This is a genomic window from Streptomyces sp. NPDC088746, from assembly GCF_044751065.1.
In the GTDB taxonomy this organism is placed as follows: domain Bacteria; phylum Actinomycetota; class Actinomycetes; order Streptomycetales; family Streptomycetaceae; genus Streptomyces.
Window position 1 is genome coordinate 1 of record NZ_JBIVLA010000008.1, and the last position, 227,929, is coordinate 227,929.

Annotated in this window: 196 protein-coding genes, 2 tRNA genes, 2 pseudogenes and 1 riboswitch (1 of these 201 cut by a window edge); of the genes and pseudogenes, 73 read left to right on the forward strand and 127 right to left on the reverse strand. The window is 71.3% G+C overall.

The genetic code is table 11. The features are described 5' to 3' along the window. Positions 1-205: hypothetical protein (locus ACIP63_RS29645; protein ID WP_401521664.1), on the forward strand; the 205-nt coding region annotated here is incomplete at its 5' end. 135 nt (positions 206-340) lie between these two features. On the opposite strand, the gene ACIP63_RS29650 is transcribed toward ACIP63_RS29645, so the two are convergent. Continuing rightward, positions 341-1,348, reverse strand: coding sequence for a stage II sporulation protein M (locus ACIP63_RS29650; protein ID WP_401521665.1), 1,008 nt, complete (start codon positions 1,346-1,348; stop codon positions 341-343). Between the two features lie 120 nt (positions 1,349-1,468). On the opposite strand from ACIP63_RS29650, the gene ACIP63_RS29655 reads away from it, so the two are divergent. Continuing rightward, positions 1,469-2,413 carry an RDD family protein gene (locus ACIP63_RS29655; protein ID WP_401521668.1) on the forward strand — a complete coding sequence of 315 codons (945 nt, stop codon included), beginning with the start codon at positions 1,469-1,471 and terminating at the stop codon, positions 2,411-2,413. A gap of 100 nt (positions 2,414-2,513) precedes the next feature. On the opposite strand, the gene ACIP63_RS29660 is transcribed toward ACIP63_RS29655, so the two are convergent. From ACIP63_RS29660 to ACIP63_RS29700, 9 genes are all read right to left on the reverse strand, one after another. Continuing rightward, on the reverse strand, positions 2,514-3,146 hold the full coding sequence (locus ACIP63_RS29660; RefSeq protein ID WP_401521670.1) for a hypothetical protein: 633 nt from the start codon (positions 3,144-3,146) through the stop codon (positions 2,514-2,516). Positions 3,147-3,270: 124 nt separating this feature from the next. Next, positions 3,271-4,728 carry an adenosylhomocysteinase gene (gene ahcY / locus ACIP63_RS29665; protein WP_362934890.1) on the reverse strand — a complete coding sequence of 486 codons (1,458 nt, stop codon included), beginning with the start codon at positions 4,726-4,728 and terminating at the stop codon, positions 3,271-3,273. 264 nt (positions 4,729-4,992) lie between these two features. Beyond that, complete coding sequence (locus ACIP63_RS29670) at positions 4,993-5,988, reverse strand: cation diffusion facilitator family transporter (RefSeq protein ID WP_401521673.1); 996 nt, start codon at positions 5,986-5,988, stop codon at positions 4,993-4,995. A gap of 87 nt (positions 5,989-6,075) precedes the next feature. Next, on the reverse strand, positions 6,076-7,278 hold the full coding sequence (manA, locus tag ACIP63_RS29675; protein WP_401521675.1) for a mannose-6-phosphate isomerase, class I: 1,203 nt from the start codon (positions 7,276-7,278) through the stop codon (positions 6,076-6,078). A 54-nt stretch (positions 7,279-7,332) separates the two neighbouring features. Beyond that, positions 7,333-8,469, reverse strand: coding sequence for an SIS domain-containing protein (locus ACIP63_RS29680; RefSeq protein ID WP_401521677.1), 1,137 nt, complete (start codon positions 8,467-8,469; stop codon positions 7,333-7,335). Positions 8,470-8,509: 40 nt separating this feature from the next. Next, positions 8,510-8,692 (reverse strand): Trm112 family protein, encoded by a 183-nt coding sequence (locus tag ACIP63_RS29685; RefSeq protein ID WP_073752985.1) that lies wholly within the window; start codon positions 8,690-8,692, stop codon positions 8,510-8,512. A gap of 279 nt (positions 8,693-8,971) precedes the next feature. After that, on the reverse strand, positions 8,972-10,339 hold the full coding sequence (locus ACIP63_RS29690; RefSeq protein WP_401521680.1) for a phosphomannomutase/phosphoglucomutase: 1,368 nt from the start codon (positions 10,337-10,339) through the stop codon (positions 8,972-8,974). A gap of 61 nt (positions 10,340-10,400) precedes the next feature. Beyond that, complete coding sequence (locus tag ACIP63_RS29695) at positions 10,401-12,017, reverse strand: L-lactate permease (protein ID WP_401521682.1); 1,617 nt, start codon at positions 12,015-12,017, stop codon at positions 10,401-10,403. A gap of 151 nt (positions 12,018-12,168) precedes the next feature. Next, entirely contained in the window at positions 12,169-12,540 is a 372-nt protein-coding gene (locus ACIP63_RS29700; RefSeq protein WP_053929176.1) for a DUF3499 domain-containing protein, read from the reverse strand. Positions 12,541-12,852: 312 nt separating this feature from the next. Here ACIP63_RS29700 and ACIP63_RS29705 point away from each other — a divergent pair, with 312 nt between their 5' ends. Further along, entirely contained in the window at positions 12,853-13,281 is a 429-nt protein-coding gene (locus tag ACIP63_RS29705; protein ID WP_393766678.1) for a metallopeptidase family protein, read from the forward strand. Positions 13,282-13,299: 18 nt separating this feature from the next. On the opposite strand, the gene ACIP63_RS29710 is transcribed toward ACIP63_RS29705, so the two are convergent. From ACIP63_RS29710 to ACIP63_RS29720, 3 genes are all read right to left on the reverse strand, one after another. Further along, on the reverse strand, positions 13,300-14,838 hold the full coding sequence (locus ACIP63_RS29710) for a DUF5719 family protein (protein WP_401521685.1): 1,539 nt from the start codon (positions 14,836-14,838) through the stop codon (positions 13,300-13,302). Further along, positions 14,835-18,668, reverse strand: a complete 3,834-nt coding sequence (locus ACIP63_RS29715; RefSeq protein WP_401521688.1) for a glycosyltransferase — start codon at positions 18,666-18,668, stop codon at positions 14,835-14,837. Before ACIP63_RS29715 ends, ACIP63_RS29710 begins: the two co-directional genes overlap by 4 nt. Positions 18,669-18,944: 276 nt before the next feature. Beyond that, positions 18,945-19,208, reverse strand: a complete 264-nt coding sequence (locus ACIP63_RS29720) for a WhiB family transcriptional regulator (RefSeq protein WP_031093859.1) — start codon at positions 19,206-19,208, stop codon at positions 18,945-18,947. A gap of 650 nt (positions 19,209-19,858) precedes the next feature. Here ACIP63_RS29720 and ACIP63_RS29725 point away from each other — a divergent pair. The 3 genes from ACIP63_RS29725 (at position 19,859) to ACIP63_RS29735 (ending at position 22,747) form a co-directional block, all read left to right on the forward strand. Continuing rightward, on the forward strand, positions 19,859-20,359 hold the full coding sequence (locus tag ACIP63_RS29725; RefSeq protein WP_401521690.1) for a cysteine dioxygenase: 501 nt from the start codon (positions 19,859-19,861) through the stop codon (positions 20,357-20,359). Positions 20,360-20,465: 106 nt separating this feature from the next. Continuing rightward, complete coding sequence (gene cofD, locus ACIP63_RS29730; protein ID WP_401521693.1) at positions 20,466-21,422, forward strand: 2-phospho-L-lactate transferase; 957 nt, start codon at positions 20,466-20,468, stop codon at positions 21,420-21,422. Next, positions 21,419-22,747, forward strand: a complete 1,329-nt coding sequence (locus ACIP63_RS29735) for a coenzyme F420-0:L-glutamate ligase (RefSeq protein WP_401521694.1) — start codon at positions 21,419-21,421, stop codon at positions 22,745-22,747. The genes cofD and ACIP63_RS29735 overlap by 4 nt, the downstream gene beginning before the upstream one ends. 21 nt (positions 22,748-22,768) lie before the next feature. Here ACIP63_RS29735 and ACIP63_RS29740 read toward each other — a convergent pair whose 3' ends face one another. From ACIP63_RS29740 to ACIP63_RS29750, 3 genes are all read right to left on the reverse strand, one after another. Further along, positions 22,769-23,773, reverse strand: a complete 1,005-nt coding sequence (locus ACIP63_RS29740) for a DNA-3-methyladenine glycosylase family protein (protein ID WP_401521697.1) — start codon at positions 23,771-23,773, stop codon at positions 22,769-22,771. Positions 23,774-23,909: 136 nt separating this feature from the next. After that, a complete protein-coding gene (locus ACIP63_RS29745; protein ID WP_401521700.1) occupies positions 23,910-25,001 on the reverse strand; it encodes a sugar phosphate nucleotidyltransferase in 1,092 nt (363 codons plus the stop codon). Positions 25,002-25,079: 78 nt separating this feature from the next. Continuing rightward, positions 25,080-26,552, reverse strand: coding sequence for a peptidoglycan recognition protein (locus tag ACIP63_RS29750; RefSeq protein WP_401521701.1), 1,473 nt, complete (start codon positions 26,550-26,552; stop codon positions 25,080-25,082). Positions 26,553-26,692: 140 nt separating this feature from the next. Between ACIP63_RS29750 and ACIP63_RS29755 the strand changes: the two genes are divergently transcribed. The 4 genes from ACIP63_RS29755 (at position 26,693) to ACIP63_RS29770 (ending at position 32,582) form a co-directional block, all read left to right on the forward strand. After that, positions 26,693-27,445, forward strand: coding sequence for a TIGR03089 family protein (locus ACIP63_RS29755; protein ID WP_401521702.1), 753 nt, complete (start codon positions 26,693-26,695; stop codon positions 27,443-27,445). A 186-nt stretch (positions 27,446-27,631) separates the two neighbouring features. After that, positions 27,632-28,924, forward strand: coding sequence for an LCP family protein (locus ACIP63_RS29760; RefSeq protein ID WP_401521703.1), 1,293 nt, complete (start codon positions 27,632-27,634; stop codon positions 28,922-28,924). 234 nt (positions 28,925-29,158) lie between these two features. Continuing rightward, positions 29,159-30,850: an LCP family protein gene (locus tag ACIP63_RS29765; RefSeq protein WP_401521705.1), complete on the forward strand. Its 1,692-nt coding sequence runs from the start codon at positions 29,159-29,161 to the stop codon at positions 30,848-30,850. Positions 30,851-30,899: 49 nt separating this feature from the next. Next, the gene (locus ACIP63_RS29770) at positions 30,900-32,582 is read left to right on the forward strand and encodes an LCP family protein (RefSeq protein ID WP_401521708.1); all 1,683 of its coding nucleotides are present in this window, start codon (positions 30,900-30,902) and stop codon (positions 32,580-32,582) included. A gap of 70 nt (positions 32,583-32,652) precedes the next feature. On the opposite strand, the gene ACIP63_RS29775 is transcribed toward ACIP63_RS29770, so the two are convergent. Beyond that, entirely contained in the window at positions 32,653-33,675 is a 1,023-nt protein-coding gene (locus tag ACIP63_RS29775) for a glycosyltransferase family 2 protein (protein ID WP_401521709.1), read from the reverse strand. Between the two features lie 330 nt (positions 33,676-34,005). Here ACIP63_RS29775 and ACIP63_RS29780 point away from each other — a divergent pair, with 330 nt between their 5' ends. Further along, on the forward strand, positions 34,006-35,370 hold the full coding sequence (locus tag ACIP63_RS29780) for an LCP family protein (protein ID WP_401521711.1): 1,365 nt from the start codon (positions 34,006-34,008) through the stop codon (positions 35,368-35,370). A gap of 44 nt (positions 35,371-35,414) precedes the next feature. Here ACIP63_RS29780 and ACIP63_RS29785 read toward each other — a convergent pair whose 3' ends face one another. Beyond that, on the reverse strand, positions 35,415-36,839 hold the full coding sequence (locus ACIP63_RS29785) for an MFS transporter (protein WP_401521714.1): 1,425 nt from the start codon (positions 36,837-36,839) through the stop codon (positions 35,415-35,417). A 4-nt stretch (positions 36,840-36,843) separates the two neighbouring features. Further along, a complete protein-coding gene (locus tag ACIP63_RS29790) occupies positions 36,844-38,097 on the reverse strand; it encodes a M20 family metallopeptidase (RefSeq protein WP_401521716.1) in 1,254 nt (417 codons plus the stop codon). Between the two features lie 59 nt (positions 38,098-38,156). Between ACIP63_RS29790 and ACIP63_RS29795 the strand changes: the two genes are divergently transcribed. Continuing rightward, positions 38,157-39,302 (forward strand): Lrp/AsnC family transcriptional regulator, encoded by a 1,146-nt coding sequence (locus tag ACIP63_RS29795; protein WP_401521719.1) that lies wholly within the window; start codon positions 38,157-38,159, stop codon positions 39,300-39,302. Here ACIP63_RS29795 and ACIP63_RS29800 read toward each other — a convergent pair. Further along, positions 39,299-39,847, reverse strand: coding sequence for an acyl-CoA thioesterase (locus ACIP63_RS29800; RefSeq protein WP_393766663.1), 549 nt, complete (start codon positions 39,845-39,847; stop codon positions 39,299-39,301). The genes ACIP63_RS29795 and ACIP63_RS29800 overlap by 4 nt on opposite strands. Before the next feature lie 119 nt (positions 39,848-39,966). Between ACIP63_RS29800 and ACIP63_RS29805 the strand changes: the two genes are divergently transcribed. Beyond that, a complete protein-coding gene (locus ACIP63_RS29805) occupies positions 39,967-41,229 on the forward strand; it encodes an LCP family protein (protein WP_401521722.1) in 1,263 nt (420 codons plus the stop codon). Between the two features lie 256 nt (positions 41,230-41,485). Further along, complete coding sequence (locus ACIP63_RS29810) at positions 41,486-42,232, forward strand: SAM-dependent methyltransferase (protein ID WP_401521724.1); 747 nt, start codon at positions 41,486-41,488, stop codon at positions 42,230-42,232. 63 nt (positions 42,233-42,295) lie between these two features. Here ACIP63_RS29810 and ACIP63_RS29815 read toward each other — a convergent pair whose 3' ends face one another. Next, on the reverse strand, positions 42,296-43,453 hold the full coding sequence (locus tag ACIP63_RS29815) for an acyl-CoA dehydrogenase family protein (RefSeq protein WP_401522444.1): 1,158 nt from the start codon (positions 43,451-43,453) through the stop codon (positions 42,296-42,298). Between the two features lie 196 nt (positions 43,454-43,649). On the opposite strand from ACIP63_RS29815, the gene ACIP63_RS29820 reads away from it, so the two are divergent. After that, a complete protein-coding gene (locus ACIP63_RS29820; protein ID WP_401521726.1) occupies positions 43,650-44,993 on the forward strand; it encodes a UDP-glucose dehydrogenase family protein in 1,344 nt (447 codons plus the stop codon). A gap of 55 nt (positions 44,994-45,048) precedes the next feature. On the opposite strand, the gene ACIP63_RS29825 is transcribed toward ACIP63_RS29820, so the two are convergent. The 3 genes from ACIP63_RS29825 to ACIP63_RS29835 are packed head-to-tail and all read right to left on the reverse strand — an operon-like array spanning position 45,049 to position 47,922. Next, positions 45,049-46,242 carry a dipeptidase gene (locus ACIP63_RS29825; RefSeq protein ID WP_401521729.1) on the reverse strand — a complete coding sequence of 398 codons (1,194 nt, stop codon included), beginning with the start codon at positions 46,240-46,242 and terminating at the stop codon, positions 45,049-45,051. Positions 46,243-46,249: 7 nt separating this feature from the next. Beyond that, positions 46,250-46,786: a 5-(carboxyamino)imidazole ribonucleotide mutase gene (purE, locus tag ACIP63_RS29830; RefSeq protein ID WP_124277288.1), complete on the reverse strand. Its 537-nt coding sequence runs from the start codon at positions 46,784-46,786 to the stop codon at positions 46,250-46,252. Beyond that, positions 46,783-47,922: a 5-(carboxyamino)imidazole ribonucleotide synthase gene (locus ACIP63_RS29835; protein WP_401521732.1), complete on the reverse strand. Its 1,140-nt coding sequence runs from the start codon at positions 47,920-47,922 to the stop codon at positions 46,783-46,785. The genes purE and ACIP63_RS29835 overlap by 4 nt, the downstream gene beginning before the upstream one ends. 175 nt (positions 47,923-48,097) lie before the next feature. Here ACIP63_RS29835 and ACIP63_RS29840 point away from each other — a divergent pair, with 175 nt between their 5' ends. After that, positions 48,098-48,616, forward strand: a complete 519-nt coding sequence (locus ACIP63_RS29840; RefSeq protein ID WP_401521734.1) for a GtrA family protein — start codon at positions 48,098-48,100, stop codon at positions 48,614-48,616. 3 nt (positions 48,617-48,619) lie between these two features. Here ACIP63_RS29840 and ACIP63_RS29845 read toward each other — a convergent pair whose 3' ends face one another. Then, the gene (locus ACIP63_RS29845; protein ID WP_401521737.1) at positions 48,620-49,888 is read right to left on the reverse strand and encodes an ATP-binding protein; all 1,269 of its coding nucleotides are present in this window, start codon (positions 49,886-49,888) and stop codon (positions 48,620-48,622) included. 14 nt (positions 49,889-49,902) lie between these two features. Further along, complete coding sequence (locus ACIP63_RS29850) at positions 49,903-50,580, reverse strand: response regulator transcription factor (RefSeq protein ID WP_031098784.1); 678 nt, start codon at positions 50,578-50,580, stop codon at positions 49,903-49,905. A gap of 489 nt (positions 50,581-51,069) precedes the next feature. On the opposite strand from ACIP63_RS29850, the gene ACIP63_RS29855 reads away from it, so the two are divergent. After that, positions 51,070-52,560 (forward strand): oligopeptide:H+ symporter, encoded by a 1,491-nt coding sequence (locus tag ACIP63_RS29855; RefSeq protein ID WP_401521740.1) that lies wholly within the window; start codon positions 51,070-51,072, stop codon positions 52,558-52,560. A gap of 76 nt (positions 52,561-52,636) precedes the next feature. Here the strand turns inward: ACIP63_RS29855 and ACIP63_RS29860 are convergent, their stop codons facing one another. Beyond that, a complete protein-coding gene (locus tag ACIP63_RS29860) occupies positions 52,637-53,128 on the reverse strand; it encodes an ATP-binding protein (protein WP_401521742.1) in 492 nt (163 codons plus the stop codon). A gap of 199 nt (positions 53,129-53,327) precedes the next feature. Next, positions 53,328-53,696: an STAS domain-containing protein gene (locus ACIP63_RS29865; RefSeq protein ID WP_401521745.1), complete on the reverse strand. Its 369-nt coding sequence runs from the start codon at positions 53,694-53,696 to the stop codon at positions 53,328-53,330. A 293-nt stretch (positions 53,697-53,989) separates the two neighbouring features. Here ACIP63_RS29865 and ACIP63_RS29870 point away from each other — a divergent pair, with 293 nt between their 5' ends. The 3 genes from ACIP63_RS29870 (at position 53,990) to ACIP63_RS29880 (ending at position 58,331) form a co-directional block, all read left to right on the forward strand. Then, positions 53,990-54,973: an RNA polymerase sigma factor SigF gene (locus ACIP63_RS29870; protein ID WP_401521748.1), complete on the forward strand. Its 984-nt coding sequence runs from the start codon at positions 53,990-53,992 to the stop codon at positions 54,971-54,973. Positions 54,974-55,162: 189 nt separating this feature from the next. After that, on the forward strand, positions 55,163-56,311 hold the full coding sequence (locus tag ACIP63_RS29875) for a DegT/DnrJ/EryC1/StrS family aminotransferase (protein WP_401522447.1): 1,149 nt from the start codon (positions 55,163-55,165) through the stop codon (positions 56,309-56,311). Continuing rightward, entirely contained in the window at positions 56,304-58,331 is a 2,028-nt protein-coding gene (locus tag ACIP63_RS29880) for a lipopolysaccharide biosynthesis protein (RefSeq protein ID WP_401521750.1), read from the forward strand. Before ACIP63_RS29875 ends, ACIP63_RS29880 begins: the two co-directional genes overlap by 8 nt. On the opposite strand, the gene ACIP63_RS29885 is transcribed toward ACIP63_RS29880, so the two are convergent. From ACIP63_RS29885 to hutU, 10 genes are all read right to left on the reverse strand, one after another. Further along, complete coding sequence (locus tag ACIP63_RS29885) at positions 58,306-59,439, reverse strand: glycoside hydrolase family 26 protein (protein ID WP_401521753.1); 1,134 nt, start codon at positions 59,437-59,439, stop codon at positions 58,306-58,308. The genes ACIP63_RS29880 and ACIP63_RS29885 overlap by 26 nt on opposite strands. After that, on the reverse strand, positions 59,436-59,858 hold the full coding sequence (locus ACIP63_RS29890) for a hypothetical protein (RefSeq protein ID WP_401521755.1): 423 nt from the start codon (positions 59,856-59,858) through the stop codon (positions 59,436-59,438). Before ACIP63_RS29890 ends, ACIP63_RS29885 begins: the two co-directional genes overlap by 4 nt. A 29-nt stretch (positions 59,859-59,887) precedes the next feature. Then, positions 59,888-61,789 carry a hypothetical protein gene (locus ACIP63_RS29895; RefSeq protein WP_401521758.1) on the reverse strand — a complete coding sequence of 634 codons (1,902 nt, stop codon included), beginning with the start codon at positions 61,787-61,789 and terminating at the stop codon, positions 59,888-59,890. A gap of 117 nt (positions 61,790-61,906) precedes the next feature. Beyond that, complete coding sequence (locus ACIP63_RS29900) at positions 61,907-62,731, reverse strand: polysaccharide deacetylase family protein (RefSeq protein WP_401521760.1); 825 nt, start codon at positions 62,729-62,731, stop codon at positions 61,907-61,909. Then, entirely contained in the window at positions 62,728-63,996 is a 1,269-nt protein-coding gene (locus ACIP63_RS29905) for a glycosyltransferase (RefSeq protein WP_401522450.1), read from the reverse strand. The genes ACIP63_RS29900 and ACIP63_RS29905 overlap by 4 nt, the downstream gene beginning before the upstream one ends. 88 nt (positions 63,997-64,084) lie before the next feature. Next, entirely contained in the window at positions 64,085-65,167 is a 1,083-nt protein-coding gene (locus tag ACIP63_RS29910) for a GNAT family N-acetyltransferase (protein ID WP_401522453.1), read from the reverse strand. A gap of 144 nt (positions 65,168-65,311) precedes the next feature. Further along, positions 65,312-66,484: an imidazolonepropionase gene (gene hutI, locus ACIP63_RS29915; protein ID WP_401521763.1), complete on the reverse strand. Its 1,173-nt coding sequence runs from the start codon at positions 66,482-66,484 to the stop codon at positions 65,312-65,314. A 71-nt stretch (positions 66,485-66,555) separates the two neighbouring features. After that, the gene (locus ACIP63_RS29920; RefSeq protein ID WP_401521765.1) at positions 66,556-67,926 is read right to left on the reverse strand and encodes a formimidoylglutamate deiminase; all 1,371 of its coding nucleotides are present in this window, start codon (positions 67,924-67,926) and stop codon (positions 66,556-66,558) included. After that, complete coding sequence (locus ACIP63_RS29925) at positions 67,917-69,131, reverse strand: allantoate amidohydrolase (RefSeq protein ID WP_401522456.1); 1,215 nt, start codon at positions 69,129-69,131, stop codon at positions 67,917-67,919. Before ACIP63_RS29925 ends, ACIP63_RS29920 begins: the two co-directional genes overlap by 10 nt. A gap of 17 nt (positions 69,132-69,148) precedes the next feature. Beyond that, on the reverse strand, positions 69,149-70,813 hold the full coding sequence (gene hutU, locus ACIP63_RS29930; protein ID WP_401521768.1) for a urocanate hydratase: 1,665 nt from the start codon (positions 70,811-70,813) through the stop codon (positions 69,149-69,151). Between the two features lie 338 nt (positions 70,814-71,151). Here hutU and ACIP63_RS29935 point away from each other — a divergent pair, with 338 nt between their 5' ends. From ACIP63_RS29935 to ACIP63_RS29950, 4 genes are all read left to right on the forward strand, one after another. Further along, positions 71,152-71,556 carry a hypothetical protein gene (locus ACIP63_RS29935; protein WP_401521771.1) on the forward strand — a complete coding sequence of 135 codons (405 nt, stop codon included), beginning with the start codon at positions 71,152-71,154 and terminating at the stop codon, positions 71,554-71,556. Beyond that, complete coding sequence (locus tag ACIP63_RS29940; protein ID WP_401521774.1) at positions 71,553-72,359, forward strand: winged helix-turn-helix domain-containing protein; 807 nt, start codon at positions 71,553-71,555, stop codon at positions 72,357-72,359. The genes ACIP63_RS29935 and ACIP63_RS29940 overlap by 4 nt, the downstream gene beginning before the upstream one ends. A 38-nt stretch (positions 72,360-72,397) precedes the next feature. Continuing rightward, positions 72,398-72,865 (forward strand): roadblock/LC7 domain-containing protein, encoded by a 468-nt coding sequence (locus tag ACIP63_RS29945; RefSeq protein WP_401521776.1) that lies wholly within the window; start codon positions 72,398-72,400, stop codon positions 72,863-72,865. 98 nt (positions 72,866-72,963) lie between these two features. Continuing rightward, positions 72,964-73,338, forward strand: a complete 375-nt coding sequence (locus tag ACIP63_RS29950; protein ID WP_104786472.1) for a hypothetical protein — start codon at positions 72,964-72,966, stop codon at positions 73,336-73,338. Between the two features lie 10 nt (positions 73,339-73,348). Here the strand turns inward: ACIP63_RS29950 and ACIP63_RS29955 are convergent, their stop codons facing one another. Together ACIP63_RS29955 and ACIP63_RS29960 are read right to left on the reverse strand one after the other, a co-directional pair. Next, positions 73,349-73,888 (reverse strand): hypothetical protein, encoded by a 540-nt coding sequence (locus tag ACIP63_RS29955; protein WP_401521778.1) that lies wholly within the window; start codon positions 73,886-73,888, stop codon positions 73,349-73,351. A gap of 139 nt (positions 73,889-74,027) precedes the next feature. Next, positions 74,028-74,876 carry a MurR/RpiR family transcriptional regulator gene (locus ACIP63_RS29960; RefSeq protein WP_401521779.1) on the reverse strand — a complete coding sequence of 283 codons (849 nt, stop codon included), beginning with the start codon at positions 74,874-74,876 and terminating at the stop codon, positions 74,028-74,030. A 139-nt stretch (positions 74,877-75,015) separates the two neighbouring features. On the opposite strand from ACIP63_RS29960, the gene ACIP63_RS29965 reads away from it, so the two are divergent. Further along, positions 75,016-75,597 (forward strand): DsbA family protein, encoded by a 582-nt coding sequence (locus ACIP63_RS29965; RefSeq protein ID WP_401521782.1) that lies wholly within the window; start codon positions 75,016-75,018, stop codon positions 75,595-75,597. A gap of 28 nt (positions 75,598-75,625) precedes the next feature. Here ACIP63_RS29965 and ACIP63_RS29970 read toward each other — a convergent pair whose 3' ends face one another. Continuing rightward, entirely contained in the window at positions 75,626-76,429 is an 804-nt protein-coding gene (locus tag ACIP63_RS29970) for a maleylpyruvate isomerase family mycothiol-dependent enzyme (protein ID WP_401521784.1), read from the reverse strand. 135 nt (positions 76,430-76,564) lie between these two features. Between ACIP63_RS29970 and ACIP63_RS29975 the strand changes: the two genes are divergently transcribed. Further along, the gene (locus ACIP63_RS29975) at positions 76,565-76,984 is read left to right on the forward strand and encodes a hypothetical protein (protein WP_401521787.1); all 420 of its coding nucleotides are present in this window, start codon (positions 76,565-76,567) and stop codon (positions 76,982-76,984) included. Between the two features lie 327 nt (positions 76,985-77,311). Here the strand turns inward: ACIP63_RS29975 and ACIP63_RS29980 are convergent, their stop codons facing one another. Next, on the reverse strand, positions 77,312-78,715 hold the full coding sequence (locus tag ACIP63_RS29980) for a cystathionine beta-synthase (protein ID WP_401521790.1): 1,404 nt from the start codon (positions 78,713-78,715) through the stop codon (positions 77,312-77,314). Positions 78,716-78,870: 155 nt separating this feature from the next. Here ACIP63_RS29980 and ACIP63_RS29985 point away from each other — a divergent pair, with 155 nt between their 5' ends. The 3 genes from ACIP63_RS29985 (at position 78,871) to ACIP63_RS29995 (ending at position 82,614) form a co-directional block, all read left to right on the forward strand. Beyond that, a complete protein-coding gene (locus ACIP63_RS29985; protein WP_401522459.1) occupies positions 78,871-79,914 on the forward strand; it encodes an SGNH/GDSL hydrolase family protein in 1,044 nt (347 codons plus the stop codon). 160 nt (positions 79,915-80,074) lie between these two features. Beyond that, positions 80,075-81,295, forward strand: coding sequence for an acetyl-CoA C-acetyltransferase (locus tag ACIP63_RS29990; RefSeq protein WP_401521792.1), 1,221 nt, complete (start codon positions 80,075-80,077; stop codon positions 81,293-81,295). Positions 81,296-81,774: 479 nt separating this feature from the next. After that, positions 81,775-82,614 carry a hypothetical protein gene (locus ACIP63_RS29995; RefSeq protein WP_401521794.1) on the forward strand — a complete coding sequence of 280 codons (840 nt, stop codon included), beginning with the start codon at positions 81,775-81,777 and terminating at the stop codon, positions 82,612-82,614. Here ACIP63_RS29995 and ACIP63_RS30000 read toward each other — a convergent pair. Further along, positions 82,611-82,940, reverse strand: a complete 330-nt coding sequence (locus tag ACIP63_RS30000; protein ID WP_401521797.1) for a hypothetical protein — start codon at positions 82,938-82,940, stop codon at positions 82,611-82,613. The two genes, ACIP63_RS29995 and ACIP63_RS30000, sit on opposite strands and share 4 nt — an antisense overlap. A 100-nt stretch (positions 82,941-83,040) precedes the next feature. Here ACIP63_RS30000 and ACIP63_RS30005 point away from each other — a divergent pair, with 100 nt between their 5' ends. After that, entirely contained in the window at positions 83,041-83,271 is a 231-nt protein-coding gene (locus ACIP63_RS30005) for a DUF4287 domain-containing protein (protein WP_393758952.1), read from the forward strand. Between the two features lie 85 nt (positions 83,272-83,356). Here ACIP63_RS30005 and ACIP63_RS30010 read toward each other — a convergent pair whose 3' ends face one another. The 8 genes from ACIP63_RS30010 to ACIP63_RS30045 form a co-directional block, all read right to left on the reverse strand. Next, a complete protein-coding gene (locus tag ACIP63_RS30010; RefSeq protein ID WP_104786490.1) occupies positions 83,357-84,244 on the reverse strand; it encodes a Bax inhibitor-1/YccA family protein in 888 nt (295 codons plus the stop codon). 300 nt (positions 84,245-84,544) lie between these two features. After that, positions 84,545-84,631: transfer RNA gene (locus ACIP63_RS30015), tRNA-Leu, on the reverse strand. A 249-nt stretch (positions 84,632-84,880) separates the two neighbouring features. Further along, complete coding sequence (locus tag ACIP63_RS30020; RefSeq protein ID WP_401521801.1) at positions 84,881-87,289, reverse strand: glycosyl hydrolase 2 galactose-binding domain-containing protein; 2,409 nt, start codon at positions 87,287-87,289, stop codon at positions 84,881-84,883. Beyond that, positions 87,286-88,179 (reverse strand): ATP-binding cassette domain-containing protein, encoded by an 894-nt coding sequence (locus tag ACIP63_RS30025; RefSeq protein ID WP_401521804.1) that lies wholly within the window; start codon positions 88,177-88,179, stop codon positions 87,286-87,288. The genes ACIP63_RS30020 and ACIP63_RS30025 overlap by 4 nt, the downstream gene beginning before the upstream one ends. Next, the gene (locus tag ACIP63_RS30030) at positions 88,179-89,123 is read right to left on the reverse strand and encodes an ABC transporter ATP-binding protein (protein ID WP_401521805.1); all 945 of its coding nucleotides are present in this window, start codon (positions 89,121-89,123) and stop codon (positions 88,179-88,181) included. Before ACIP63_RS30030 ends, ACIP63_RS30025 begins: the two co-directional genes overlap by 1 nt. Before the next feature lie 4 nt (positions 89,124-89,127). Next, positions 89,128-90,033, reverse strand: coding sequence for an ABC transporter permease (locus ACIP63_RS30035; protein WP_401521808.1), 906 nt, complete (start codon positions 90,031-90,033; stop codon positions 89,128-89,130). Beyond that, positions 90,030-91,025: an ABC transporter permease gene (locus ACIP63_RS30040; protein WP_401521811.1), complete on the reverse strand. Its 996-nt coding sequence runs from the start codon at positions 91,023-91,025 to the stop codon at positions 90,030-90,032. Before ACIP63_RS30040 ends, ACIP63_RS30035 begins: the two co-directional genes overlap by 4 nt. Before the next feature lie 83 nt (positions 91,026-91,108). Beyond that, positions 91,109-92,842 (reverse strand): ABC transporter substrate-binding protein, encoded by a 1,734-nt coding sequence (locus tag ACIP63_RS30045; RefSeq protein ID WP_401521812.1) that lies wholly within the window; start codon positions 92,840-92,842, stop codon positions 91,109-91,111. A gap of 224 nt (positions 92,843-93,066) precedes the next feature. Between ACIP63_RS30045 and ACIP63_RS30050 the strand changes: the two genes are divergently transcribed. The 3 genes from ACIP63_RS30050 (at position 93,067) to ACIP63_RS30060 (ending at position 97,613) form a co-directional block, all read left to right on the forward strand. After that, positions 93,067-94,086: a LacI family DNA-binding transcriptional regulator gene (locus ACIP63_RS30050; protein ID WP_401521814.1), complete on the forward strand. Its 1,020-nt coding sequence runs from the start codon at positions 93,067-93,069 to the stop codon at positions 94,084-94,086. Positions 94,087-94,256: 170 nt separating this feature from the next. Beyond that, positions 94,257-95,024 carry an ABC transporter ATP-binding protein gene (locus tag ACIP63_RS30055; protein WP_401521816.1) on the forward strand — a complete coding sequence of 256 codons (768 nt, stop codon included), beginning with the start codon at positions 94,257-94,259 and terminating at the stop codon, positions 95,022-95,024. 60 nt (positions 95,025-95,084) lie between these two features. Further along, positions 95,085-97,613 carry an ABC transporter permease gene (locus tag ACIP63_RS30060; RefSeq protein WP_401521818.1) on the forward strand — a complete coding sequence of 843 codons (2,529 nt, stop codon included), beginning with the start codon at positions 95,085-95,087 and terminating at the stop codon, positions 97,611-97,613. 59 nt (positions 97,614-97,672) lie between these two features. Here ACIP63_RS30060 and ACIP63_RS30065 read toward each other — a convergent pair whose 3' ends face one another. From ACIP63_RS30065 to ACIP63_RS30115, 11 genes and pseudogenes are all read right to left on the reverse strand, one after another. Then, entirely contained in the window at positions 97,673-98,977 is a 1,305-nt protein-coding gene (locus tag ACIP63_RS30065) for a class I SAM-dependent methyltransferase (protein ID WP_401521821.1), read from the reverse strand. A gap of 252 nt (positions 98,978-99,229) precedes the next feature. After that, positions 99,230-100,633, reverse strand: a complete 1,404-nt coding sequence (locus ACIP63_RS30070) for an NAD(P)/FAD-dependent oxidoreductase (protein WP_401521823.1) — start codon at positions 100,631-100,633, stop codon at positions 99,230-99,232. Positions 100,634-101,081: 448 nt separating this feature from the next. Next, a complete protein-coding gene (locus ACIP63_RS30075) occupies positions 101,082-102,023 on the reverse strand; it encodes an exopolyphosphatase (RefSeq protein WP_401521825.1) in 942 nt (313 codons plus the stop codon). A 34-nt stretch (positions 102,024-102,057) separates the two neighbouring features. Next, entirely contained in the window at positions 102,058-102,603 is a 546-nt protein-coding gene (locus ACIP63_RS30080) for a DUF501 domain-containing protein (protein ID WP_401522461.1), read from the reverse strand. Positions 102,604-102,673: 70 nt separating this feature from the next. Further along, entirely contained in the window at positions 102,674-103,144 is a 471-nt protein-coding gene (locus ACIP63_RS30085; RefSeq protein WP_362942444.1) for a septum formation initiator family protein, read from the reverse strand. 94 nt (positions 103,145-103,238) lie between these two features. Then, positions 103,239-104,525, reverse strand: coding sequence for a phosphopyruvate hydratase (gene eno, locus ACIP63_RS30090; RefSeq protein ID WP_014155837.1), 1,287 nt, complete (start codon positions 104,523-104,525; stop codon positions 103,239-103,241). A gap of 332 nt (positions 104,526-104,857) precedes the next feature. Beyond that, complete coding sequence (locus ACIP63_RS30095) at positions 104,858-105,550, reverse strand: transglycosylase family protein (protein WP_401521829.1); 693 nt, start codon at positions 105,548-105,550, stop codon at positions 104,858-104,860. Beyond that, positions 105,551-105,722: riboswitch (cyclic di-AMP (ydaO/yuaA leader) on the reverse strand. A gap of 290 nt (positions 105,723-106,012) precedes the next feature. Beyond that, positions 106,013-107,017 (reverse strand): transglycosylase family protein, encoded by a 1,005-nt coding sequence (locus tag ACIP63_RS30100; protein ID WP_401521830.1) that lies wholly within the window; start codon positions 107,015-107,017, stop codon positions 106,013-106,015. Positions 107,018-107,122: 105 nt separating this feature from the next. Beyond that, positions 107,123-107,422: pseudogene (locus ACIP63_RS30105) on the reverse strand (cytochrome P450); the annotation flags it as partial. Between the two features lie 44 nt (positions 107,423-107,466). Next, positions 107,467-107,871: pseudogene (locus tag ACIP63_RS30110) on the reverse strand (hypothetical protein); the annotation flags it as partial. Between the two features lie 42 nt (positions 107,872-107,913). Continuing rightward, positions 107,914-109,500 carry a recombinase family protein gene (locus ACIP63_RS30115; protein WP_401521833.1) on the reverse strand — a complete coding sequence of 529 codons (1,587 nt, stop codon included), beginning with the start codon at positions 109,498-109,500 and terminating at the stop codon, positions 107,914-107,916. A 402-nt stretch (positions 109,501-109,902) separates the two neighbouring features. Here ACIP63_RS30115 and ACIP63_RS30120 point away from each other — a divergent pair, with 402 nt between their 5' ends. After that, entirely contained in the window at positions 109,903-111,138 is a 1,236-nt protein-coding gene (locus ACIP63_RS30120) for a cytochrome P450 (protein WP_401521834.1), read from the forward strand. A gap of 107 nt (positions 111,139-111,245) precedes the next feature. Here ACIP63_RS30120 and ACIP63_RS30125 read toward each other — a convergent pair whose 3' ends face one another. The 5 genes from ACIP63_RS30125 to ACIP63_RS30145 form a co-directional block, all read right to left on the reverse strand. Then, on the reverse strand, positions 111,246-112,241 hold the full coding sequence (locus ACIP63_RS30125; RefSeq protein WP_401521837.1) for a nucleoside triphosphate pyrophosphohydrolase: 996 nt from the start codon (positions 112,239-112,241) through the stop codon (positions 111,246-111,248). 30 nt (positions 112,242-112,271) lie between these two features. Then, positions 112,272-112,928: a SurA N-terminal domain-containing protein gene (locus ACIP63_RS30130; RefSeq protein ID WP_401521839.1), complete on the reverse strand. Its 657-nt coding sequence runs from the start codon at positions 112,926-112,928 to the stop codon at positions 112,272-112,274. A gap of 169 nt (positions 112,929-113,097) precedes the next feature. Then, complete coding sequence (locus ACIP63_RS30135; RefSeq protein ID WP_401521840.1) at positions 113,098-114,648, reverse strand: protein kinase; 1,551 nt, start codon at positions 114,646-114,648, stop codon at positions 113,098-113,100. Beyond that, the gene (locus ACIP63_RS30140; protein WP_401521843.1) at positions 114,645-115,316 is read right to left on the reverse strand and encodes a hypothetical protein; all 672 of its coding nucleotides are present in this window, start codon (positions 115,314-115,316) and stop codon (positions 114,645-114,647) included. Before ACIP63_RS30140 ends, ACIP63_RS30135 begins: the two co-directional genes overlap by 4 nt. 99 nt (positions 115,317-115,415) lie before the next feature. Then, positions 115,416-117,518 (reverse strand): N-6 DNA methylase, encoded by a 2,103-nt coding sequence (locus ACIP63_RS30145; protein WP_401521846.1) that lies wholly within the window; start codon positions 117,516-117,518, stop codon positions 115,416-115,418. 195 nt (positions 117,519-117,713) lie between these two features. Here ACIP63_RS30145 and ACIP63_RS30150 point away from each other — a divergent pair, with 195 nt between their 5' ends. After that, positions 117,714-118,541, forward strand: coding sequence for a DUF4190 domain-containing protein (locus ACIP63_RS30150; RefSeq protein ID WP_401521848.1), 828 nt, complete (start codon positions 117,714-117,716; stop codon positions 118,539-118,541). Between the two features lie 70 nt (positions 118,542-118,611). Here the strand turns inward: ACIP63_RS30150 and ACIP63_RS30155 are convergent, their stop codons facing one another. From ACIP63_RS30155 to mfd, 4 genes are all read right to left on the reverse strand, one after another. After that, the gene (locus ACIP63_RS30155; RefSeq protein WP_401521851.1) at positions 118,612-119,361 is read right to left on the reverse strand and encodes an N-acetyltransferase; all 750 of its coding nucleotides are present in this window, start codon (positions 119,359-119,361) and stop codon (positions 118,612-118,614) included. 48 nt (positions 119,362-119,409) lie between these two features. Next, positions 119,410-119,736: a hypothetical protein gene (locus ACIP63_RS30160; protein WP_401521854.1), complete on the reverse strand. Its 327-nt coding sequence runs from the start codon at positions 119,734-119,736 to the stop codon at positions 119,410-119,412. 34 nt (positions 119,737-119,770) lie between these two features. Continuing rightward, positions 119,771-120,508 (reverse strand): HNH endonuclease family protein, encoded by a 738-nt coding sequence (locus ACIP63_RS30165; protein WP_401521856.1) that lies wholly within the window; start codon positions 120,506-120,508, stop codon positions 119,771-119,773. Positions 120,509-120,637: 129 nt separating this feature from the next. Beyond that, positions 120,638-124,168, reverse strand: coding sequence for a transcription-repair coupling factor (gene mfd / locus ACIP63_RS30170; RefSeq protein ID WP_401521859.1), 3,531 nt, complete (start codon positions 124,166-124,168; stop codon positions 120,638-120,640). A 182-nt stretch (positions 124,169-124,350) separates the two neighbouring features. Here mfd and ACIP63_RS30175 point away from each other — a divergent pair, with 182 nt between their 5' ends. Both ACIP63_RS30175 and ACIP63_RS30180 read left to right on the forward strand, forming a co-directional pair. Then, positions 124,351-124,593: a type II toxin-antitoxin system Phd/YefM family antitoxin gene (locus ACIP63_RS30175; protein ID WP_401521862.1), complete on the forward strand. Its 243-nt coding sequence runs from the start codon at positions 124,351-124,353 to the stop codon at positions 124,591-124,593. Continuing rightward, positions 124,593-124,967: a type II toxin-antitoxin system VapC family toxin gene (locus ACIP63_RS30180; RefSeq protein ID WP_401521865.1), complete on the forward strand. Its 375-nt coding sequence runs from the start codon at positions 124,593-124,595 to the stop codon at positions 124,965-124,967. Before ACIP63_RS30175 ends, ACIP63_RS30180 begins: the two co-directional genes overlap by 1 nt. A gap of 83 nt (positions 124,968-125,050) precedes the next feature. Here ACIP63_RS30180 and ACIP63_RS30185 read toward each other — a convergent pair whose 3' ends face one another. Both ACIP63_RS30185 and ACIP63_RS30190 read right to left on the reverse strand, forming a co-directional pair. After that, positions 125,051-127,630 (reverse strand): ABC transporter permease, encoded by a 2,580-nt coding sequence (locus tag ACIP63_RS30185; protein ID WP_401521867.1) that lies wholly within the window; start codon positions 127,628-127,630, stop codon positions 125,051-125,053. Further along, the gene (locus tag ACIP63_RS30190) at positions 127,627-128,415 is read right to left on the reverse strand and encodes an ABC transporter ATP-binding protein (RefSeq protein ID WP_401521870.1); all 789 of its coding nucleotides are present in this window, start codon (positions 128,413-128,415) and stop codon (positions 127,627-127,629) included. The genes ACIP63_RS30185 and ACIP63_RS30190 overlap by 4 nt, the downstream gene beginning before the upstream one ends. Before the next feature lie 371 nt (positions 128,416-128,786). Between ACIP63_RS30190 and ACIP63_RS30195 the strand changes: the two genes are divergently transcribed. The 6 genes from ACIP63_RS30195 (at position 128,787) to ACIP63_RS30220 (ending at position 135,111) form a co-directional block, all read left to right on the forward strand. After that, positions 128,787-130,400 carry an MFS transporter gene (locus ACIP63_RS30195; protein WP_401521873.1) on the forward strand — a complete coding sequence of 538 codons (1,614 nt, stop codon included), beginning with the start codon at positions 128,787-128,789 and terminating at the stop codon, positions 130,398-130,400. Positions 130,401-130,544: 144 nt separating this feature from the next. Then, positions 130,545-131,030 carry a DUF485 domain-containing protein gene (locus tag ACIP63_RS30200; RefSeq protein WP_401521876.1) on the forward strand — a complete coding sequence of 162 codons (486 nt, stop codon included), beginning with the start codon at positions 130,545-130,547 and terminating at the stop codon, positions 131,028-131,030. A 26-nt stretch (positions 131,031-131,056) separates the two neighbouring features. Beyond that, positions 131,057-132,634, forward strand: coding sequence for a cation acetate symporter (locus tag ACIP63_RS30205; protein WP_401522463.1), 1,578 nt, complete (start codon positions 131,057-131,059; stop codon positions 132,632-132,634). A 43-nt stretch (positions 132,635-132,677) separates the two neighbouring features. After that, positions 132,678-133,481 (forward strand): alpha/beta fold hydrolase, encoded by an 804-nt coding sequence (locus ACIP63_RS30210; RefSeq protein ID WP_401521879.1) that lies wholly within the window; start codon positions 132,678-132,680, stop codon positions 133,479-133,481. After that, positions 133,481-134,764 carry a PP2C family protein-serine/threonine phosphatase gene (locus tag ACIP63_RS30215; RefSeq protein ID WP_401521882.1) on the forward strand — a complete coding sequence of 428 codons (1,284 nt, stop codon included), beginning with the start codon at positions 133,481-133,483 and terminating at the stop codon, positions 134,762-134,764. Before ACIP63_RS30210 ends, ACIP63_RS30215 begins: the two co-directional genes overlap by 1 nt. Beyond that, entirely contained in the window at positions 134,761-135,111 is a 351-nt protein-coding gene (locus ACIP63_RS30220) for an STAS domain-containing protein (RefSeq protein ID WP_401521885.1), read from the forward strand. The genes ACIP63_RS30215 and ACIP63_RS30220 overlap by 4 nt, the downstream gene beginning before the upstream one ends. A gap of 45 nt (positions 135,112-135,156) precedes the next feature. Here the strand turns inward: ACIP63_RS30220 and ACIP63_RS30225 are convergent, their stop codons facing one another. From ACIP63_RS30225 to ACIP63_RS30235, 3 genes are all read right to left on the reverse strand, one after another. Next, positions 135,157-136,053: a cellulose-binding protein gene (locus ACIP63_RS30225; RefSeq protein WP_401521888.1), complete on the reverse strand. Its 897-nt coding sequence runs from the start codon at positions 136,051-136,053 to the stop codon at positions 135,157-135,159. A 204-nt stretch (positions 136,054-136,257) separates the two neighbouring features. Beyond that, positions 136,258-138,804: an SUKH-4 family immunity protein gene (locus ACIP63_RS30230; RefSeq protein ID WP_401521891.1), complete on the reverse strand. Its 2,547-nt coding sequence runs from the start codon at positions 138,802-138,804 to the stop codon at positions 136,258-136,260. Beyond that, positions 138,801-139,778: an SMI1/KNR4 family protein gene (locus ACIP63_RS30235; RefSeq protein ID WP_401521894.1), complete on the reverse strand. Its 978-nt coding sequence runs from the start codon at positions 139,776-139,778 to the stop codon at positions 138,801-138,803. The genes ACIP63_RS30230 and ACIP63_RS30235 overlap by 4 nt, the downstream gene beginning before the upstream one ends. Positions 139,779-140,015: 237 nt before the next feature. On the opposite strand from ACIP63_RS30235, the gene ACIP63_RS30240 reads away from it, so the two are divergent. Both ACIP63_RS30240 and ACIP63_RS30245 read left to right on the forward strand, forming a co-directional pair. Further along, complete coding sequence (locus ACIP63_RS30240) at positions 140,016-140,537, forward strand: YwqJ-related putative deaminase (protein WP_401521897.1); 522 nt, start codon at positions 140,016-140,018, stop codon at positions 140,535-140,537. A gap of 8 nt (positions 140,538-140,545) precedes the next feature. Continuing rightward, entirely contained in the window at positions 140,546-141,055 is a 510-nt protein-coding gene (locus ACIP63_RS30245) for an SUKH-3 domain-containing protein (RefSeq protein WP_401521900.1), read from the forward strand. Positions 141,056-141,062: 7 nt separating this feature from the next. On the opposite strand, the gene ACIP63_RS30250 is transcribed toward ACIP63_RS30245, so the two are convergent. Then, positions 141,063-142,376 carry a sensor histidine kinase gene (locus ACIP63_RS30250; RefSeq protein ID WP_401521903.1) on the reverse strand — a complete coding sequence of 438 codons (1,314 nt, stop codon included), beginning with the start codon at positions 142,374-142,376 and terminating at the stop codon, positions 141,063-141,065. A gap of 155 nt (positions 142,377-142,531) precedes the next feature. Between ACIP63_RS30250 and ACIP63_RS30255 the strand changes: the two genes are divergently transcribed. The 6 genes from ACIP63_RS30255 (at position 142,532) to ACIP63_RS30280 (ending at position 148,181) form a co-directional block, all read left to right on the forward strand. Beyond that, positions 142,532-143,416: a hypothetical protein gene (locus ACIP63_RS30255; protein WP_401521906.1), complete on the forward strand. Its 885-nt coding sequence runs from the start codon at positions 142,532-142,534 to the stop codon at positions 143,414-143,416. Positions 143,417-143,597: 181 nt separating this feature from the next. Beyond that, positions 143,598-145,046 (forward strand): bifunctional UDP-N-acetylglucosamine diphosphorylase/glucosamine-1-phosphate N-acetyltransferase GlmU, encoded by a 1,449-nt coding sequence (gene glmU, locus ACIP63_RS30260; protein ID WP_401521909.1) that lies wholly within the window; start codon positions 143,598-143,600, stop codon positions 145,044-145,046. A gap of 120 nt (positions 145,047-145,166) precedes the next feature. Beyond that, the gene (locus tag ACIP63_RS30265) at positions 145,167-146,147 is read left to right on the forward strand and encodes a ribose-phosphate diphosphokinase (protein ID WP_385487443.1); all 981 of its coding nucleotides are present in this window, start codon (positions 145,167-145,169) and stop codon (positions 146,145-146,147) included. A 199-nt stretch (positions 146,148-146,346) separates the two neighbouring features. Further along, positions 146,347-146,928 (forward strand): 50S ribosomal protein L25/general stress protein Ctc, encoded by a 582-nt coding sequence (locus ACIP63_RS30270; RefSeq protein WP_401521912.1) that lies wholly within the window; start codon positions 146,347-146,349, stop codon positions 146,926-146,928. 113 nt (positions 146,929-147,041) lie between these two features. After that, the gene (pth, locus tag ACIP63_RS30275) at positions 147,042-147,635 is read left to right on the forward strand and encodes an aminoacyl-tRNA hydrolase (protein ID WP_401521915.1); all 594 of its coding nucleotides are present in this window, start codon (positions 147,042-147,044) and stop codon (positions 147,633-147,635) included. A 75-nt stretch (positions 147,636-147,710) separates the two neighbouring features. After that, entirely contained in the window at positions 147,711-148,181 is a 471-nt protein-coding gene (locus ACIP63_RS30280) for a hypothetical protein (RefSeq protein ID WP_401521918.1), read from the forward strand. A 23-nt stretch (positions 148,182-148,204) separates the two neighbouring features. Here the strand turns inward: ACIP63_RS30280 and ppc are convergent, their stop codons facing one another. After that, positions 148,205-150,934, reverse strand: coding sequence for a phosphoenolpyruvate carboxylase (gene ppc, locus ACIP63_RS30285; protein WP_401521920.1), 2,730 nt, complete (start codon positions 150,932-150,934; stop codon positions 148,205-148,207). A 327-nt stretch (positions 150,935-151,261) separates the two neighbouring features. Between ppc and ACIP63_RS30290 the strand changes: the two genes are divergently transcribed. The 3 genes from ACIP63_RS30290 to ACIP63_RS30300 all read left to right on the forward strand — a co-directional run bounded on the left by ACIP63_RS30290 (position 151,262) and on the right by ACIP63_RS30300 (position 153,625). Beyond that, positions 151,262-152,248: a fatty acid desaturase gene (locus ACIP63_RS30290; protein ID WP_362927833.1), complete on the forward strand. Its 987-nt coding sequence runs from the start codon at positions 151,262-151,264 to the stop codon at positions 152,246-152,248. Further along, positions 152,245-152,931 carry a TetR/AcrR family transcriptional regulator gene (locus ACIP63_RS30295; RefSeq protein ID WP_099177320.1) on the forward strand — a complete coding sequence of 229 codons (687 nt, stop codon included), beginning with the start codon at positions 152,245-152,247 and terminating at the stop codon, positions 152,929-152,931. The genes ACIP63_RS30290 and ACIP63_RS30295 overlap by 4 nt, the downstream gene beginning before the upstream one ends. Positions 152,932-153,022: 91 nt before the next feature. Beyond that, complete coding sequence (locus ACIP63_RS30300; protein ID WP_401522466.1) at positions 153,023-153,625, forward strand: Uma2 family endonuclease; 603 nt, start codon at positions 153,023-153,025, stop codon at positions 153,623-153,625. Positions 153,626-153,641: 16 nt separating this feature from the next. Here ACIP63_RS30300 and ACIP63_RS30305 read toward each other — a convergent pair whose 3' ends face one another. Further along, positions 153,642-154,439: a trans-aconitate 2-methyltransferase gene (locus ACIP63_RS30305; RefSeq protein WP_401521925.1), complete on the reverse strand. Its 798-nt coding sequence runs from the start codon at positions 154,437-154,439 to the stop codon at positions 153,642-153,644. Positions 154,440-154,527: 88 nt separating this feature from the next. Here ACIP63_RS30305 and ACIP63_RS30310 point away from each other — a divergent pair, with 88 nt between their 5' ends. Continuing rightward, a complete protein-coding gene (locus ACIP63_RS30310; RefSeq protein ID WP_376374095.1) occupies positions 154,528-155,025 on the forward strand; it encodes a MarR family winged helix-turn-helix transcriptional regulator in 498 nt (165 codons plus the stop codon). Here the strand turns inward: ACIP63_RS30310 and ACIP63_RS30315 are convergent. The 4 genes from ACIP63_RS30315 to galT form a co-directional block, all read right to left on the reverse strand. Continuing rightward, positions 154,984-155,790: a LuxR C-terminal-related transcriptional regulator gene (locus ACIP63_RS30315; RefSeq protein WP_401521928.1), complete on the reverse strand. Its 807-nt coding sequence runs from the start codon at positions 155,788-155,790 to the stop codon at positions 154,984-154,986. The genes ACIP63_RS30310 and ACIP63_RS30315 overlap by 42 nt on opposite strands. Before the next feature lie 388 nt (positions 155,791-156,178). Further along, positions 156,179-157,354 (reverse strand): galactokinase, encoded by a 1,176-nt coding sequence (galK, locus tag ACIP63_RS30320; RefSeq protein ID WP_401521931.1) that lies wholly within the window; start codon positions 157,352-157,354, stop codon positions 156,179-156,181. Continuing rightward, positions 157,351-158,331 carry a UDP-glucose 4-epimerase GalE gene (galE, locus tag ACIP63_RS30325; protein ID WP_401521934.1) on the reverse strand — a complete coding sequence of 327 codons (981 nt, stop codon included), beginning with the start codon at positions 158,329-158,331 and terminating at the stop codon, positions 157,351-157,353. Before galE ends, galK begins: the two co-directional genes overlap by 4 nt. Further along, positions 158,328-159,371, reverse strand: coding sequence for a galactose-1-phosphate uridylyltransferase (gene galT / locus ACIP63_RS30330; RefSeq protein ID WP_401521936.1), 1,044 nt, complete (start codon positions 159,369-159,371; stop codon positions 158,328-158,330). The genes galE and galT overlap by 4 nt, the downstream gene beginning before the upstream one ends. Before the next feature lie 238 nt (positions 159,372-159,609). Between galT and ACIP63_RS30335 the strand changes: the two genes are divergently transcribed. Both ACIP63_RS30335 and ACIP63_RS30340 read left to right on the forward strand, forming a co-directional pair. Continuing rightward, entirely contained in the window at positions 159,610-161,280 is a 1,671-nt protein-coding gene (locus tag ACIP63_RS30335) for a sodium:solute symporter family protein (protein ID WP_401521938.1), read from the forward strand. 15 nt (positions 161,281-161,295) lie between these two features. Then, a complete protein-coding gene (locus ACIP63_RS30340) occupies positions 161,296-161,583 on the forward strand; it encodes a hypothetical protein (RefSeq protein ID WP_401521941.1) in 288 nt (95 codons plus the stop codon). Between the two features lie 36 nt (positions 161,584-161,619). Here the strand turns inward: ACIP63_RS30340 and ACIP63_RS30345 are convergent, their stop codons facing one another. The 4 genes from ACIP63_RS30345 to ACIP63_RS30360 form a co-directional block, all read right to left on the reverse strand. Further along, positions 161,620-162,315 (reverse strand): LuxR C-terminal-related transcriptional regulator, encoded by a 696-nt coding sequence (locus tag ACIP63_RS30345; RefSeq protein WP_401522468.1) that lies wholly within the window; start codon positions 162,313-162,315, stop codon positions 161,620-161,622. Between the two features lie 249 nt (positions 162,316-162,564). Continuing rightward, on the reverse strand, positions 162,565-164,466 hold the full coding sequence (locus tag ACIP63_RS30350; protein ID WP_401521943.1) for a PQQ-binding-like beta-propeller repeat protein: 1,902 nt from the start codon (positions 164,464-164,466) through the stop codon (positions 162,565-162,567). Between the two features lie 58 nt (positions 164,467-164,524). Then, on the reverse strand, positions 164,525-166,357 hold the full coding sequence (locus tag ACIP63_RS30355) for a PQQ-binding-like beta-propeller repeat protein (RefSeq protein WP_401521946.1): 1,833 nt from the start codon (positions 166,355-166,357) through the stop codon (positions 164,525-164,527). Positions 166,358-166,803: 446 nt separating this feature from the next. Continuing rightward, positions 166,804-168,621 (reverse strand): ABC-F family ATP-binding cassette domain-containing protein, encoded by a 1,818-nt coding sequence (locus tag ACIP63_RS30360; RefSeq protein WP_401521948.1) that lies wholly within the window; start codon positions 168,619-168,621, stop codon positions 166,804-166,806. A 147-nt stretch (positions 168,622-168,768) separates the two neighbouring features. Between ACIP63_RS30360 and ACIP63_RS30365 the strand changes: the two genes are divergently transcribed. Continuing rightward, positions 168,769-169,419, forward strand: coding sequence for a lipoprotein (locus ACIP63_RS30365; RefSeq protein ID WP_401521950.1), 651 nt, complete (start codon positions 168,769-168,771; stop codon positions 169,417-169,419). A 13-nt stretch (positions 169,420-169,432) separates the two neighbouring features. Here the strand turns inward: ACIP63_RS30365 and ACIP63_RS30370 are convergent, their stop codons facing one another. The 7 genes from ACIP63_RS30370 to rsmI all read right to left on the reverse strand — a co-directional run bounded on the left by ACIP63_RS30370 (position 169,433) and on the right by rsmI (position 175,656). Next, positions 169,433-170,746: an acyltransferase family protein gene (locus ACIP63_RS30370; protein WP_401521953.1), complete on the reverse strand. Its 1,314-nt coding sequence runs from the start codon at positions 170,744-170,746 to the stop codon at positions 169,433-169,435. A 48-nt stretch (positions 170,747-170,794) separates the two neighbouring features. Then, complete coding sequence (locus tag ACIP63_RS30375; protein ID WP_401521956.1) at positions 170,795-171,718, reverse strand: 4-(cytidine 5'-diphospho)-2-C-methyl-D-erythritol kinase; 924 nt, start codon at positions 171,716-171,718, stop codon at positions 170,795-170,797. Then, the gene (gene rsmA, locus ACIP63_RS30380; RefSeq protein ID WP_104786588.1) at positions 171,715-172,587 is read right to left on the reverse strand and encodes a 16S rRNA (adenine(1518)-N(6)/adenine(1519)-N(6))-dimethyltransferase RsmA; all 873 of its coding nucleotides are present in this window, start codon (positions 172,585-172,587) and stop codon (positions 171,715-171,717) included. Before rsmA ends, ACIP63_RS30375 begins: the two co-directional genes overlap by 4 nt. A 9-nt stretch (positions 172,588-172,596) precedes the next feature. Then, the gene (locus ACIP63_RS30385) at positions 172,597-173,178 is read right to left on the reverse strand and encodes a ubiquitin-like domain-containing protein (RefSeq protein WP_401521958.1); all 582 of its coding nucleotides are present in this window, start codon (positions 173,176-173,178) and stop codon (positions 172,597-172,599) included. Positions 173,179-173,293: 115 nt separating this feature from the next. Further along, positions 173,294-174,160, reverse strand: a complete 867-nt coding sequence (locus ACIP63_RS30390; RefSeq protein WP_401521961.1) for a TatD family hydrolase — start codon at positions 174,158-174,160, stop codon at positions 173,294-173,296. A gap of 31 nt (positions 174,161-174,191) precedes the next feature. Further along, positions 174,192-174,587 (reverse strand): hypothetical protein, encoded by a 396-nt coding sequence (locus tag ACIP63_RS30395; RefSeq protein ID WP_401521964.1) that lies wholly within the window; start codon positions 174,585-174,587, stop codon positions 174,192-174,194. A gap of 172 nt (positions 174,588-174,759) precedes the next feature. After that, a complete protein-coding gene (gene rsmI, locus ACIP63_RS30400; RefSeq protein WP_401521967.1) occupies positions 174,760-175,656 on the reverse strand; it encodes a 16S rRNA (cytidine(1402)-2'-O)-methyltransferase in 897 nt (298 codons plus the stop codon). A gap of 53 nt (positions 175,657-175,709) precedes the next feature. On the opposite strand from rsmI, the gene ACIP63_RS30405 reads away from it, so the two are divergent. Both ACIP63_RS30405 and ACIP63_RS30410 read left to right on the forward strand, forming a co-directional pair. Beyond that, positions 175,710-177,476 carry a dolichyl-phosphate-mannose--protein mannosyltransferase gene (locus ACIP63_RS30405; RefSeq protein WP_401521970.1) on the forward strand — a complete coding sequence of 589 codons (1,767 nt, stop codon included), beginning with the start codon at positions 175,710-175,712 and terminating at the stop codon, positions 177,474-177,476. Between the two features lie 62 nt (positions 177,477-177,538). Beyond that, entirely contained in the window at positions 177,539-178,747 is a 1,209-nt protein-coding gene (locus ACIP63_RS30410; protein WP_401521973.1) for a TetR/AcrR family transcriptional regulator, read from the forward strand. A gap of 84 nt (positions 178,748-178,831) precedes the next feature. On the opposite strand, the gene ACIP63_RS30415 is transcribed toward ACIP63_RS30410, so the two are convergent. Continuing rightward, positions 178,832-180,037, reverse strand: a complete 1,206-nt coding sequence (locus ACIP63_RS30415; RefSeq protein WP_401521975.1) for an oxygenase MpaB family protein — start codon at positions 180,035-180,037, stop codon at positions 178,832-178,834. 336 nt (positions 180,038-180,373) lie between these two features. Here ACIP63_RS30415 and ACIP63_RS30420 point away from each other — a divergent pair, with 336 nt between their 5' ends. The 3 genes from ACIP63_RS30420 to ACIP63_RS30430 are packed head-to-tail and all read left to right on the forward strand — an operon-like array spanning position 180,374 to position 183,424. Continuing rightward, positions 180,374-182,008, forward strand: a complete 1,635-nt coding sequence (locus ACIP63_RS30420) for a penicillin-binding transpeptidase domain-containing protein (RefSeq protein ID WP_401521978.1) — start codon at positions 180,374-180,376, stop codon at positions 182,006-182,008. Positions 182,009-182,066: 58 nt separating this feature from the next. Continuing rightward, the gene (locus ACIP63_RS30425) at positions 182,067-182,576 is read left to right on the forward strand and encodes a YbaK/EbsC family protein (RefSeq protein ID WP_401521981.1); all 510 of its coding nucleotides are present in this window, start codon (positions 182,067-182,069) and stop codon (positions 182,574-182,576) included. After that, positions 182,573-183,424, forward strand: a complete 852-nt coding sequence (locus tag ACIP63_RS30430; protein ID WP_401521983.1) for an EamA family transporter — start codon at positions 182,573-182,575, stop codon at positions 183,422-183,424. The genes ACIP63_RS30425 and ACIP63_RS30430 overlap by 4 nt, the downstream gene beginning before the upstream one ends. 21 nt (positions 183,425-183,445) lie before the next feature. On the opposite strand, the gene ACIP63_RS30435 is transcribed toward ACIP63_RS30430, so the two are convergent. The 6 genes from ACIP63_RS30435 to ACIP63_RS30460 form a co-directional block, all read right to left on the reverse strand. Then, complete coding sequence (locus ACIP63_RS30435) at positions 183,446-183,928, reverse strand: GNAT family N-acetyltransferase (protein WP_401521985.1); 483 nt, start codon at positions 183,926-183,928, stop codon at positions 183,446-183,448. A gap of 33 nt (positions 183,929-183,961) precedes the next feature. Then, complete coding sequence (locus tag ACIP63_RS30440) at positions 183,962-184,756, reverse strand: SDR family NAD(P)-dependent oxidoreductase (protein WP_401521987.1); 795 nt, start codon at positions 184,754-184,756, stop codon at positions 183,962-183,964. Further along, positions 184,753-185,913 (reverse strand): serine hydrolase domain-containing protein, encoded by a 1,161-nt coding sequence (locus tag ACIP63_RS30445; RefSeq protein WP_401522472.1) that lies wholly within the window; start codon positions 185,911-185,913, stop codon positions 184,753-184,755. Before ACIP63_RS30445 ends, ACIP63_RS30440 begins: the two co-directional genes overlap by 4 nt. A gap of 77 nt (positions 185,914-185,990) precedes the next feature. Then, complete coding sequence (locus tag ACIP63_RS30450) at positions 185,991-186,761, reverse strand: energy-coupling factor ABC transporter ATP-binding protein (RefSeq protein WP_401521991.1); 771 nt, start codon at positions 186,759-186,761, stop codon at positions 185,991-185,993. Then, complete coding sequence (gene cbiQ, locus ACIP63_RS30455) at positions 186,758-187,519, reverse strand: cobalt ECF transporter T component CbiQ (RefSeq protein WP_401521994.1); 762 nt, start codon at positions 187,517-187,519, stop codon at positions 186,758-186,760. Before cbiQ ends, ACIP63_RS30450 begins: the two co-directional genes overlap by 4 nt. Position 187,520: 1 nt before the next feature. Then, positions 187,521-188,579 carry an energy-coupling factor ABC transporter permease gene (locus ACIP63_RS30460; RefSeq protein ID WP_401521996.1) on the reverse strand — a complete coding sequence of 353 codons (1,059 nt, stop codon included), beginning with the start codon at positions 188,577-188,579 and terminating at the stop codon, positions 187,521-187,523. A 177-nt stretch (positions 188,580-188,756) separates the two neighbouring features. Here ACIP63_RS30460 and ACIP63_RS30465 point away from each other — a divergent pair, with 177 nt between their 5' ends. Next, on the forward strand, positions 188,757-189,116 hold the full coding sequence (locus ACIP63_RS30465) for an SsgA family sporulation/cell division regulator (RefSeq protein ID WP_401521998.1): 360 nt from the start codon (positions 188,757-188,759) through the stop codon (positions 189,114-189,116). A gap of 125 nt (positions 189,117-189,241) precedes the next feature. Here the strand turns inward: ACIP63_RS30465 and ACIP63_RS30470 are convergent, their stop codons facing one another. Together ACIP63_RS30470 and ACIP63_RS30475 are read right to left on the reverse strand one after the other, a co-directional pair. After that, a complete protein-coding gene (locus tag ACIP63_RS30470; RefSeq protein ID WP_401522000.1) occupies positions 189,242-191,458 on the reverse strand; it encodes an MMPL family transporter in 2,217 nt (738 codons plus the stop codon). 119 nt (positions 191,459-191,577) lie between these two features. Next, entirely contained in the window at positions 191,578-192,150 is a 573-nt protein-coding gene (locus tag ACIP63_RS30475; protein WP_401522003.1) for a TetR/AcrR family transcriptional regulator, read from the reverse strand. 178 nt (positions 192,151-192,328) lie between these two features. On the opposite strand from ACIP63_RS30475, the gene ACIP63_RS30480 reads away from it, so the two are divergent. Further along, the gene (locus tag ACIP63_RS30480) at positions 192,329-195,721 is read left to right on the forward strand and encodes a S41 family peptidase (RefSeq protein WP_401522005.1); all 3,393 of its coding nucleotides are present in this window, start codon (positions 192,329-192,331) and stop codon (positions 195,719-195,721) included. A 210-nt stretch (positions 195,722-195,931) separates the two neighbouring features. Here ACIP63_RS30480 and ACIP63_RS30485 read toward each other — a convergent pair whose 3' ends face one another. From ACIP63_RS30485 to ACIP63_RS30500, 4 genes are all read right to left on the reverse strand, one after another. Beyond that, positions 195,932-196,153, reverse strand: coding sequence for a hypothetical protein (locus ACIP63_RS30485; RefSeq protein WP_401522008.1), 222 nt, complete (start codon positions 196,151-196,153; stop codon positions 195,932-195,934). A gap of 86 nt (positions 196,154-196,239) precedes the next feature. Next, the gene (locus tag ACIP63_RS30490; RefSeq protein WP_401522011.1) at positions 196,240-197,124 is read right to left on the reverse strand and encodes an SDR family oxidoreductase; all 885 of its coding nucleotides are present in this window, start codon (positions 197,122-197,124) and stop codon (positions 196,240-196,242) included. Then, positions 197,121-198,077 carry an alpha/beta fold hydrolase gene (locus ACIP63_RS30495; protein WP_401522014.1) on the reverse strand — a complete coding sequence of 319 codons (957 nt, stop codon included), beginning with the start codon at positions 198,075-198,077 and terminating at the stop codon, positions 197,121-197,123. Before ACIP63_RS30495 ends, ACIP63_RS30490 begins: the two co-directional genes overlap by 4 nt. Then, positions 198,074-199,594, reverse strand: coding sequence for a flavin-containing monooxygenase (locus ACIP63_RS30500; RefSeq protein WP_401522017.1), 1,521 nt, complete (start codon positions 199,592-199,594; stop codon positions 198,074-198,076). The genes ACIP63_RS30495 and ACIP63_RS30500 overlap by 4 nt, the downstream gene beginning before the upstream one ends. 169 nt (positions 199,595-199,763) lie before the next feature. Between ACIP63_RS30500 and ACIP63_RS30505 the strand changes: the two genes are divergently transcribed. After that, positions 199,764-200,396 (forward strand): MerR family transcriptional regulator, encoded by a 633-nt coding sequence (locus ACIP63_RS30505; RefSeq protein ID WP_401522475.1) that lies wholly within the window; start codon positions 199,764-199,766, stop codon positions 200,394-200,396. Positions 200,397-200,452: 56 nt separating this feature from the next. Here ACIP63_RS30505 and ACIP63_RS30510 read toward each other — a convergent pair whose 3' ends face one another. Continuing rightward, the gene (locus ACIP63_RS30510) at positions 200,453-201,268 is read right to left on the reverse strand and encodes an exodeoxyribonuclease III (protein ID WP_401522020.1); all 816 of its coding nucleotides are present in this window, start codon (positions 201,266-201,268) and stop codon (positions 200,453-200,455) included. A 50-nt stretch (positions 201,269-201,318) separates the two neighbouring features. Here ACIP63_RS30510 and ACIP63_RS30515 point away from each other — a divergent pair, with 50 nt between their 5' ends. Then, a complete protein-coding gene (locus ACIP63_RS30515) occupies positions 201,319-201,807 on the forward strand; it encodes a GNAT family N-acetyltransferase (protein WP_401522023.1) in 489 nt (162 codons plus the stop codon). Here ACIP63_RS30515 and ACIP63_RS30520 read toward each other — a convergent pair. The 8 genes from ACIP63_RS30520 to galU all read right to left on the reverse strand — a co-directional run bounded on the left by ACIP63_RS30520 (position 201,804) and on the right by galU (position 208,287). Beyond that, a complete protein-coding gene (locus ACIP63_RS30520; RefSeq protein WP_401522026.1) occupies positions 201,804-202,589 on the reverse strand; it encodes an SAM-dependent methyltransferase in 786 nt (261 codons plus the stop codon). The two genes, ACIP63_RS30515 and ACIP63_RS30520, sit on opposite strands and share 4 nt — an antisense overlap. Before the next feature lie 248 nt (positions 202,590-202,837). Further along, positions 202,838-202,911, reverse strand: a tRNA-Ala gene (locus tag ACIP63_RS30525). A gap of 87 nt (positions 202,912-202,998) precedes the next feature. Beyond that, positions 202,999-204,150 (reverse strand): gephyrin-like molybdotransferase receptor GlpR, encoded by a 1,152-nt coding sequence (gene glpR / locus ACIP63_RS30530; RefSeq protein ID WP_401522029.1) that lies wholly within the window; start codon positions 204,148-204,150, stop codon positions 202,999-203,001. A gap of 124 nt (positions 204,151-204,274) precedes the next feature. After that, a complete protein-coding gene (locus ACIP63_RS30535) occupies positions 204,275-204,904 on the reverse strand; it encodes a GNAT family N-acetyltransferase (RefSeq protein WP_393758628.1) in 630 nt (209 codons plus the stop codon). A 17-nt stretch (positions 204,905-204,921) separates the two neighbouring features. Continuing rightward, a complete protein-coding gene (locus ACIP63_RS30540; protein ID WP_401522033.1) occupies positions 204,922-205,446 on the reverse strand; it encodes a molybdenum cofactor biosynthesis protein B in 525 nt (174 codons plus the stop codon). Next, positions 205,443-205,943: a cyclic pyranopterin monophosphate synthase MoaC gene (gene moaC / locus ACIP63_RS30545; protein WP_401522035.1), complete on the reverse strand. Its 501-nt coding sequence runs from the start codon at positions 205,941-205,943 to the stop codon at positions 205,443-205,445. The genes ACIP63_RS30540 and moaC overlap by 4 nt, the downstream gene beginning before the upstream one ends. Before the next feature lie 126 nt (positions 205,944-206,069). Then, positions 206,070-207,380 carry a gephyrin-like molybdotransferase Glp gene (gene glp, locus ACIP63_RS30550; protein ID WP_401522037.1) on the reverse strand — a complete coding sequence of 437 codons (1,311 nt, stop codon included), beginning with the start codon at positions 207,378-207,380 and terminating at the stop codon, positions 206,070-206,072. Between the two features lie 4 nt (positions 207,381-207,384). Further along, on the reverse strand, positions 207,385-208,287 hold the full coding sequence (galU, locus tag ACIP63_RS30555) for a UTP--glucose-1-phosphate uridylyltransferase GalU (RefSeq protein ID WP_401522039.1): 903 nt from the start codon (positions 208,285-208,287) through the stop codon (positions 207,385-207,387). 106 nt (positions 208,288-208,393) lie between these two features. On the opposite strand from galU, the gene ACIP63_RS30560 reads away from it, so the two are divergent. Then, positions 208,394-208,987, forward strand: coding sequence for a 5-formyltetrahydrofolate cyclo-ligase (locus ACIP63_RS30560; protein WP_401522041.1), 594 nt, complete (start codon positions 208,394-208,396; stop codon positions 208,985-208,987). Here the strand turns inward: ACIP63_RS30560 and ACIP63_RS30565 are convergent. Beyond that, entirely contained in the window at positions 208,984-211,728 is a 2,745-nt protein-coding gene (locus ACIP63_RS30565) for a penicillin acylase family protein (RefSeq protein WP_401522044.1), read from the reverse strand. The genes ACIP63_RS30560 and ACIP63_RS30565 overlap by 4 nt on opposite strands. Positions 211,729-212,026: 298 nt before the next feature. Between ACIP63_RS30565 and ACIP63_RS30570 the strand changes: the two genes are divergently transcribed. The 5 genes from ACIP63_RS30570 to ACIP63_RS30590 all read left to right on the forward strand — a co-directional run bounded on the left by ACIP63_RS30570 (position 212,027) and on the right by ACIP63_RS30590 (position 217,303). After that, positions 212,027-213,610 (forward strand): potassium/proton antiporter, encoded by a 1,584-nt coding sequence (locus ACIP63_RS30570; RefSeq protein ID WP_401522476.1) that lies wholly within the window; start codon positions 212,027-212,029, stop codon positions 213,608-213,610. 319 nt (positions 213,611-213,929) lie between these two features. After that, the gene (locus ACIP63_RS30575; protein WP_401522046.1) at positions 213,930-215,210 is read left to right on the forward strand and encodes an MFS transporter; all 1,281 of its coding nucleotides are present in this window, start codon (positions 213,930-213,932) and stop codon (positions 215,208-215,210) included. Positions 215,211-215,276: 66 nt separating this feature from the next. Continuing rightward, positions 215,277-215,627, forward strand: coding sequence for an FmdB family zinc ribbon protein (locus ACIP63_RS30580; protein WP_362927888.1), 351 nt, complete (start codon positions 215,277-215,279; stop codon positions 215,625-215,627). An 86-nt stretch (positions 215,628-215,713) separates the two neighbouring features. Continuing rightward, positions 215,714-216,562 carry an S-methyl-5'-thioadenosine phosphorylase gene (locus tag ACIP63_RS30585; protein WP_401522049.1) on the forward strand — a complete coding sequence of 283 codons (849 nt, stop codon included), beginning with the start codon at positions 215,714-215,716 and terminating at the stop codon, positions 216,560-216,562. A 180-nt stretch (positions 216,563-216,742) separates the two neighbouring features. After that, positions 216,743-217,303: an RcpC/CpaB family pilus assembly protein gene (locus ACIP63_RS30590; protein WP_401522052.1), complete on the forward strand. Its 561-nt coding sequence runs from the start codon at positions 216,743-216,745 to the stop codon at positions 217,301-217,303. Positions 217,304-217,466: 163 nt separating this feature from the next. Here the strand turns inward: ACIP63_RS30590 and ACIP63_RS30595 are convergent, their stop codons facing one another. From ACIP63_RS30595 to ACIP63_RS30640, 10 genes are all read right to left on the reverse strand, one after another. After that, positions 217,467-217,694 carry a hypothetical protein gene (locus ACIP63_RS30595; protein ID WP_356709782.1) on the reverse strand — a complete coding sequence of 76 codons (228 nt, stop codon included), beginning with the start codon at positions 217,692-217,694 and terminating at the stop codon, positions 217,467-217,469. Between the two features lie 21 nt (positions 217,695-217,715). Further along, the gene (locus ACIP63_RS30600; RefSeq protein WP_104786664.1) at positions 217,716-218,120 is read right to left on the reverse strand and encodes a hypothetical protein; all 405 of its coding nucleotides are present in this window, start codon (positions 218,118-218,120) and stop codon (positions 217,716-217,718) included. Next, the gene (locus ACIP63_RS30605) at positions 218,117-218,815 is read right to left on the reverse strand and encodes a ubiquinol-cytochrome c reductase iron-sulfur subunit (protein WP_401522056.1); all 699 of its coding nucleotides are present in this window, start codon (positions 218,813-218,815) and stop codon (positions 218,117-218,119) included. The genes ACIP63_RS30600 and ACIP63_RS30605 overlap by 4 nt, the downstream gene beginning before the upstream one ends. Beyond that, on the reverse strand, positions 218,812-219,414 hold the full coding sequence (locus tag ACIP63_RS30610) for a 4Fe-4S dicluster domain-containing protein (RefSeq protein ID WP_401522059.1): 603 nt from the start codon (positions 219,412-219,414) through the stop codon (positions 218,812-218,814). The genes ACIP63_RS30605 and ACIP63_RS30610 overlap by 4 nt, the downstream gene beginning before the upstream one ends. Positions 219,415-219,421: 7 nt before the next feature. Then, positions 219,422-221,746, reverse strand: coding sequence for a molybdopterin oxidoreductase family protein (locus tag ACIP63_RS30615; RefSeq protein ID WP_401522061.1), 2,325 nt, complete (start codon positions 221,744-221,746; stop codon positions 219,422-219,424). After that, a complete protein-coding gene (locus ACIP63_RS30620) occupies positions 221,743-222,900 on the reverse strand; it encodes an MFS transporter (RefSeq protein WP_401522064.1) in 1,158 nt (385 codons plus the stop codon). Before ACIP63_RS30620 ends, ACIP63_RS30615 begins: the two co-directional genes overlap by 4 nt. Positions 222,901-223,044: 144 nt before the next feature. Continuing rightward, positions 223,045-224,151: a peptidase C39 family protein gene (locus tag ACIP63_RS30625; RefSeq protein ID WP_401522067.1), complete on the reverse strand. Its 1,107-nt coding sequence runs from the start codon at positions 224,149-224,151 to the stop codon at positions 223,045-223,047. 64 nt (positions 224,152-224,215) lie between these two features. After that, positions 224,216-226,318, reverse strand: a complete 2,103-nt coding sequence (locus ACIP63_RS30630; RefSeq protein ID WP_401522069.1) for an iron ABC transporter permease — start codon at positions 226,316-226,318, stop codon at positions 224,216-224,218. Beyond that, positions 226,315-227,379 carry an iron-siderophore ABC transporter substrate-binding protein gene (locus ACIP63_RS30635; RefSeq protein ID WP_401522071.1) on the reverse strand — a complete coding sequence of 355 codons (1,065 nt, stop codon included), beginning with the start codon at positions 227,377-227,379 and terminating at the stop codon, positions 226,315-226,317. Before ACIP63_RS30635 ends, ACIP63_RS30630 begins: the two co-directional genes overlap by 4 nt. 141 nt (positions 227,380-227,520) lie before the next feature. Then, positions 227,521-227,929, reverse strand: partial view of an ABC transporter ATP-binding protein gene (locus tag ACIP63_RS30640; protein WP_401522074.1) — the end only. It continues 455 nt past the right edge of the window; the window shows 409 of its 864 coding nt (coding positions 456-864); its start codon lies beyond the right edge, outside the window; it ends in the stop codon at positions 227,521-227,523.

Sequence of the window (227,929 nt, forward strand, 5' to 3'; positions counted from 1 at the left end):
TTTCCGGCGGTTCCAACTTTACCAGACTCTTTTCCGTTCCGTTTCCGGTCCGAATTTGATTCCGGTGGCCTGTGGAGTGGCCTTTGCCTTTCGGCTGACTCGACTTTATCAGAAGCAATTCGGCCGAAGCGAACCTGGCCATTTGCTTGAAAGAGAAGAATCGATCGGCTCTGCGGGGATCGCGTCCTCCGCACGAGCGAGATGAACTTTAGACGTTCCCGAGCAAGTTGTCCAACTCGTTGGAACCGTTAAAATCTACCTCTCCACGCAGGCTGTGTCAACAGTCTTTGTGGGCGACCAGAAGGCTAGCAGGTCAGAGGCCCCGGACGCACATCGGCCCTCAGGCCGCGGCGGGCAGCTCGGCGCTGCGCTCCCCCGCATCGACGTCCCCGGTGTCCCCGGCTCGGGCAGCCCGCCCTCCGAGGACATAGACGTAGGCCAGAAAGGCCAGCTCAGCCGCGACACCGATGGTGATGCGCGCCCAGGTGGGAAGGCCCGAGGGAGTGACGAACCCTTCGATGACACCGGAGACGAACAGGACCAGCGCCAGCCCGATGGCCATGCCGATCGCGGCACGCCCCTGCTGAGCCAGTGCCGAGCGTCTGGTGCGCGGGCCCGGGTCGATGACCGTCCACCCGAGACGGAGGCCCGTGCCGGCTGCGACGAAGACGGCGGTGAGCTCGAGCAGGCCGTGCGGCAGGACGAGCCCGAGGAAGGTGTCCAGACGGCCCGCCGAGGACATCAGCCCGATGCCGACGGCGAGGTTGAGCACGTTGACGAAGAGGATCCAGATCACCGGTATGCAGAGGAAGGCCCCCAGCACCAGGCACATGGCCGCCGCCTGAGCGTTGTTCGTCCAGACCTGGGCGGCGAAAGAGGCTGCCGGATGGCTGGAGTAGTACGTCTCGTACTCGCCGCCGGGCCGGGTCAGGGCGCGCAGGTCCTCCGGGGCGGCGATCGACGCCTGCACCTCCGGATGTGTGCCGATCCACCAGCCGATGACGGCCGCCAGGAGCGTGGAGAGCACCGCCGTGGGTATCCACCAGTGCCGCGAGCGGTAGACGGCCGCGGGGAAGCCGGCGGTCAGGAAGCGCGCGGCGTCGCGCCATGAGGCGCGGCGGGTCCCCGTCACGGTGGAGCGCGCGCGGGCCACGAGCTGCGTGAGACGCGCGGTCAGCACGGGATCCGGTGCACTGGACCTGATCAAGGACAGATGCGTGGCGGTGCGTTGGTACAGGGCGACGAGCTCGTCCGCCTCGTCACCTGTCAGGCTGCGCCCGCGGTGAAGAAGATGGTCCAGGCGGTCCCACTCGGTGTGGTGGGCGGTCACGAAGACGTCGAGATCCATGGTCGGCTGCTGCTCCAGGCATGGGTGCGTACGGGTCCGTACTACGGCGGTGCGCTGCCGGTCAGCTTGGCAGACTGTGGTTCCCGAGGGGGAGAGAAGGGCGGCGAGGGGTGGGCGGCGATGAATGAACTCGTGACCGGGGACGCGGTCGTACTGGGACTGCAGCCGGCGAGGCTGCCCAGCCGGGCGTTGGCGATCACCATCGATCTCGCGGTGCTCCTGACCGTCTTCGTGCTGCTGTCCATCGGTCTGGCCGTGGCGAGCGTGACACTCGACGAGGCGGCGGCCGCCGCGATCGCCGTCGCCACGTTCCTGCTGGTCCTGGTGGGCGGACCTGTCGCGGTGGAGACCCTCAGCCATGGCCGCTCGCTCGGAAAGCTCGCCTGCGGACTTCGCGTGGTGCGGGACGACGGTGGGCCGATCCGGTTCCGTCACGCACTCGTGCGGGGGGCGATGGGGCTGGTCGAGATCCTCGGGACATTCGGAGTCGTGGGCTGTATCGCCTCTCTGGTGTCCGCCCGCGGCCGCCGGCTCGGTGACGTGTTCGCCGGAACGCTCGTCGTGCGTGAGCGGGTGCCGGCCGGGCGGGCTCAGACGGTGCCCCCTCCCCCGCCCTGGCTGGTAGGCCGTTTCGCGCAGCTGGATCTCTCGGGCGTACCTGACGGGCTCTGGCTCGCCGTACGGCAGTACCTGACTCGGATGAACGAGCTCGATGCCACGGTGCGATGGTCCATGGGGGAACGCCTGGCCGCGGACCTCGTCGCGTGCACGGGTGTCCAGGTGCCGCAGGGGGTACCGGCGGCCGGTTATCTCGCGGCCGTGGTGAACGAGCGGCAGACGCGGGAGGCCCGGCGGATGGCTGCGGCAGCGGGCCGCGGCGGCCCCTTCCAGATGCCCGTCACCGGGCCTGCGCCCGCGCCCTTGAACAAGGAATCCCCCGGCGAACGGCCGACGGAAGTCCGGCCCTCAGGCGCCGGCACGCCCACAGCGGCTCCCGCCGGCGCCGGCAAGGACGGGGCCGGCGCGGAGGGGCAGGCCACGACCGGCTTCGCCCCGCCCGCCTGAACCCTCCCGCCCGGGCCCGCCCGCCCCCGAACCCTGGTCCAGGTCCGCGGCCCCGACGGCGAACCGGCGGCACGCGGCGGTTCGATACCTCCGGCTCGGCTCAAGCCCCGTCCGGCGCACCGGGCTTGGCCGAGGGCGGGGATTCGAGGTGCTCGAGCTCGATGCCCGGCGCCGCCAGCACCACGTCACCCGCGATGTGCACGGCGTGCTGCTCGCCGGTGTCCAGTGCGCTGACCTGGTATTCGTCCACGATCAGGGGCCCGTTGTCAGTGGCGTGCGCTTCACTGTTCAGCAGCGACCAGGACTGGTCGACGGTACGGGGAGCGAGAACCGGGTCCGTGAAGGTGACCAGACGGACGCGGGTCGCGGGGGAAGCGGGGGTGAGGCGCAGGAGCCTGGCGGTGGCGACGAGGAAAGCGGGGGACGTGCCGGAGAAGGTGTGGGCGCGGACATTGCCTTCGGTGGCATGAGTGCCGGTGGGGTCGGTCCGTACCCAGGTGACCCCGTCGAGGGCGGCACCGCGGATCTGCCAGCTCGCGGCGTGCAGTTCGAGGCGGATGGGGCGGCCGAGCTCGTCCAGGGCCAGATCGACGGAACCCAGGTGGGCGCCCGAGGGAGCCGTGGTCTGGGAGACATAGCGCCAGCCGGAGGGGCCGGGCGCGCAGTGGAAGTGTTCTTCGCCGAGGGGGGAGTGGTCGTGGACATCGTGGAGCGAATAACGGCCGCGGGGCATGGGGTCCTTCGGGTTCCTCGGGCTGTGCGGGTGCGGTACGGGGCAGGCCCCCGGCACGGGGGTGCGGGGGCCTGCGCTCGGACCTGCTGCTGAGAGCTGCGCCGGCCGTCGGCCGACGGCCGGCTCAGTAGCGGTAGAGGTCGGACTTGTACGGGCCTTCCACCGGGACGCCGATGTAGTCGGCCTGCTCCTGGCGCAGGGTCGTGAGCTTCACGCCCAGCGCGTCGAGGTGGAGGCGGGCGACCTTCTCGTCCAGGTGCTTCGGCAGCACGTAGACATCGGTCGGGTACGCCTCGGGCTTGGTGAACAGCTCGATCTGGGCCAGGGTCTGGTCCGCGAACGAGTTGGACATGACGAACGAGGGGTGACCGGTGGCGTTGCCGAGGTTCAGCAGGCGGCCCTCGGACAGCACGATCAGGACCTTGCCGTCCGGGAACTTCCAGGTGTGGACCTGCGGCTTGACCTCGTCCTTGACGATGCCGTCGATCTTCGCCAGGCCGGCCATGTCGATCTCGTTGTCGAAGTGGCCGATGTTGCCGACGATCGCCTGGTGCTTCATCCGGGCCATGTCCGAGGCCATGATGATGTCCTTGTTGCCCGTCGTCGTGACGAAGATGTCCGCGGTCTCCACCACGTCGTCCAGCGTCGTGACCTGGTAACCGTCCATCGCGGCCTGCAGGGCGCAGATCGGGTCGATCTCCGTGATGATCACACGGGCGCCCTGGCCGCGGAGGGACTCCGCACAGCCCTTGCCCACGTCGCCGTAGCCGCAGACGACGGCGGTCTTGCCGCCGATCAGGACGTCGGTGGCGCGGTTGATGCCGTCGATCAGCGAGTGGCGGCACCCGTACTTGTTGTCGAACTTCGACTTGGTGACCGCGTCGTTGACGTTGATCGCCGGGAAAAGGAGGGTGCCGTCGCGGTGCATCTCGTACAGCCGGTGCACACCGGTCGTGGTCTCCTCGGTCACGCCGCGGATCTCGGACGCCAGCTGGGTCCACTTCTGCGGGGACTCGCCGAGGGTGCGATTCAGCAGGGTGAGGATGTACGCGTACTCCTCGCTGTCCGCCGTCGACGGGTCCGGGGCCTCGCCGGCCTTCTCGAACTCGACGCCCTTGTGGACGAGGAGGGTGGCGTCACCACCGTCGTCGAGGATCATGTTCGGGCCGCCGGTGGCGGTGTTCGGCCAGGTCAGAGCCTGCTCCGTGCACCACCAGTACTCCTCCAGGGTTTCGCCCTTCCAGGCGAAGACCGGGACGCCGGCGGGGGCGTCCGGGGTCCCGTTCGGACCGACCGCGATCGCTGCGGCGGCGTGGTCCTGGGTCGAGTAGATGTTGCAGGAGGCCCAGCGGACCTCGGCGCCCAGGGCGACGAGGGTCTCGATGAGCACCGCGGTCTGCACGGTCATGTGCAGGGAGCCGGTGATCCGGGCGCCGGCCAGCGGCTGGGCGGCGGTGTACTCCTTGCGGATCGACATCAGGCCGGGCATCTCGTGCTCGGCGAGGGTGATCTCCTTGCGCCCGAAGGCGGCGAGGGAAAGGTCGGCGACCTTGAAGTCCTGGCGATTGGCGGCCGTCGTCATAACGGGCTGCTCCTCGTAGTGGGTCGAGGGTGGTTGGCTGGCTCTGCGGCGGCCACGACGGGCACACGAATGCCCGGGCGATCCGCAGTGCAGTCCGTCGGAGGCCCTCTCTCCCTCGGCCGGTCCACTTGCGCGGACCGATCGACCGCCATCAGCAGCGACGTCTGGTACTCCCCCGAATCTACACCGAACGGCCCAGCGCGCCCCAGTCCGCCTGGGGGGCGGCGTGGGTCACGGGGCCGTTCGGGGCTGATCTTCAGCGGGTCAGTGGCCGGATTCCGTCGGTGTGCCCTCGGGAGACACGGGGCCGCCCGGTGCCTTGCCCGGGTTGGTGCCGGCGGCAGCGGCCTTCTCGTCGTAGATGTCGGGCTCGAGGTAGATGACCCGGGCGATCGGGACCGCATCGCGGATCCGGTTCTCGGCGGCGTTGATCGCTTCCGCGACCTCGGCGGCGGACTCCTCGGCCCGCACCGCGATCTTGGCTGCCACCAGCAGCTCTTCCGGACCGAGGTGGAGCGTGCGCATGTGGATGATGCGGGTGACGGTGTCGCCGTCGACCACGGCGGCCTGGATCTTGTCGACGTCGTCGGTGCCGGCCGCCTCACCGAGCAGCAGCGACTTCGTCTCAGCGGCGAGGACGATCGCGATCACGATCAGCAGGATGCCGATGCACAGGGTGCCGATGCCGTCCCACACGCCGTTTCCGGTGCCCAGGGCCAGGCCGACGCCGGCGAGGGCCAGGATCAGCCCGACCAGCGCGCCGAGGTCCTCGAGGAGGACGACGGGAAGCTCGGGCGCCTTGGCCCGGCGGACGAACTGCGTCCAGGACAGCTTGCCGCGGGTCTGGTTGGACTCCGTGATGGCCGTACGGAAGGAGAAGCTCTCGGCGATGATCGCGAAGACCAGCACGCCGACCGGCCAGTACCAGGCCTCGATCTCGTGCGGGTGCTTGATCTTCTCGTAGCCCTCGTAGATCGCGAACATGCCACCGACCGAGAACAGGACGATGGAGACGAGGAAGGCGTAGATGTAGCGCTCACGGCCGTAACCGAAGGGGTGCTGGGGGGTCGCCTCCCGCTGGGCCTTCTTGCCGCCGAGCAGCAGGAGCCCCTGGTTGCCCGAGTCCGCCAGTGAGTGGACGCTCTCCGCCAGCATCGATGAAGAGCCACTGAAGAGGAACGCCACGAATTTGGCCACCGCGATCGCGAGGTTGGCGGCGAGTGCCGCCACGATCGCCTTGGTTCCGCCTGACGCGCTCATGGGTGCCTGGTGTCCCTTCCTCGGTGCTGCGGCACGGGCGCCGCGTTACGGCCGGACATTGTTGCAGCCGCTGGTACGGACGGTACGTCAGACCACCACGGTCGCACGGAAGAGCGTTCCCGTACCGGCCACTTCTACCGCCTCGTCCGCGGGGACGAACACCGATCGGCCGGGTGCGAGAGCGATCTCGCCTGCCCGTGGGGCGCCCGCCGTGCAGAGCAGGATCTGCGCGGTGGGCGCGGTGAGGTCGACCGGTCCGCCGCCGGAAGGCAGGACGTAGCGCGACAGCCGGAATTCGTCAACCGGCGTCTCGTACACCTCCTCGCCGTCGGCTGCGGCCTCGGGGCGCAGGATGCCGGGCTCGGTGGCTTCGAAGCGGACGATGCGGAGCAGTTCGGGGACGTCGACGTGCTTGGGGGTCAGACCGCAGCGCAGCACGTTGTCGGAGTTGGCCATGATCTCGACACCGAGGCCGCCGAGATAGGCGTGGGGCACGCCCGCTCCGAGGAACATCGCTTCGCCCGGCTGGAGTTGTACGTAGTTCAGCAGCATGGCCGCGATGACGCCGGGGTCGCCGGGGTAGTGGTGGGTGATCTGGGCGTACGGGGCATGGGCGCCGCCGAGCCGCCCGGCGGCCTCGGCCGCCTCGGCGACCGTGTGCGCCATGTCGTCGGGGTCCGCGGTGAGGATCGCCGTGAGGACCTCGCGCAGTGCCCCGTCCTCGGGGTGGGCGCGGAGCAGGTCCACGAAGGGCTTGAGGGAGTCCACGCCGAGGGCGGCTATCAGGTCGGCGGCCTCGGCGGGCCTGCGGAAGCCGCACAGCCCGTCGAAGGGGGTGAGCGCGCAGATCAGCTCGGGCTTGTGGTTGGCGTCCTTGTACGTGCGGTGCGGCGCGTCGATCGGGATGCCCCGGCGTTCCTCGTCCGCGTAGCCCTCCTGTGCCTGCGCGAGGTCGGGGTGGACCTGGAGGGACAGCGGGGCGCCGGCCGCGAGGAGCTTGAGCAGGAAGGGGAGCCGGGGACCGAAGGCGCGGACGGCCGCCGCGCCGAGTTCGCGCTCGGGGTCGGCCGCGATGACGTCCGTGAGGGACCGCTCACCGGCTCCGGGGCCCGCGGCGCCCGCGGTGGTGTCCGTACCGGCGGGCCGGGTGAGGCGTGAAGGGGCTCCCGGGTGGGCTCCCATCCACATCTCGGCCTGCGGTTCGCCGGTCGGGGCTGTGCCGAGCAGCTCGGGGATGGCCGTCGTGGACCCCCAGGCGTAGGGGCGCACGGTGTTGGAGAGCCGGTCCATGGAGATGAGTCCTCGTGGGATGCGCGGGCGTGGGCGCCCAGGGGTGGCAGGCCGTCAGGCCCGGTTGTCGGAGGCCAGGGAGGCGTAGACGGCGGCGAAGTCGGTGACCGCGAGGAGCTCGGCGAGGGATTCGAGCTCGCTTCCCTCTTCGGGTTCGAGTTCGCTGATGGCCGTGTCGTGGCTCAGGGCCAGTTCACGGGCGGCCGGGCTCGCGGTCAGGCCGCCGGCGGGCCGGTCGCGGAGCAGGACGACACGGGCGCGCATGGCCTCGGGTTCGTCCACCCGGTCCCGGAAGAAGTCGTCGGGGTCGGCCCCTGCCGCGAACGCTCCGGCGAGCAGCGCTCCGTGGGAGGGCAGCGCCTCCGGCAGCTCGGCCACGAGCGCCGGACGGCCGGCGAGCTCGGCGAGGACGGCGGCGAAGCGGCGCCCGACGGGGCCCGCGGCCTCACCCTCCGTCCAGACGAGCGGCAGGCTGTCGGCGAGTTCCGCGGCGAGTGTCTTGGCCGGGTTGCTGTACGTGGCGATGGCCGGCCCGCAGCGCTCCGCGGTGCGGTCGAGACGGTCGGCGACCTTCTGCAGGGTCTCCGGGGGTGCTTCGACCAGGCCCACGCGGTCCAGCAGGGCGAGCAGCGGGGTGAGGAGGGCCCAGAGCGTGCCGGGGCCTGCCGCCGAGGTCTCGGCGTCGTACTCACCGTGCGGGGCGGCCGCCATGGGCACGACGAGTCCGTGGACCCCGTCGACGGCCTCGCGCAGCGGGGACCGGACGGGCGCGACGGCGACGACCGTGCAGCCGCGGCGGTAGGCCTGCTCGGCGAGCAGCGCGAGGCCCGGTTCCGAACCGTCGGCCGTGGCGATGAGCAGCAGGTCCACGGATCCGGCCCAGCCGGGCAGCGCCCAGCGCAGCGCGCCGGCGGCGGCCGCGACCCCGGTGGGGCGGATCGCGGTGACGGGCGCGGAGGCGCCGGCGAGGGCGCCGATCAGGTCGGCGACGCCGGTCGCGGCGGTGCCGGGCCCCGCGACGAGGACGGCGCGGGGCCGTCCTTCGGGGGCCAGGGCGCCGATTCCGGCCTCGGCGGCGTGCCGGGCGGCGGTGCGGACGCGGGCTCCGGCTTCGGCGGCGCCGCGCAGCAGGCCTCGCCGGTCGGCTCGGGCCAGTGCTTCCGGTGCGTCGAGCAGCGACTCGTCGAGCATGGTGGTGGGCCTCCGATCACCGTGCTGATCAGGGTGCGGGTTACGCGGGGCGGCGGGCCTCGTCGACGAGGAGCACCGGGATGCCGTCCCGCACCGGGTACGCGAGACCGCAGTCCGCGCCGGTGCAGACCAGCTCGGGGCTCTCGGCGGCGGACCGGTCGTCGAGGCCGGCGTGGCAGGCCGGGCAGGCGAGGATCTCCAGAAGGCCGGCTTCGAGCGGCATGGGGTGGGTCCCTTCGGGCATGCGGTGCGGATCCGGTCCGGACCCGGTTCGGGTCCGCGGAGCTTGGGGCGTGGTCAGCCTACCGCCGGGCCGGGAGGGTCGCGGCCCGGCAGTCCCCGCTCGACGGGGCATGCGTCGGCGGCGTGCGCCCGGGGGGCGGCGGGGCGGTCGCGGACGGCGCGGACATCTCGGGCACGCCGCACGACCGCGAACCGGTCACGCCCGGACACAGAGCGGTCAGGCCCGGACCCGGAGCGGTCACGCCCCCGCCCTGAGCGGTCACGCGCGGACGACGGCGAGGACCTCGTCGCGTACCGCCGCCATGGTCTTCTCGTCCCGCGCCTCGACGTTCAGACGCAGCAGCGGCTCGGTGTTGGAGGCCCGGAGGTTGAACCACCAGTCGCCGCCGGTCACGGTGAGCCCGTCCAGCTCGTCGAACCGTACGTCGTCGCGGTGGCCGTACGCCGCCCTGATCGCCGCCAGCCGGTCCGCCTGGTCGGCCACCGTGGAGTTGATCTCGCCGGATCCCGAGTAGCGGTCGTACCGGTCGAGGAGCCCGGAGAGCGGGCCGTCCTGGCCGCCCAGCGCGGCGAGGACGTGGAGGGCGGCGAGCATGCCCGTGTCGGCGTTCCAGAAGTCGCGGAAGTAGTAGTGCGCGGAGTGCTCGCCGCCGAAGATCGCTCCGTGCTCGGCCATCTCGGCCTTGATGAAGGAGTGGCCGACGCGGGTACGGACGGGGGTGCCGCCGTTCTCGCGTACGACTTCGGGGACCGACCAGGAGGTGATCAGGTTGTGGATGACGGTGCCCTTGCCGCCGTTGCGGGCCAGCTCACGGGCGGCCACCAGGGCCGTGATCGCGGACGGTGACACGCCTTCGCCGCGCTCGTCGACGACGAAGCAGCGGTCGGCGTCGCCGTCGAAGGCGAGGCCGAGATCGGCCCCCTCGGCGAGGACGCGGGCCTGGAGGTCGACGATGTTCTTCGGGTCGAGCGGGTTGGCCTCGTGGTGGGGGAAGGTGCCGTCGAGCTCGAAGTACATGGGTACGAGGTCGAGGGGGAGGCCCGCGAAGACGGTGGGGACGGTGTGGCCGCCCATGCCGTTGCCCGCGTCCACGACGACCTTGAGCGGACGGATCCCGGAGAGGCCGACGAGGCCCAGCAGGTGCGCGGCGTAGTCCATGAGGGTGTCTCGCTCGGTGACCGTGCCCGGGGTGGTGGCGGTCGTGGCGGGGAGGCCGTGCTCCGACCACTGCTCGACCAGGGTGCGGATCTCGGTCAGACCGGTGTCCTGGCCCACGGGCGCGGCCCCGGCGCGGCACAGCTTGATGCCGTTGTACCGCGCCGGGTTGTGCGAGGCCGTGAACATCGCTCCGGGCAGGTCCAGCGCCCCGGACGCGTAGTACAGCTGGTCCGTCGAGCAGAGCCCGATGAGGGTCACGTCGACGCCGCGTGCCGTCGCACCGCGGGCGAAGGCCGCGGCCAGACCGGGCGAGGACGGCCGCATGTCGTGGCCGATCACGATCGCGTCCGCGTCGGTGACCTGGACGAAGGCCGCGCCGAACAGTTCGGCGAGCGGCTCGTCCCACTGGTCGGGCACGACTCCGCGCACGTCGTACGCCTTCACGAGCTGCGACAGGTCAGCAACCACGGCCGGTCCTCCTGGGGTCTTTGCGGACCGCCCAAACTACCCGGCGGCCCCCGACCCCCGGTCAGGGGAGCATCCAGCCCAGCACCGCCGTGCTCTGGGCCATCACGACAAGGCACATCACCAGCAGCAGGCCGAGGCTCCACGGCAGCACCTTCCGCAGCAGATCTCCCTCACGTCCGGCGAGACCGACGGCCGCGCAGGCGATCGTCAGATTCTGCGGGGAGATCATCTTGCCCAGCACTCCCCCGGAGCTGTTGGCGGCGGCGAGGAGCTCCGGCGAGAGGCCGGACTCCCGTGCGGCGGACACCTGGAGGGCGCCGAAGAGGGCGTTGGCCGAGGTGTCGGAGCCGGACACGGCGACGCCGAACCAGCCGAGCACCGGCGAGAGGAAGGCGAGCCCGGCACCGGCCGCGGCGACGGACTGCCCGATGGTGGCGGCCTGGCCGGAGAGGTTCATGACGTAGGCGAGGGCGAGGACGGACGTCACGGTGAGGATCGCGTAGCGCAGTTCGTGCACCGTGGCCGCCCACTCCCGCGCGGCGGTCCCCGCCCGTACGCCGATGACGACGGCGGTGATCAGGCCGGCGATCAGCACGAGCGTGCCGCCGGTGCCGAAGAGCGGCAGGGAGAACTCGTTGGCGCCGACCGGTTCGCCGTCGGGCCCCGCGACATCGAGGAACGGCCAGTCGAAGACGCGCGTCGCCTCGGCCAGCAGCCGCTTGACGGGCGGGATCTGGGCGAGGGAGAACACCGCGACGATCAGCGCGTACGGGGCATAGGCGCGCAGCACCTCACGGCGCGGGTCCTCCTTGTCCAGGTCCTCGCTGCGCGCGCCCGTCAGGACGGCAGCGCGCACCGGCTCGTCGGCGGGCCTGCGGGCGCCGGGGACGGCGATCAGCGCGCCCGCGCCCACCAGAGCGGCCGCGATGTCGGCGAGCTGGGCGGACACGAAGTTGGACGCGGCGAACTGCGCGACGGCGAAGGCCGCCCCGCAGACGAGCGCGGGCACCCAGGTCTCCCGCAGCCCTCGCCTGCCGTCGACCAGGAAGACCAGGATCAGCGGGACGACGAGCGCGAGCAGCGGAGTCTGGCGGCCGACGACCGTGGCGACGTCGTCCAGTGGCAGGCCGGTGACCTGGGCGAGGGTCACCACGGGCGTGCCCATGGCTCCGAAGGCGACGGGCGCGGTGTTGGCGACCAGGGAGACGACCGCGGCCTTGACCGGGTCGAAGCCGAGCGCGACGAGCATGACGGAGCAGATCGCGACGGGTGCGCCGAAGCCGGCCAGGGCCTCCAGGAGCGCGCCGAAGCAGAAGGCGATGACCAGGGCCTGGATGCGGGGGTCGTCGGAGACCCGGCCGAAGGAGCGCCGCAGGATGTCGAAGTGGTGGGTGCGGACGGTCATCCGGTACACCCAGAGGGCGTTGACGACGATCCACATGATGGGGAAGAGCCCGAAGAGGACGCCTTGCGCCCCCGCGGACAGGGTCTGCCCGACGGGCATGCCGAACGCCAGCCGGCCGACGAGCACGGCGACGGCGAGCCCGATGAGGCCGGCGCGGTGGGCCTTCATGCGGACGGCGCCCAGCAGCACCAGGACGGTCACCAGGGGCAGGGAAGCGACAAGAGCGGACAGAGCGAGCGAATCGGCTACGGGTTCGAGTTGCTGGACAAACACACAGACCTCCCCGGATTCCGTGATGCGGAAGCGATCTCTCACGGGTGGGGGAATGGTCGTGTCCGCGACAAGCCAGCGTCAATGCTCCGTACCGGAAAACTTCTTCCGGTACGGAGAGGTGGCGGGTGGGACCCGTGGTGCGGAAGGGGTGTCAGGAGTCCGGGGAGCGCAGCACCCGGAGATGTCCGCGGCGCGCGACCTCCACCGGGTCGGCCGCCCGGGGGCCCCTGCCGCCCTGCTGCCGGTCCTGGGGCCGGGCCGCCTCGCGCACGGCGTTGGCCAGCGCTTCGAGATCGTCACCGCTGGGGCGGGTGGGAGCCGAGGGGTCGGAGAGCCGGACGACTTCCCAGCCGCGCGGCGCGGTGAGCCGTTCACCGTGCTCGGCGCAGAGGTCGTAGCAGTGGGGCTCGGCATAGGTGGCGAGCGGGCCGAGGACCGCGGTCGAGTCGGCATAGACGTACGTCAGTGTCGCGACGGCGGGACGGCCGCACGCGGTTCGCGAACAGCGACGTACAGGGCTCACGATGTTGGACGGTACCGCACTCTTGAGCGGGCTGCGACGACTCTCCCCCGGGTCACCCCGTCGTGTCGTCCACCGCACGGGGCCCGGTGCGGCTCCCGCACAGCCGTTCCGACCTGCGCGGCGGCCCGTGCGCGCGGGCCGGGCCGAGGTCGCCGGGGGGAACACAACCGGTCATTCGACGGAGGGTCCGCGATCGGAGCAAGGACCGGAACCGCACTCAACCCTGGCCGGAATGTTCATCTTGGGACACGGAGCGGGCCGGCGGAGGAGCCGTGATCGCCCCGGGCCGGGGAGCGTTACGCTGCGTCGGTGATGGACAGCCCCGTACCGCCCCACCCGCCCGAGCCACGGCCCCGCCGCCGCGACCGCCACGGCCGCGGCATGCGCGGACCGGTCGCCCCGCCGCAGGTGCCGCTGTCCGTCAGCAGGGCCGAGAGCTTCCGCGATCTCGTCCAGGATTCGGTGGAGCGGCTGGAGCGGCGCTGGCCCCAGCTGACGGATGTCGACTTCCTGGTCCTCGATGTGCCGGGTTCGCTCGAGGAGACCGTGCCGCTGGGGCGCGCGCTGTCCGCCGAGAAGGGACAGCCCGCCCAGATCGTCGTCTACCGGCGCCCCGTCGAGATCCGCACCAAGAGCCGCGACGAACGCGCTCTGCTGGTGCACGAGGTCGTGGTGGAACAGGTCGCGGAGCTGCTCGGCCTCTCGCCCGAGTCGGTCGACCCGCGCTACGGGCAGGACTGAACCGCCCGCGGCGCGGCCTCAGTCGTCCAGGACCGACAGGTCCTGCTCCGCCTCGGGCACCTCGACCATGCCCTCGTCGTCCGGCAGCGTCTGCACGGTGAACATGTCGATGCCGCCCTCCTCGATCGTGAGCGTGCGGGCGGCGTGCACCGGTCCGCCCGACTCGGACTCCACCGTCAGGGCGTAGCCGCCCTTGAGGCCGGCCGGAGCCTCCGGCTCGACCTCCAGTGTCGTGCCGCCCTTGACCGTGTACGTCTTGACGGTCGCCTCGCCGCCCTCGCTGCCCCCCGACGCGGTGACCTTGACCTCGGCCGTTTCGCCCGGGGCGGTCAGGGAGAGCACCGAGCCCTTCGCCCGGTTGTCGGCCACACTCGCCCGCTCGCCCACGGGACCGGTGGCCGGAATGAACGCGACCTCCTGCTCGGCGCCCTTGCCGCGCACCACACGCAGAGCGGCGACCACCGGAGTCCCGCTGCCGTCGGCGGGGGTCAGCCGGAGCGAGCCGGGCTCCCCCCGGGTGACGTCCTTGAGGTCGACGCTCGCGGTCATCTGCGACTTGATGTGCAGGGTGTCGTTCCCGGCCGGTGAGAACGCGCCGTTCTTGCCCAGGAGCTGGACCTTCACATCGGCGTCGTCCTCGCCGGGCGCGAACGCCACGAGGCGTACGGAGGTGGCGTCGGCCGGGATCCCCGGCAGGACCTGGGTGCTCGCCGGGTCGGCGGAGGCGGCCAGCCAGTCGCTGCCCACCTCGTCCTCGGCGGCGCTCACGACCGCGCCGACACGTCCCGACCGGGTGGTGACATGGACGGTGACGTTCTCCGCGGTCTCGCTGGTCAGGGTCGAGATCAGCATCGGGACACTCGACCTCGCCGGGACGGTGATGCCCTCACCGACGTCGGACTTCAGGGGGCCCTCGGCGCCGTACAGCTCGATGTCCGCGACGGCGGCGGTGTCGTCCGGGTTGGTGAGGTGGACGTAGTCCTGCCGGGCCTTCCCGGTGCTCGCCCCCGGGAACCAGAAGTCCGTGTCGGGGGCGGTGCAGCTCACGCCGAGCAGACCGCGGGCACCGCCCGCGGCGGCCATGGTGGTCTGCTGCGCGGTCCAGCCGGGGGCGAACGCGCCGGTGGCGGTGCCGACGAGCGCGGGAGCCCCGGACTTGGAGGTCTCGGCGGTGGACGGCGTGCCGAGGTCCTTGAGCGAGACGACGGGCTTGCTGTCCGCCGCCTCGTCCTTGTCGTCCTTCTTGTCCTTGTCGTCCTTGTCCGCGTCCTCGTTCTCCGCGTCCTCGTCCGCGGGGAGGGCTTCGGCCGCCTTCAGCTCCGCGGCACCGGCCTCCTGGCCGCCCTTCCCCGCCGGGGTGAAGGACGTGTACGTCGTCTCCGCCAGGTCGGACGTGCTCGGCTCCGGGCAGAGCAGGCTGGAGCGCTCGACAGGGAGCCGGGCGGCGGCCTTCGCCTCCGTGGCGCCCTCGTCACCGGGCACGGTGAGCGCGGCGAAGCCGGTGACGGCGGCGAGGGCGACGACGCCCGCGATGAGGGACAGGGGGGTGGACTTCACTCGGACTCGCCTCGCGATGCGTTGCCGTTGCCGTTGCCGTTCGGCCACGGGCCCTGGCCCGGGGCCGCGTTCTCGTCGTGCCCGTCGTGCCCGTCATGCCCGTCGTACGGGGCGGCTTCGCCGGTCCCCGGGGCGTAGGGCTGCTGCTGGGCGTAGCCGTACGGGTCGTAGGCGCCCTGCTGCTGATACGGGTCCTGCTGGTAGGGATCGGGCTGGTAGTACTGGCCGGCGTCCTGGCCGCCCTGGTACTGGCCGTAGTCGGCGCCCTGGTACTGCTGCGCCTCCCACTCCCCGTAATTCTGCTGCGGGACCGCCGCGTAGGTGCCGGTGCCGTCCTGGCCGGCCGCGTACGGGTCCGTGCCGTCCTGGCCGGACGCGTACGGGTCCGTGCCGTCCTGGGCGCCGGGAACCGCCGCGTACGGATCGGCGTTCTGCTGCGCCGGGATGTACTCCCCCGGCGCCTGCTCCGGAACGCCCGGAGCCGCCTCGCCGTACCCGGTCGCCGTGCCGTCCTCCGCGTGCACCACCCCCGCGGCGTCGTCTCCCGGCACCGCGGCTTCCGCCTGGGCCGCCGCGCGCAGCCTGCGGGCCCGGCGTCCCTCACCGGCGACCGGCTCGGCCGCGACGGCCTCGGTCTCCTCCGGCAGGTCGTCGTCGATCTCCCGGCGGCGGCCCGGCAGGGCCAGCACCACCAGGACGACGCCGAGCGCCACCTGCGCCCAGACCCAGGCGGTGTGGGTGACGGGTTCGTCGAAGGTGAGGTCGAGCGTGCCGCCCTCGGCGGGCAGCTCGAAGCCCTGCGCCCAGCCGTCCACGGTCTTCGGGGTCAGCGCCTTGCCGTTCAGCGTGGCCTGCCAGCCCGGATCGGCCGCGTCGGCGATCCGGAGCACCCGGCCGGAGCCGCCCTCCGGGATCTCGCTGTGTGCCTCGACGGCCTGCGATCCGACGGGTACGGGCTCGGCGCCCTCGCCGGAGGGGACGACCGCGAGCCGGGAGACCTGACGGTCGACCCGCCACAGGGCGCTGCCGTCCAGCTGGCTGAGCCTGCTCAGACCCGGGGTCGAGTCCAGCACCCGGCTCATCTGCCGGGGCGCCCCGTCCCGTACGAGTACGTAGCGGATCGCGAAGCCGCTGAGCTGGCTGCCCTGGTCGGCGCCGGAGCCCGCGACCAGGTTGGCGACGACCTTGTCGAGGTGGGTGTTGCTGCCGCCGGCCTCGGTGAGCTCGGCGTCGCCCAGACGGGCGCCCGAGCCGCGGACCAGGCTGTAGGAGACGGCGGCGGGGGACGTGCCCCCGAGCACCAGCGTGCGCGCCTGGTCGCGGGTGTTGCTCTCCTCCGCGACGAAGGCGGGCACCTGCACGGGGTCGCGCCGCTCCACCGGACCGGCCGCGCCGCCGATCATCCAGCCGGCCGCGGCCAGGACCGGGGCGAGCCCGGCGGCCAGGGCGATCAGCGCGGCGACCGGCTGACGCCAGCCGAAGCTCAGCGCGGCGACCCGGACCCGGGCACCGTCCGCGCCGAGCAGTGCGGCGGTGAGCAGTGCGATGCCGTAGACGAGCGTGGCGGGCCCCGCCCAGGTGGAGCCGTTGGAGATCGCCGCGAAGACCAGGGAGACGAGCACGACGACCCACGCGGTGCGGATCGCGAACTGCCGCTCCCCGCGCATCAGGGCGGCCAGCGCCGCCAGCACGATGCCGAGCAGCAGGACGCCGCCGGCGGCCTTGGGGCCACCGGGGCTGATGCCGAGCAGGTCCAGGGCGGACGCCGTGCCCGTACCGATGTCGAGCCCGGCCTCCCGCAGCAAGCTCGACGGGCTCGTCAGCAGGGAGAGCGACCAGGGCGCGAGGACCAGGAGCGGGGTCCCGACCGTGGCCAGGAAGCGCAGTCCGTACGCCGCGATGTCGCCCCGGCGCAGCACGAGCACCCCGATGCCGAGCACCACCGCGAGCGGCCAGACGATCGGCGTGAAGGCCGTGGTGAAGGTGAGCAGCAGGGTGTACGCCCAGGTGGCGCGCCAGCTGCCGCGCGCGGTGGAACCGTCGCCCCGCAGCCCGTGCGCGGCGACGGCCGCTCGGGCGATGAGCGGAAGCAGGACGGCCAGTACCGCCGTGCCGAGCCGCCCGGTGGCCAGCGCTCCGGTGGCGGCGGGCAGGAAGGCGTAGGCGACGCTCGCCCAGGCCCGCAGGAGACGGGACTCGATCAGCGGCCGGGAGGCGAAGTACGCGGTGAGCCCGGCGAGCGGGACCGAGCAGACGAGCAGGAGGGTCAGCGCGAAGCCCGTGGAGCCGAGGAACAGCGCCGACAGGGCGGCGATCACGCCGAGGTAGGGGGGCGCGGACTGCGTTCCTCCGGTACCGACGGGGTGCCAGCCGTCCGCGTAACGCCCCCAGAGGTCGGAGACGTCGGCCGGGGCGGGCAGCAGTGCGCCGCCCGCGAGTGCCCCGCTGCCGAGCAGACCCCGGCAGGCCACCAGCGAGACGAGGAGGAGGAGCGCGAAGAGCACGGGGCCGGGCTTGCGGCCGACCTTCTTGAGCCGTGCGAACTGTTCGATCTCCAGGAAGTCGGCGTCGTCACCGCCGGGCCCGGACTCCACCGCTCCGTGCCGTGAGCCGCCGGAGTCGGAGTCGGTGCGGTTGCCGAAGTTGCCGGCGACCTGCTCGACGGTGGCCCGGACCGTGGCGCCGGGCGGCGGGAAGAGCGACCGCAGCTCGGCCGCGTCCACCGCCCCTCCCTTGCGCGCGCGGCGCGCGGCGAGGATCCGCCCGGGGCGCAGCAGGGTGCCGAAGAGTCCGGCGACCTCGTCGAGCGCCTGCCCGGGCACCTTGCCGACGAGGTAGGCGAGGGTGCGCAGCAGGGTGCCGACGACGAGGCGGACCAGGGCCCACGGCAGCTGTTTGCCGCGGGCGTTGACGAGCATCGTGTAAACGGCGCCGGCCTTGTCGACGCGGTGCGGGCTGGAGACGGAGCGCCCGGCACAGTCGATGGGCCGGCGTTCCCTGGCGGAGGCCTCGGCATGTCGCAGGACGGCGTCGGGGGCGACGAGCACCCGGTGGCCGGCCATGTGCGCGCGCCAGCAGAGGTCGACGTCGTCACGCATCAGCGGGAGCCTGCGGTCGAAGCCGCCCAGCTCCTCCCAGACGTCGCGGCGCACCAGCATGCCGGCGGAGGAGACGGAGAGCACCGTACGGACCTGGTCGTGCTGGCCCTGGTCCTGTTCGCGGCGGTCCAGTCCGGTCCAGCGGCGTCCGCTGTTGGCGATGGAGACGCCGACCTCGAGGAGCTGCTTGCGGTCGTACCAGCCCCGCAGCTTGGGACCGACGATCGCGGCGTGCTGGTCGTTGTCGACCACGCGGAGCATCTCGGCGAGCGCGTCCGGCTCGGGGGCGCTGTCGTCGTGCAGCAGCCAGAGCCACTGGACGGGTTCGCCGTGCGGAAGCTCCGGCAGGTCGTACGCGTCGTCGCGCCAGCTGCGCGTGACGGGGTCCCAGCTGCTGGGGCGCTTCAGATACGGGAGGTCGTCGGGGGTGAGGACGCCGGCCGTGCGGGTCGCCTCGTCGACGGCCGTGCCGAAGCTCGTACGCCGGGCCAGGTGGAGGACGCGCTCGCCGCCCAGCGCCTCGGTCACCAGACGGGCGGAGTCGTCGGCGCTGCCTGTGTCGGCGGCGACGACGTTCTGTACGGGGCGCTCCTGCCCGAGCAGTCCGCCGAGCACATGGGGCAGCCATCGTGCGCCGTCGTGCGAGACGAGCACGGCGGTGACGACGTGCCGGGGGAACTCAGGGGCGGCGGCGGCCGCGTTCGGCGCCGCCGAGTGGCTGTGCACGGACATCGGGGTACGGGCCCTCCGGCCGGGTCCGGAGGGGGTTCCCCCCGGGGGCTGCATCGGTGTACACGCGCGCCCCGGCGGGGCGTTGGCGCGTCTCTCGGACGGGGCCCCACACTAACGGTACGGATGTCCGGCCCGCGCCGAGCGGTTGACCGGCGGAAACCGGAGACGCCCGGAGATGCCGGAGATGGCCGGACATGCCGATGGCCTGGGGGCCGCACCCCGTGCGCAGGGTGCGGCCCCCAGGCCATCGCCGACCCGGTGTCCCGGTGCTCGGCGTCAGATGGCCGCCTTCTTCAGGCGTCGCCGCTCCCGCTCGGAGAGACCGCCCCAGATCCCGAACCGCTCGTCGTTGTTGAGGGCGTACTCAAGGCATTCGGAACGGACTTCGCAGGCGAGACAGACCTTCTTGGCCTCGCGCGTGGAGCCGCCCTTCTCAGGAAAGAAGGACTCGGGGTCGGTCTGGGCGCACAGCGCGCGCTCCTGCCAGCCGAGCTCTTCGTCCGCGTCCTCGACCAGCAGTTGCTGGAACAGCTCGGTCATGTGCGCCCCTCGTCTGTCTCTTGCGTCCCCGTGATGCGGCCGTTATCGATGCGGCCGAACGACACGAGTGAAATTACAAGTGTGTAGCTTCGGGCCAGTCAAGCGAAGATCTGCTATTGGCCTCGGTATTCACTCTGCGGAACCAAGCCTATGCGGTAAGTGTTCAAATCACCAAAAACCTGACATATGCCATCGGCTCCACCCGGTCCCACTTCTCACTCGGTGAGACGAGCGAGGCGGCCCCGATGTTTCGATTTGATCACCGGAGCGACCAAGATCACAGTAGGGTCACGGCCCGTCAGCCGCGTTTGAGGACACAGTTGATGCGCCACCTTGCCCCTGCGAGGGGTGCCAAAACCTTTCGCCATCGACCGCAACCGGATGGGGTGAAACATTGCCGCCAAATCGGGCATTGGGTTGACAGAGGGCAGACCCACCCGGTCTCCTTGACTTCATGCCAGCGACCGCAGTGACGTACACGACCCACACCCGTGGGTTCCGTACGGCTGTCCAGGCCCGCTGTTGCTGTTCCAGCTGTCACAGCTGTTGAAGCCCGTAGCGCTCCAGCTCTGATCCAGCTTCGTTTCATCGCATTCCGCTCTCCGCGACCCCCCGCACGCGCATCCACATGCCGAGGAACCACCGCACCCATGAACAGCGACAGCGACCTTTCGATCGCCGGCGACATCCTTGAGGTCCAGCACCTTCTCCAGCCGGCCAGCCCCCATCCCTCCACCGTGGCCGGGTTCGCAGGACTCGCCCGCTCCATCGCCGCGGACCGCGCGCGGTGGGCTCCGCTCGTCCGGTACGACACCACGACCCGCTGGTACCACCGGCTGCAAACCGGGCCCGGTTACGAGATCTGGCTGCTGAGCTGGGTGCCCGGCCAGGGCAGCGGCCGCCACGACCACGGCCTCTCCTCCGGTGTACTCACCGTCCTGGAGGGCGAGTTGACGGAGCACACGGCGCGCGGCGCGCAGGCCCTGGACGCGGGCGCACAGCGCGTCTTCGCCCCGGGATACGTCCACGAGGTCGTCAACGACTCCCTGGAGCCCGCCGTCAGCCTGCACATCTACTTCCCGGGCCTGACGGACATGCCCATGCACGCGACACAGTGCGCTCCTGCCGCCGAGGACGCCGTACCGGCCTGAGGCTCCCACCACCACCCCGACAACGATCAGGCTTCGCCTGACAGCCCCACCCGTCGCCCACCACCACCCCGACAAGGATCAGGCTCCGCCTGACAGACTGTTGTGCATGCGCATTGTGGTTCTGGCCGGCGGTATCGGTGGTGCTCGTTTCCTGCGTGGCCTCAAACAGGCCGCGCCCGACGCGGACATCACGGTGATCGGCAACACCGGCGACGACATCCATCTGTTCGGGCTGAAGGTCTGCCCCGACCTCGACACCGTGATGTACACCCTCGGCGGTGGCATCAACGAGGAGCAGGGCTGGGGGCGTACCGACGAGAGCTTCCGGGTCAAGGACGAGCTCGCGGCGTACGGCGTGGGGCCCGAGTGGTTCGGCCTCGGCGACCGTGACTTCGCGACCCACATCGTCCGTACGCAGATGCTCGGCGCGGGCTACCCCCTGAGCGCCGTCACCGAGGCCCTCTGCGCGCGCTGGAAGCCGGGGGTCCGGCTGATCCCGATGTCCGACGACCGCATCGAGACGCATGTGGCCGTGGACGTCGACGGCGAGAGCAAGGCCGTCCACTTCCAGGAGTACTGGGTGAAGCTGCGCGCCTCCGTGCCGGCGCAGGCCGTCGTGCCGGTGGGCGCGGAGCAGGCCAAGCCCGCTCCGGGCGTCCTGGAGGCCATCGCCGAGTCGGACGTCATCGTCTTCCCGCCGTCGAACCCCGTCGTGTCGGTGGGGACCATCCTCGCCGTACCCGGCATCCGGGAGGCGATCGCCGAGGCCGGGGTCCCCGTCGTCGGGCTCTCCCCCATCGTCGGCGACGCACCCGTGCGGGGCATGGCCGACAAGGTGCTGGCCGCTGTGGGCGTCGAGTCCACCGCCTCGGCCGTCGCCCAGCACTACGGTTCGGGTCTGCTCGACGGCTGGCTCGTCGACACCGTCGACGCCGGAGTGGTCGACGAGGTCGAGGCGGCGGGGATCCGCTGCCGCGCGGTCCCGCTGATGATGACGGACACCGCCGCCACCGCCGAGATGGCCCGCCAGGCCCTGGCGCTGGCCGAGGAGGTACGGGCATGAGCGGCGGTCCGGCCGACGCGGCGCCCTCGTACCGGGTGTGGGCCCTGCCCGGGATGCCCGAGGTGCGGGAGGGCGACGACCTCGCGAAGCTGATCGCCGCCACGGAGCCCGGCCTGGTCGACGGCGATGTCCTGCTGGTCACCTCGAAGATCGTCTCCAAGGCGGAGGGCCGGATCGTCGAGGCCACGGACCGGGAGGCGGCGATCGACGCCGAGACCGTCCGGGTGGTCGCCCGGCGCGGGACGCTCAGGATCGTGGAGAACCGGCAGGGGCTCGTCATGGCCGCGGCCGGGGTCGACGCCTCGAACACCCCGGCCGGGACGGTCCTTCTGCTGCCCGAGGACCCGGACGCCTCGGCCCGGCTGATCCGGGACGGCCTGCGGGACGCGCTCGGGGTCGAGGTCGGGGTCGTCGTCACGGACACCTTCGGCCGACCCTGGCGGAACGGTCTGACGGACGTGGCGATCGGAGCCGCGGGGGTCAGGGTCCTGGACGACCTCCGGGGCGGCACCGACGGACACGGCAATCCACTGAGCGCCACCGTCGTGGCCACGGCCGACGAGCTGGCCTCCGCCGGTGACCTGGTGAAGGGCAAGGCGTCCGGGCTGCCGGTCGCGGTGGTGCGCGGGCTCCCCCACGTGGTGGCGGACGCGTCCGCGGACGAGGACCCGGGCGCCCGGGCGATGGTGCGGGTCGCGGCCGACGACATGTTCCGGCTGGGCACGTCCGAGGCGGTGCGGGAAGCCCTGAATCTCCGGCGGACGGTCCGGGAGTTCACGGACGAGCCGGTGGACCCCGGCGCCGTACGACGCGCCGTGGAGGCGGCCGTGACGGCTCCGGCGCCCCACCACACGACCCCGTGGCGCTTCGTCCTGCTGGAGTCGGAGCGGTCGCGTCACCGGCTGCTGGACGCGATGCGGGACGCGTGGATCGCGGACCTCCGCCGCGACGGCCGGAGCGAGGAGTCGGTCGCCAAGCGGGTGCGGCGGGGCGACGTCCTGCGCAACGCGCCGTACCTGGCCGTCCCGTGCCTCGTGATGGACGGCTCGCACACCTACGGGGACGAACGCCGGGACACCGCGGAGCGCGAGATGTTCGTGGTCGCCGCCGGCGCGGGCGTGCAGAACTTCCTGGTGGCGCTCGCGGGTGAGCGGCTCGGCTCGGCGTGGGTGTCCTCCACGATGTTCTGCCGGCCCGTGGTGCGCGAGGTGCTGGACCTGCCGGACTCCTGGGACCCGCTGGGCGCGGTGGCCGTGGGGCACCCGAAGGGGACACCGCCGGCGCGGACGGCCCGGGACGCGGGCGCGTTCATCGCGGTGCGCTGAAGCGGGCCCCGGGACCGCCGGTCAGAGTCGGGCGATGTCCCGGGGCGTCATCCGAGGGGCCCGGCGCGCCGGGGTGTGCCCCGAGAGCATGATCAGGCGCGTCGCGCGGTGGCGCTGGCCCTCGTACGGGGCGAGGAGCTCCAGCATCTCCTCGTCGTCGGCGTTCCTGTTGCCCGCGAGCGCGTGACCCACGATGCCCGGCAGGTGGAGATCGCCGACCGTCACCGCGTCCGCCGCGCCGTTCGAACGCTGCAGGGTCTCCGCCGCCGTCCAGGGGCCGATGCCCGGGATCAGCTGCAGCCGGGCCGACGCCTCGGGGAGCTCCATGGCGGCCGCCTCCTCCATGCGCCGGGCCACCCGGACCGCGCGCAGGATCGTGGCGGAGCGCTTGGCGTCCACGCCCGCGCGGTGCCACTCCCAGGACGGGATCAGCGACCAGGTCCTGGCGTCCGGCATGACGTACAGGCCGTACGTGGCGAACGCCGCGTCGGCGGGGCCGGGGGCGGGGGTGCCGTAGGTGCGGAGCAGCAGCCGCCAGGCGCGGTAGGCCTCGTCGGTGGTGACCTTCTGTTCCAGGATCGACGGGATCAGGGACTCCATGACCAGCCCGGTGCGCAGCAGGCGCAGGCCCGGCCGGCGGCGCTGGGTCAGGGCGATCAGCTTGTGGCGGGGGCGGAAGGCGTCCGGGGTGTCACCCGCGCCGAGCAGTGCGGGGAGTCCGTCCAGGAGCCACTGGGCGCCCGGCCCCCAGGCCGTCGCCGCGACGCGGCCGTCGTGGGAAGCGGAGACACGCAGGGTGCCGGGGCCGGCCGGGGTGCGGGTCGCCCTCCAGAAGGACCCGTCGGGCAGGGCGCGGTAGGCGGGGTCCGCCGGGCCCCGCCGCAGGGGGCTCAGGACCAGCCGCAGGTCGAGCGGGTCCGGCGGTGCCCAGGTCCGGGTCCGTGGCGGGGCGGACGCGGAGCCCGCATCGAACCCCGGCTCCTGACGGGGCACGGCGGTGGTGCGGGGTACGAAGCGTCCTGCCACGGGTGAGGTCCTCGGTCGTCGGGGGTTCTTGTCGAGGGTAGACCGGAGGAGACCCCCGACGGGCCGGTGAGACGCCTCACCGGCCGGTGGGACGGGTCACTGATCGGTGGGACGGGTCACCGGCCGGTGGGACGGGTCACTGGTCGGACGAGAAGCGGACCGAGGCGTCCGGGAGGACCGCGCCGCACCAGACCCGGATCCCGTCCCGCAGTTCGTTGTCGGCGCCGACCCGGGCGCCGTCGCCGATCACCGCGCCCGTGAGCACCGAGCGGCTGCCGATCCGGGCCCCGGCCCCGACCAGCGAGTCGGTGACGACCGCGCCCGGTTCGACGACCGCGCCGTCCAGCACGGTGGAGCCCGAGATCCTCGCGCCCTCGCCGATCAGCGCGCCCTCGCCGATGACCGTACCGCCGGTCAGCTTGGCGTCGGCGGCCACGGAGGCGGTGGGCAGGACGAGCCGGTCGCCGCAGCGGCCGGGCACGGCCGGGGACGGGGCGCGGCCGAGGACCAGGTCGGCGGAGCCGCGTACGAACGCCTGCGGGGTGCCCAGGTCCAGCCAGTACGTGGAGTCCACCATGCCCTGGAGATGGGCCCCGGCGGCCAGCAGGCCGGGGAAGGTCTCACGCTCCACGGAGACCGGCCGGCCCGCCGGGATCGTGTCGATGACCGACCGGCGGAAGATGTACGCCCCCGCGTTGATCTGGTCGGTGACTATCTCCTCGGGTGTCTGCGGCTTCTCCAGGAAGGCCGTCACCCGGCCCGTGGCGTCCGTCGGCACGAGACCGAAGGCCCGCGGGTCCTCCACCCTGGTGAGGTGCAGGGAGACGTCCGCCCCGGAGGTGTCGTGCGCCGAGACCAGGGCCCGGATGTCGAGGCCGGTGAGGATGTCCCCGTTGAACACGATGACGGGTTCGTCCGGGCCCGAGGCCAGGCGCGACGCCACGTTCCGGATGGCTCCGCCGGTACCGAGGGGTTCCTCCTCGGTGACGTACTCGATGGAGAGGCCGAGCGACGAACCGTCACCGAAATACGGTTCGAATACCTCCGCCAGGTAGGACGTGGCGAGCACGATGTGCTCCACCCCGGCCGCCCTGGCACGCGCCAGCTGGTGCGTGAGGAACGGCACCCCCGCCGCCGGAACCATCGGCTTGGGGGTGTGCACCGTGAGCGGACGCAGCCGGGTGCCCTTGCCACCGACCAGGAGGATCGCTTCTCTTGCCTCTGTCACAGCACCGTCTCTGCTTCCTGCTGGGGCCGGGCCTCGTTTCGGCTGGCCAGTGTATGCAGACCGTTCGGAGCCTCCCGGTCAGCGGCCCTGCAGCTTCGCCGAACTGGTCCGGGCCGTGCCGAGCTTGTTGTAAAGACGGATTCCGGGGCATTCGGTTGCGAAACCGTCGCGGTGCCCGGAGATGACGTTGAGTTTGGCCTTCGCGCCCTTCTTGTACTTGCCGCTGCCGCCGGAGACGAGCGTGACCTTGCCCTTGGGGTTGCGGCCGAACAGGCCGAGCTTCCAGGCGGTGAGCTTGGCGATGGCGGTGACCGCCGCGGCGGGCGGGGTCTTCGAGCTGTACGTCCCGAGTACGGCGATGCCCATGCTGTTCGTGTTGAAACCGAGGGTGTGGGCTCCGAGAACCGCCTTCGACACGCCCCCGGCGCGTCCTTCGTAGATGTTTCCGCACTTGTCGACGGCGAAGTTGTAGCCGAAGTCACGCCAGCCGCTGCTCTTGACGTGGTAGCGGTAGATACTGCGCAGGACGGAGGGTGCCTGGGCGCAGGTGTAGTTGTTGCCGGTGGCGCTGTGGTGGACGAACGCCGCCTTGACGGTCGAGGTGTAGGCGAAGGTGCGCTCGCGCAGGCTCTCGTCGGCGCCCCAGCCCTTGCGGGTGACGATGCGCGGCCGCGGTCCCACGAACGGCTTGGCGCCCGCTCCGACGACCGCCTGCTCCTCCGACTCGGCCTTGCTCAGGGCGGAGATCTCGGCGGCGCCCAGCGGGGCGAGGTCGGCGTTGACCGCGGAGCTCTCGGCCGCGGCGGTCGTGAGGGCCGCTGCCTCCGGGAGCGCACCGGGCTGGGCGGCGGTGGCGGGCGTCGCGGTGCCCGCCGAAGGGGTGACGGCGGCCGGGGTGCCGGTGGCCGGGGTGGCGGTGGCCGGGGTGGCGGTGGCCGGGGTGGCCTCGGCTCGCGGCTGCTCCGGGTCGTCGCCCGGGTCGACGAGTTCCACCTGGAGGCCGGCGGGGAGGGGCGCGGCGTCGGCGGCGCCGCTCCGCGGTCCGGCGTTCTCGGAACGCACGCGTACCTCGACGCCGTCCGAGTCACCGACCCAGAGCGGGGCGGTGGAGCCGCGGACCGTTCCCGATTCGCGTTCGGGGCTGCCGGAGTCCGCGGCGTGGTCGGTGTTGTGGGTCTCCAGGGACTGCCAGCCGGACCACTTGGTGGTGCCGGTCGCGCGGGTGCGGACCTGGACGGTGCCGTGCAGTTCGGCGTCGGCGTCGTCCCAGACGACGCCGACGAGGGAGAAGCGGTGCGAGTCGCGCCGCAGCAGCCCTTGTACGGCCGCCGGGTGCATGGATTCGGTGGGTGTACCGGTGGCCCTCGGGACCGCGTCGGGGAGCGGGCGCAGGGGCATCGACTGGGTCGATCCCGCGGGTTCGGCGGGGGCTGCCGCGGGCGCCTGCGCGACCGGGGCCTGAGCGGGGGCGGCGGGAGCGGGCGCGGCGAGCGGGAGGGTGAGTGCCGTCGCGCAGGTGACGCCGATCGAGGTTGCAAGAAGTGCACGCATACAGGAAATCCTTGACAGAGTCCGGCATTCCCGGCTACTGGAGTAAACCCGCCTGCAGTTGACGCCCCGTCTGCCGAACCGGTGTACGAGGCACTCGTGACGCCCCGTCGGGCCGGCACCCGCCGCGTACCCTTGCGCGGATGAACGCCAGTGATCGCACCCCCGCCGACCTGCTGCGATCCGCGCTCGCCGCGGACCCCGGCCGTCCCCTCGTCACCTTCTACGACGACGCAACCGGAGAGCGCGTCGAACTGTCGGTGGCCACCTTCGCCAATTGGGTGGCCAAGACCGCCAATCTGCTCCAGGGAGATCTGGCCGCCGAGCCGGGCGACCGGCTCGCCCTGCTGCTCCCCGCCCACTGGCAGTCGGCCGTCTGGCTGCTCGCCTGCTCGTCCGTGGGCGTCGTCGCCGAGGTCCAGGGCGATCCGGCGTCCGCCGATCTGGTCGTCAGCGGACCCGACACGCTCGAACGCGCCCGCGCGTGCCGGGGTGAGCGCGTCGCGCTGGCCCTGCGCCCGCTCGGCGGCCGGTTCCCGCAGCCTCCCGAGGGGTTCGCGGACTACGCGGTGGAGGTACCCGGCCAGGGCGACCGCTTCGCCCCGTTCGCCCCCGTGGACCCGGCGGCCCCCGCACTGACCGTTGGCGGGGTGGGCCTGACGGCGGACCAGCTCGTCGCGCGGGCCCGTGAGGACGCTGCGGAGCTGGGACTCGGCCCGGGGTCCAGGATCCTGACAGGCCGTACGTACGACACCTGGGAAGGACTCTCCGCCGGGCTCTTCGCACCGCTGGCCGCGGGGGGCTCCGTCGTCCTGTGCCGCCATCTGGACCGGCTGGACGAGGACGGGCTGGCCAAGCGCGTCGAAAGCGAGCGGATCACCGGCACCGCGGTATGACAAGCGCCCCTGAGGCCACTCGTCCGGCCCACAGCGGGCCGAGCCCCCGGGAATGCGCACCGGCGGCGGTACATGATCGGGCGGTACGAAGCACCACCGGGAACGCCGCCCGCATGCACAACCAAGCGTGAGGTTCAGCCGTCTACTTCTGCGACCGGCGGCCCCTCGCGCCGCCGAACGTGAAGGATGGACGCAGACGTGAGCGACAGCCCCGGCACCCCCGCCGAACCGGACCGCCCGGACGACTCGGCCGGGGGCGGGCCCGCGGACGGGAGCGACGGCGGGTCCGCGGCCGGCACCTGGACCGAGCGTCCCCGGCCCGGCCCCGGGACCGGCCGGCGGCCCTGGCTCCGCTGGACCGCTCTCGCCGCGTCCTTCCTCGTGCTGGTCGCCGCCGGGGCCGGCTGGTGGCTCTACAAGAAGCTCGACGGCAACATCAGCACCGACACGAGCGCGGCCGCCGAGCTCAAGGCGTACGAGAAGGAGCGCCCGCGGCCGATCGCGAGGGGCGCCCGGAACATCCTGCTCATCGGCTCGGACACCCGCTCCGGCGACAACAGCCGGTACGGCCGTGACGACGGCGGCAGCCAGCGCTCGGACACCACGATCCTGCTGCACCTCGCGGCCGACCGTGAGAGCGCGACGGCGGTGTCGATCCCGCGCGACCTCATGGCCGAGATCCCCAGCTGCCACAAGGACGACGGCAAGGCCACGAAGGAGCAGTTCGCCCAGTTCAACTGGGCCTTCGAGCTCGGCGGCACGGCCTGCACGATCCGTACGGTCGAGAAGATGACGGGCGTCCGCGTCGACCACCACATGGTCATCGACTTCAACGGCTTCAAGGACATGGTCGACGCCGTGGACGGTGTGGAGGTCTGCCTCAAGGAGCCGGTCGACGACGCGGACGCCCGTCTCAAGCTCCCCGCGGGCCGCCAGAAGCTCGACGGCGAGGAGGCCCTGGGATACGTACGGGCCCGTAAGTCGATCGGCGACGGCAGCGACACCGAGCGCATGGACCGTCAGCAGAAGTTCCTGGGGGCGCTCGTCAACAAGATGCAGAGCGACGGCGTGCTGCTGAACCCGACGCGGCTCTACCCGGTGCTGGACGCGGCGACCAAGTCGCTCACCACCGACGAGGGGCTCGACTCCCTGAGGGACCTGTACGACCTGGTGCGCGGCATGCGGAACGTCCCCACGGAGAAGGTGCAGTTCCTGACCGTGCCCCGGAAGGAGTACCACGCCGACCCGAACCGCGACGAGCTCGTGCAGCCGGACGCGGACCGGCTGTTCGCACAGCTGCGCAAGGACGAGGCCGTCACCGTGGTCCCCGCCGAGGAAATCAAATCCGGGGATTCACAGGCAGATCACAGCTCCGGGAAGGACCCGTCCGGCCAAAAGCCAGGCGATTCGGACGCGAGCCCGACCCCGGCGCCTACCTATTCGGGGTCGAATGCCGCAGATGACCCGTGCGGCCCGTAAAACAATGCCCAAAACATCAACAGACATGGACGGCAAAACAGAGCGGAATAGGCAGAATGCCCGGTTGTAAAGAGCGTGGAATGTGTCACGCACGCCCCCTGTGGCCGATTCCGCCGGATAGTGTGACGCGATCCGGTGCTCGCGGCCAACAGGCCGCGCACGGCCGGAGCGGACGACCGAGCGCCCGGCCGGGGGAGGCGCCTCGCGTGGCACCGACGGAGGATTCAGGAAACCGTGGACGCGCATAGCCGTGGGCGGGCGGACGAAATAGATCCCGCCGAGCAGTGGGTGCTCAACCCGCGGACCGGCAATTACGAATTGCGACTGAACCACTCCGGAACAGAGTCGCCCGGCCCTTCCCGTACGGCGAATCGGCCGGCCGGCCGGGGCGAATCCGCCGGGGTGCCCGCTCAGCGGAGCCGCCGCCCGGCGGGTGACGGCGGCGACCGGACTCCCCCGGCCGCCGGCCGGGGACGCAAGCCGCGGGCGTCGAGGCGGAAGAAGGCGCTGCTGTGGACCGGCGGGGTCATGGCCTTCGTGATCGTCGCCGGGTCTGCGGGGGCCTACGCGCTCTACCAGAAGTTCAACGGCAACCTCGACACCGTCGACGTCGGTGACGCGGGCAGCAAGAGCGTCGCCGGCGACGGCCCGCTCAACATCCTGATCATCGGGACGGACAAGCGGACCGGCGAGGGCAACGAGGGCTACGGCGACACGGGCAGTACCGGCCACGCCGACACCAACATCCTGTTCCACGTCTCCGCCGACCGCACCAACGCGACGGCGATGAGCATCCCCCGGGACCTGATCACCGACATCCCCGACTGCACCGCCAAGCAGGCGGACGGTTCGGAGAAGGAGATACCCGGCTCACAGAACGTGCGCTTCAACGTGAGCCTCGGCCAGGAGGGGCGCGACCCCGGCTGCACGATGCGGACGGTCAAGAAGATGACCGGCCTGTCGGTCGACCACTTCATGATGGTCGACTTCAACGCGGTCAAGACCCTCTCCACGGCCGTCGGCGGCGTCAAGGTCTGCCTGGACAAGGCGGTCAAGGACCCGGACTCGCACCTCGACCTGCCGGCCGGCGAGTCCACGATCCAGGGCGAGGACGCGCTGGCCTTCGTCCGCACCCGGCACAGCTTCGGGAACCAGAGCGACCTGGACCGGATCAAGGCCCAGCAGCAGTTCATCGGCTCGATGATCCGTCAGATGAAGTCCGACGACACGCTGACCGACCCGGGCAAACTCTTCAAGCTCGCCGACGCGGCGACCAAGGCGCTCACGGTCGACTCCGGCATCGGGTCGATCAAGAAGCTGACCTCGCTCGCCCAGGAGCTCGGCAGGATCGACACCAAGAACATCACCTTCGTCACCATGCCGGTGAAGGACAACCCGGCCGAGCCGACGCCGGTCACCGTCGTCGTGGACCCGCAGAAGGCCGAGCAGTTGTTCTCCGTCATGCGCTCCGACACCTCCCTCACCGAGGTGAAGAAGAAGGAGCAGGCGGCCGAGGACAAGCAGGAGGCCGTCCTCGAGGGCAGCAGGGCCGAACCCTCCGGCATACGCGTCGACGTCCTCAACGGCGGCGACATCACCGGCGCGGCGGCCGCGACCGTCACCTGGCTGCGGGACGAGCAGGGCGTGACCGGCTCCACGAACAAGGCGAACGCCCCGGCGAAGGCCGACAGCACGACGCTGGCGTACACACCGGGCCAGGCGGACCAGGCCCGCGCGCTCGCGGACATCATGGGCCTGCCCGCCACAGCGCTCAAGCAGGGCGCGGCGGGGGCCGACGTCGACCAGGCGATGGTGCTGACCCTGGGAGCCGACTTCAAGGGCGCGGGCGTACCCGTCACCGGTCCGGCAAAGGCGCCGGAAGACATGCAGAGGGCAAGCGCCGACAAGGCGGAATGCGCGAAGTGACGACCGGTCGTCGCGCCACAGCGGAATTCTGAGGAGCAGGGGGATCCTGGTGGGACGTAGCAGCACGCGCGGGGAGGGGACACGGCCACGCAGCCGGCACGACGGGCCGCCGGGCGGCGAAGGCAGCGGTGACGCACCGGACGGCGCCGGGCGCAGAGGCCACGGCCGACGGGCCCGGACGGCCCCGCCCCAGGCCGGGGGCGGCCCGGGGAGGCCCAACCGCCGCGCCCGGCGGACCGCCGGAAAGGGCGGGAAGCGACGCGTCCTGCGCTGGGTGGCGTGCGTTCTCGCGCTGCTGATACTCGGCACCGGCGGCGCCGGTTACGTCTACTACAAGCATCTCAACGGCAACATCAGGAAAGAGGACCTGACGCTCGGCGACAAGGAGATGGCCGACCACAAGGCCAACTCCGCCGGGCAGACGCCTCTGAACATCCTGCTCATCGGATCCGACGCCCGGGACTCCAAGGCCAACCAGAAGCTGGGCGGCGCGAAGGACACCTTCGGGGGCACGCCGCTCGCCGATGTGCAGATGCTGCTCCACCTCTCCGCGGACCGCAGCAACATCTCGGTCATCAGCATGCCCCGCGACACCATGCTGAAGATGCCCAAGTGCACCGACCCCGACACCGACGAGGTGTACCCGGCCAGCACGGTCGACGTCCAGACCAACGAGAGCCTGGGCCGCGGCGGCCCCGGCTGCACGGTGGCCGCCTGGTACGAGCTCACCGGCATCACCATCGACCACTTCATGATGATCGACTTCGCGGGTGTGGTCTCCATGGCCGACGCGATCGGCGGCGTCCCCGTCTGCGTCGACGCCAACATCTACTCGCACACCGGCGACGGCAAGGGCTCCGGGCTGAAGCTGGAAAAGGGCACCACCTCCGTCAAGGGCAAGCAGGCCCTCCAGTGGCTGCGTACGCGCTACGGCTTCGAGGACAACACGGACCTCGGCCGGACCAAGGCCCAGCACCAGTACCTGAACTCGATGGTCCGCCAGCTGCGCAAGGGCACCAAGCTCACCGACCCCGGAAAGCTGATGAACCTCGCCGAGGCGGCCACCAGCGCGCTCACGGTCGACAAGGGGCTCGACACCGTCAAGAAGCTGTACGACCTGGCCGAGGAGCTCAAGAAGGCCCCGACCGACCGCATCACGATGACGACCATGCCGAACGTCTACGGCACGGGGCAGTTCAGAGGGCGGGTGTACCCGAAGCCCGAGGAGGCCGAGCAGGTGTTCCGGATGATCCGTGAGGACATCCCGCTCGACGGCAAGGCGTCCAAGCGCAAGGCGCCCGTGGCCGAGGACCAGGCCGCCCCCACCGCCGAGATCGCGGTCAGCGTGCGCAACGCGAGCTCCACGGAGACCCTCGGTCCGGTCCAGGGCCGCGCGACCACGGTCCAGGAGCTGCTCACGGAGGCCGGCTTCGCCAAGGCGACCGTCGACCAGCAGAACGTCGAGGCCGCCGCCACGACGGGCATCCTCTATCCCAGTGCGGACCTGGAGGGCGACGCGCAGGCGGTCGCCAAGGCGCTCGGGATCCCGGTGTCCCAGGTGAAGAGGTCGACCGGCGTCTCGGGCATCGTCCTGGCCGTGGGCGCCGACTGGCGCGAGGACGGGGCGTACCCCGCCAAGGCCGCCGAGGAGAAGACACCGGACTCGGCGAACCCGCTCAACGGCGCGGACGAGGAAGCCTGCATGAAGGTCAACCCGGGCTTCACCTGGTGACGTGACGTCGTACGTGTGAGAAGGGCCCCGCCGGCGCCGGCGGGGCCCTTCTCACACGTGGATACGACGGTCAGGCCGTCTGCTCCCGCACGGCCGGGCGGCGGCTGGCGATGACCCGCTTCGCCAGCGAGCGCGGGCTGGTCAGGAAGCCGTACCCCCAGGACATGTGCATGGTGGCCAGCGCCACCGGGATCTGCGCCCGGGCCTTGAGCGGCAGGCCCTTGCCCGCGGGCAGCGACCCGGCCACGATGGCCGCGACGTACCCGGCCGGAACGACGAACGCCCACGGGGTGACGGCGGCGCCCACGACGATGCCGGCCGCGATCGCGCAGACGGCGGTCGGCGGGGCCAGGTAGCGCAGGTTGATGGAACCGGAGTGGTAGCGGGCCACGACGTGGCGCCAGCGGCCGTACTCCTTGTACTGCTTGGAGAGGGCGCGGATGCTGGGCCGCGGGCGGTACTGCACCTTCAGCTCCGGCGAGAACCAGATCAGGCCGCCCGCCTCGCGGATCCGGAAGTTCAGCTCCCAGTCCTGCGCGCGGATGAACTCCACGTTGTAGCCGTCGGCGCGCTCCAGCGCCTCGCGGCGGAAGACCCCCAGATACACGGTCTCGGCCGGGCCCGCCTCCCCTCCGGTGTGGAAGGCCGCGTTGCCGACACCGATCTTCGACGTCATCGCGGCGGCGACGGCGTCCTCCCAGGCGTTCTCACCCTCGGCGTGCATGATGCCGCCGACGTTCTGCGCGCCGGTCTCCTCCAGGAGGCGGACGGCGGTCGCGATGTAGTTCGGCGAGAGCATGCCGTGGCCGTCGACCCGTACCACGATCGGATGACGTGAAGCCTTGATCGCGGCGTTGAGCGCGGCAGGGGTGCGGCCGGTCGGGTTGGGGACGGTGTGGACCCGGGAATCCTCCCGGACCAGCTCGGCAGCGATCTCGTCCGTACGGTCGTTCGAGGGTCCGAGGGCGATCACCACCTCCATCTCTCCGGCGTACTCCTGCTCCAGGATGTGCCGGACCGAGTTCCTGAGATGGCGTTCCTCGTTGAGCACCGGCATGATCACGGAGACGGCGGGGTACTGCGCGGCAGACATGTGGTCCTCGGGGGGTCCTCGGGGGTGCCGGGGTTCCGGGGGATTTCGCACCCCAGGAGGCGGCGTGATTCGGCCGCCACGTTACCGCGAACGGGGGACAGCGGCGCGCGCCGCCGGGTCTCGTCCCGGTCCGCAGATCGTATGGGCCTACCGTGCGAAAGTCCTACTCGCACCGCGGAGGTGTCCCTCGTGCCCACGCCGCACCGATCGCCCCGTCCACCGCACCCCCGCACAGCCGGCCCGCAGCGCAGGCCCTCACGGCAGCCCGGAGCCGGTGGTGCCGGGCGGCGGAACCGGCCCGGCGGGCGGAAGCCGCCACCCCGGTGGGGCATGCGGGTCGTCACCGGGCTGTCCGTGCTGGTGCTCGGCGCCGGCGGCATCGGCCATGCCGTGGTGAGCGGTCTGGAGACGGGGATCGACCGGGTCGACCCGTTCAAGGACATGAAGAACCGTCCCCAGGGCGGCCACGGCATGAACTTCCTGCTCGTCGGCACCGACGGCCGCGACAGGATCAGCGCGGCCGAGAAGAAGAAGTACAGGCTGGGCGGCGACCCCTGCCACTGCACCGACACCCTCATGCTCGTCCATGTCTCGGCCGACAAGCAGCGGGCCAGCGTCATCAGCCTGCCGCGCGACAGCTACGCCGAGCTCCCGGCCCACACCGACGGCACGACCGGCAAGGAGCACTCCGCCCATCCGGTGAAGCTGAACGCCGCCTATGCCGAGGGCGGACCTCACCTCACGGTGCGGACCGTCGAGCAGATGACGGGCGTCAAGATCGACCACTATCTGGAGGTCGACTTCACCAGCTTCATGAAGACGGTCGACACCCTGGGCGGGGTGGAGATCTGCACCGCCAAGCCGCTCAAGGACGCGTACACCGGACTGGACCTGGCCGCCGGCACCCACGAGCTGGACGGTGGACAGGCTCTCCAGTACGTGCGCTCCCGGCACCTCGACGGGGCGGCCGACCTGGGCCGGATGCAGCGCCAGCAGAAGTTCATGGCCGCCCTGATCAAGCGGACGACCAGCAGCGGTGTGCTGATGAACCCGATGAAGTTCCAGCAGGTCGCCTCGTCGATGCTCCAATCGGTCCGGGCCGACAAGGGCTTCGGCACGGAGCAGATGCTGGAGCTCGGCAAGGCGATGCGCGGCTTCACGCCGGCCTCCTCGGAGTTCGCCTCCGTGCCCCTGGAGGAGAAGGGCTACCAGGTCAAGGGCATCGGCTCCACGGTGAAATGGGACGCCGCGAAGGCGAAGCAGATGTTCCAGGCCCTGCGCGAGGACAAGCCGCTCGCCCCGCACCTGCCGAAGCGGCCCAAGGCGACGCCCGTCGAGGTGGCCCCGGAACAGATCCGGGTGCAGGTCTACAACGGGACGCCGAAGGACGGGCTCGGCCAGGACGTCGACGCGGCGCTGCGCTCCACCGGTTTCAACACCACCCGCTCCCCGCTCAACGGCGGGCCTCACGATCTGCGGCGGACGCTGGTCACCTACGACCCCCGCTGGGACCGTTCGGCGAAGTCCCTGGCCACCGCGCTGCCCGGTTGCGAGCTCCGGGCGGTGAAGGGGCAGGGCGGGACCATGAAGGTCACGGCGGGCTCGGACTTCACCAAGGTGAAGCGCGTGAAGGCCGAGGACCCGCAGCGTGGCGCGTTCGGCACGGTGACGGGCGACCAGGTGGTCTGCCCCTGACCGCGCCTTCGGAGGTCACCCCTCGCGGCGCCGGGAGAACGCCGTCACCCCTCGCGGCGCCGGGAGAACGCCGTCGCCGCGAGGGCGACGACCGCGGCGGCGGAGGCGGCCAGCCAGAGAGCCCTGTAGCCGCCCTCGCCCGGTTCGCCGGTCGAGTCCGACAGGAACGCGCCGAGCAGCGCGGCGAAGACCCCGCCCGCCACGGCCCCGCCCAGCGTCTTCACGTTGTTGTACAGCGCGGCGGCGATGCCCGTCGCCGACGGATCTGAAGCCTCGACGATCACCGTCGGCATGGCCCCGAGGGCCAGCCCGATGCCCAGGCCGGTGAACGCGGACCCCGCCGCCATCTGCCAGATCTCCTCGTGCAGGAAGGCGAACTGCAGGAAGGTCACGGCGACCAGCCCGAAGGCCAGCATCAGCGTGGGCCGGTAGCCGAGCCGCCGGGCGACGGCGGCCGTACCCAGCGAACCGATGACGCTGCCGACGGCTCCGGGCAGCAGGACCAGCGAGATGGACAGCGCGCTCAGCCCGAACCCGTACCCGGTGACGTCCGGGTCCGCCGCGTAGAAGGTGGAGTTGGGCGCCTGGCTCCCGAAGTAGAAGACGCCGAACAGGAACGCCGCGCAGTAGAACGGGGCGGTGGTCCGTGCGGCCAGCGCCCGCACGTCGACCAGGGGCTCGGAGCTGCGCAGTTCCACCAGCACCCACACCGCCAGCAGCACGACCCCGAGCCCCACGGGCCCCAGGACCCGTACGGAACCCCAGGAGCCGCTCTCCGCCCCGGAGACCCCGCCGAGCAGGGCGACCATCGCACCGCCGAGCAGCACCACCCCGGCCCAGTCCACCCGGCCGCCGGCCCTGTTGCGCGACTCCGGCACCGCGACGAAGGAGACGGGCACACAGATCACGGCGAGAGCGGCGGGCACCAGCAGGGTCAGCCGCAGGCTGCCGAACACGGAGTCGACGAGCCCCATCACCACCCCGCCGGCCATCGCGCCCAGCGTCAGCGCACCCACCAGGCGGGCGATCGCCCGCCGCGCGTCGGCGACCGGGAGCCGGTCGCGTACGAGGGCGATCTCCAGGGGCAGCAGGGCCGCGATCGGCCCCTGGAGCACCCGGCCGGCGAGGAGCGTCGCGTAGTCCGGGGCCAGCGCGACGACGAGGGTGCCCGCCGCGATCGCCGCCAGGGCGATGCGGAGCATCCGCCGGTGGCCGTAGAGGTCGCCGAGGCGTCCGAACAGGGGGACACAGACGGCCGCGGCCAGCAGCTGTACGGAGACGACCCAGTTCAGGGCGGTGGAACCGATGCCCAGGTGATCGGCCAGATCGGGCAGCAGCGGGGCGAGCCCGACCTGCAGGAACCCGCTGGTCACCTCGAAGAGGATGAGCAGCCCGACGACGGCGGTGACGGACGCGGGCAGCGGCTGCTCGGCAGGAGCGGCCGGCGGCGGGGTGGCGGTGGCGGTCACGGTGCTACTCCTGCGGGGAGAGTGCGGGGGCCGCCGCGGCCGGGACGCGGGCCTCGGGAGGCGCGAGAGGCGCTCCGAGCCTGCGCAGCGCCAGCCCGGCGAGGAGGGCGGCGGCGTGCGGCAGGGCGTCGTCGTCGTAGACGGCCTGTGCGGAGTGGTTCATCGGCGCGGTCGCCGGATCGGTGCCGGGCGGGCAGGCACCGAGGCCGACGAACGCGCCGGGCACCTTCCGGAGCACGAAGGAGAAGTCCTCGGCCCCCGCCATCGGCTTGGGCGCCTCGAAGACGCGCCCTTCGCCCAGGACCTGCCGCGCGGTCTCCAGGGCGAACGCGGCCTCGTCCGCGTCGTTGACGGTCGGCGGATACTGCTCGACGTAGTCGATCTCCGCACTCACCCCGTGGGCGGCGGCCACACCGTGCACGGTCCGCTCGAAGGCGGCGCGTACCCGTGCGTGGGAGGCGTCCGAGAAGGTCCGTACGGTGGCGGAGAACGAGCCGGTCTCCGGGATCACGTTGGCCGCCGTACCCGCCTCGATCCTCCCGACCGTGACGACGGCCGGGTCGAAGACGTCGATCTCGCGGGTCACGGCCGTCTGCAGCGCGGTGACCATGGCGCACAGCGCGGGCACCGGATCGGCGGCCGAGTGCGGTGAGGAACCGTGCCCGCCCCGCCCGCGCACCGTGACCTCCACCGCGTCCGAGGCGGCGAGCATGGGGCCGGGCCGGGTCGCGGCGAACCCGGTGGGCGCGCCGGTGGAGATCACATGCAGGGCGTACGCGGCGACGACGCGTTCCCCCGCGGCGTCCAGGACGCCCTCGTCGATCATGATCTGCGCGCCGCCCTGGCCCTCCTCGCCGGGCTGGAACATGAGGACGACGTCCCCGGCCAGCTCCTCCCGCCGGGCGGCCAGCAGCCGGGCCGCGCCGACGAGGCCGGCGACGTGCAGATCATGCCCGCACGCGTGCATACGGCCGTCGATGACGGAGGCGTACGGAAGCCCCGTGTCCTCCTGGACGGGGAGCGCGTCCATGTCGCCGCGCAGGAGGACGGCGGGGCCGGGCCGGCCGCCGCGCAGCACGGCGGTCACGGAGCTCAGCGCCTTGCCGGTCCGGATCTCCAGACCCAGGCCCTCCAGCGCGGCGAGTATCTTCGCCTGGGTCAGCGGGAGGCCGAGGCCCAGCTCCGGCTCGCGGTGCAGGGCGTGGCGCAGTTCGGTCAGGGCGGGGGCGAGGTCACGGGCCTCGTGGAGCAGGGACATGGGCGTATCGTGCGGAGCGAAACCCCTCAACCATGATCGTCCGCAGGAAAGCGCTCCCCATGAGCCGATCGACGCACGAATCCACCGGGCACCCCGAGCGCCTGCTGCGCACGGAGCAGCCGGAGCCGCTGGACGAGCTGGACTATCTCCTCATCACGGCGCTCCAGACGTCCCCCCGGGCGGAGTGGGCGCAGATCGGGAAGGTCCTCGGCATAGACGCCTCGACGGCGGCCCGCCGCTGGAACAGGCTCACGGAGGCCGGGCACGCCTGGCTCAGCTGCTACACGGTGGCGGTGGGTCCGACGGTGCCGATCATCGCGTTCATCGAGGTGGACTGCGCGGCCGGGGCACCGCACGAGGTCGCGGCGGAGATCGCGGACGATCCGCATCTGATCACCATCGAGCACGTGACCGGCGCCCGGGACCTGATACTCACCGCCGCCTTCCCCGACCTCGCGATGCTGGCCCGTTACGTCGGCTTCCGCCTCGGCCGGCTGCCCGGGGTCTCGGCCACCCGGTCCCAGACGGCCACCGCCGTCCACACCGAGGGAAGCCGCTGGCGGCTGGACCGGCTGGACCCGGACAGCCAGGACCTGCTGGCGAAGGACCGCATGCCGGCCCTGCCACGGCGCGGGCTGCCCGCCCCGGACGCGCTGGACGCCCAGCTCTACCTGCTGCTCAGCGAGGACTTCCGCCAGCCGGCGGCCCGCCTCGCCGAACGCCTCGGGGTCAGCCCCACCACCGTGCGCCGCAGGCTGGACCGCATGCACCGGCAGGACGCGCTCATCTACCGCTGCGAGGTGGCCCGGTACCTGTCCGGCTGGCCGATCTCCGTCACGCTCTGGGGCGTCGCCCCGGCCGGTGAGACCTCACGCATCGCCTCCCAGCTCATCCGCATGCGGGAGACGCGGCTCTGCGCTTCGCTGACCGGCCCGCACAATCTGATGCTCACGGTGTGGCTGCGCTCCGCCGAGGACATCGGCGCGTTCGAGGCCAGGCTGGCGGATCGTTTCCCCGAGCTTGCCGTCGCGGACCGGGCGGTCGCCCTCTGGCAGCTCAAGATCGCCGGCCATGTGCTCGACCCGCTGGGCCGCCACATCAGGGGAGTGCCGGTGACCTTCTGGGAGGAGCCCGGCGCGGAACAGGCCGAGGGCGCGCTGCTGGAACGCCTGCGCGCCCCGCGCCGACCGGACGGAAGACCCTAGTCGTCGATGCCTTCGGCGGCCCGCTGCTCCCGCAGCTCCTTGATCGCACGCCGCCTGGCGAGGCGGTGCGTGCGGCGGATCTGGGCCTCCTGGTAGCGCCGCTTGTCGCGTTCGGTCTCCGGGGTCACCGGCGGTACGCGGCGCGGCTTGCCGTCCTCGTCGACCGCCGCGAACACCAGGTAGGCGCTGCCGACCTGCTGGGCCGGGGTCGACTCGTTCCACCGCTCGGCCATGACGCGGACGCCGACCTCCATCGAGGAGCGGCCCGTCCAGTTCACCTGGGCGCGGACGTGAACAAGGTCACCCACGCGGACGGGCTCCAGGAAGACCATCTCGTCCATCGAGGCCGTCACCGCCGGTCCGCCGGAGTGCCGGCCCGCGACGGCACCCGCCGCGTCGTCGACCAGCTTCATGATCACGCCGCCGTGCACCGTGCCCAGGAGATTGGTGTCGTTGCCGGTCATGATGTGGCTGAGGGTGGTCCGGGAGGCGGAGGTCGGCTTGCCCGGAATTTCGCCCTCCGGCGGCTGGGACTGATCTGTCATGCCGTCCACCTTATGCGGGGGCTTGCACCCGGTTGCATTGCATCAGCTTCGCAACAGCCCTGCCCCGATCCCCCGTACACCCTGTAAGAGCCCCAGGCCGAGACGGCACACTGGTCCGCATGAGCGATTGGCCCGAAGGACGGAACGGCGGACAAGGCGAACGCTACGGACGGGGCAGCGCAAGCCCCCGGCCCGAGAGCGCCCGCGCCATGCCGCACGTCCGGCGGCGCCCCGCGCCGCCGCAGTCCCCGCCCCACATCCCGCCGCAGCAGGGACAGGGCTACGAGGACGGACCCGGTTACGACAGCGGCTACAACACGGGCCAGGTGTACGGCGGCGGCCAGCGCGCCGGCGGCGGCGGCCGCGGGGGTGACAGCGGTTACGTCCAGCCCCGTGCGGCACCCAACTGGGGCCGGCGGATCAAGGTCGGCGTGCTCACCCTCGTCGTCGTGGTGCTCGCCGTCTCCGTCGGCACGTACTTCTGGGCCGACGGCAAGCTCAAGCGCGAGGTCGACCTCTCCAAGGTCATCGAGCGGCCGAGCGAGGGCGACGGCACGAACTACCTGGTCGTCGGCTCCGACAGCCGTGAGGGCATGACCGCCGAGGACAAGAAGAAGCTGCACACCGGCTCCGCCGAGGGCAAGCGGACCGACTCGATGATGATCCTGCACGACGGCTCCAACGGCCCGACGCTGATCTCGCTCCCCCGCGACTCGAACGTCGAGATCCCCAGCTTCGTCGGCTCCGAGTCCGGCAAGAAGTTCGCGGGGACGGGCCGCACGACCAAGCTGAACGCCGCCTACGCCGAGGACGGCCCGGAGCTCCTGGTCCGCACGGTCGAGTTCAACACCGGGCTGCGCATCGACCACTACGTCGAGATCGGCTTCGGCGGCTTCGCCAACATCGTGGACGCCATCGGCGGCGTCGAGATGGACATCCCCAAGGCCTTCAAGGACAAGAACTCCGGCGCCGACTTCCAGGCCGGCAAGCAGACCCTGAACGGCGAGCAGTCCCTCGCCTTCGTCCGTACCCGGTACGCGTTCGCGGGCAGCGACCTGGACCGCACGAAGAACCAGCAGAAGTTCCTCGCGGCCCTGGCCTCCCAGACGGCGACCCCGTCGACGATCCTCAACCCGTTCAAGCTCTACCCGACGATGGGCGCCGGCCTGGACACGCTGGTCGTCGACAAGGACATGTCGCTCTGGTCGCTGGGCAACATGTTCTTCGCGATGAAGGGCGTCACGGGCGGTGAGGGTACGTCGATGAACATCCCGCTCACGGGCGGGAGCGTGAACGGCAACCTCGTCTGGGACAAGGACAAGGTCAAGCAGCTCGTGGAGCAGCTGAAGAACGACGAGAAGGTCACGGTCAAGGGCAGCTGACGCCCCGCCGCCGGACCTGGACGGGCCCTCGCCCCGCTTCCGCGGGGCGGGGGCCTCCGGGGAACCGAACCCGGGAAGCCCGGGAGCGCGAGCCGGAAACCGGTGGAGGTGCCGGGCCGGGAGGCCTACATTTACCGGCTCACGATCCGTGCGTACGAACGAGGTGTATCGATGACGGTCCGAGCAACGGCTGCCGACTCCGGTCGGCCGTCCCCCGCAGACGCCATGACCTCATCGAACCTAAGGAACACCACCCGTGGATCTTCCACGCATCTTCACCGTTCGCGAGAGTAGCCACCGCATCCACAACCCGTTCACCCCCGGCAAGCTCGCCACCCTGGGCCGGGCACTGCACCTGGCGCCCGGGACCCGTGTGCTCGACCTTGCCTGCGGATCGGGCGAGATGCTGTGCACCTGGGCCCGCGACCACGGCGTCACCGGGACCGGGGTGGACATCAGCACGGTGTTCACGGAGAAGGCCCGCTCCCGCGCCGCGGAACTCGGCGTGGCCGACCGGGTCACCTTCGTGCACGGCGACGCCTCCGGCTTCGTGGCGGACGAGCCGGTCGATCTGGCCGCATGTGTCGGCGCCACCTGGATCGGGGGCGGCGTGGCCGGCACCGCCGAACTGCTGGGCCGGAGCCTCCGCCCCGGCGGCCTGATGCTGATCGGCGAGCCGTACTGGCGCAAGGAGGTCCCGGACCAGGAAACCGCCGAGGCCTGCCACGCGGGCGGCAAGGACGACTTCCTGGGACTGCCGGAGCTCGTCGAGCAGTTCGGTGAGCTCGGCTACGACGTCGTGGAGATGGTGCTGGCCGATCAGGACAGCTGGGACCGCTACCAGGCGGCGCAGTGGCTCAACCTCCGCCGCTGGCTAGACGCCCATCCCGATGACGAGCTGGCCGACGAGGTACGGGCCGAGCTCACCACCGGCCCCGCCCGCTACACGAGGTACCAGCGCGCCTACCTCGGCTGGGGAGTCTTCGCACTGATGAGCCGCTGACGGTCCGGACGGCGCGGGCCCGGGCAGCATGTGCTGCCCGGGCCCGCGCGCCCCGCGTTTCCGTTACGGCAGGTTGCGGGCCATGACGATGCGCTGGACCTGGTTCGTGCCCTCGTAGATCTGCGTGATCTTCGCGTCGCGCATCATGCGCTCCACCGGGTAGTCACGGGTGTAGCCGTAGCCGCCGAGGAGCTGGACCGCGTCGGTGGTGACCTCCATGGCGACGTCGGAGGCGAAGCACTTGGCCGCGGCGCCGAAGAAGGTGAGGTCGCCGTCGAGGCGCTCGGACTTGGCGGCCGCCGCGTAGGTGAGCTGGCGGGCGGCCTCCAGCTTCATGGCCATGTCGGCGAGCATGAACTGGATGCCCTGGAAGTCACCGATCGGCTTGCCGAACTGCTTGCGCTCCTGGACGTAGCCCTTGGCGTAGTCCAGGGCGCCCTGGGCGATGCCGAGTGCCTGGGCCGCGATCGTGATGCGGGTGTGGTCCAGGGTCTTCATCGCCGTGGCGAAGCCGGTGCCCTCCTCGCCGATCATGCGGTCTGCGGGGATACGGACGTTGTCGAGGTAGACCTCGCGCGTCGGGGAGCCCTTGATGCCGAGCTTCTTCTCCGGGGCGCCGAAGGAGACGCCCTCGTCGGACTTCTCGACGACGAACGCCGAGATGCCCTTGGAGCGCTTCTCCGGGTCGGTGACGGCCATGACGGTGTAGTACTCGGACTCGCCCGCGTTGGTGATCCAGCGCTTCACACCGTTGAGGACCCAGAAGTCACCGTCACGCACGGCCCTGGTCTTCATGCCCGCCGCGTCCGAGCCGGCGTCCGGCTCGGACAGGGCGTACGAGAACATCGCCTCACCCTTGGCGAGCGGGCCCAGGTACTTCTTCTTCAGGGCCTCGGAGCCGGACAGGATCACCGGCAGCGAGCCCAGCTTGTTCACGGCCGGGATCAGCGAGGACGACCCGCAGACCCGGGCCACCTCCTCGATCACGATGACCGTGGCCAGCGCGTCGGCGCCCGCGCCGCCGTACTCCTCCGGGACGTGGACCGCGTGCAGGTCCGAGGCGACCAGAGCCTTCAGCGCCTCGTGCGGGAAGCGCGCCTCCTCGTCCACCGCGGCCGCGTGCGGGGCGATCTTCGCCTCGGCGAGGAGGCGGATCGTCTCACGGAGCATCTCGTGCTCCTCGGCCGGACGGTACAGGTCGAAATCGGTCGAACCCGCCAAGACGTTCACTCCCCAAGGATGCTAACTACCGTTAAGTAACACGATTTTAGTGGCGCTGCCGCGCGGAGGCATACGGGCGGGGTACGTGAGCTTGCCGACAACCGGGGAGACAGCCCGGGAGGCGGCCGGAAACGGCGTTCCGCACGCCCGGTTATGCTCGGCTCCGCACCTCTGTCCGCATCGTTCAGGAGCACCCATGGCCCTCAGGATCACCGTGATCGGCACCGGCTACCTCGGCGCCACCCATGCCGCGGCCATGGCGGAGCTGGGCTTCGAAGTCCTCGGGCTCGATGTCGTGCCCGAGAAGATCGAGATGCTCTCGGCCGGCAGGGTGCCGATGTACGAGCCGGGGCTCGAGGAGATCCTGCAGAAGCACGTGGCAGGCATCCCCGGGTCCACCGGGCGGCTGCGGTTCACCACCTCCTGGGAGGAGATCGGCGCGTTCGGCGATGTGCACTTCGTCTGCGTGAACACTCCCCAGAAGCACGGCGAGTACGCCTGTGACATGAGCTACGTGGACAGCGCCTTCGAGTCGCTGGCCCCGCAGCTGACCCGCCCCGCGCTGGTCGTGGGCAAGTCCACCGTCCCGGTGGGCTCCGCCGCCCGGCTGTCGGCGCGGCTGGCCGAGCTGGCTCCGGTGGGTACGGACGCGGAGCTGGCATGGAACCCGGAGTTCCTGCGCGAGGGCTTCGCGGTGAAGGACACGCTGCACCCGGACCGTATCGTCGTCGGTGTCGAGAGCGAGCGGGCCGAGAAGCAACTGCGCGAGGTGTACGCCGGGCCGATCGCCGAGGGCTCGCCCTTCGTGGTGACGGACTTCCCGACGGCCGAGCTGGTGAAGACCTCCGCCAACTCCTTCCTCGCGACCAAGATCTCGTTCATCAACGCGATGGCCGAGGTCTGCGAGGCCGCCGACGGCGACGTGGTGAAGCTCGCCGAGGCGATCGGCCACGACGAGCGCATCGGTAAGAAGTTCCTGCGGGCCGGGATCGGCTTCGGCGGGGGCTGCCTCCCCAAGGACATCCGGGCCTTCATGGCGCGCGCCGGGGAGCTGGGCGCCGACCAGGCGCTCACCTTCCTGCGGGAGGTCGACTCCATCAACATGCGCCGGCGCGGTCACATGGTCGAGCTGGCCCGCGAGGCCGTGGGCGGGGGATCGTTCCTGGGCACGCGCGTCGCGGTGCTGGGCGCCACCTTCAAGCCGGACTCCGACGACGTACGCGACTCGCCGGCCCTGAACGTCGCCGGGCAGATACACCTGCAGGGCGGCCAGGTGACCGTCTTCGACCCGAAGGGCATGGAGAACGCCCGGCGGCTCTTCCCGACGCTCGGCTACGCGGACACGGCGCTGGACGCGGTGCGCGGAGCGGACGTGGTGCTGCACCTGACGGAGTGGCGCGAATTCCGGGAGCTGGACGCGGTGGCGCTGGGCGAGGCCGCGGGGCGCCGGATCATCCTGGACGGCCGTAACGCGCTGGACCCCCTGGTGTGGCGCGAGGCCGGCTGGACCTACCGCGCGATGGGCCGGCCGAAGGCCTAGACGCTGAGAGGCGGCGGCCACAGGGCCGCCGCCTCCTCGTCCGCCGGGGACCGGCTCAGCCCGTCGGGCCGTCCAGCTCGTCGATCGTCGCGTGGGACGGGCCCACGCGGGTGATCAGCTCGCGGGACACCGCCTCCGCGTCGCGCAGGACCCGCACAGCGTTCTGCCACGTCAGCTTGGCCACGTCGGTGTCCGACCAGCCGCGCTTCAGCAGCTCGGCGATCAGGTACGGGTAACCCGACACGTCCTCCAGCTCCAGCGGGAGGAACGCCGTGCCGTCGTAGTCGCCGCCGATGCCGATGTGGTCGATGCCCGCGATCTCGCGCATGTGGTCGAGGTGGTCGGCGATGGTCGCCACGGTGGCCATCGGGCGCGGGTTGAGCGCTTCGAAGTCCGCGTGGATCCGCATGGCGGCCGGCGTGGTGTCCAGGTGGTGCAGGCCGTGCTCCCGCATGTTGCGGTCGGCGGCGAGCGTCCACTCGACGGCCGCCGGCAGGACGAACTTCGGTACGAAGGTCGCCATGGCCACGCCGCCGTTGGCCGCGAGCATCCGCAGCACGTCGTCGGGGATGTTGCGCGGGTGGTCGCAGACCGCCCGGGCGGAGGAGTGCGAGAAGATCACCGGCGCGACGGAGGTGGCGAGCGCGTCGCGCATCGTGGTGGCCGCCACATGGGAGAGGTCGACCACCATCCCGACGCGGTTCATCTCGCGTACGACCTCACGGCCGAACTCCGACAGGCCGCCGACGCGCGGGGAGTCGGTCGCCGAGTCCGCCCAGTCGGTGTTGTCGTTGTGCGTGAGCGTCATGTAGCGGACGCCGAGTGTGTGCAGCGCGCGCAGGGTCCCCAGGGAGTTGTTGATGGAGTGGCCGCCCTCGGCGCCCATCAGGGAGGCGATACGGCCCTCGGCGCGGGCCTTCTCCATGTCGTCCGCGGTCAGGGCGCGCCGCAGGTCGTCCGGATAACGGGCCAGCATCTCGCCGACCACGTCGATCTGCTCCAGCGTGGCGCTGACCGCGTCGTCGCCCGCCAGCTCGGGCGGGACGTAGACGGACCAGAACTGCGCGCCGACGCCGCCGGCCCGCAGCCGCGGGATGTCGGTGTGCAGGGTGCCGGTCTGGTTCCGGGAGATGTCGCGGGCGTCGAGGTCGTAGCCGACCTGCTCGCGCAGCGCCCAGGGGAGGTCGTTGTGGCCGTCGACGACGGGGTGGTCGGCGAGGAGCAGCCGGGCGCGGTCCAGGTGGTCCATCGGTGACCTACTTCCCGAAGCCGAAGGAGTCCGCGCCCTGGGTCTTGGCGCGCAGCCGCTTGCCCTTCTCCGTCGCCTGCTCCTTGAGCTCCTGCTGGAAGTCCTTCATCCGCTCCAGCAGCGCGCTGTCGTGGGCGGCGAGGATACGGGCGGCGAGCAGGCCCGCGTTGCGGGCGCCACCGACGGAGACCGTGGCGACGGGGACCCCGGCCGGCATCTGGACGATGGACAGCAGGCTGTCCATGCCGTCGAGGTACTTCAGCGGGACCGGTACGCCGATCACGGGCAGCGGGGTGACGGAGGCGAGCATCCCGGGCAGGTGGGCCGCTCCGCCCGCCCCCGCGATGATGGCCTTGAGACCGCGGTCCGCGGCCCTCTCGCCGTACGCGATCATCTCGTGCGGCATGCGGTGGGCGGAGACGACGTCGACCTCGTAGGGGATCTCGAACTCGCCGAGGGCCTTGGCAGCCGCTTCCATCACGGGCCAGTCGGAGTCCGAGCCCATGACGATGCCGACGACGGGGGCGGAGCCTGGTGCGGTCATTCGGTGATCGTTCCTCGCAGGTAGTCGGCCGCGTGCCGGGCGCGCTCCCGCACGTCCGCCAGATCGTCGCCGTAGGTGTTGACGTGGCCCACCTTGCGGCCGGGCTTCACGTCCTTGCCGTACATGTGGATCTTGAGCTGCGGGTCGCGGGCCATGCAGTGCAGATACGCCTGGTACATGTCCGGGTAGTCGCCGCCGAGGACGTTGCACATGACCGTCCAGGTGGCGCGGGGACGGGGGTCGCCGAGCGGGAGGTCCAGGACGGCCCGCACATGGTTGGCGAACTGCGAGGTGACCGCGCCGTCCTGGGTCCAGTGCCCGGAGTTGTGCGGGCGCATCGCGAGCTCGTTCACGAGGATGTGACCGTCGCGCGTCTCGAAGAGCTCCACCGCGAGGTGGCCCACCACTCCGAGCTCGGCGGCGATCCGCAGGGCGAGCTGCTGGGCCTCCCCCGCGAGGCGCTCGTCCAGGTCGGGCGCCGGGGCGATGACGGTGTCGCAGACCCCGTCGACCTGGACGGACTCGACGACCGGGTAGGCGACGGCCTGGCCGTGCGGCGAGCGGACGATGTTGGCCGCCAGCTCCCGCACGAAGTCGACCTTCTCCTCCGCGAGGACGGGGACACCGGCCCGGAAGGGCTCGGCGGCGTCCGCCTCGGAGCGGACCACCCAGACGCCCTTGCCGTCGTATCCGCCGCGGACCGTCTTGAGGATGACGGGGAAGCCCCCCACCTCCTCGGCGAAGGCGGCGGCGTCCGCCGCGTCCGCGACGATGCGGTGGCGGGGGCAGGGCGCGCCGATCTCGGTGAGCTTCGCGCGCATCACCCCCTTGTCCTGGGCGTGCACCAGAGCGTCGGGGCCTGGGCGTACGGGAATGCCGTCCGCCTCCAGGGCCCGCAGGTGCTCGGTCGGCACGTGCTCGTGGTCGAAGGTGATCACGTCACAGCCGCGCGCGAAGGCGCGCAGCGTCTCCAGGTCGCGGTAGTCGCCGACGACGACCTCTCCCACCACCTGGGCGGCCGAGTCCTGGGGCGTGTCACTGAGGAGCTTGAATTTGAGGCCGAGGGGGATGCCCGCCTCGTGGGTCATACGGGCGAGCTGACCGCCGCCGACCATGCCGACTACAGGGAACGTCACCTGTCCAGGGTATCGGGCCGTGCGAGGGCTCCCCCCACCGTCTCCCGCACCGCCCCCGCGTCCGCGGTGAGGAGGCCTCGTCACGCGGGCGAGGCCGGCTCACGGGCATCACACGGGAGGGCTGGTTAGCATGGCCGGGTTGACGAAACCGACCGGACGGGGCTGAGCGATCACCATGAGCGAACGGGGCGCACTGCGGACCCGGCTTGATCTGCTGGCCCGGGAGGTCGCCAAGTTCGGCGCGGTCGGCGCACTCGGGCTGGTCGTCAATATCGTCGTCTCGAACCTGATCTGGCGCACCACGGACTTCCCGGTGGTGCGGGCCGGGCTGATGGGGACGGTCGTCGCCATCCTCTTCAACTACGTGGGCTTCCGTTACTGGACCTACCGGGACCGCGACAAGACCGGGCGCACCCGGGAGCTGATGCTGTTCCTGCTCTTCAGCGCCGTCGGCGCCGTGATCGAGACGGGCGTGCTCTACCTGGCGACGTACGGCTTCGGCTGGAACAGCCCGGTCCAGAGCAACGTCTTCAAGATCGTCGGCATCGGGGTCGCCACGCTGTTCCGCTTCTGGTCCTACCGCACCTGGGTGTTCCGGGCGCTGCCCGCCAAGGAGGCCGTGCTCAGCGCGGAACGATTTCTGGAACAGCGGAGGCCCTCCGACGAGGTGACACCGGGCCCCGTGCCCCGCTGACGCTCAGCGCACCGGGCGTACGGCTTCCTTGCGGCCCGGCGCGACCCGGCTGAGGAAGAGCGCGAAGACCGGGGGCTGCTGCTGGAGCAGTTCGAGCCGTCCGCCGTCGGCCTCGGCGAGGTCCCGGGCCACGGCCAGACCGATCCCGGTGGAGTTCCGGCCGCTGATGGTGCGCTCGAAGATCCGCGCCCCCAGATCGGCGGGGACGCCGGGGCCCTCGTCCGTGACCTCGACGACGACCTGGTTGCCGGTGACGCGGGTACGCAGCGCGACCGTGCCGCCACCGTGCATCAGCGAGTTCTCGATCAGCGCGGCGAGCACCTGGGCGACGGCGCCGGGAGTGCCGACGGCCTCCAGACCGTGCTTGCCCGAGCAGACGACCGCCCGGCCGGCGCTGCGGTAGGCCGGGCGCCACTCCTCGATCTGCTGCTTGACGACCTCGTCGAGGTCGAAGACGACCGCGGAGCCGGTGCGCGGGTCCCGGGCGTTGGTCAGCAGCCGCTGCACCACGTCGGTGAGCCGCTCGACCTGGGTGAGCGCGATGTTCGCCTCCTCCTTCACCGTGTCCGGGTCGTCGGTGACGGAGATCTCCTCGATCCGCATGGAGAGGGCGGTCAGCGGCGTACGGAGCTGGTGCGAGGCGTCCGCGGCGAGGCGCCGCTCCGCGGTCAGCATCCGGGCGATCCGCTCCGCGGAGGAGTCCAGGACGTCGGCGACCCGGTCCAGCTCCGTGACCCCGTACCGCTTGTGGCGGGGCCGGGGGTCGCCCGATCCGAGGCGTTCGGCCGTCTCGGCGAGGTCGGTGAGCGGGGAGGTGAGCCGGTCGGCCTGGCGTACGGCGAGGAGTACGGCGGAGATGATGGCGAGCAGCGCCACCGCCCCGATGATCAGCAGGGTCCGGCCGACCTCACGGGTCACGGCCGAGCGGTCCTCCTCGACGGTGACCTTCTCGCCCTGCTCCCCCGTCTCCGTGCTGCGGATGGCGTTGCCGTCCGTGGGGCGCTCGCCGACCTCGATGGCGGCGCGCCCGGGGATCTCGACGCGGGCGTAGCGGCTGGGGTCCACCTGCTCGGCGAGGACCTGGGGGGTGATCCGCTCGGCGCCGAGCAGCCGGCTCTCGACGACGCTGATCAGCCGGAACGCCTCGGAGTCGACGCTTTCCTGGGCGCTGTTGCTGATGGTGCGGGTCTCGACGATGACGAGGGAGACGCCGAAGACGGCGATCACGACGAGCACCACGGCGAGCGTGGAGTTGATCAGTCGGCGGCGCATGACTGTTCTGTACGTCAGCTCTTCTCGAACCGGAAGCCGACGCCCCGGACGGTGGCGATGTAGCGCGGATTGGCCGCGTCGTCGCCGAGCTTCTTGCGGAGCCACGAGATGTGCATGTCGAGGGTCTTCGTGGAGGACCACCAGGTGGTGTCCCAGACCTCGCGCATCAGCTGGTCACGGGTGACGACCCGGCCCGCGTCCCGTACGAGGACCCGGAGCAGGTCGAACTCCTTGGCGGTGAGCTGGAGTTCCTCGTCGCCCATCCAGGCCCGGTGGGACTCGACGTCGATCCTGACGCCGTGCGTGGCGGGCTGCGGGGCGGGCTCGGTGGCGCCGCGGCGCAGCAGGGCGCGGACCCGGGCGAGGAGCTCGGCGAGGCGGAAGGGCTTGGTGACGTAGTCGTCGGCGCCGGCGTCCAGGCCGACCACCGTGTCGACCTCGTCGGCCCGGGCGGTCAGCACCAGGATCGGCACGGCGTGCCCGTCGGCCCGCAGCCGCCTGGCGACCTCCAGTCCGTCCATCCCGGGCAGCCCCAGGTCGAGGACGACCAGGTCGACGCCTCCCTGGAGACCGGCGTCGAGTGCGGTCGGACCGTCCTCGCGGACCTCGACCTCGTAACCCTCACGACGCAGGGCGCGGGCCAGTGGCTCCGAGATGGATGCGTCGTCCTCGGCGAGCAGTACACGGGTCATGCAGTGATGGTAGTCCGCGCAGGCCCGCTGGGGTGAGGCACTGGGCAGGCCCTGCGGGTCAGGGCCACTAATCGGGCATCCTCCTTCGAATATGGGACCGTGGTTCCACACAGACCTGTGATCCATCTCTCAAGTCCTTCCATATCCCCGCGTGTCATGTCGTATGGTGGCTCGACGCCTGTTGCACCACCGAAGGACCTTTGGGCAGCGTTTCGCGCCAAGGGTCTCTTTTGTGTACGGGCCGGTTCCCGCCGGCCCCGACCAGTGAATGACCTGTGGGCCGGGCCCGGAGCGCGAGGACGCGCGCCGGGCGTGGATCCCGGAGCGGTCTGTCCCACGATCCCGTCACCCGACTCCCAGCGGAGCGGTGGCCCGGATCGGATCCCCTCGAGGCGTCGGGGGTGGGGCGTGTCCGTCCGGTGCCGGCTACCCCCCACCGGGCGCGTACCGCTCACGAGGCGAGCGCGTCCCGACCAGCAAGGATCGACCATGGCGTCCAGCCTGACGAAGGACTCGGCCAGTACTTCTGGTTCGGAGAAGACCTTCTTCGGCCACCCCCGCGGCCTGGCCACTCTCTTCATGACGGAGATGTGGGAGCGCTTCAGCTACTACGGCATGCGCGCCCTTCTCCCGCTCTACCTGATCGCTCCCAACGGGCTTCACATGAACCCCGCCACGGCCACGGCGATCTACTCGGTCTACCTGTCGCTGGTGTACCTGCTCACCATGCCCGGCGGCTGGATCGGCGACCGTGTCTGGGGTCCCCGCAAGACCGTCGCCATCGCGGGCGGCGTCGTCATGCTCGGCCACCTGGTGCTGGCGCTGCCCGCCGAAGGCACCTTCTTCGCGGGCCTCGGCCTCGTGGCGATCGGCTCCGGTCTGCTGAAGGCGAACATCTCGACGATGGTCGGCCACCTCTACGACGGCCCGGACGACCCGCGCCGTGACGGTGGCTTCACGATCTTCTACATGGGCATCAACGTGGGCGCCTTCGCCGCCCCGCTGGTGATCGGCACGGTCGGCGAGAACGTCAACTGGCACCTGGGCTTCGCCCTGGCCGCCGTCGGCATGGGACTGGGTGTCGCCCAGTTCCTGCTCGGCACCCGCCACCTGGACGAGCGCAGCCACGTCGTACCGAAGCCGCTCTCCGCTGCCGAGCGCGCCTCCACGCTGCGCAAGTCGATGATCTGGCTGGGCATCGCGGCCGTCTTCTACATCGGCACGGTCGTCACCGGCGTCTACACGCTGAACTGGCTGCTGGTCCCGATCACGGTCGCCGGTCTCGTCATCCCCGTGGTGGTCCTGGCGCGCATCAAGCGCGACAAGGAGCTCGACCAGGCCGAACAGGCGAAGATGTCCGGCTACATCTGGTTCTTCGTGGCCGCCGCCATCTTCTGGATGATCTACGACCAGGGCGGTTCGACCCTGGCGATCTTCGCCGACTCCTCGGCGGAGAACTCGGTCCTCGGCTGGGACTTCCCGGTCTCCTGGTACCAGTCGGTCAACCCGGTCCTGATCATGGCGCTGGCTCCGGTCTTCGCCGCCTTCTGGCTGGCGCTGAACCGGCGGGGCAAGGAGCCCAGCACGATCGTGAAGTTCAGCTCCGGTCTGGTGCTGGTCGGTGCGTCGTTCTTCCTCTTCCTGGCGCCCCTGTCCATCGCGGGCGACGGCCACAAGGCCGCCGCGATGTGGCTGGTCGCGATCTACTTCGTGCAGACCGTCGGCGAGCTGACGCTCTCCCCGGTCGGGCTCTCGGTCACCACGAAGATGGCCCCGGCCAAGTACGCCAGCCAGATGATGGGTGTCTGGTTCCTGGCCGTGACCGCCGGTGACTGCACCACGGGCCTGCTCTCCCTCGCGGGGGTCGAGCTCAACGGCAACGGGGTGGTGGCGCTCCAGGCCGCGCTCGCGGTGCTCGCGGGTGTCGCGATCTTCATGTACCGCGGCAAGGTCAAGACGCTCATGGGCAACGTCCGCTGACACGGACCGCTCCTGTACGACTCGGGCCCCGCACCATCCGGTGCGGGGCCCGAGTCGTACAACGGGAGCGGACGGGTCACGCGGGCGCGGCGAGCTCCGCCCAGACGGTCTTGCCCGGCTGCTCCGGCGTGCGCGTCACGCCCCAGTCCATGCAGAGCCGCTGCACGATAAACATGCCGTGCCCGCCGGGCCGGCCTGCCCGGTGCGGGGTGCGCGGCGCTGGCTGCCCGGCCCCGGTGTCGACGACCTCGACCCGGAGCATCTTGGGCGAGCAGGCGATGCGGAGCTCCTCGGGACCGTCCGCGTGCAGGCAGGCGTTCGTGACGAGCTCGGAGACGACCAGGAGGACGTCCTCGGCCGCCGCCCGGCGGTCGGCTCCCGACGCGGGGAGCCAGCCCCAGTCGTGGAGTGCCTGCCGGGCGAAGTCGCGGGCCATCGGCACGATGCCGCTGGCCTCTCTCAGCGAGAGCGTGCGCCACTGCCGGTCAGCGGGTACGGCAGAGGCGGTGCCCGTGCCGTCCGGCTCGCGGCCGAGGCCGCCCGGCGGATGCTGCCGGGTGGTGCTCATCAGCGCTTCACCTCACCGATTCACCGTGTTGCCATCGAACAGAACTGATCAGATACAGAGTGTGCGGGTTCCATGACCCCGACGGGATGTCTCCTGCCCGGCCGAATGGTGACAACACCCTTTTCGCCTACGCCGTGAGCGTGACTCGCGCGACAGACGGGGCTCCCGAGGCCGGGGGCTGACATCGGCGGCGCCGTTGTCAGCTGCTCAGAGCGTCTTCGAGCGAGGCGTGGACGGTGAAGACCGCCTCAGCCCCCGTGATCTCGAAGACGCGAGCCACCACGGGCTGCATTCCGGCAAGGTGGACCCCTCCTCCGGCCGCCTCGGCCTTCAGACGCGCACCGAGCAGCACATTGAGCCCGGTGGAGTCACAGAAGTCGAGCCCGGAACAGTCGACCACCAGGCGCGTACGCCCTTGCGCGACCGCGCCTTCCAGGGGCTCCCGAAGCAGATCGGCGGTGTGGTGATCGAGCTCACCCACCGGCGTCACGACCTCGCTCCGCCCCTCGGTCCGGACCTCGACACTCAGTCGACCCCGGTTCGCACTGCCGACCGTCCCGCGGTCCATTGACTGTCCCTCTTCGCCGTCCGTCACTACCCACGTCCCTGTGTACGCGGCCTCGTCGTGGCTGCCGCCGACGTGCGTAAAACATTACGCGTTTCCCTCGCCACACGGTAGTCGAAGAACTCAACAAACCGGACATACAGGCTGATTTGGCGCTTGTAACTCGTGGCTGGAAACGGGTAAGGGTAGAAGAGACATCTGCACCAGTAATTTCGATCGGCTTCGGAGGCGCCGCTTCACCGCAGGAAGACGTATGGGCATCGGCAGCCATATGCCGAGAACGATGGAGGAGAACCATGTCACCCCGGCTCGACGTATCGCGTACCCACATCGCGACGTCGGCATGTCCTCAGGGACCGACCGATTCCGACTCCGCTGTCGCGAGCGCCGTACCCGGCCCGCGGAACAGCACCAGCACCACCACCGATCCGACCGCCGAGGACCACCTCCCGGGCGAGGAGTTCGAGGGTCTCGAGGGACTTCCCGAGATCCCGCCCTACGCCGAGGTCGGCGCCGTGGACGCCAGGGCTCTCTCCAAGACGCTCTTCGCGCGGCTCGAAGCCCTCGAGGAGGGCACCCACGAGTACGCGTACGTACGCAACACCCTCGTGGAACTCAACTTGGCCCTGGTCAAGTTCGCCGCCGCCCGGTTCCGCACCCGCAGCGAGCCGATGGAAGACATCGTCCAGGTCGGCACCATCGGCCTGATCAAGGCGATCGACCGCTTCGAACTCAGCAGGGGCGTCGAGTTCCCGACGTTCGCGATGCCCACCATCGTGGGCGAGATCAAGCGCTTCTTCCGTGACACCAGCTGGTCCGTGCGCGTCCCGCGCCGGCTGCAGGAGCTGCGGCTGGACCTCGCCAAGGCGGGCGACGAGCTGGCCCAGAAGCTGGACCGCTCGCCCACGGTCGCCGAGCTCGCCGACCGCCTCGGCATCGGCAGGGACGAGGTCGTCGAGGGCATGGCCGCGAGCAACGCGTACACCGCGAGCTCGCTGGACGCCAAGCCCGACGACCAGGCCGACGGCAACGAGGGCGCACTCGCGGACCGCCTCGGCTACGAGGACCACGGCCTGGAGGGCATCGAGTACGTCGAGTCCCTCAAGCCGCTCATCGCCTCGCTCCCGCTGCGCGACCGCACGATCCTCTCCATGCGGTTCGTCTCCAACATGACGCAGTCGGAGATCGGCGAGGAGCTCGGCATCTCTCAGATGCACGTGTCCCGGCTCCTCTCCCGGACCCTGGTCAAGCTCAGGAAGGGCCTGACCGTGGAGGAGTGACCGGACGTCACCCGCACCACCGGTACGTCATCGCGGAAGGACCTGCCCCGGCCGAGGGGCGGGTCCTTCCGCATTGTTGACGAAGTGCCACGGACTGGGCCACATTGGGCGGGGTTCTGGGGGGAACACATGGCTCATGGGGAGAGCGGTCCTGCCGGCCGCGGAGCAGTGGCGGCGGTCGAAACGGCGATGGGCGTCCGGCTGGGGCGGGAATGCCTGTACGTGCCGTCCTGCCGGCTGGGCCTCTATCTGGCGCTCCGTCACTGGTGCGAACCCGGCGGCAGGATCCTGATGTCCCCGGTCAACGACGACGTCATCCTCTTCGTCGTCCTCGCCGCAGGCCTGCGGCCCGTCCAGGCCCCGCTGTCGGCGGCGGACGGCTCGATCGACGCGGACGCCGTGCCCGACGCCGTGTGGGACGGTCTCTCGGCCGTCCTCACCACCAATCCGTACGGGAACCCGGACCCGGCCGGGCGGCTGCGCGAGCGCTGCGACCGTCTCGGTGTCCCCCTGATCGAGGACGCCGCGCACGCCATCGGCAGCGTCACGGACAGGAGACCCGTCGGCTCGTTCGGGGACGCGGCGGCCTTCAGCCTCTCCAAGCACGTCGGCGCGAAGGCCGGAGGCTTCCTCGCCGTCGCCGACCCGGCCCTGCGCGCCCCGCTGGAGCGGGCCCGCGACGCCCTGCTCGACCCGGCCCGTCTCACCGCCGAACTCGCCTACGCCGTACGCCCGTACGCGGAATCGGCCGTACGCGGGCTGCGGCTCGCGCCCGCCGCCTGGTGGGCCCTGCGGCTTCTCGGGCTCCAGGAACGCGACGAGATCCGGATGCCGTTGCGGCCCGCGGAGCTGCGACAGGCCCTGGCCGCCGCGCCCTCGCTGGATGCCTTCCACTCCTGGGTCCGCGTCGACCTGCACGACTACCGCATCGCCCCGGGACGATTACGGCTGCGGCGCGTCGCCCGTCTGCTCGCCGGCCTCGACGAGCGGCTCGCCGCGCACCGGACGGGCACCGAGCGCCTTCTCGCGACCCGCTGGGCCCCTCCGGTCCCCGCCGGTGCCCCCGTACAGCCGCTGTTCCGGGTGCCGTTGCTCGTGGCCGACCGGGACGCGGCCGTCGCCGCGCTCGCCCGCCGGCGCATCACCGTCGGCTATCTCTACGACCCGCCGCTCGACACCTACGCGGGCACACCGTTCACCGACCCGTCGCCCGCCCCCGCCGGGGCGGCCTGGTTCGCCCGTCACGCCCTGCCCGTCGACCCGCTGCGCGCAGGCCCCGTCATCGAGATCCTGGCCGCGGCGGGTGCCCGGCCGGCGGGAGAGCTGCCCGGTGGCTGACACCGCGAGAGCCGGCCGGGCGGAGGCGGGTGCGCCGCTCCCGCCGGCCACGGAGAGCGGCGGCCCGAGCGGCGACTCGATGTTCCGCAACGCCTACGCCCTGATGCTCTCCACCGGGGTCTCCGCCGCTCTCGGCCTGGGTTTCTGGCTGGTCGCCGCCCGCTACTACACCGAGGAGGCCGTCGGCCAGGGCTCCGCCGCCATCGCCGCCATGCGGCTCCTCGCCTCGGTCACCGCGACCACGATGATCGGCGCCGTCGTCCGCTACGTGCCGCGCGCAGGACGCGCCACCGGCTCCCTGGTCGCCCGTACCTACCTGGTCAGCTCCGTCGTCGTCACCCTGGCCTGCGTGGTCTTCCTGCTCACGCTGGACCTGTGGGGCGACTCGTACGCCCCGCTCGGCACCCTGTCCGCCGGGCTCGTCTTCACCGGATCCTGCGTCGCCTGGGCGGTCCTCACCCTCCAGGACGGGGTGCTGACCGGGCTGCGCAAAGCCGTCTGGGTGCCCGTCGGCAACGCCGTGTTCTCCGTCGGGAAGCTGCTGCTCCTCGCCGCGTTCGCGACCGCGCTGCCCGTCCTCGGCGTCTTCGTGTCCTGGGCCGCGGCCATCGCCCTGTCCGTGCTGCCGCTCGGCTGGATGGTCTTCCGCCGGCTGATCCCGCGTCAGGCGGGCGCCGACCGGGACCGCGAGCCGCCCCGGATGCGCGAGATCGGCAGGTTCCTGGCGGGCGACTCCGTCGGTGCTCTCTTCAGCCTGGCCATGATCAACCTGCTGCCGGTGATGGTGGCCGTGCGCTTCGACGCCGCGCACAACGGCTTCTTCTACATCGCCTACACCGTCGGCGGCACCATGGAGTTCATGGCCATCAACATGGCCTCCTCGCTCACCGCGCACGCCTCGCACAGCCCCGGCCACCTGGCCGAGGGCGTGCGCGGGGCGCTGCGCCGCATGGCGGTCCTGCTGGTGCCCGTCGTGGCCGTCCTGATCCTCTTCGCCCCGCAGATCCTCAGCCCCTTCGGCTCCGACTACGCCGCCCACGGCACCCTGGTCCTGAGGCTGCTGGCCGCGGCCGCCCTGCCCCGGGTCGTGGTCGAGCTGTACATCGGGGTACTGCGGGTGCAGGGCCGCACCGGCGCTCTGGCCGTCCTTCAGGGCGCGATGTGCGTCCTCGTCCTCGGCAGTGCGGCCGTGCTGCTCGGCCCGCTGGGGATCGCCGGAGCCGGCTGGGCGATGCTGATCGCCATGACCGCGGTGGCCACCGCCTCCGCCCTGGGACTGCGCTCGGCCCTGACCGGGCGCACGCCACGGGGCTCCCGGCCCGCGGCGCCGGGGGGCGAGGAGTTCGGGACGGGCTGGGCCCGGCTCGCGGCGCAGGAGCGGCGGGGAGCGGATCAGCGGGCGGACGCGGGCCCGGGACGACGCGGGGCGCTGTGGCTCTGGGCGCTGCTGGTGCTCGCGGCCGGCCTGTTCTGGGTGCCGCTCTCCCGCGCGGCGCACTCCGGGCGTACGCGTCTGACCGGTGCGGAGCTGATCGACGCGCTGCCGCCGGTGACGGTGACCGCAGGGGTGCTCATGGTCGTCGCCTACACCGCGGCCGTCACGCTGTACCGCCCCCGGCCCGCGCTGCTGGGCGCCGCGCTGCTGGTGACCGTGGCGGCCCTGCACTCGGCCCCGCTCCTCCTCGGGTTACGGCCGCCCGCCGCCTCCCGGGAGTGGCACGGCACGCTCGCCGGCTTCCTCGCCGGGGCGCCGGGAGCGGCCGCGCCGGACGCGGTGCTGCGGGCCCTGCCGTTCGCCCTCCAGCTGCTGTGCCTGGCGCTGGCCGCGGTCCTGCTGCGGACGGCCGGGGCCCACTGGCGGGTCACGGCCGCCGCGGTGTGGGTGCTCGCGGTGGCCGGGTGGGCCGCCCAGGACGCCTTCGCCACGGCCGGACTGCCCGTGTTCTGGGGGCTGTTCGCGGCGACGGCGGTGGCGTTCGGCGTCCGGGGGTGGGTCAGCGGCCGGGCACCGGCTGCTTGAACCAGTCGTCCTGCCCGGCCGTGCGGTAACCCTCCAGGCCCGGGCCCTCGTTGACCGTGAGGTCACAGCCCTTGCCCGGGACCGCACGGTTCCAGTGCACCAGCGCCTTGGCCTCGGGCATGGTCCTGGCCACCTTCGGGATCTCCTCGTACCACTCGCGTTGGCGGTCCTCGTCCGCCGGATCGGGCACCGTGGCGAACTCGGCGGACATCAGCGGCTTCTCGGCGCTGATGTGGGTGCGCAGCCACTCGTACGTCGGCCGCTGGCTGCGGTCGAAGTCCTTCCAGTCCGTGGTGTCGTGGCAGGTGAAGTAGTTGTACTGGTCCATGCCGATCCAGTCGACGTAGTCGTCGCCCGGGTAGAGCCGCTCGAAGAGCTTTCCCGACGGGAGGTAGCCGGAGACCGTCCACACCCAGACCACGTTGTCCACACCCAGCTCCTCGAACCGGTCGTGGAGGTGGCGGTAGGCGGCGACGTACTCCTCGGGCGTGCCCGCGTCGCCGACCCGGGCGTCGGCCTCCTGGTCGAAGGAGAGGAAGACCCGCTTCCCGTACGCCTCGATGCGGCGCGCCTGCGGGTCGATGATCTCCCGGTCGTGCTTCCCCGACGCGATGTCCGCCCAGCCGAGCTGGTCCTCGGTCCAGTTGGCGTGGTGGGGCTCACGCCACACCGTGGACTCCCAGGCCAGCATGAGCAGCCTGTCCCGGCCGAGGATCTGCTCGTCGGGGGTCAGGAGCTGTCCGTCGAGGTCGGTGTTCGACATGTCGTGGTACGTGTACAGGAGGTCGAGCTTCCGGCCGATCTTCTCCTCGAACGCGTACACCGCGTCCTTGAGCGAACCGTTCTCGGCGTACGGCACATAGGCGCCCCACCAGGCCCCGCACGGCGGGACGAGTGTGGCGGTGGGGGCGCACGTCCCGCCGGGCACCGGGCCGGTGGCGGCGTCGGCCGGGAGGGCGCCGGCGGAGGGCACCCGCTCGTCGTCCTCACCGGAGGAGGACGTGCCGAACCGGGCGAGGAGTCCGGTCAGCAGCGCCACGACGGCGACCAGGGTGAGCACGAGGTACGTACGGGGGCGGCGGCCCTCCGGTGCGCGGCGGCGGGTCACCGGCGCCTCGCGGGGGCCGGCCTGGCCCGCTCGACGGCGCCCCGGGTGGCCGCGGGCAGCGGAAGCCCCGGGAGGGCGGCGGCGAGGGTGGTGAACGCGGCGAGGACCACCAGGAACGCCGTCCCCGAGAACCCTTCCACCAGGAACAGCGCGGTGGCCGCGACGACGGCCACGGAGAGTCCGAGGGGCGCGGCGAGCGCGGCGGCTTCGAGACGGGCGCCCGGCCCGATCGGTCCGGGGTGCGGATACAGCAGGGCGAGGCCGGGGCCGAGGCAGACGAAGAGGAGCACGGGGGCCCAGCGCAGGGGCGATCCCCCCGGCAGCGCGGTCGCGGCGAGCGCCACCCACCCGGAGAGCGCCAGGGCGGCTCTGATCAGGGTCTGCCGGGCGGGGAGTGCCGGTTGCCGGTTCTCGGACACGTGGCTGCCTTCCTGGTCTGGGACGTGTCTCAGGGGCTGTCGTAGCGCAGGACGACGCCGTGTCCGGTCCGCTCGACCACGTGGAAGAGCGGCGAGGCGGCGAGGTCCCGGGTCAGGGCGTCGAAACCGCCGGGCGGCAGCAGCCCCTCACCCGCGGTGTAGATGTCCTGGGTGCGCGTGAGGATGACGTAGGCCGTGGTGCCGGACGGCAGGCGGGTCGAGAGGTAGCCCGCCGGGTTCTTGAGCATCTCGACGTTCTCGGGGAGCTCCTGCTCGGCGAAGAACCAGTGCTCCAGCCGGTCGTAGCGGTGCAGCGCCTGCGGGAAGGAGCCGGTGGCGGCCAGGATCAGCGCGCCTTCGGGGGCCCGGTCGATGGTGCGGGTGACGAGCGCGGTCTCGGCGGGCGGGGTGTAGTTCATCTGCTCCTTGCCGTAGTACGACGGCATGAAGCCGGCGAGCAGCGCGACCAGTGACAGCGGCAGCGCGACGGCGCAGATCTTCCGTACGGCCGGCCGGACCCGGTGCGCCCCGGTGCCCCCGGCGGCCGGGACGAGCGCCGCGGCAGCGAAGAACGCGGCGCCCGGGAGCGCGAACAGATAGACCCGGAAGAGCATTTCGCCGCCGTAGTCGTTGACCACGAACAGAGGGACGGGCGCGGCCGAGGCCAGCAGCAGCGGCAGGGCGCTGTGCACCAGGCGGCGCCGCAGCAGGAGAGCCGCGCCGGCGAGGACGGCGACGGCCAGCACCATCAGGACGTTGGCCCGCCCCGCGAGCTCGGGACCGGCCCCGGTGAGCTGTCCGGCGTATCCGGCACGGGAGTTCCGGGTGAGTTCGCCGAGGGAGTCGCGCAGGGTGCCCAGCGTCTCCATGAAGAGGGGGCGGCCCATGGTGAGGTCCCAGGCCAGCATGAGAAGCCCGGCCACGGCGAGGAGCCCGGGGTTGCGGTAGCGGCGGGTGAGGTTGAGCGCGAGCAGGGTGACGCAGAGCATCACCGGGGTCAGCTGGTGCACCGCGTTGACGGCCACGATCAAGGGCACCAGGACCAGGACGCAGACCGCGCGCTGCCGGGTGCCGGTGGGCGGCGGGACGGCCGCCGCGGCCGGGTCGAGCCAGGCGCGCGAGCGCAGCCGCCCGGCGGACCTGGGGCGCACGAAGTGCCGTACGACGACGGCGAGTACGGCGAGGTGGAGGAGGAAGGCGAGGCCCTGCGGGGCGAGGTAGTCCTGGCCCACCCAGTTGGCGAGCTGGAAGATCCAGACGGCGGTCCACACGAGGCGCCAGTCCTCGCTGAACGTGCGGTAGACCAGGATCAGGACCGGCATCATCAGCAGGCCGAGGACGACGGGCGCCCAGTTCAGGTAGGCGGCGGCGCTGTCGGCCCCGAAGGCGCGGACGAGCCCGCCGTTGAGCGTGAAGAAGCCGGGCCACTGGTCGTACGCGGACATGTTGCCGGACAGGCCCTCGTCCGGGCGCAGTTCGCCGTTGGCCAGCAGGTGGTTGATGACCGCGTCGTGCTTGGACGCCCAGGGGTAGCGCTCCGAGTCGTACAGGACGGCGGGGACGCCCTTGAGGGCCATCAGCAGTCCGGCGCAGTACAGCGCGGGCCACCACGGGGCGGTGCCCGCGCGGCGGAGGCTGACCAGGAAGCCCGCGGTCAGGAGGAGCAGGGAGAGGTAGTAGATGACGGGCAGCCGGTCCAGGAGCCCGTACTCGCCCATCGAGCGGAATCCGATGTGCGGCAGCGAGGCGGTCCAGAGGCCTGCTGCCAGGAGTAACGGCAGCCAGGTGAGGACCGTCCAGGGTCTCAGCGCGTCGGGGAGACCGCGCGACCCCGCCTCGGGGGCGGCGTCGTTCGACCGTCCGGAGGGAGGCCCCGGCTCGGCGATCCCCGCTGTGTCCCCCTCGACCGGCGCGGGCACATGCTGTGGCACGGTGCGACTCCCCCCACGGATGTGGTCGCGGCCGTCACGCCGCTGTCCCCTTGAGCGAAGTATAGGAAGGTGCTTCGCCTTTGTGGCGCTCTCGTCCCTTTCTCCGCAGTCCTCACGTCACCCCGCGAACTCCGGCCCCCGCACGGCGGCCCGCCCCCGCCGGTACCACCGCCAGCCCACCGTCGGCAGCGAGTCCGGGAACGGCGCCACGCGCGCGCCCTCGCCCGCCATCCAGCGCTCGACGTCCCGCACGGTGTGGCTCCGCCGCAGGATCAGCCGTGCGATCCGGTACGGCTCGTCCCGGCCGGAGCTCAGCGCGTGCCGCACGGCCACCGCGCTCTCGTAACCGGCGGCGCGGGCGGCACGGCGCACGCGCACGCTGTTGTAGCCGTGCGGATAGGCGAGATGGGCCACCTCGTGGCCCAGGACGTCCTCCAGCACCTTCCTGGAGTCGACGAGTTCCGAGCGCAGGGCCGCGGCGGGCAGGGTGTCCAGCTGGGCGTGGGTGACGGTGTGCCCGCCCACCTCCATGCCGTACTGCTCCAGCAGGGGCGCCTGGGCCAGGCTCATCATCGGCGCGGGCGGCAGCAGGCTGCCCCCGCCGGACCGCGTCAGCGCGCCCGTCGTGAGGTACGCGGTGGCCGGCATCGACCGTCCGGCGAGCGCCTCCGCGGTCGGCCCCGGCAGGTCGGCGAAACCGTCGTCGAAGGTCAGGACGACCGGCCGGTCCGGCAGCGGCTCACGCCCCGCGAGATGGGCGACGAGCGCACCCACCGGGACCGGTGTGCGGCCGCTGGCACGGATCGCGTCCAGCTGGGCGGCGAACTTCCCCGGTGCGACCGTGAATTCGGCGATCCACCCCGGGGGGTCGTCCATCACCGCGTGGTACAGCAGCACGGGTATCCGGGAGGGGCCGGGCCGTCCGGGTCCGCGCGTCCTCATCTCGTCTCCCGGGGACGCGATCCGCCACGGACGGCGAGCCTCGCGCGTACGTATCCGAAGGGGCCGTACAGCATGCCTCTGCGCTCCAGCCGGGACAGATGTCGGGGCCACGGGTAGGTGTACGCGCCGTGCGCGCCGGGAACGCCGCTTCCCGCAGCGCCGGTGGCACGGGGCGCCGTCATCGCCCGGGCGTGGGCGAGGCCGCGCGGCAGCCGGGCCAGGAGGGACGGCAGCAGGGCGGGCCTGCGGACCAGCAGCGCGGTGAGACAGGCGGTGAGCCCGGCGCCGTAGCCGTACGCCTGCCCGCACAGGTCCTCCCAGCGCTCCCGGTGGTGGTGCCAGACGATCGCGTCGGGCGTGTAGTGCAGCGGGTACCCCTCGGCGAGGAGCCGTACGAACGCGTAGAGGTCGTCGCCGCCCTTGGCCGCGGTGCCGGTCCCGGTGGCGGGGTCGAAACCGCCGACGGCTTTCAGCGCCTCGGTGCGGAAGGCCATGTTGGCGCCCGAGCCGAAGCGCCCGGCCGTGAACGGGAAGAGCGGCTCGTCGGCGGGCGGGTGCGCGGGGTCGTAGCGACGCGCGGTGAATCCCTTGGCGAATCCGCCGTGGCTCTCCAGCAGGATCTGCGCCGGGGTGCTGAGCCGGGCCGGCAGGATGAGGCCCGTGGCGCAGGCCGGCCCGGGGTCCTCGCCGAAGGGCCGGGTGAGGGCACTGAGCCAGTGCGGGTCGGCGATGACGTCGTCGTCGGTGAAGGCGACGACGTCCGCCTTCGCGAGGAGAACCCCTCTGTTGTGCGCGGCTGCCAGGCCGGGGACCGGCTCACAGGCGTAGCCCACCCCCCGGCCGGCGTAAGCGGAGGTGATGAGCTCACGGGTGGCGTCCGTGGCCGGGGCGTTGTCGACGACCACGATCTCGAAGTCCGGATGGTCCTGGGCGAGCAGCGAATCGAGGGCGCGGGCGAGCTGCGCGGGGCGCTCCCGGGTCGCGACGACGACCGTGGCCCTGGGCAGCTCCCCGGCCCCAGGGCGCTCCGGGGAGTCCGGCAGGTCGATCTCGTCCGCCGCCTGCTCGGCGAGGACGGAGGCCGGATCGTCGCCCGCCCGGACGCGCCCGACGACCGTGCCCACGGGGCGGCCGCGCAGCCGTACGAGGGCGAAGATCCGCTGCTCCTCGCCGTCCCGCGGTCCCAGGGGCGGCCCGCCGGGCGCGGGCCCGATCCGGGCGCCCGTGCCGTCGGCCGCGTCCAGCTCCAGCTCGGCGACGGCCATGCCGCCGAGCCGGCCCAGGCCGGGTAACCGCTCCGTGCTCCCCGTCCGTTCGTTCCCGTACGGCATCCGGTCCCCCCGGGTCGTGACGCTATGGACGTTTCGGTTCCCGCAGCCGGCCGGCCCGTTCGAGGCCGCGCTGCGCCAGGCCGGCCAGCCGTGGCCGGTTCCGTACGAAGCCGTGCGCGCGGCGGGAGGGTTCGCGGCCGATCCACTGGAGGGCCGCGCCCACGCCCGGCCTGACCGAGGCGCCCTCGTACACCGTGAGTTCGCCGGTCTTCAGGGCGTCCTTGTACTCGGCCGCGCCGCGCCCCATGTCGAGCATCCCGATGCCGTCGTCCGCAGCCGCCCGCGCCATCCGCAGATGCAGGATCAGGCCCGGCGAGTACTTCGCGAACCCGGGGTCGTACGCCGGGAACCAGCACGAGAGCACCGTGCGCGAGCGCAGCCCGAAGTGGGCGGCGACGGGCCGTTCGCCCGCGTACAGGACGGAGAGCAGGCCGGAACAGCCGGGCGCCCGGGTGTGGAAGAGGAACTCCGCCAGGTCGCGGATCCACCTCTTCGCGAAGCGGTCGCGCCGTCCGGTCCTGCGGTACTGGGCGGACTTCCACTCCATCAGGGTCCGCAGCGCCGCCGGATCCCGCTCGTCGAGGACGAAACGCACCTCCCCGGCGTCGCGGCCGAGCTTGCGCTCCTTGGCCAGGGTGGTCCTGAGGAACTTCGGCGACTGCGCCCGCAGGACCTGCTCGTAGCTCTCGTAACCGTCGCCGACATCGATGACGTACGAGGCGTACGAGCGGGCGGCGTCCGGCTCGAAGAGGCCCTGGCCCTCCCCGAGGTTGTCGAACTCCCACGCGGAGAGCCCGCAGGCCCGCAGCAGCTCCCTCGCGTCCAGCGCAAGACCGGGACGCAGCACGGCGCCCTGGACGTCGGAGACCCCGAAGCCGATGGCCCGGCCGCGGCCGAACCGTCCCCGCTCGAAGGGGAGGAACCCGGCCGGTCCCCCGGATTCCTCGCTGATCATCGCCACCCGCGCGCGCGGCCGGACCCGGCCGACGGCGAGGGCGAACTCCGGTTCCATGAACGGATGGGCCGGGGCGCCGGACTTGGCCCGGAGCTCCCGCCAGCTCTCGATGTCCCCCGCGCCCAGATCTCCGGGCCTGACCACACGTATGCGCCTGCCGCTCACCAAGACCCCCCGGTCCTACCCCCCTGAGCCACGCTGCCCGAAACGGTACCGGGCGCGGTCACTCGGCGGTAGACAGCCGCGACAACCTGTGACCGACCGGTGAAAATCGCCCACGCCGTCCCTGGGACGTCACACGACCCGCTCCCCCCGCCGCCATACGGCGCCCACCAGCGGGACTCCCGGCCGGTAGGCCAGGTGGACGTGGCTCGGCGCGTCCAGCATCACGAGGTCGGCGCGGGCGCCGGGGGTGATGCGGCCGATGTCGGTGCGGCGCAGGGCGGCGGCGCCTCCGGCGGTGGCCGACCAGACCGCTTCGTCGGGGGTCATGCCCATGTCCCGTACGGCGAGGGCGATGCAGAACGGCATGGAGGAGGTGAACGAGGAGCCCGGGTTGCAGTCCGTGGACAGGGCGACCGTGGCGCCCGCCGCGAGGATGCGGCGGGCGTCGGGCCAGGCCGCCCGGGTGGAGAACTCGGCGCCGGGGAGCAGGGTGGCGACGGTGGAGCCCTGGCCGAGCGCGTCGAGGTCGGCGTCGTCGAGGTGGGTGCAGTGGTCGGCGGACGCCGCGTCCAGCTCGACGGCGAGCCGCACCCCGGGGCCGTGGCCGAGCTGGTTGGCGTGGACGCGGGGGTGGAGGCCCCTGGCCTTCCCCGCGGTGAGGATCGTGCGCGCCTGGTCCTCGTCGAAGGCGCCACGCTCGCAGAAGACGTCGATCCAACGGGCGTACGGGGCGCAGGCGTCCAGCATCGGGCCGGTGACGAGGCCGACGTAACCGGCGGGATCGTCGGCGTAGTCGGGGGACACGATGTGGGCCCCGAGGAAGGTGACCTCGTCGGTGTGGCGGGCGGCGACCCGCAGGGCGCGCGCCTCGTCCTCGACGGTGAGGCCGTAGCCGGACTTGGTCTCGAAGGTGGTGGTGCCCTGCCCGAGCGCCTCCGCGAGGTAGCGCGCGACGTTGGCGGAGAGCTCCTCGTCGGAGGCCGCGCGGGTGGCGGCCACGGTCGTGCGGATGCCGCCCGCGGAGTAGGGGCGGCCTGACATGCGGGCGTTGAACTCGGCGGTGCGGTCGCCGGCGAACACCAGGTGGGAGTGGGAGTCGACGAAGCCGGGGATCACGGCACGGCCGCCCGCGTCGACGGCGTTGTCGGTGGCGGGTGCTTTGCTGGACTCACCGGTCCAGACGATGCGGTCGCCGTCGATGACGACGGCCGCGTCCCGGATCATGCCCAGGGGGGTCCCGTCACCGAGGGAGGGGTCGTTGGTGACCAGGTTCGCGATGTGGGTGAGGGCGGTCGTCGTCATCCGTGCACAGCTTTCTTTCGGCTCGGGCCTGCTCGGGGCCGGGGTTCACGGTGCGGGGCTCGTCCGTGCGCTCAGGCGTACAGGGCGGCGATGGCCGAGGCGAGCGCTCCGGGCACGTCGTCGATCCGTGTGTGCCGGCCGTCCCGGACGATGTGCCGGCCCGCCACCACGGTGTGCCGCACATCGGCGGCGGTCGCGGCGAATACGGCTGCTTCGGCTGCCAGCCGGGGCACCGGCCCCGCTGTCCTGACGGAGTCCAGCGCCACGGTGGTGAGGTCGGCGGGCGCGCCCGGTTCGAGCACGCCCGCGTCCGGGCGGCCGAGCGCGGCGTGGCCCTCCGCGGAAGCCGCCCTGAGCAGCGCTGCCGCCGTCCAGTGGCCCCGGACATGGGTGCGCAGACGTTCGTTGAGCTCCATCGCCCGCGCCTCCTCGAAGAGGTCGATCACGGCGTGGCTGTCACTGCCCAGCGAGAGGGGGGAGCCCGCGCCCTGGAGGGCGGTGGCCGGGCCGATGCCGTCGGCGAGGTCGCGTTCGGTCGTGGGGCACATGCAGGTGCCCGTCCGGGAGGAGCCCAGCAGCTCGATGTCCTCGGCCGTGAGGTGCGTGTTGTGGATGCCGGTGGTGTGCGGGCCGAGCACCCCGTGGTCGGCGAGGAGCCGGGTGGGGGTGCGGCGGTGGGCGGCGAGGCAGGCGTCGTTCTCCGCGGTCTGCTCGGAGAGGTGGACATGGAGCGGGACCGCCCGCTCCTGCGCCCACCGCGCGACGGTGGAGAGCTGCCCGGCCGGGACGGCGCGCACGGAGTGGATCGCGGCGCCGATCACCACCAGGTCGTCGTCGCCCTTGAGGAGGGAGGCACGCTCGGCCCAGGCGTCGGCGGTGGTGTCGGAGAAGCGCAGCTGGTGCCGGCTCGGCTTCTCCCCGAAGCCGGCGGCCAGATAGGCGGTGTCGAGCAGGGTGATGCGGATTCCGGCCTCGGCCGCGGCCGCGATGAGCGCCTCGCCCATGGCGTTCGGGTTGTCGTAGGGCGTGCCTCCGGGCGTGTGGTGCACGTAGTGGAACTCACCCACCGCGGTGATCCCGGCCAGCGCCATCTCGGCGTACGTGGCACGGGCCAGGTCGTAGTAGGTGTCGGGGGTGAGGCGGGAGGCGGTCCGGTACATCAGCTCGCGCCAGGTCCAGAAGGTGCCGGACCCCACCTGGACGGTGGAGCGCAGCGCGCGGTGGAAGGCGTGCGAGTGGGTGTTGGCCAGTCCCGGGACGGTCAGCCCGTCGAGCACGACGGCTCCGGGCGGCGGTGCGTCGATGCCCGTCCGGACGCCGGCGATGCGCCCGCCGGCCACGTCCAGGAGGACGCCCGGCTCGACATGGGTTCCGAGCCAGGCGTGCGACATCCAGTACGTCGCGGTGACCGGTGTGCCCGTCGGTTGCGTTGTCAGCTGCACGCGAGACCTTCCAGTACGTCGGCGAGTGCCCTCACCCCGGCCACGCAGTCGTCCTCGGCGGCGTGCTCGGCGGGTGAGTGCGAGATCCCGGTGGGGTTCCGTACGAACAGCATGGCGGTCGGCACGGAAGCGGACAAAATACCCGCGTCGTGTCCCGCCCCCGTACCGAGCACGGGGACGGCGCGCCCGCCGCCGTCCGGGCCGCGCTTCTCCAGCACCCGGCCGATCTCGTCCCGGAGCGCGTGCTGGAAGTCCACCACCGGCGTGAACGACTCGCGTACGACGTCGAGATCGATCCCGGCCCGCTCGGCGTGCTCCCGCGCGGCCCGCTCGACGCCGCTCACGACGGCGTCGAGAGTGGCCTGGTCGGCGGCGCGCGAGTCGAGCCAGCCCCGCACGAGGGAGGGGATCGCGTTGACCCCGTTCGGCTCGACGGCGATCTTGCCGAAGGTCGCGAGACCTCCGGCGAGCTCGGCCTCGCGCCGGGCCGCGAGCACGGTCTCGGCGTACGTGAGCATCGGGTCCCGCCGGTCGGCGAGGCGTGTCGTGCCGGCGTGGTTGGCCTCGCCCCGGAAGTCGAACCGCCAGCGGCCGTGCGGCCAGATGGCCGAGGCGATCCCGACCGGGTCCCCGCTCAGGTCCAGGGCACGCCCCTGCTCCACATGGAGCTCGACGAACGCGCCGATCCGGGCGAGGCGTTCGGGATCGGGCCCGATGGCGTCGGGGTCGTGGCCCGCGGCCTCCATGGCCTGCGGGAGCGAGACGCCGTCACCGTCACGGAGCCGGTGCGCGTGCTCGACGGTCAGCTGTCCGGCGGCGAGCCGGGAGCCGACGCAGGCCAGCCCGAAGCGGGCCCCCTCCTCGTCACCGAAGTTGGTGATGGCGAAGGGCCTGGTGAACACCGCTCCCCTGCGGCGGAGTTCGTCCAGTGCGGCGAAGGAGGACACCACACCGAGGGGGCCGTCGAAGGCGCCCCCGTCGGGCACGGAGTCGAGGTGGGACCCGGTGACGACGGCGTCCCCGGCGAGCGGGTCGCCGAGCCAGGCCCACTGGTTGCCGTTGCGGTCGATCTCGTGGTCGAGGCCGCGCGCCTCGGCCTGCGCCTGGAACCACAGGCGGCACTCGGCGTCGGCGCCGGTCCAGGCGTAGCGGCGGTAGCCGCCGGAGGCGTCGCTGCGGCCGATGGGCCGCAGCGAGCGCCACATGGCGTGGAAGGTGTCGCTCACGCGGTGCCTTCCTCGCGCATCGGGATGCGCACGCCGCGCTCGTCCGCCACCGACTCCGCGATGTCGTAGCCCGCGTCCACGTGCCGGATGACGCCCATGCCCGGGTCGTTGGTGAGGACGCGGCGGATCTTCTCGCCGGCCAGCTTCGTGCCGTCGGCGACCGAGACCTGGCCCGCGTGGAGGGAGCGCCCCATGCCGACGCCGCCGCCGTGGTGGATGGAGACCCAGGAGGCGCCGGAGGCGACGTTCACCATGGCGTTCAGGAGCGGCCAGTCGGCGATCGCGTCGGAGCCGTCGAGCATGGCCTCCGTCTCTCGGTAGGGGGATGCCACCGAACCGCAGTCCAGGTGGTCTCGGCCGATCGCGAGCGGGGCGGCGAGGGTGCCGTCGCCGACCATGTCGTTGAACATGTCGCCCGCCTTGTCGCGCTCGCCCTGGCCGAGCCAGCAGATGCGCGCGGGCAGGCCCTGGAAGTGGACCCGCTCCCCGGCCATCTTGATCCAGCGGTGCAGCGACTCGTTCTCCGGGAAGAGGTCCAGAAGCGCCTTGTCCGTCTTGTGGATGTCCGAGGCCTCGCCCGAGAGCGCGGCCCAGCGGAAGGGGCCCTTGCCCTCGCAGAAGAGCGGCCGGATGTAGGCGGGCACGAAGCCGAGGAAGTCGAACGCGCGCGCGTAACCGGCGAGCTGGGCCTCGCCCCGGATCGAGTTGCCGTAGTCGAAGACCTCCGCGCCGGCGTCCATGAAGCCGACCATGGCCTCGACGTGCCTGGCCATCGAGTCACGCGCGCGGGTGGTGAAGCCCGCCGGGTCCTTCGCCGCGTACGAGGCCATGTCGTCGAGGTCGACGCCGACGGGGAGGTAGGCGAGCGGGTCGTGGGCAGAGGTCTGGTCGGTCACGATGTCGATGGGGGCGCCCTCGGCGAGCATGCGCGGAAGGAGCTCCGCCGCGTTGCCGAGCAGGCCGATGGAGAGGGGACGACGGGCGTCGCGCGCCTCCACCGCCAGCTGGAGCGCGTGCTCCAGGGAGTCGGCCCTCACATCCAGGTACTTGTGCTCGATGCGGCGCTCGATGGCGCGCGGGTCGACGTCGATACAGATCGCGACGCCGTCGTTCATCGTCACCGCGAGGGGCTGGGCTCCGCCCATGCCGCCGAGACCGGCGGTGAGGGTGATCGTGCCGGCCAGGGTGCCGCCGAACTTCTTCGCGGCGACCGCGGCGAACGTCTCGTAGGTGCCCTGGAGGATGCCCTGCGTCCCGATGTAGATCCAGGACCCGGCGGTCATCTGGCCGTACATGGTGAGCCCGAGGGCCTCCAGACGGCGGAACTCCTCCCAGTTGGCCCAGTCGCCGACCAGGTTGGAGTTTGCGATCAGGACGCGCGGCGCCCATTCGTGGGTCTGCATGACACCGACCGGCCGCCCGGACTGGACGAGCATCGTCTCGTCCTGCTTGAGCGTCCGCAGCGTACGGACCATGGCGTCGAAGGACCGCCAGTCGCGGGCCGCCTTGCCCGTGCCGCCGTAGACGACGAGCTTGTCGGGGTGTTCGGCGACCTCGGGGTCGAGGTTGTTCTGCAGCATGCGGAGGGCGGCTTCCTGCTGCCATCCCAGGGCGCTCAGTTCCGTACCGCGCGGTGCCCGTACGGGGCGGGGTCCTGACATGGCGATGCCTCCTCGCGAATGTGACTCTCTTATTCACATCCTGGCCGCCTGAATACTCCTAGTCAACAGGGAGGTCCCGTCTCCCCGGGGCGGGCCTGACGTCAGCACCGCAAGGACCGGGTGGACACCGGCACTTCCGTACGCCGACGGCGCTGCCCGTACCGGGCGCGATCACCTCCCTGATCCTGGCCGGCCGGGCCCGTTCCGGCCGGCTGTCGCGCGTCCCTTACACGGCCCGCCGCATGTACCCGTGGAAAATGCCAGAACTCCCACCAGCCGCACACACGTTGCGTAGCCTCTCCATTACATCCGTACGCCACGTCGGGAGGGAGTCCGCGTTGCCCGGGATCGACGAGTGCCTGATCGAAGTCATGAGGCTGCCCGGTGCCCGGGGCGCCGCGGTGGTCGACTGGACGAGCGGTCTCGCGCTCGGCACCATCGGCGAGTCGCCCAACGGTGACCACGAGGCCACGGCCGCCGAGACGGCCGAGGTGGCGAGGATGGCCGCCGAACAGCCGGTCTTCGCCCAGACGGAGGTGCCCGCCGGCTTACCGGGGCCGCCCGCCCCCGCCGTCGAGGACGTCATCGTCACCACCGCCCCCGGCTACCACATCCTCCGTTTCGTCGAGACGGCCTTCGACAGCAGCGTCTTCCTCCACCTCTGGCTGGACCGCGCGGAGGGCAACCTCGCCCTGGCACGCATGCGGCTCGGCGAGATAGCGGAGCGGCTGGTCCTGGCATGAGACCCACCGCCGCCGTCCGGCCCGGCGCAGCCGAACAGGCCGCGCCCTCCCCGATGCTGCAGCGGCTGGAGGCGGAGCGCGCCACCGGCGCGCTGATGCGCGACCGCGGCACCCTCTACCTCGCCGACGGCCAGGTCGTCCACGCGGAGAGCCCCGCGACCCCCGGGATCGACGTCCTGCTCACCACGGGCGGGGCCCTGCGCTCCGAGGGCTGGTGGGACGCGGTCGCCCAGGCGGGTGCCGGACAGCGGGTGGGCCGCTACCTCGTGGACAGCGGCAAGGTCCCCGGCGGCGCGCTGGAGCTCTGCCATCTGGGCGCCCTGTACGACGCGGCGTTCTTCGCCCTGGCACCCACACACACGCCCGCCCGTTTCCGCTACGGCGTCTCCCACTGGATCGGCCCCGTCCGCCCCGTGCCCGTGCACGCCGTGCAGCGCGAGACGCTCCGGCGCCGGGAACTCCTGGACCGGATCTGGCCGGACGCGCTCACCGACAGCGCACCGCTCTCCCCCACGGCCCATCCCGTGGACGCCCCGGTCCCGCCACGCCAGCGCCGCGTCCTCGCCCTGGTGAACGGCGAGCGCACGGCCACGGACATCGCCCGGGAGCTGGGCCGTTCCGCCTTCCACATCCTGGTCGACCTGCGCCGGCTCGCGGCCGCCGGACTGGTCGAAGCGGTCCGCCCCGCCGCAGAGGGCTCCGCACCGGCGTCCGGGCCCGGACGCATCACGCTGCCCGAGGTCACGAACGACCCCGACGTCGCCCTGTTGCGCCGGCTCAGAGACGCATTGGAGGCCTTGTGATACGCGCGCTCAGACAGCGTGCCGGGAGGAGACAGCTGATGGTGCCCGAGGCAGAGGTGCAGGACGTCCTCGACGAGCTCCAGCGGTTACGCGCCCGGGTGCCCCTCCTGACCGGCGCGCTGGCCGCCAGTGCGGACGGCCTGGTCGTCGCCCAGGACACCCCTGGCATCGAGGCCGAGGGCGTCGCCGCGCTGACCGCCGCCGCGCTCGGCGTCTCGATCCGGATGACCGACGCCACCGGACGCGGCGGCTTCCGCGAACTCCTGATCCGTGGCGAGAGCGGCTACATCGCCACCTACGCGGCGGGCTCCTCCGCCGTCCTCACCCTGCTGGCCGAGGACCGCATCAACGTCGGCCGTCTCCACCTGGAGGGCCGCCGCGCCGGGGCACGCATCGGCGAACTGGTCGACGCCTCCCAGGACCGGCCCGACCGCCCCGTGCCGCCTCCACGTCCGCAGCAGTCGCGGGCCCTGCCCCGCCGCACCGTCGCACCGGATTCCACGTGACACCCGCCGCGGCCCGTCACGCACGCGCCACGGACGGACAGCGCACCACCAAGCAACGGACCGGCCACCGGGCCGGCCAGGGAAAGGAAACGAGCACTATGGCCAACACCGAAGCGTCACTGAAGGATGCGATGGCGTCGATCGAGGGGACCCTCGGTGTCGCCCTCGTCGACTACACCAGCGGCATGGCCCTGGGCACCCTCGGCGGTGGCAAGGACTTCAACCTGGAGGTCGCCGCGGCTGGCAACACCGACGTGGTCCGGGCGAAGCTCCGGACGATGGAGCACCTGGGCATCAAGGACGAGATCGAGGACATCCTGATCACCCTCGGCACCCAGTACCACCTGATCCGGCTGCTCAAGACCCGTGGCAGCAACGGCCTCTTCCTCTACCTCGTGCTGGACGGCGGCCGGGCCAACCTCGCGATGGCGCGCCACCAGCTGCGGAAGATCGAGGCGGAGCTGGAGGTCTGACCCGGCTCTCTCACCGGCGGCGACGCCGCGCCCCACCGGGTGCGGCGTCCCCCGCCACGGACCCGGTCGTCCGGTAGGCCTTCACGCGCCTGCCCGTGGGCCGTCCGCGCTCCACCCAGTCGGTGCGCACCCAGTACAGGACGTCGTCCCGCCGCTCCCGCTGCCCGATCCGTACGGCCTTCAGCCAGAGCCCGGCCCCGGCCCCGGCCATCACGAGCCCGCCCGCACCGGGCAGCACGTACGCGCTCGCGACCGCCACCAGGAACGCACCGGCCACCCACCAGCGGCAGCCGCGCCGCCGGTTCCGCACGGTCACGTCCCGGTCCTGGAGGAAGTCGCCCCGCCCGGCCCGCGTGGCGCCCTTCGCGAGATCCGCGTACCGGCCGGTGCGCGTGAACGCCACGGCGGCCAGGACCACCAGGAACAGCGCGGCCCCCGCCAGCAGCCCGATCCGCCGGCCGGTGAGCCCCGGGACGAACGCCCCGACGGCCGCCGCCAGCAGCCCCGGCCACCACAACGGCGCGGCGCCGGCCCTCACGATCACGGCCACCCTCGCCAACGACTGCGCTCCGCGCCCCACGTCCGTACCCCTCTCCCGCCGTCCCCTGTGGACCTTCCGGTCGCGGAGATTAGTGGGCACAGATGAGCGACGTCTGAGAATCGGCGGAGCCGGCGGTCCCGGGCTCCGGCTACTCCACGAACAGCCCCCGCGCGGCGGCCCGCGCGTCGAACTCCTCCAGCCGGGCCTGAGCCTCGGGCAGCCCGTCGCACATGGCCTCCAGCAGCACCCGCCCCAGCAGCATCGGGGCGCACGCGGTGTCGAAGGCCAGCCCGGTCCCCACGGCCGCCGGAATCAGCAGATCACTGTGGGCGGCGACCGGTGCGAACGCGGAGTCGGCCACGGTGACGACGGCCAGCCCGCGCTCCCGGGCGTACGCCAGCGCGTCCACGACCTCGCGCGGGTGCCGGGGCAGCGCGAAGCACATCAGCGCGCTCGCGCCCGCGCGCGCCGCCGCGTCGACACGGTCGTGCAGCATGCTGCCGCCCTCGTCGAGCACCCGCACGTCCGGGTGCACCTTGGCGGCGAAGTACCCGAAACCCCGGGCCTGCGAGGAGGCGGCCCGCAGCCCGAGCACGAGCAGCGGCCTGGACCCGGCGAGCAGCCGCCCCGCCCGCTCCACGGGGGCCGGATCGGCGAGCAGTTCGGCCAGCTGCCGCAGGTTCTCGATCTCCGCGCGCACCGCCTGCTGGTACTCGTTGAAGCTCTCCTCCACGCCGCCCCCGTCGGCCGCCCCCTCCGGGGTGACCTCCCTGAGGTGCTTGCGCAGCGCGGGGTACCCGTCGAAGCCGAGTGCGACGGCGAAGCGGGTGACGGACGGCTGGCTGACCCCGGCCAGTTCGGCGAGCTCCACGCTCGACAGGAACGGGGCGTCGGCCGCCCGCCGCACCATGGAGTGCGCGATCCGCCGCTGCGTGGGCGTGAGCCGCTGCCCCTCGAAGAGCCGCTGCAACCGCGCAGCCGGGCTGCTCCCGCTCATGCTGTCCCCTCCAGAGTTCCGGCGCACCGGTCCGGCACCGAGGAATCCATTCAGCCAGCAAGCGGTCTGAATGTCCATATACAGTCCCGGCCCGGCCGCTCGCATTGCGGGACCGCCCTCCGCTGCCGACCCTGGGGTCATGATCCCAGCCAATACGAGAGGGCCGGGCGGCGTCATCGTCCGCTACGGCGATGCCGGGGCCGAGCACGTGCTGAGCGTCTACGCCGACCTGCGCTGCCCCTACTGCAAGCGCATGGAACTCGACCTCGGAGCCGTGATGGAGCGGGCCGCGGACGAGGGCGCATTCGCGGTGGACCACCATTTCGGCACGTTCATCGACGACTCCGCGGGCGGCAGCGGCTCCATGGAGGCGCTGGCCGCGCTGGGAGCCGCCGCGGACGAGGGGCAGAAGCCGTTCATGCACTACCTGCGGGCGCTGTACGCCGATCAGCCCAGCGAGGACGTGGACGCCTTCGCCGACCGGGACAACCTGCTGCGGCTGGCCGACGAGGTCGAGGCACTGCACACCGACGCCTTCCGCCAGAAGGTCCGTGAGCGCACCTACCTGCCCTGGGCGGCGCAGGTGTCGGCCGCCTTCGGGACGAGCGGCGTCCGGTCCACCCCGACGGTGCTGATCGACCGCACCCCGGTCCCGGTCATCAACGCCCTGGGGTACGCGGTCACGCCCGAGGCGTTCCTGGCCGAGGTGACCTCCCGCTGAGCGTCCGGGCCGCGCGCACCGCCCGGGGTCAGAACACGACGCGGGCCGCCGTCAGCGCTGCCCGCGCACCGGGATCGCCCTCCAGCTCCAGGCGGCCGCGCACCGGCCGCCCGGACACGTGCCGGGCGAAGTCGACCGCGTCGGCGTGGAGGGTCGCCGCCGGGGTTCCGATGCCCAGCAGGCGGCGTCCGCCCGCGGGCCCGGTCAGGTCGATCTCCACGGCGGGGCCCGTCCAGGCGAGGGCCAGGTCGAGCACCACCTGGTCCACGATCTCCCGGTCGTGTCCGTCGAGGACCGGCTCGGCCCCGATGGCGCCGCAGAGGTCCACCCGGTGCATCCAGGTGTCACGGGCCACGAGGACGTTGCCGAGATAGTCCAGCGAGTCGTCGGGCAGCGCCTTGGCCTCCGGATAGAGGAAGCTCAGTCTCACCCTGCGGCGGAGCGGTGCGGGCATGCGGCGCAGGGCGATGAGGGCCTGGGGCGCGAAGTGGGCGAGGGCCCCGATCAGTTCGCGGCCCGGAACGGCCTTCCTGTCCTCGATCTGGGCCTCGTTGTGCCCGTCCAGCCGGCCGAGGTGCGGATGGGCCCGGGCGGCCCGCCGGATCCGGCGCACGGCGACCCAGGGGCGCGGCACCTCCTCGTACTGGCCGACGGTGTGCGCCAGCATGTCCCGGACGTTCCAGCCGGTACACGCGGTCGGGCGCCGCCAGTCCTCGTCGGAGAGCTCACGGAACGTGGAGAGCGTGGCCCGGAGCTCGGCCTCGTTGACCAGGCGGGCCCGCGTCCCGGACGTCCGGGGGATGGCCCGGGCGGAGGATGTCGTGGTGGCCATGGGCGCGCCTCCCGTCTCCCGTCCTGCGGCACCAACGCTACGCCGACGGGGCACGGCCCGCCCTGTGTGACGGGCCGCCGAAACCGGGGGGCTAGCCCCACTGACCCGGGGGCTCCGGGTTCGTACCGTAAACGCATGGAAGCCCGTGACCCTGAGCTCAGGCGAGAGCTCGACGCCACCTTGCAGGCCCGCGGCGAGCTGGGGCCCGAGTACGAGTCCGCACTCATCGACTCGTTCCTGGAGAAGGTCGAGCAGCGGCTCGCCGGCACGTACGACCAGCGGACGAGGAGGCAGCTCGCCGAGCAGCGGATGGCGGCCGCCCGGGGTACCACGCAGCCCGTCAGGCCGGTCGGCACCTTCGGTGAACGGTTCGGCTTCGGGGTGGTCTCGCTGGTGCTGGCCATCCCCCTGTCCGCGATCGGCGTCGCGAACGCCGGGATCGAGGGGCTCGTCGTGGCGTGGCTGGGGATCTTCGGCGTGAACGCCGTGCACGCCGCCCGCGCGTGGCCGTGGGGCCGGGGCAGGCGGCGGACCTCGCCCGACTGGGACGGCTGAGGGACCGCCGCAGGACCGCTGAGAGGCCGCCGGGGGACCGCCGAGGCGCCGCCGGGGAAAAGATAATCGCGGGGACCGCCGCACCCCCGGTCGCCCGGGGGGCGGGACGACGGCGGTCCCCGCGAGGGACGCGGTCCCGGGTCAGGGCCGGGTGCCGCGTCCTGGCGACGGTGGAGGTCCGGGAGCCGCTCCGTAGTCCGTGTCGCCGTATGTGGTGCCGGCGGGTTTCCCTGCCGACACCCATTACTGTGCCGGAGCCGTGTTAAGCCGGTGCTGCGTCAACGTGTCGCGCTCGTACCGTTTCCGCGAACCCGGGAAACCCCGGTGCTACGGCTTGGGCGCCGCGTCCTTCGCCAGGAAAGCCAGCAGGTCCTGCCTGCTCACGACGCCCGTGGGCTTGCCCTCGACGAGGACGATCGCCGCGTCGGCACCGTCCGCACCGCTGAGCACGGCCATGAGGTCCTCGACGGGCTCCCCCGAGCCGACCTGCGGCAGCGGGGCCGACATGTGCTTCTCCAGGGAGTCGGACAGCGTGGCCCGCTGGGTGAACAGCGCGTCCAGGAGTTCACGCTCCACGACGGAACCGATGACCTCGGCGGCCATCACGTCCGGGTGTCCCGCGCCCGGCTTCACGATCGGCATCTGGGAGACGCCGTACTCCCTGAGGACGTCGATGGCCTCGCCGACCGTCTCCTCCGGGTGCATGTGGACGAGCGAGGGGAGCGGCCCCTCCTTGAAGTCGAGCACCGCGCCGACCCGGGCGGACGGCCCGGCGTCCTCCAGGAAGCCGTAGTCGGCCATCCACTCGTCGTTGAAGATCTTGCTCATGTAGCCACGGCCGCTGTCCGGCAGCAGGACGACGACCACGTCCTCCGGGCCGAGGCGCTTCGCGACCTCCAGGGCCGCGACGACCGCCATGCCGCAGGAGCCGCCGACGAGCAGGCCCTCCTCCTTGGCGAGGCGGCGGGTCATCTGGAAGGAGTCCTTGTCCGAGACCGCGACGATCTCGTCCGTGACCGTACGGTCGTAGGCGCTCGGCCAGAAGTCCTCACCGACGCCCTCCACGAGGTAGGGGCGCCCCGAGCCGCCGGAGTAGACGGAGCCCTCCGGGTCCGCGCCGACGATCCGCACGCGGTTCTCGCTGATCTCCTTGAGGTAGCGGCCCGTACCGGTGATCGTGCCGCCGGTGCCGACGCCCGCGACGAAGTGGGTGATCCGTCCCTCCGTCTGCTCCCAGAGCTCCGGGCCCGTGGTCTCGTAGTGCGAGCGCGGGTTGTTGGGGTTGGAGTACTGGTCGGGCTTCCAGGCCCCCGGCGTCTCCCTGACCAGGCGGTCGGAGACGTTGTAGTACGAGTCCGGGTGCTCGGGATCGACGGCAGTCGGGCAGACGACGACCTCCGCCCCGTAGGCCCGCAGCACGTTGATCTTGTCCGTGGACACCTTGTCCGGGCAGACGAAGACGCACTTGTAGCCCTTCTGCTGGGCGACGATGGCCAGGCCCACGCCCGTGTTGCCGCTGGTCGGCTCCACGATCGTGCCACCGGGCTTCAGCTCTCCGCTCTGCTCGGCGGCCTCGATCATGCGCAGCGCGATGCGGTCCTTCACCGATCCGCCGGGATTGAAGTACTCGACCTTGGCCAGGACCGTCGCCTGAATGCCTGCCGACACATTGCGCAGCCTGACCAGCGGGGTGTTGCCGACAAGACTGATCATCGAATCGTGGAATTGCACCGTGTACTCCGGGATCTCCGTAATGGTCAGGCAAGAGTATGCGTACGGGCAGGAGATTGGGCTGAGCGATTGAGCTACGCCCTCCACGGGGCAGGTAGTGCTGTGTACGGCTGTACGGCACGGAGGAGGTGGACCGGACTGTGTCGAGAGCGAGGGTGGCGCGGCGGATCGCAGCGGGTGCGGCCTATGGGGGCGGCAGCGTAGGGCTGATCGGCGCGGCGACGGTGGGGCTGGTGCTGGCCGAGGTACAGCTGGCGAAGCGGCAGGTCGGCGGGGGTAAGGCCCCGGTCCCGCCCAGTGCGGACGGGCGGTACGGGGTGGCGTTCGCCGGCCCCTCCGATCCGCTGCGCTTCGTCCTGCTGGGCGACTCGACGGCGGCCGGCCAGGGCGTACGGAGAGCCGGCCAGACCCCGGGGGCGCTGCTGGCGTCCGGGCTGGCGGCGGTGGCCGAACGGCCGGTGGATCTGCGGAACGTGGCCCTGCCGGGGGCCCGGTCGGACGATCTGGAGCGGCAGGTCTCCCTGGTGCTGGCCGATCCGTCAGGGGTGCCGGACGTCTGCGCGATCATGATCGGCGCGAACGACGTGACCCACCGGATGCCGGCGACACAGTCGGTGCGCTGTCTCAGCACGGCCGTACGGAGGCTGCGCACGGCGGGTGCGGAGGTCGTCGTGGGCACCTGCCCGGACCTGGGCACGATCGAGCCGGTCTACCAGCCCTTGCGGTGGCTGGCCCGGCGGGTGAGCCGGCAGCTGGCGGCGGCCCAGACGATCGGCGCGGTGGAACAGGGCGGGCGGACCGTCTCGCTGGGCGACCTGCTCGGTCCGGAGTTCGAGGCGAACCCCCGGGAGCTCTTCGGTCCCGACAACTACCACCCCTCGGCCGAGGGGTACGCGACCGCTTCGATGGCGATGCTGCCGACCCTGTGCGCGGCTCTCGGCCTGTGGCCGGAGTCCGACCACCTGGACGGTTCCCGCCGCGAGGGCATGCTGCCGGTCGCCAAGGCCGCCTCCCGTGCCGCGCGTGAGGCGGGCACCGAGGTGACGGGGGCACGCGCGCCCTGGGCCCTGCTCAAGCACCGCAGGCGCCGGCGCCTGCCCGCCCATACGGAACCGGTGCCGCACGACGGCACGGGGACGGGCACGGACGGCGGGCCGATGCCGGGGCACGGGTCGGGGGCGACGTGGCGGCGGGCCTGAGCGCGACACCCCGCCGCCGCGGGAACAATCCGGGAAACTGAGCGGTTGCTTAGAAAAGAGGTCCGCATCACATCGCATGTTGGGTGACCTCAGCTATACGTCCGGGTAACTTCCAAGGCAGTCCAGCCTTCCTGCCTTCCAGCCCTCATGGAGCCGCGTGATGCCCGAAGCCGTGATCGTCTCTGCTGCCCGCTCGCCCATCGGCCGGGCCTTCAAGGGGTCCCTCAAGGACCTGCGCGCGGACGACCTGACCGCGACCATCATCCAGACGGCGCTGGCCAAGGTCCCCGAGCTGGACCCGAAGGACATCGACGACCTGATGCTCGGCTGCGGGCTTCCCGGTGGCGAGCAGGGCAACAACCTGGGCCGCATCATCGCCGTACAGATGGGGATGGACCACCTCCCCGGCTGCACGGTCACCCGCTACTGCTCGTCCTCGCTCCAGACCAGCCGCATGGCGCTGCACGCCATCAAGGCCGGTGAGGGCGACGTCTTCATCTCCGCCGGTGTCGAGATGGTGTCCCGCTTCGCCAAGGGGAACTCCGACAGCCTGCCGGACACGCACAACCCGCTCTTCGCCGACGCCGAGGTGCGCACCGCCGCCCGCGCCGAGCAGGAGGGCACGAGCTGGACCGACCCGCGCGAGGAGGGCCTCGTCCCGGACGCGTACATCGCGATGGGGCAGACCGCCGAGAACCTGGCCCGGATCAAGGGCGTCACCCGTCAGGACATGGACGAGTTCGGCGTCCGGTCGCAGAACCTCGCCGAGGAAGCCATCAAGAACGGCTTCTGGGAGCGCGAGATCACCCCCGTGACCACGCCGGACGGCACGGTCGTCTCGAAGGACGACGGCCCCCGCGCCGGCGTCACCCTGGAGGGCGTGCAGGGCCTTAAGCCGGTGTTCCGCCCCGACGGGCTCGTCACCGCCGCCAACTGCTGCCCGCTGAACGACGGCGCCGCCGCACTGGTGATCATGTCCGACACCAAGGCGCGCGAGCTGGGTCTGACCCCGCTGGCCCGCATCGTCTCGACGGGCGTCTCCGGCCTGTCCCCCGAGATCATGGGTTACGGACCCGTCGAGGCCAGCAAGCAGGCGCTCAAGCGCGCCGGGTTGACCGTCGACGACATCGACCTGGCCGAGATCAACGAGGCGTTCGCCGCCCAGGTCATCCCCTCCTACCGCGACCTCGGCCTGCCGCTGGACAAGGTCAACGTCAACGGTGGCGCCATCGCCGTCGGCCACCCCTTCGGCATGACCGGCGCCCGCATCACCGGCACGCTGATCAACAGCCTGCAGTTCCACGACAAGCAGTTCGGCCTGGAGACGATGTGCGTGGGCGGCGGCCAGGGCATGGCCATGGTCATCGAGCGGCTGAGCTGAGCCGCAGCGGAGGGTAGGGGTCGCCCGAGGAACGAGGGCGGCACCTGCCCGCAGCGCAGGCGAAGCTCAGCGCGACCACAGGCACAGAGCGGCTGAGCTGAGCCGTAGCGGAGGGTAGGGGTCGCCCGAGGAACGAGGGCGGCACCTGCCCGCAGCACAGGCGAAGCTCAGCGCGACCACAGGCACAGAGCGGCTGAGCTGAGCCGCAGCGGAGGGTAGGGGTCGCCCGAGTGACCGCAGCCCAGGGGCGGCGCTGAATCGAGCCGAGCTCCGATCGTGACCGAATCTCCCCCAGGATGTGATCTGCGTCCCGGGGGAGAGTCGTTTCTGCAGGTCACACCAGCCACAGGGCTAAACACCAGGCCCAAAGACCTGTCCAATTCGTGACGTAATGCACTGACAGCAGACATCGGTACAGGACAAGCTGATGTAGGAAGTCGGGGGTGTCGATTGAAACCGGGAGTATGTCAGTGAGCGCCATGCCGTTTGCCCTGTTGCTGACCACCGCCGCTGCCACGGCCGTCGGCGCCGCCGCTCTGCACGCTGCTCACGGGCTGCGTAAGCAGGTCACAGCCCTGCGCACGGAGCTGGCGGAGGGACGCAGCACGCACGCGTCCGTGCCCGAGCAGCAGAACCGGAGCGCCGGCACACCCGCCGAGGAGATACGCGCGGCGGTCGCCGAGGCGCTCGCCGAGGAGCGGGAGCGCGAGCTCGCCGAGGCCCGCGCCTTCTGGGCGGCCCAGGAAGCACGCGACGCCGCCGACGCCCCGTCCCTGCTGGGCGGGCTCGGCGAGGACGTCCCGTTCTTCATGCCCCGCCAGACCGACTTCGCGGGCCTGGAGGCCATGGACCTCGAAGCCGGCGACGCGCTGGACGAGCTCGCCGGACTGGCGGAACTCACCGACATGCCCGAGGTCACCGGGTACGCGGAGTACGCCGAGGACTCCCCCGAGCTGGCCGCGGCCCGTCGCCGCCACCCGTCACACCCGGACTTCGTCCCCGTGCAGACACCGGTCGTCACCGACCATGAGCGTACCGTGAACAGGCTGGAACGGCTCGCCGATACCGGTACGGAGCTCACCGACGTGCGGCCGGGCCCCCTCGGGACGCTCGATGTGTACGTCTTCGCCGACGGCACCACGCTCTGTATGACCCCGGGCCACCGGGAGACCGCCGAGCGGCTCGCCGACTCGCTGCGCTCCGGTGAGCAGCCGGTCCTGCTGGGCGGTTCGGGAGTCTCCGGCGCCTACGCGCTGACGTTCTCGTGCGGCGAGGAGAACGTCTACATCCTCGCCGACCGCGTCATCGCCTCCTTCTAGCGCGGCCCGGGTGCGAACGCCCGCGCCGCCGCCTCCTCGACACACCGCACGGCCTCGTCCAGCTCCTGGGACGGGGCCGTTTCCAGTGCCACGGCCAGGTCCCGCCCGGCCACCGCGAGCTGGTCTCCGACCGCGAATATCCCGGCGTCCGGCATGATCCTGGGCTTCCGGCCCGGGGCTTCGGCGCGCTGGGCCCGGACGGACAGCTCCCTCGCCGTCGCCAGGGCCTCGGCGGCCGCACCGCGCTGCAGCCGGCTCTGCGGGGTACTCCGCAGCCGGTCGGCGAAACGGTCCACGGCGGTGATCAGGGGCGTCGTATCAAGCACGCCGTGACCCTACGCGCCCCCGCAGGATGGTTGCCAACGCGCCGATGCTCGGGCACGGTGTCGGGAAGGACCAGCAACGCGCACTGCGTCGGAGGCGCCGATGTCCCATGTCTTCTCCGAAGAAACCCATCGCAACCTGCTCTCCCGGATCCCCCATTGCACCGGTCGTGACATCTCCGACTGGCTCCGCACCGTCGACGAAGGCCCCTCCCTCTTCCGCTTCGAGGAGAAGGTCAGCTGGCTGCGGAGCGAACACGACCTCACCTACGGCCACGCCAAGGCGATCATCCACGAGTACGACCTGAGGCGGGCCGCGCGGAAGCTCCTGTGAGCCACGCACTCCCCCGCGACGACGAAACGGGACGGCCCGCAGGCGATGAGCCTGCGGGCCGTCCCGTCGTCGTCGTGCCTACGGGTCAGTCGTTCCCGTTGAGGATGGAGAGCAGACGCAGCATCTCCAGGTAGATCCACACCAGGGTCAGGGTGAGGCCGAAGGCCGCCAGCCAGGACTCCTCGCGCGGCGCGCCGTAGTTGATGCCGTCCTCGACCTGCTTGAAGTCCAGGGCCAGGAAGCACGCGCCGAGGATGACGCCGATGACTCCGAAGAGGATGCCCAGACCACCGCTGCGGAAGCCGAGGCCGTCACCGCCGCCGAACACGCTGAAGAGCAGGTTGACCATCATCAGGAGCACGAAGCCCACGGCCGCGGCCATCACGAAGCCGTAGAAACGGCGGGTGACGCGGATCCAGCGCATCTTGTACGCGATGAGGACACCGGCGAAGACACACATGGTGCCCATCACCGCCTGCATCACCGTGCCGGGGCTGATGTAGGTGCTGACCGTGCTGGAGATCACTCCGAGGAAGACACCCTCGAAGGCCGCGTAGGCGAGGATCAGCGCCGGCGCGGGCTTGCGCTTGAAGGACTGGATGATCGCGAAGACGAACGCGATCAGGGCGGCGCCGATGGCGATGCCGTAGGACTTGCCGAGATTGGCCTCGTCGACCGGCAGCAGGGCCCAGGAGAGCGCGGCGGTGAGCACCACCGTGCCCAGCGTCATGGCCGTGCGCGTGACGACGTCGTCGATCGTCATCGCGCCGGAGCGCGCGGGCGCCTGCGGGGCGCCGTACTGGGTGTCCTGCTGGGCGTAGGGGTTCGTGGCGTACGGGTTCGCGGCGGTGCCCTGCGCGTACGGGTTGGCACCCGCTGCGGGGGCCCCGGCCTGCGGCGCCGCGTTGAAGCCCGCGTAGCCGTTGTCGCGGCTGAACCCCCGTCGCGAGAAGACCGGGTTGCTGCTCCTCATTTCACTCCTCCATGGCCACCTCGCGCGGCCTTGCGTCAAGAGTAATGGGTAGGCAAAAGAATCACCCTAGTACCGGAGGAGGATCTTCGTGGAGGCCGACGGCCCCGGCCCCTCCCTCGCGGTACCGAAAACCCTCGTACCCGCCGGACGCATCCGCAAAATACGTGCGGCGACCGGCTGCCCGGCCCCGCACACGCACAGTGATCACCCGATTCGGGGAACGTGACCACCGGCAGGACGGGCCTAAGAGGTTGACAGCTGAAGTACCGTGCGGCCGCCCGGGCTCCACCGACCGTGCGGTGGTGCCCGGAGCCGGACTCGAACCGGCACGCCCCCGAGGAGGCAGCGAGGTTTAAGCTCGCCGTGTCTGCATTCCACCACCCGGGCGTGGGCGCGCGGCTCCGCTTTGGCACAAGACCCTATCCGGGGGCATCCCTCGAACAGCGGAACATGCGACCGATGTTGTCTTATTTTATTGATCGTGTGAGGGACCGTCAGACACCGCCCACCGCATCAGCACACGCCCGGGCCGGTCGAGTGGTACGAACCCTGGCAAACGGGAATGACGGAAAGTCGCCGCACCCGTACGGCCCAATACGCCATGGGCCGCGCCACCGTTCGCCAGGGCCCGCCACCTCAGCCGTCGACGGTGTCGTTGACGCACCGGAGTACCGGCCGTGAGCCCAGCGCCTCCGGGTCCTTCAGCACCGCGCCCGTGACGTGGAACACGGCGCTCTCACCGGGCAGCAGCGTGACGAGCATGTCGTCCACCTCCGCCGCCGGATCCAGCCGGTCGGGGAAGAGCGCGACATCGCGCAGCAGTGTCCGCGCCGTCACCGTGACCCGGTAACCGATGCCCGATTCGTCACCCTGGGTGACCGCTGCGTCATACCGCGCCGGCGGCAGGGCGAGGCGGGTGTCCTCCTCGTAGAACTCCACCACCCGCTGTTCGCCCAGCTCCGCCACCAGCACCTCGCGGGTGCTGTCGTCCGGCTCCGCGACCGAGGACGGCAGGGGCACACGGGTGACGCCACGGGCCGCCGTGCCCACCACGACCGTCTCCTCGGCCAGGACCGCGCCCTCCAGGGAGCGCCGGGTCAGCCGCAGCGTGCCCTCCCACGGGTGGGCGGAGTCGTTGACCAGGTGCAGGGCTCCGTCCCGTACGGCCATCAGCCGGTCCGCGTACACCGCGCGCAGGGCGTACCAGAGCGGCTTGCGGCGGCCGTCCCCGTCGACGGCCGACCAGGACACCACCGGCCAGCAGTCGTTGAGCTGCCACACGATCGCACCCATGCAGTACGGGCTGTGCGAGCGGAAGTGGCGGATCCCGAAGGCGACCGCGCGGGCCTGGTTGAGCTGGGTGAGCCAGTGCCAGTCGTCGAAGCCTGACGGTTGCGGGAGGTGGTCCCCCAGGCCCCGCAGCAGCTTGGCGTCGCCGTCCTCCGCCTTCTGGTGGTGGGCGAGCAGCGGGGCGCCCGGGCCCAGTGGTCCGCTGACGGCCCGGCGCAGGGTGGCGTACGCGGGTGGGCCCTGGAAGCCGAACTCCGCCACGAAACGGTGCGCGGTGTCGGCGTAGTGCCGGTAGTCGACCCGGTTCCACACCTCCCAGAGGTGGACCGTCCCCAGGGCGGGGTCGTTCGGGGGCAGCTCGGGGGACCCGGAGTAGGGCGACCCCGGCCAGTACGGGCGGGTGGGGTCGATCTCGGCACAGAGGGCGGGCAGCAGTGCGTGGTAGTAGCCGTGGCCCCAGGTACGGCCCTCCAGCTTCTCCTGCCACCCCCAGTCGGCGTGGCCCTCCAGGTTCTCGTTGTTGCCGCACCACAGCACCAGCGAGGGGTGCGGGGCGAGCCGGACGAGGTTCTCGCGTACCTCGGCGGTCACCTCGTCGTACAGCGGCTGCTCCTCCGGGTAGGCCGCGCAGGCGAACGGGAAGTCCTGCCAGACCAGCAGCCCCTTCTCGTCGCACAGCTCGTAGAAGTCGTCGCTCTCGTAGAGGCCGCCGCCCCAGACGCGGATCAGGTTGACGCCCGCGGCGACCGCCTGGTCGAGGCGGTCCGAGACCCGCCGCCGGGTGATCCGGGCGGGGAAGCAGTCGTCCGGGATCCAGTTCACCCCGCGTACGAAGACGGGCTCGTCGTTGACGGAGACACGGAACGCGTCGCGCTCCAGGGTGACGCCCCGGAAGCCGGTCCTGCCGCTCCAGGCGTCGCCGCCGAGGCGGACGGTGACGTCGTACAGGGGCTGTTCGCCGTGGCTGTGCGGCCACCAGCGCGCCGCCCCGGGGACGCGGAGGGCGACGGTGGCACGGTGCTGCCCTGCGGGGACACCGAGCACGGCCCGTTCGCCGGCCACCTCGACCGTCGCCTCCAGGGGGCCGTCCCCGGCACCCCGGTCGACATCGAGGGTGACCGCCAGGCGCGGCACCCCGTCCTCGTCGAGGTCCCCAAGCACCTTGACCTCGGCGATGCGCGGGCCGGTCCAGGACTCCAGCGCGACCGGCCGCCAGATGCCCGAGGTGACCAGCGTCGGCCCCCAGTCCCAGCCGAAGTTGCAGGCCATCTTGCGGATGAAGGCGTACGGCTCCGCATACGCGCCCGGCCGGTCGCCGAGCTTGTCGCGCAGCGCCTCGGCGTAGGCGTACGGGGCGGTGAAGCGTACGGCGAGGGTGTTGGCCCCCTCACGCAGCAACGGCCGGACGGGGAAGCGGTAGCCGCGGTGCTGATTGGCGGTGGAGCCGATCTCCGTGCCGTTGAGCAGGACGGTGGCGACGGTGTCGAGGCCGTCGAAGCACAGGTCGGTGAACTCGTGCTCGTCGGCGGACCACTCGAAGTCGGTGCGGTACGTCCAGTCGGTGCGGCCGATCCAGCCGAGCCGGCTCTCGTTGTCGTCCAGGTAGGGGTCGTCGATCAGCCCGGCGGCCAGCAGGTCGGTGTGGACGCAGCCGGGGACGGTCGCGGGGACGCCTTCTGCGGGGAGCCCCACCGGGACGGTGCCGTCGGCGCCGAGCGTCCAGCCGTCGTGCAGGGGAATGTGGCGAGGGGTCACGCGGAGGTCCTTCCGCAGTCGGGGAGTCCGGCGCAGGCGACGAAGTGGTCCGGCTCGGTCTCGTACAGGTCGCTGTTCCCCGCGCCCCCTTCGTGGAAGGCGCAGGCGCCCAGGGGTTCGGCCGACGTCCAGGGCTGGTTCAGCCGGGGCACCGCGGCCAGGAGGGTGCGGGTGTAGGGGTGGAGGGGGTTGCCGAAGACCTTCTGGGTGTCGCCGCGTTCGACGACGCGGCCGTTCCGCAGCACCACCGTCTTCTCGGCGAGGTAGGTGCCGAGCGAGAGGTCGTGGGTGATGTAGAGGACGCCCAGGCCGCGTTCCTTGAGGCCGGCGAGGAGGTTGAGCACGTCGATGCGGGTGGAGGCGTCGAGCATGCTGGTGATCTCGTCGGCGACCAGGAACCGCAGGTCGAGCAGGAGCGCGCGGGCGATGAGCAGACGCTGCAGCTGGCCGCCGCTGAGCTGGTGCGGGTAGCGGCCGAGCACCTGCCCGGGGTCCAGGCGCACGTCCCGTACCGCCTTCTCCACCCGGTCGTCCCACTCCTTGTCGGAGACGCCCGGGTGGTAGGCGCGGCGGACGAGGGCGAAGACGCGGTCGGCCTTGAAGACGGGGTTGTAGCAGCTGAAGGGGTCCTGGAAGACGCCCTGGACCCGGCGGTAGAAGTCCTTGCCCGGCCGGACCTGTTCGCCGTCCAGGGTGAGGCTGCCGGCGCTGACCCGGGTCAGCCCCAGGACCATGCGGCCGATGGTGGACTTCCCGCTGCCGCTCTCGCCGATGAGCGAGACCAGTTCGCCGGGGGCCGCCTCGAAGGACACCCGGTCGACGGCGGTGACGGATCCGCCGCCGAAGGCGCCGGCCCGGAAGGTCTTGGTGACACGGTCGAGGGTCAGCATCAGGCCGCCTTCCAGCATGCGACGGTGTGGCGGGGGGCGACCTCGACGACCGGCGGTTCCTCGGCGCACCCGCTGTCGGCGAGGGGGCAGCGGTCGCGGAAGCGGCAGCCGGCCGGCGGATTCAGCAGGGAGGGCGGAGAGCCCTCGATGCCGCTGAGCGGCTTGTCCTTGAAGCGGGCCCCGACCTGGGGCAGCGAGCCGATGAGCATCTTCGTGTACGGGTGGCGGGGTGCGGTCGTCAGCACCTTCGTGGGCGCCTTCTCCGCGAGCTTGCCCGCGTACATCACCATGATCGAGTCGGCGATGTGCGAGGTCAGCCCGAGGTCGTGGGTCACGAAGATCATGCTGGTGACCAGGCCCTTGTCGCGGAGACCCGTGAGGGCTCCCACGACCGCCTGCTGGTTGGAGACGTCCAGGGCCGAGGTGACCTCGTCGGCGATGAGGACGGACGGGTCGAGCAGCGTGGAGATCACCATGACGGCGCGCTGCTTCATGCCGCCGGACAGCTCGATCGGATAGCGCTCCAGGACCTCGGGCTCCAGGCCGACGAGGGCGAGCCTGCGGTGCAGTTCGCCGGTGTCCACGGTGACCCCGCGTGAGGCGAGGAGTTCGCGGATCATGCGGCCGATGCGGCGGGTCGGGTTGAGCGCGCTCATCGAGTACTGCGGGACGAGCGAGATCTTGTGGAAACGGTAGGCGTTCATCGCGCGGTCGTCGGACAGCGGCAGTTCGTCGCCGTCCAGCGTCACGGTGCCGCCCACGTGCCGCATCCGGCCGTCGAGCCGGATGAGGGACTTGCCCAGGGTGGTCTTGCCGCAGCCGGACTCGCCCGCCAGGCCCAGGATCTCGCCGTCCGCCAGGTCGAACCCGACGCCGTCCAGGGCCCGTACCTCGCCACGCAGCGTGCGGTAGTGGACCCGCAGATCGTTGACGGTCAGGGTCATGAGCTCAGGACTCCCTCAGCTTCGGGTTGAAGACCTCGTCGAGGCCCACGTTGGCGACATAGAGCGCGCCCACGATCGCGGTGATCCCGGCGCCCGGGGGAACGAACCACCACCACATGCCGAGTTGGAGCGCGCTCCACTGCTGGGCGCTCTGCAGCATCAGGCCCAGCGAGACTCCCTCGGTCGGGCCGAGCCCGATGAAGTCCAGCGAGGAGGCGATGAGGATGGACCCGCCGAAGAGGAGGATGAACATCATGAAGAGGTACGAGCTCATGTTGGGCGCGATCTCGCGGAACACGATCCGCCAGGTGCCGCTCCCGCTGAGCCGGGCCAGGTCGACGAACTCCCGGGTGCGCAGCGAGAACGTCTGCGCCCTGATCGCGCGGGCCGCCCAGGGCCACGAGGTCAGGCCGATGAACAGGCCCTGCACGGCGACGCTGCGCACCCCCATGTAGGCGTTGATGATCAGCAGGACGGCGAGGGCGGGGATCACCAGGACGACGTTGGTGAGCATGTTGAGGACCTCGTCGACGACCCCGCCCCGGTAGCCGGCGAGGAAGCCGACGACCATGGCGATGACGGCGGCGATGGCCCCGCCGACGACGCCCACCAGGAAGGTCGCGCGCAGCCCGTGCACGAACTGGGCGTACACGTCCTGCCCGAAGGTGGTGGTGCCCATCCAGTACGTACCGTCCGGCGCGGACGCCTGCGGGCCCACGTACTCGTTGGGGTTGCCGTTGTCGAGCAGCATCGGTCCCACGACGCCGATCGCGAGCAGGATGACGACGAGGGTCACGCCGATGATCAGCTTGGGGTTGCGCACCGCGTAGTGCAGCGACTCGCGGCCCGGCTTGGCCACGGGGGTCCCGGCCGAGGGGGCCTCGGGCGCCGGGTCGGGCAGTGTGCTCATGACGTGCCTCCTGCCATGCCCGTACGGGTGCGGGGGTCGACGACGACGTACACGATGTCGATGAGGAAGTTGGCGATCAGTACGCCGATGACGATGAACAGGAACGCGCCCTGGAGCAGGAAGAAGTCCTGGTTCTGGATCGCCGCGAGGATCAGTGAGCCGAGCCCCGGATAGGCGAAGACGATCTCGGTGACGAGCGCTCCGGCGACCAGCACGCCGAGCTGAAGGGCGAGCCCGGTGACCTGGGGCAGCACGGCGTTGCGGAACGCGTAGCGGCGGATGAGCCGCTGGGGGGCTCCGAGGGCCGACAGGTACGCCGAGTAGTCGGACTCCAGCTCGTAAATGATCATGTTGCGCATGCCGATGGCCCAGCCGCCGAGTGCGACGAGGAAGAGCGAGAGGAACGGCAGCACCCAGTGGTGGAGCGCGTCGATCACGAAGTCGCCGTTCCAGCCGGGCTGGATGTCCAGGCTGTAACCCCCGGATATGGGGAACCAGCCGGCCTTCGCACCCAGCGCCCAGGCGAGGATGACGGCGATCCACATGTACGGCATGGCGGTGAGCAGATAGCCGGCCGGCAGCACGGTGTTGTCGAGGACCTTGCGGCGGGCGGACAGCGCGCCGATCCAGTTGCCCACGAACCAGCTGAGCAGGACGGCCGGGATCATCAGGCCGAGCGTGTACGGCAGTGCGTCGAGCAGGACGTCACCCACGGGCGTGGGGAAGACGAAGATGGAGATGCCGAAGTCCCCCTGGAGCAGCGCCCCCCAGAAGTGGAGGTACTGCTGCCACAGCGGTTCGTCGAAGCCGAACAGGTTGTTGTAATAGGTGCGCATCGCCTCGGCGGCCTCCGGCTGCGAGACGCGGGCGCGGGCGACCATGGCGGAGACCGGGTCACCGGGCATGAAGCGCGGGATCATCCAGTTGACGGTGACGGCGACGACGAACGTCAGTGCGTAGATGAGAAGTTTGCGGGCGAAATAGCGGCGCAAGGGTGCTCCCCTGGTGGAGAGCCCCGCCGTGCGCGCACGGTCAGGTGCACGCGCACGGCGGGGCGGTCATGGAGTCGGCGACGTCACTTGGCGGGCTTCAGCTGCGTGAGCGTCTCGAAGCCGCCCATCTCCAGCCAGTTGCGCCACAGGGCCGGCGCCGTCCTGGGAGCTCCCTCGGCGTCCGACGGCCAGTTCGTCCAGGTGCCGGTGGTGGACTGCGACCAGAGGCCGTTGTACCAGAGCGGGATGATGGGCATCTCGGTCAGCTGGATGTCCTGGATCTTGGAGACGGCGGCCTTCATGCCCGCCGTGTCGTCGGTCTTGACCCCGCCGAGCTCCTGGACCAGCTTCCATGCCTCCTCGTTCTCGTAGCGCCCGAAGTTCACCGTGTTCTGCTGCTTCTGGACCGGCAGCTGGAAGATGTAGTCGTAGTACGTCCACGGGGTGCTGGACAGCTGACGCTCGTTGTTGATGACGAGGTCGAAGTCCCCCTTGCCGCGCTGCTCGTTGAGGGCGTTCTGGTCGGGGAACTCGGTGCTGATCCTGATCCCCGCGTCCTTGGCCCCTGAGGCGATGACCTTGGCCGCCTCCATCCAGTCGGTCCAGCCCGAGGGCACGGCCAGCTTCAGGCTGAGGGCGGAGCCGTCCTTGTTCTCGACGAAACCGTCGCCGTTCTTGTCCTTGTAGCCGGCGTCCGCGAGCTCCTTCTTCGCCGCGGCGGCGTCGTGCGTGAAACCCTTCTCCGCGATGAGGGCCTTGTCCTCGAACTGCTCCCACTGCGGCAGCAGGCCGGTCGGGGAGGCCGGCTTGACCAGGTCGCCGTACACACCCTTGACGATCTTCCCGGTGTCGACGGACGCGGCGAGCGCCCGCCGGAAGGCGGCGTCGTCCATCGGCTTCTTGGTGGTGTTGGGCACCAGCCAGGCGGTGTTGGCGGAGAGCATGTACGGCGCCTCGTCGTAGTACGACACGACCTTCTTGCTCTTGATCAGCGAGGACGCGCCGGGCAGGAAGTTGTTGCTGAGGTCCAGCTGGCCCTGGCCCAGCTGGCCGATCACCACTTCGTTGCTCGGGTTGGAGACGTCGACGATGTAGCGGGGCGCCGGCGTCATGCTCAGCGCCTTCGTGCCCCACCAGTCGTCCCGCCGCTCCCAGACGACCCGGTCCTGGGTCTTGCTCTTCAGCTTGTACGCCCCGGTGCCGACCGGCTTGTCGTTGACGCCGTTGAGGACGTCCTCGTCGGTGCGCGAGCCCCAGACGTGCTCGGGGACGATCGGCTGGCCGTAGAGGGTGTAGTCCCACTCCTGGTAGCGGGCCTCCTTGAAGGTGAAGCGGACCGTGGTGTCGTCCACCGCCTTCGCGTCGGACAGCCAGCTCCACAGCGAGTGGAAGGCGGAGGCCTCGATCTTGCCCAGGCCGTAGGAGTACGCCACGTCCTTGGCCGTCAGCGGCTTGCCGTCGGCCCAGGTGATGCCCTGGCGCAGCTTCACCTCGTACGTCTTGTCGTCGGTCCAGCTGCCGGACTCCGCGAGCCAGGGCGTCAGCTCGCCCTCGTTCGGGTCGAAGTGGAACAGCGTCTCGTAGACCAGGCCCTTGGTGCCGGTCGCGTGGTCCCAGTTGCGCAGCGGGTTGTAGTTGGCCGGAGGCCCCCACTGGGTGCCGGTCGTGTAGAGCGTCTCGTTGCGCGGCAGCGAGCCGCCCTTGCCGACCGCCCCGCCGGTGCCGCCCGCCCCCGAGCCGCCTCCCGTGCAGGCGGTCGCGGCGAGCGTGAACACGGCGAGTGCGGTGGTGACCCGCAGCCGGGTACGCGTACCCATAGCCCCTCCTTTTCCCCCGCCGTCCCTGCCGAGCGGAGTTACTGAACCGGGTAAGTGCCGTGAAGGTATGGGCGCCCCGGGCCGGTGTCAAGGGTGGGGGAGCGCTCCCATCCGAGTCCTTTCGCAGAACCCTCGGAGAGGTCTGGACCGCGAAGGGGAAGGCGGAGGTCAGGGACATGTGGCTAAGATGCGCCTCTGAGAGGGAACCGGTTAAGCGAGGTCGCATGTCGAAGAACCGCCCCACGATCGCCGACATCGCGCGCCGCGCCGGGGTGTCGAAGGTCGCGGTGTCGTACGCCCTGAACGACCGCCCCGGGGTCTCCCCCGCGACCCGCGCGTCCATCAAAGCCATCGCGCAGGAGATCGGCTGGCGCCCCAACAGCGCGGCCCGCGCGCTCACCCGGGCCCGCGCCGACACCGTGGGGCTCGCGCTGTCCCGGCCCGCCAGGATGCTCGGGGTCGAGCCGTTCTTCATGGAGCTGATCAGCGGTATCGAGACCGAGCTGTCCGCCCGCGGCTGCGCCTTGCTCCTCCAGGTGGTCGCCGACCCGGCGCAGGAGCTGGAGGTGTACCGCCGCTGGTGGGGCGAGGGCCGGGTCGACGGGGTGTTCCTCGCCGATGTGCGCTCCCCCGACCCGCGCATCGAGGGTGTCGCCGAGCTGGGCATGCCCGCCGTCGTGATCGGCCATCCCTCGGCGGCCGGCTCCCTCACCCCCGTGTGGTCGGACGACTCGGCGGCCCTGCGGGAGACCCTGGAGTACCTGACCGCGCTCGGCCACCGCTCCGTCGCCCGGGTCGCCGGACTGCCCGAGCTGATCCACACCCAGTTGCGCGACCGCGCCCAGCGCGAGATCAGCGCCGAACTCGGACTGGACGAGCCGGTGGTGGTCCACACCGACTACTCCGGCGACGAGAGCGCACGCGCCACCCGCAGGCTGATCGGCTCGGCCGCCCGGCCGACCGCCGTCATCTACGACAACGACATCATGGCCGTCGCCGGGCTGTCGGTCGCCCAGGAGATGGGGCTGGACGTCCCCGCCGACCTCTCGCTCGTCGCCTGGGACGACTCCCAGCTCTCCCGCGTCGTACGCCCCCCGCTGACCGCGCTGAGCAGGGACATCCCCGCGTACGGAACCCACGCGGCCCGCACCCTGCTGGCGATGGTGGCCGACGGCTCCGCCCCCGGTTTCGAGGACGCGGCGGCCCGCCTGGTGCCCCGCGGCTCCACCGCCCCGCCCCGCTGAGCGGCCTGCGGACTCGGGGCCGCTCTCCTACCTCAGGACTACGCCGCCGCCCGGCGGGTGCGACTCAAGAGGGCCCCGGGAACGGGCACGAGGGCTGACGACCGGGCACGGTACGGCGGCGACGATGGAGGGGTCCCCGCGAGCCTCTCGTCCGAACCAGGAGTACCCCTGTGACCACCACCACCGTTCACCGCACCACCGCGGTCGCCGCCCGCGCGACGGAGCTGTCGAAGGTCTACGGCGCGGGTGAGACCCAGGTGGTCGCCCTCGACCGCGTGACCGTGGACTTCCCGCAGGGGGAATTCACCGCGATCATGGGCCCGTCGGGGTCCGGGAAGTCCACGCTCATGCACTGCGTGGCCGGTCTCGACAGCTTCAGCAGCGGCTCCGTGCGCATCGGCGAGACCGAGCTCGGGGTTCTGAAGGACAAGCAGCTCACGCAGCTGCGCCGGGACAAGATCGGCTTCATCTTCCAGGCCTTCAACCTGCTGCCGACGCTGACCGCCCTGGAGAACATCACCCTGCCGATGGACATCGCCGGCCGTAAGCCCGATGCCGCCTGGCTCCAGAAGGTCATCGACATGGTGGGCCTCTCCGAGCGGCTGAAGCACCGCCCCACGGAGCTCTCCGGCGGCCAGCAGCAGCGCGTCGCGGTCGCCCGTGCCCTGGCCTCGCAGCCGGAGATCATCTTCGGTGACGAGCCGACCGGAAACCTCGACTCCCGCTCCGGCGCCGAGGTCCTCGGCTTCCTGCGCAACTCGGTCCGCGAGCTCGGCCAGACCGTGGTGATGGTGACCCACGACCCGGTGGCCGCCTCCTACGCGGACCGCGTGGTGTTCCTCGCGGACGGCGCGGTCGTCGACCAGATGATGAACCCCACCGCCGACGGGGTCCTCGACCGGATGAAGGCGTTCGACGCGAAGGGCCGCACCAGCTGACGTCCCAGAGGCCGTCGCACCACCCTTCCGCACTCCGAACTCCCCCCAGGAATTGACGACATGTTCCGTACCGCCGTGCGCAATGTCCTCGCGCACAAGGCCAGGCTGCTGATGACCGTGCTCGCCGTGATGCTCGGCGTCGCGTTCGTCTCGGGCACCCTGGTCTTCACCGACACCCTCGGCAACGCCTTCCGCAACCAGTCCGCCAAGAACTACGACAAGGTGGCCGTCGCCGTCACCACCTGGGCCGAGCGCGGCGACGAGGAGACTCCCGGCATCGACGCGGCCACCCTCGGGAAGATCCAGGAGCTCGACGGCGTGGCCGAGGCCACCGGGCGGGTCTCCGGGTTCGCCGGCGTCGCCGACACCGACGGCAAGCTCATCGGCAACGGCTGGTCCAACACCGGCTCCAACTACTCCCCCGGGGCCGACGGCAAGGACGCCCAGTACGCGTTCACCGAGGGCACGGGCCCGGTCGAGGCCGGGCAGATCGCCCTCGACAGGACCTCAGCGGACAAGGGTGACTACCGCGTCGGCGAGAAGGTGCGGGTCGCCACGAACGGGCCGGTGAAGGAGTACACCCTCTCCGGGATCTTCACCACCGAGGACGGCGCCGTGAACGCGGGCGGCAGCCTGGTCCTCTTCGACACCGAGATCGCGCAGCAGCTCTACCTGCGGCCCGGCGAGTTCAAGGACGTCACCGTGACCGCCGCGGCCGGCGCGTCCGACCAGAAGCTGCTGGACGCCGTGAAGCCCCTCCTCCCGAAGGACGCCGAGGCCAAGACGGGCGCGGCCCTCGCGGACGAGGAGGCCGAGATGACCGAGTCCGGCCTCAAGAGCCTCAACTCGATGCTGCTGGCCTTCGCGGCCATCGCCCTCTTCGTCGGTGTGTTCCTGATCGCCAACACGTTCACCATGCTCATCGCCCAGCGCACCAAGGAACTCGCCCTGATGCGCGCCGTCGGTGCCTCCCGCCGGCAGGTCAAGCGGGCCATCCTGCTCGAAGCCGGTGTCGTCGGCCTGATCGCCTCGGTGATCGGCTTCGTCCTCGGCGTCGGCCTCGCGACGGGGCTCCGCTCCGCGATGGGCATGTTCGGCGGGAAGATCCCGGCCGGTCCGCTGGTCGTCTCCCCCACCGCGGTCGGCTCCGCCTTCGCGGTCGGTGTGCTGATCACCGTGTTCGCCGCCTGGCTGCCCGCCCGCCGCGCCGCCAAGATCCCGCCGGTTGCCGCGATGAGCAGCGTGCACGCCGTGGCCACCACCAAGTCACTGGTCGTGCGCAACTCGTTCGGCGCGGTCATCACCCTCGTCGGGTCCGCCCTGATCGTCGCCGGTGCCGCACAGGGCGACGAGAACGGCCGGTGGCTCCTCGGCGGCGGGGCCTTCCTCGCCCTCATCGGTGTCATCGTGCTCATCCCGCTGCTCTCGCGGCCGGTGATCGCCCTGGCGCGCCCGCTCCTGCGGGGTGTGTTCGGGGTCTCCGGCAAGCTGGCCGCGCAGAACGCGGTCCGCAACCCGCGGCGTACCGGAGCCACCGCCTCCGCCCTGGCGATCGGGCTCACCCTGGTCACCGGTATCTCCGTCCTCGGCGTCACGCTCGGCCAGGCCATCGACAAGATGACGACGGACAACATCCGGGCCGACTACATGGTCTCCATGGCCAGCGGGGACCCGCTCGACGAGTCGGCCGTCACCGCCCTGCGCAAGGCGGACGGCGTCGCGGCGGCGTCCCCGCAGCGCTCCCTGTGGCCCTCCGTCGGCGACGACGTCGTCTCGGCCTCCGGAGTCACCCCGGGCGACGTCGAGAAGGTCTTCAACCTGAAGACGGTCTCCGGTTCGCTGTCGTCGCTGAAGGACGGCGAGATCGCCGTCGACCGCAAGACCGCGAAGTCGCGCGGCTGGAAGACCGGCGACAGCCTTCCCGTGACGTTCCAGGACGACAAGAAGGAGACCCTGAAGGTCGGCGCGCTCTACGAGGGCAACGAGTTCCTCTCCCCGATGCTGATCCCCGAGGACGTCGCCGGCCCGCACGAGACCCTCTCGGACATCCGCGAGGTCTGGCTGACCATGGACGGCGGCCAGAGCGAGGCCAACGAGAAGGCCGTGATCGACGCGCTCGGCGACAACCCGGCGATGAGCGTCGTGGACCGCCAGGGCATCCGGGACATGTTCGGCGGATTCATCAACACCGCGCTGAACATCATGTACGCGCTGCTGGCCATGGCCCTGATCATCGCCGTACTCGGAGTCGTCAACACGCTGGCCATGTCGGTCTTCGAACGCCAGCAGGAGATCGGCATGCTGCGGGCGATCGGTCTCGACCGGCGCAAGGTCAAGCGCATGATCCGGCTGGAGGCCGTCGTCATCTCGCTCTTCGGAGCGGTGGTCGGGGTGGGCCTCGGTACGTTCCTCGGCTGGGCGATCGGCAAGAGCCTGTCCGCCTCGATCCCGGGCTACGCCCTGGTCATCCCGTGGGACCGGCTCGCGGTCTTCCTGGTGCTGGCAGGGCTCGTGGGCGTGCTGGCCTCGCTGTGGCCGGCCCGGAGCGGCGCGAAGCTGAACATGCTGACCGCGATCAAGACGGAGTAGGCGTACGCGTGGGGGCCGGTACCCGCAGTCGCGGGTACCGGCCCCCACGCGTTCCCGGGTCAGGCCTTCGCCGACGCCGTCCAGTCGCGGGCGCGCAGCGGCATGGCCGACCCGCCGCCGTCCCGCGGCCGGACCGCGAGGATCTGGTTGACGCCGATCTTGTTGTGCTCGAAGGAGAGCGCCGAGGCGGCCATGTAGAGCCGCCACACCCTGGCCCGGCCGGGCGAGGTGGCCCGTACGGCCTCCTTCCAGTGCTTCTCCAGGTTGGCCACCCACTGACGCAGGGTCAGTGCGTAGTGCTCCCGGATCGCCTCGACGTCCCGGGCCTCGAAGCCGGCCTCCTCCAGGGTGGCGACGGTGCGGCCCACGGGGGCGAGCTCCCCGTCGGGGAAGACGTAGGCGTCGATGAAGTCGTCGACGTGGTAAGCCGACTCGTCCTTCTCGGGGCGGCGGGCGATCTGGTGGTTGAGCAGCCGGCCGCCGGGCCTGAGGAGTGCGTAGAGGTCGTCGGCGTACTCACGGAAGCGGACCGACCCCACGTGTTCGGCCATGCCGATCGAGGAGATGGCGTCGTACGGCCCGTCCCTGACGTCCCGGTAGTCCTGGACCCTGATCTCGATCCGGTCGGTGAGGCCCTCCTCGGCGATGCGCTTCCGGGCGAAGGCGGCCTGTTCGGTGGAGAGGGTCACTCCGGTCACCCGGGCGCCGTACTCACGGGCGGCGTGGATGGCCATGGAGCCCCAGCCGCAGCCGACGTCGAGGAGACGGTCGTCCTCCTTGAGCGCGAGCTTGCGGCAGACGAGGTCGAGCTTGTCGCGCTGGGCGTCCTCCAGGGTGGAGCCCTCCTGCCAGTAGGCGCAGGAGTAGACCATGGAGGGGCCGAGGACCATGGCGTAGAAGTCGTTGCCCACGTCGTAGTGGTGGCTGATGGCTTCCTTGTCCCGGCGCCTGGTGTGCAGCGGCCCGGTGCGGCGGCGGACCTCCTCGGCGGGCGGGGGCGGCGGCGGGTAGGGGCCGGCCAGCTGGACGAGGCCGCGGGCGAACGCCCGCACCCTGGGGTTGCGGACGGGGTGGACGGAGTCCTTCGCGTCGGCACCCCGCTCCCAGAGCAGCGAGGCGAGGGCGTCCAGGGCCGCGTACAGGTCGCCCTCGACGTCGATCTCACCGGCCACCCAGCCGCGGGCGAGGCCCAACTCGCCCGGTTTCCAGAGCAGTCGGCGCAGGGCGCGGCGGTGACGCAGGACCAGGGCGGGGGCACCCGGCGGCCCGGATTCGCTGCCGTCCCAGGCCCGGATCCGGACGGGCAGGGGTTCTCCCAGCAACTCTTCGGCAAGAGCGGTCAGCCGCGATGCGGCGTCGGCCATGGTGCACACCTCCGTGGTGGTGTTTCCGAACGTGCCTAAATTCGCATATACGCACCCGAACCGGGCCGCGACACCTCGGGGCCGCGGCGAGGTACACCAGCGTCAACGTCTTCCCGCGCCCGCGCCATCCCACTCCAAGGCAATGGAACGGCAAAATAGCTGCACTCACCATCTAGTTGGTGGGGTCCAGGAACGCCGAAGGGGCCGCCCGCACCACGGATGGCGGACGACCCCTTCGGTTCCGTACAGGCGCTAGGAGGCCTTGGCCTTTTCGCCGGTCGTGCTCTTGTCGCCGTCGGCCTTGGCCGCGACGGGAGCCGGGCTCGGCTTGGCCGCCTCGTAGAACTCCTCGCGCGGAGTCTCCATGGCGCCGAGCGAGACGACCTCGCGCTTCAGGAACATCGCCAGCGTCCAGTCCGCGAAGATCCGGATCTTACGGTTCCAGGTCGGCATGGCCATGCCGTGGTAGCCGCGGTGCATGTACCAGGCGAGACGGCCCTTGAGCTTGATCTTCACCTTGCCCATGACGATCATCGCGACGCCCTTGTGCAGGCCGAGACCGGCGACCGCACCCTTGTTGGCGTGGCTGTACTCCTTCTGCGGGAAGCCCCGCATGCCGGAGATGACGTTGTCACCGAGGACCTTCGCCTGACGCAGCGCGTGCTGGGCGTTCGGCGGGCACCAGGCGTTCGGGTTGCCGGCGCGGCGGCCGACCATGTCCGGAACCTGGGCGTTGTCGCCCGCGGCCCAGATGTAGTCGGTGCCCTGCACCTGGAGCTTCTCGGAGGTGTCCACGTGACCACGCGGGCCGAGCGGCAGACCGAAGCGGGCCAGCGCCGGGTTCGGCTTCACGCCGGCCGTCCACACGATCGTGCTGGAGTCGACCTCGAGGCCGTTCTTCAGCACCACGTGACCGTCGACGCAGGAGTCCATGGAGGTCGAGAGGTAGACCTCGACACCGCGGCTCTCCAGGTGCTCCTTGCCGTACGCGCCCAGCTTCGGGCCGACCTCGGGAAGGATCTTGTCGGCGGCGTCGACCAGGATGAAGCGCATGTCCTCGCGCTTCACGCTCGTGTAGTACTTCGCCGCGTCGCGCGCCATGTCCTCGACCTCGCCGATGGTCTCCGCGCCGGCGAAGCCGCCGCCCACGAAGACGAACGTCAGCGCCTTGCGGCGGACGTCCTCATCGGTCGTCGAGTCGGCCTTGTCCAGCTGCTCGAGGACGTGGTTGCGCAGACCGATGGACTCCTCGATGCCCTTCATGCCGATGCCCTGCTCGGCGAGGCCGGGGATCGGGAAGGTGCGGGAGACCGCGCCCATCGCGATGACCAGGTAGTCGAAGGGCAGCTCGTAGGCCTCGCCGACGAGCGGCGCGACCGTGGCGACCTTGCGGTCCTGATCGATGGTCGTGACACGGCCGGTGAGAACCTCTGCCTTGGGCAGCACGCGTCGCAGCGGGACGACGACATGCCGAGGCGAGATGCTGCCGGCAGCAGCTTCGGGGAGGAAGGGCTGGTACGTCATGTACGAGCGCGGGTCGACGACCGTGACGGTCGCCTCTCCATACCGCATCTTCTTCAGAATGCGACGAGCTGCGTACAGGCCTACGTACCCACCGCCTACAACGAGGATCCTGGGACGCTCCGTGGTGCTCATGCCATCGAGTATCCACCCCCCTCGGGGGGCATGCTCGTGAGCCCCTTCACAAGGTATGCGCCACCCTCTGCTACACTTCGCCGCCCACGTGACCCAGGTCATGGTGCGGACGGGGAACCACGACGTTCCGGCGAACGTTGTTCACCACTTGTGAGCTGGCCCTTGAGCCCTCCGGCAAGTCGAACCAACCGCCGGGGACACGCCGACGCCACACCCTCGAAACGCTCCCGCAGCACACTCGCGCGGGCCTCCGGGCGGCCCGCACCGCCCTTCAGGAGCAGAACTTCGGCCGGTAGGGCCGAATTCCTTGTGAAGAAGTTCACGAACTTCGTCGGGGCGCCTCACGAAAGCCCCCTCCGAACGGGTCCGGAGGGGGCTCCACAAGCTCAAAGGTGCAGGCCGGGAAGCGTTTGAGCGCCGCCTCACCACCCCCGCGCCCCCGCTGTGATCAGGCCGCCGACCAGGCGATCCCGTCGAGGATGTCGTGCTCGCTGACGACGACCTCCCGCGCACCGGTCCGCTCCATCACCGCGAGCAGGACGAGCGCCCCCGAGGCGATCACATCGACCCGGCCCGGGTGCATCGCGGGGATCGCGGCCCGCTCCTCGTGCGTCGAGGCGAGCAGCCGCGCGGTGATCTCCCGGACCTGCGCGAGGGACACGCGGGAGTGGTGGATCGCCTCGGAGTCGTACTCCTCGAGCCCGAGCGCCATGGCGGCGACGGTCGTGACCGTCCCGGCGAGGCCCACGAGCGTCGCCGCCGAGGAGATCGGCACGCTCTCCTCCGCCAGATCCAAGGCTGCCCCGACGTCCGCGCGGATCGCGGCGATCCGGTCGGGCGTGGGCGGGTCCACCACGGCCCCGTCCAGGACCAGATGACGCTCGGTCATGCGTACGCAGCCGATGTCCACGGACCGGGCCGCACGGACGCGGTCGTCCCCGACCACGAACTCGGTGGAGCCGCCGCCGATGTCCACCACGAGGTAGGGCTTCTCCAGGTGATCGCTGCCCACCAGCTCCTTGGTGGCGCCGTCGAACGAGAGCTGCGCCTCCTCGTCCCCCGTGACGACCTCCGGCTCGACCCCCAGGATGTCCAGGACGCCGCGGACGAACGTGTCGCTGTTCTCCGCGTCGCGGGAGGCGGACGTGGCGACGAACCGGATCCGCTCGGCGCCGAGCTCCTTGACCGCCTCCGCGTACTCGCGGCACGCGTCGAAGGTGCGCTCCAGCGCCTCGGGGGCCAGCCGGCCCGTCCGGTCGACGCCCTGGCCGAGCCGGACGATCCGCATCCGGCGGTCGATCTCGGCGAACGCTCCGGTGGCGGGGTCCACGTCCGCGACGAGCAGGCGGATGGAGTTGGTACCGCAGTCGATGGCGGCAACGCGGGTCATGGGGCTCCTGTGGTTGTACGTGTACGGCGGCGGATCAGGAAGCGCCGGGCCCGGCGTCGTCGGAGCCGCACGGCGTGACGCACGGCCCCTTCGCCCACCACTCCGGCAGCATCGCGATCGCCTCGTCACCCAGCGGGTTGACCCCGGGGCCGGCCGCCAGCGAGTGGCCGACCAGGACGTGCAGGCACTTCACCCGGTCCGGCATGCCGCCCGCGCTCGGGAAGCCCTCCAGGACCTCGATGGCGTCACGGCGCGCGATGTAGTCCTCGTGCGCGGCACGGTAGGCGGCGGCCAGCTCCGGATCCGTGGTGAGCCGCTCGGTCATCTCCTTCATGACCCCGTTGGCCTCCAGCGTGCCGATCGCCGAGGCGGCACGCGGACAGGTCAGGTAATACGTCGTCGGGAACGGCGTGCCGTCCTCCAGACGGGGCTGCGTCTCGACCACGTCCGGGTTGCCGCAGGGGCAGCGGTGCGCGATGGCACGCAGCCCGCGCGGCGGCCGGCCGAGCTGGAGCTCGAACGCGGCGATGTCCGCGGCGGTGGGCGTGGTGGATTCGGTCTGCGGAGGGGGCGTGTCCATGCCTGCCTTGAATGTCATCGGTCGGACTGTATGAAGTGGTGCGGGGAGCCGGCTCGGTGCGTACGCGAGGTCATTCGCGGTCCGCGCTGTCGACGCCGTCCCAGAGGTTCGAGTGCCAGGGCCGCCCCGTCGCCCCCGGCTCCCCCCGGCGCACCTCGGCCGCGTCCGGGTCGACCACCGTATAACCGGTCTCGCCGGGCAGCACGTAGTGGAGGTGCTGGCGCGCGAGACGGCGGATGTACGCGTCGTCCTTGAGCCGCGCCTTCTCGTCACGCAGCTCCTCGGTCCGCTCGTGCGCCTCCCGCGAGAGCCTCTCCTGATCGGCGATCTGGTCGCGCTGGGAGATGTACTGCCGCATGGGATACGCGAGGGCGACCACCAGGGAGCAGACGATCAGCGCCAGGAACGCGGCCCGCCCGGTGAGCCGTGAACGGCGGGCCTGGCGGCGGTTCTGGGACCGGTAGACGCGGGCCGCCGTCTGCTCACCGAGCAGCCGCAGCCTGGTCGCGGTGGAGAACCGGTCGCGGTCCTTCCCGGCCATGTCTCACGCCTCCCCGTTACGCACGTCCGTCCCCGCACACGGTACGGGACCGGATGCGGGGACGGTCGGAGGCTGGTGCTCCGGACTCGGGCTGTCAGCCCTCGAAGCGGAACCGCGGGAACGCCGAACGACCGGCGTACACCGCGGCGTCGTCGAGGATCTCCTCGATGCGCAGCAGCTGGTTGTACTTGGCGACGCGGTCCGAGCGGGCCGGGGCACCGGTCTTGATCTGGCCGCAGTTCACCGCGACGGCGAGGTCGGCGATGGTGACGTCCTCGGTCTCACCGGAGCGGTGGGACATCATGCACTTGAAGCCGTTGCGCTGGGCCAGCTCGACGGCGTCCAGGGTCTCGGTCAGCGAACCGATCTGGTTGACCTTGACGAGCAGGGCGTTGGCCGAGCCCTCCTCGATGCCGCGGGCGAGGCGCTCGGGGTTGGTGACGAACAGGTCGTCGCCCACGATCTGCACCTTCGAGCCGAGCTTGTCGGTGATGACCTTCCAGCCCGCCCAGTCGTCCTCGTACAGCGGGTCCTCGATGGAGACCAGCGGGTACGCGGAGACGAGCTCCTCGTAGTACTCGGTCATCTCGGCGGCCGAGCGGGACTTGCCCTCGAACTCGTAGACGCCGTCCTTGTAGAACTCGGACGCGGCGACGTCGAGCGCGAGCGCGATGTCGCGGCCCGGGACGTAACCGGCCTCCTTGACGGCCTCGAGGATGAGGTCGAGGGCGGCGCGGTTGGACTCCAGGTTGGGGGCGAAGCCGCCCTCGTCACCGAGACCGGTGGACAGGCCCTTGGTCTTCAGGACCTTCTTCAGCGTGTGGTAGATCTCCGCACCCCAGCGGAGGGCCTCGGAGAAGGACTCGGCGCCGATCGGCGCGATCATGAACTCCTGGATGTCCACGTTGGAGTCGGCGTGCGAGCCGCCGTTCAGGATGTTCATCATCGGAACGGGCAGCAGGTGCGCGTTCGGGCCGCCGAGGTAGCGGAACAGCGGGAGGTCGGAGGCCTCGGACGCGGCGTGCGCCACGGCCAGCGAGACACCGAGGATGGCGTTGGCGCCGAGGGAGCCCTTGTTCTCGGTCGCGTCCAGGTCGAACATCGCCTGGTCGATGAGGCGCTGCTCGGTGGCGTCGTAACCGACGAGCTCCGGGCCGATCTGCTCGATCACGGCGAGGACGGCCTTCTCGACGCCCTTGCCCTGGTAGCGGTTGGGGTCACCGTCGCGAAGCTCAATGGCCTCGAACGCACCGGTGGAGGCGCCGGACGGAACAGCAGCACGTCCCGTGCTGCCGTCGTCGAGGCCAACCTCGACCTCGACCGTGGGGTTGCCCCGGGAGTCGAGGATTTCCCTGGCTACGACGACGTCGATGGACGGCACGAGGCATCTCCTTCTGGGATCTGACACTGGTTGTGCAGGGTCACTGTGGCCTTGCGCCACGAGCCTAACCGGCTCGGCGCGCTCCGTCGGCCGTCCGCCCGTCCCCTGGGACGAAAAAGGACCCAAGGGCCTGCATTCCGGGCAAAGCTCCAGAATTCTACTGACGAGTAACCACAACAGTTGAACACTCACGCCTACGGCGAGCCCCCGTCCGCACCCCGCCAGGGGGCCCGGACACGGCCCCGGCCCGGCGCGCGGGGGGTCTGCGCGCCGGGCCGGGCTCCGGGGCAGGAGGAAGACCCCGGGTCACTACCGACTGTTCCGGGTTCCGACTACTTCAGGTGGAGCTGCTGTCCCGGGAAGATCAGGTCGGCCTTGTCGACGATGTCGTCGTTCAGCTTGAACAGCTTCTGCCAGCCGCCCTTGACCTTCTTCGCGTCGGCGATCTTGCTGAGGGTGTCGCCGGACTTCACCTTGTACTCGCCGTCACCCTTCTCGACCTTCTCGCCGGTGGGGGTGGTGACGGTCTTCTCGGGGGCCGCGCGCTTCTCGCTGCGCGTGGTGGGCTGCTCGGCCTTGCGCTCCGGCGCGGCCTGCGGTGCCGTGTCGCCGTTCTTGCCGGAGCCGGTGTCGACACCCGGGTCCACACCGTCGTTCGTCAGACCGCCGGCGCCGGCGCAGGCCCAGGCGCCCGGGCCCTGAAGGTCGAGGAGCTTCTCGGCGGCGGCTATCTGCTGGTCCTTGGTGGCCAGGTCGGCGCGGGAGGCGTACTGGGTGCCGCCGGCGGCCGCCCAGCTGGACTGCGAGAACTGCAGGCCGCCGTAGTAGCCGTTGCCGGTATTGATGGACCAGTTGCCACCCGACTCGCACTGGGCGACAGCGTCCCAGGTCTCGACGGAGGCGGCGGAGGCGCCGGTCGCGCCCATCAGCGGTACGACGACCGCGGCACCGGTGACACCGGCCAGGGTCGCGACACGGACGGCCTTGGACGGGCGGCGGTGCTTGCCCTTGCTGGAAAGCAGCATGGTTCTCCTCACCGACGCCTACGAGGTGAGCTGTCGGGTTCGGGCCTGTGAGTTGCCCGGTCGCCCTCACTCTCGGACGACTTCACCCCTAGCCGTGTCTCCGCCCGTCTTCCGACGGCCGGGTCCGGCGCTTACCTGGGTCCCCCGCTCCTGCCTACGGCGCTTTACGCGTCGGTTCCCTTCGGCCGACGGCAGGATTCGGCGTGACGGTCGAAGGTGCCCGCGGTGCGAGCGGCTCCGACCGTAAACACACGCAACCCCCACATTCAAAGATGGACATAACGGCCAATCAGCCCGTAACGGCTGGATGCGGAGGATCGTTTTCGCAGGTCGGAGCCAATATGGACGGAGCGGACGGACCGGGCGCACCAGTTGACGCAAAGAGACCCATGTCTCACTTACGCATAAGTGGACATAGGCCTCTGAACTGCCCCCGCTTTCGGGGTGTTTTCACGTTTTTGATCAGTTGGCGGCGGTCTCCGCCCGGCTACCCCGCGCGTCCGCCCCGAGGTCCAGGGTCTGGCCGGGAAGGATCAGGTCCGGGTCGGAGCCCAGCTCGTCCTTGTTGGCCGCGTAGAGCGCGGTCCAGCCGCCGGGAAGCTCCTGCGCGTCGGCGATCGCCCAGAGGTTGTCGCCCTCGCGGACGGTGTACGTCCCCTCCGCGCCCTGACGCGCGCCGGACTCACCGCGCGAGGCGTGGCGGCCGGACTCGCGCCCGTCGTCCTGGCCCGGCCGGGCGCTCGCCTCGGGGGCCGGCGTCCCGCGGTGCTTGCCGCCGTTCGCCGTGTCGTCCGTCGCCGTGTCGCCCTTCGGGGCGCCGGACGTCCCGGAGGCCTCGGGGGACGGAGTGGCGGACGGCGTCGAGCCGGCGTCGTCGCCCTCGTCCGTCTTACCGTCGGACGCGCCCTGGCCCGCCTCGCCCGTCGCGTCGGAGTCGTCCGAGCCGGCGGCCTCGTCCGAACTGTCCGCAGGGTCGGTCGCGTCGGAGGAAGGCGTCCCGGACGGCGTCGCCGAATCCGAGGGCTCGGCGGAGGGCTCGGCGGAGGGCTCGGCGGACTCCTCGCTGCCCGGGTCGACGCCGGGCAGGCCCGCGTCCAGGGAGAGCCCGGAGATCACCGAGCAGCTGGCCCACGCCTGCGGCCCCTTGTCGTCCAGGATCTTCTCCGCGACCGCAATCTGCTGCGAGCGGCTGGCGAGGTCGGCGCGCGGCGCGTACGCCGTGCCACCGTAGGCCGACCAGGTGTCCTCCGAGAGCTGCAGGCCGCCGTAGTAGCCGTTGCCGAGGTCGGCACTCCACATGCCACCGCTCTCGCACTCGGCGACCCGGTCCCAGGTCGACGCGTCAGCGGCCTGCGCGCCGCCCGCGCTGAGCAGCGGGATGGCGATGGCCGATCCGGTGACGCCTGCGGCGACGACGATGGCGGGTGCCTGACGAGGGCGACGGTGTCTGCCGGTCGCGGAGCCCATGGGATTGCCTTCCGTGTGACTGACGTGTGACGGGTGAGTCGAACGGTGAACCTAGCCGTACTCGAACGTGTGTCACAAGTCGATGCAGCGGAGATCACGTGAAAGTCACAGAGTTGACAGGCTGTCACTTTTTTCCGCCGAACGCCCGGGGCCGAACTCCACGGGAAGCGTGCGCAGTCCACGCATGATGAGCCCGCCGCGCCAGCGCAAATCGGCAGGTTCTGCGGCAAGCCGCAGGTCGGGAAGGCGCCGCAGCAGCGTCGCCAGCGCCACCTGCCCCTCCAGCCGGGCCAGCGGCGCACCCAGGCAGTAGTGGATGCCGTGCCCGTATCCGAGGTGCTGATTGTCACTGCGCGCGAGATCCAGGGTGTCCGCATCCTGGAACCGCTCCGGGTCCCGGTCGGCGCAGTGCATCGGCCCCTTGATGCCACGACACGACCGGGCCGACATCAGAGAGAAGGAGGTGACGTAGGGGTATCCGCCTCGACCACCTCGGGGGCAGTGCTCATGGCCCGGCCCTCGCCGGTCCGCACCACCGCCAGCACCCCGGGCCGAAGCTGACCGATGACACCGAGCTGAGGCAGCGTCGGCCGCCGATATGCCACCACTCCCCTCTTGTCTGCGCCGAGGGACTCCATGACCTCGGGCCAGGCACCCTTCTGCCACCACTTGAGCTGGCGCGACCTCATGGGGTCGATCGGCCCCCAGGTGAGGGGCATGTCCTTCCAGGACAGGCCGAGCCGGAGACGGTAAAGCATGCCGCAGAATTGGGCACGAATGTCGTGCTTCGTCATGAAGTGCTTTTTGGCTCTGGCGTCGAAGTACGTGTGCAGGATCGCGAGAACCGCCTCCCACTCCTCGTCGGTCGGGTCCGGCGGAACAAGCGTCCCCGTCTCCTAGTGCCACTGGCTCACCGCGCACTTGACACCCGGTTTCGCGATGACCTCCATCGCCCCTGGCACGACTCTGATGTCGAACATCTCGAAGACCTCCCTGCGCTCCTCCAGCGTCATGCTGTCGGGGCCGCGACGAGTACGGTTCGCGATTTCGACCAGGTCGCGCGCCTGACGCTCGTTGGCGGAGCACTCCTCCAGCCAGTGCTCCGCGAAGGCCTTCTGCCTGCGGTATTCCTCCAGCTCCTGTTGCAGCTCTCTCACGGATGCCTTGAGCACGACCGGGTCCACACCGGCCTTGACGTACTCAGGAACCCTTTGGTCGATGAGGTCCTGCTGCGCCGAGATCCTGCCGGCCAACTCGGTAACGCGCCCCTCGTACTTCTCCTTGTCACCAGGCACGCCGCTCACCCGCTCGGCCGCCATCGCCCGTAGACCCGCTCCGTCCTTCATGAGCTTGGACAACTCGGCCCAGACCACATCCTCGATCTCAGCGGCGTTGAAGGACGGTTCACCGCACGGCTCACCCCCGTTGATCATTCCTCTGCACCGATAGGCGCGTGCATCCTCACCGCGGCGGCCGGCGCCGGTGTAAACCTCGCCGCACATACTCTTGATGCGTCCGCTCAAGGGATAGACCTGGTCGCCGATACGACCATTTTGGAAGCCAAGCTTCTTCAGCGCCGCCATAAGGCACCGGGCGCGATCCTCGCTGAAGATGGCCGGCACGCCGATCTTCACCTGGTCGCCATGGACAGGAGTGCCGTCGGGGTAGCGCAGCGTCGTGTTCCTGCCACTGCCTCGGTCAGTCTTGCGGTAGACCACGTATCCGTTGTGGATGGTCTCGCTGTAAAGGCGGTTGCGTAGGTTTCCGACTGTCCAGGGCACTCCGCTACGGGTGAAGAGCTTGCGCTCGTTGAGCTCGTCGCAGGCCTTGGTGAGGCTCGCGCCTTGGTCGGTGATGAGCTCGACAGCGACGGCGAGCACCATGGACTCGTGCTCGTCGGTGACGAGGACGCTGAACTCCTTCCGGCGCTTCCCGACCCAGGAGGCGTCCTTGGCGCTCGTGTAGCCGTAAGGCGCGGGGCCGCCGGGCCAGCCCCCGTAGCTGATCTTCAGTTCACGGCCGGCCGAGGTGCGCTCCGCGATGCGTCGCCACTCCCGCTCGGAGAAGGTGACGTACTGCGTGAACTGGGACCAGCCGGAGTCCGTACCGGTATCGATGCCTTCGTCCACGGAGATGAAGTGGATGCCGAGGTCGGCCATGCTCCACGCCCACTGGTAAGCAGCGCGGGCCGTGCGGCCGATGCGGTCGATCCTGGGGACGAGGATGCGGTTGCAGCACTGCTGGCGGGCATCGCGAACGAGTCGCCCCATCTCCGGGCGGGTCTCCAAGGCACCGGATACCCCTTCGTCAACATACTCGTCGTACACAGTGACGTCCGGGCGGCGATCGAGCCACCCGTTGGAAATTCTGTCCTGGTCTTCGAGGCCAAAGCCGTCAACTTGCTCCGCGGTGGAGACGCGGGTGTACTTCGCGACCACGATCGCAGCGGGTGCATGCGGGTACGGGCGTGCCACAATGGGCATGTTCAGTCCTCCCAGACTGTTCCGTCCCCGGGGTGTTGGGTCACCGCCGGGAAGGTCCCGGCCTCATCGCGCTCAGCCAAGCGCTTTGGGGCCGGTGCTTTTTTATGGGGAGCGTACCTCAGTCGGCGATTCGCAGAGGAGCTGAAAGGATCGCCAGCACCTTTCGCGGGGTTACGAAGACATCAACCTTCGGAACGCATACAAGATAATCATCAAATCCTCCTATTGTTTTGCGATTTCTCGCCTTCTGACAAAGGTCGCGTAAAAGGCCCCCGCACAAGGCAAGGGCCGGTACGGCTGCAGACTGAAGAACGGCGGGGCGCCCCGGGGTGGGCGCCCCTCGTGGTCGGGCACAGCCAGGGCGGGGGTGGCGCCCATGCGCCCGCCGGATACCGTCGTCAGGTGAACCACACCCCGTCGCCGGAACTCTTCACCTGGGAGTTCGCCACCGACCCTTATCCCGCGTACGCCTCGCTCCGCGAGCACAGCCCCGTGCACCGCACCACGCTGCCCAGCGGTGTCGAGGCATGGTTGGTGACCCGCTACGCGGATGCCCGGCAGGCCCTCGCCGACAGCCGCCTTTCGAAGAACCCGGCACACCACGCCGAAGACGCACAGGGGAAGAGCAAAACCGGCATCCCCGGGGAACGCAGCGCCAACCTCATGACGCACCTGCTGAACATCGACCCCCCCGATCACACCCGGCTGCGCCGACTGGTGTCCAAGGCGTTCACCCCACGCCGAGTCGCCGAGTTCGCACCGCGCGTGCAGGAGCTGACAGACCGCCTCATCGACGGCTTCGCCGACCGGGGAGAGGCGGACCTCATCCACGATTTCGCGTTCCCGTTGCCCATCTATGCGATCTGCGATCTGCTCGGAGTCCCTAGCGAGGACCAGGACGAATTCAGGGACTGGGCAGGAATGATGATCCGGCACGGTGGCGGCCCTCGCGGCGGCGTAGCCCGGTCGGTGAAGAAGATCCGCAGCTATCTCGCCGAACTGATCCACCGGAAGAGGAAGAATCCCGGCGACGACCTGATCTCCGACCTGATCCGGGCGAGCGACCACGGCGAGCACCTCACGGAGAACGAGGCCGCTGCCATGTGCTTCGTCATCCTCTTTGCGGGTTTCGAGACAACCATCAACTTGATCGGAAACAGCGCACACGCGTTCTTCCACAACCCCGCCCAGCGCTCCATTTTCCAAGATGCTGTCGTCCGAGGTGACGACGCCCTCCTGGACACCGCAATCGAAGAGCTGCTGCGTTTCGACGGCCCGGTGGAAATTGCCACCTGGCGCTACGCCACCGAGGCACTCGAAATCGGCGGACAGCAGATTCACGAGGGCGATCCGGTCCTGGTCGTACTCGCTGCGGCTGACCGCGATCCCGCCCGCTTCAAGGAGCCCGACACCCTCGACCTCTCCCGTCGCGACAACCAGCACCTCGGGTACGGGCACGGCATCCACTACTGCCTGGGAGCTCCGCTCGCCCGGCTGGAGGGCCGCACCGCGCTGGCGACCCTGTTCCGTCGTCTACCGGACCTTCAGCTGGCCACGAGCCCCGACGACCTGCGATGGCGGGGTGGCCTCATCATGCGCGGCCTACGCACGCTGCCGGTGGAGTTCACTCCTGAGTGACGGCCGGAGGCGAGCCTGCGAGGGCCCCCGCCGCACGGGCCCGGCGAACTCCCAGGTGAAGACTTCGGGCGCCGCGTCGGGCGTGGAGGGCGTCCCGGGGCTGTCGTTCACTCCTCGACGCCTTCCGGAGCCGCGTCGGGCCCTCCGAGGCCCTCCGCCGCGCGGATCGCGTCGCGGTAGGCGCGGGCGGCGGCCCGCAGGGCGGTCTCCGGGTCGGTGCCGTCCCGTTCGGCCTCCACGGCGAGGGCGAGCAGCCGGTAGCCGATCCCGTCGCCCTCCGGGAGCGCGGCGTTGAGGCCCGCGGCCCGGGCCCGGCTGCCGAGCTTGGCGGCCAGCGCCAGGCCGGGCTGGCCGAGCGGCACCCCGTCGGTGACCGACTCGCGCTGCTTCTCGATCGCCTTCGTACGGAGCCAGTGCGCGTGGACGTCCTCCGGGGTCTCGGCGGTCTCGTCGCCGAACACATGCGGATGACGGTGGATCAGCTTCTCGACGATCGTGGCCGCGACGTCGTCGATGCCGAACGGCTCCTCCTGGTCCTCCTGCGCGATCCGGGCGTGGAAGACGACCTGGAGCAGTACGTCGCCGAGCTCCTCGCGCAGCTCCTCGCGGTCACCGTCCTCGATGGCCTCGACCAGTTCGTACGCCTCCTCGATGGCGTACTTCGCGAGGCCCTCGTGCGTCTTCTGCGAGGTCCACGGGCATTCGAGCCGGATCCGGTCCATGACCTGGACCAGGTCCAGGAGCCGCGCGCCGGGCAGGTCGTACGAACCGGGCAGCAGCTCCAGGTCCGGCATCTGCACCCGGCCCGAGCCGCCGAGCCGGGCCAGGCCGTCGGTGAGCGGCTGGTTCCCCTCGCCGCCCACCAGCACCACCACGGTCCGGCCGCCGGCGCAGTCGTCCACGAGCTCCTCTGCCGAGGGCGCGGTGTGTTCCACGGTCACCCCCGCCTCCCGCAGATACGGCAGCTGCGGATGGCCGGACTCGGCGCACAGCACGCGGTCCGCCGCGTGCAGCGTCTGCCAGGCGGGCCAGGACAGCAGCCCGGGGGCGACCCGGTGGCTGGCGGTGAGCAGGACGATACGGCCGGGGTCTTCAGCGTTCACACCCCCGAACCTACCTCCGGTCGGGCGGGGTCAGGCGCCTGCCTCGGGCTCCTGACCCTGGACGGGCGTGACCTGGGTGATCCACGGGGCCTTGTACGTGCTGAGCTGGACCTTCTGGTTGTCCCAGCTGCCGTAGCGCGGATTGACGTCGATGTGCAGCGCCTTCGACGCCTCGGTGAGGCTCTCGCCGACCGCCTGCACCCCGGCGGGGTTCTGCAGGTCGGCGCCGAGCGCCTGGGCCAGCTTCTGGAGCTGGACCTCCTGGCGCAGACTCGCCTCGATCTGGCCGGGCGCCACCCAGCGCTGCTCCAGCATCAGCGTCCGCACGCCCTCGTCCCCGCCGGACTGCTCGGCGGCGGCGCTGCGGATCTGCTGGATCTCCTTGCGGCTGACGCTCACCCCGGCGTCCTTCGCGGCGCGGTCCAGGACCCGCCCGAAGATCAGGCCGGACAGCTTGACCCGGGTCAGCTGGCCCGACTTCGTCACCAGCTCCTCGGACCGTTCGGAGTCCTGCTGCGCGGTGCGCACGTCGGCCGCCTGCGCCTGGACCGTGGCCACGTCGATCCGGTCGCCGCCGACCACGGCCGCGGCACCGGGATGGGCCTCACTGCCACAGGCGGTCAGGAGCGGCGCCGCGACGAGGGTTGCGGCGGTAAGGGCGAGCGCGGTGCGACGTCGGCGGTGCAAAGGAGCCTCCCGGGGAGAGTTTGTGCATCAGTGCACAAAGCCTTGCGGTGATCGATGTTAGGCAGTGGACGTGATTCGGGCCACTGCTTCGACCAACGATTTCCGGACCGGTCAGTGTGGGGTCACGGACGAAATCCCCTCCGGCCGGCCCGTTCCGGCCGCCGCCGCCTCACACCGAGCCGCGTACGTCCTGGTGGTGGGTCAGTTGCCGGCGGAGCTCCGTGGGGAGCGGGTGGTGCGGTCCGTAGGCCCGCTCGGTGTCGTACAGCAGGGCCTGCAACTGGGCGCGGCCCGCCGTGTGGTCGCCCATCCCGAGCAGGAGGTGGCCGATCCGGTGGCGGATGTCGAAGGCGCGGCCGGGGCCGGAGGACGTCGCGTAGCCGTTCTCGTAGTAGGGGAGGACGGCGCGGTACTCGGCGAGTGCGGCGGGCGTCTCCCCGAGCTGCTCCAGGCACTGCGCGGCGTCGTAACGGAACTGCAGGGTCTGGGAGTCGGCGGGGCCCGCCTCGGCCGCACGGTCGTCGGCGAGGCGGCGGAGCTCGGGGAGGGCGCGGCGGTACTGGCCGTCGTCCATCAGCGTCGCCGCGTACTGCTTGCGCAGGATCCGGACGACCGGTGAGTGTTCGCCGTGCTCCAGGGCGGCGGCCGGGAGGATCCCCCCGAGGATGTCGACGGCCTGGGTGATGCGGCCTTCCCCGAGCAGCCGTTTCACGTCGTCGACGGCCTGTGCCACGTCGGGCCTGGCCGGCGGCGTCCGGGGCGGGGCGGGTGCCTCGGGGACGGGTGAGGGCGCGGGGGTGGCCGCCCGGTCCGGCCAGGGGGCGTGGGGGCGGAGGAAGGGGCGGGTCGGGTCGAGGGGCCCGGCCGGTGTGCCGCCGGCGGGCAGCAGGGGCCGCAGGGACTCGTAGACCTCCTGGGCGGAGGCGGGGCGGTCCTGCGGGTCCTTGGAAAGCAGCCGCAGGACGAGTGCTTCGAGCGCCTCGGGGACCTCGGGCCGGATGTGCCTGACCGGGAGCGGGGGTTCGTAGAGGTGGCGGTGCAGGACGCCGAGGGCGGTGGAGCCCGCGAACGGCACGTCACCGCTGAGGAGTTCGTGCAGGAGCACACCGAGTGCGTAGAGGTCGGTGTACGGGCCGACGGCGCCGCCCATCGCCTGCTCGGGGGCCATGTAGGCCGGCGAGCCGATCGGCGACCCCGTGTGCGTCAGCCGGGTGGTGTCGGTGTCCATGACGGAGGCGATGCCCAGGTCGAGCACCGTGAGGGTGCCGTCGGGCTTCACCATGGCGTTACGGGGCTTGAGGTCGCGGTGGACGATCGGCACGGCGTGCACCGCGGAGAGCACCGCGCACAGCTGGGCGGCGATCGCCACGGCCCAGGGCCACGGGTAGGGGTCGTGCTCGGCGAGGTGGTCGGCGAGGTCGGCGCCCTCGACGTACTGCATGACGAGGAAGAGGTCGTCGCCGTCGCTGCCCGCGTCATGGACGGTGACCAGACCGGGGTGGTCGACCTGTGCGGTGACCCGGCACTCCCGGACGAACCTGCGGCGCAGGTCGTCGGCGGCCTCGCTGCCGGTGGGGCCGGCCACCCGGTCGGGGCGCAGGAGCTTCACCGCGACCCTGCGGTCGAGGCGCTGGTCGTACGCCGTCCAGACCTGGCCCATGCCGCCTTGGCCGAGAATGGTCGCCAGCTGGTAACGACCCGCGATGACACGCCCGTTCACCGGCTGTCGCCCTCCTTGCGGAGGTAGTCGCTCAGTTCGTCGAGCTCGGCGCGCACCTGGTCGAGGCGCTGAGGGGCGGGCCTGGGGGCGTCGGACGGTGCGGCGGGCCCCGGGGTGTCGGACGGTGCGGCGGGTGGCGGCGGTGCGGGGCTCTGCCGCGGAGCGGGCGGGTAGCCGTAGGCAGGGGAGGGCGGTGCCTGCCGCGGGCCGAATCCGGCGGAGGGGAACGAGGACGCCCCCGGGTGCGGGGCGCCGTACGGGGCGGCGTACGGACCGGGGTGGGAGGCCCCGTGCGGCCCGGCCGGCGGACCGCCGTACGGACCGAAGTGCCGTATGTCCGCGTACAGGTAATAGGTGACCGTGCCGACGAAGACCACCAGCATCCATGACAGGGTGATGATCGCCTGCTCGTCCGTCATCACCTCTTCCTCCGGCGGCAACGACCCGAGGTACGCGATGAGTCCGGCGTTCAGCGCCAGCACGAGGCCGAACAGCCACCAGTCGCGCTGCTTACGGGTGACGACCGCCAGCCGCAGCATGGCCGCCCAGGCGAGGAGTCCACAGCTCAGCAGTGCGAGTGCCACGAAGACCACGCGCAGCGTGACGAGCGTGGCCGAGGACGGAGAACGCTTCGGCTGCTGCTCCGGCGGATAGCCGTAGCCGTGCATGTGCTGCTCCCGGAGGGCGTGGATCGGAACGTGTGCAGTGAGCGTATACACCGACACGGACAAGCCGTCCCTGGTTGTGCACAACCGTTGTGCTTCACGTCACTCCGGAGCGACGGAGCCGTCCGTGAGCCCGTCGTACATCCCCTGCACCAGCTGCCCGCCGAGCCTGCCCGCCGTGCGCAGCGCGTCCTCGAACGCGGCGAGGGCGCTGAACTGCTCCCCGTACGTACGCTGTTCGGCCAGCGGCAGGCGCGGCACCTGGAGACGGCGGGCGTCGAGCCGGGTGGCGGTGGAGGCGTAGCTGCTGGCCTGCCGGTTGTTGGCGGTACCGCGTAGGAAGCCGGCGAGGAACCAGGGGTCCAGGGCCGCCGGATCGGGCCGCAGGAGCTGGAGGTTGCGGCCGAGCACGGCCCCGGCGGTCGCGTCGTCGACGACCCTGGCGACCGCTCCTCCGCCGAGGACGGGCACGACGACGTCTCCTGGTTCCAGCAGGAGCGGCTCGTCCTCCGGGGACGCGGCCGGTGGGGAGGGCGTGCCGCTGGGGGCCGCCCCGGAGAGGACGTCGTGCTCGGTGAGGACGGGCACCGGGCCGCTGCCGGCACCGGAGCCGGTGCGCAGGTACAGGGCGCCGGCGCGGGCCAGTTCACCGACCGTGGTGAAGGGCCGCCGGGTCGGTTCGCAGGGCACGGGGGGCGGCGGTGTGAGCCGGGCGGTCAGCTTCAGGGTGTCGTCCAGGCGTTCCCGTACGCGCACGAGTTCCGCCGCGCCGCCGCCGGCGGCCGGGGGCGGCAGATGGCGGGCGGGGGCCAGGTCCACGTCGTCGTCGAGGAGTTCGATGACGGGGACGGCCCGGCTGGTCCCGGGGCGCTCCTCGACGGGCTCACGGCGCCCCGGCACGTCGAAGGGGGTCCACGCGTCGAGCACGGCGGCGCGCACCGCGGGCCAGTCCAGCCGGTCACGGCCGGACGGCGCACCGGCGGTCTCGGGCTCCGCCGCGTCGACGACGAGGAGTTCGGGGGCGGGGGGCTGCTCGGTGCCCGGCTTGCGGAGGACCCAGACGTGGAGGGGGATGCCGTACGGGGGTGCGGCGCCGGCCGGGAGCGCGATGACGGCGCGGAGGGCTCCGCGGCGGAGCAGGTCGGCGCGGATGCGGCGCCCCGAACGGCGGGAGGCGGCGGCCGGGGGCATGAGTACCACGGCGGTGCCGCCCTCGCGGAGATGGGCGAGGGCGTGCTGGACCCAGGCGAGTTCGGACTCGGTGCGGGCGGGGAAGCCGTACTCCCAGCGGGGGTCGTAGGCCAGGTCGTCGTGGCCCCAGTCGCGCTCGTTGAACGGCGGGTGGCAGAGCACCGCGTCCACGGCGAGGCCGGGGAACGCGTCGGTGCGCAGGGTGTCGCCGGCCCGTACGGCGAGCGAGGGCCCGGCGGCCCTGTTCTCCGGGTGGAGGGCCAGCCGGAGCGCGGTGAGCGCCGCCAGGCCGGGATCGGCCTCCTGCGCGTAGAGCGCCGTGGGCCGGCCGGCGGCGCACAGCAGGGCGCCGGTTCCGGCCGCGGGGTCGAGGACCGTGCGGGAGCTCTTCCCGCTCCGCCGGGCGGCGTCCCCGGCCGGCTCCGCGAGGTCGGCCATCAGCTCGGCGAGGCCGGGGGGCGTGAGGGTGTACTGGCGCGGGTTGGCGTCCAGCTGGCGGCCGAAGAGGAAGTCGAAGGCCTGCCGGGCGCCGGTCTCCGCCGCCAGTTCGGCCGCGGCGCGCAGCAGGGGGACGGACGGCAGGAGAGCGGACGCCGTGGGTGTGGGGACCGCCCGCTCCTCTCCGAAGCGGTCGGCGAGCACGTGGTCCAGGGCGGTCGGCAGCACGCCTGCCATCCGGGCGTCGGAGACGGCGGTGATCTCCAGCCAGGTGGTGGGCCTGTCCCGGACGAGCAGGAGGGCGCACCCCGTGTGGACGAGCGCGGTCACGGCGCCGTCGGGGTGGCCCGCCAGCTGCTGCCAGACCCGCTCGCGCAGCGGTACCTCGGCGAGCTTGCCCTGGTCGCGCAGCCACTGTTCGACCTCGCTCAGCGCGAAGGAGGGGCTGGCCTCGGTGCCACCGACGGGCTTCGGGAAGCCGGCGTGCCGACGGCGCCAGTTGCTGACGGCCGCGCGGCCCACGCCCGCGAGCCTGGCGATTCCGGCCGCGGTCACCTCGGTCGAGTTATCCGGCACTGGCCTGTCTCCCGTTCCGCGCACGTCGGTGTCCCTGCTGTGTGTGGGTGAGCATACCGATACCGCCGAGCCAACAGTTCACACCCATTATCGTGTTGACTCGGTTCACAGTCGATGGTCTTATTGACCCGCCGCACACCAACGCGGCGCATCGCTCCGCTCACAGTCCCCGTATCTCATCGGAAGGGCACAGCCATGTCCCAGTACACGCAGCCGCAACAGCCCCAGCAGCCGTACGTCCCCGCTCAGGCTCCGGGCACGCGCCCCGCCCGCAACGGCCTGGGTATCGCCGCCCTGGTGCTGGGCATCATCGGGACGGTCTCGGGGCTGATCCCGTTCTTCTTCTGGCTCGCGGGGATCCTCGGCCTGATCGCCCTCGTCCTGGGGCTCGCCGGACGGGGCCGGGCCAAGCGCGGAGAGGCCACCAACAAGGGCGTGACCACGTTCGGCGCGGTCCTCGGCCTCGTCTCGCTGATCCTGTCGGTGGTCGGAGCGGTCCTGACGTTCAAGGCCGTGGACGATGTGGTGACCGACATCAACAAGGCGGTCGAGGACAGTTCGGCGTCCGCGAAGCCGGCCGCCGGCGGAGGGGCGGCCGGCGACGGGACGGCCGGGGGCACCGAGGGCAAGGACGACATCCTGCGGCAGGGGGACTCCGCGGCGTACGACGACGGCCTGGAGATCACCGTGAACGCCCCGGCCCCGTACACCGCCGACGAGTTCGCGATCGGCCACACCAAGGGCAACAGCGCCTACACCGTCTCGGTCGTCATCGAGAACAAGGGCAAGGAGAAGTTCGACGCGACGCTCGTCAGCGTCGACGCCCGCGCCGGCGAGGACGGTGTGAACGCCGAGCAGATCTTCGACGGCAAGATCGGCGAGGGCTTCAGCGGTACCGTCCTGCCGGGCAAGAAGATCACGGCGAAGTACGCCTTCGACGCCCCGGCCGACGCCAAGAACCTGACCGTCGAGGTCGGGCCCGGCTTCGAGTGGGACGCGAGCCAGTGGGAGCTGAAGCTCTGACGGGCGGACGACCCTTCGCGCGGCACCTTCGGGGCCGGCCACCCCTCGCGGGCGGGCCGGCCCTGTGGCCTCAGGCCGTCCGGTGCCGCACCCAGACGTTCGGCTCGACGTACACGGCGTACCCGTGGGCGAGCGAACAGTGCACCGGCACCAGGGCGCCCTCCACCTCCACCGGCCCCTCCGTGTCGAAGGGCAGCCCGGTCCAGGCCCGCCACCGGTCCAGGGACCCGCTCACCGTCATCGACACCGGGGCCACGGCCTCGATGACTCCGCCCGCCCGCACATGCACCCGCAGCCAGGGGTCGTACGGCAGCCCGTCCTCGTCCCGGACGCGCCGGGCGTACTCCTCCATCGGTGCCGTGGCCTCCGCGTGCTTCCCGCTCGGCCTGACCGGGGCGACGAGTTCCCGGAATCCGAGGCGCCGGGCGTTCTCCCGCATCGCGGCCACCATGTGCCCCGAGACGCCCTGCCCGAGCCGCCCCGTCGTCACGGTGATCTCGATCGCGCTGACGGTGTCCGGAGTGCGCCCGTGCCGCAGGTCGGAGAAGGCCCACAGCAGCACCTGGTCCCAGCCGCCTTCCGGCAGCGCCCCCCGGCCCGGCGCACCCAGGGCGAACGGCACGCTGTAGCCCCGGGCCACCACCGCGCCCCCGGGATCGGTGGCGACGAGCACGTACTCGGGGAACTCGGCGGCTATGCGCGGGAAGTTGGCCCAGCCGACCAGGTCCTCCAGCACGAACGCGGGCCAGGTGTCGGGCATCTCCTCGATCGCCCCGGCGAGCTCCGGCCGCTCGGCAAGCGTCGTGATCTTCAGGTCCATGCGGCCAAGGTAGGCAGCGCCCGGCCCCCCGCCAACCCATTTCGTCCCTCAGGCGACCGAACCGACGGCGGCCGCCCACACCGGCCAGAGCGTGAGCAGCACCCCGGCCGTCCAGTACGCGCCCGGCGACAGCGAGGCCCGGCGCCGCAGCCAGTCGTTGGCGAGCCACCAGCTGATCCCGAAGACCGCCACCACGGGCACGACGATCACCAGCCACAGCGTCATTCCGTCGTTCTCGGTCGGCTCACGGGAGGTCCAGCCGGCGTCCGCGAGCGGCCCGTTCGACAGGTAGTACCAGACCAGGAACATCGGGATGACGCCCGGAACCCCGAACAGCAGGTTCATCCCCGCGGCCGTCAGCCGCCACTTCCACATGGGCACAGTATTCACAACGGCGGGACGGGCGTCCTCAACGCGTTGGCGCCTCGGTCGGACTGCCGCCCGTGGGCAGCTTCTCGGCGGGGCAGGAGGACAGGACCTTCCGCATGGCGTCCCGTTCGGCCTCGGTCACCCACAGCCCGTACTTGCTCTTCACCGACACCTGCCCCGCCACATACGTGCAGCGGTACGCCTTGTTGGGCGGCAGCCAGGTCGCGGTGTCCCCGTCCCCCTTGCGGCGGTTGGCGGACGAGTCGGCCGCCACCAGGTTGAGCGGGTCGTTCGCGAAGGCCCGCCGTTTGCCGTCGCTCCACTGCTGGGCGCCCTTCTGCCACGCGTCGGACAGGGCGACGAGGTGGTCTATGTCCACCTTGCTGCGACCGCGTTCGAAAGCGATGCGGCCCCCCGTGTACGGATCGGGGTCGAGGACGCCGCTGAGCACCTTGCAGCCGTCGACGTCCCGCTCGACACCGGAGAGCTGGTGCGCGAGTACGTCGTCCCGGGTGCCGCAGCCGTTCCGGTCGGTGTCCACCCAGGCGGACCCGAACTCGTCACGGTCGTACCCCGTCTTCGGCGCGCGGCCCTTCACGCTCAGCCCGTCGACGGCCCGCAGCGCGGACCCTCCGGGAGCCGGGGAGGTCGCGGCCGGCTCGGGGACGCCGAGGTCGCTCACGGCGTCGCAGCCGGTCAGGGCCAACGCGCTCACCAGCGCCGAGGTGGCGCAGGCGAGGAGTCGGTGGCGGCGGGGCACGGCTCGAAGAGGGGTCACAGCGCACCAGGTTAGGCGCGGCGGGACCCGGCCGTGAAGGCGGCGTCCCCGCCACGGACCCGGCCGCGACCGGCACACCCCCGGGCCCCGCCGTGGCGCGGCACCGTGCGCCCCGGCGGGGCCCGGGAGTTACGACCCCAGGATCGTCGTGAGGAACTCCCCGGTCCACGAGAGGAGTTCGCGCCCGACGACCGGCTTCCCGCCGATCCGGCCCGCCGTCGGCCGCGGCACCAGGATCTGGCGCGTGGCCGGCTTGAAGATCGTCTTCGGGTGCAGCCGCTTCAGCCGCAGCTCCTGCGACTCGCGCAGCTCCACCGGCGCGAAGCGGATGTTCGGCCCCTGGAGCACGATCTCACCCACCCCGCAGGCCCGGGCCAGCATCCGCAGGCCCGCCACCAGCAGGAGGTTCTCCACCGGCTCCGGCAGCTTGCCGTAGCGGTCGGTGAGCTCCTCCCGCACCGCCCTGATGTCCTCCTCCGAATTCGCCGAGGCGATCGAGCGGTACGCCTGCAGGCGCAGCCGCTCACCCGGGGCGTAGTCGTGCGGGACGTGCGCGTCGACCGGCAGCTCGATCTTGACCTCCAGCGGCGGCTCCTCCTCGACCCCGCCGTCCACGGCCGCCCGGTAGTCCGCCACCGCCTCTCCGACCATCCGGATGTACAGGTCGAAGCCGACCCCCGCGATGTGACCGGACTGCTCGCCGCCGAGCAGATTTCCCGCTCCGCGGATCTCCAGGTCCTTCATCGCCACGTACATGCCCGCACCCATCTCCGTGTGCTGGGCGATCGTCGCCAGCCGCTCGTGCGCGGTCTCGGTCAGCGGCTTCTCCGGCGGGTACAGGAAGTAGGAGTAACCCCGGTCCCGGCCACGGCCCACACGGCCGCGCAGCTGGTGCAGCTGGGAGAGACCGAAGTTGTCACCGCGCTCCACGATCAGCGTGTTCGCGTTGGAGATGTCGATGCCGGACTCGACGATCGTCGTGGAGACCAGGACGTCGAACCTCTTCTCCCAGAAGTCGACGACGACCTGCTCCAGCTGGCTCTCCCCCATCTGCCCGTGCGCCGTCGCGATCCGCGCCTCGGGCACGATCTCCCGCAGCCGCGCCGCGGCCCGGTCGATGGACTCGACCCGGTTGTGGATGTAGAACACCTGGCCCTCACGCAGGAGTTCACGCCGCACTGCCGCGCCGATCTGCTTCTCCTCGTACGGCCCGACGAAGGTGAGGACCGGGTGCCGCTCCTCGGGCGGCGTCGTGATCGTCGACATCTCGCGGATGCCCGTCACCGCCATCTCGAGCGTACGGGGGATGGGTGTCGCCGACATCGTGAGCACGTCCACGTTGGCCCGGAGCTTCTTCAGCTGCTCCTTGTGCTCGACGCCGAAGCGCTGCTCCTCGTCGACGATGACCAGGCCGAGGTCCTTGAACTTCGTCTCCGACGAGAACAGCCGGTGCGTCCCGATGACCAGGTCCACCGACCCGTCCTTCAGCCCCTCCAGCGTCGCCTTCGACTCGGTGTCCGACTGGAAGCGGCTCAGCGCCCGCACGTTGACGGGGAACTGGGCGTACCGCTCGGTGAACGTGCCGAAGTGCTGCTGGACCAGGAGCGTCGTGGGCACGAGGACGGCGACCTGCTTGCCGTCCTGGACGGCCTTGAAGGCGGCGCGCACCGCGATCTCCGTCTTGCCGTACCCGACGTCGCCGCAGATCAGCCGGTCCATGGGGACGGACTTCTCCATGTCCTCCTTGACCTCGGCGATCGTGGACAGCTGGTCGGGCGTCTCCGCGTACGGGAAGGCGTCCTCCAGCTCGCGCTGCCACGGGGTGTCCGGGGCGAAGGCGTGGCCGGGGGCCGCCATCCGCGCCGAGTACAGCTTGATGAGGTCGGCGGCGATCTCCTTGACCGCCTTCTTGGCCCGCTGCTTCGTCTTCGTCCAGTCGGCGCCGCCGAGCCGGTGCAGGGTGGGCGCCTCGCCGCCGACGTACTTGGTGACCTGCTCCAGCTGGTCGGTGGGGATGTAGAGGCGGTCCCCGGGCTGGCCGCGCTTGGCGGGGGCGTACTCGACGAGGAGGTACTCGCGGGTCGCGCCCTGCACGGTGCGCTGGACCATCTCGATGTAGCGGCCGACGCCGTGCTGCTCGTGCACGATGTAGTCGTTCGCCTGGAGGGTCAGCGGGTCGATGGACTTGCGGCGGCGGGCCGGCATCCGCCCGAGGTCCTTGCTGGCGGTGCGCTGGCCGGTCAGATCCGTCTCGGTGAGCACGGCCAGCTTCAGGGCCGGGTCGACGAAGCCGTTGTCGATGGCGCCGCAGGAGACGTGGACGAGCGACGGTGTGATCTCGGCCAGGTCCTGGTCGAGGCGGGCCGGGATGCCCTCGCCGCCGAGCACCTCGACCGTGCGGGAGGCGGGGCCCTGCCCCTCGGTGACGTACACCGTGCGCCAGCCGTCGGCGAGCCATCCCTTCGTGTCGGCGAGCGCCCGGGCGGTGTCGCCGCGGTACGTCTCCGGGGCGTGCATCCCGAGCTTCAGGGAGTCCCCGTCGAGCTCCTCGTCGGCGGCGAACGGGGAGGTCGACCACCACATCATGCCCAGCTCACGCGCCCGGTCCCGGACGTCCGCGATGGCCCACAGGGAGGCCGCGCCCACGTCGATCGGGGCCTCGCCGCCGCCGGCCGTGGCCGCCCAGGACGCCTGGAGGAACTCCTGGCTCGTCGCGACGAGGTCGGCCGCCCTGGTCCGCACCCGCTCCGGGTCGCAGACCAGCGCCATGGAGCCCTTCGGCAGGACGTCGAGCAGCAGCTCCATCTCGTCGACGAGGACCGGCGCGAGGGACTCCATCCCCTCGACGGCGATCCCCTCCGCGATCTTCCCCAGCAGCTCGCCCAGCTCCGGGTGCGCCTCGGCGAGCGCCGCCGCCCTGGTGCGTACGTCGTCGGTGAGCAGCAGCTCACGGCAGGGCGGAGCCCACAGGCCGTGCTCGGCGACCTCCAGGGACCGCTGGTCGGCGATCTTGAAGTAGCGGATCTCCTCGACGTCGTCGCCCCAGAACTCCACCCGCAGGGGGTGCTCCTCGGTCGGCGGGAAGACGTCCAGGATGCCGCCGCGCACGGCGAACTCCCCGCGCTTCTCGACCAGCTCGACGCGGGCGTACGCCGCTGCCGCGAGCGCGTCCACGACCTCACCCAGGTCCGCGGTCTGCCCGCTGCTCAGCGCGACGGGCTCCAGGTCGCCGAGCCCCTTGACCTGCGGCTGGAGCACGGAGCGCACCGGTGCGACGACCACGCTGACCGGGCCGGTCTCCGGGTCGTCCTGCCGGGGGTGCGCGAGGCGGCGGAGCACGGCGAGGCGGCGGCCCACGGTGTCCGAGCGGGGCGAGAGCCGCTCGTGGGGCAGGGTCTCCCAGGAGGGGAACTCCGCCACGGTGTCGGGCGGCAGCAGGGTCCGCAGCGCGGCCGCCAGGTCCTCGGCCTCCCGGCCGGTCGCGGTGACGGCGAGCACCGTACGCCCGGCCTCCCGGGCCAGCGCGGCCACGGCGAAGGGGCGCGCGGCGGGCGGGCCGACCAGGTCGACATGGGCCCGGTGGCCGTCGGCGGCGGCCTTCACCGCTTCGGAGAGCGCCGGGTCGGTGACGACGACGTCCAGCAGACCGTGCAGGCTCATGAAGGTTCCGTCCGGTGTGGCGAGTGAGCAACGCGAAGGGCCCGACACGTGGCACGGGCCGGGGGCTCCAGCGTACGACGCCGGTGTGTCACTCGCGCGAGGGAACGCCGTTGTCCGTACGGCGGCAGCGGGGCTAAACTTAGTCCAGTAGCTAGTCCACTTCTGGCCCGAGCGAGGCGGTCATGGAAGCAGCCCGGCAGTACAACGTGCACGAGGCCAAGACGCACTTCTCGCGCATACTGCAACAGGTCGAGACCGGCGAGGAAGTCGTGATCAGCCGGGCGGGGGAGCCAGTCGCCAAGGTCGTGCCCCTGCACCCGAAGGTGCGACGGACCGGTCGCGGCTCGCTCCGCGGACAGATTCACATCCCCGACGACTTCGATGAGCTCCCGGACGATATCGCCGAAGCCTTCGGGATGCGCTGATGCGTCTTCTGCTCGATACCCATATCGCCCTCTGGTGGCTGGAAGACTCCCCCGAGCTTTCCGAGGAGGTGAAGGACCTGATCGACACGGAGCCCGCCGTGTTCCTCAGCGCCGCCACTCCCTGGGAAATCGCCATCAAGCAGTCCGCCGGGAAGCTCGCGGGACCCGATGATCTGGCCGAGCGGGTCCGCGACTGCCAGCTGACGAGCCTCGCGATCACCGCAGGACACGGGGTCAGGGCCGGCCGCCTCCCCCCGCTCCACCGCGACCCCTTCGACCGCGTCCTCGTCGCCCAGGCCCAGACCGAAGGGCTGACGATCGTCACCCGCGACAAGTGGATTCCCCAGTACGACGTGCCGGTCATGCACGCCTGACGGAGGCAGCGGGACGCGAACCGGCCCCGGGGCGTTTGGAGGAACGCCCCGGGGCCGGATCAGTCATCCTACGGCGGCCACCGTCACCCGTCCGTGGCGATCGCGTTCAGGACGTTCATCCGGCCGGCCCGGAAGGCCGGGACCAGGGCGGCGAACAGTCCGACGAAGGCCGAGGCGACGAACACGGTGACGATCGTCGGCCACGGGATCTCCAGGACCCCGAGCCCCTCCAGGGCCAGCAGCTTCTGGGCCGAGGTTCCCCAGCCCATGCCCAGGCCGAGTCCGAGCAGCGCGCCGAACAGGGCGATGACCACGGACTCCAGCCGGATCATGCGCCGCAGCTGGCGGCGGGAGAGGCCGATCGCCCGCATCAGGCCGATCTCGCGGGTCCGCTCGACCACCGACAGGGCCAGAGTGTTCACCACACCGAGCACCGCGACGACGATCGCCAGGGCGAGCAGGCCGTACACGATGTTCAGCAGCTGGCCGATCTGGTCCTTCAGGTCCTCCTTGAAGTCCGCCTGGTTCTGCACCTTGTACTGCGGGTACGCGGCGAGCGAGCTCTTGATGGCCGCGTACGCCTCCTTCTCCTTGCCGTCCTCCGCCGCCGCGAACATGATCATGTTCTCGGGCATCCGGTCGGCGGCGACGTAACGCTCGGCCGTGGAGACGTTGATGTACATCGCGCCCTGGTCGACGCTCGTGTCGTCCGAGGTGATCGCGGCGACCTTCAGCTTCGCGGTGTCGCCGGCTTTGAAGGCGACGGTGAGCTCGTCGCCGACCTCGATCCCGTGCAGGGCGGCGTAGTCCGACCCGACCGACATGGAGTCCGCGCCGTACGCCTTCGCCAGGTCACCGGCGACGGTCTCGCGCCGCAGATCCTGCGGGTACGTCGGGTCGGCGGCGGTGACGTGGTCGTCCGACGTCGAACCGTCGGGGTTGGTGAGCTTCGCGGCGAGCACCTTGTAATTCGTCACGTGCTCGATGCCGGGCACCTTCTCCAGGGCGTCCGCGGCCTGCGGCACGATCAGCTGGCCGGTGTTCGACTGGACGATGAAGTCCGTGCCGACCGACTTGTCCAGCTCGTCGGTGGCCGAGGCGACCATGGACGAGCCGACGACCGACAGGCACGCCACCAGGGCCAGTCCGATCATCAGGGCCGCGCCGGTAGCTCCCGTACGCCGGGGGTTGCGCAGGGCGTTGCGCTCCGCCAGCCGCCCGACCGGGCCGAACAGCCGCAGGACGACGAGTCCGAGCACCCGCACGACCGCGCCGGCGAGCAGCGGGCCGATCACGACGAAGCCGATGAGGGTGAGGACCACGCCCAGACCGAGGTAGAGCGAGCCCTCGCTCGCCTCGTCCACCCGGGTCGTCGCCCACAGCCCGGCGGCACCGGCTCCGGTCAGGACCAGCCCGATTCCGGCACGGATCCAGCCGGACTTGGCGTCCGCCGGGGTTCCGGCGTCCCGCAGGGCCGCCATCGGGGAGACCTTGCCGGCCCGGCGGGCCGGGACGTACGCGGCGAGGACGGTGACGACGATGCCGAGGGCCAGCCCGGTCACCGGTGTCGTCCAGGCGATGGTGAGGTCCTTGGTGGACAGCTCCATGCCGACGGCGCCCATGAGCTTCATCAGCCCGACGGCGAGGCCGATGCCGGCCGCGACCCCCAGGACCGAGCCGACGACGCCCAGGAGGACCGCCTCGACGAGCACGGACCGGTTGACCTGCTTGCGGCTGGAGCCGATGGCCCGCATCAGGCCGATCTCGCGGGTGCGCTGGGCGACCAGCATCGAGAAGGTGTTGACGATCAGGAAGATGCCGACGAGGAAGGCGATCCCGGCGAAGCCGAGCATCGCGTACTTCATGACGTCCAGGAAGGAGCCCATGGAGTCCTTGTTGGCGTCCGCGGCCTCCTTCTGGGTCTGCAGCTTGTACGTGCCCGCGTCACCCAGAGCCGCGGCGACGTCCTTCTTCAACCGGGTGTCGGCGACGCCCGGTTCGGCGGTGACCGAGACGTGGGTGAAGACGTCGGAGGCGCCCAGCAGCTTCTGCTGCGCGGTGGCGGTGTCGAGGTAGACGACGGCCGCGCCGGGGTTGGTCACGGTGAACGAGGCGATACCGGTGATCTTCGCCCTGATGTCGCCGGTGACGGCGATGGTGCGCACCTCGTCGCCGACCTTCAGGTGGTGCTTCTCGGCGGTGTCGGCGTCGATCATGGCCTCGGTCGGCCCGCGCGGGGCGTGGCCGGAGGTGATCTCCATGGAACGCAGGTCGTTGTCGGTCCAGTTGCCCGCGATCGTCGGGGCACCGGTGTCGGACCCGAGGTTCTTGTTGTGGCTGTCGACGAGGGTGACGGCCATGCTGCTGACCGCGCCCTCGGCCTTCTTCACCCCGTCCACCCCGGCGACCTCGGCGACGACGGACGCGGGGAGCGCCTCGGGCTTGCCGTTCTCCGGGACGTCGGCGGTCTCGGCCTCCTTCGGGCTGACCGTCACGTCGGCGGACGTCGCCGCGAAGAGCTTGTCGAAGGTGGTGTTCATCGTGTCGGTGAAGACGAGCGTGCCGCACACGAACGCCACCGACAGCAGGACGGCGACGGCGGAGAGCGCCATCCGCCCCTTGTGCGCGAGGAAGTTGCGCATCGAGGTCTTCCAGACGGTCATGACGTCCGCCCGCGTGCGTCGAAGTCCTTCATCCGGTCCAGGACCTGCTCGGCCGTGGGGTTCTTCATCTCGTCGACGATGGAGCCGTCGGCGAGGTAGAGGACCCGGTCCGCGTAGGAGGCGGCCACCGGGTCGTGGGTGACCATGACGATGGTCTGGCCGAGCTCGTCGACCGACTTGCGCAGGAAGGACAGCACCTCGGCGCCGGCCCGCGAGTCCAGGTTCCCCGTGGGCTCGTCACCGAAGATGATCTCGGGGCGGGCGGCGAGCGCCCTTGCCACCGCGACGCGCTGCTGCTGACCGCCGGAGAGCTGCGTGGGCCGGTGCTTGAGCCGGTCGGAGAGGCCGACGGTCTCCACGACCTGCCGCAGCCAGCCGGCGTCGGGCTTACGGCCCGCGATGTCCATCGGCAGCGTGATGTTCTCGATCGCGTTGAGCGTCGGAAGCAGGTTGAACGCCTGGAAGATGAAGCCGATACGGTCCCGGCGCAGCTGCGTCAGCTTCTTGTCCTTGAGCCCCGTGATCTCGGTGTCGGCGAGGTGGATCTGACCCGAGGTCACCGTGTCCAGACCCGCCAGGCAGTGCATCAGGGTCGACTTGCCCGACCCGGACGGGCCCATGATCGCCGTGAACTGCCCGCGGACGATGTCCACGTCGACATGGTCGAGCGCCACGACCCGGGTCTCCCCCGCGCCGTACGCCTTGACGACCTGCCGCGCTCGCGCAGCGACGGCCGTACGCCCTCCAGTGCCCCCGTGCCTGGGAATGGTTACAGCCGTTGTCACGGTTTTTCTCCTATGTCGGTCGATGCGCGGACGTCTCTGTGTACGTTCCGAGTCTCGGGTGAAGAGGTGCTCCGGCGCGCTGGTGCCCGGCGCAGTCTTCGAGTGGGGTTTTCCCCACCCCGCCCCCTGCGGCCGGCCGCATCCGCGGCGTTGTACCGACCGTCCCCCACGTGCCGGCCGGTATAAGAACACGCTAAGGAACTGGGCACCCGTCTCTCGTCCTCCGGCGGGAGGAACGGCCCCCGGGCACAACTCGGGTGCTCCCCCTAGGGGTCCGGGCGCCAGGTGCGGGACCTGAGTAGGGGTCCCGCTCTCCGGCCTGCGCCTCCCGTACGGCGCCGGGCGGTGAGACAGTGTCCACCGGCAAGTAGATGCATAGGGAAGGGACCCCTGTGGGCGGCACGGACGGCACCGGCGGCACGGACAGCCCGGAAGCGGTACGAGGGGCCGCCCCCGGGACACCACCGGGCACCGACCGGAGCCGCCGCCCGGTCGCGGCGGCCCTCATGCTCGGCATGGGGCTGGCCGCCATCGACGGCACCATCGTCGCGACAGCCGTGCCGCAGATCGTTGGCGACCTCGGCGGGTTCTCCGTCTTCTCCTGGCTCTTCTCCGGTTACCTGCTCGCCGTGACCGTCACCCTGCCGGTGTACGGGAAGCTCTCCGACACCTTCGGCCGCAAGCCCGTCCTGATCGCCGGGATCATCCTCTTCCTGGCCGGCTCCCTGCTCTGCGCCGCCGCCTGGAACATGGCCGCCCTCATCGCCTTCCGCGTCGTCCAGGGTCTCGGCGGCGGCGCCCTCCAGGGCACGGTGCAGACGATCGCCGCCGACCTGTACCCGCTCAAGGAACGGCCGAAGATCCAGGCGAAACTCTCCACCGTCTGGGCCACTTCGGCCGTGGCGGGGCCCGCGGCCGGCGGGCTCCTCGCCGCCTACGCCGACTGGCGCTGGATCTTCCTGATCAACCTGCCGGTCGGTGCCGTCGCCCTCTGGCTGGTGGTCCGTCACCTCCACGAACCCGCCAGGCCGCGCCCCGCCACCCGTCCCCGTATCGACTGGGCGGGCGCCCTCGCGGTCTTCGCCACCGGCGCGCTCCTGCTGACCGCGCTCGTCCAGGGCGGCGTCGCCTGGCCCTGGCTCTCCGCCCCCTCGCTCGGGCTGCTGGGGGCGAGCGCCGCGCTGGCCGCCCTGACCGTCCTCATCGAACGCCGCGCCGCGGAACCGGTCATACCCGGCTGGGTCTGGCGGCGCCGCACCATCGCCTCGGTCAACCTCGCCCTCGGCGCGATGGGGCTGCTCATGGTCGCGCCGACCGTCTTCCTGCCGACCTACGCCCAGTCCGTCCTCGGACTCGGCCCGATCGCCGCCGGGTTCGTCCTCTCCGTGATGACCCTGAGCTGGCCCGTCGCCGCCGCACTCTCCGACCGGGTCTACAACCGCATCGGCTTCCGCCGCACCGCGATCACCGGCATGTCCGGGGCCCTGCTGGTCCTGCTCTGCTTCCCGCTGCTGCCCTACCCCGGCACCGCCTGGCAGCCCGCCCTGCTCATGCTGCTGCTCGGCGCGACGCTCGGCCTCTTCCAGCTCCCCCTGATCGTCGGGGTCCAGTCCACGGTCGGCTGGGCCGAGCGGGGCACGACGACGGCGTCCGTGCTCTTCTGCCGCCAGGTCGGCCAGAGCCTCGGCGCCGCGCTCTTCGGCGCCGTCGCCAACGGCGTGCTCGCCTCCCGGCTGGCCCACTCCCCCGTCCCCGGGCTGCCCGGCGATCTGGACGCGGTGTCGCACGCCCTGGAGGACCCGGCCTCCCTCTCCGCCGCGGCGACGGACCATCTGCGGCGGGCCGTCGACACCGCCGTCGACCACGTGTTCACCGGCGCCGCGATCGCCGCCGCCCTCGCCCTGCTGGTCCTCGTCGTCCTGGTCCCCCGCCGCTTCCCGGTCCTGGACGAGCACGAGAGCGCTCCCCGGACGCCGAAGGACTAGACAAGTGGCGTGTTACCTCGGGTAGTTCGTCCACAGCCCTCCCCCTCCGCGATACCCGCGAGTAACGTACGCGCTCCCGACAGCGCACCCGCGCACCTGCCGTGCAGCCCGTCCCCGGGCCCGAGCCATGCAGGGAGCACCGCCATGCCCCAGCACTCGCAGCCACCCCCACGCCCGCCCCGGCAGCCCCCGCACCGCCCCGCCCAGCCCCCGTACCCCGGCGACTACCTCATGCCCTGGCAGAGCTCGCCGCCACCACCCATCGCCCCGGCACCCGCACCCGGCCGCGCCCCGGCGCCCGGGCACCACAGCGACCTGCGACGGCTCCGCACCGCCTACCGCCTGCTGCGCCGCGTCTCGGCCCTCACCGCCCTCGGCTACTTCACCCTCTTCCTCCTCCTGTCCGGCTACGCCCCCGCCCTGATGACCCGCCCCGTCGGCGACGGCGGACTCACCACCGGCCTCCTCCTCGGCCTGTGCCAGCTCCCCGTCACGCTCGCCGCCATCGCCGTCTACGAGTGGACCGCCCGCCGCACCGTCGATCCGCTCAGCGCCGGACTCCGCGACCGGGCCGGCCACGCGAAGGCCGGCGCACCGGCACCGGACCGCAGGAAGGGGCCGGGCCGGTGAACGGATTCGACGAGTCGGCCCAGACGATGTCCCTCACCGCGTTCATCGCCGTCGCCAGCCTCACCCTGCTGCTCTGCGTCATGACCGGACCCGACCGCGACGACCTCGACGCGTTCTACACCGGCTACCGCGCCCTCTCGCCCCTGCGGGGCGGCCTCGCCATCGCCGGGGACTACCTCTCCGCCGCCACCGTCCTCGGCACCACCGGAGTCATCGCCCTCACCGGCCACGACGGCCTCGTACTCGCGCTCAGCACGGCGCTCTCCCTGGTCCTGCTGATGTTCCTGCTCGCCGAACCGCTGCGTAACGCGGGCAGGTTCACCATGGGTGACATGCTCACCCGCCGGGCCCCAGGCCGGGCGGCCCGCATCGCCTCCTGCACCGTCACCCTCGCCGCCCTGCTGCCCCTGATGGTCGTCCAGCTCGCCGGCAGCGGCGATCTGCTCGCCTTCATCCTCGGCTTCGACAGCTCCGGCTTCCGCACCGGATCCATCATCGCCCTCGGCGTCGTCATGATCGGCTACGCGGCCATCGGCGGCATGAAGGGCACCGCCCTGATCCAGATCATGAAGACCCTCGCACTCCTGGGCGCGGGACTCCTCGTCTCCGTACTCGTCCTCGGCCGCTTCGACTGGGACACCGGTGCCCTGCTCCGCGCCGCCGAGAGCGGGAGCGGGGCGGGCGCCGCCTATCTGCACTCCGGCCTCCAGTTCGGCGGCAGCGACCTCGACATGATCAGCAGCGAACTGACCGTCGTGCTCGGCGCCGCCTGCCTGCCGCACATCACCATGCGGATGACCAGCGTCCGCGACGCCCGGACGGTCCGCCGCTCCCTGTCCTGGGCCGTCTGCGTCGTCACCGGCATCTGCCTCCTCCTCACCGTGATCGGCTTCGGTGCCGCCGCTCTCGTCGGAGGCGAGCGCATCACCGCCGCCGGAGCCCAGGGGAACAGCGCCGTCCTCCAGGTCACCGCCGCCGTCGCGGGCGGCGGCAGGACCGGGGCGCTCGTCGTCACCACCATGACCACGGCGATCTTCCTGACCCTGCTCGCCTCCGTCGCCGGAATGATCCTGGCCTGCGCCAACTCGCTCGCCCACGACCTGTTCGCCCACGGCCGGCGGACCGCGGAGCCGATGAGGCCCCGCACCGAGATGGCCACGGCCCAGGCCGCGGCGGTCGGAGTCGGAGCACTCGCCGTCGCCCTCGCCGTCCTCGCCCGGCACTGGAACGTCCAGGCGCTGGTGACCCTGTCCTTCTGCGTCGGGGCGTCCGCCATCGCCCCGGCACTCGTCTACAGCATGTTCTGGCGCCGCTTCACCCGCACCGGACTGCTCTGCACCCTCCTCGGCGGCACCGCGTGCGTGTTCGTCCTGATCACCGGCACCGACCTCGTCTCCGGCTCCCCCGGATCCGTCTTCCCCCACCGCGACTTCAACTGGTTCCCGCTCACCACGACCGGCCTGGTCTCCATCCCCTTCGGCTTCCTCGCCGGCTGGCTGGGCACCCTGTACGGCCGGGACACGGACCCCGCCGGGCAGCGCCGCCGGTACGAGGCCGTCGAGCCCTGGATCCTCGCGGGAGCCCCGCCCGCCGGGCGGCGGTGATGCCGCGCGGCAGGCCCCGCCCCGGAAATGCGAGGATGCCGCCATGGACATAGTCAGCAGGAACAACATCACCGTGACAGGCCCCGAGGACGCACCTGTCCTCCTCCTGGCACACGGGTTCGGCTGTGACCAGAACATGTGGCGCCTGGTGGCACCCGCGTTGGCCGAGAGCTTCCGCGTCGTCCAGTTCGACTACGTGGGATCGGGCCGCTCGGACCTCTCGGCATGGAGCGAGGCACGCTACGGCGCACTGGGCGGGTACGCCCAGGACGTGGTGGAGATCTGCGAAGCTCTCGACCTGCGCGAGGTCCGGTTCGTCGGACACTCGGTCAGCGCGATGGTCGGCGTACTCGCGGCAGCCGCCGCACCGGACCGGATCGCCTCACTGATCATGATCGGCCCCTCCCCGTGCTACGTCGACACCCCCGGGTACCGGGGCGGATTCAGCGCCGAGGACATCGACGAGCTCCTTGAATCCCTGGAGTCCAACTACCTCGGCTGGTCGGCGGCCATGGCCCCGGTCATCATGGGCAACCCCGACCGCCCCGAACTCGGCGAGGAACTGGCCAACAGCTTCTGCGCCACCGACCCGGCCATCGCCCGCGTCTTCGCCCGCACCACCTTCCTGTCCGACAGCCGCGACGACCTGAAGAGCGTGAGCGTCCCCACGCTGGTCCTGGAGTGCTCTCAGGACGCCATCGCCCCCCGGGAAGTGGGCGCGTACGTCCACGAGGCCATCCCCGGCAGCCGCCTCGTCACCCTTGACGCGACCGGCCACTGCCCGCAGCTGAGCGCCCCCGAAGCGACCGTCACAGCCATCGCCGACTTCGTGGGAATCCAGTCGTGATGTGCCGGACCGGACAGAGTCCCGACCCGCCGGAGCACGAGGATGCCGCGTCCACGGACGCGGCGTTCTCCGCCCTCCTGGAGGACAGCGCCGAGGAGCTCTACGACTCCGCCCCCTGCGGCTACCTGTCCACACTCATGGACGGGACCATCGCGAAGATCAACAGCACGCTGCTGACCTGGCTCGGCCGCTCCCGTGAAGAGGTCGTGGGCCGCATGCGCTTCACCGACCTGCTGACCGTCGGTGGCAGGATCTACCACGACACCCACTTCGCGCCCCTCCTGAGCATGCAGGGCAGCATCAGCGGCATCGCCCTCGACATCAAGAAGGCCGAGGGCGGACGGCTCCCCGTACTCATCAGCTCCCTCACGAAGACCGACAGCGACGGCCGGCCCCTCCTGATCCGTACGACGGTGTTCGACGCCAGCGACCGGCGCTCCTACGAACGGGAGCTGCTCCGCGAGCGCCAGGTCGCCGAAGAGGCCCGCAGACAGGCCGAGGAGGACCGCGAACGTCTACAGGAAGCACTCGCGGTGCTGCAGAGCAGTCTGCTCCCCGCACAGCTCCCCCCGGTGCCGGGCATGGAGGCCGCCTCGCACTACCACACCGCCTCACCGGACCGGCTCGGCGGAGACTTCTACGACCTCTTCCCCCTGGACGGCCGACGCTGGGCCTTCTTCCTCGGCGACGTCTGCGGCAAAGGCCCCCAGGCCGCCGCCGTGACCTCCCTGACCCGCTACACCCTGCGGGCCGCGGCCCTCCACGACGCCGACCCCGTCGCAGCGCTCTCCACCCTCAACACCGTCCTGCACGAGCGGTACACCACAGGTGACCCGCGCTACTGCACCGCCATCTTCGGCGTCCTGGAACCCGACGGCGACACGGTCACGGTCGAGCTCGCCTCCGGCGGCCACCCCCCGGCCCTCGTCCTGCGCAAGGACGGCCGGGCCGACTACCTCCCCACCCCCGGCGGACTCCTCGTCGGCATCATGCCCGCAGCCCCCTTCGCCTCCGCCAGGACCGTGCTGGCGGCAGGGGACACGCTCCTGCTCTACACGGACGGGCTCACGGAGGCCCGGACCGGCGAGAAGCGCGAACTGTTCGGTGACGAAGCCCTGCGCGACTTCGCGACAGGCCTCCCCGACACCGGACCGCAGGAGGTCATCACGGCGATGACCGGCCTGCTCAACAGCTTCGGCGACGGCCTGGACGACGACACCGCCCTCCTCGCCCTCGGCGTGCCCACCGACAGACCCCGTCCCGGGAGCGACACCCTGAAATGAGCCCGATGACGACAACCGTCCGCGTCACCGAGACCGGACCCGTGCTGCACATCACGGGAGAACTCGACTACAGCACCGCCGCCGAACTGCGCCAGGTGGTGACAGGCCTCACCCTCACACCCGGCCAGCGGCTCGTCCTGGACCTCGCACACCTCGACTTCTGCGACTCCAGCGGCATCACCGCCTTCATCGTCGCCCGCAACCACGTGACCGCCGCCCAGGCCGACATCTCCCTGGCCGCCGTACCCGCACCCGTGCTCCGCGTCCTGCGCGTCACCGGGCTCGACCAGGTGTTCACCATCGAACCCGGCGCTGACGCCCGGCAACACCGAGCCGTCGGCGGCTGACCGTACGGCCGCCCGGACACACCGCGCCGGGAACACGGCACGGCGTCACTCCACCGGGCCCGCGGCCGCCCGCCCCGTGAGCGCCGCCAGCGAATGACGCACATGCGCCATGTGCGCCTGCACCTCCTCGCGGCCCTCCTCGTGCTCCCGAAGGATCCGCTCCGTCTCCCGCACCACACGCTCCTCCGCCACCCTCGCCCCCGACAACAGCTCCGCCGCCCGCGCCTCCGCGTCCTCCTGACCGTGCCGGGCCGCCTCCTCCGTCTCCGCGAGCTCCCGCCGCGCCCGCTCGATCAGCGCCTCCCCACGAGCCGCCAGCTCCGCCTCACGCTCCGCCGCGGCCGCCTCCGCACGGGCGATCTCACCCTCCGCCGCCTTGCCCCGCTCGGCATGCTCCTGCTCCTGGTGCGCCAGCACACCCGCCGTACGGCGACGCGTACCGGCCATCTCCGCCTCCGCCGCCCCACGCACCTCACCGGCCTCCTGGCGCGCCTCCTCCACCAGCGCCCCGGCACCCTCCCGCGCCTCGGCCAGCACCTCCTCCGCACGGGCCTCCGCCGCCGCCCGCACAGCCCCCGCCTCCTCACGCGCCGCCTCACGGACCTCCCGGCCCACCGCGTCCGCCGCGTCCCGCAGCGCCTGCGCCTCCTCCGAGGCCGCACCCCGCGCCGCCTCCGCCTCGGCCTCCGCCAGAGCCAGAATCTGCTGGGCACGCTCCCCCAGCGACTGATACGTCTGCGGCGCGAGCGAGGCCACCACCTCACCCAGCCGCGCCGCCTCCGCCGCCAACTCCTCGGCACGCCCCGTCAGCAGGGCAAGCCGCTCCAGGGCCCCGTCCCGCTCCGCCGACAGCGAGGCCACCATGCGGTCCACCTGCTCAGGACGGTAACCACGCCCCCGAACACCGACAAAACCGTGCGCGGACACCGGTCCACCACTCATCCCTGAAGCCCTCTTTCCCGCTCTCCGACTCCACGACCATCAAGCAATACGTCAAGGATGCGGTAATTGGCCCGGAAGTCGGAATCGATCAGCAGCATTCAGGACGGAAGCGACCCGCATCACAGAACTCCACACAAAAGGCGCCCGCCCCATCACGGGACGAACGCCTCTCGTACACAACGGATCAGACCCGACCGGACCGCATCACAGCAACCCGTCCCACATCTGCTCCAGCAACACCGACCACCAGCCCTCCGGCGACGCCAGAGCCGCCGGATCGATCGCCACCAACTGCGCCTGGAAATCGACCGTCCAACGACCCGCCTGCTCAGGATTCAACCCGAACCGCAACCGCCACATCCGGCCCAGCAACGCCATCGACCGCACGAACTCCGGCAGCCCCGTGTTCACGAACTGCGGCGGAACAGGCTGACCACCCGGACCCGCCTCCACCGGAACAGCCACGATGTTCGCCGTCCCGTACTGCACACAGATCGCCCGGCCGAAGTCCGAACCCATCACCAGATACGAACCCGCGTCCGACGCCGGCTGCACCTGCCGCTGCCCCGCCAGCTCCGCCAGCGTCGGCACCACAGGATGACCCGGCTGCGCCCAGAAGAACGGCCCGAAATCAGCGGGCAGCCCCGCCCACACCAGCGTCCGCGCCACCACCTCGGGCACACCCTGACGGGACACCGCCCGCTGGTCGAACCGCAGCACACCAGGACCGAACGCCCCGTGCAGCTCCTCCGCCAGCGCCTCCGGAGGCACAGCCGGCGCAGGCGGCATCTGCGGCAGCGGCGCCCGCACCGGAGCCGGCCGCGCCGGGCCGTCGGCCACCTGATGCAACTCACCCTGATGCGTCAGCAGATGCTGCATACCCTGCTGCCGGCTCGCATGATCCGTACCGTACGGCGCGACACTCGTGATCCGGACCTGCGGCCACGTCTCCCGGATCATCCGCGCACAGTAACCACCCGGGAGCTCACACGACTCCAGCTCCGTATGCAGCTCGATCACCTGCTGCGGCGGCACACCCATCCCCCGCAGCTCATGCAGCATCTGCCACTCCGGATGCGGAGTACCCGGCGCCGAACGCCGGATCAGCTGCTGCTCACTGCCGTCGGCCGCACGGAAACGCAGCACGGCCTGATAGCCCGGACCGACCGTCGGCAGGCCCACCGGCTGCTGCGGATAGCCGTACGCCCCAGGAGGCGGCGGCGGAGTGTGCGGACCCGGCGCCCCGGGAGGGCCAGGAGGCCCCGGAGGACCGGGCGGCTGCGGCGCACCCGGACCGACCTGCCCCGGACCTGCCAGCATCGTCGCGGCATGGTGCACCCCGCCACCCGGAGGCGGCGGAGGAGGAGGACCGGGTGGCGGCGTGGACCCAGGAGGAGGCGGCGGCGGAGGCGGCGTCGCACCCGGAGCACCCGGAGCACCCGGAGGAGCAGGAGGAGCAGGAGGACCCGGCGGGCCCGGCGGACGCGGCGCGTTCGGGCCACCGATGCTCGCGTCGGCGAACATCGTCGCGGCATGATGCAGCCCGCCACCCGGAGGCGGCGTGGAACCAGGAGGCCCGGGCGGACCGGGAGGGCCGGGAGGACCAGGCGGCCGCGCACCCGGAGGCGGCGTCTGCGAGACCAGCTGCGTCGGCACATAACCACCCGCCGGCGCACCCGGCGCACCAGGCCCGGAAGGCGGCGGAGTCGCCCCCGGCCGCGCCCCCGGCACACCGGGCGCCCCCGGCGGCGGCGGAGTCGTCGACCCCGACCCCCGAGCGCCCCGCGGCGGCACGACGGCCTTGCTCGTCGCCGCATCCGCGATGTCCCCAGCCCCGCGCCCAGGACCGGCAGGAGCCGGCGCACCGGGAGCCGGAGCCGAAGGAGCAGGGGCCGCAGGAGCAGCGGGCGCAGGAGGCCCCGGAGGCGGCGCCTGCGGGTCCAGCCCGGCCACCACCGCCGTCGGCGGCAGCTGACTGCCACCCGACATCAACGCCGTGGGCGCCTCCGCCGACACGACCGGCGGCGGAGCCCCGTCATCGTCCGACCCCGAGAGCGGCGGCGCGAACACCGTCGCGGGCAACGGCACACCACCCTCGTCCGCACCCGCGTTCGTGTCCGTACCCGCCCAAGGCGTCGCCCCGGCAGGCACCCCGTCGTTCGCCGTCGGCTCGTGATCCCGCTGCCCACCGGCAGCCGGCCACGCCGGCCCCGAACCGGCACCGGCCGGCGCGGGAACAGAAGGAGAAGGAACACCAGGCGCAGAGGGCGGCGCGGGAGCGGCAGACGGCGCGGGAGCGGCAGACGGCGCGGGAGCGGCAGACGGCGCGGGAGCGGCAGACGGCGCGCCCCCCTCCGCACGCCGATCCGGAATCCCCAGCTTGTCCGCCGCCTCCTGCAACCACTCCGGCGGCGTCAACAAGAACGACGTCTGATTCAGATCAATACGCTGCGGCGGCTCCGGAGCAGCCTCCGCCTCCGCGGAAGCCCCGTAATCCTCCTCGTACCGCCGAATCACCTCACCCACCGGCAACCCCGGCCACAGCGTCGCCTCACCACTGTCCCGGGCGATCACCAGCCGCTGACGGCCCCCGTCCGACACAGGACCCTCCGCACGGTCCTCGGCCCACACCACGAAACCCAGCTCGAACTCACGGACCCGGACCTCACGGTGCTGATACGCGGGCACATCACCGTTGACCCACTCATCCGCCCGCTCCTGCGCCTGCGCGAACGTCACCACCGCGCTCACCCCTCCACCGGGACGGCCCGCGCGAAGCCACCGTCCACCATCAGGTTCGCCACCGTCTCCAACTCCGGCGGATTACCCGCCAGACGCTGGAGGAACGCATCGAAATCCTCACCGCACGGCAACAGCAGCCGGTCCACCCGCTCCTGCACACCCCAGCCGTCCTGATCCCGCGCATCGTCATACGCGCAGAACCACACCGACCCCACGCCCTCACCACGCACCTTCACCGCCAGGATCCCGCCCTGGACGAAACCCACACCCAGGAAATCCTTCGTGAAGTGATCACGCAGACACTTGTTCACATACACCAGGTCATTCACAGCCGCTTCCTCACGCACCGTGAAGAACGGCTGGTCCACCAGCAGACCCAACTCCGCGTCCAACGCCGCACCCACCGGAGCCGAACCACCGGCCGCCTTCAGGAACGACCTGTACGCACCCGGAAGGCGATAGCCCAGATCCTCCTCGACACCCTGGATCTGCTGCTCACCCACCGCCACAGAACCCTTCGGCAGCCGGAAATGAGCAGGCCGCGTCTCCTGCAACGGCCGCGTGCCCCGACGGTTCTGATCCACCGCGGTCGTCGCCAGACCACCGTGATGACGCAACAACGCCTTCACCTCGACCGGCACCAGCTCCATCCGCCGGCCACCCGCCACGTGATGCCACGTCCACCCGTGCGGAGTCGCCACCGCCGGAATCGTGTCCCACAACTCATGACCGCTCGCCGCCAACGCCGCGTTCGCCGACACGTAATCCGTCAGCCGCAACTCGTCGACACCGAACCCCGGAGGCGGATCCGCGATCTCCGCGGCCGCACGCGCGTACGGCGAAAGCACCGGAAAGCCGTTCCCGTCCACACGCACACCCCTGGGGTGGCGGGACGCCCGGACAGGATCCGGGAAATGCACGACCTGCCCGGCATAGGCCGCGTTCGGTGGCGCGGCTTGCTGCCCGAGCCGACCTGTCGTCATGGCGGTTGCCCCCTGCTGCGTCTGGTGTTCCGCACAGCCTATGCGGTGACGCAACAACGCCCCCCGCCCCCGGCACCCCACTCACCGAACGTCACCAAGGCGTGACGGACACGCGACAACCGAGCCACCGACCCACGACACGCAGACACGTTTCCCCGACCCAGCTTCCCCACCACCCTGCATATTTGGCAGGCTGTCCCCCGCAACTCGGGGGATTGCAGGGAGGGACACCAGCACATGCACACAGCACAAACAGTCACATCCGGAGACCCGCGACTCAGCTGGAGCACCACCGAACCCGACAGAGCACCCCACCTCCACCACCGCCGCGACGGCATCCTGCCCGCGGTGGCCGCAGCCCTGTCCGTACGCGGAGAAACACTCACCTGCACCGCGGGCAAAGGCGACCAGCCACCCGTCCTCCACCCCCTCGTACAGGACTTCCTCGACACCCTCACCAGCAACCAGCGCGAACGCTTCACCGGACGCTGCCCCGAAGCCATACTCCTGTCACGACAGCTCACCGCAGCCGACGACAGCCGCTCCAAACGAGCCCAGCGCAAACCCCTCACCAACGGCGAAGCCCGCCGCGCCCTCAAACACGCCCGCCTCACCGCCCGCCGCATCCGCGAGGACGGCGACCCCCTCCACGGCAGCTACGCACCCCCCTGCCGCTCCTGCACCGAGATGCTCGCCCACTTCGGCGTACGCCCCGTCGACCTCACCACCGGTGCGGCGACCACCGCCGAGAAGGGCTGAACCCCACCATGCAAGACCTGCCCGGCCAGCAGAACCGCACCTCCACCACCCGCTTCCCCGTCGCCCTCGACGCCGCACTCCGCGACGCCGGATGGCAACCCGGCCGCTGGGACATCCGCCAGGCCGAGGAATGGGCCGACGCCCTCCGCTCCCACGCCTCCCCCGCCGGCCACCAGCACGCCGTCTTCCCCGCAGCCGTCGAAGCCTGGGCCGAATTCGGCGGACTCCACATCACCTCGACCGCACCCGGCCGCCAGATCGCCACCACCACCGTGCACATCGACCCGCTCAGCGGACTCCACCTCGCACGCACACTCGGCGACCTCGGACGCGCACTCGAAACCGAAGTCGCCCCCCTCGGCCAAGAAGGCGACGCACAAGCAGTCCTCGCCATCGACAGCGAAGGACGCGTCTACTCCATCGACCACACCGGCGACTGGTACCTCGGCTCCGACATCGACCGCGCCCTCGAAACCCTCATCACCGGCGTACAGCCCACCCGCCTCACCTCAAGCTGACAACGCCCTACGCCGCCCCCGCATCCGGCAGCACCGCCGACACCCGGAAACCACCCGCATCCGTCGGCCCCGACACGAACACGCCCCCCAGCCCCAGCACCCGCTCCCGCATCCCGACCAGACCGTTCCCCCCACTCGGCAGCCCCGCATCCGCCGTCACACCGTCCGTCGGACCGTTCTCCACCTGCATCGCCACCTCCACCCCCCGATACGCCAACCGCACCCACGTCTTCGCACCCGCCGCATGCTTGTGCACGTTCGTCAACGCCTCCTGCACCACCCGGTACGCCGTCTGCTCCACCTCCGGCGCATACGGACGCAGCTCCCCCTCCACCGACAACTCCACCGTCATCCCCGCCTCACGCGACTGCGCCACCAGCGCCTCCACCTCACACAACCGCGGCCCGTCCTCAGCCACCACCGCAGCCGCGGCAGCAGCCACCCGCCCCACCGAGGCCAACGGCACCTGCCCCGCCCGCGGAGCCACCAGAGCATCCCCGCTCCGCAACACCCCGAGCATCTCCCGCAACTCCGTCAACGCCTGCCGGCCCATGTCCCCCACCAGCGCCGCGTTACGCACCGCCTTCGCCGGATCCTTCGGAGCCACCGCCTGCAACGCCGCCGCGTGCACCACCATCAGACTCACCCGGTGCGCCACCACGTCATGCATCTCCCGCGCAATCCGGGTCCGCTCCTCCGTACGCGCCCACTCGGCCCGCTCCTCCGCCCGGTCCGCCAGCAGCGACAGCTCCCGCTCCAGCGAGTCCGCACGCTCCCGCAGACTCTCCATCAGCCTGCGCCTCGCCCCGACATAGAGGCCGAAGAGCACCGAGGGCGCCGTCAGCCCCAGCGACATGAAGAGCGACACCACCGGGACGTACCAGAGCGGCCCGAACTCGGCATGATCACTCACGCTCTGCCGCAGCCGCACGTACGACACGATGAACGTGCCGACGAGCGTCATCCCCGTCAGCACCACCGTGATCCTGCGCGGCACATCGGAAGCCGCCAGGGTGTACAACCCGACGATCCCCATCAGGAAGCCCATCTCGGCCGGCGTCGTCGCTATCGACACCAGCACCACGGCGATCGGCCAGCGCCTGCGCAGCACCAGCACCGACCCCGCCACCAGCCCGAACAGCACCCCCAGCGGCACCGGCAACCCGGTGTCCCCGGCGAACGCCACCCCCTCCAGCGCACACTCCAGCGCCGAAACCAGCGCCAGCCCCACGTCCAGGACGACACCGCGCCGCCGCTCCCACCACCAGTAGCCGCGGGTGGTCGGACCCGCCGCTTCCCGGTCTGCCCCCGTTGCGGTCATGGCATCCAGCCTACGGGCGGACGCATCCCATTTTCCGGCGAGTCCGTCAGCACGGAAAGTGACCGCTCGTACCGCAAAGGCGGATAGATCGCACGATCCGGTGAATCGAGCGCCCTTTCGATCCGGACGTCCGCATTCCGGACGACGCTGCTCGTATGACACATGCCAGTGGCAAGTACGCGGACTTCGAGGGACTGCGGAAGCAGGCGATCGCGCTGCGGCGGGAGGGGCTCAGCGTGCGGCAGATCAGGGACCGGCTGAAGGTCTTCAACAACGACATCCTCCATCGCCTCCTGCAAGGCGAGCCCGCCCCGGAGTGGACGAAGCGCCCCAACGCCAAGGACGACCTGCGCGAGAGGGCCCGGGAGCTGCGACTCCAGGGGATGACCTACGACCAGATCCAGGTGGAACTGGGGTGCTCGAAGAGTTCGATCTCCCTGTGGGTGCGGGACCTGCCGAAGCCGGAGCCGCGCTACTCGGAGGAAGAGCGGCTCGCCCGCATGAACGCGGGCTTGGCCAGCCTGCGGGCCAACCAGGACGCGGAACGACTGGAGACAAAACGGATCGCGCGCGAGTCAGTGGGCGAGGTCTCCGATCGGGAGCTGTTCCTGACCGGAGTCGCGCTTTACTGGGCCGAGGGCATGAAGGACAAGCCCTACAGCCGCCGGGAAAGCCTGCTCTTCATCAACAGCGACCCCAACGTGATCAAGGTCTACCTGAGTTGGCTCGACCTGCTCGGCGTCACACGCGAACGCCTACACCTCCGCGTCAGCATCCATGAGACGGCGAACGTGGCAGAGGCGGAAGACTTCTGGGCCGACCTGACCGGAGTCCCACGCACAGACTTCATGCGGGCCACCCTCAAAAAACACTCCCCGAAGACGACTCGAAAGAACACAGGTGAGGCGTATCGCGGCTGCTTGGTCATCTACGTAACCAAGAGTGCAGAGCTCTATCGTCGCGTAGAGGGTGCTTGGTACGGCATAGTGTTGGGTGCCAATCCGGCAGACCGGCGCAATGTCCGGTTTAGCCGGGATTAATCCCCCATGGTGTAATCAGGCAGCACTGCGAGTTTTGGTCTCGTATGTCCAGGTTCAAATCCTGGTGGGGGAGCCCCGGCCATTGGGCCCCGACCTCACGGTCGGGGCCCGCGCCAGTTTCGGGCACATACGCCCCCGGTATCCTGCGGATGTCCACCACCCGAAGCCGAAGGGCACATCCGTGAGCGCCAACCGCCCGGCAGCCGTCGTCATCCTCGCAGCGGGTGAGGGCACCCGCATGAAGTCGAAGACCCCCAAGGTCCTGCACGAGATCTCCGGGCGCTCGCTCGTCGGGCATGTCGTCGCCGCCTCCCGTGAGCTCGACCCCCAGCACCTCGTCGTCGTGGTCGGCCACGCCAACGAGCAGGTCACCGCGCACCTCTCCGCCGGGGACACCCCCGTACGGACGGCCTACCAGGCCGAGCAGAACGGCACCGGCCACGCGGTCCGGATCGGCCTGGAGGAGCTCGGCGGCGTCGTGGACGGCACCGTCGTCGTCGTGTGCGGGGACACCCCGCTGCTCTCCGGCGAGACGCTCTCCGCGCTGGCCGCCACCCACACGGCCGACGCGAACGCCGTCACCGTGCTGACCGCCGAGGTCCCGGACTCCACCGGCTACGGCCGGATCGTCCGCGACGCGGCCACCGGCGCGGTCACCGAGATCGTCGAGCACAAGGACGCCACCGACGCGCAGCGCGCGATCCGGGAGATCAACTCCGGGGTCTTCGCGTTCGACGGCCGGCTGCTCGGCGAGGCGCTCGGCAAGGTGCGTACGGACAACAGTCAGGGCGAGGAGTACCTCACCGACGTGCTGTCGATCCTGCGCGAGGCGGGTCACCGCGTCGGCGCCTCGGTCGCCGGCGACCACCGGGAGATCCTGGGCATCAACAACCGGCTCCAGCTGGCCGAGGCCAGGCGTCTGCTGAACGAGCGGCTCCTGGAGCGCGCCATGCTGGCGGGCGTGACGGTCGTGGACCCGGCGTCGACGCTGATCGACGCGACGGTGACGTACGAGCGTGACGCGGTCGTGCACCCGGGGACGCAGCTGCTGGGCGCGACGCACCTCGCCGAGGACGCCGAGGTCGGCCCGAACTCGCGGCTGAAGGACACGGTCGTGCACGCGGGCGCGCGGGTGGACAACACGGTCTCGGACGGTGCCGAGGTGGGTGCCGGCGCGTCGGTGGGGCCGTTCGCGTATCTGCGGCCGGGGACGCGTCTGGGCGCGAAGGCCAAGGCGGGTACGTACGTCGAGATGAAGAACGCGACGATCGGTGAGGGCACGAAGGTGCCGCACCTGAGTTACGTCGGGGACGCGACGATCGGTGATCACACCAACATCGGTGCGGCGAGCGTGTTCGTGAACTACGACGGGGTGTCCAAGCACCACACGACGATCGGGTCCCACTGTCGGACCGGGTCGGACAATATGTTTGTGGCGCCTGTCACGGTCGGGGACGGCGTTTACACGGCTGCCGGTTCGGTCATCACCAAGGATGTGCCGGCGGGCTCGCTGGCCGTCGCGCGGGGCCAGCAGCGGAATATCGAGGGTTGGGTCGCCCGGAAGCGGCCCGGGAGTGCGGCGGCTCAGGCCGCCCAGGCCGCCTCGCAGGAGTCCGACGGCGAAAGCTGACCGGAAACAGGTGCGCCAAAGGCGGCGTACCGTGATACGTGCTCACCCATTTCGGCTGGCTCGTCGCACATCGGGACACATGCTGCGCGGGGCCAGATACACGTCTGAGGAGACTGTGCTGTGACCGGGATCAAGACGACCGGCGAGAAGAAACTGATGTTCTTCTCCGGCCGCGCCCACCCCGAGCTGGCCGAGGAGGTCGCGCATCAACTGGGTGTCGGCCTCGTGCCGACGAAGGCCTTCGATTTCGCCAACGGTGAGATCTACGTACGTTTCCAGGAGTCCGCCCGTGGCGCCGACTGCTTCCTGATCCAGAGCCACACGGCTCCGATCAACAAGTGGATCATGGAGCAGCTGATCATGCTGGACGCGCTGAAGCGCGCGTCGGCACGGTCGATCACGGTGATCGTGCCGTTCTACGGCTATGCCCGTCAGGACAAGAAGCACCGTGGCCGTGAGCCGATCTCGGCTCGTCTGATCGCGGATCTGATGAAGACGGCGGGTGCGGACCGCATCCTCACCGTGGATCTGCACACGGACCAGATCCAGGGCTTCTTCGACGGTCCGGTGGATCACCTGTTCGCGCTGCCGATCCTGGCGGACTACGTGGGTGCGAAGGTCGACCGTTCGAAGCTGACGATCGTGTCTCCGGACGCCGGCCGGGTGCGTGTCGCCGACCGTTGGTGCGACCGGCTGGACGCTCCGCTGGCGATCGTGCACAAGCGTCGCGACAAGGACGTGCCGAATCAGGTCAGCGTCCACGAGGTCGTGGGTAACGTCGAGGGCCGGGTGTGTGTGCTGGTCGACGACATGATCGACACGGGTGGCACGATCTGTGCCGCTGCGGACGCCTTGTTCGCGCACGGTGCCGAGGACGTCATAGTGACTGCCACGCACGGTGTGCTGTCGGGCCCGGCCGCGGACCGTCTGAAGAACTCGAAGGTGAGTGAGTTCGTCTTCACGGACACGCTGCCGACGCCGGGTGAGCTGGAGATCGACAAGATCACGGTGCTCTCGATCGCGCCGACGATCGCGCGTGCGGTGCGTGAGGTGTTCGAGGACGGTTCGGTGACGAGCCTCTTCGAGGAGCAGGGCGACTGACCACCTGCGGGTGATCGACTTGGGGTGCGGCCTCCCCGCCGGGTAGACTGGACAAGTTGCTCGGCGAGGGAGGCCGTTCTCATGCGCAGGCGTGGGGCCGGTTGTCCGTTATCGACGCGCTCTTCGTAGCAGGCCTGTCGTGGGCCGGGTGACCATCGGTTTTTCGTCACCTTTCGAGTCACCCTACGAGGAGTGCAGCATGGCTGAGATCAAGCTCGACGCAACGGTCCGTACGGAGTTCGGCAAGGGCGCTGCCCGTCGTACGCGTCGCGCCAACCTGGTTCCCGGGGTCGTCTACGGCCACGGTGCTGAGCCGGTTCACATCAACCTTCCGGGCCACGAGCTTCTTCTGGCTCTGCGTACCGCGAACGTCCTGATCGGTCTCGAGATCGACGGCAAGGACGCGCTGGTGATCCCGAAGGCCGTGCAGCGTAACGCCATCAAGGGCAACATCGAGCACGTCGACCTCCTCACGGTGAAGCGTGGCGAGAAGGTCGAGGTCGAGATCGCGGTGCACGTCGAGGGCGAGCTGGCCCCGGGCGCCAACCTTCTCGAGTACGTGCAGAACACGCTGCTCGTCGAGGCCGAGGCGACGCACATCCCCGAGTCGGTCACGGTCTCGATCGCTGGTCTGGATGCCGGTGACTCGATCCTGGCCAAGGACATCCCGCTGCCGAAGGGCTCCGTGCTCGCCGGTGACGAGGAGGCCGTGGTGCTCCAGATCGTCGCCGCGCAGGCCGAGGAGGCTCCCGCCTCCGAGGAGGCTCCGGCCGAGGCCTGATCCTCGCCGCACCTGCTTGACTGACGGGGTGGCGGTTCCCTTCCGGGGGTTCCGCCGCCCCGTTCGCCTGTTTCGACCCTGTTCCGTGCGCACTGCGAGGAGACCGAGCTCTGATGTCCGACGTCACCGACCCCTGGCTGATCGTGGGTCTCGGTAATCCGGGTCCCGACTATGCGGCGAACCGGCACAATGTGGGCTTCATGGTCGCCGATCTGCTGGCGGAGCGGATCGGTGGGAAGTTCAAGCGGGCGCAGAAGGCGCAGGCGCAGGTGCTGGAGGGGCGGGTGGGTCCGCCTGGGCCGCTGAGTCGTCGTGTGGTGCTGGCGAAGCCGATGTCGTACATGAATCTGTCGGGTGGTCCGGTGACGGCGTTGCGGGATTTCTACAAGGTGCCGTTGGATCACGTCGTGGCTGTCCATGATGAGTTGGACATCGATTTCGGGATGTTGCGGCTGAAGTTGGGTGGCGGTGACAACGGGCACAACGGGCTGAAGTCGATGACGAAGGCGATGGGTCCGGATTATCACCGGGTGCGGTTCGGGATCGGCCGGCCGCCGGGGCGGATGCAGGTCGCTGATTTCGTGCTGAAGGATTTTTCGTCGGCGGAGCGCAAGGAGCTCGCCTATCTGGTGGACCGGTCGGCGGATGCGGTGGAGTCGTTGTTGGCGGAGGGGTTGGAGCGGGCTCAGTCCGCGTACAACTCCTGACATTCCTGCTGCTTCTTGGGTGTTTTTCGGCCACAGGTTGACCGTTGGCAGGGCTCTGCCCAAGGATCGGCCCCCATGAAGCGGACTTCCTCCCACCGGCTGGTGGCCCATGGCCGTACGTTCGCGGCGGGCTGTGTCGTCCTGTTGTTGCTGGTGGCGGGTGTGTGGTCGTCGTGGGAGAGCGCGCACCACATCGTTCTGGCGAAGGGCCGTGAGCACGGGACGATGGCGGTGACGTCGTGCGGTGAGGACGCGTGCACGGGGTCGTTCTCGCCGGACGCGGTTTCGCAGGAGCGGGCCGAGGTGACGATCGAGCGGTCCGTGGCGGCGAAGAAGGGGGCTCGTTTCCCTGTGGTGGTGAAGCCTGGCACCGGTGAGGTCGTACGCACCGGGACGCCGGGTTTTCTGCATGCCTGGGTGCCGTTGGGTGGTGCGCTGGTGCTGGCGGCCCTGGTGATCGGCGGCGGTATGCGGCTGACGCGGACGGCGTGGGGTACCGGGGTCGCGGGTGCGGTCCTGTTGCTGGCGACGTTCATCGCTCTCTGACGGGACCGCACCCGCTCACGGGGTCAGCCGGTGTTGCGGAGGCCTGCGGCTACGCCGTTGACGGTGAGCAGCAGGGCTCGGGCGAGCAGCGGGTCGGCTTCCTCGCCGCGTTCGGCGGCCTGGCGCTGGCGGGCGAGGAGGGATACCTGGAGGTAGGAGATCGGGTCCAGGTAGGCGTCGCGGATGGCGAAGGTCTGCTGGAGCACCGGGCTGGTGCCGAGGAGTTCCTTGCTGCCGGTGACCTTGAGGACTTCCTGCACGGTGAGTTCGTGTTCGGCCTCGATGTCGGCGAAGACGTGCTTGAGTTCGTCGGGGACGAGGGTGTCGACGTAGTGCCGGGCGATGCGCAGGTCGGTCTTGGCGAGGGTCATCTCGACGTTGGAGATGAAGTTCCGGAAGAAGTGCCACTGTTCGTGCATTTCTTCGAGGACGTCGCCGAGGCCGGCTTCGCGCAGGGCCTTGAGGCCGGAGCCGACGCCGTACCAGCCGGGGACGATCTGGCGGGACTGGGTCCAGCCGAAGACCCACGGGATGGCGCGCAGGCCGTCGAGCGAGACGCCTGAGCCGGGGCGGCGGGAGGGCCGTGAGCCGAGGTGCAGGTCGGCGAGCTGGTCCACGGGGGTGGAGGCGAGGAAGTACGTCGGCAGGTCGGGGTCCTCGACCAGCTTGCGGTAGGCCGCGTGGGCGGCGTCCGAGACGGTGTCCATGGCCGCGTCCCAGCGGGCCAGCGCTTCGTCGGACTGGCGGGGTGCGGTGTGGAGTGCGGAGGCCTGGAGGGTGGCCGCGACGGTCAGTTCCAGGTTCTCGCGGGCGAGGGCGGGGATGAGGTACTTGTCGGAGATGACCTCGCCCTGTTCGGTCACCTTGATCTCGCCCTCGAGGGTGCCCCAGGGCTGCGCGAGGATCGCGTCGTGGGAGGGGCCGCCGCCGCGGCCGACGGTGCCGCCGCGGCCGTGGAAGAGGCGCAGGCGTACGCCGTAGCGGTGGGCCACGTCGCGGAGGCGGCGCTGGGCGCGGTGGATCTCCCACTGGGAGGTGGTGATGCCGCCGAACTTGGAGGAGTCGGAGTAGCCGAGCATGACCTCCTGGACGTCGCCGCGGAGGGATACGAGGCGGCGGTAGGAGGGGTCGGCGAGCATTTCGTCGAGGATGACGTCGGCGGCCTTGAGCTCGTCGGTGGTCTCCAGGAGGGGGACGATGCCGATCTTGGCCCAGCCGCCGTGGAGGTCGAGGAGTCCGGCTTCGCGGGCGAGGACGGCGGCGGCGAAGACGTCGTCGGCGCCCTGGCACATCGAGATGATGTAGGACTCGATGACTTCGGGGCCGAAGCGCTCGAAGGCCTGCTTGATGGTGTGGAAGACGCCGAGGGTCTTCTCGCCGGCGGCGTCGAGCGGGGCCGGGGTGGGGGCGAGGGGGCGGCGGGAGCGGAGTTCCTTGGCGAGGAGCTTCTGCCGGTAGTCGCGGGGCATGTCGGTGTAGCGCCAGGATTCTTCGCCGAGGCGGTCGAAGAGCTGGCCGAGTGCGTGGTGGTGGGCGTCGGCGTGCTCGCGGACGTCCATCGTGGCGAGCTGCAGGCCGAACGCGGAGAGCGTGCGGATGGTGCGGTCCATCCGGCCGTCGGCGACGATGGCGCCCTTGTGCTCGCGGAGCGAGGTCTGGATGAGGGCCAGGTCGGCGGTGAGTTCGGCGGTGCCGAGGTAGTCGCAGCCGGGGCGGTGCGGGGTGCCGGCGGCGAGGCGCTCACGGGTGTTGACGAGCTTCTGCCGGATGCAGGTGGCCTTGAGCCGGTAGGGCTCTTCGGCGTTGAGCCGCTTGTAGCGGGGGCTGATCTCGGGGAGTCGCTCCAGGTCGGTCTGGAGGGAGGTGAGGAGCTCGTCGGTGGCTCCGGTGTAGCGGATGGAGTTGGAGAGGAGTCCGCGCAGTTCGTCGACGAGTTCGAGGGCGTCGGTGATGCCGTGCTCGTGCTGGAGGATGAGCACGTCCCAGGTGACGGCGGGTGTCACGTTGGGGTTGCCGTCGCGGTCGCCGCCGATCCAGGTGCCGAAGGTGAGGGGGCGGGTGCCGGCGGGCAGTTCGACGCCGACGCGCTCCAGTTCGGCGGCCAGGTCCTCCAGGACGTCGCCCACGGCGTTGGCGTGGAGTTCGTCGAGGTAGTAGATGGCGTTGCGGGCTTCGTCGGCGGGCTCGGGTCGGACGACGCGGAGTTCGTCGGTCTGCCAGATGAGGTCGATGTTCTCGGCGAGCCGGATGTCCTGGCGGCGCCGGTCGGCCTCGATGACGGGGGTTTCGAGGAGTGCGGCGATGCGGCGGAGCTTGTTGAGTACGGAGCGTCGTGCGGCTTCGGTGGGGTGTGCGGTGAAGACGGGCCGGACGTTGAGGTTCTTGACCGTCTGGCGCAGGTGCTCGGGGTCGGCGTCCTTGAGGCGGTCGGCGGTGCGGGCGAGGAGCCCGCCTTCGGCGGCCCGGCGGTCGCGCATCTCGTGGGCGCGGTGGACCTGCTCGGTGACGTTGGCGAGGTGGAAGTAGGTGGAGAAGGCGCGCACGAGCTGTGCGGCGGTCTCCAGGTCCGTGTCGCCGAGGAGCTCGGCGGCTGCCTCGCCGTCGGTGCGGGTCAGGGCGCGGACGCGTTCGACGAGGTCGAGGAGGTGCTGGCCCTCCTGGCGTACGAGGGTTTCGCCGAGGAGGTCGCCGAGGCGACGGATGTCGGCCCGCAGTTCGGTGCTGGCGGCAGGGGTCTGGTCGGCACTGCTCACAGTGTGCGGCTCCTTGCAGTGGTTGAGCACGTCTGTCAGGGGGGCCGGGGCGCTCGCGGTGCTGACGGGTCACCCCGGTTATGCAGAGTGCGGACCGCGCTGTCCGACGCTCCCAGGATAGGTGTCCGGGGGTTCGGCGTGCTCGCGGCCCTGTGGGGATGTCCCGATCGGGGGTACACGAAGGGCGGAGGCCCGGTCGCACAAGGGTTGCCACGGTGATGTTCTCGTGTCACGGGCCTGTTCGCTGCCATACTTACGTTGCCGTAGGTTACGGAAGCGTAGCCCGCTCATACCGTCATATTTCCTCACCTCACGGGGGACTCCCCAATGCCCACCAGCCCCGATGTGATCGACGACGGCCTGCCGACCGCGGCAGGCGACTCCGCACTCTCCTCCGCCACGCTCGGCGGCGACAAGAAGCGTTCGGTCGAGCAGATCGCGCTGCTGCTGTTCATCGTGGTGCCGTTCGCGGCCCTGGTCGCGGCGGTGCCGCTGGCCTGGGGCCGTGGTGTCAGCTGGCTCGATCTGGGTCTGCTGGTGGTCATGTACTACTGGGGCTGCCACGGCGTGACGATCGGTTTCCACCGTTACTTCACGCACGGTTCGTTCAAGGCGAAGCGTCCGCTCCGCATCGTCCTGGCCGTCGCGGGTTCGATGGCGGTGGAGGGTCCGCTGGTGCGCTGGGTGGCCGACCACCGCAAGCACCACCGGTTCTCCGACGCCGAGGGTGACCCGCATTCGCCGTGGCGGTTCGGTGAGAACTTCCCGGCGCTGCTGAAGGGTCTGTGGTGGGCCCATATCGGCTGGATGTTCAACGAGGAGCAGACGCCGCAGCAGAAGTACGCCCCGGACCTGGTCAGGGACCCGGCGATCCGTGCGATCTCGCGTCACTTCCTCAGCTTCACGATTCTCTCGCTGGCGATTCCGCCGCTGGTCGGCGGTCTGGTCACGATGTCGTGGTGGGGCGCGTTCACCGCGTTCTTCTGGGGTTCGCTGGTCCGGGTCGCGCTGCTGCACCACGTGACGTGGTCGATCAACTCGATCTGTCACGCGGTCGGGAAGCGGCCCTTCAAGTCCCGTGACAGGTCGGGGAACGTGTGGTGGCTGGCGGTGCTCTCGTGCGGCGAGTCGTGGCACAACCTGCACCACGCGGACCCGACGAGCGCGCGGCACGGGGTGATGAGGGGCCAGATCGACTCGAGTGCGCGGCTGATCCGCTGGTTCGAGAAGCTGGGCTGGGCTCACGACGTCCGGTGGCCGGATGCTTCGCGTATCGCCTCCCGGCGCAAGGCCGCGGCCGCCGACCCGGCATGATTGACGACGTGGCGACCGACGGAAGTACCAGCGGCGAGAAGAGCAGGCCCGCCCCGACGAGAAGAGCCCGGCGGGTCCGGATGACGGGCAAGGAGCGCCGCGAGCAGCTCCTGGACATCGGCCGCACCCTGTTCGCCGACAAGGGCTTCGAGGGCACGTCGGTGGAGGAGATCGCGGCGCGGGCCGGGGTCTCCAAGCCGGTGGTGTACGAGCACTTCGGCGGCAAGGAGGGCCTGTACGCCGTGGTGGTCGACCGTGAGATGCGCCAGTTGCTGGATCTGGTGACGGGGGCGCTCACGGCGGGTCATCCGCGTGAGCTGCTGGAGCAGGCGGCGTTCGCGCTGCTCGACTACATCGAGACGTACACGGACGGTTTCCGGATCCTGGTCCGTGATTCGCCGGTCGCGCAGTCCACGGGCACCTTCGCGTCGCTGATCAGTGACATCGCGACGCAGGTCGAGGACATCCTGGGCCTGGAGTTCAAGGCCCGGGGCTTCGATCCGAAGCTGGCCCCGCTGTACGCGCAGGCCCTGGTCGGGATGGTGGCGCTGACGGGGCAGTGGTGGCTGGACGTGCGGAAGCCGAAGAAGGCGGAGGTCGCCGCCCATCTGGTGAATCTGGCGTGGCACGGGCTGGAGAACCTGGAGTCCAAGCCGCGGCTGATAGGCCACCGGAAGAGCTGATCCCCGGCACGTCACCCGTTGTGATGACGCCTGCGGATTCCCGGCCGTAGTGTGGTCGGCAGGGCACAGGATCCCGTCCATGGGAGGAACCATGACCGCCGAGCCGATCACCGGGCACAGCAGCCGCTGGCCGGTGCCCCCGCAGGACGGATACACCGTGGACGACCTGTTCACGCTGCCCGATCTCCCGCCGCACACGGAATTGCTCGACGGGAGCCTGATCTTTGTGAGTCCGCAGCGCATCTTCCACAGCCTCATGATCGATCTGCTGACCTACGGGATGCGCAGCTGTGCGCCCCGTGAGCTGAAGGTCATGCGTGAGATGACCGTGGTCCTGGATCGCCGCAATGCCCCCGAGCCCGACCTCTGCGTCGTCCGGGCGGAAGGGGTGACCGGCCGGGAGCAGACACGTTTCGAGGCGGCCGACGTACTCCTCGCCGTCGAGGTGGTCTCCCCGGACTCCGAGGCGCGGGACCGTGACACCAAGCCGCAGAAGTACGCGGCGGCCGGCATCCCGAACTTCTGGCTGGTCGAGATGGCCGGGAGCGACAAGCACCCCGTCGTGCGGGTTTACGAGCTGGACCCGGTGAACAAGGCGTACGCCCTGACGGGTATCCACCATGACCGGCTCAAGACCGGGGTTCCGTTCCCCGTCGACGTCGACATCTCGGCGGAGGCGCTCGACGCCCTGTGACGCCCGGCCTGAGCGGTCACCCGGCAATCCTGGCCACCGCGAAGATCCGGCGGAACGGGAAGACCGTACCGTGCGGGCCGGCCGGGTAGGCGGTGCGCAGCAGGTCGCGGTATTCGGTGAGGAACGCGTCGTGGGCGTCCGGGTCGTCGGCGAGTGCGTCGAGGACGGGGCGCAGGCCGGTGCCCTTGACCCAGTCGAGGACGGGGTCCTCGCCCTGGAGGAGGTGCAGGTAGGTGGTCTCCCAGACGTCGACGGTCCGGCCGGGTGCGGTGAGGTGCTCCAGGTAGCCGGCGGGGGTGTGTACGGCGTCCGAGTGGCGCAGGAGGCCGCCGAGGCGGTCGTGCCAGCGGGGTGAGTCGGCGAGTTCGCGCATGAGGGTGTGGCTGGGGGCGTCGAAGTTGCCGGGGACCTGGAAGGCGAGGGTGCCTCCGGGGGTGAGGGCGTCCAGCCAGTGGGGGAAGCGGGCGGTGTGCCCGGGGACCCACTGGAGCAGGGCGTTGGAGACGATGAGGTCGTACGTCTCGGTGGGCTCCCAGGTCGCGGCGTCGGCTTCGGCGAAGTCGAGGAGGGGCCCGGTGTGGGTGCGGGCGCGTTCGAGCATCTGGGGTGAGCTGTCGTAGCCGGTGATACGGGCGCCGGGCCAGCGCTCGCCGAGGAGGGCGGTGACGTTGCCGGCGCCGCAGCCGAGGTCGGCGATCCGGGGTGCGGGTTCGTGTGGGAGGGGTCCGGTGCGGGCCAGGAGGTCGTGGAAGGGGCGGGTCCGGTGGTCCGCGTGGCGGAGGTACTGGCGGGGATCCCAGGTGGGTGCTGTCATGGGGCCAGGATCACCAGGCAAGTCTCTTGATGTCAAGACACTTGAATTCAAGAGACTTCATGTCGAGGGACCCTCTACACTGATCGACATGGAGGACGAGGTCGACCGACTGGTCGCTGCATGGCGCCGCGAGCGCCCTGACCTCGACGTGGAACCACTCGAGGTCCTGAGCCGCGTCTCCCGCCTGGCCAGGCATCTGGACCGGGCCCGCAGGATCGCCTTCGCGGAGCACCAGCTGGAGCCCTGGGAATTCGACGTACTGACGTCCCTGCGCCGCGCCGGCGCTCCGTACCAGCTCTCGCCCGGCCAGCTGCTGACCCAGACCCTGGTCACCTCGGGCACGATGACGAACCGCATCGACCGGCTGACCAAGAAGAATCTGGTGGAGCGGCTGCCCGACCCGAGCGACCGCCGCGGTGTCCTCGTCCGGCTGACCGACCTCGGCCGCGACAAGGCCGACCAGTCACTGGCCGGGCTGCTCGACCAGGAGCGGGCCATCCTGGGCGAGCTCTCCCGCCAGCAGCGGTCCGAACTGGCCGGACTGCTACGCCAGTTGACCGCCCCGTTCGACAACATCCCCGGTTAGCGCGGCCGGGCCCACCCCGGCCCGCCGGGCCAGCGCCACGGCCGCCAGCGTCGAGTGCACGCCCAGCTTCCCCAGTACGTTCTGCATGTGCGTCCGCACCGTGTGCGGGGAGAGGAAGAGCCGCTCCGCGACCGCCTTGCGGCCCAGGCCCGCCACCATGCAGCGCAGCACCTCGCGCTCGCGCGGCGTCAGCGACTCGACGAGCTGCTCGCTCTCGGTGCGGTGCTTACGGGCCGCGGTCAGCTCCCGCAGGACACCGGTCAGCAGCGCGGCCGGCAGATGCGTCTCGTCGCGCAGCACCCCCCGTATGACCGTCAGCAGCCGTTGCAGAGAGCAGTCCTTGGCGACCCAGCCCGACGCACCGGCCTGCAGCGCCATCGCGGCCCGGCGCGGGTCGTCCTTCTCGGCGAGCACCACCGAACGGATCTGCGGCTGGCCGGAGCGCACCCCCGCCACCAGCGATATGCCGTCCACCGGACCGGCGGCGGACGTGCCGGCGGGCACGCCGTCCGGCGCTCCGCGCGGCGCGGGAACGGTGCGGGTGCCGCCCGAGGCGAGGATGCCCAGTTCGGCGTCGACCAGCAGCACGTCGTAACGGCGGCCCTCGGCGGCCGCACGCTCCAGACACCGCAGCGCGGCGGGGCCGCTGCCCGCCGCGGACACGTCGACGTCCGGTTCGGCCGCGAGGGCCGCCGCGAGGGACTCGGCAAAGATGCGGTGGTCGTCGACCACCAGAACCCGGATACGAGCCACAGACACCCCCATGCTGTGTGAGCTCCTGGGGCGCCCCGTTCATGGCCGACCCCGACGGGGACTGACCACGGCGGATACGGCGCCCGGACCACTCGGTGGACCCGCCGGCGCACGGCCGCCGCCGTGTGCCGGCCGGCCACCCGCTCCGGGCGCCGTACCCGACTGTCTCGTCCCCTGAAACGGCACCGGCCCCCACCGGTGCTGCGCATCAGCCTACGGCGGGCGGTGGGCGGCGGAAGGCGATTCGCAGAACTGACCGCCCCAGGTGTTCAGGGTGTTGTTCATGTTCCGTCTTGAGACCGAAGTAGACAGAGAACGTCGCATTCCGCCGGTTTCGGCCTCGGCGCGCGACACCCGCCGGGGCGGAGCGCCCCGGCGGGTGTCGCGGATTTCCGCCTGGTCAAGCAGCCGGAGCGATCCGCCGTCCCCCGGCCGAGGGAACCGCGGGGAAGATTCCCGGGGCGGCGTGGCCGGCGGAGGTGAAGGCCTCGGAGACGGCCTTGGCGACGGTGTCCTCCATCGACTCCTCCACCAGCACGATCGCCGAGCCGCCGAAGCCGCCCCCGGTCATCCTGGCTCCGAGCGCCCCGGCGTCGTTGGCCGCGGAGACCACGAGGTCCAGCTCCGGGCAGGAGACCCGCAGGTCGTCGCGGAGCGAGACATGGCCCTCGTTGAGGACCGGGCCCGCCGCGCGCACCTCGCCGGCGTCGAGCAGCGCGATGACCTGCTCCACCCGGTGGTTGTCGCTCACCACATGGCGGACGTAGCGCACGACCGACTCGTCCTCGCCGGCCGCCGCCAGGGTCTCCAGCGCGGCGTCCAGGTCCTCGTACGGAAGGTCGCGGAGGGTGCCGATGCCGAGCGCGCGGGCTCCCGCCTCGCAGCCGGCCCGGCGTTCCGCGTACGCGCCGTCGCCCAGGGCGTGCTTGACGCGGGTGTCGACGACCAGCAGCTTCAGCCCGTGCGCGGCCAGGTCGAAGGGGACCTGGCGCAGGGTGAGGTCACGGGTGTCGAGGTGCAGCGCGTGGCCCTCGGTGCAGCACGCGGAGGCCATCTGGTCCATGACGCCGCAGGGCACACCGACGAACGCGTTCTCGGCCCGCTGGCCGAGCACGGCGATCTCGGGGGCGCTCAGTCCCAGCTGGAAGAGGTCGCTCAGGGCGAGCGCGGTGACGACCTCCAGGGCGGCCGAGGAGGAGAGACCCGCGCCGACGGGGACGGTGGAGGTGAGCTGGATGTCCGCGCCGGTGACGTCGTGGCCGGCCTCGGTGAGCGCCCAGACGACGCCGGCGGGGTAGGCGGCCCAGCCGTGGCCCGAGTGCGGGGTCAGTTCGTCGACGCGCAGGGAGACGACCCCGCCCGGCACGTCGGTGGAGTGCAGGCGCAGCTGTCCGTCGGTGCGGCGGGCGACGGCCGCGCGTGCGGTGTGCGGGAGGGCGAGCGGCATGACGAAGCCGTCGTTGAAGTCGGTGTACTCACCGATCAGGTTCACTCGTCCGGGTGCTGCCCAGATCCCTTCGGGGGCGGTCCCGTAGAGCTGGGTGAAGGAGGCGGTGAGCTCGGCGTTGTCGGTCATGGTGCGGTGGGCTCCTCTCGGCGGGCGAACGTCCACGCGTCGGCGACGATGGCGGCCAGGTCGGCGCGCGACGGCTGCCAGCCGAGCCGCTCCCTGGCGGTGGCGGCGGAGGCGACGAGGACGGCCGGGTCGCCGGCGCGCCGGGGTGCGGCGGTCTCCGGGACGGGATGGCCGGTGACCTGGCGGACGGTCTCGATCACCTGGCGTACGGAGAAGCCGTTGCCGTTGCCGAGGTTGCAGATGAGGTGTTCGCCCGCGGTGGCCGCTTCGAGGGCCAGCAGGTGGGCGTCGGCGAGGTCGGCGACGTGGATGTAGTCACGTACGCAGGTGCCGTCGGGGGTCGGGTAGTCGTCACCGTAGACGGAGATGGTCTCGCGCTGCCCGAGGGCGACCTGGAGGACCAGCGGGATGAGGTGCGACTCGGGGTCGTGGCGTTCGCCGTGGCTGCCGTAGGCCCCGGCGACGTTGAAGTAGCGCAGGGAGACCGCCGCCAGGCCGTGTGCGGCGGCCTCACCGGTGATCATGTGGTCGACGGCGAGCTTGGAGGCGCCGTACGGGTTGGTGGGCGCGGTGGGGTCCGACTCGGTGATGGGGCTGGAGACGGGTTCCCCGTACGTCGCCGCGGTGGAGGAGAACACGAGCGTGCGCACCCCGGCGTCGCGCATGGCGGCGAGGAGTGCGGTGGTGCCGCCGACGTTGTTGACCCAGTACTTCTCGGGGTCGACGACGGACTCGCCGACCTGGGAGAAGGCGGCGAAGTGCAGCACTCCGTCGTAGCTGGCGTCCAGCCACTTCGCGGCGTCCTGGATGCGGCCCTCGATGAACTCGGCGCCGGCGGGGACGCCCTCGCGGAAGCCGGTCGACAGGTCGTCGAGGACGGTCACGGTGTGACCCGCCTCCAGCAGGTGTGCGGCGACGACGCCGCCGACGTATCCCGCGCCGCCCGTCACCAGGTACTTCTTGCCGGTCTCGCTCACTCGCTCGCTACCTCTCGCAGTCGCTGGGCCGCGGCCTCCGGCGGCACGTCGTTGATGAAGACGCCCATGCCGGACTCGGAGCCCGCGAGGAACTTCAGCTTGCCGGTGGTCCGCCTGATGGTGAAAAGCTCGAGGTGCAGCCCGAACTCCTCACGCCCGGGAACCCTGAAGGGTGCCTGGTGCCAGGCCGAGATGTACGGGGTCGGCGGCTCGCCGGGGCCGAAGATCCGGTCGAATCGCCTCAAGAGTTCCAGATAGAGCTGTGGGAATTCCGTGCGTGCGGCCTCGTCGAGTTCCCGCAGGTCGGGGACGCGCCGGCGCGGGTGGAGGTGGACCTCGTACGGCCAGTGCGCGGCGTACGGCACGAAGGCGACCCAGTGCTCGCCCTCCAGGACGATCCGGTCGCCGTCGGCCAGTTCGCGGGCGACGACGTCGTCGAAGAGGTTGCGGCCGGTCTCGGCGCGGTGGGTCTCCATCGAGCGGAGCATCTGCTCGGTGCGCGGGGTGACGAAGGGGTAGCCGTAGATCTGGCCGTGCGGGTGGCCGAGGGTGACGCCGATCTCGGCTCCCCGGTTCTCGAAGCAGAACACCTGGGTGACCTGCGGGAGCTCGGCGAGGTCGGCGGTGCGGTCGGTCCAGGCCTCCAGGACCAGGGCGGCCTGGTCCTCGGTGAGGCCGGCGAAGGAGACGTCGTGGTCGGAGGTGAAACAGACGACCTCGCACCGGCCGGAGTCGCCGGCGAGGGAGGGGAATCGGTTCTCGAAGACGGCGACGTCGTAGTCGGTGTCGGGGATCTCGCTGAGCCTGCCCTCCCGTGAGGGGCAGAGCGGGCACTCGTCGGCCGGCGGGTGGTAGGTGCGTCCCTGCCGGTGCGAGGCGATGGCGACCGAGTCACCGAGCAGCGGGTCGCGGCGGATCTCCGAGGACGTCGAGACGGCATCCAGCGGCCGCAGGTCGACGGCGTCGCGGACGGTGTCGTCCGCGGAGTCGTAATAGATCAGCTCACGGCCGTCGGCGAGGGTCGTAACCGTCTTCTTCACCAGGCTCCTCCATGTAACGCCCTCCAAACATAACCGCACATAACAAATCACAACTCAACACGACAGTCAATGCTGATGAGCTCTGTGGACGGCCTGTGCGCAGAGACGGCCATAACCGGGACATTTCATCCCGCGCGATCACGATCAAACAAAGAACGTCATGCGACCTGTTCATTTTCTGAACACAAAGGCGTAGGTTCCGACGGGTTCAGTTCGCGCAACGAAGCGAGTACCCCCCATGCAATATCTGGCCGAAGGGCTCCGGCTCCCCACGAACGGGCTCGATTACACAATCCTGGCGATCTACTTCGTCGTGGTGCTCGGCATCGGCTTCGCCGCCCGGGCCAGTGTGAAGACGAGCCTCGACTTCTTCCTGTCCGGACGGTCCCTGCCCGCCTGGGTGACCGGCCTGGCCTTCGTCGCGGCGAATCTCGGGGCGACCGAGATCCTGGGCATGGCGGCGACCGGCGCGCAGTACGGCGTCGCGGTCGTCCACTGGTACTGGATCGGCGCCATCCCCGCCATGGTCTTCCTCGGCCTGGTGATGATGCCGTTCTACTACCGGTCGAAGGTCCGCTCCGTACCGGAGTTCCTGCTGCACCGCTTCGACAAGTCGGCGCACCTGCTGAGCTCCATACTCTTCGCCTTCTCGGCGATCCTGATCGCGGGTGTGAACCTCTACGCCCTGTCGATCGTCGTGGAGGCGCTCCTCGGCTGGCCGCAGTGGGTCGCGATCGTGGTCGCGGGCCTCTTCGTGCTGATCTACATCACCATCGGCGGTCTCTCCTCGGCGATCTACAACGAGGTGCTGCAGTTCTTCGTCATCCTCGCCGCGCTGATCCCGATCACCCTGCTGGGCCTCAAGCGCGTCGGCGGCTGGGACGGCCTGAGCGGCTCGCTGGAGAAGCAGCACGGCGCCGACTTCATGACCGCCTGGGGCGGCACCGGCATCGGTGACGCCAACCCGCTCGGCGCCAACTGGCTGACGATCATCCTCGGCCTCGGCTTCGTGCTCTCCTTCGGCTACTGGACCACCAACTTCGCCGAGGTGCAGCGCGCCCTGTCCGCGAAGAACCTCTCGGCCGCCAAGCGCACCCCGCTGATCGCCGCCTTCCCGAAGATCTTCATCGTCTTCGTGGTGATGATCCCGGGCCTGGTCGCCGCCGTGATCGTGCCCAAGATCGGTACACCCGGTTCGGACCTCACGTACAACGACGCCATTCCGCTGCTGATGCAGGAGCTCCTGCCCAACGGTGTGCTCGGCATCGCGGTGACCGGTCTGCTGGCCGCGTTCATGGCCGGGATGGCCGCCAACGTGTCGTCGTTCAACACGGTGTTCACCACGGACATCTGGCAGCGGTACGTGAAGAAGGACCAGCCGGACGCGTACTACCTGAAGTTCGGGCGGTTGATCACCGCGGTGGGTGTGCTCGCCTCGATCGGCACGGCGTTCATCGCGGCCAGCTTCTCCAACATCATGACGTACCTGCAGACGCTGTTCTCCTTCTTCAACGTCCCGCTGTTCGTCGTCTTCATCATCGGCATGTTCTGGAAGCGCGCCTCGATGAAGTCGGGTGTCTGGGGCCTGCTGGCGGGCACCACCGCCGCGATGGTCAACTACTTCGTGATCTACAAGCAGGGCATCATCGACATCCCGTCCGACCAGGGTGCCAACTTCGTCTCCGCCATCGTCGGATTCGTCGCCGGTGCGGTCGTCATGGTCGCCGTCACCCTGTTCACGGCCCCCAAGCCGGAGGCCCAACTGGCCGGTCTGGTCTACGGCACGGAGTCCCCGGATGCCGACGAGGCGCCGGACGAGGGCGACAGCGCCTGGTACCGCAAGCCCGCGCTGCTCGGCTGGGGCGCCATCGTCCTCGCCACCCTCTGCTACCTGCCCTACTCGCTCTGATCGGAGGCACTCACCATGTCCGACCTCAACAAGGAAGTCTCCGAGCTGGAGCGCAAGTCCGCGACCGCGGCCCGGCTCTTCGACATCCGGCGGATCATCGGCGGTCTCTTCGTGGTCTACGGAGTGATCGTCACCATCGCCGGCATCAGCCCGTCCGACGCCGACCTGAAGAAGGCCGAGGGCGTCCACATCAACCTCTGGACCGGCCTGGCCATGCTGGCGCTCGGGCTCTTCTTCCTGATCTGGATGAAGCTGCGCCCGGCCCAGGTGCCCGACGAGGCCCCCGGCACACCGGAGAGCTGACCCCGGCACCCCCGCGGGGGCCGGACGATCACGCGTTCACGCGAGGCCGTCCGGCCCCTGCGGCGTTCCCGCCGCGGCCCGGTCGAGCAGCCCCGTGCGGGCCGCGAGCGCGGCGGCCTCCAGCCGGGACCCGACGCCGAGCTTCATCAGCACCCGCTGCACATGGGTGCGCGCGGTGCTCGGCGCGATCCCCATCCCGGCCGCGATCAGCCGGGTGTCCTCGCCCTCGGCGACCCGCACCAGCACCTCGATCTCGCGCGGGGTCAGCATCCGCAGCAGCCGCTGGCCCTCGTCGTCCGGCTGCGCCGTCGGGTGCAGGAGCTCCGCGAAGGCGCCCCGCAGCAGCTGGGGTGCGACCGCGACCTCTCCCGCCCGGGCCTTGATCATGGCGCGCTCGACGCCCTCTATGCGCTCGTCGTGCCGGACGTAACCGGCCGCTCCCGCCGCGAAGGCCGCGGCGATCCCCCGCGGACTCGGCACCGGGCCCAGCACCACCACGGCCACCTGCGGGCGCTCCCGTCCGATCCGCACGATCGGGTCGAAGGCCCCGGGCTCGGCGGGCGCCGCCGTACCGAACAGGCAGACCTCCGGCGCCCTGCTGACGACCAGTTCCGCGGCCCCGGACGTCGGCGCGGCTGCCGCGAGCACGCGGTGCCCCCGTAGTTTCAGTGCCGAGGCCAGTGCCTCGGCGAGCAGTCGGTGGTCGTCGACCACCATGAGCCGCACGCCCATCGGAAAAGCCCCCATGTGTGCAGCGCACCGGCGCTGCGTAACCCTGAACAGGCCCCCCGGCCCCTCTGACCCGGCAAGCTACACGCTTGTTCGACGCCGCGCGCCCCCTACCGGGCAGAAGCCCCCCAGAATGCCGAATTCTGCGTCATTCGGGGCCGCTTGCCCGTCGGAAAACGATCGGCCCTGCCGGTCGGATGATCAACCGGCAGGGCCGTCGCAGCCGGCCACCGAACGGGCCGGGCGGGTGGGTCAGTTGGTGCTGAAGGAGACGACGAGGTACTGCTTGTCGTCCAGCGAGCTGGACTTGCTGGGCTCACTGACCATCTGCTCGGCGATGAACAGCCGGCCCTTCTCGTAGATGAACTCGGCGTAGTCGACGGAGAAGCTCGTCTCCGCGTCGCGGACCGACTCCTCGTCGGGGTTGACCATCAGCACGGTCTGCTCGAAGGTCGAGCCGTCGATGGAGACGATCTGGCCGCCCTTGTCGTACGGGGGCTCCTTGTACGCGATGACGTTGGAGCCGTCCATGCGCAGCGGGGTCAGCGCGTAGCGGTCACCCGCGTCCGCCCTGCCGCCGACGAGCTTCCCGGTGGTGAGATCGAAGGCGACGATCTCGTTGGTCTCGCCGTACTCGCCGCCGCCCTCGTGCCTCTCGGTCGGCACGTAGAGCTTGTTGTTCCCGACGGCCAGGGCGGTGCACTCCTCGACCTCGGTGGAGCCGCAGTCCGCGGCGTACTTGTCCGCGTCGGCCGAGATCCGGACGATGAGCTTGCCGGTGGCCGCGTCGATGGAGAAGAAGTCCGAGATGCTGCTGCCGTCGCCGGCGGTGTCGCCGACGTCGGCCGCGACGACGAGCGGCTTGGTGGAGACGATGCTCGCGTACTCGACGCCGGCCGGCATGTTGTACGAGGAGAGCGGTGCTCCGGTGGTCGGGTTCAGCGCCTGGATGGTCAGCTGCGGCTCGTCGTAGCTTCCGCACTTGCGGACCACGGCGAGGGCCTCGCCGCCGCCGTAGCCCATGTCGTAGCAGTTGTTGGTGTCGGCCTTCGGCTTCCAGAGCTCGGCGCCGTTCGCGAGGTTGAAGGCGGCGCCGCCGCTGGTGCCGCCCGCGGCGACCGTGGTTCCGCTGAGTGTGACCTCGTTGAACCTGACGGCCTCGTCACCGCTGGACGCGGAGGTGACGGACTTGCTCCACATGAGCTTGCCGGTAGCCAGGTCGAGCGCGCCGATCTGGGTGCAGGAGGGGTACTTGTCCTCGGCGCTCGGCTTGCCGTCCTCGAAGGCGATGGCCGTCCTGTAGTCCTTGCTCATGTGCCGGGAAGCGGCGCAGACCTGGCCGGTCAGCGGGATCGTCCAGAGCTTGGTGCCCTTGGGGAGGTCGTAGCCGACGATCTCGTACACGCCGGTCTTCACGTACACCTTGTCCGTCACCCAGGAGCCGGCGACGTTCGTGGTGTCGGTGACCTTCGGGTGGGGAAGCTGGAAGCCGACCTTGGACTTGGTGTCGGCCGGGGCCTTCTCGGTGCCGCCGGCCAGGCCGCCGCCCTCGCCGCCCTTGCCCTCGCCGTCCTTGCCCTCGGTCCCGGCCGAGGACGCCTCGTCCTGCTTGCCGTCGTCACTGCCGCTGGAGGCGTAGAAGATCCCGCCTCCGACGATCAGCACCACGGCCACGACCGCGGCGACGATGATCTGCATCTGGGTGTTGAACTTCTTGCCGCCGCCCGGCTGGGGTGCGGCGTACTGCGGCTGCATCGGGGCGGTCGGGTAGCCGTATCCCTGCTGCGGGGGCATGCCGGGCTGTCCGGGCGGGGGCCCCTGCGGGAAGCCGTAGCCGGGCTGGGCCGGCGGCTGGCCGGGGGGCGGGGCCTGGGGGTAGCCGTACGCGGGATTCTGCGGCGGCTGCTGTCCGGGCGGGGGCGGGCTTCCGTAGCCACCGGCGGGCGGGGTGGGCGGGCTGCCGTAGCCGCCCGGGGGCGGGGGCGGGCTGCCGTAGCCGCCCGCGGGCGGGGCGGGCTGCGCGGGCGGGGGCTGCTTGCCGAACGGGTCGGCCGGCGGCGGGGTGGGCGCGCCGAATCCGCCGGGCGGCGGGTCCTGCGGGGCTCCGAATCCGCCCTGGGGCGGTTCGTTGGGCGGCTGGGGCGGCTGGCTCATGGCGTACGTACCTCTGCGGAGTCTGAGAAGAAGGGGCTGGGGATGCCGTCGTCGGCCGTCACTTGCCGAAGGCCATGATGGTGGTCTCGCCCTCCGAGTCGTCGTTCCCGCTGACACGGTCGCTGACGACGAAGGAACGGCCGCCCGCGTAGACGGTCTTGGACGAGTAGAAGTTCTCGATCTGCGCGGTCGAGTCCAGGTGCTGGAGCAGCACCTTCGGCGCGCCTCCGGTGGGCGCGATCGTCGCGATCGCCCCGCCCTCCTCGTACGAGGGCTCCATGTAGACGAGGACGTTGCCGCCCTCCATGCGGAGCGGCTTCATGGTGCGCTCGGCGGGGGCGGGGGCCTTCCACTTGACCTTGCCGGTGTTCAGGTCGAACGCGACGACCTTGTTGGTACGGGCGGCGCCGCTGGTGTCGTCCCCGGTCATCATGTAGAAGGTGTTCGCGTCGGCGGCCAGGCCGCCGCAGCCTTCGAGCGTGTCGGCGAAGTCGATGATGCCGCCGCCGCACTCGACGGTGACCTTGTCCTCGTCGTCACCGTCGAGCTGTGAGCGGAGGGTTCCGTTCTCCTTGAGCGCGACGATGGCCCACTTCTTCTCCTCGTACTGGGTCAGCGAGACGACGAGAGGGCTGACCGAGTAGACCTTGTCGACCTCCCAGCCGCGCTTGACCTGGTACGTCCACTTGGCCTTGCCCGTGGTCGGGTCGATCTCCTGGACCTGCTGCTGCGGGTTCTCCACGTCGCCGGTGCTGCAGTTGACCGCGGCGATCAGCTTGGGGCCGCCGGCGAACGAGTACGGCTTGCAGTTGCCCGAGGGGTTGCCGAACAGCTCCTTGCCGTCGCTGACCCGGTAGGCGCTGGAGTTGCTCGTACGGCCGACGGTCACGGTGTCACCGCTGACCGCCAGACCGATGTCGGTCAGCAGGTCCCAGGTGCCGTTCTTGGTGACCGTCTTCTTCCATCCGGCCTTGCCGGTGTTGAGGTCGATCATCTGGAGCACCGAGCAGTTCGCCTTGTCGGTGGTGCCGCTCATCACGCCGATGACGATCTTGCCGTCGGCCGTGGTCGTCGCTGGTGCGGCGCAGATGTCCGCGGGCAGCGGGAGGCTCCACTTCTGCTTGCCGTCGCCCACCGAATAGCCGGTGACCGAGCGGTACATGCCCTTGACGAGCGTGTCCCCGACCATCCACGGGCCGTACACGTCCGCGCCGTTGCGCGGCAGGTCGATGTCGTTCGTCGTGGTCCAGAGGACCTTCGCCTCGCCGTCCTTGCGTCCGGCGTTCAGGTCGTCGTTCGCCTCACGGCCGTCGCCCTTGCCGTCACCCTGGTCGACGGTGGGCGAGCCGCTCGGGTCCGGGGCGCCGCTGCTGGACTTGGCGACGGGCTTCTCCGGGTCGTCGTCGCCACCGCTCGTGGCGAAGAAGATGCCTCCGCCGACGACGAGGAGCGCGGCGAGCGCCGCACCGATGATGACGGCGGGCTTGCCCTTGAAGGGACCGCCGCCGGAGCCGCCGGGCGTGGGCGCGGGAGCGCCGGGGTACTGCTGCTGCGGGTAGCCGTAGCCGGGCTGCTGACCGTAGGGGCCGGGCTGCTGGGCGTACGGGCCGGAGGGGGCGCCGTACGGGCCGGGCTGCTGGGCGTACGGGCCGGGGGCCTGCCCGGGTGTCTGGGGGTAGCCGTAGCCGGGCTGCGCGCCGGGGGCCTGCGGGTAGCCGTAGCCCGGCTGCGCGGGCGGAGGCGTCTGCGGTGCCCCCGGCGGCGGAGTCTGCGGCGGTCCGGGCGGCATCTGCGGCGGAGTGGCGGGTGGCGGCGGCTGAGGAGTGCCCTGCGGATCCTGCGGAGCCCCGAAGCCCCCCTGCGGCGGTTGCTGGCTGGGCGGCTGGGTCATCAGCACGTCCCCCTTCGTGCGGTCCGGTGCCCGGTCCGGTCTCCCCCGCGATTCCGCTGGGCTCAGAGGATCAGGTGCAAGAAATCTCTGAATTCCCCCCGGAAAGGAGCGAATCGGGCATGGCTTCCGCGGCGTTACGACAGTCGAGCGGGGCTTCTTTGTACCACCCGCACCACACCGGGCACCGGATCGGTCCGCCCCCTGTTCCTAAGGGAGAACCGGGCCGTGATGCCGTCGTTACGCACCCGTGGCGGCATCCGGGGCGCACATTCCCCGACGCCCCGTCAACTGTGCCCAGGAAGGGACGCTTTCACGGGATTCGGCCCCGCCCACCCGACGGACGGCTCCCGCCCGCCGGACGGCCCTCCCGCCGGCCCGCCCACCCGACGGCCCGGACACGGCCTCCGGGCCGGCCGGGCACCTCAGGCCTTCTCTCAGGCGTTCTCTCAGGCGTCCTCGGCCAGTTCGAGCCAGCGCATCTCCAGCACGTCCCGCTCCGCGACCAGTTCACGCAGCTCGGCGTCGAGCGCGGCGACCTTCTCGAAGTCGGTGGCGTTGTCGGCGATCTGCGCGTGCAGCGTCGTCTCCCTGGTGGACATCTTGTCGAGCTGCCGCTCGACCTTCTGGAGCTCCTTCTTCGCGGCACGCGCGGCCTGCGGCGAGACGGCCTCGGCCGGCGCGGCCTTGGGCGCCGAGGACCCGGCGGCGGACGCGGGTGTCGCCGTCTCCTCCATGCGCTGCCTGCGCTCGATGTACTCGTCGATGCCGCGCGGCAGCATCCGCAGCGCGCGGTCGCCGAGGAGCGCCATCACCTTGTCCGTGGTCCGCTCGATGAAGAACCGGTCGTGGGAGATCACGATCATCGACCCGGGCCAGCCGTCGAGGAGGTCCTCCAGCTGGGTGAGCGTCTCGATGTCCAGGTCGTTGGTGGGCTCGTCGAGGAAGAGGACGTTGGGCTCGTCCATCAGCAGCCGCAGGATCTGCAGCCGCCTGCGCTCACCACCGGACAGGTCGCCGACGGGCGTCCACTGCTTCTCCTTGGCGAAGCCGAACTGCTCGCAGAGCTGGCCGGCCGTCATCTCACGGCCCTTGCCGAGGTCGACCCGGTCGCGCACCTGCTGGACGGCTTCGAGCACGCGCAGGTTCGGATTGAGCTCCGCCACCTCCTGGGAGAGGTAGGCGAGCTTCACGGTCTTGCCCACGACGACCTTCCCGTCCGCGGGCTGCACGTCGCCCTGGCTACGGGCCGCCTCGGCGAGCGCCCGCAGCAGCGAGGTCTTGCCCGCGCCGTTCACGCCGACCAGGCCGATGCGGTCACCGGGGCCGAGCTGCCAGGTGAGGTGGGTGAGGAGCGTCTTGGGCCCGGCCTGGACGGTCACGTCCTCCAGGTCGAAGACGGTCTTGCCGAGCCGGGCGTTGGCGAACTTCATCAGCTCGCTGGTGTCGCGCGGCGGCGGCACGTCGGCGATCAGCTCGTTGGCGGCCTCGATGCGGTAGCGCGGCTTGGACGTACGGGCGGGGGCGCCCCGGCGCAGCCAGGCCAGCTCCTTGCGCATCAGGTTCTGCCGCTTGGACTCCTCGGTCGCGGCGATCCGCTCCCGCTCGGCCCGCGCGAACACGTAATCGCTGTAGCCGCCCTCGTACTCGTGGACGGCTCCGCGCTGGACGTCCCACATGCGGGTGCAGACCTGGTCCAGGAACCACCGGTCGTGGGTGACGCAGACGAGCGCGGAGCGCCGGGTCCGCAGGTGTCCGGCGAGCCAGGAGATGCCCTCGACGTCGAGGTGGTTGGTGGGCTCGTCGAGGACCACCAGGTCCTGCTCGGCGATGAGCAGCTTCGCCAGCGCGATCCTGCGCCGCTCGCCGCCGGAGAGCGGGGCGATGACGGTGTCCAGGCCGTGCTCGAAGCCGGGGAGGGCGAGGCCGCCGAAGAGCCCGGTCAGCACGTCGCGGATCTTGGCGCTGCCGGCCCACTCGTGGTCCTCGAGGTCGCCGATCACCTCGTGCCGGATGGTGGCCTTCGGGTCCAGCGAGTCGTGCTGGGTGAGGACACCGAGGCGCAGCCCGCCGTTGTGGGTGACCCGGCCGGTGTCCGCCTCCTCGAGCTTGGCGAGCATCCGGATGAGCGTCGTCTTGCCGTCGCCGTTGCGGCCGACGACGCCGATCCGGTCGCCCTCGGACACCCCGAGGGATACACCGTCGAGCAGGGCACGGGTGCCGTACACCTTGCTGACCTGCTCGACATTGACCAGATTGACGGCCATTTCACTCCTGCCTCGGGGGTCCTTGCGTCGGGGACCGCTCGATGTCCCAGAGTAGTCGCCGCGCGGGGTGCGATAGCGTGCGGCGATCGATCATGGGGAGTAACCCCAGGTCGGAGCGGTTCGGAACATCTCTGGGGTGGGGACTTCATGATGCGTGGCTCGGGGCGGGCCCTGGTTTCGGCGGTCGTGGCGACGGTGGCGCTGGCCGGCTGTTCGTCGTCGTCCGGCGGCGGCGGAACGGCCGCGGATACGGGCAAGAACGGGGACAGCGCCCCCTCGAAGGCCGCGGGGAGCGCCGCCGCGGAGAAGGGCGTCACGCTCGGGGGCGCGGGTTCGGCCTGCGAGCTCCCGGTGACCTTCGATCTGGCGGCGGACTGGAAGCCGGCGGCCGTCGAGGTCGAGCCCGGCTCCGACCTGGCCGCGCTGGGCGAGCAGGGCCCGGTCACGATGGTCTGCGAGGTGGACGCGAAGCCGGCGGGGAACATCGGCTACCTCCGGGTGTGGCAGGGCGAGCCGTCCGACGACGCCCCCCGCGCGGTGCTGGAGGCCTTCGTGACGGCCGAGCCGGGCGCGGGCAGGGCCACGTACACCGATTTCCGCGCGGACTCCCTGGCCGGGACCGAGGTCGGCTACACCGTGGACGGCGAGCTGCTGGACGAGCCCAAGGCCGAGCGCGCCTTCGCGGTCACGACGCCCGACGGCCCGGTCGTGGTGCACCTGGGCGGGCTGGACTCCCAGGAGCACCAGGAGATGCTCCCGGCGTACGAGCTCGCGCGGAGGACTCTGAAGCCGAGCTGACCGGACGGGCCGCTCACCGCCCCGCCCGTTCGACCAGCAGCCAGCCGCCGAGCGCCATCGCGACGGCCGCGGGGGCGCTGACGTGGACGGCGATCAGCAGGGCGGTGTGCCCCTCCAGCAGTCCCGCGTAGCCCACCATGGACAGACCCAGCACGCCGAGCAGTGCGAGGGTCACACCGATCGCCGAGACGGCTCCCGCGCCGATCGCGGCCCGGCCGGGGGTGACGCGGACCGGCCGCTCGAACGTACGGAAGGCCGCGACCAGGGCCGCGGTGACCCCGGCGGCGACCACCATCCGCAGCGGCACCTGCGCCCACCAGGCGCCGGTGGCCGGCTCGGGCAGCGGGACGCCGAGGGCGAGCATCGCCCCGTACACGCCGAGCATCGCGGTGAGGTGCCAGAGGAACGCGCTCATGGCGACGCCGTTGGCGGCCACGACCGCGCGCCAGACCCGGGGCCGGGCCACCAGCCGGGCCCCCGGAGCGCGCAGCAGCTCGACCGCGCCGACGAGCCAGAGGCCGTGGCAGAGCAGCGCGAGGGTGGGCGGCGCCATGTTGCTGATCTTCTCGCCGGGCATGCCGACCATGGACAGCGGATACGGGCCGAGGGCCACCAGCGCGGCCGCGGCGGCCAGTCCGCCGCCGGCGAGGAGCGCGGGGCGGCGGATCAGGCCGTCGGCGCGCAGGAAGCCGAGCTGGTGCACGGCGAGCCAGACGAACGCGAAGTTGAGGAATTCGGCGTACGGCGCCCCGGCGGCGAACCTCAGCACGTCCACCGCGGCGGCTCCCCCCGCGAGCGCGGCGAACGCGCCCCAGCCGTAGCGGTCGTGCAGCTTCAGCAGCGGCGGCGTGAAGGCCACCATCGCCAGGTAGATCCCGATGAACCAGAGCGGCTGGGTCACCAGGCGGAGCGTGACACCGGTCAGCCCGCCGCCCCCGCCGAGCAGTTGGACGAGCAGCGCCGCGGCGCCCCACACCAGGACGAAGACCATGGTGGGACGCAGCAGCCGTTGCAGCCGGGCCCGCAGGAACGCCGCGTAGACGGAGTCCGTGGAGCCCTCGGGCCGCTTACGGAGCAGTGAACGGTAGGACAGGGCGTGGGAGAAGCCGCCGACGAAGAAGAAGACCGGCATGACCTGGAGCACCCAGGTCAGCGGTTGCAGGCCGGGGACGACGGCGAGGAGGTTGCCGACCCCGTCGGTGGTGACGGCGGCCATCAGCCAGTGGCCGAGGACGACCGTTCCCAGCGAGGCGACCCGCAGCAGGTCGGTGTAGCGGTCCCGGGTGGCGGGCGTCGCCCCGGCCAGTTCACGAACACTTGATCCCATGGGAGTACGGTCGCGGCGAGCGGCGGGGCCGCGGCAGCGCGACCGTACTCAATTCCCGTCTGAGTACCGGCTTCGGACGACGGTGGCGCCTGCCGCCGGGGAGACCGCCACCCGTGCGCTGCGGCAGGTGCCGGACGCCAGCAGCGCGTCGGCCACCTTCCGCGCCGACTCCTCGTCGGCGGTCAGGAACGCGGTGGTCGGCCCGGACCCCGAGACCAGTGCGGCCAGCGCTCCGGCGGCGGTGCCCGCCGCGAGGGTGCCGGCCAGCGAGGGGCGCAGGGAGAGGGCGGCGGGCTGGAGGTCGTTGCCGAGGGCGCCCGCGAGTGCGGTGGTGTCCCCCTTGCGCAGGGCGGCCAGGAGTGCGGGGGAGGCGGCCGGCTCCGGCACGTCGGTGCCGGCGGTGAGCCGGTCGAACTCGCCGTAGACCGCGGGGGTGGAGAGTCCGCCGTCGGCGACGGCGAAGACCCAGTGGAAGCTTCCGCCGACCTCGACGGGCGTCAGCTGCTCACCGCGTCCGACGCCGAGGGCCGCCCCGCCGATCAGGCTGAACGGCACGTCGCTGCCCAGCTCGGCGCAGATCTCCAGGAGTTCCTCCTGGGTGGCGCCGGTGGCCCAGAGGGCGTCGCAGGCCAGCAGGGCGGCGGCGCCGTCGGCGCTGCCGCCCGCCATGCCGCCGGCGACGGGGATGTCCTTGGCGATGTGGATGTGCACATCGGGAGCGACGCCGTGCCGGGCGCCCAGCGCGATCGCGGCGCGGGCCGCGAGGTTCGTGGCGTCCAGCGGCACCTGATCGGCGTCCGGCCCGGAGCAGGTGACGCGCAGGGTGTCGGCGGGGGTGACGGTGACCTCGTCGTACAGGCCGACGGCGAGGAAGACGTTGGCCAGGTCGTGGAAGCCGTCGGGGCGCGGTGCGCCCACCGCGAGCTGCGCGTTGACCTTGGCGGGGACGCGGACGGTGACGCTGCGGGTCATGCGGAGGGCTCCGGCTTGTTCTCGGCGATGGCGGCGAACTCCTCGACGGTCAGGGCCTCGCCCCGCGCCTGCGGCGAGATCCCCGCGGCGGTCAGGGCGGCCTCGGCGGCCGGTGCGGAGCCCGCCCAGCCCGCCAGGGCCGCGCGCAGCGTCTTGCGGCGCTGGGCGAAGGCGGCGTCGACGACGGCGAAGACCTCGGTCCTGCTCGCGGTGGTACGGATCGGCTCCGTACGCCGGACGAGGGACACCAGGCCGGAGTCGACGTTGGGCGCGGGCCAGAACACCGTGCGGCCGATCGACCCGGCGCGCTTGACGTCGGCGTACCAGTTGGCCTTGACCGACGGCACGCCGTAGACCTTGTTGCCGGGCCGGGCGGCCAGCCGGTCGGCGACCTCGGCCTGCACCATCACGAGCGTCCGCTCGATGGTGGGGAAGCGCTCCAGCATGGTGAGCAGGACCGGCACGGCGACGTTGTACGGCAGGTTGGCGACGAGTGCGGTCGGCGCGGGGCCGGGCAGCTCCGTGACCAGCATCGCGTCCGAGTGGACCAGGGCGAAGCGGTCGGCGCGCTCCGGCAGCCGGGCGGCGACCGTGGCCGGCAGGGCGCCCGCGAGCACGTCGTCGATCTCCACGGCGACGACCCGGTCGGCCGCCTCCAGCAGGGCGAGGGTCAGCGAGCCCAGGCCGGGCCCGACCTCGACCACCACGTCGTCGGGCCGCACCTCGGCGGTCCGTACGATCCTGCGGACCGTGTTGGCGTCGATGACGAAGTTCTGACCGCGCTGCTTGGTGGGGCGTACGCCCAGCGCTGCGGCCAGCTCGCGGATGTCTGCGGGGCCCAGGAGGGCGTCGGGCTCTGTGGTGCTCACCCGTTAAGCCTACGGCCGCCGCGGCAGCCAGGAGGCGCCGCCCGGCACCGGGCCGAAGCCGCGTGCCTCCCGGAGGACGACGACCTCGTCGCCGTCGTCCAGGGCCGTGGCGGGGGCCGGTGCGACGGTGTCGCGGGTGCCGACCGTGACGCCCTCGGCCTCCAGGAGCTCCCCGACGTCGTCCGCGAAGGTGTGCAGGGTGCGTGAGGTCCCGTCGACGTCGACGCGGACGGCCTTGTCCTGGGCGAGGAAACCGGCGGTGCCGCCCGCCAGGACGGCGACGACCAGTGCGCGCGGGACGAGCCGCCGCAGGCTCTCCGGAGCGCCGGCACCCACCGCGCGCCGGTGGCGCCGGGCCGCCCGGTGTCCGCCGGTCTCCCTGCGCGGGGCCGGCAGCCGGGGCACCAGCGGGGTGTCCAGCACGGTCGGGTCATGGACCGGCAGGGGGCCGCTCCGGAGCCCGGCGACGATCGTCCGCTCCTCGTGGAGGGAGCGCGGCGGCGCCGGGGGCGGGGAAGGGGCCCGCGCCGGCGCCTGCCTCGTACGCCGACTGCCGCGCGCCGCGCGGTGACTGCCCTGTGAATGGCCCACGACGCTCCAGACTTCCGGCCTGCCGTCCCCGTTGCGCGGGCACGATAGCGGACCCCTCCTAACCGTACAAAGTCGTACGATTACCCCACGTGTCGGCCGGAGCGCCCAGCGCCTCTCAGAAGTCGAACGCCCGCGCGGTGTTGTCGTAGACGGCGGCGGCCAGGGTGTCCTCGTCGGTGCCCCTCACCTCGGCCATGGCACGGAGCGTGACCGGAATCAGATAGGGCGCGTTGGGCCGTCCGCGGTACGGGGCGGGGGTGAGGAAGGGGGCGTCCGTCTCGACGAGCACGAGCTCGGCGGGGGCGACGGCCAGCGCGTCACGCAGCGGCTGCGCGTTCTTGAAGGTGACGTTGCCCGCGAAGGACATGAAGTATCCGGCCGCCGCGCAGATCCGGGCCATGTCGGCGTCCCCGGAGTAGCAGTGGAAGACGGTCCGCTCCGGCGCGCCGGCGTCGGCGAGGATCCGCAGCACGTCCGCGTGGGCCTCGCGGTCGTGGATGACCAGGGCCTTGCCGTGCCGCTTGGCGATCTCGATGTGGGCGCGGAAGGACTCCTCCTGGGCGGCCATGCCCTCGGGGCCCGTACGGAAGTGGTCCAGGCCGGTCTCACCGACGGCGCGTACGTGGGCGAGGGCGGCCAGTGCGTCGATCTCGGCGAGCGCCTCGTCGAGGGCGGCCTTACCGCCCGGCTCCCTGACTCCCTGCCGCGCGGAGCCCTCCGGGTCCCCGTGCACGATGCGCGGCGCCTCGTTGGGGTGCAGGGCGACGGAGGCGTGCACGGACGGGTGCGCGGCGGCGGTCTCGGCGGCCCAGTGGGAGCCCTTCACGTCGCAGCCGACCTGGACGACGGCGGTCACGTTGACCGCCGCGGCCCGGGCCAGCCCCTCCTCGACGGTTCCGTCCTGCATGTCCAGGTGGGTGTGCGAATCGGCGACCGGAACCCTGAGGGGTTCGGGGAGCGGCGGGGCTTCGGTACGGCTCATGCCTCGACTCTACGAGGGCGTCAACCGTCTCTCACCGCCGGTGGAAGGGGCGGAGCAGATCGGACAGCTGCCAGTGGTGCGATCCGGAGCCGGCCGCGGGGGCGGCGGTGGCCACGGACATCTCCTCGGGGACCTCGTCCCCGCCCGCCATCACGGGACGCGCCACTTCCCGGGGCCTGAGCAGCTGCTGGACGGTGGAGACCCGGCCGGCGCGCATGATCCGCACCACGTGGCCGCCGCAGTTCGCGCAGGTCGGGGTGGACAGCGGCGACGGCACGCGCTCCCCGTCCGCCTTGTACACCACGAACGCGTTGCCCGAACCGTCGACGTGGTGCTCTATCTCGTAGGCCTGTTCCCAGCCGTGCCCGCACCTCATGCACGCGAAGGCGTACGCCTCGTGCACGGTGCCCGCTGCGATCTCACTCATGCCTGCTCCCCTTGTCCGCTGGACAAGCACTCCGGACAAGCACTCCGGATGGTGCGTTCCACCCTCAAGTGGACGCCTTCGCCGACGGCGATGCACCAGGTCTGCCGAGTGTTGGAACGCTTTTGGCCGATTCGTGGCCGAACGGCCCGGTACGCGGCTCAGGCTTTACATTTCAGGTTAGTCCTTTGCCCTGCTCCTGGCCGGTCCGAGCCGCGTTCTTTGCCGCGACCACCGCATCGAACACCTCGCGCTTGGGCAGCCCCGCCTCGGCGGCGACCGCGGCGATGGCCTCCTTGCGCCGCTCCCCCGCCTCCTCGCGCACCTGCACCCTGCGTACCAGCTCGACGGCGTCCGGTCCCTCGTCGCCGGAGTCCGTCGCGCCCTCGACCACGACGGTGATCTCGCCGCGTACGCCTTCGGCCGCCCAGGCCGCCAGCTCGCCCAGCGGGCCGCGCTTCACTTCCTCGTACGTCTTGGTCAGCTCCCGGCACACGGCGGCCCTGCGGTCCGTCCCGAACGCCTCGGCCATGGCGGCCAGGGTGTCGTCCAGCCGGTGCGGGGCCTCGAAGAAGACCATCGTGCGGCGCTCGTCCGCGACCTCGCGCAGCTTCCCCAGCCGCTCGCCGGCCTTGCGCGGCAGGAAGCCCTCGAAGCAGAAGCGGTCCACGGGCAGCCCGGACAGGGCGAGCGCGGTCAGCACGGCCGAGGGGCCCGGTACGGCGGTGACCTTGATGTCCTGTTCCACGGCGGCGGCGACGAGCCGGTAGCCGGGGTCGGAGACGGACGGCATCCCCGCGTCGGTGACCAGCAGGACGCGCGCGCCGCCGACGAGGGCCTCGACGAGTTCGGGCGTACGCGCCGACTCGTTGCCCTCGAAGTAGGACACGACACGCCCCGTCGTGCGGATGCCGAGCGCCTGGGTGAGCCGGCGTAGCCGCCGGGTGTCCTCGGCGGCCACGACATCGGCCGTCTCCAGCTCGGCGGCGAGCCGTGGCGGGGCGTCCGCCACGTCGCCGATGGGGGTCCCTGCGAGTACGAGCGTTCCAGTCGTTCCAGTCACATCGGCCATCCTCCCAGCACGGGCGGCACCACTCGCACAGATGCGTTCCCTACGATGGCGCGGTGACGAGTACTGCGCCCGAAGCCCAGCAGGGCAACGACGCCGGGGATCACACCGGCGACCAGCCGCCTTCCTGGCAGCAGCGGCTGCGCCGCTTCGGCCATTCCCCACGGCCGGAGATGGGGCTGCGCGAGCGCCTCGATCCGCCCTACGCCCGCCCCGGCCGCCAGTTCTGGAAGGTGCTCGCCGTGCCGCCGGTCCTCGCCGGCCACCTGGTGCGCTGGTCGGCCTGGGGCGGGCCGCTGCTGGTCGCCCTGTTCGCCGGGGTGCTGCGGTTCTGGAACCTGGGCAGCCCGAAGGCGGTGATATTCGACGAGACGTACTACGCCAAGGACGCCTGGGCCCTGGTCAACCAGGGGTACGAGGGCTCCTGGCCCAAGGACGTCGACAAGCTGATCCTCGGCGACCCGTCCTCGGTGGACATCCCGGTGGACCCGGGTTACGTCGTCCATCCGCCGGTCGGCAAGTGGATCATCGGGTTCGGCGAGCAGCTGTTCGGGTTCACCCCGTTCGGCTGGCGCTTCATGGTGGCGGTGCTCGGCACCCTCTCGGTCCTGATGCTGTGCCGCATCGGCCGCCGGCTGTTCCGCTCGACGTTCCTGGGCTGCCTGGCGGGCACCCTGCTGGCCGTGGACGGGCTGCACTTCGTGATGAGCCGCACCGCGCTGCTCGACCTGGTGCTGATGTTCTTCGTGCTGGCGGCCTTCGGCTGCTTCCTCCTCGACCGCGACCGGACCCGCCGCAAGCTGGCCGCGGCGCTCCCGGTCGACGAGGAGGGGGTCCTGCGTCCGGACGCCCACATCGCCGAGACGCTCCGGCTCGGGTGGCGTCCCTGGCGGATCGCGGCCGGCCTGATGCTCGGTCTGGCCTTCGCCACGAAGTGGAACGGGCTCTACATCCTGGCCGCGTTCGGTGTGATGGCGGTCCTCTGGGACGTCGGCGCGCGGCGTACGGCGGGCGCCGTGCAGCCGTACAGGGCCGTGGTCCTCAGGGACCTGCTGCCCGCGTTCGTCTCCACGGTGCCGGTCGCGATCGGCACGTACCTCGTCTCGTGGACGGGCTGGATCGTCACGGACAAGGGCTACTACCGCAACTGGGCGGCCACCGAGGGCAAGGGCGGCAGCTGGACGTGGCTGCCGGACTGGCTGCGCAGCCTCTGGCACTACGAGAACCAGGTCTACGAGTTCCACGTCGGCCTGACGTCCGGCCACACCTACCAGTCCAATCCGTGGAGCTGGATCGTGCTGGGCCGCCCCGTCTCGTACTTCTACGAGGAGAAGACGGGCTGCCTGGAGTCCAGCAGCGGCAAGTGCGCCCGCGAGGTCCTGGCGCTCGGTACCCCGCTGCTCTGGTGGGCGGCGTGCCTGGCCCTGCTGTACGTGCTGTGGCGCTGGGCCTTCCGCCGTGACTGGCGGGCCGGGGCGATCGCGTGCGGGGTCGCGGCGGGCTGGGTGCCCTGGTTCTTCTACCAGGAGCGGACGATCTTCCTCTTCTACGCGGTCGTGTTCGTGCCGTTCCTGTGCCTGGCGGTCACGATGATGATCGGCGCGCTCCTGGGCCCCGCGGCCGGCACGGGCACCAAGCACCGTCTCGGCATGGACACCGCCGATCCCACGGGTGAGCGCAGACGCACACTGGGCGCGATCGCGGCGGGCGTCCTGGTGCTGCTGATCGTCTGGAACTTCATCTACTTCTGGCCGCTCTACACGGGCACGTCGATCCCGGAGGACTCCTGGCGCGACCGGATGTGGCTGGACACCTGGGTGTAGCGGGGAAGTTGCGGGCCCGGGGCCGTGCCGAGGGAGCCCCGGTCCCGTGTGTGCGCGTGTGATTGACTCCTCCGCATGGCCCCGTTCCCGCTTCCGCCGGTTCGGCCGTGACCGATCCGGCCGCGGCCACCCGGCCCCGCAACCGCAAGCAGCTCATCGTCGAGGCGGCCGGCCGGGTCTTCGGCGAGCACGGGTACCACGCGGCGTCCATGGAGAAGATCGCGGCCGGCGTGGGTATCACCGCGGCGGCCCTGTACCGGCACTTCCCGAACAAGTACGCGTTGTTCGCCGAGTGCGCCGACGTCACGGCGGAGCGGCTCGTCGCCGCGCTCGACGAGGTGCCGTCCGGGGCGCCCCTGACGGAGGTCCTCGACGCCGTCACCCGCGTCACCGTCGCCCATCGCGCGTCGGGCGGCGTGTACCGGTGGGAGGCCAGGTACCTCGAGACCGAGGACCGACGGCGCCTCATGACGAAGTTCGGGCACGTCGTCGGGCGGGTCGACGAGGCGGTGCGGCGCGCGTACCCACTGCCCGGCGGGCGTCTGCGGGCCATGGCGGCCCTCGGCGCGATCGCGTCCATCACGATGCACCACACCTCGATCGCCCAACGCCGGGCCGAGGACCTGCTGTCGGCGTCCGCCCTGCGTGTCGCCGCGACCGACGCCGCGGCGGCCCCGAGGAGCGGCGCACACCCCGTCGAGCTGCCCGCCCGGACGGTGCCGCGCACGCGGCGCGCGGAGATCCTCGCGGCAGCCGTCCCGCTGTTCGCACGGGACGGGTTCGCCAGTGTCACGAACGGGCAGATCGCGGAGGCGGTGGGGCTGGCGCCATCGGCGCTCTACCGTCACTACGACGGCAAGGTCGGCATCCTGGCGGCGGCGTGCCTCCAGGCCGCGGGGCTTCTGGGCCAGGGTGTGGAGCGGAGCCTTGACGGGGTGGCCGGCCCGCACGACGCAGTAGCCGCGCTGGCGGCGACGTACGTGGCCTACAGCTTCGAGTACACCGCGCTCAACAGCGTCGCCGAGGCCGAGCTCGTCGGCCTGCCGGACGAACTGCGGCGGCCCTTGGTCCTCGCACAGCGTGAACACATCGCCGTCTGGGAGCAGCAGCTGCGACTGGCCCGTCCGGAGCTGGACCCGCGCCAGGCCCGGGTGCTGGTGCACGCGGGGTTCGGGGTGGCGGTCGAGGCCGGGCGCGCGCTGCGGTGGCGTGACGGCCAGGACCGCCGCGACGCCGTGACCGCCCTGGTCGTGGGTGCCCTGGGCGTCTGAGGGGACCTCGGCGCCCACCCCCCTGCGGCCTTCACCCCTCGGCGTCGGCGCCGAGGGGTGAAGGCCGCAGGGGCCGGGGGCGGTTCAGCTCGGCCGGTTCCCGGTCGGGATCGTGATCGGGGTGGTCGTCCCGGAGCCGCCCTTGTTGAGGAACAGCATGGCCAGGGCGCGCAGGAACTGGTCGAACATGTAGAAGGCGCCGGGCATGACGGGCGACAGCCCCTCACGGAACAGGATGAAGGCCGGCCACACGGTGCGGACCAGGGCCGCCGCCGCGTAGTCGCGCGGCAGTTTCAGCCAGTCGCCGACCTCGTTGCTCAGGGCGTAGCGCACGAACTCGTTCAGGAAGCCGCGCGTGACACCGAGGTCGATCTCCGCGGTCAGGCCGAGCAGCACCTCGGCCAGGTCGAGGCCCTCGGGCGTCGGGGCGAGGATCGGGGTGAGCACCTGCGCCGACTGCGCTTCCGCGGCCGCCCAGGTCTTCGGGATGTACTCGGTCGGCACCCCGAGCAGATAGATGGCGACCTGCCAGGAGTGCAGGAACGCCTCCTCGTCCGCGGCCGACATGGGGATCTTCCAGTCACGCATCTTCCTGTGCACGTAGGTGCCCAGGCTGTGGAAGGTGACCAGGATGTCGGCGACGCTGATCGGGATGGTCTGGTCGGCGCCGTTCTTCCAGTGCGGCGACTGCGGCAGCAGGTGACGCACCGCTCCGTGCACCAGCCGGGTCTTGTTGGCGGTGACGACGAACTGCCCGCTCGGCTCGAAGGCGCGCAGCTGGGACAGGTCGTAGCCGAACGTGAACGTCTTGGCCGCGCGGTCCTTCATGTCGGCGCCGCCGAAGGACCAGTAGACGCTCCTGGCCTCCCGCGGGATCACGGTGCTCATGATCCCGCTGCCGAGGCCGTAGAGCATGAACAGGTAGGTGTCCTTGCGCCGGTTGAAGTCGGCGGCGCGGGTCAGCTTCGCGGTGTCGGCCCAGGCGGGCAGCTTGTTGAAGGTCCGCAGATGCGTGGTGAGGGCGGCCGGCAGTCCGCTGGGCAGCGGGTCACCGTTGTTCACCCACTTCTCCATCGCGGTGTTGACCGAAGGGATCTGGCCGTTCTCGAGCAGCGACACCATGAGAGGGTCCGTCGCGCTGTCCCAGACGTACTCCGGATCGGCTCCCGAGCCGGTTCCGGCCACCGAGTCCGCCGACGCCCACGCCCACGCCTTGGCGGGGGCCGCCACACCCACGAGGCCGAGCGCGGCACCGAGGGACAGGATGCTTCGCCTGTTGAGATCGTGCATTTACTTACCCACTTCCCAGCTGGACCAGATGGCGCTATGCGCCTTTTCTGGCTTGCGAGTTGCACTGCCACCACGTTCCGGATCGTGCTGAGTCATGTGATTCTCGATTAACATAGCGACGCGTGCCACCGTGGGCAATGGTCGTGACCGACCCCGCGCGACCGGCCCTCGGCGATGCGCGTCCACCCCGAGGTCAGAGCGCCGCAGCGAGGCCACCGGGCCGCGTCCCGGTCCGGTAACAACCCCCTCAGGACCCACTCCCGTCCCGTAAAGTGCCGAGGGATGGCTCTTCTTGAACGTGTTCAAGAAGAGCTCCTGGGGAGGGGGACTGCACAGATGCGCAGTGGAGCGAAGGTCGCCGTGATCGGCGGAGTGTTCGTGCTGGTGGCCGGAGGGCTCGGCTACGGCGTGTACGAGGTGGTACTCGGAGGGAGCGAGTCCGGGGGGATAGGGAACGTCTCCGGGTCCTCCGAGGTGAAGACGGGGCCTCCGGACAAGGAGGAGACCGAGGAGACCGCCAAGGGCTTCCTCGATGCGTGGGCGTCGGGTGACGCGTCGGCCGCCGCCCTGCTCACGAACAACGAGACCGTCGCCGAGCCGCTGCTGGCCGGTTACGCCGACGAGGCACACGTCACGAAGGCGGTGATCACGCCGGGCGCCGCCGTCGGCACGAAGGTGCCGTACACGGTCAAGGCGACCGTCTCCTACGACGGGAAGACCAAGCCCTGGTCGTACTCCTCCGAACTGACCGTGGTGCGCGGCCTGACCACCGGCAAGGCGCTCGTCGACTGGCAGCCCGCGGTGATCCATCCGCAGCTGACCGAGGGAGCGTCGCTGAAGACCGGCGAGTCCTCGTCGGCGGCGATCGAGGCCGTCGACCACAACGGCAAGGTGCTCGACAAGGAGACGTACCCGTCGCTCGGGCCGATCCTGGACTCCCTGCGCGAGAAGTACGGCGACAGGGCGGGCGGTTCACCGGGGATCGAGACCTGGATCGAGCCCGCCGACGAGCAGCTTCCGGACACCACGCTGCTGACGCTCGCCAAGGGGAAGCCGGGCAGGCTGCAGACGACGCTCGACGCGGGCGCCCAGGCGGCGGCGGAGAAGGCGGTCAAGGAGTTCAGCGGGGCGTCGGTGGTCGCCGTGAAGCCGTCCACGGGCTCCATCCGCGCCGTGGCGAACAACCCGGCGACCGGCTTCAACGCGGCGATGCAGGGCAAGCAGGCGCCCGGCTCCACGCTGAAGATCATGACCGCGGCGATGCTGATGGACAAGGGACTCGTCTCGGCGAACAGCCCGGTCGAGTGCCCGAAAGAGGCGACCTGGCAGAGCCGGACGTTCCACAACCTCGAGTACTTCGAACTCCCGCCCACCGACACGTTCACCACGAGCTTCGCCCGCTCCTGCAACACCGCTTTCATCAAGCTGATCGACGAGACCAAGGACGACGCCGCACTCGCCAAGGAGGCCCGCGACGTCTTCGGAATCGGCCTGAACTGGCAGACCGGCGTGGTCTCCTACGACGGCAGCGTGCCCGAGGCGACCGGCGGCGAGGCGGCGGCGCAGTACATAGGCCAGGGCACCGTCCAGATGAACGCGCTCAACATCGCGTCCATCACGGCGACCGCCCGCACAGGAACGTTCCACCAGCCCGTGATCGTCCCGCAGTCCCTGGACGACCGTCAGCTCGCCACCGCCTCCCGTTCGCTCTCGCAGAACGTCACCGGGCAGCTGAACGACATGATGCGGGCCACCGCCTCCTGGGGCACCGGCAAGGCGGCCATGGCCTCGGTCGGCGGCGACAAGGGCGCCAAGACGGGCTCGGCCGAGGTCGACGGGCAGTCCACGTCCAACAGCTGGTTCACCGGCTTCAGCGACGACCTCGCGGCGGCGGCGGTCGTCCAGTCCGGTGGCCACGGCGGCGACGCGGCCGGACCGGTGGTGGCGGCGGTCCTGCGCGCGGGTTCGTAGCGGACGTCCGGGGGAAACGATGTGGTCCGCCCCCAGGGCCGTTCAGTAGCGTGCGCCCATGAGCACTTCCGGGACCACCCCCTCCACGACCTCGTCCGATGCCCACCCCCGGTTCGCCGAAGCCCTGCGGGAGCTGGGCCTCGACGTCGAGGTACGCCGCTTCCCCGACGCCACGCGCACCGCGGTCGAGGCCGCCGCGGCAATCGGCTGCGAGCTCAGCCAGATCGTCAAGTCCCTGATCTTCGAGGCCGACGGTGTGCCCGTCCTGGTCCTGATGGACGGCTCGTCCCGGGTGGACGTCGAGCGCGTGAGGGCCGAGCTCGGCGCCGGAAAGGTCAAGCGGGCCGGAGCCGATCTGGTCCGGGAGACCACCGGGTACGCGATCGGCGGGGTCCCGCCCTTCGGGCACCGTACGAAGACCCGGGTGCTGGCCGACCGGGGCCTGCTGGACCACGCGACGGTCTGGGCGGCCGCGGGCACCCCGCACACGGTCTTCCCGCTCGACCCCGGGAGCGTGGTCGAACTCGCGGGCGGCACGGTGGTGGACGTGCGGGAGGCCACGGCGTGACCCCCCTGGTGGCGGCGGCCGTCCTGGCCGCCGCGATCACGCACGCCAGCTGGAACGCCATCGCCCATGCCATACGTGACCAGTTGGTGTCCTTCACCCTGATCTCCGGCGGCGGGGCGCTGATCGGGCTCGTGCTGGCCTGCTTCGCCCCGCTCCCGGCCGCCGGCGCCTGGCCGTACCTGCTCGTCTCCGCCGGTCTGCACGTGGCGTACATGCTGCTGCTGATGCGCTCGTTCACCCTGGGCGACTTCGGCCAGATGTATCCGATCGCCCGGGGCACGGCCCCGCTCGTCGTGACGGTCCTGGCCGCCGTGTTCGTCGGGGAGCGCCCGGACGGCTGGGCGACGGCGGGTGTCGCCGTGGCCTCGGCGGGGCTCGTGGGGCTGGCGCTGTGGGGCATCCGGGGCTCCGGCAAGCGCCCCCACTGGCCGGCGATCCTGGCGGCCCTCGCGACGGGTCTGGCCATCGCCGGCTACACGACGGTCGACGGTGTGGGGGTGCGCGCCTCGGGAACACCGATCGGCTACATCGCCTGGCTGATGATCCTGGAGGGGATCGCCATCCCCGCCTACGCGTTCTGGCGCCGCCGGGGTGAACTGTTCCCCCAGCTCACCCCGTTCGCCGCGCGGGGGCTGCTGGGAGCCGCCCTGTCGGTCGCCGCGTACGGTCTCGTCCTCTGGGCGCAGACGAAGGCGGCTCTCGCCCCGATCGCCGCGCTCCGCGAGTCCTCGATCATCGTGGGCGCCGCGATAGGGACCCTGTTCTTCAAGGAGCGGTTCGGGGCTCCGAGGATCGCCGCGGCCGGGCTGATGGTGGTCGGCATCGGCCTGATGCTGCACACGAGTTGAGCGGTCCGGGCCGGCAGGACGTCACCGCGCGGCCGAGGCCGCCAGCTCCACGACCACCTCGCCGTCCTCCTCCTCGCCCGTGGGCCGGAAGCCGAGCGAGGTGTAGAGGTGTCCGGCCGCCGTGTTGACGGGATCGTAGGAGAGCCGGAGCACCTCGCAGCCGTCCTGCTCCGCCAGCCACGCGGCCAGCGTGCGTACGGCGGCGCGGCCGACGCCCCGGCCCTGTTCGGGGCCGTCGACGAGCATCCCGCCGATCCAGTACGAGCCGTCCTCGTCCCTGGCCCACATCACGTGTCCGGTCACGGCCTCGTCCCCGTACACCGCGAGCGAGTGCCAGGTGTCCTCGCGCAGGGTCAGCAGCAGATAGCGGGCGGCCAGCGCGGGAGCGTGGGCGCGCTGGGCGTCGAGGGGCGCGATGTCGGCGACCGCACGCCAGTTGGCGTCGTCGACGGGGCGCAGGGTGACGCGCCGGCCGGTCCGGTCGATGAGTCCGTGGTCGATCATCCGGGCAGGGTAGGCAGCGGGCAGGGGCCCCGGCTACCGGGTTTCCCGGTCCCCGTCCATCGCCGCGCGGAAGGCCGTGTTGACGGCGAGCAGGCCGCCGTCGACCCGCAGCGTGGTGCCGGTGATCCAGGCCGCGTCCGGGGAGACGAGGAAGGCGACGGCGGACGCGATGTCGTTCGGTTCGCCGACCCGCCCCAGCGGGTAGAGCGCGGCGGCCCGCTCCAGCTCGGCCTCGCGGCCCGCCCAGGCGTCCGTACGGACCGTGCCTGGCGCGACGAGGTTGACGCGGACGCCGCGGGGTCCGGCGTGGCCGGCGAGGGTCCGGGTCAGGCTGGCCAGGCCCGCCTTCGCGGCGCTGTAGGCGTGACCGCCGAAGTCCTGTTCGCCGTTGACCGAGCCGATGTTGACGACGGAGCCCCGGCCGGAGGCCACCAGGTGCGGCAGTGCGGCGCGGGAGCAGCGGTAGGGGCCGGTCAGGGTGATGTCGAGGCTGCGGGCCCAGACCTCGTCCGCCTCGTCCTCGAAGAGCGGGGCGTCCACATGGTCGGCGTAGGCGTTGTTGACCAGGACGTCGAGCCTCCCGAAGGCGGCGGCCGCGTGGGCCACCGCCGCCTCGACCGCCGCCCGGTCGCCCACGTCGCAGGCCAGGGCTTCGGCGGTGCCGCCCGTCGCGCGTATCCCGGCCGCCGTGCGCTCGGCGCGGTCTGCGTCCAGGTCGGTGACGAGGACGGCCGCCCCCTCGGAGGCGAGCCGGCGGGCGGTGGCCGCCCCGATGCCTTGTCCCGCGCCCGTGAGGAGGGCGGCGTATCCGTCGAGGCGAGGAGTCATAGCGCCGACCGTACTGCCCGGACCAGTGCCTGGGCACGGGGATCGGCGGTAACTCCCTTCTGCAGACCGTTCGTCACATAGCCGAGCGCTGTTCCCGTTTCGGGGTCGGCGAAGCCCAGCGAACCGCCGCGGCCGGGGTGCCCGAACGATCCCGGGCCGAGCAGCGGCGCCGCCGGGCCGTGCAGCATGTAGCCGAGGCCGAAGCGGGTGCTGACGACCAGCACACGGTCCGGCCCCGCGGACTCCTCGGTGCGGGCCAGGGTGAGGGTGGCGGGGGCGAACAGCCGCTCTCCGTCGACCTGGCCGATCATCGCGGCGTAGCAGCGGGCGAGCCCGCGCGCGGTGGCGACGCCGTTGGACGCGGGGAGTTCCGCCGCGCGGTAGTCCGGGGCGTTCTCGTCGGGGAAGGGGTCGATCGCTCCGAAGGCGCGGCGGGTCAGCGAGGCCGGATCGGCGTAGGCGTCGACGACGGAACGCTTGGGGCGCATGCGCAGAGCACCGCTGCCCTCGGCAGGCGGGGGCTCGACGGGGCCGATCCGCCCGATGCGGTGCGCCTCGTCGGCCGGGAGCCCGAACCAGAAGTCCAGGCCGAGCGGGCGTGCGATCTCCTCCGCGACCCAGCGGCCGATGGTCCGCCCGGTGACCCTGCGCACCAGTTCGCCGACGAGCCAGCTGTAGGTCTGGGCGTGGTACCCGTGGTCGGTGCCGGGCTCCCACTGGGGCCGCTGGGCGGCGACGGCCGCGGCTCCGGTGGTTCCGTCCGCCGCCTCCTGGGGCGTCAGCGCCCGGTCGAGGGCGGCCAGCCCGGCCCGGTGGGCCAGGAGGTGGCGTACGAGGACGCGTTCCTTGCCGTTCGCCTTGAACTCCGGCCAGTACGTGCCGACGGGGGCGTCGAGGTCCACCTGCCCGCGCTGGTGCAGCAGCAGCGGCACGGCGGCGGCGACACCCTTCCCGGCGGAGCGGACGATCTGGACGGTGTCCACGGCCCAGGGTTCGGTGCCGTCGACGTCTCTCGTACCGGCCCACAGGTCCACGACCTTGCGGCCGTGGTGGTAGAGGGCCACGGCCGCTCCCCGTTCGCCGCGCTGTTCGAAGTTACGGACGAAAGCGTCCCGTACCGCCTCGAATCCCGGCGCCACCGTGCCCCGTACGTCCACACCTGCTACCGCGCTCCCGCTCATCCCCCCATGGTGCATCGCGCCGCAGGTGGAACGCGTGGCGGGTCACCTCCTGTTCACGAACGCGGTACGGACACGGAACGCGGGTCGAAGCCGAACGGCAGCTCCAGCCGGTGCCTGCGCATGAGGTCTTCGTCGCACAGGAGGTCGTACGTGCGGTCGTCGGCGGCGATCACCCCGTCACTGAGGATGACGGCACGCGGGCAGAGTTCGAGGGCGTACGGCAGGTCGTGGGTGACCATCAGCACGGTGACGTCCAAGGAGCGCAGGATGTCGGCGAGTTCACGTCGGGAGGCCGGGTCCAGGTTGGAGGAGGGCTCGTCCAGGACGAGGATCTCGGGCTCCATGGCGAGGACGGTGGCGACGGCGACCCGGCGGCGCTGGCCGAAGGAGAGGTGGTGCGGGGGCCGCGCGGCGTACTCCTCCATGCCGACCCGCCTGAGCGCGGTCATGACCCGCTCCTCCAGATCGGGGCCGCGCAGTCCGGCCGCGGCGGGCCCGAAGGCGACGTCCTCGCGGACGGTCGGCATGAAGAGCTGGTCGTCGGGGTCCTGGAAGACGATGCCGACGCGGCGGCGGATCTCGGCGAGGTGCCGCTTCTGCACGGGCAGCCCGGCGACCCGGACGGTGCCGGCGCCCGCGTCGAGGATGCCGTTGAGGTGGAGGACGAGGGTGGTCTTGCCCGCGCCGTTGGGGCCGAGCAGCGCCACGCGTTCACCGCGGGCCACGGTCAGATCGACGCCGAAGAGGGCCTGGTGGCCGTCGGGGTAGGCGTAGGCGAGGCCGCTGACCTCGAGGGACGGGGCGGGGGCGGTGGGCAGGCTCATACGGTCCATCCCAGCAGACATATGGCGAGGGCGAGCACGGGGAGGGTCGCGGCGTGCGCCCACTGGGTGCGGGAGGCGGTCACCTCGTCGATCACCGGCATGGTGCCGGTGTAGCCGCGGCTGACCATCGCGAGGTGGACGCGCTCGCCGCGCTCGTAGGACCGGATGAAGAGGGCGCCCGCCGTCTTGGCGAGGACGCTCCAGTGCCGTACCCCGCTCGCCTCGAAGCCCCGGGAGCGCCGTGCGATCGACATCCGGCGCAGCTCGTCGGTGATGACGTCGCCGTACCGGATCATGAAGGACGCGATCTGGACGAGCATCGGCGGCAGCCGGAGCCGCTGGAGGCCGAGCAGCAGGGAGCGCAGCTCGGTGGTCGAGGCGAGGATCACCGAGGCGGCCACGCCGAGGGTGCCTTTCGCGAGGACGTTCCAGGCGCCCCAGAGGCCGGGGACGCTGACGGAGACGCCGAGCAGCTCGGTCTGCTCCCCCGGCACCACGAACGGCATGAGCAGCGCGAACGCCACGAACGGCACCTCGATGACCAGCCGCTTCAGCAGAAACCCGGCGGGGATCCGGGCCACGGCGGCGACGGCGGCGAGCAGCACGGCGTACAGGCCGAAGGCCCAGACGGCCTCGCGCGGGGTGGAGACGACGACCACGACGAAGCACAGGACGGCGGCGAGCTTGCAGTGCGGCGGCAGGGCGTGGACCGGTGAGTGCGCGTGCCGGTAGAGCTTGTGCGCGTGACCTGCGCCCATGTCAGACGGACTCGGTGGTGCGGGACCCGGTGGCCTCCGGCGCCCGGCGCCTGCGCACGGCCCAGAAGACGCCGCTGCCGACGGCGACGGTGACGCCGACGCCGATCACTCCGGCGAGGCCGCCGGAGACGCGGGCGTTGCCGATGTCCTTGACGCCGTAGTCGGCGAGCGGGGAGCCCGCCGCGTCGTGTTCCTGGACCTTCTCGTCGATGCCCTTGTCGGCGGCGACCTTCTCCAGGCCGTCGGGGTTCGCGGAGGCGTAGAAGGAGACGAAGCCCGCGAGGACGAGCGCGGCGACCAGGCCGGCGGCCCAGACCCCGCGCGTGGAGCGGGCGGCCGCGGGTGCGGGCGAGGGGGCAGGTGCGGCCGGTGCGTCGACGAGTTCGCCGTCGACACGGAGCTTGAGCGGGGCGGCGAGTCCGCGCGCCCCGTGCACCAGGTCGGGACGCACGGCGATCACGGCACCGACGGTCAGCGCGGTGATCGCGGCCTCCCCGATGCCGATGAGGACATGGACGCCGACCATCGCGGTGAGCACCTTGCCGATGGGTACGTCGGTGGTGCCGCCGATCGCGTAGATGAGGGTGAACGCGACGGCGGCGGCGGGCACCGAGACGAGCGCGGCCACGAAGGCGGCGGCGGTCGTCGAGCGGCGGGTGCGGGGCAGCACACGGGTCAGCCCGCGGAAGAGCGCGTAGGCGACGACGGTGGTGACGACCCCCATCACCGTGATGTTCACGCCGAGCGCGGTGAGGCCGCCGTCGGCGAAGAGGATGCCCTGCATCAGCAGGACGACCGCTATGCACAGCAGCCCCGTGTAGGGGCCGACAAGGATCGCGGCCAGGGCCCCGCCCAGGAGGTGTCCGCTGGTGCCGGCCGCGACCGGGAAGTTCAGCATCTGCACGGCGAAGATGAACGCGGCGACGAGGCCGGCGAGCGGCGCGGTGCGCTCGTCCAGTTCCCGCCGGGCACCGCGGAGACCGACGGCGACCGCGCCTGCGGCGACGACACCTGCGACGGCGGAGACGGGTGCGTTGATGAAACCGTCGGGTACATGCATGGAGTGGCTCCGCTTCGGGCGTTACTGCTGGCGGGGTCGGGAAACGCTCCATGATAGTGCCCTGTTGCAAATAGTTCGCAAGAGCGCAGGGGTGACAACTACACCAACCCCCAACATGCCCAAATGGGAATATATGGGACATTAGGGGAAGAGATTTTCACACAGGAGGAGCCGGCCATGTCCCTCGTGATCCAAGAACACGTCCGAGCCCGGCTCATCACCGACGGCCCGGACCCCCGGCGGGTCCCCGTCGAACTGCGCTACGACCCCGAGGGCCCGGGGACCGTCCAGGTCCGGCTCCCCGGCGGCGCCGACCGGGCCTTCGGCCTCGACCTCCTGGAACGCGGGCTGCGCTCCCCCGTCACCCACGGCGACGTACGGATATGGCCGTGCGGCCGTGCCCAGCTGATCCTGGAACTGCACGCGGCGGACGGTGTCACCGTCCTCCAGTTCGACATCGCCCCCGTCATCCGCTTCCTGTCGCGGACCCGCGTCCAGGCGGCGAAGCGCCCTCCGGCCGCCACCACCCCCGCCTGAGCAGGGATGAGCCCCCGTGCCGCGTGCACGGGGGCTCATCATCGCCCCGGTCCCCCGTCCCCACAGGTAACCGGCGCTCCGGGGCCGCGCTCCGCTCACACGCGGGCCCCGGGGTCTCGGGCGGGTCAGACGCGGACCAGCTCCCGCTCCCCGCCGCCCTCGGCCGGGCCGTCCTCGGAGAGGTCCTTGCGCAGGCCCTCGCCCTCGACGTCCACGTTGGGCAGCACACGGTCCAGCCAGCGCGGCAGCCACCAGGCACGCTTGCCCAGCAGGGCGAGCACCGCCGGCACGATGGCCATCCGCACGACGAAGGCGTCGAAGAAGACGGCGATGGCGAGCGAGAAGCCGACCATCTTGATCATCTGCTCCGAGGAACCGATGAAGCCGGCGAAGACGGCCATCATGATCACGGCGGCTGCCGCGACCACGCGGGCCCCGTGCTTGAAGCCGGTGACGATCGCCTGCCCGGGCGTCTCCCCGTGGACGTACGCCTCGCGCATCCGGGTGACCAGGAAGACCTCGTAGTCCATCGCGAGGCCGAAGACCACACCGACCATGAAGATCGGCATCATGCTCATGATCGGACCGGTCTGTTCGACCCCGAAGAGCGATCCCAGCCAGCCCCACTGGAAGACCGCGACGACGGCACCGAGAGCCGCGACCACCGAGAGCAGGAAGCCGAGGGCCGCCTTCAGCGGGACGAGGATCGAGCGGAAGACCACCATCAGCAGCAGGAACGCCAGGCCGACGACGAGCGCCAGGTAGGGCAGCAGCGCGTCGTTCATCTTCTGCGAGAAGTCGATGTTCATGGCCGTGGCGCCGGTGACCAGCACCTCGGCACCGGTGTCGCTCCTGACGGTCTCACCCGCGTCACGGATGGCGTGGACCACGTTCTCCGTCTCGACGGAGCTCGGCCGGTCCTTGGGGATGACCGTGATGGTCGCGGTGTCGCCGGCCTTGTTGAAGGTGGCCGGGGTGACGGCGGCGACGCCGCCGGAGCCCTCGATCTCGTCGGAGACCCTGTTCACCGCGGCCTTGCCGTCGGAGCTGTTCCTGGTGTCGACGACGACCATCAGCGGACCGTTGAACCCGGGGCCGAAGCCGTCGGAGAGCATGTCGTACGCCTGGCGCTGCGTGGTCGACTTCGGCTGGGCGCCCTCGTCCGGCAGACCCATCTCCAGCGAGGCGGCCGGTACGGCGATGGCGCCGAGGCCGATGACGCCGGCCAGCAGGACCCACACCGGCCTGCGCAGCACGAACCGTGCCCAGCGGGTGCCCATGTTCGGCTTCGCCTCGGGCCTGTTCTCCGCCTCGGCGGCCTTGCGCGCCTTGCGCCCCATGACCCGCTTGCCCGCGAAGCCCAGCATCGCCGGCACGAGGGTCAGCGCGATGAGGACGGCGATGGCGACGGTGCCCGCGGCGGCGAAGCCCATCTTGGACAGCATCGGAATGTTCACGACCGCCAGGCCGACGAGAGCGATGACCACGGTGAGGCCCGCGAAGACCACCGCGGACCCGGCCGTTCCGACGGCCCGCCCGGCCGCTTCCTCACGCTCCCGGCCCTCGGCCAGTTCGGCCCGGTAGCGGGAGACGATGAAGAGCGCGTAGTCGATGCCGACCGCGAGACCGATCATCATCGCGAGGGTCGAGGTGGTGGAACCCAGGTCCAGGACGTTGGCGAGTGCGGTGATCGTGGAGACCCCGATGCCCACCCCGATGAGGGCGGTCAGCAGCGGCAGCCCGGCAGCGATCAGCGAGCCGAAGGTGATGACCAGGACGACGGCGGCGATGGCGACGCCGATGATCTCGGTGACCCCCGTCTCCGGCATCACCTGGAGCGCGTCACCACCGATCTCGACCTTCATGCCGCTGCTCTGCGCGTCGTGGCCCGCGTCCTCCAGAGCCTCACGCGTCCCGTCGGTGAGCTCCATGGAGCTCACCTTGTAGGAGACGGAGATGTACGCGGTGGAGCCGTCCTTGCTGACGGCGTTCGCCTGGTACGGGTCCGCGACCGAGGCGATCTGGTCCGAGCCGGACTTCAGCTCGCCGACGATGTCCTGGATCTCGGCCTTGTTGGCGGCCGCGGTGACGGTCTCGCCTTCGGGCGCCTTGAAGACGACCCGGGCGGTCGCGCCGTCGGCGCTGCCTCCGGGGAAACGTTCCTCCAGCAGGTCGAAGGCGCGCTGGGCCTCCGTGCCGGGGATCGAGAAGGAGCTGGAGGTGGCGGTGGCCGCGGCGGTGGCGCCGAATCCGGCCAGCGCCAGCAGAGCCACCCAGATGAGGGCGACGTAACGGCGGCGCCGAAAGGCGAGCCGTCCCAGTTTGTACAGGAATGTAGCCACGGAGGGGTACTCCCGGTCAGGTCGTTGAGTGGAAGAGGGCGTGAGGAACCAGCCCGACGACGAGAGCGGCGTGTCAGGTGGAGCGTCGGGGAGACGGGTCGTACGGGAAAAGGGGGACGTCAGACGCCGAGGGCGGGGAACACCACGGCTTCCGCGTAGTCGGTGAGGAAGGCCTGATCGACGGGCCGGTCCTCGACCAGCTCACGAGCGGCGAACGCGCCGATCATCATGTGCGGTACATAGGAAAGCGCCGGATTGTCCGCACGCACTTCGCCTCTGTCCACGGCCCGCTGGAGCAGCGCACCGAGGCCGGTCATCTCCGGCTCGATCATCAGCTCGCGCAGCGCCTGGAAGAGATCGGGATTGTTGTGCACGGCATGGCTCAGACCCCGCATCAGCGCGGAGTTCCGCTCCATCTGACAGTCGTCGGTCCGCGACATCACGGAGAGGAAGTCCCCGCGGAGCGAACCGGTGTCGACATCGGCAAGGTGCACCGGCTTGTCGTTCCGGAGCGCCTTGACGACCAGCTCGGCCTTGCTCCCCCACTGGCGGTAGAGGGTGGCCTTGCTGGAATGGGTGCGGGCGGCGACGGCGTCCATGGTCAGGGCTTCATAGCCGACCTCGCCGAGCAGATCGAGCACGGCGGAGTACAGCTCGCTCTCGCGTTCGGGCGTGAGCCGGCTGCGTGCCATGGGTCGACCTCCTCTTCCTCGCGTCCGCTGGATCGTACGTCAGTCGAAGATCAACTAACGGAACGAAACTGTTTCGTACACCTTGACGGTACTCCTCTGCCCAAGCGAAACGAAACAGTTTCGCTTGTGTCCTGCACCACAAGTTGCCGCGGGCCCTTCCCACCGAAAGCATTGGAGGGTGAGTGACGACGTCGCGTATCTCCGTTTCCCGCACCTCCACAAGGACTTGCTCTGCTTCGCGGCGGAGGACGACCTCTGGGTCGCTCCTCTCGCCCCGGCGGGGCAGCGGCCCGGCCGGGCGTGGCGGCTGACTGTCGACCGGACCAGGGTCAGTCATCCGCGCTTCTCGCCCGACGGAGGCCGTATCGCCTACACGACCTGGCGCACGCTCGATCCAGAGATCCACCTCGCCCCCGTCGACGGCGGGCCCGCCCGCAGACTCACCTACTGGGGGTCGACCGACGCCCGGGTCTGCGGCTGGAGCCCCGATCCGGGGGACTCGTCCCAGATCCTCGCCGTGTCCTCGCACAACCAGCCGTTCTCGTACTTCTCCTGGGCGTACAGCGTCCCCACCGACGGAAGCCCCGGCGGCAAGCTCCCCTGGGGGCCGGTCTCCGACATCGCGGTCGCCGACATCGACGGCGAGCGGCGCACCCTGCTGCTCACCGGGAAGCCGCCGCACGAGCCGGCGGCCTGGAAGAGGTACCGGGGCGGCGCCATGGGCCGGCTGTGGCTGCACGGCGAGCGGCTGCTGCCGGACATCGGCGGGCACCTGGACTCGCCGATGTTCGTCGGGCGCCGGATCGCCTTCCTCTCCGACCACGAGGGCGTCGGCAATCTGTACTCCTGCCTGATGGACGGCAGCGACCTGCGCCGGCACACGGACCACGACGCGTTCTACGCCCGGCACGCCTCCAGCGACGGCAGCAGGGTCGTCTACCAGTGCGCCGGCGATCTGTGGCTGGTCGAGGATCTGGAGTCGCCGGACGCGGTGCCCCGGAAGCTGGAGGTACGGCTCGGAGGCCCCCGCACGGGCCGGCGTACGTACCAGGTGCCGGCGTCCAGCCACGTCGACTCGCTGTCCGTCGACGAGACGGGCCGGGCCAGCGCGGTCTCCGTGCGCGGCAGCCTCTACTGGCTCACCCACCGCGACGGCCCCGCCCGTACGATCGCCGACACCCCGGGGGTGAGGGTCCGGCTGCCGGAGATGCTCGGCAGCAGCGGCCAGGTCGCGTACGTCACGGACGCGGAGGGGGAGGACGCGGTCGAGATCGCCTACCTCCCCCGGGCCAGCGGCGACCGCCCGCCCCGCAGGCTGGCCGCCGGGCGGCTGGGCAGGGTCCACGAGCTGATCTCCGACCCGGAGGGCGAACGGCTGGCCATCGCGTCGAACGACGGCCGTCTGCTGCTGCTGGACACGGCGGAGGAGGCGGAGGCCGGGGTCGTCGAAGTCGTCGAGGTCATCGAGGACCTGGAGAGCGGGCGCGTGGAAGGCAGCCTCGTGGAGGCGGACGCCAAGGACGTGGGGCTCACGGACAGCGGGGCCGGGGTCACCGAGCTCATCCGCTCCGTGAACGGCCCCGTCCGCGATCTGGCGTTCTCCCCCGACGGACACTGGCTGACCTGGTCGCACCCCGGTGTCGGACGGTCGCTGCGGCAGATCAAGCTGGCCCGGATCACCGGCCCGGACGCCCCGGTGATAGTCGATGTCACCAACGGCCGCTTCGAGGACGAGAACCCCGTCTTCACGGGCGACGGCCGCTATCTCGCCTTCCTCTCCTGGCGCGGATTCGACCCGGTCTACGACGTCCACACCGGCGACCTCTCCTTCCCCCTGGGCTGCCGCCCGTATCTGGTCCCCCTCACCTCGGCCACCCCGTCCCCCTTCGCCCTGCTCCCCGACGGCAGGCCCGCGGCGGGCGGCCTGGACCCGGTGGACATCCCCGAGGGCACGGTCGAGGGGCCGACGGTCATGGTGGAGTTCGAGGGGCTGGAGAACAGGGTGACCCCGTTCCCCGTCTCCGCGTCGAAGTACTCGGGCCTCCAGCCGGTCAGCGGCGGCGGCCTCGTCTGGCTGCGCTGGCCGATCTCCGGCGCGCTGGGCGAGACCTTCGCGAACCCGGCGGACATGTCGGGCCGTCCCACGCTGGAACACTTCAACATCGCCAAGGCCCGCAAGACCGAACTGGTCGGCCACCTGGACTGGTTCGCGGTCAGCGGGGACGCGACGCGGCTGGTCGTCATGGACGACGGAGAGCTGCGCGCCGTGCCGTCCAACGAGCCGGGCGACAACGACACTACGGTCTTCCTCGACCTGCGCCGCATCCTGCACGACGTCGACCCGGCGGCCGAATGGCGCCAGGCGTACGGGGAGGCGGGGCGCATCACCCGGGCCTACTTCTGGGAACCGGACATGTGCGGCATCGACTGGGACGGCGTACTGGAGCAGTACCGCCCGCTGGTCGAACGGGTCGCCTCCCCCGACGAGTTCGCCGACCTGCTGCGCGAGGTCCTGGGCGAGCTGGGCACCTCCCACGCGTACGTCTCGCCCGCCCGCCGCAACGAGGGCCCCCCGCACTACCAGCGCGCGATCGGGCTGCTGGGGGCCAACCTCGTGTGCCGGGACGGCGACTGGACGGTGCAGCGGGTCCTGCCCGGCGACTCCTCCGACTCCAAGGCCCGCTCACCGCTGGCCGGTACGGGGATCCGGGAGGGCGCCGTCCTCACCCATGTCGACGGCCGGCCGGTCGACCCGGTGGCGGGGCCGTACCCGCTGCTGACGGCTGCGGGCGGCACCACGGTGGAGCTGACGTTCCGCCCGGCCGGCGGCGAGTGCGGCGGCCGGTCCCGGCGTATCGCGATCGTCCCCCTGGTCGACGAGCGTCCACTGCGCTACCAGGACTGGGTGGCCAAACGCCGTGAGGTCGTACGGGAGTTGAGCCACGGCAAGTGCGGGTACCTGCACATCCCCGACATGGGCGGCTCCGGCTGGGCCCAGTTCAACCGCGACCTGCGGCTCGAGGTGTCGCGCCCGGCACTGATCGTGGACGTACGGGGCAACGCGGGCGGACACATCAGCGAGCTGGTCGTCGAGAAGCTCACCCGCACCATCCTCGGCTGGGACCTGACCCGCAACGCCCAGGCGGTCAGTTACGCGTCCAACGCGCCCCGGGGGCCGGTCGTCGCCCTCGCCGACGAGGCCACCTCCTCCGACGGGGACATGATCACGGCTGCGTTCCGGCTGCTGAAGACGGGGCCCGTGGTGGGTCAGCGCACCTGGGGCGGCGTGGTCGGGATGACCGGCCGGCACAAGCTCGGCGACGGCACGGTGATCACGGTGCCGATGAACGCGGCCTGGTTCGACACGTACGGCTGGTCCGTCGAGAACTACGGCGTCGAGCCCGACCTGGAGGCCCTGCGCACCCCGCTGGACTGGGCGGAGGGCCGCCACGCGGTGCTGGACGACGCGGTCAGGGTCGCCCTGGACCTCCTGGCCGCCCACCCGGCGTCCACACCCCCGTCCTACGACACGGCCCCGAACCTGCGCCGACCGCCCCTGCCCCCGAGATAGCGCGGCCGAGCCGTAGTCAGCCCCTTGGGGGTCCCCCCGGACGAAGTCTGGGGGAGCTTGAGGAGCGGGGTCCGGGGCGGAGCCCCGAGACCCGCACCGCGCAGGCCCGCCCTGTCACCGCACGCGCACCGCACCCTGCGCACGCGGAAGGGGCGTACCCGGAACCCCGGGTACGCCCCAACAGACCGCGGACGCCAGACGCGTCAGCCGTCAGCGCTCGGAACGCTCACGCGTCCGGTCCGCAGCGTCCTGCGCGCGGTCCCGCGCCTCGGGCCGACGGCCCTGGGCCTGGCCCTGGGCCTTGCCCTGGGGACGGCGCGCAGCGTCGGCGGAACGCTCACGCGCCTCGCCCTGCTTGCCGCCGGCCTTCTGCTGCTTGGCCTGGTCGGCGAGCTCCTGCGCCTTGTCCTTGAACTGGTCTGCGATGCCCATGCTGTTCACTCCTATGTGGGTGCGTGGGGTCGGCCCCGGTGGGACCTCGCTCAGACTTACACACCCGGACATTCACCGCATTTCGATCATCCGCGCTGCACTCGCGCCTTCTGGTCGGCCTCGCCGCCGGCCCCCACGAGTCCCTTGCCGACACCGTCCAGCCGGGACCCGAAGCGCTTCATCTCGCGCTGTCCGACGACCCCTATCACCGCCGGGAGGTACCCCCGGATCGACTGCATCCCCCGCAGCCACCACTGGGCGTACACATGCGCGGAGCGCCGTTCGATCCCGGCCACGATCCGGTCGACCGCCGGGCCGAGGGGATACGTGCGGTTCGTCGGCCACGGCAGGCGCTGCCTCAACTCCCGCATGACGTCGTCCTCGTCGGCGCCACGCACCATGTCCGTGTCGGTCCAGGACAGATAGCCGACCCCGACCTTCACACCCCGGTAGCCGACCTCGCCGCGCAGGCAGTGCGCGAACGCCTCCACGCCCGACTTGGACGCGCAGTACGCGCTCATCATCGGCGCCGGGGTGATCGCCGCCAGCGACGCTATCTGGAGGAAGTAGCCACGGCTCTCGATGAGCACCGGCAGGAACGCCCGTGCCGTCACCGCGCCGCCTATCAGGTTCACCTCGATGACCCTGCGCCACGCCTCCGGGTCGGAGTCCACGAGCGGACCTCCGGTGGCGACGCCCGCGTTGGCGACGACGACGTCGATCTTCCCGAAGCGCGCCTTGACCTCTTCGGCGACCCGGCTCATCGCCTCGTGGTCGGTGACGTCCGCGTGCCAGTGGTCGCTCGGGGAGTGCAGCCGCTCCGAGACCTTCTTCAGCTCGTCCGGCTCCAGGCCGACGAGCGCCAGTGTGGCGCCGCGTGCCGACAGCTTGCGGGCCAGCAGCTCACCCACGCCCCGCGCCGCGCCCGTGACGACGACGACCTGTCCTTCGAGACTCCGCCTGCCGCTCATGCGACCTCCTCCTCGCTCACGGCTTCCGCCGCACTGCCCGCACCGTCCACAGTGACGTACAAGGCCACCAGCTCGCGTAGCTTCGCCGTGACCGCCTCCGGCGCCTCGACGGGCGTCATGTGGCCCATGCCCGCCAGTTCGGTGAGCCCGAGGCTCTGCGGCAGCGCGGCCTCGATGGCCCTCGCGTGCACGGGCGGCGTCAGCCGGTCCTCCGTGCCCGCGATCACCGCGGTCGGGAGCCGCAGTTCCCGCAGACGCGCCTCGAGGTCGAGCTCCGCGAGCACGTGCCCCCAGGCGACGCGTGCCCCGCGAGGACACGCGTGGACGATCCTGGCACAGGTTTCCACCCGTTCCGGGGCAGAACCGCGCCCCATCGTGGCGTACTTGAGGATCGCCTTCGACACCGCGTTGACCGGACCGAGCGGCGCGCGCGCACCGAGGACCGCCGCGGTCATCCGGGTGCGGAGGGCACCGGCCCGCAGCGGGAGCACCAGCGACTCCGCCGTGAGGCGCGAGCTTCCGGTGCTGCACAGCAGCACGGCCGCCCCGTGCTCCCGTACGGCGGCGCGGCCGGCCGCCGCCATCAGCGTCATCCCGCCCATGGAGTGCCCGCCGAGCACGGCCTGCTGCCCCGGCGCGAGCGTGGCCTTCAGCACCGCCTCCAGGTCGTCGGCCAGCGCCCGCGTGCTGTACCCGCCGGGGCCGGGGTCGGGCGTACGCCCGTGGCCCCGCTGGTCGTAGACGACGACCCGGTGGTCCACCGCGAGGTCCCGCACCTGGGCGTCCCAGAAGCGGGTGTTGCAGGTCCAGCCGTGGGCGAGGACCACGGCCGGCGCACCCTCGGGCCCGTGCAGTTCGACGTGGATGCGAGACCCGTCGGCGGAGACGACGCTCAGTTCGCGTGCGGCCACGGGTATGAGCGGGCTCTCCGCCCGCTGGGTCAGCCTGCTCATCGTGCGGCCTCCTCGGTCACGGCCCGCGCCGCGGAGCTGATGACGGGGGGACGGATGACGTCGTACTCACCCAGGTCGACCGAGCGGGTGGCCCGCCGGAATTCGGCCGTGGTGCCCGGCCAGACCGTGGTGTTGCGTCCGTTGTCGTCGAGGTACCAGCTGGTGCAGCCGCCGGTGTTCCAGACGGTCCGCTTCATCCGTTCCTGGACCCGGTGGTTCCAGGCGCCCACGGCGGCCGGCCGCGCGTCGAGCGCGACGCGCCCGCCCAGGACGTCCAGCTGGCGCATGAAGTCGGCCATGTAGTTCAGCTGGGACTCGATCATGAGGATCATCGAGGAGTTCCCGAGCCCCGTGTTGGGGCCGATGATCGTCATCCAGTTCGGGAAGCCGGCGGCGGTCGCACCCCGCAGCGCCTGCATCCCGTCCTTCCAGGACTCGGCGAGGGTGATGCCGTCGGCGCCGACGACCCGGGTCGCGATCGGCATGTCCGTCACATGGAAGCCGGTGCCGAGGATGATCACGTCGGCCTCGGTCTCCGTGCCGTCCGACCCGACCAGCGTGGAGCCCCGCACCTCGGAGAGGCCGGAGTCGACCACGTCCACATTCGGCTGCGCGAGCGCCGGGTAGTAGGCGTTGGAGAGCAGGATGCGCTTGCAGCCGATGCGGTACGAGGGGGTCAGCTTGGCCCGCAGCGCGGGGTCCTTGACGGCCCGCGCCATGTTCGACTTGGCTATCGTCTCGACCAGCCCGAGCTGGTTGGGGTGCTTGGTGAAGGCGCCCACCTGCAACTCCCGGATGCCCCACAGGAGTCCGCGCCGCGCGGTGGCCGTGAAGGGGAGCGCCCGGTGCAGCCACTTCTCGGCGCCGCTGATGGCACGGTCCATGCGGGGCATGACCCAGGGCGGGGTCCGCTGGAAGAGGGTGAGCCGGCCGGCCTTCGGCTGGATCTCCGGGACGATCTGGATCGCGGAGGCACCGGTGCCGACCACGGCGACGCGCTTGCCGCTCAGGTCGTAGTCGTGGTCCCACTGCGCGGAGTGGAAGACCTTGCCCGGGAATTCGGCGAGCCCCGGTATGTCCGGCAGCTTCGGGTCGGAGAGCGGGCCGGTGGCGGACACGACGGCGTCGGCCGTGATCGTGGCGCCGTTCGCCGTCTCGATCACCCAGTGCAGCTCGTCGTTGTCCCAGCGCATGACCGTGACTTCGTGGTTCAGCCTGATGTGCGGGCGCAGCCCGAAGGTCTCGGCCACGTGCTCCAGGTAGGCGCGGATGTGCTGCTGCCCGGAGAAGGTGCGCGGCCAGTCGGGATTGGGCGCGAACGAGAACGAATACAGGTGGGACGGGACGTCGCAGGCGCAGCCCGGGTAGCTGTTGTCCCGCCAGGTGCCGCCGACGGCACCGGCGCGTTCGAGGACCAGGAAATCGGTGATGCCTTCGCGGCGGAGCCGGACCGCGGCCCCGAGGCCCCCGAATCCGGATCCGATCACCGCCACTCGTACGTGCTCGTGCTGGGCCATGCTGCCGCCTCCCCGCGGTACGTGACACGACTCTGCCAGCAATCACTGGCATTGTTGGGAGAGTAGGGCAGCTCCGTACCGATGGGTAGGGGTCGGACCGAGGAAAGTTACCGGCGGTACAACATAGGGTGCGGGTGTGGCTGAAGGACGCGAGCACCGCGAGTACCGCATGGAGGAGCTGGCCGAGGAGGCCGGCATCACCGTGCGCACCCTGCGCTTCTACCGGGAGCGCGGCCTGATCCAGCCACCTCGCCGTGAAGGCCGCATCGCCTGGTACGACGACCACCACCTGGCCCGGCTGCGCACCATCACGGGCCTGCTGGAGCGGGGCCACACCCTCAACGGCATCGCCGACCTCGCCAGCACCTTCGACAGCGGCCGCGATGTCGCCGAGGTGCTGGGCCTGGGCGAGCCGACCGAGGAGACCCCGGTCCGGCTCACGCCCGAGCAGCTCGCCGACTACTTCCAGGACCAGGCGACGGCGGAGAACCTCGCCGCCGCCATGGAGCTGGGCTATCTCGGCGTCGACGGCGACGAGATCGTCCACATCAGCCGCCGGCTGCTGGAGGCGTCGTCCGAACTGGTGCGGGCCGGGGTCCCGCTCGACGCCGTGCTCACCGCGGGCCGCCAGGTCCGCGAGCACGCCGACGCCCTCGCCGACCTCTTCGTACGCGTCCTGCGCGCCCACACCGCGCAGACCGAGCCGGAGCAACTGCGCACGCTCGCCCAGGCGGTGGTGGACGCCGAGCTGTCGATGGCCCTGGACCGGCGGCTACGGCGCGAGGACGACCAGCACGCGTAACCGAGGCCGGCGAGCCCCAGCACGCGTGGCCGAACGGCCACCGCCCCGGGGGACGATCAGCGCTCGTACGTGACCGTCACCGGCGCGTGGTCACTCCACCGCTCGCCGTGCGTGGCGGCGCGCTCCACCCACGCCTTGGCCGCACGCCCGGCGAGGCCGGGGGTGGCCACCTGGTAGTCGATGCGCCAGCCGGCGTCGTTGTCGAAGGCCCTGCCCCGGTAGGACCACCAGGAATACGGGCCCTCCTCCTCCGGGTGCAGCGCGCGGACCACATCGACGTACGCCGCCTCGTCGAACACCCGGCTCAGCCACTCCCTCTCCTCGGGGAGGAAGCCGGAGTTCTTCTTGTTGGACTTCCAGTTCTTGAGGTCGGCCTCCCGGTGCGCGATGTTCCAGTCGCCGCACACGACGACCTCGCGCCCCTCCGCCGCCGCCCGCGCCTTCAGGCCCTGGAGATAGGGGAGGAAGGCGGCCATGAAGCGCTCCTTCTCCTCCTGCCTCTCCGTGCCGACCTCGCCGGACGGCAGGTAGAGGCTGGCGACCGTCACGCCCGGCAGGTCCACCTCGACGTAGCGGCCGGAGGTGTCGAATTCCTCACACCCCGGCACGTCGAACCCGCCGAACCCGGTCTGGACGCGCTCCGGCGCGTGCCGGGTGTAAACAGCGACGCCCGCACGCCCCTTCGTCGCGGCCGGGGCGAACACGACGTGCCAACCCTCGGGCGCACGCACCTCTTCAGGGAGCTGCTGCGCTTCGGCCCGGACTTCCTGGAGGCAGATCACATCGGCCTCGGTCTGCCCCAGCCACTCGACGAAGCCCTTCTTCGCGGCGGCACGGAGCCCGTTCACGTTCACGGTGGTAACAGTCAGCATCCAGGTACAGTACCTACACATAGCGGATGCATACATGTACTATGGCGCGCATGAATATCCACCCTCGGCCCTTCGACCACCCCGACGCCGTGAAACTCAACGACCAGGTGCAGCTCGAATACGCCGAGCGCTACGGCGACGAGGGCGACATCACACCGCTCGACGCCACCATGTTCGATCCGCCTCGCGGACTGTATCTGCTCGCCTACGACGAGCAGAACCGTCCTGTGGCCACCGGCGGCTGGCGCAGCCAGGAGCGGAACGACGAGGGCTACTCCGACGGCGACGCCGAGATCAAGCGGATGTTCGTCATCCCCGAGGGCCGCGGCCGGGGTCTCGCCCGCCGTCTCCTCGCCGCCCTGGAGGACGACGCCCGCGCCGCCGGCCGCACGCGCATGGTCCTGGAGACCGGCGACCAGCAGCCCGAGGCCATAGCGCTGTACACGTCCAGCGGCTACACGCTCTGCGAGAAGTTCGGGCACTACCGCACGTACGACAGCAGCATCTGCATGGCCAAGCCGCTGGTACAGCCCTCCTAGGGGACCCGCGCCACACCCACGTAGAACCCGCTCCGCTCGTACGCCGGCGCGGGCTCCTCCTGGTACCACTCGGGAGCCGTGACCAGCCCCGGCTCGACGAGCTCCAGCCCCTCGAAGAACGGCGCGACCTCCGCCCGCGTGCGCATGCGCAGCGCGATCGCCCCCTTCTTGTACGCGGACTCCGTCTCCTGCTTGAGCTCGGGATGCTGATCGGCGGTCCCGTGCGACAGCACGAGGAAGCTCCCCGGAGGCAGCGCCCCGACCAGCGTCCGGGTGATGCCGTACGGATCCTGCTCGTCGGGCAGGAAGTGCATCAGCGCGATGAGGGACAGCGCGACGGGCTTCCCGAAGTCGAGTGACCGCGCCGCCTGTTCGAGAATCGCCTCCGGCTGCCGCACATCCCCGTGGACGTAGTCGGTCGCGCCCTCGGGGTGGCTCACCAGCAGCGCTTCCGCGTGACGCAGCACGATGGGGTCGTTGTCCGCGTAGACGACCCTGGCACCCGGGGTGACGGCCTGGACGATCTGATGGAGGTTCGGCGAGGTGGGGATGCCGGTCCCGATGTCCAGGAACTGCCCGACGCCCTGCCGGGCCAGCCAGGCGGAGGCGCGGTGCATGAAAGCCCGGTTCCGCGCCGCGTTCGCTCGCGCCTCGGCGGGCAGCTTCTCACCGACCTCCTGATCGACCGGGTAGTTGTCCTTCCCGCCGAGCAGCCAGTCGTAGACCCGTGCCGGGTGCGGCTTGCTGGTGTCGATGCGGGAGCTGGGTATACCGGCTGTCACAGTGCGCCCTCCTACGGAACCACGAACAGGCACCCCGCACCTGACCCGCGCAGCCCTCAACAGCGGTCACCGGAAGGGCGGGTGAGCGAGGAAGGCCCAGGTTACCGGGTGGTCGGCCGGGCGAGAGCGCCGTCCCGTCCGGGCCGGGCGCACCGGCCCGTCGCTCCCGGGGCCGACCTCATGAACACCACCCGAAAACGACGAGATCCCGCCCGATCTTGCGATCGGACGGGATCTCGTGTGTGCGGTGGACCTGTGGGGATTTGAACCCCAGACCCCCTCGATGCGAACGAGGTGCGCTACCAGACTGCGCCACAGGCCCTTGCAACGAGTGAAACTCTAGCACCCTCATCGGGGTGCTCGGAAATCCGTATCCCGGCAGGTCACCGAGTCGGGTTCCCCGCCGGGCTCACTCGTTGGCCGCGCGCGGCCGGTCCTCGTCGTCGTACTGGTCGAAGAGGGGCGTACGGCCGCGGTCACGGGTGCGCTTGGCCGGGTTGCCCCGGCGGCGGGGAGCCGGTTCGGCGTCGGGCGTGGCGGACTCCTGCGTGCCCGTCCGGGTCGGCTCCGCCGGGCTGGAGCGGGCCGCGCTCCAGGTCTCCGGGTCGCCGACCTCGACCCCGCCCCTGGCGCGCGGGGCGACCGGGGCGGTGACGTAGGTCGGCAGCGGGACCGGCACCGGCTCCCAGCTGTCGCCCTGGGCGGGCCCGCGTTCGCGCTGCTGGTCGACCCACTCGGCGTGGTCCGTCTGCTCGACGAGGGCGCGGCGGCCCGCCTCCTGGGGGGAGACCGTGGGGACGGGGACGGCCGCTTCGGGCTCCTCGTCGGCCTCGGCGGGAGCCGAGGACGCGGGCTGGTGCCTGCGGGGCCGGTTCTCGCGCAGCCGCTGCGCCGCCACCTCGGCCCGGCGCCGGTCCATGGTGAAGACGAACCGACGGCGCTCCTGGGCCCGCAGATGCACGATGTACGAGCTCAGCAGCACGGCCGGGACGGCCGGCGCCCACAGGAAGCGGAGCCCGCCCACCGCCGCGACGACCGCGCCGAGCGTGAACGCCATGAACAGGATCGTGGTGGTACGCCGACGGCGCGCCAGGACCTGCGAGCGCCGTCGGCGCTCGCGCTCGGTCTCGGCGCCGGAAGGCCGCCGCCCGTCCCGCCGGGCGACCTCCGGACGGGAGGCCCGGTCCTGCGGGCGCTCCTGGTCCGGCCGGCCGGGGGCCGGGAGGCGCAACCGCGCTTCCGTATGTGCCGGGGGCGCGGAAAAGGCCCGGACGTCGACGGACTCCAATCGGTCCGTGACGGCATCCGGGTCCACGTCGCCAGGCGCCTGCTCGGCATCCCGCTCCCGCAGCTCCTTGGCGTAACGGCGCTCCATGGCCGCCCGTCCGGACAGCAGCCGGATGGCGGTGCTGAAGCGTTCCGTCGGACGGGCTTCATTGAGCTCGTCCTGCCTGCGGAGCCACATCGGCACCAAGTAGGCGGCCCATGCACCGACGATGACTGCGTAGATGAGGCCGCTGCTGCTCACGCTCACACCGTAGAGGGGTTTGCACGGCGGCATCCGCCAATTGGCCCGGTGTGTCGCACGATCCGGCTCATATGACGGACTTTTTTTGCGATTGTTCGGGTCATCAGTAGCCGAAAGTGAGGTTCATTACCGTCAGAGAGCGATCAAATTCGAACACTTATTTTATTTCCCCGGGCGTGCGCGGTGTTCCCGGAGTACCCGGCCGCATCCTGCGCCAACGCCGCAGCAGTCCGTCGGGCACTTCCTCGGCGGTGAGGGCGAAGATCAGATGATCCCGCCACGCACCGTCGATGTGCAGATACCGTGGACGTAGCCCTTCCGCACGGAATCCGAGTTTCTCCACGACCCTTCGGCTGGGGGCGTTCTCGGGCCGAATGCACACCTCGATCCGGTGCAGCCCGACCGTACGGAAACAGTGGTCGACGGCGAGGGCCACCGCGGTCGGCATCACACCGCGGCCCGCCACGTCCTGGTCGACCCAGTAGCCGACATGACCCGAGCACATCGAGCCCCAGGTGATGCCCGCCACCGTCAACTGCCCGACGAGGCGCCCCTCGTACTCGATGGCGAAGGGCAGCATGCGCCCGGCGTTCGCCTCGGCACGCAGGTGGCGGATCATCTGACGGTAGGTGGGGCGCTGGGCCACCGGGCCGCCCGGGGCGGGGGGCGGGACGGTCGCCTCCCAGGGGCGCAGCCAGTCGCGGTTACGCCGGTTGACCTCGCGCCACATGCTCTGGTCGCGGAGCTTTATCGGGCGGAGGGTGACGGCGCCGTCGGTGAGGATCACCGGCCAGGTCCGGACGTTCAGCTCGGGCTCCCCGGTCGGGGGTGATCGCCGCCGCGCAGCTGGTCGACGGCGTGCACCAGGAGCCTGCTCAGGACCGCGAGTCCGTCGCGTACGCCGCCGGTCGAGCCGGGCAGGTTCACGACGAGGGTGCGGTCCGCGATGCCCGCGAGGCCCCGGGAGAGTGCGGCGGTGGGGACCTTGTCGTGGCCTTCGGCCCGGATCGCCTCGGCGATGCCCGGGATCTCACGGTCCAGGACGCGGCGGGTGGCCTCGGGCGTGCGGTCGGTGGGCGAGATGCCCGTACCGCCGGTGGTGACGATCACGTCGTAGCCCGCGGCCGCTCCGGCCCGGAGGGCCGCTTCCACCGGATCCCCGTCGGGCACGACCTGGGGGCCGTCGACCGCGAACCCGAGACCGGTGAGGGCCTCGGCGATGAGGGGGCCGCCCTTGTCGGCGTAGACGCCGGCCGAGGCGCGGTTGGAGGCGGTCACGACGAGGGCGCGGTATCCGCCGGTGGCAGGGTCGCTGCCGGGCGCGCTCATGCGTCCGCCCCCTCCGGTGCGGGGCGCCGGTAGTCGCCGGACTTGCCGCCCGATTTCGCCTCGACCCGTACGTCCGTGATCACCGCGCTCTTGTCGACCGCCTTGATCATGTCGATCACCGTCAGCGCGGCGACCGACACGGCGGTCAGGGCCTCCATCTCGACGCCCGTGCGGCCCGTGGTCTTCACGGTGGCCAGGATCTCGACCGCGTCGTCGGCGACGCTCAGGTCGACCTTCACACCGGAGACGGCGAGCGGGTGGCAGAGCGGGATCAGGTCCGGGGTGCGCTTGGCCCCCATGATCCCGGCGATGCGCGCGGTGGCGAGCGCGTCGCCCTTGGGGACGCCTTCGCCCCTGAGGAGTTCGACGACACGCGGTGACACGAGGACCCGGCCGCTCGCCCGGGCGACACGTGCCGTGACGTCCTTCTCCGACACGTCGACCATGCGGGCGGCGCCCGCCTCGTCGATGTGCGTCAGCCTGTTCTGCGTACTCAACTCACTCCGCCTAGCGGTAGGGCGCCGGTTGCCCGCCCGTCCCGCGCCGTGGCGCGGACCGAGGGGACCGGGGGGCTTCCCCCGGTAAGGCACAGCGCCAGATACCGTACCGCCACCGCGCCGAAGTCAGCGGAGGAGGATCACCTCGGCGTCCGTGCCGGGCTCGGCGGAGGTGACGTCCTCGGGCAGCACGATCAGCGCGTCCGCCTGGGCGAGGGCGGCGATCAGATGCGATCCGGCCCCGCCGACCGGAGTCACGGTGCCCGCCTCGGCGTCGTAGGTCCCGCGCAGGAACTGGCGCTTGCCGGACGGCGAGGAGAGCGCCTCGTCGGTGCTGAGCGTGGCCCGCACCTTCGGGCGGTGGACGTCGTCGAGGCCCATCAGCGTCAGGATCGCGGGCCGGACGAACAGCTCGAAGGAGACGTACGAGGAGACCGGGTTGCCGGGCAGCGCCAGCAGCGGCGTGTGGTCGGGGCCGATCGAGCCGAAGCCCTGCGGCTTGCCCGGCTGCATGGCGAGCTTGCGGAAGTCGATGCCCCCGCCGGGCTCGTCCTCGTCGCCCACGGAGGACAGGGCCTCCTTGACCACGTCGTACGCACCGACGCTGACACCGCCCGTGGTGACGACGATGTCGGCGCGGATCAACTGGTCCTCGATCGTGGCCCGCAGCGTCTCGGCGTCGTCCGCGACCGCCGGCACGCGGTAGGCGATGGCGCCCGCGTCCCGGGCCGCGGCGGTCAGCGCGAAGCTGTTGGAGTCGTAGATCCGACCACCGGTCAGCTCCTCGCCCGGCTGCGCCAGCTCGCTGCCGGTGGACAGCACGACGACGCGCGGACGGGGCCGCACCCGCACCGTCGAGCGGCCGATCGCGGCGAGCAGCCCGATCTGCGGCGGCCCGACGACCGAACCCGCGCGCAGTGCCAGGTCGCCCGGCTGCACGTCGCTGCCCTTGGCCCGGACGTGGGCGCGCGGCTTGACGGGGCGGTGGACGCGGACCTCTCCGCTCGCCCCCTCCGGGGCGTCGCTGTGGGCGCGCATGGCGGAAGCGGGGCCGCCGCCCGTGCCGCCGTCGGTCCACTCGACCGGGACGACCGCCTCGGCGCCCGCGGGCAGCGGAGCGCCGGTCATGATGCGCGCGGCCTCGCCGGGACCGACGGACCGGCCGTCGGCCAGGCCGCCGTCACCTGCGGCCACGTCGCCGATGACGGTGAGGACGGCGGGGAACTCCTCGCTGGCACCCTCGACATCGGAGATCCGGACGGCGTATCCGTCCATCGAGCTGTTGTCGAAGGGAGGCAGGGCGACCTCCACCACGACGTCCTCGACCAGGACGCAGCCCTGGGCGTCCGGCAGTTGCAGCTCGATGGGTTCGAGCGGCTTCACCGCGGCGAGGATGTCGTCCAGGTGCTCGTCCACCGACCAGATCGTGCTGCTCAAGCTGTTACAACTCCTCGTCGACGTAACTGCGCAGCCAGGTCCGGAAGTCCGGGCCCAGGTCTTCACGTTCGCACGCGAGTCTGACAATGGCACGGAGATAGTCACCGCGGTCACCGGTGTCGTAGCGGCGGCCCTTGAAGACGACACCGTGCACCGGGCCGCCGATCTTCTCGTCCTCGGCCAGCAGCTGGAGGGCGTCGGTGAGCTGGATCTCGCCGCCTCGGCCGGGTTCGGTCCGGCGCAGTATGTCGAAGATCGCGGGGCCCAGGACGTAGCGGCCGATGACGGCGAGGTTGCTGGGCGCCTCGGCCGGGTCGGGCTTCTCCACGAGCCCGGTGACCCGGACGACGTCGTTGTCGTGGGTCACCTCGGTGGCCGCGCAGCCGTACATGTGGATCTGCGACGGGTCGACCTCCATCAGGGCGACGACACTGCCGCCCTCGCGCTCCTGGATCTCGACCATCCTGGCGAGAAGCGGGTCGCGCGGGTCGATGAGGTCGTCACCGAGGAGCACGGCGAACGGCTGGTCGCCGACGTGGGGGGCGGCGCAGAGGACGGCGTGGCCGAGGCCGCGGGGGTCGCCCTGGCGCACGTAGTGCATGGTGGCCAGGTCGCTGGACTCCTGGACCTTGGAGAGCCGTTCGGCGTCTCCCTTGCGGGTCAGCGCGGACTCCAGCTCGTAGTTCCGGTCGAAGTGGTCCTCCAGGGGACGCTTGTTGCGACCGGTGATCATCAGTACGTCGGAGAGGCCTGCGGCGACAGCCTCCTCGACGACATACTGGATGGCGGGCTTGTCGACGACAGGCAGCATCTCCTTGGGAGTGGCCTTGGTGGCCGGCAGGAACCGGGTGCCGAGACCTGCAGCTGGGATGACAGCTTTGCTGATCCTGGGGTGCGACTGAGTCATGCCCAGAACTGTAACCGGTGCGTATGGGCGGAAGATGAGGCTCCGGTTAACTTCGTTCTCATACATCCACATAAAAGAACTATGTGAGCACCCGTTGAACCATGACATGTCCCGAAAGACAACACTGCGACGTGAACTGCTCGCCGCGCGGAGGCTGCTCACCTCGGAGGACGTCAGAAGGACCGCCGCGGTTCTCGCCTCGGCCGCCGCGGACCTCCCCGAGCTGACCGGCGCCCGGACCGTCGCGGCCTATGTGTCCGTGGGTCGGGAACCGGGAACGCACGCTCTCCTGGACGGCCTGCGGGCCCGGGGCGTACGCGTACTGCTCCCGGTCCTCATGGCGGACAACGACCTGGACTGGGCCGTGTTCGAAGGCGCGGAACACCTCGTGCCCGCCGGCCGGGGCCTGCTGGAGCCGGACGGCGCGCCTCTCGGCCCGCAGGCGGTCCTGGACGCGGACGCGGTCCTGCTGCCCGGCCTGGCCGTGGACGGGCGCGGGATGCGGCTGGGGCGTGGCGGGGGCAGCTACGACCGGGTACTGGCCCGGCTCGCGTCGGCCGGGGCGCACCCCGCCCTGATCGTCCTGCTGTACGACGACGAGGTGGTCGCGCGGGTTCCTGATGAACCGCACGACCACCCCGTGGATGCCGTGGTCACGCCCGCCGGAGCGCGGCGCTTCCCGCCCGGGGAACGGGCCTAGGGTTTCTTGAGCGTCAGGCTGTCGACGGTGGACTGCTTCACGGCGTCCGCCCCGAAGGACCAGTCGAGCAGTTCACCCTCGACCCACTTGTCGGTCTGATCGGTGTAGTGCGCGCTGAACGCGTGCCCCGAGGATCCGGTGAGGTTGATCCACCGGGACTTGTCCCAGTCACCGACGTTGACGACCATCCGCATCGACGGGACCCAGATGACCTCGTAGCCGCCCGCCGCGTTCCAGCCGGTCGCGTTGACCGCCGCCTCGCCGCCGCCGAGGTCCCAGGGGCCCCGGTTGAGCGCCCGCTGCAGGAGGTCGGGGCCCTCCTTGCCGAGCGTCTGGTTGCGCAGGGTCAGCTGGTGCAGCCTGCCCCAGCTCCAGGTGGACATGTCCTTGCCCAGCTCCGCGGTCAGCTCCCAGCGCGCGTCCTCCATGGCACGGGCGAAGAGCTCGTCACGGCTGTCGACGGCCTCCTCGCGCCCCTTGGCCGGGACCTTCCACCACGCGTTGTCCTGGTCGTCCAGGATGCTCTCGACGACCTCGTACCAGCGGTCGCCACCGTCCGGCTGCGCCGCGTCCGGGGCGCGCTGACCGCATTCGCGGACGAGCTTGTCCTGTTCGTCCACGGGCCCGGTGCCGGGGACCGGCTTCACGTAGACGCAGTCGCCCTGGGCCCGCATCTCCTTGGGGAGCTTGTCGCCGAAGGCCAGCTTGAGGATGTTGCGCCAGACGCCGTTGAAGTACGCGGCGGCGGCCGAGTCGGACTCCTGGGTGTAGTCCCAGCCCTCCAGCAGCTTCTGCGCCTCGCGAACGCTCTTGTCCTTGATGCCGATCTTCTTCAGCTCCGGCACCAGCTTCGCGGCGATCGCGCTCTGGTTGTCCATCTGCATCGTCTGCATGTCGTCGGTCGAGATCTTCTCGCCGCCGTCGATCTTCTTCTGGATCAGGTCGTTGATCCGCTGGCTGCGGGTGCCGTAGCCCCAGTCCTTGGTGAGCATGTGCTCGTAGTCGTCACCGATGACCGCCTGGTTCGCGGTGACGATGTAGCCGCGGTCCGGGTCGTACTCGTACGGCAGCTCGTCGAACGGGACGGGGTCCTTCTCCCAGCCGTAGGCGGCGGACCACCCGGGGCTCGGCGTCGTGCCGTCACCCTTGAGGCGGACCGGGATCTTGCCGGGCGCCTGATAGCCGATGTGCCCCTCGGTGTCCGCGTAGATGAGGTTCTGCGACGGCACCTCGAAGTGCGCGGCCGCCTTGCGGAAACTCGTGAAGTCCTTGGCCCGGTTGAGCTCGAAGACCGCGTCCATGGACTTCCCCGGGTCCAGCGCCGTCCACTTCAGGGAGACCCCGTACCCGTCGCCCCGGTCCGGCGCCGAGGTGGTGACGGGAGCCTTCTTGCCGACCTTCTCCAGCTCAGCACTGCGGTCGGAGACCAGCGGACCGTTGTTGGTCTCGCGCACGGTGATCGTCCTGCTCTTCCCGCCCGCGACCTTGATGGTCTCCTCGCGGGTGATGAAGGGCTCGGTCTTGCCGTCGTACTGGTATCCGTCGGCCGAGACCTTCTCCAGGAAGAGGTCGGTGACGTCCGCGCCGAGGTTGGTGAAGCCCCAGGCGATGTCCTGGTTGTGGCCGATGATCACACCGGGCATCCCGGAGAACGTGTAGCCGGCCGTGTCGTACTGGCACGACTCCGAGAGCTGACGGCAGTGCAGCCCCATCTGGTACCAGAGCGAGGGCAGCTGCGGCGCCAGGTGCGGGTCGTTGGCCAGCAGCGGCTTGCCCGTCGTCGTGTACTCGCCGGAGACGACCCAGGAGTTCGATCCGATGCCGTTGCCGTTGGGGCCGAGCAGCGCCGGGATCTCGTCGAGGCTCTCGGAGAGCGCGGAGAGCTGGGTGTTCAGGCCCTCGGTCGCGCCCTCGACGGTCTGCGACCCGATCTCTCCCGTCGGCTCGGCCTCGGGATCGTACTTACCGGTGACCGAGGAGACCGCGCCCTGCTCGACGATCGGCTTGTTCTTCTCGTACGGGTAGTCCGGGTAGAGGTCCTTGATCTGCTTCGCGCTGAGCCTGCTGGTCATCAGCGAGCGGTCGATCTCGTCCTGCATGTTCCCGCGCAGGTCCCAGGCCATCGCCTTCAGCCAGGCGACCGAGTCGACCGGGGTCCACTCGGTGGGCTTGTAGTCGTTGGTCAGGCCGAGCGCCGCGTACTCGACGGAGATGTCCTTGCCGTCCTTGCCGTCCAGATACGCGTTCACCCCCTCCGCGTACGCCTGGAGGTTCTTCTTGGTGTCCTCGTCCAGGACCTCGTCGTACTCCTGCTGCGCGACCTTGCGCCAGCCCAGCGTGCGCAGGAAGGAGTCGGTCCCCACCTGGCCGGCGCCGAACATCTCGGAGAGCCGCCCCGAGGTCATGTGGCGGCGTACGTCCATCTCCCAGAAGCGGTCCTGGGCCTGGACGAAGCCCTGGGCGCGGAACAGGTCGCTGTCGGTGTCCGCGTAGATCTGCGGGATCCCGTAGTCGTCGCGTTTGACGTCGACGTCACCGGAGAGGCCCTTGAGTTCGAGCGAACCGGTGGTCTGCGGGTACGAGGCCCGGACTGTGGAAACGGACCAGTACGCGCCGTATCCGACACCCGCGACAAGCGCCAGCACCAGGACGATCACGATCAGGCGGGCGCGTCGCCCCTTCTTCCTGCCGGTCTTCTTCGCATCGGAAGACCCGGAAGGGGCGGTTGTGTTGGCGGGCATCGCTGTCCTTCGAGGGGCAGGGTGGTCCTGGGAGTGCAGGAGCAACCATAGGCGCCCCGCCGAAGCCACTCGGACGCGGTATGGGGATGCATCCATTTGCGCACCGGTTCGCACGAACACTCGAAGGCGTCAAGGAAACGTTAAAGATTAGGTAAGGTAACGAAGTACTGGCCGCCGGAGGACGATCCGGAAGGCTCAGAGCATCCGGCGGTCGAGGGCCCCGAGGCGCCCGCCGATTGCCGGATGCTCCTCCGCAGGGAAGGAACGGACCCTGACTGTCCACGCGCTCAACGAACTTCTGCTCGTCTGCTCACTCGTCCTGCTGGTCGCCGTCGCGGCCGTACGCATTTCGTCCCGCAGCGGGCTCCCCAGCCTGCTCCTGTACCTCGGCATCGGCATCGCCTTGGGGCAGGACGGCATCTTCGACGTCAAGTTCGACAACGCCGAGCTGACCCAGGTGATCGGCTACGCCGCCCTGGTCGTCATCCTGGCGGAGGGCGGCCTGGGCACGAAGTGGAAAGAAGTGAAACCCGCGCTGCCGGCGGCAGCCATGCTGTCGACCGTCGGCGTGGGCATCAGCGTGGGTGTCACCGCGAGCGCGGCGCACTATCTCGTCGGCCTCGACTGGCGGCAGGCCCTGATCATCGGAGCCGTCGTCTCCTCCACCGATGCCGCGGCCGTCTTCTCCGTCCTGCGCAAGGTCCCGCTGCCTTCCCGCATCACCGGTGTCCTGGAGGCCGAATCCGGCTTCAACGACGCCCCCGTGGTGATCCTCGTGGTGGCGTTCTCCGCCGTCGGCCCCGTGGAGCACTGGTACGTGCTGGTCGGCGAGATAGCCCTGGAGCTGGCCATCGGTGCCGCGATCGGCCTCGCGGTGGGCTGGCTGGGCTCCTACGGGATCCGCCACGTGGCCCTGCCCGCCTCCGGGCTCTACCCGATCGCCGTGATGGCCATCGCGGTCTCGGCGTACGCGGCGGGCGCCATGGCCCACGGCAGTGGCTTCCTGGCCGTCTACCTGGCCGCGATGGTCCTCGGCAACTCCAAGCTCCCGCACTGGCCGGCGACCCGGGGCTTCGCCGACGGGCTCGGCTGGCTGGCGCAGATCGGCATGTTCGTCCTGCTCGGCCTGCTGGTCACCCCGCACGACCTCATCGACGACTTCTGGCCCGCCGTGGTCGTGGGGCTGGTCCTCACCGCCGTCGCCCGGCCGTTGTCCGTCTTCATCAGCCTGGCGCCGTTCCGGCTGCCACGGCGCGAGAAGGCGCTGATGTCCTGGGCGGGTCTGCGTGGCGCCGTCCCCATCATCCTGGCGACCATCCCCATGGTGTCCGGGATCGAGGGGAGCACCCGGGTCTTCAACATCGTCTTCGTGCTCGTCATCGTCTACACGCTCATCCAGGGGCCGACCCTGCCCTGGCTGGCGAAGACCCTGAAGATCTCCGACGACCCGTCGGAGACCGCCGACCTCGGCATCGAGTCGGCACCCCTGGAACGGCTGCGCGGCCATCTGCTGTCCGTCGCGGTCCCGGGCGAGTCCAAGATGCACGGCGTGGAGGTCGCGGAGCTGCGGCTGCCCGCCGGGGCCGCGGTCACCCTCGTCGTACGGGACGGCAAGAGTTTCGTCCCCGCACCCTCGACCGTGTTGCGCCGCGGGGACGAGCTGCTGGTCGTCGCGACCGATCCGGTGCGCGACGCGACGGAGGCCCGGCTGCGGGCGGTCGGACAGGGCGGCAAGCTGGCCGGCTGGCTGGGGACGGGCGGGGCCGACCGGTCCGACGAGGGCACGGACATGCCGCACCTCGCGAAGCTGGCCCGGAAGCTGGGCAGGGGCGCCGAGAACCGTCCGGCGGACAAGGCGGGCAGCGGCCGGGCCCCTCGCTGACCGGCGAGGCGGCGAGGTGGTTAGACGGCGAGGGGCACCCGCGCACAATCGCAGGTGTGCCGGGGCCGAGGCCTGTAAGATGAAGGACCGGATCATCTGATCCACACGATGTGAACGTGATCGACCAACCCTGATCGACCAACTCTGTCTGATGCAGAGCTGGCGCGACCGTATGGCGGTCGTGGCGTCCTTCGCCTCTGGAGCGAGCGCCCGGCATCTACCGCAGTCCCGCGCGAAGAGGACAGCTCTCGGCAGCTCCCGCACCCCGGTGCGCGGCGCCCCGGGGGCACGGCCACCAGGCGGCAGAAAGGCATGGACCGTGGCGTCCACGGTCTCCGACCGCCCCGGTTACGGGCAGTTGCTGCGCACCCCGGGTGCGTGGACCTTCCTCCTCCCGGGCTTCGCGGCCCGGCAGCCCTTCGCGATGCTGACCATCGGGATCGTGCTCCTGGTTCAGCACACCACCGGCTCGTACGGCAGTGCGGGCGCCGTGGCCGCCGTCTCCGGCGTCTCCATGGCGCTGTTCGCGCCGCAGAGCGGCAGGCTCGCCGACCGGTTCGGCCAGCGGGCCGTGCTCCTGCCCGGCGTCCTCGTGCACGCCGTCTCCGTCGGCGGCCTCACGGCACTCGCCCTGGCGGACGCGCCTCTGTGGGTGCTGTTCCTGGCGGCGGTGCCCACCGGGGCGTCCATCCCGCAGATCGGGCCGATGGTGCGGGCGCGCTGGGCGGCCCGGCTCGGCGCAGCCCCGGGGCGTCCGGCCTCCCCGCTGATGGCCACGGCCGCCGCCTTCGAGTCCGTGACGGACGAGTTCACCTTCGTCGTCGGGCCCGTGCTCGCGACCGCGCTGTGCACCGGCGTGCACCCTGCGGCCGGACTGATCGCGGAGGCCGCGCTGACACTGCTGGGCGGCATCCTGTTCGCCGCACAGCGCTCCACCCAGCCCGCTCCCCGGGGCGCCACCACGGCGGACGAACCGCACCGCTCGGCGCTCTCCGTGCCAGGGGTGCGTGTCCTCGCGATCACCTTCCTGGGCATCGGCGCCGTGTTCGGCGGCATGCAGGTCTCCCTGACTGCGTTCTCCGAGGAGATCGGCCGGCCGGGCGTGAACGGGCTGCTGTACGGGATCTTCGCGGCCGGCAACATGCTGGCGGGCATCGCGTGCGGGGCCATCGCCTGGAAGAGCAGCCCGCGCCGCCGGCTGATCGTCGGCTGCGTGGCCCTGACACTGACCGCGTCCGGTCTCTGGGCCGTGCACTCCGTACCGCTGCTGGCGGGGCTCGGACTGCTGGTCGGACTGTGCATCGCACCCGCGCTGATCAGCGGTTACACCCTGGTCGAAGCCCTGGTGCCCGCGTCCGCCAGGACCGAGGCCTTCACCTGGCTCACGGGCGCCGTGGCACTGGGGCAGGCGGGGGCCGTCACGGTGGCCGGACAGCTCGCGGACGCCCATGGCGCGAGCACGGGTTTCGTGGTCCCCCTGGCCGGCACGGCGCTGGCCCTGGCGACCCTGCTGGCCCTGCGTTCACGGCTGACGCCGAGGGCCGGAGGACGGACGGTGGCACGTGGGATCGGTCACCGCGAGCCGGTCACGGTGGACTGATCGCTCGGAATACGTCAGTATGGAGCGTCGTTAGCACTCATTGAGTGAGAGTGCCAGGAGGAGCAAGTGCCGACCTATCAGTACCAGTGCACCGAATGCGGCGAGGGCCTCGAAGCGGTGCAGAAGTTCACCGATGATGCCCTGACCGTGTGCCCGAACTGCGAGGGACGCCTCAAGAAGGTGTTCTCGGCCGTCGGCATCGTCTTCAAGGGATCCGGTTTCTACCGGAACGACAGCCGCGGCTCCTCGTCGAGCAGCACGCCGGCCACGTCGTCGTCCGCGAAGACGTCCGATTCCTCCGCCGGGTCGGCCTCCGGGTCCTCCTCGGCGAAGTCGGACGCGAAGCCGGCCGCCTCGGCCGCGTCCTCGACCTCCTCCTCGGCTTCTTCGTCGTCGAGCGGTACGTCGGCCGCCTGAGGCACCCGCACACCACACGTTCCACCCGGACCCCGCTGATCGACTCGGCGGGGTCCCGGCCGTGCGCGCCCGGTTAGTGTGACCGCATGGTGAACGCAGAGACGGCTACAGCGGAAATCGGTGTCATCGGCGGATCGGGCTTCTACTCCTTCCTGGAGGATGTCACCGAGATCCAGGTGGACACCCCGTACGGAGCGCCGAGCGACTCCCTCTTCCTGGGTGAACTCGCGGGCCGGCGGGTGGCCTTCCTCCCGCGGCACGGCCGCGGCCACCACCTCCCGCCGCACCGGATCAACTACCGCGCCAACCTCTGGGCCCTGCGTTCCGTCGGCGTACGCCAGGTGCTCGGCCCGTGCGCGGTCGGCGGCCTGCGCCCTGAGTACGGGCCCGGCACCCTGCTCGTCCCCGACCAGATGGTCGACCGTACGAAGGCCCGCACGCAGACGTATTACGACGGTGAGCCCCTGGCCGACGGCACCGAGCCGAACGTGGTGCACCTCGGCTTCGCCGACCCCTACTGCCCCGAGGGCCGCAAGGCCGCCCTGGCCGCGGCACGCGGCCGGGACTGGGAGCCGGTGGACGGCGGAACGCTGGTCGTGGTCGAGGGCCCGCGTTTCTCGACCCGCGCCGAGTCGCGCTGGCACGCCGCGATGGGCTGGTCGGTCGTCGGGATGACGGGGCATCCGGAGGCGGTGCTCGCCCGCGAACTGAACCTCTGCTACACGACGCTGACGCTGGTGACGGACCTCGACGCGGGGGCCGAGGCCGGCGAGGGCGTCAACCACGCCGAGGTGCTCGAGGTGTTCGCGGCCAATGTGGACCGGCTGCGGTCGGTGCTCTTCGACGCGGTGGCCGCTCTGCCCGCGAACGAGGGCCGTGACTGCGTGTGCGCGCACGCGCTGGACGGGGTCGAGACGGGGATCGAGCTGCCGTAATCCGCCACGGCACGGGCGCCGGGCTCTCGCTCTGCCGCCCCATGCCCCGTACGGGTGGCCGGGTTGTCCACATCGTGGGGGCTGTCCACAGGGCCGGGCGGGGTTTCCGCGGAGGGTGGATCGTGAGGGAGTCCGGCGGGGCCTCCCGCGGGACTCCTCTCACGGCAGGTGGTGTTGGCCATGTTCCCGTCGGTGCCCGATACACGTCCCGCGCCTCCCGCACCGTGCGGGGTCCCGTCCTTCGGGCCCCTGCGCGTGCGGGGCGGCGGCGGGCGGCGTCTCCGGCGGGCGCTGCGGGGGCAGCGCCGGGCGCTGGCCGCTGGCTTCGCGCTGGCCTCCGCCGTGCTCGCCGCCTCAGGGCTGGGCGGGGAGAGAGGGGCGGCCGCCGTCGGCGGTGACGCGCCGCCGGGGCCCGACCGGCGGCCCGTACGTCTGGTGTCCGCTCCGGTGCGGATCGCCGACGCGGCGACGGTGGGCCTGCTGCGGCCGGGCGACCGCGTCGACGTGATCGCCGCGTCCGACGGGGAGCCCCGGGGCGCAGTGGTGGCACGGGACGTGCGGGTGGCGGAGGTCCCACGCGGTGCGGGCGGTGCGGAGGCGCCGTTCCCCACGGCCGACGGCGGGGCGGGGACGGGACACGGCGCCCTGGTGGTCCTGTCCGTGGAGCGGGAGACCGCGGCGGCTCTGGCGGGCGCCGGTGCGTCGGGGCGGCTCTCGGTGGCGGTGTCCCATGCCGAATAGAACCGGTATCGCGTCAGCTCACCCGTGCGACGTACCCGATTGGACGGTGTGGTCTCCTGCCGCCTCATGTGGCGGGACGGTTCGCTCCCCCCACGGCACGCGCCCAGCGGGGCCAGGCCTGAGGTCGTCCCCGCACGGCCGGGCCCCCGCCCGGCGGGCGGCGTCAGATGTGGTGGGGCGGCTTCTCGTCGAGGAAGCGGGCCAGGTCGGCCGCGCCGCCGCCGGCCGGAGCCCGCTCACCCCACCCCTGGTCCGTGTCGTCCGCGGACTGCCGGTCCAGCGGATCGTCGAAGACCAGAGCCGACGGCTTGGGCCCGGACTCCTGCGGGGGCCGCTGCTGGGGCTGCGGCGGCTTCGACTCTCGCGGTCCGGGGGCGGGGGCGGTACTCATACCTCCAGGGTACGGCCGCGTTCATCGATCCTTGGGATCGAGCAGCCACAGTCCCAGCACGACGAGGAACGACAGGCACAGAAAGCCGGCGCCCCACCAGGCGGTGCCCGTGTCGCCCTCCATCCACACGTTGACGACCTCCGTCAGAGCCCACAGCTGGCCGATGACGACGCTCATCGCCAGGACCAGCCGGGCCGTCAGCTTCGCGGAGCGCTCGGGTTCCTGCTCGGAGCCCGCTCCCGGCCCCGGACCGGTGTGGCGCACCCGGGGGTCGGCATAGCCACTGGTGGGCCGGATCTGGGGGTAGCGCTCATGGAGGGGGCGGTTCAGCTCGGCCCGCTCGCTCCCGGGGTGGTAGTCCGGATACCGCGTTCCGGCGGGGCTGGGGGGCCGCGGCGGCTCGATCGGGTCCAGGGGTTCTGTCATGACCGGCTCCCCGTGGCGGCGGCGGCGTCGGACGGCGCCGGCGCGGGTGGCGCCTCCGCGCCGCCACCGGTGCCGGGGCAGCCGATCCGTGCGGCGAGATCGGGGCGGTCCTCGCCGAGCTGGCGGCACAGCCCCGCTTCGGCGCTCTCCCCGGAGCGGGTGGTCCCGACGGCCCAGATACTGCCGTCCTCCAGCTCGGTCAGCACCACCTTCGGCAGCCCGCGGGGCGGCGGGCCGGCGGTGACCGCACCGGTGCGGGCGTCGAAGACTCCCTCGTGGCAGGGGCAGTACAGCTCGCCGTCCGTACCCCGGTCCTTGCGCCAGAGGACGCCGCAGGCCAGATGGGTGCACACGGCGGAGTAGCCGACGAGGGTGCCGTCGTCCATCCGCACGGCGACCGCCCGGTCCTCGTCGCCGGGGTAGCGGAAGGCGAGGGACTCTCCGGGCGGCAGCTGCGCGGCGATCCGCTTCGGGGACGGCGCCTTCCCGTCCTCCGTCTCACCGTGCCGGTGGAGGATGCCGCCCGCCACGGCCAGACCGCCCACGGCCAGGCCGCCGGAAACGGTGGCGACGATCCGGAGGTAGTCGCGGCGGGTGGTCAGCGAGTCGGCGGCGATCCGGTCGTGCAGGGCTTCACGGGGGTCGCTCCCGGAGCCGTGGTCGGGGCCCGGCTGCTCCTGTTCGGTGACGCTCATCGGCGGACGTCCTTCCCGTTGATCTCGACGACGGGAAGTCCGCCGGGTACCGGCCACTGGACCCGCTCCGCGGGCACGACCATGGCCACGCCGGTGCGGACCTCGCTCTCGCCGAAGACGAACGTGTCCGCGACCTGCACACCGGGGCGCTCCGCCTGGAGCTCCTCGACGGTGCCGTAGTAGAGGGCACCGGTGGGGCAGACGGTGGAGCACATGGGGGCGAGTCCGTAGGCGGTGCGGTCGTAGCAGAGGTTGCACTTCATCTGCAGCTTCGCCTGGAGGTCGATCTTCGGGACACCGAAGGGGCAGGCGTTGACGCAGTTGGCGCAGCCGATGCAGCGGGTGGTGTCGGCCTGCTGCACGACGCCGTCCGCGGTGACCAGGATCGCGTCGGCCGGGCAGACCTCGGCGCAGGGGGCCACCGGGTCCTCGCAGTGCATGCAGACCGTGGGGAGGGAGGCGACGGATGAACCCTCGTCGGTGTAGTCGAGGTGGATCATCGACTTGCCTCGGTGCGAGTCGCATTCCCGGCAGGCGGAGACACAGGCCTGACAGCCGATGCAGCGCCCCGGGTCGATGAACATCGTTCTGCCCATCATCCGGGCATCAGCTCCTTTCCGAGGTGCCGCGGCCCTGCGGGGCCGTGGGCGGCAGCGGGTCGGTGCGGGAGACCTGGGTCTCGGGATAGGCGACATGGCCGGGGGCGACGGGGGGTGCGGGGACCTCGTCGATCGCCTCGGCGTGCTCGATGCGGCAGGCGCAGACCTTGTACTCGGGGATCTTGGAGCGGGGGTCGAGTGCGTCGATGGTCAGGGCGTTGGCAGCCGTGGGGACGGGCCAGTGGTAGGGGATGAACACCGTGTCGGGACGGATCGCCTCGGTGACCAGCGCCGGGAAGACCTCGCTGCCGCGCCGGGTGACGACGCGGACGGGTTCACCGTTGTGGAAGCCGTGGGAGGGGTGGACCTCGGCCCAGGGCCGCGGGGTCTGCTCCACGAGGGCCCCCAGCCTGCGGGTCTGGTTGCCGGAGAGGAAGTGGGCCACGGTGCGCCCGGTGGTCAGCGTCATCGGGTGCTCGGCGTCGTACGGGTCGGCCGGCGGGTGCCACTCGACGACCTGCATGTGGATCTTGCCGTCGGCGTGGTAGGTCGTGCCGTCCTCGAACAGCCTGGGGGTGCCGGGGTGGTCGGTGGACGGGCAGGGCCAGGAGATTCCGCCGGTCTCCTCGAGCCGTTCGTAGGTGATTCCGGAGTAGTCGATGATCGTGCCCGCGGAGGCCCTGCGCAGTTCGTCGAAGACCTCGCGGGAGCTGCCGAAGGCGAATTTGTCGCCCTCTCCGAGGCGGCGGGCGATCTCGCACATCACCCAGGTGTCGGTCCGCACCCCGGAGGGCGGTTCCTGCGCCTTGTTGTGCTTGACGACGCGTGCCTCCGCGTTGGCCATCACCCCTTCGTCCTCGGCCCAGATGGTGACGGGGAAGACGACGTGCGCGTTGGCTGCGGTCTCGGAGAGGAAGAAGTCGAACTGGGCGTGGAATTCGGTGGTGTCGTACCCGTCCTTGACCACGGCGTAGTTGGGGAGCGACACGAAGGGGTTGTTGCAGATGCCGACGAGACCGCGGATCTCCTGGCGCTGCATCTGCCAGACCATTTCCATCATCGAGGTTCCGGCGGCCGGGAGTTCGGACTCCTCGATGCCCCAGACCTCGCAGATCTGGCGGCGGTGCTCCTCGTTGAGGATCGAGCGGCCGCCGGGAAGGAGGTCGGCCTTCTGACCGTGCTCCCGGCCGCCCTGGCCGTTCCCCTGCCCGGTGAGGGTGCCGTACCCGGCGCCGGGCTTGCCGATGTGGCCGGTGGCGGTGCAGAGGTTGATCACGCTGAGGCAGTTCTCGACGCCCTGCGTGTGGTGTTCGATGCCCCGGGCGTGGAAGGCCATGGCCTTGGGCGCGCGGGCGAAGGCACGGGCGACCTGGACGACCTGCTCGGCGGGGATCCCGCAGATCTCGGCGGCGCGGGACGGGGGGTACTGGGCGACGTTGGCCTTGACCTCCTCCCAGCCGGTGGCATGGGCCGCGAGATAGGCCTCGTCGGTGAGCCCCTCCTCGATGACCACGTTCAGCACGGCGTTGAAGAAGGCCGAGTCCGTGCCCGACTTGAGCGCGACATGGATGTCGGCGGTGCGCGCGACCGCCGTCTCACGCGGGTCGACCACGATCAGAGTGGCGCCGCGGTCCCGGGCCCCCCAGACGTACTGGGTCAGCACGGGGAAGCACTCACCGACGTTGGCCCCGGCGAGCAGGAGGCAGTCGGTGAGCAGGATGTCGGAGAAGGGGTTGCCGGCGCGGTCGATGTTGAAGGCCAGCTTGTTGGCACCGGCGGCGCTCACCATGCAGAGCCGGCCGTTGTAGTCGACGTGCTTGGTCTTCAGCGCCACCCGGGCGAATTTGCCGACCAGATACGTCTTCTCGGAGAAGAGGCTGGCTCCGCCGAGTACGCCGAAGGCGTCCCGCCCGTGTTCCTGCTGAATGCGCTTGATCTCGGAGACGGTGAAGTCGAGCGCCTCGTCCCAGGAGACCTCCCGCAGTTCCTCGTCGCGGGAGCGGCGCATGAGGGGTGCGGTGAGCCGGTCCGGGTGGTTGACCTGCTGGTAGGCGTTGATGCCCTTGGGGCAGAGCCGCATGCGGTTGATGTCGTGGTTGCGGGGCTCCACGCCGAAGACCTTGCCGCCGCGGTCCACACGGAGGTACATCCCGCACTGGACACCGCAGAAGCAGCAGTGGGTGGGGACGAGCGTCTCGCCGTTCTGGTCGGCGTGCCACCGGTCGGCCGGGATGCCGCCCGCGTCGCGGAAGCCACGGGTGCCGGGCGGGGCGAGGGAGGGGTCGAGGGGGACGGGCGTACGACTGTCGGCTGCGCGTGGGTCCGCGGTCACTTGAAGCCCTTCTTGACCTGGGTGAGGTAGGCGTTGCCGCGCAGGACCCGCTTGCAGCGCGGGCAGTACTCGGCCCATGAGTCGAAGCCGAGTTCGAGGTCACGCATGGTGCCGCGCAGGTTCTCGACGTACGGGCCGGTGTCGATGGCCTCTCCGCAGCGGCGGCAGGCGAAGACCTCGTCGTCCTGGCGCCCGGTGTACTTGAAGAGCTGCATGCCGACCGCTGCCGGGCGCTGCACGATGTGGAAGAACTTCCCGAACGGGATGTAGATGAGGGTGAAGACCACCGACACCATGTGGAGGATCGCCAGGAACTCGTAGCCTCCGCCGTGCAGGAAGATCGAGGAGAAGGTGAGCAGCAGACCCGTCACGGAGATGATGATCAGGGCGAGCAGCGGCACCATGTCGTAGGCGAACCGCTGACCGGTGATGGCCCCCCGGTCCTTCATGCGGCGCCAGAGGAAGTACCCCGCGCCGGGGATGACGAGCACCGCCGCGATGTCCAGGCCGTGGAACATCAGCCAGCCGATGATGTTCAGCGAGTCGAAGCCGAGGACCTTGAGGCCCCAGACGCGCATCTCGTAGCCGGGCCCCGACCCGGTGGCGGAGGTGAAGGTGAACCAGCCCCAGGTCAGCGGGAAGGTGATCAGCGCGGCGAGGATGCAGCCCCAGAAGATCAGCTGGTGGGCCACCCACCGGGCGTGGGAGCGGGCGCCGAGGAATTTCTGGAAGCCCAGGTAGGTCGCGATCATCTTCGGCAGGGCGGTGGGTGTCCTGCGGAAGTTCTCGGCCGAGAACAGGCTGCGCCAGCCGTTCTTGAAGAGCCGTCGGGCGCCGGGTGCCGAGACCCAGACCGTGTAGCGGTAGGCGACGCCGAAGGCGAGGAAGACGCTGGCGACGGCGTACGGGAGCAGCGCCGAGTCGAAGTCGTGCAGCAGGCGGCTGCCGAACACGATCGCGAGAATCAGCAGGCAGGAGACCACGGCTCCGGCCAGCGCCGCGCGGCCGGAGACGGATCGCGGAAGGTTCCGGGCCGCCCTCGCGGCGACGGAGGGCCCCTTGCCGGGTGGCCGGCCGTCCGTCCCACCGGACGTGGCGGTGCGGACACCGGTCTCGGGCTGCGCGGCTGCGGCGGGTTCTGGTGGCTCGGTCACCCGGCCACCGTAGGGCCGCGATGGGCGTTTGGTCCCGTTATATGCCCCGACGGTGTGAGCGCGTCGCCCAGGTGGACCGAGCCCCGGCTCTTCCCCGGTCCCCGCGCGTGCCCCTCCCCGGACGCAACGCGGCAGCCGAGGAAGTTACTCGTCGGCCGGTCCGTCCGAGGAGGCGTCGCGCCGCTGCGGGCGGCCGATGGCCACGGCACCGCGGAAACGGTCCGCCGAGAGGGTCGACATGGTGTCGAGCGACGAGTCGGGGACCGGCAGCAGGTGGGCGTCGACCCAGGTGTCCCCGGCGGCCGCCTGGGCCCACGGGTCCTCGATCACCACGGCGCCGGGCACGATTCCGTGGCAGAGCACCCAGTGCGGCACATCGAACCCCTGCATCCCGGCCAGCGAGACCAGGAGCAGCACGTGCTCGCGTCTGCCGATCGCGCTCCGGATCGCGGCGAGGGAGAGATGGCCCGGGTCGACCGGGACACCGGTCCGCCCGGCCTCCGCGCGCGACGTGCGCTGGAGCAGGGCCCGCCACTCCTGTTCCTCCTCCGTGTAGTGGTCGAGCAGGACGGGCCGGTCCGTATCGAGGTGGACCGTGACGGGGGACGACGGCCACGCCCGGCGCACGGCGACGCCCAGCCCGATCGGCTCGCACGCGGGGAAGTTGGTGGCGTCGCGCCACAGGGTCAGCTCCGCCTCGCGGTCGAGTGCCTCCCGGGGCAGTGTCCCCCCGTGCGCCTGCGCGACCAGGGCGGTGACGGCTCCGCACGTGAAGTGCGTGGTCTGCCCGTAGTACGGGGGCTCGGTTCCCGGCCCGTCGCACAGCCAGCGCACGTAACCGGTGCCGGGCCCTGCCCCGTCCTCCACCGGCAACAGCGGAGGCCGCAGGGGGGCGAATCCGGCGGCAGCCGCGGCCTCCGGGCTCGCCGTCCATCCTTCCCACTTGACCTGTACGAGCCCGCGGTCCCGTGCGTGCGCGACGACGGCCTCGACGGCCGCCGGCACGTCGCCGACCGCGTCGACGATCTTGAGGTATGCCGTGTGCGGGCGGGCCGTCACGAGCGCGGCGGCGACCGGGCCCGCACCCTCGTCACCCGGAACCGCCACAACGTGGGGGGCGTGGGCGGAGCGGTCGACCGTGTGCCAGCGCTCCGGGACCTCGTGCCCGAGACGCCCCAGTGGGCTCAGGGACGTGTCGGGCTCGAACGGGACCACGACACTTCTCACGGGCGTTCCCTGCGGGGACGGCATTCCGGCACTCCTTGGCGGGTCGGGGAGGTGAAGGACGGGTATTCGGGAGCGGGATCCAGCCCGTTCAGGCACGGGACCGCCGGAGCACCCAGACGAAGTACGGGGCGCCGACCAGGGCGATCATGAGACCCGCCGGCACCTGGGCCGGTACGACGACCGTGCGGCCGAGAGTGTCGGCCACACAGACCAGCAGTGCTCCGAGCAGCATCGCGACCGGGATCGACCGCCCGTGCCGGGCGCCCACCAGGGACCGGGCGAGGTGCGGGGCGACGAGCCCCACGAAGCCCACGACACCGACAGCGATCACACTGAGCGCCGCGAGCACCGCGGCGATGGCGAGTGCGGCGAAACGCGTGCGTTCCGGCCTGACGCCGACGACGCGCGGGGTGTCCTCGTCGACGGCGAGCAGGTCGAGATGGCGGCGCATGGCGAGCAGCACGGGAAGCGCGAGCGCCAGGGCCACCGCGACCGGTACGACGTCGGGGAACGTACGCCCGTAGGTCGTGCCGGAGAGCCAGGTGAAGATCCGCGGGGTGTTCCACGGGTCGGCGCGCAGCAGGAGGAAGGTGGTGACGGAGCTGATGCCGTACCCGCAGCCGATGCCGATCAGCACGAACCGGTCGGGCAGGAAGCCCCCGCGCCAGGACAGCAGGGCGATCAGCCCGAACGTGGCGAGTCCCGTCACGACCGCCGCCGCGATGAGCAGCGGCCGCCCGCCGGACAGGCCCGAGGTGACGACGGCCACCGCGCCCAGCCCGGCGCCCGCCGTGATGCCGAGCACGCCCGGCTCCGCCAGCGGATTGCGTACCGCGCCCTGTACGACGCATCCGGCCAGTCCGAGAGCCGCGCCGGCGAGGATCGCGGCGAGCACGCGCGGGACCCGGTCGTCGAGCGCCTGCCCGATGAGGTCGGGGGCGGCGCCCTGGGCCCAGAGCGCGAGGTCCCCAGTACGGAGCCAGAGGCTTCCCGCGAGGACCGCGACGAGAGCCGCCGCGGCCAGGAGTGCCACCGCGCCGAGCACGACGAGAAGGAAGGCGCGGCGCGACCGGGCCGCGACCCGTACGTGCGGTGGCTGACGGAGCCGGCCCGTGTCGCGGAGGCGGAGCGCGAGGACGACGATGACGACGGAGCCGAGCAGCGCGGTCGGCACGCCGGTGGGGATGGAGGCGGCCCCGTCAGCGCCCTGCAGCGCGCGCAGCGACGCGTCCGCGAGCAGGATGAGCAGCGCGCCGAGCAGTCCGGCCGCGGGCACCAGGAAGATGTGCCGCCGCAGCGCCCGGACCCGCCCCGCGATCAGCCGGGCGAACACGGGGGCGCCGAGACCGACGAAGGCGATCGGGCCCGCGAGCGTCACCGCCGTGCTGGTCATGACCACCGCGCAGATCACGGCGATCACCCGGGTGCTCCGGATCGGCACGCCGAGGGTGGACGCGGCGTCGTCGCCGAGGTTCATCACATCGAGCCTGCGGGACAGCGCCAGGGCGACGCAGAGCGCCACGGCCACGAGGGGGAAGGCGCGTACCGAGGCGTCGATGTTGATCTGGGCGAGCGAACCGCTCCCCCAGGCGAAGAGACCGGTCGTGTTCTGCTTGAACAGGATGAGGACCATCGCGGTCGCCGCGTCCAGGGCCATCGCCGTCGCCGATCCGGCGAGGATGAGACGGGTGCCGGTGGTGCCCGCGGCCCGGCCCGCGAGGAGCAGCACGAGTGCCGCCGCGGCCAGGCCGCCGGCGAACGCCACGGCGCCCGACGCCCAGAGCGGGACGGCGAGACCGAACGCCGCGACGAGCGAGAGCGTGAAGTAGGCCCCGGCCGTGACCGCGAGGGTGTCGGGGGAGGCGAGCGCGTTGTGCGTGACGGACTGGAGCAGCGCCCCGGCCGCGCCGAGTGCGATGCCCACCGCCACGCCCGCGAACAGGCGCGGCAGGCGCGAGCCGGTGAGGATCTCCCCGACCGGAGCCCCGCCGGTGTTCTCCCGTTCCCCGCCGAGGTACCGCACCAGGTCACCGACGCCGACACCCGAGGTCCCCTGCGTCAGATGCCACATGCCCACCAGGACGGTCACGACGAGAAGGAGCACGAGGACGGCCACCCCGGTGGGGCCGCTGCCGCGCTCGGCGCGCGGCAACGCTTCCCTCCGGGGTGCCGGTGTCAGCGTCGTGCTCACTTCTTGTCGAGTACGTCGACGTAGGCGTCGATCGCCTGCGCGCAGGAGCGCGGACCGCCGGCGCCCCACACCCGCGCCGGGAACGCGTGGGCGCGGCCTTCCTTCACGGCCGGCATGGTCTTCCAGAGCGGGTTCTTCTCCAGGGCGGCGACGTACCCGCCGGCTCCTTCGTCGTTGGCGTAGAAGAGGTTGGCGTTCCCCACCGAGGTCAGTCCCTCGACGTCGGTCTGCGCGAGGCCGTACGAGGGGTCGACTCCCCCGTCGCCGTGCGCCTTGTTGACGTCGTTGGTCCACGCGGGGTTCATGCCGAGCTCTTTGCCGATCTCGGTGAACAGGGCGCCGTCGCTGTAGGGGCGGACGGTGAGGTTGCCGCCCTCCAGCCATCCGTCGAAGAACAGGAAGTCCTTGGTCGGCAGATCGGCGTCGGTGACCTGCTTCTTGGCCGTCGCGAGGTGCGCGTCGAACTCCTCGAGCACCTGGTCGGCCCGTTCGGTGCGCCCCGTGGCCTTGCCGATCATGCTGAACACGTCCCGCATGTTCCCGATCGGGTCCTTCGGGTCCGCCCCCCGCGTGGCCATCACGGGGACGCCCCGCTTCTCCAGCTTCGCGATGGTCTCGTCGTCGGCGTCGAACGCCTCCACCACGATGAGGTCGGGCTTCGCCGCGTAGAGGGTGTCGAGGTCGGGCTCCTCACGGGTACCGATGTCGGTCACCCCGCCGGGCAGCTTCTCCGCGCTGACCCAGGTGCTGTAACCCTTGGCGTCGGCGACGGCGGTGGGGGTGACGCACAGGGTCAGCGCGTCCTCGACCTGCTGCCACTCCAGGACCGCGATCCGTTCGGCGGGCTTGTCGAGCTTCACCAGACGGCCCACACCGTCCTTGAAGGAGACAGGCTTCGTCGAGGTGGTCGTGGTGTCCTGGGCGCAGCTCTCCGAGGCGGGCGCCGCGTCGGCGCTGCTGCCGGCGCCGGCCTTGTCGACGGTGGTCGTGCCGCAGGCCGTTGCGGCGAGGACTATGAGCCCTGCGGAGGCTGACGCCGCCAGGCGACGGGCACGGTTCATGAACGGTCCTCTTTCTTGCGATGAGTCGCGGCGGCGGATGCGCCGCTTCAGGCGGGGGGCGTACGACCGCTCCGGCCGGGGTGGCGTAGGGGCTTCAGCCGGGGTGGCGTACGGGCTTCACTCGGGATGGCGTCCGGCGCTTCAGCCGGGGTGGCGTCCGATCGGGTCGATACGGAGGCGGCCCGTGCGGGGGTCGACGCCGACCTCCACACGGATGTCGTAGACCTCGCCGATGTTCTGCGCCGTGAGGACGTCGGCGGGTGCGCCCGCCGCGTGCACACGGCCGGAGCGCATCAGGACCAGCGTGTCCGCGACGCGGGACGCCTGGTCGAGGTCGTGCAGCACGATCCCGACGGCGATGCCGTGCTCCTCGACGAGATCGCGCACCAGGTCGAGCGTCTCGACCTGGTAGCGCAGGTCCAGGTGGTTGGTCGGTTCGTCCAGCAGCACGACGCCGGTGTCCTGGGCCAGGCAGGCCGCGAGCCAGACCCGCTGCATCTCCCCGCCGGAGAGCTCCCCGACCGGCCGCCCGGCCATGTCCCGTACACCG

Excerpts from the sequence above, each read along its gene's own strand:
- ACIP63_RS29650 (WP_401521665.1), bottom strand. The coding sequence starts at position 1,348 with ATGGATCTCGACGTCTTCGTGACCGCCCACCACACCGAGTGGGACCGC.
- ACIP63_RS29655 (WP_401521668.1), top strand. The coding sequence starts at position 1,469 with ATGAATGAACTCGTGACCGGGGACGCGGTCGTACTGGGACTGCAGCCG.
- ACIP63_RS29660 (WP_401521670.1), bottom strand. The coding sequence starts at position 3,146 with ATGCCCCGCGGCCGTTATTCGCTCCACGATGTCCACGACCACTCCCCC.
- ahcY (WP_362934890.1), bottom strand. The coding sequence starts at position 4,728 with ATGACGACGGCCGCCAATCGCCAGGACTTCAAGGTCGCCGACCTTTCC.
- ACIP63_RS29670 (WP_401521673.1), bottom strand. The coding sequence starts at position 5,988 with ATGAGCGCGTCAGGCGGAACCAAGGCGATCGTGGCGGCACTCGCCGCC.
- manA (WP_401521675.1), bottom strand. The coding sequence starts at position 7,278 with ATGGACCGGCTCTCCAACACCGTGCGCCCCTACGCCTGGGGGTCCACG.
- ACIP63_RS29680 (WP_401521677.1), bottom strand. The coding sequence starts at position 8,469 with ATGCTCGACGAGTCGCTGCTCGACGCACCGGAAGCACTGGCCCGAGCC.
- ACIP63_RS29685 (WP_073752985.1), bottom strand. The coding sequence starts at position 8,692 with ATGCCGCTCGAAGCCGGCCTTCTGGAGATCCTCGCCTGCCCGGCCTGC.
- ACIP63_RS29705 (WP_393766678.1), top strand. The coding sequence starts at position 12,853 with ATGGACAGCCCCGTACCGCCCCACCCGCCCGAGCCACGGCCCCGCCGC.
- ACIP63_RS29715 (WP_401521688.1), bottom strand. The coding sequence starts at position 18,668 with ATGTCCGTGCACAGCCACTCGGCGGCGCCGAACGCGGCCGCCGCCGCC.
- ACIP63_RS29720 (WP_031093859.1), bottom strand. The coding sequence starts at position 19,208 with ATGACCGAGCTGTTCCAGCAACTGCTGGTCGAGGACGCGGACGAAGAG.
- ACIP63_RS29725 (WP_401521690.1), top strand. The coding sequence starts at position 19,859 with ATGAACAGCGACAGCGACCTTTCGATCGCCGGCGACATCCTTGAGGTC.
- cofD (WP_401521693.1), top strand. The coding sequence starts at position 20,466 with ATGCGCATTGTGGTTCTGGCCGGCGGTATCGGTGGTGCTCGTTTCCTG.
- ACIP63_RS29735 (WP_401521694.1), top strand. The coding sequence starts at position 21,419 with ATGAGCGGCGGTCCGGCCGACGCGGCGCCCTCGTACCGGGTGTGGGCC.
- ACIP63_RS29750 (WP_401521701.1), bottom strand. The coding sequence starts at position 26,552 with ATGCGTGCACTTCTTGCAACCTCGATCGGCGTCACCTGCGCGACGGCA.
- ACIP63_RS29755 (WP_401521702.1), top strand. The coding sequence starts at position 26,693 with ATGAACGCCAGTGATCGCACCCCCGCCGACCTGCTGCGATCCGCGCTC.
- ACIP63_RS29760 (WP_401521703.1), top strand. The coding sequence starts at position 27,632 with ATGGACGCAGACGTGAGCGACAGCCCCGGCACCCCCGCCGAACCGGAC.
- ACIP63_RS29775 (WP_401521709.1), bottom strand. The coding sequence starts at position 33,675 with ATGTCTGCCGCGCAGTACCCCGCCGTCTCCGTGATCATGCCGGTGCTC.
- ACIP63_RS29780 (WP_401521711.1), top strand. The coding sequence starts at position 34,006 with ATGCGGGTCGTCACCGGGCTGTCCGTGCTGGTGCTCGGCGCCGGCGGC.
- ACIP63_RS29790 (WP_401521716.1), bottom strand. The coding sequence starts at position 38,097 with ATGTCCCTGCTCCACGAGGCCCGTGACCTCGCCCCCGCCCTGACCGAA.
- ACIP63_RS29795 (WP_401521719.1), top strand. The coding sequence starts at position 38,157 with ATGAGCCGATCGACGCACGAATCCACCGGGCACCCCGAGCGCCTGCTG.
- ACIP63_RS29800 (WP_393766663.1), bottom strand. The coding sequence starts at position 39,847 with ATGACAGATCAGTCCCAGCCGCCGGAGGGCGAAATTCCGGGCAAGCCG.
- ACIP63_RS29805 (WP_401521722.1), top strand. The coding sequence starts at position 39,967 with ATGAGCGATTGGCCCGAAGGACGGAACGGCGGACAAGGCGAACGCTAC.
- ACIP63_RS29820 (WP_401521726.1), top strand. The coding sequence starts at position 43,650 with ATGGCCCTCAGGATCACCGTGATCGGCACCGGCTACCTCGGCGCCACC.
- ACIP63_RS29825 (WP_401521729.1), bottom strand. The coding sequence starts at position 46,242 with ATGGACCACCTGGACCGCGCCCGGCTGCTCCTCGCCGACCACCCCGTC.
- purE (WP_124277288.1), bottom strand. The coding sequence starts at position 46,786 with ATGACCGCACCAGGCTCCGCCCCCGTCGTCGGCATCGTCATGGGCTCG.
- ACIP63_RS29840 (WP_401521734.1), top strand. The coding sequence starts at position 48,098 with ATGAGCGAACGGGGCGCACTGCGGACCCGGCTTGATCTGCTGGCCCGG.
- ACIP63_RS29845 (WP_401521737.1), bottom strand. The coding sequence starts at position 49,888 with ATGCGCCGCCGACTGATCAACTCCACGCTCGCCGTGGTGCTCGTCGTG.
- ACIP63_RS29850 (WP_031098784.1), bottom strand. The coding sequence starts at position 50,580 with ATGACCCGTGTACTGCTCGCCGAGGACGACGCATCCATCTCGGAGCCA.
- ACIP63_RS29855 (WP_401521740.1), top strand. The coding sequence starts at position 51,070 with ATGGCGTCCAGCCTGACGAAGGACTCGGCCAGTACTTCTGGTTCGGAG.
- ACIP63_RS29860 (WP_401521742.1), bottom strand. The coding sequence starts at position 53,128 with ATGAGCACCACCCGGCAGCATCCGCCGGGCGGCCTCGGCCGCGAGCCG.
- ACIP63_RS29865 (WP_401521745.1), bottom strand. The coding sequence starts at position 53,696 with ATGGACCGCGGGACGGTCGGCAGTGCGAACCGGGGTCGACTGAGTGTC.
- ACIP63_RS29870 (WP_401521748.1), top strand. The coding sequence starts at position 53,990 with ATGTCACCCCGGCTCGACGTATCGCGTACCCACATCGCGACGTCGGCA.
- ACIP63_RS29875 (WP_401522447.1), top strand. The coding sequence starts at position 55,163 with ATGGGCGTCCGGCTGGGGCGGGAATGCCTGTACGTGCCGTCCTGCCGG.
- ACIP63_RS29900 (WP_401521760.1), bottom strand. The coding sequence starts at position 62,731 with ATGAGGACGCGCGGACCCGGACGGCCCGGCCCCTCCCGGATACCCGTG.
- ACIP63_RS29905 (WP_401522450.1), bottom strand. The coding sequence starts at position 63,996 with ATGGCCGTCGCCGAGCTGGAGCTGGACGCGGCCGACGGCACGGGCGCC.
- hutI (WP_401521763.1), bottom strand. The coding sequence starts at position 66,484 with ATGACGACGACCGCCCTCACCCACATCGCGAACCTGGTCACCAACGAC.
- ACIP63_RS29925 (WP_401522456.1), bottom strand. The coding sequence starts at position 69,131 with ATGTGGCGCTCGCTGCGGCCCATCGGCCGCAGCGACGCCTCCGGCGGC.
- hutU (WP_401521768.1), bottom strand. The coding sequence starts at position 70,813 with ATGTCAGGACCCCGCCCCGTACGGGCACCGCGCGGTACGGAACTGAGC.
- ACIP63_RS29940 (WP_401521774.1), top strand. The coding sequence starts at position 71,553 with ATGAGACCCACCGCCGCCGTCCGGCCCGGCGCAGCCGAACAGGCCGCG.
- ACIP63_RS29945 (WP_401521776.1), top strand. The coding sequence starts at position 72,398 with ATGGTGCCCGAGGCAGAGGTGCAGGACGTCCTCGACGAGCTCCAGCGG.
- ACIP63_RS29950 (WP_104786472.1), top strand. The coding sequence starts at position 72,964 with ATGGCCAACACCGAAGCGTCACTGAAGGATGCGATGGCGTCGATCGAG.
- ACIP63_RS29960 (WP_401521779.1), bottom strand. The coding sequence starts at position 74,876 with ATGAGCGGGAGCAGCCCGGCTGCGCGGTTGCAGCGGCTCTTCGAGGGG.
- ACIP63_RS29965 (WP_401521782.1), top strand. The coding sequence starts at position 75,016 with ATGATCCCAGCCAATACGAGAGGGCCGGGCGGCGTCATCGTCCGCTAC.
- ACIP63_RS29970 (WP_401521784.1), bottom strand. The coding sequence starts at position 76,429 with ATGGCCACCACGACATCCTCCGCCCGGGCCATCCCCCGGACGTCCGGG.
- ACIP63_RS29975 (WP_401521787.1), top strand. The coding sequence starts at position 76,565 with ATGGAAGCCCGTGACCCTGAGCTCAGGCGAGAGCTCGACGCCACCTTG.
- ACIP63_RS29990 (WP_401521792.1), top strand. The coding sequence starts at position 80,075 with ATGCCCGAAGCCGTGATCGTCTCTGCTGCCCGCTCGCCCATCGGCCGG.
- ACIP63_RS29995 (WP_401521794.1), top strand. The coding sequence starts at position 81,775 with ATGCCGTTTGCCCTGTTGCTGACCACCGCCGCTGCCACGGCCGTCGGC.
- ACIP63_RS30005 (WP_393758952.1), top strand. The coding sequence starts at position 83,041 with ATGTCCCATGTCTTCTCCGAAGAAACCCATCGCAACCTGCTCTCCCGG.
- ACIP63_RS30010 (WP_104786490.1), bottom strand. The coding sequence starts at position 84,244 with ATGAGGAGCAGCAACCCGGTCTTCTCGCGACGGGGGTTCAGCCGCGAC.
- ACIP63_RS30025 (WP_401521804.1), bottom strand. The coding sequence starts at position 88,179 with ATGCTGACCCTCGACCGTGTCACCAAGACCTTCCGGGCCGGCGCCTTC.
- ACIP63_RS30030 (WP_401521805.1), bottom strand. The coding sequence starts at position 89,123 with ATGACCCTGACCGTCAACGATCTGCGGGTCCACTACCGCACGCTGCGT.
- ACIP63_RS30035 (WP_401521808.1), bottom strand. The coding sequence starts at position 90,033 with ATGAGCACACTGCCCGACCCGGCGCCCGAGGCCCCCTCGGCCGGGACC.
- ACIP63_RS30045 (WP_401521812.1), bottom strand. The coding sequence starts at position 92,842 with ATGGGTACGCGTACCCGGCTGCGGGTCACCACCGCACTCGCCGTGTTC.
- ACIP63_RS30050 (WP_401521814.1), top strand. The coding sequence starts at position 93,067 with ATGTCGAAGAACCGCCCCACGATCGCCGACATCGCGCGCCGCGCCGGG.
- ACIP63_RS30060 (WP_401521818.1), top strand. The coding sequence starts at position 95,085 with ATGTTCCGTACCGCCGTGCGCAATGTCCTCGCGCACAAGGCCAGGCTG.
- ACIP63_RS30065 (WP_401521821.1), bottom strand. The coding sequence starts at position 98,977 with ATGGCCGACGCCGCATCGCGGCTGACCGCTCTTGCCGAAGAGTTGCTG.
- ACIP63_RS30070 (WP_401521823.1), bottom strand. The coding sequence starts at position 100,633 with ATGAGCACCACGGAGCGTCCCAGGATCCTCGTTGTAGGCGGTGGGTAC.
- ACIP63_RS30075 (WP_401521825.1), bottom strand. The coding sequence starts at position 102,023 with ATGACCCGCGTTGCCGCCATCGACTGCGGTACCAACTCCATCCGCCTG.
- ACIP63_RS30080 (WP_401522461.1), bottom strand. The coding sequence starts at position 102,603 with ATGGACACGCCCCCTCCGCAGACCGAATCCACCACGCCCACCGCCGCG.
- ACIP63_RS30085 (WP_362942444.1), bottom strand. The coding sequence starts at position 103,144 with ATGGCCGGGAAGGACCGCGACCGGTTCTCCACCGCGACCAGGCTGCGG.
- ACIP63_RS30095 (WP_401521829.1), bottom strand. The coding sequence starts at position 105,550 with ATGCTGCTTTCCAGCAAGGGCAAGCACCGCCGCCCGTCCAAGGCCGTC.
- ACIP63_RS30100 (WP_401521830.1), bottom strand. The coding sequence starts at position 107,017 with ATGGGCTCCGCGACCGGCAGACACCGTCGCCCTCGTCAGGCACCCGCC.
- ACIP63_RS30115 (WP_401521833.1), bottom strand. The coding sequence starts at position 109,500 with ATGCCCATTGTGGCACGCCCGTACCCGCATGCACCCGCTGCGATCGTG.
- ACIP63_RS30140 (WP_401521843.1), bottom strand. The coding sequence starts at position 115,316 with ATGCACGGCTACGGCTATCCGCCGGAGCAGCAGCCGAAGCGTTCTCCG.
- ACIP63_RS30150 (WP_401521848.1), top strand. The coding sequence starts at position 117,714 with ATGTCCCAGTACACGCAGCCGCAACAGCCCCAGCAGCCGTACGTCCCC.
- ACIP63_RS30155 (WP_401521851.1), bottom strand. The coding sequence starts at position 119,361 with ATGGACCTGAAGATCACGACGCTTGCCGAGCGGCCGGAGCTCGCCGGG.
- ACIP63_RS30160 (WP_401521854.1), bottom strand. The coding sequence starts at position 119,736 with ATGTGGAAGTGGCGGCTGACGGCCGCGGGGATGAACCTGCTGTTCGGG.
- mfd (WP_401521859.1), bottom strand. The coding sequence starts at position 124,168 with ATGAGCCTGCACGGTCTGCTGGACGTCGTCGTCACCGACCCGGCGCTC.
- ACIP63_RS30175 (WP_401521862.1), top strand. The coding sequence starts at position 124,351 with ATGGAAGCAGCCCGGCAGTACAACGTGCACGAGGCCAAGACGCACTTC.
- ACIP63_RS30180 (WP_401521865.1), top strand. The coding sequence starts at position 124,593 with ATGCGTCTTCTGCTCGATACCCATATCGCCCTCTGGTGGCTGGAAGAC.
- ACIP63_RS30185 (WP_401521867.1), bottom strand. The coding sequence starts at position 127,630 with ATGACCGTCTGGAAGACCTCGATGCGCAACTTCCTCGCGCACAAGGGG.
- ACIP63_RS30195 (WP_401521873.1), top strand. The coding sequence starts at position 128,787 with ATGCATAGGGAAGGGACCCCTGTGGGCGGCACGGACGGCACCGGCGGC.
- ACIP63_RS30200 (WP_401521876.1), top strand. The coding sequence starts at position 130,545 with ATGCCCCAGCACTCGCAGCCACCCCCACGCCCGCCCCGGCAGCCCCCG.
- ACIP63_RS30205 (WP_401522463.1), top strand. The coding sequence starts at position 131,057 with ATGTCCCTCACCGCGTTCATCGCCGTCGCCAGCCTCACCCTGCTGCTC.
- ACIP63_RS30210 (WP_401521879.1), top strand. The coding sequence starts at position 132,678 with ATGGACATAGTCAGCAGGAACAACATCACCGTGACAGGCCCCGAGGAC.
- ACIP63_RS30215 (WP_401521882.1), top strand. The coding sequence starts at position 133,481 with ATGTGCCGGACCGGACAGAGTCCCGACCCGCCGGAGCACGAGGATGCC.
- ACIP63_RS30220 (WP_401521885.1), top strand. The coding sequence starts at position 134,761 with ATGAGCCCGATGACGACAACCGTCCGCGTCACCGAGACCGGACCCGTG.
- ACIP63_RS30225 (WP_401521888.1), bottom strand. The coding sequence starts at position 136,053 with ATGAGTGGTGGACCGGTGTCCGCGCACGGTTTTGTCGGTGTTCGGGGG.
- ACIP63_RS30235 (WP_401521894.1), bottom strand. The coding sequence starts at position 139,778 with ATGACGACAGGTCGGCTCGGGCAGCAAGCCGCGCCACCGAACGCGGCC.
- ACIP63_RS30240 (WP_401521897.1), top strand. The coding sequence starts at position 140,016 with ATGCACACAGCACAAACAGTCACATCCGGAGACCCGCGACTCAGCTGG.
- ACIP63_RS30245 (WP_401521900.1), top strand. The coding sequence starts at position 140,546 with ATGCAAGACCTGCCCGGCCAGCAGAACCGCACCTCCACCACCCGCTTC.
- ACIP63_RS30250 (WP_401521903.1), bottom strand. The coding sequence starts at position 142,376 with ATGACCGCAACGGGGGCAGACCGGGAAGCGGCGGGTCCGACCACCCGC.
- ACIP63_RS30255 (WP_401521906.1), top strand. The coding sequence starts at position 142,532 with ATGACACATGCCAGTGGCAAGTACGCGGACTTCGAGGGACTGCGGAAG.
- ACIP63_RS30270 (WP_401521912.1), top strand. The coding sequence starts at position 146,347 with ATGGCTGAGATCAAGCTCGACGCAACGGTCCGTACGGAGTTCGGCAAG.
- pth (WP_401521915.1), top strand. The coding sequence starts at position 147,042 with ATGTCCGACGTCACCGACCCCTGGCTGATCGTGGGTCTCGGTAATCCG.
- ACIP63_RS30280 (WP_401521918.1), top strand. The coding sequence starts at position 147,711 with ATGAAGCGGACTTCCTCCCACCGGCTGGTGGCCCATGGCCGTACGTTC.
- ACIP63_RS30290 (WP_362927833.1), top strand. The coding sequence starts at position 151,262 with ATGCCCACCAGCCCCGATGTGATCGACGACGGCCTGCCGACCGCGGCA.
- ACIP63_RS30295 (WP_099177320.1), top strand. The coding sequence starts at position 152,245 with ATGATTGACGACGTGGCGACCGACGGAAGTACCAGCGGCGAGAAGAGC.
- ACIP63_RS30300 (WP_401522466.1), top strand. The coding sequence starts at position 153,023 with ATGACCGCCGAGCCGATCACCGGGCACAGCAGCCGCTGGCCGGTGCCC.
- ACIP63_RS30305 (WP_401521925.1), bottom strand. The coding sequence starts at position 154,439 with ATGACAGCACCCACCTGGGATCCCCGCCAGTACCTCCGCCACGCGGAC.
- ACIP63_RS30310 (WP_376374095.1), top strand. The coding sequence starts at position 154,528 with ATGGAGGACGAGGTCGACCGACTGGTCGCTGCATGGCGCCGCGAGCGC.
- ACIP63_RS30315 (WP_401521928.1), bottom strand. The coding sequence starts at position 155,790 with ATGGGGGTGTCTGTGGCTCGTATCCGGGTTCTGGTGGTCGACGACCAC.
- galK (WP_401521931.1), bottom strand. The coding sequence starts at position 157,354 with ATGACCGACAACGCCGAGCTCACCGCCTCCTTCACCCAGCTCTACGGG.
- ACIP63_RS30335 (WP_401521938.1), top strand. The coding sequence starts at position 159,610 with ATGCAATATCTGGCCGAAGGGCTCCGGCTCCCCACGAACGGGCTCGAT.
- ACIP63_RS30340 (WP_401521941.1), top strand. The coding sequence starts at position 161,296 with ATGTCCGACCTCAACAAGGAAGTCTCCGAGCTGGAGCGCAAGTCCGCG.
- ACIP63_RS30345 (WP_401522468.1), bottom strand. The coding sequence starts at position 162,315 with ATGGGCGTGCGGCTCATGGTGGTCGACGACCACCGACTGCTCGCCGAG.
- ACIP63_RS30350 (WP_401521943.1), bottom strand. The coding sequence starts at position 164,466 with ATGAGCCAGCCGCCCCAGCCGCCCAACGAACCGCCCCAGGGCGGATTC.
- ACIP63_RS30355 (WP_401521946.1), bottom strand. The coding sequence starts at position 166,357 with ATGACCCAGCCGCCCAGCCAGCAACCGCCGCAGGGGGGCTTCGGGGCT.
- ACIP63_RS30360 (WP_401521948.1), bottom strand. The coding sequence starts at position 168,621 with ATGGCCGTCAATCTGGTCAATGTCGAGCAGGTCAGCAAGGTGTACGGC.
- ACIP63_RS30365 (WP_401521950.1), top strand. The coding sequence starts at position 168,769 with ATGATGCGTGGCTCGGGGCGGGCCCTGGTTTCGGCGGTCGTGGCGACG.
- ACIP63_RS30370 (WP_401521953.1), bottom strand. The coding sequence starts at position 170,746 with ATGGGATCAAGTGTTCGTGAACTGGCCGGGGCGACGCCCGCCACCCGG.
- ACIP63_RS30375 (WP_401521956.1), bottom strand. The coding sequence starts at position 171,718 with ATGACCCGCAGCGTCACCGTCCGCGTCCCCGCCAAGGTCAACGCGCAG.
- ACIP63_RS30390 (WP_401521961.1), bottom strand. The coding sequence starts at position 174,160 with ATGAGCCGTACCGAAGCCCCGCCGCTCCCCGAACCCCTCAGGGTTCCG.
- ACIP63_RS30395 (WP_401521964.1), bottom strand. The coding sequence starts at position 174,587 with ATGAGTGAGATCGCAGCGGGCACCGTGCACGAGGCGTACGCCTTCGCG.
- rsmI (WP_401521967.1), bottom strand. The coding sequence starts at position 175,656 with ATGGCCGATGTGACTGGAACGACTGGAACGCTCGTACTCGCAGGGACC.
- ACIP63_RS30415 (WP_401521975.1), bottom strand. The coding sequence starts at position 180,037 with ATGCACGATCTCAACAGGCGAAGCATCCTGTCCCTCGGTGCCGCGCTC.
- ACIP63_RS30420 (WP_401521978.1), top strand. The coding sequence starts at position 180,374 with ATGCGCAGTGGAGCGAAGGTCGCCGTGATCGGCGGAGTGTTCGTGCTG.
- ACIP63_RS30425 (WP_401521981.1), top strand. The coding sequence starts at position 182,067 with ATGAGCACTTCCGGGACCACCCCCTCCACGACCTCGTCCGATGCCCAC.
- ACIP63_RS30435 (WP_401521985.1), bottom strand. The coding sequence starts at position 183,928 with ATGATCGACCACGGACTCATCGACCGGACCGGCCGGCGCGTCACCCTG.
- ACIP63_RS30440 (WP_401521987.1), bottom strand. The coding sequence starts at position 184,756 with ATGACTCCTCGCCTCGACGGATACGCCGCCCTCCTCACGGGCGCGGGA.
- ACIP63_RS30450 (WP_401521991.1), bottom strand. The coding sequence starts at position 186,761 with ATGAGCCTGCCCACCGCCCCCGCCCCGTCCCTCGAGGTCAGCGGCCTC.
- cbiQ (WP_401521994.1), bottom strand. The coding sequence starts at position 187,519 with ATGGGCGCAGGTCACGCGCACAAGCTCTACCGGCACGCGCACTCACCG.
- ACIP63_RS30460 (WP_401521996.1), bottom strand. The coding sequence starts at position 188,579 with ATGCATGTACCCGACGGTTTCATCAACGCACCCGTCTCCGCCGTCGCA.
- ACIP63_RS30465 (WP_401521998.1), top strand. The coding sequence starts at position 188,757 with ATGTCCCTCGTGATCCAAGAACACGTCCGAGCCCGGCTCATCACCGAC.
- ACIP63_RS30475 (WP_401522003.1), bottom strand. The coding sequence starts at position 192,150 with ATGGCACGCAGCCGGCTCACGCCCGAACGCGAGAGCGAGCTGTACTCC.
- ACIP63_RS30485 (WP_401522008.1), bottom strand. The coding sequence starts at position 196,153 with ATGGGCATCGCAGACCAGTTCAAGGACAAGGCGCAGGAGCTCGCCGAC.
- ACIP63_RS30490 (WP_401522011.1), bottom strand. The coding sequence starts at position 197,124 with ATGAGCGGCAGGCGGAGTCTCGAAGGACAGGTCGTCGTCGTCACGGGC.
- ACIP63_RS30495 (WP_401522014.1), bottom strand. The coding sequence starts at position 198,077 with ATGAGCAGGCTGACCCAGCGGGCGGAGAGCCCGCTCATACCCGTGGCC.
- ACIP63_RS30500 (WP_401522017.1), bottom strand. The coding sequence starts at position 199,594 with ATGGCCCAGCACGAGCACGTACGAGTGGCGGTGATCGGATCCGGATTC.
- ACIP63_RS30505 (WP_401522475.1), top strand. The coding sequence starts at position 199,764 with ATGGAGGAGCTGGCCGAGGAGGCCGGCATCACCGTGCGCACCCTGCGC.
- ACIP63_RS30510 (WP_401522020.1), bottom strand. The coding sequence starts at position 201,268 with ATGCTGACTGTTACCACCGTGAACGTGAACGGGCTCCGTGCCGCCGCG.
- ACIP63_RS30515 (WP_401522023.1), top strand. The coding sequence starts at position 201,319 with ATGAATATCCACCCTCGGCCCTTCGACCACCCCGACGCCGTGAAACTC.
- glpR (WP_401522029.1), bottom strand. The coding sequence starts at position 204,150 with ATGCCGCCGTGCAAACCCCTCTACGGTGTGAGCGTGAGCAGCAGCGGC.
- ACIP63_RS30540 (WP_401522033.1), bottom strand. The coding sequence starts at position 205,446 with ATGAGCGCGCCCGGCAGCGACCCTGCCACCGGCGGATACCGCGCCCTC.
- galU (WP_401522039.1), bottom strand. The coding sequence starts at position 208,287 with ATGACTCAGTCGCACCCCAGGATCAGCAAAGCTGTCATCCCAGCTGCA.
- ACIP63_RS30560 (WP_401522041.1), top strand. The coding sequence starts at position 208,394 with ATGTCCCGAAAGACAACACTGCGACGTGAACTGCTCGCCGCGCGGAGG.
- ACIP63_RS30565 (WP_401522044.1), bottom strand. The coding sequence starts at position 211,728 with ATGCCCGCCAACACAACCGCCCCTTCCGGGTCTTCCGATGCGAAGAAG.
- ACIP63_RS30585 (WP_401522049.1), top strand. The coding sequence starts at position 215,714 with ATGGTGAACGCAGAGACGGCTACAGCGGAAATCGGTGTCATCGGCGGA.
- ACIP63_RS30590 (WP_401522052.1), top strand. The coding sequence starts at position 216,743 with ATGTTCCCGTCGGTGCCCGATACACGTCCCGCGCCTCCCGCACCGTGC.
- ACIP63_RS30595 (WP_356709782.1), bottom strand. The coding sequence starts at position 217,694 with ATGAGTACCGCCCCCGCCCCCGGACCGCGAGAGTCGAAGCCGCCGCAG.
- ACIP63_RS30600 (WP_104786664.1), bottom strand. The coding sequence starts at position 218,120 with ATGACAGAACCCCTGGACCCGATCGAGCCGCCGCGGCCCCCCAGCCCC.
- ACIP63_RS30605 (WP_401522056.1), bottom strand. The coding sequence starts at position 218,815 with ATGAGCGTCACCGAACAGGAGCAGCCGGGCCCCGACCACGGCTCCGGG.
- ACIP63_RS30610 (WP_401522059.1), bottom strand. The coding sequence starts at position 219,414 with ATGATGGGCAGAACGATGTTCATCGACCCGGGGCGCTGCATCGGCTGT.
- ACIP63_RS30625 (WP_401522067.1), bottom strand. The coding sequence starts at position 224,151 with ATGCCGTCCCCGCAGGGAACGCCCGTGAGAAGTGTCGTGGTCCCGTTC.
- ACIP63_RS30635 (WP_401522071.1), bottom strand. The coding sequence starts at position 227,379 with ATGAACCGTGCCCGTCGCCTGGCGGCGTCAGCCTCCGCAGGGCTCATA.